Source organism: Xanthomonas hortorum, from assembly GCF_024339125.1.
Lineage (GTDB): Bacteria > Pseudomonadota > Gammaproteobacteria > Xanthomonadales > Xanthomonadaceae > Xanthomonas > Xanthomonas hortorum.
The window spans coordinates 230,686-461,371 of record NZ_CP101417.1 but is presented as its reverse complement, the minus strand read 5'-3'; the positions used below and the strand labels follow the sequence as shown (position 1 = coordinate 461,371).

The 230,686-nt window shown below is 63.6% G+C and carries 174 protein-coding genes, 3 other RNA genes and 6 pseudogenes (1 of these 183 cut by a window edge); 120 read left to right on the top strand and 63 right to left on the bottom strand.

Annotated elements, in window-relative coordinates:
• The 13 genes and pseudogenes from mreC to NMB96_RS01785 all read left to right on the top strand — a co-directional run.
• On the top strand, window positions 1–469 hold the final stretch of the coding sequence (gene mreC, locus NMB96_RS01845) for a rod shape-determining protein MreC (protein ID WP_255086073.1). It extends 893 nt beyond the left edge of the window; the window shows 469 of its 1,362 coding nt (coding positions 894–1,362); its start codon lies off the left edge, out of view; it ends in the stop codon at window positions 467–469.
• Entirely contained in the window at window positions 466–951 is a 486-nt protein-coding gene (mreD, locus tag NMB96_RS01840) for a rod shape-determining protein MreD (RefSeq protein ID WP_023905166.1), read from the top strand. Before mreC ends, mreD begins: the two co-directional genes overlap by 4 nt.
• A 3-nt stretch (window positions 952–954) precedes the next feature.
• Window positions 955–3,015, top strand: a complete 2,061-nt coding sequence (mrdA, locus tag NMB96_RS01835; protein ID WP_023905165.1) for a penicillin-binding protein 2 — start codon at window positions 955–957, stop codon at window positions 3,013–3,015.
• Window positions 3,012–4,130 (top strand): rod shape-determining protein RodA, encoded by a 1,119-nt coding sequence (gene rodA / locus NMB96_RS01830; protein ID WP_023905164.1) that lies wholly within the window; start codon window positions 3,012–3,014, stop codon window positions 4,128–4,130. Before mrdA ends, rodA begins: the two co-directional genes overlap by 4 nt.
• A gap of 292 nt (window positions 4,131–4,422) precedes the next feature.
• A complete protein-coding gene (locus NMB96_RS01825; protein ID WP_023905163.1) occupies window positions 4,423–6,120 on the top strand; it encodes a type IV secretory system conjugative DNA transfer family protein in 1,698 nt (565 codons plus the stop codon).
• Between the two features lie 266 nt (window positions 6,121–6,386).
• A pseudogene (locus tag NMB96_RS01820) lies at window positions 6,387–6,599 on the top strand (hypothetical protein); the annotation flags it as partial.
• Between the two features lie 503 nt (window positions 6,600–7,102).
• A complete protein-coding gene (locus NMB96_RS01815; RefSeq protein WP_255086070.1) occupies window positions 7,103–7,432 on the top strand; it encodes a zeta toxin family protein in 330 nt (109 codons plus the stop codon).
• Between the two features lie 52 nt (window positions 7,433–7,484).
• Complete coding sequence (locus NMB96_RS01810) at window positions 7,485–8,465, top strand: IS5 family transposase (RefSeq protein WP_183086593.1); 981 nt, start codon at window positions 7,485–7,487, stop codon at window positions 8,463–8,465.
• A 94-nt stretch (window positions 8,466–8,559) separates the two neighbouring features.
• Window positions 8,560–12,078 (top strand): zeta toxin family protein, encoded by a 3,519-nt coding sequence (locus tag NMB96_RS01805; protein ID WP_255086069.1) that lies wholly within the window; start codon window positions 8,560–8,562, stop codon window positions 12,076–12,078.
• Between the two features lie 387 nt (window positions 12,079–12,465).
• A complete protein-coding gene (locus tag NMB96_RS01800) occupies window positions 12,466–13,872 on the top strand; it encodes a glycoside hydrolase family 28 protein (protein ID WP_183086647.1) in 1,407 nt (468 codons plus the stop codon).
• 289 nt (window positions 13,873–14,161) lie between these two features.
• Window positions 14,162–15,301 (top strand): lytic murein transglycosylase B, encoded by a 1,140-nt coding sequence (gene mltB, locus NMB96_RS01795; RefSeq protein WP_255086068.1) that lies wholly within the window; start codon window positions 14,162–14,164, stop codon window positions 15,299–15,301.
• Window positions 15,298–16,698 carry a septal ring lytic transglycosylase RlpA family protein gene (locus NMB96_RS01790; RefSeq protein WP_229009640.1) on the top strand — a complete coding sequence of 467 codons (1,401 nt, stop codon included), beginning with the start codon at window positions 15,298–15,300 and terminating at the stop codon, window positions 16,696–16,698. Before mltB ends, NMB96_RS01790 begins: the two co-directional genes overlap by 4 nt.
• Window positions 16,699–16,984: 286 nt before the next feature.
• Entirely contained in the window at window positions 16,985–18,190 is a 1,206-nt protein-coding gene (locus NMB96_RS01785) for a D-alanyl-D-alanine carboxypeptidase family protein (RefSeq protein ID WP_074058295.1), read from the top strand.
• Window positions 18,191–18,334: 144 nt separating this feature from the next.
• On the opposite strand, the gene NMB96_RS01780 is transcribed toward NMB96_RS01785, so the two are convergent.
• Window positions 18,335–19,396: a lipid A deacylase LpxR family protein gene (locus NMB96_RS01780; RefSeq protein WP_074058294.1), complete on the bottom strand. Its 1,062-nt coding sequence runs from the start codon at window positions 19,394–19,396 to the stop codon at window positions 18,335–18,337.
• A 273-nt stretch (window positions 19,397–19,669) separates the two neighbouring features.
• On the opposite strand from NMB96_RS01780, the gene NMB96_RS01775 reads away from it, so the two are divergent.
• The 4 genes from NMB96_RS01775 to NMB96_RS01760 all read left to right on the top strand — a co-directional run bounded on the left by NMB96_RS01775 (window position 19,670) and on the right by NMB96_RS01760 (window position 24,366).
• Entirely contained in the window at window positions 19,670–19,948 is a 279-nt protein-coding gene (locus tag NMB96_RS01775; RefSeq protein WP_255086067.1) for a YbeD family protein, read from the top strand.
• The gene (gene lipB, locus NMB96_RS01770; RefSeq protein ID WP_255086064.1) at window positions 19,936–20,634 is read left to right on the top strand and encodes a lipoyl(octanoyl) transferase LipB; all 699 of its coding nucleotides are present in this window, start codon (window positions 19,936–19,938) and stop codon (window positions 20,632–20,634) included. Before NMB96_RS01775 ends, lipB begins: the two co-directional genes overlap by 13 nt.
• A 15-nt stretch (window positions 20,635–20,649) precedes the next feature.
• On the top strand, window positions 20,650–21,663 hold the full coding sequence (gene lipA, locus NMB96_RS01765) for a lipoyl synthase (protein WP_255086062.1): 1,014 nt from the start codon (window positions 20,650–20,652) through the stop codon (window positions 21,661–21,663).
• 543 nt (window positions 21,664–22,206) lie between these two features.
• A complete protein-coding gene (locus tag NMB96_RS01760; protein WP_255086916.1) occupies window positions 22,207–24,366 on the top strand; it encodes a carboxy terminal-processing peptidase in 2,160 nt (719 codons plus the stop codon).
• A gap of 435 nt (window positions 24,367–24,801) precedes the next feature.
• Here NMB96_RS01760 and NMB96_RS01755 read toward each other — a convergent pair whose 3' ends face one another.
• Entirely contained in the window at window positions 24,802–25,680 is an 879-nt protein-coding gene (locus NMB96_RS01755) for an endonuclease/exonuclease/phosphatase family protein (RefSeq protein WP_255086060.1), read from the bottom strand.
• Between the two features lie 170 nt (window positions 25,681–25,850).
• On the opposite strand from NMB96_RS01755, the gene NMB96_RS01750 reads away from it, so the two are divergent.
• The 8 genes from NMB96_RS01750 (at window position 25,851) to gnd (ending at window position 34,393) form a co-directional block, all read left to right on the top strand.
• Window positions 25,851–26,906: a bifunctional nicotinamide-nucleotide adenylyltransferase/Nudix hydroxylase gene (locus NMB96_RS01750; protein ID WP_023905148.1), complete on the top strand. Its 1,056-nt coding sequence runs from the start codon at window positions 25,851–25,853 to the stop codon at window positions 26,904–26,906.
• Window positions 26,907–27,034: 128 nt separating this feature from the next.
• Complete coding sequence (locus NMB96_RS01745) at window positions 27,035–28,438, top strand: nicotinate phosphoribosyltransferase (RefSeq protein WP_255086059.1); 1,404 nt, start codon at window positions 27,035–27,037, stop codon at window positions 28,436–28,438.
• A gap of 22 nt (window positions 28,439–28,460) precedes the next feature.
• Window positions 28,461–29,561, top strand: a complete 1,101-nt coding sequence (locus tag NMB96_RS01740) for a hypothetical protein (RefSeq protein WP_255086058.1) — start codon at window positions 28,461–28,463, stop codon at window positions 29,559–29,561.
• Window positions 29,554–30,618 carry a DNA methyltransferase gene (locus tag NMB96_RS01735; protein ID WP_255086057.1) on the top strand — a complete coding sequence of 355 codons (1,065 nt, stop codon included), beginning with the start codon at window positions 29,554–29,556 and terminating at the stop codon, window positions 30,616–30,618. The genes NMB96_RS01740 and NMB96_RS01735 overlap by 8 nt, the downstream gene beginning before the upstream one ends.
• Before the next feature lie 73 nt (window positions 30,619–30,691).
• Window positions 30,692–31,498 carry a DUF2242 domain-containing protein gene (locus tag NMB96_RS01730; RefSeq protein WP_255086056.1) on the top strand — a complete coding sequence of 269 codons (807 nt, stop codon included), beginning with the start codon at window positions 30,692–30,694 and terminating at the stop codon, window positions 31,496–31,498.
• Window positions 31,499–31,622: 124 nt separating this feature from the next.
• Complete coding sequence (locus tag NMB96_RS01725) at window positions 31,623–32,003, top strand: glycine zipper 2TM domain-containing protein (protein WP_023905143.1); 381 nt, start codon at window positions 31,623–31,625, stop codon at window positions 32,001–32,003.
• 126 nt (window positions 32,004–32,129) lie between these two features.
• Window positions 32,130–33,431: a hypothetical protein gene (locus tag NMB96_RS01720; protein WP_255086055.1), complete on the top strand. Its 1,302-nt coding sequence runs from the start codon at window positions 32,130–32,132 to the stop codon at window positions 33,429–33,431.
• Window positions 33,432–33,451: 20 nt separating this feature from the next.
• Window positions 33,452–34,393 carry a phosphogluconate dehydrogenase (NAD(+)-dependent, decarboxylating) gene (gnd, locus tag NMB96_RS01715; protein ID WP_255086054.1) on the top strand — a complete coding sequence of 314 codons (942 nt, stop codon included), beginning with the start codon at window positions 33,452–33,454 and terminating at the stop codon, window positions 34,391–34,393.
• Window positions 34,394–34,448: 55 nt separating this feature from the next.
• Here gnd and NMB96_RS01710 read toward each other — a convergent pair whose 3' ends face one another.
• Complete coding sequence (locus NMB96_RS01710; protein ID WP_255086053.1) at window positions 34,449–35,519, bottom strand: oxidoreductase; 1,071 nt, start codon at window positions 35,517–35,519, stop codon at window positions 34,449–34,451.
• Window positions 35,520–35,669: 150 nt separating this feature from the next.
• Here NMB96_RS01710 and NMB96_RS01705 point away from each other — a divergent pair, with 150 nt between their 5' ends.
• From NMB96_RS01705 to folK, 5 genes are all read left to right on the top strand, one after another.
• Window positions 35,670–36,041 (top strand): BON domain-containing protein, encoded by a 372-nt coding sequence (locus tag NMB96_RS01705; RefSeq protein WP_023905139.1) that lies wholly within the window; start codon window positions 35,670–35,672, stop codon window positions 36,039–36,041.
• Window positions 36,042–36,318: 277 nt separating this feature from the next.
• Window positions 36,319–38,130, top strand: coding sequence for a sensor histidine kinase (locus NMB96_RS01700; protein ID WP_255086052.1), 1,812 nt, complete (start codon window positions 36,319–36,321; stop codon window positions 38,128–38,130).
• Window positions 38,127–38,567 (top strand): response regulator, encoded by a 441-nt coding sequence (locus tag NMB96_RS01695; RefSeq protein WP_006452631.1) that lies wholly within the window; start codon window positions 38,127–38,129, stop codon window positions 38,565–38,567. The genes NMB96_RS01700 and NMB96_RS01695 overlap by 4 nt, the downstream gene beginning before the upstream one ends.
• Window positions 38,568–38,570: 3 nt before the next feature.
• Complete coding sequence (locus tag NMB96_RS01690; protein WP_023905136.1) at window positions 38,571–40,073, top strand: ATP-binding response regulator; 1,503 nt, start codon at window positions 38,571–38,573, stop codon at window positions 40,071–40,073.
• 93 nt (window positions 40,074–40,166) lie between these two features.
• The gene (folK, locus tag NMB96_RS01685) at window positions 40,167–40,682 is read left to right on the top strand and encodes a 2-amino-4-hydroxy-6-hydroxymethyldihydropteridine diphosphokinase (RefSeq protein WP_023905135.1); all 516 of its coding nucleotides are present in this window, start codon (window positions 40,167–40,169) and stop codon (window positions 40,680–40,682) included.
• Window positions 40,683–40,854: 172 nt separating this feature from the next.
• Here the strand turns inward: folK and NMB96_RS01680 are convergent, their stop codons facing one another.
• A complete protein-coding gene (locus NMB96_RS01680) occupies window positions 40,855–41,592 on the bottom strand; it encodes a pteridine reductase (protein ID WP_023905134.1) in 738 nt (245 codons plus the stop codon).
• Between NMB96_RS01680 and NMB96_RS01675 the strand changes: the two genes are divergently transcribed.
• Window positions 41,591–42,844, top strand: coding sequence for a class I SAM-dependent methyltransferase (locus NMB96_RS01675; RefSeq protein ID WP_023905133.1), 1,254 nt, complete (start codon window positions 41,591–41,593; stop codon window positions 42,842–42,844). The two genes, NMB96_RS01680 and NMB96_RS01675, sit on opposite strands and share 2 nt — an antisense overlap.
• The gene (locus NMB96_RS01670) at window positions 42,832–43,245 is read left to right on the top strand and encodes a VanZ family protein (RefSeq protein WP_023905132.1); all 414 of its coding nucleotides are present in this window, start codon (window positions 42,832–42,834) and stop codon (window positions 43,243–43,245) included. The genes NMB96_RS01675 and NMB96_RS01670 overlap by 13 nt, the downstream gene beginning before the upstream one ends.
• Before the next feature lie 658 nt (window positions 43,246–43,903).
• On the opposite strand, the gene NMB96_RS01665 is transcribed toward NMB96_RS01670, so the two are convergent.
• Window positions 43,904–44,761, bottom strand: a complete 858-nt coding sequence (locus NMB96_RS01665; RefSeq protein WP_255086051.1) for a 2OG-Fe(II) oxygenase — start codon at window positions 44,759–44,761, stop codon at window positions 43,904–43,906.
• Between the two features lie 187 nt (window positions 44,762–44,948).
• Here NMB96_RS01665 and NMB96_RS01660 point away from each other — a divergent pair, with 187 nt between their 5' ends.
• The 24 genes from NMB96_RS01660 to NMB96_RS01545 all read left to right on the top strand — a co-directional run bounded on the left by NMB96_RS01660 (window position 44,949) and on the right by NMB96_RS01545 (window position 79,177).
• Window positions 44,949–46,427 (top strand): hypothetical protein, encoded by a 1,479-nt coding sequence (locus NMB96_RS01660; RefSeq protein WP_043889440.1) that lies wholly within the window; start codon window positions 44,949–44,951, stop codon window positions 46,425–46,427.
• Between the two features lie 78 nt (window positions 46,428–46,505).
• Entirely contained in the window at window positions 46,506–49,169 is a 2,664-nt protein-coding gene (locus tag NMB96_RS01655) for a TonB-dependent receptor domain-containing protein (RefSeq protein ID WP_023905129.1), read from the top strand.
• A 159-nt stretch (window positions 49,170–49,328) separates the two neighbouring features.
• Complete coding sequence (locus tag NMB96_RS01650; protein WP_023905128.1) at window positions 49,329–50,147, top strand: type II secretion system protein N; 819 nt, start codon at window positions 49,329–49,331, stop codon at window positions 50,145–50,147.
• A complete protein-coding gene (gene gspD / locus NMB96_RS01645; protein ID WP_023905127.1) occupies window positions 50,144–52,222 on the top strand; it encodes a type II secretion system secretin GspD in 2,079 nt (692 codons plus the stop codon). Before NMB96_RS01650 ends, gspD begins: the two co-directional genes overlap by 4 nt.
• Window positions 52,223–52,226: 4 nt before the next feature.
• Complete coding sequence (gspE, locus tag NMB96_RS01640) at window positions 52,227–53,714, top strand: type II secretion system ATPase GspE (protein WP_023905126.1); 1,488 nt, start codon at window positions 52,227–52,229, stop codon at window positions 53,712–53,714.
• Window positions 53,701–54,897, top strand: a complete 1,197-nt coding sequence (gene gspF / locus NMB96_RS01635; protein ID WP_023905125.1) for a type II secretion system inner membrane protein GspF — start codon at window positions 53,701–53,703, stop codon at window positions 54,895–54,897. Before gspE ends, gspF begins: the two co-directional genes overlap by 14 nt.
• 28 nt (window positions 54,898–54,925) lie before the next feature.
• The gene (gspG, locus tag NMB96_RS01630) at window positions 54,926–55,390 is read left to right on the top strand and encodes a type II secretion system major pseudopilin GspG (RefSeq protein WP_023905124.1); all 465 of its coding nucleotides are present in this window, start codon (window positions 54,926–54,928) and stop codon (window positions 55,388–55,390) included.
• Between the two features lie 66 nt (window positions 55,391–55,456).
• A complete protein-coding gene (locus NMB96_RS01625; RefSeq protein WP_043889883.1) occupies window positions 55,457–55,900 on the top strand; it encodes a GspH/FimT family pseudopilin in 444 nt (147 codons plus the stop codon).
• Window positions 55,884–56,264, top strand: a complete 381-nt coding sequence (gene gspI / locus NMB96_RS01620; RefSeq protein WP_023905122.1) for a type II secretion system minor pseudopilin GspI — start codon at window positions 55,884–55,886, stop codon at window positions 56,262–56,264. Before NMB96_RS01625 ends, gspI begins: the two co-directional genes overlap by 17 nt.
• Window positions 56,261–56,884 (top strand): type II secretion system minor pseudopilin GspJ, encoded by a 624-nt coding sequence (gene gspJ, locus NMB96_RS01615; RefSeq protein WP_255086047.1) that lies wholly within the window; start codon window positions 56,261–56,263, stop codon window positions 56,882–56,884. The genes gspI and gspJ overlap by 4 nt, the downstream gene beginning before the upstream one ends.
• Window positions 56,881–57,873, top strand: coding sequence for a type II secretion system minor pseudopilin GspK (gspK, locus tag NMB96_RS01610; RefSeq protein WP_023905120.1), 993 nt, complete (start codon window positions 56,881–56,883; stop codon window positions 57,871–57,873). The genes gspJ and gspK overlap by 4 nt, the downstream gene beginning before the upstream one ends.
• Window positions 57,870–58,958, top strand: coding sequence for a type II secretion system protein GspL (gene gspL, locus NMB96_RS01605; protein WP_023905119.1), 1,089 nt, complete (start codon window positions 57,870–57,872; stop codon window positions 58,956–58,958). Before gspK ends, gspL begins: the two co-directional genes overlap by 4 nt.
• Window positions 58,955–59,431, top strand: a complete 477-nt coding sequence (gspM, locus tag NMB96_RS01600) for a type II secretion system protein GspM (RefSeq protein ID WP_023905118.1) — start codon at window positions 58,955–58,957, stop codon at window positions 59,429–59,431. The genes gspL and gspM overlap by 4 nt, the downstream gene beginning before the upstream one ends.
• 32 nt (window positions 59,432–59,463) lie before the next feature.
• Complete coding sequence (gene gspN / locus NMB96_RS01595; RefSeq protein WP_255086914.1) at window positions 59,464–60,147, top strand: type II secretion system protein N; 684 nt, start codon at window positions 59,464–59,466, stop codon at window positions 60,145–60,147.
• A 726-nt stretch (window positions 60,148–60,873) separates the two neighbouring features.
• Window positions 60,874–63,582, top strand: a complete 2,709-nt coding sequence (locus tag NMB96_RS01590) for a TonB-dependent receptor (RefSeq protein WP_255086046.1) — start codon at window positions 60,874–60,876, stop codon at window positions 63,580–63,582.
• Window positions 63,583–63,747: 165 nt separating this feature from the next.
• Entirely contained in the window at window positions 63,748–66,642 is a 2,895-nt protein-coding gene (gene galA / locus NMB96_RS01585; RefSeq protein WP_255086045.1) for a beta-galactosidase GalA, read from the top strand.
• Entirely contained in the window at window positions 66,639–69,062 is a 2,424-nt protein-coding gene (locus NMB96_RS01580) for an alpha-N-acetylglucosaminidase (protein WP_255086043.1), read from the top strand. The genes galA and NMB96_RS01580 overlap by 4 nt, the downstream gene beginning before the upstream one ends.
• A gap of 121 nt (window positions 69,063–69,183) precedes the next feature.
• Complete coding sequence (locus tag NMB96_RS01575) at window positions 69,184–70,356, top strand: acyltransferase family protein (RefSeq protein WP_255086042.1); 1,173 nt, start codon at window positions 69,184–69,186, stop codon at window positions 70,354–70,356.
• Window positions 70,357–70,620: 264 nt separating this feature from the next.
• Complete coding sequence (locus NMB96_RS01570; RefSeq protein ID WP_172839323.1) at window positions 70,621–71,343, top strand: GntR family transcriptional regulator; 723 nt, start codon at window positions 70,621–70,623, stop codon at window positions 71,341–71,343.
• Between the two features lie 45 nt (window positions 71,344–71,388).
• Window positions 71,389–72,663 carry a sugar MFS transporter gene (locus tag NMB96_RS01565; RefSeq protein ID WP_023905112.1) on the top strand — a complete coding sequence of 425 codons (1,275 nt, stop codon included), beginning with the start codon at window positions 71,389–71,391 and terminating at the stop codon, window positions 72,661–72,663.
• A 40-nt stretch (window positions 72,664–72,703) separates the two neighbouring features.
• Window positions 72,704–73,771: a LacI family DNA-binding transcriptional regulator gene (locus NMB96_RS01560; protein WP_043889880.1), complete on the top strand. Its 1,068-nt coding sequence runs from the start codon at window positions 72,704–72,706 to the stop codon at window positions 73,769–73,771.
• A gap of 5 nt (window positions 73,772–73,776) precedes the next feature.
• Window positions 73,777–74,805 (top strand): SIS domain-containing protein, encoded by a 1,029-nt coding sequence (locus NMB96_RS01555; protein WP_006451305.1) that lies wholly within the window; start codon window positions 73,777–73,779, stop codon window positions 74,803–74,805.
• 2 nt (window positions 74,806–74,807) lie between these two features.
• On the top strand, window positions 74,808–75,962 hold the full coding sequence (gene nagA, locus NMB96_RS01550; protein ID WP_255086039.1) for an N-acetylglucosamine-6-phosphate deacetylase: 1,155 nt from the start codon (window positions 74,808–74,810) through the stop codon (window positions 75,960–75,962).
• 551 nt (window positions 75,963–76,513) lie between these two features.
• Window positions 76,514–79,177 (top strand): TonB-dependent receptor, encoded by a 2,664-nt coding sequence (locus tag NMB96_RS01545; protein ID WP_255086037.1) that lies wholly within the window; start codon window positions 76,514–76,516, stop codon window positions 79,175–79,177.
• 41 nt (window positions 79,178–79,218) lie between these two features.
• Here the strand turns inward: NMB96_RS01545 and NMB96_RS01540 are convergent, their stop codons facing one another.
• The 5 genes from NMB96_RS01540 to NMB96_RS01520 all read right to left on the bottom strand — a co-directional run bounded on the left by NMB96_RS01540 (window position 79,219) and on the right by NMB96_RS01520 (window position 88,196).
• Window positions 79,219–81,108 carry an ABC transporter ATP-binding protein gene (locus tag NMB96_RS01540; protein ID WP_255086035.1) on the bottom strand — a complete coding sequence of 630 codons (1,890 nt, stop codon included), beginning with the start codon at window positions 81,106–81,108 and terminating at the stop codon, window positions 79,219–79,221.
• Between the two features lie 4 nt (window positions 81,109–81,112).
• Window positions 81,113–83,986 carry a type 2 lanthipeptide synthetase LanM family protein gene (locus NMB96_RS01535; RefSeq protein WP_255086034.1) on the bottom strand — a complete coding sequence of 958 codons (2,874 nt, stop codon included), beginning with the start codon at window positions 83,984–83,986 and terminating at the stop codon, window positions 81,113–81,115.
• 6 nt (window positions 83,987–83,992) lie between these two features.
• Window positions 83,993–84,178: a DUF6229 family protein gene (locus NMB96_RS01530; RefSeq protein WP_255086033.1), complete on the bottom strand. Its 186-nt coding sequence runs from the start codon at window positions 84,176–84,178 to the stop codon at window positions 83,993–83,995.
• A gap of 199 nt (window positions 84,179–84,377) precedes the next feature.
• Window positions 84,378–85,613 (bottom strand): multifunctional CCA addition/repair protein, encoded by a 1,236-nt coding sequence (locus tag NMB96_RS01525; protein WP_255086032.1) that lies wholly within the window; start codon window positions 85,611–85,613, stop codon window positions 84,378–84,380.
• A 609-nt stretch (window positions 85,614–86,222) separates the two neighbouring features.
• A complete protein-coding gene (locus tag NMB96_RS01520; protein ID WP_255086031.1) occupies window positions 86,223–88,196 on the bottom strand; it encodes a transglycosylase SLT domain-containing protein in 1,974 nt (657 codons plus the stop codon).
• Between the two features lie 269 nt (window positions 88,197–88,465).
• On the opposite strand from NMB96_RS01520, the gene NMB96_RS01515 reads away from it, so the two are divergent.
• Window positions 88,466–91,345 carry a TonB-dependent receptor gene (locus NMB96_RS01515; RefSeq protein ID WP_023905102.1) on the top strand — a complete coding sequence of 960 codons (2,880 nt, stop codon included), beginning with the start codon at window positions 88,466–88,468 and terminating at the stop codon, window positions 91,343–91,345.
• An 851-nt stretch (window positions 91,346–92,196) separates the two neighbouring features.
• Window positions 92,197–92,960 (top strand): IS5 family transposase gene (locus NMB96_RS01510; RefSeq protein ID WP_095574585.1). Its coding sequence is split into 2 segments (ribosomal slippage): window positions 92,197–92,512 and window positions 92,512–92,960, totalling 765 coding nucleotides; the frame shifts between segments, so codons are not numbered across the junction.
• Between the two features lie 17 nt (window positions 92,961–92,977).
• Here NMB96_RS01510 and betA read toward each other — a convergent pair.
• The 7 genes from betA to NMB96_RS01475 all read right to left on the bottom strand — a co-directional run bounded on the left by betA (window position 92,978) and on the right by NMB96_RS01475 (window position 101,672).
• Window positions 92,978–94,648: a choline dehydrogenase gene (betA, locus tag NMB96_RS01505; protein WP_255086030.1), complete on the bottom strand. Its 1,671-nt coding sequence runs from the start codon at window positions 94,646–94,648 to the stop codon at window positions 92,978–92,980.
• 156 nt (window positions 94,649–94,804) lie between these two features.
• Window positions 94,805–96,277 (bottom strand): betaine-aldehyde dehydrogenase, encoded by a 1,473-nt coding sequence (betB, locus tag NMB96_RS01500; protein ID WP_255086029.1) that lies wholly within the window; start codon window positions 96,275–96,277, stop codon window positions 94,805–94,807.
• 40 nt (window positions 96,278–96,317) lie between these two features.
• Entirely contained in the window at window positions 96,318–98,297 is a 1,980-nt protein-coding gene (gene betT / locus NMB96_RS01495) for a choline BCCT transporter BetT (protein ID WP_255086028.1), read from the bottom strand.
• Window positions 98,298–98,433: 136 nt separating this feature from the next.
• Window positions 98,434–99,171 carry an endonuclease/exonuclease/phosphatase family protein gene (locus NMB96_RS01490; RefSeq protein ID WP_115038012.1) on the bottom strand — a complete coding sequence of 246 codons (738 nt, stop codon included), beginning with the start codon at window positions 99,169–99,171 and terminating at the stop codon, window positions 98,434–98,436.
• Between the two features lie 49 nt (window positions 99,172–99,220).
• Window positions 99,221–100,036, bottom strand: coding sequence for a thiol:disulfide interchange protein DsbA/DsbL (locus NMB96_RS01485; protein WP_074058257.1), 816 nt, complete (start codon window positions 100,034–100,036; stop codon window positions 99,221–99,223).
• Between the two features lie 91 nt (window positions 100,037–100,127).
• Entirely contained in the window at window positions 100,128–100,778 is a 651-nt protein-coding gene (locus NMB96_RS01480) for a thiol:disulfide interchange protein DsbA/DsbL (RefSeq protein WP_255086027.1), read from the bottom strand.
• Window positions 100,779–100,871: 93 nt separating this feature from the next.
• Window positions 100,872–101,672 (bottom strand): c-type cytochrome, encoded by an 801-nt coding sequence (locus NMB96_RS01475; RefSeq protein ID WP_255086026.1) that lies wholly within the window; start codon window positions 101,670–101,672, stop codon window positions 100,872–100,874.
• Between the two features lie 144 nt (window positions 101,673–101,816).
• On the opposite strand from NMB96_RS01475, the gene yihA reads away from it, so the two are divergent.
• Complete coding sequence (gene yihA / locus NMB96_RS01470) at window positions 101,817–102,440, top strand: ribosome biogenesis GTP-binding protein YihA/YsxC (protein WP_006451633.1); 624 nt, start codon at window positions 101,817–101,819, stop codon at window positions 102,438–102,440.
• A 148-nt stretch (window positions 102,441–102,588) separates the two neighbouring features.
• On the opposite strand, the gene NMB96_RS01465 is transcribed toward yihA, so the two are convergent.
• Both NMB96_RS01465 and NMB96_RS01460 read right to left on the bottom strand, forming a co-directional pair.
• Window positions 102,589–103,569 (bottom strand): MBL fold metallo-hydrolase, encoded by a 981-nt coding sequence (locus NMB96_RS01465; protein ID WP_255086025.1) that lies wholly within the window; start codon window positions 103,567–103,569, stop codon window positions 102,589–102,591.
• Between the two features lie 104 nt (window positions 103,570–103,673).
• Window positions 103,674–104,510: a helix-turn-helix transcriptional regulator gene (locus NMB96_RS01460; RefSeq protein WP_255086024.1), complete on the bottom strand. Its 837-nt coding sequence runs from the start codon at window positions 104,508–104,510 to the stop codon at window positions 103,674–103,676.
• Window positions 104,511–104,876: 366 nt separating this feature from the next.
• On the opposite strand from NMB96_RS01460, the gene NMB96_RS01455 reads away from it, so the two are divergent.
• Window positions 104,877–106,241 (top strand): glutamate--cysteine ligase, encoded by a 1,365-nt coding sequence (locus NMB96_RS01455; protein ID WP_023903510.1) that lies wholly within the window; start codon window positions 104,877–104,879, stop codon window positions 106,239–106,241.
• Window positions 106,242–106,359: 118 nt separating this feature from the next.
• On the opposite strand, the pseudogene NMB96_RS01450 reads toward NMB96_RS01455, so the two are convergent.
• The 3 genes and pseudogenes from NMB96_RS01450 to NMB96_RS01445 form a co-directional block, all read right to left on the bottom strand.
• Window positions 106,360–107,442: pseudogene (locus tag NMB96_RS01450) on the bottom strand (ATP-binding protein); the annotation flags it as partial.
• A gap of 62 nt (window positions 107,443–107,504) precedes the next feature.
• A pseudogene (locus tag NMB96_RS23470) lies at window positions 107,505–107,871 on the bottom strand (two-component sensor histidine kinase); the annotation flags it as partial.
• Complete coding sequence (locus NMB96_RS01445; RefSeq protein WP_095575415.1) at window positions 107,868–108,587, bottom strand: response regulator; 720 nt, start codon at window positions 108,585–108,587, stop codon at window positions 107,868–107,870. The gene NMB96_RS01445 and the pseudogene NMB96_RS23470, both read right to left, overlap by 4 nt.
• Before the next feature lie 137 nt (window positions 108,588–108,724).
• Here NMB96_RS01445 and NMB96_RS01440 point away from each other — a divergent pair, with 137 nt between their 5' ends.
• The 3 genes from NMB96_RS01440 (at window position 108,725) to NMB96_RS01430 (ending at window position 111,978) form a co-directional block, all read left to right on the top strand.
• Window positions 108,725–109,825, top strand: coding sequence for a glycosyltransferase (locus NMB96_RS01440; protein ID WP_255086022.1), 1,101 nt, complete (start codon window positions 108,725–108,727; stop codon window positions 109,823–109,825).
• Between the two features lie 210 nt (window positions 109,826–110,035).
• Window positions 110,036–110,344, top strand: a complete 309-nt coding sequence (locus NMB96_RS01435) for a hypothetical protein (protein WP_043889114.1) — start codon at window positions 110,036–110,038, stop codon at window positions 110,342–110,344.
• A gap of 269 nt (window positions 110,345–110,613) precedes the next feature.
• Window positions 110,614–111,978: a PAS domain-containing protein gene (locus NMB96_RS01430; RefSeq protein WP_023903515.1), complete on the top strand. Its 1,365-nt coding sequence runs from the start codon at window positions 110,614–110,616 to the stop codon at window positions 111,976–111,978.
• 104 nt (window positions 111,979–112,082) lie between these two features.
• On the opposite strand, the gene NMB96_RS01425 is transcribed toward NMB96_RS01430, so the two are convergent.
• Window positions 112,083–113,063, bottom strand: coding sequence for an IS5 family transposase (locus NMB96_RS01425; RefSeq protein WP_183086593.1), 981 nt, complete (start codon window positions 113,061–113,063; stop codon window positions 112,083–112,085).
• A gap of 27 nt (window positions 113,064–113,090) precedes the next feature.
• Between NMB96_RS01425 and NMB96_RS01420 the strand changes: the two genes are divergently transcribed.
• From NMB96_RS01420 to fghA, 5 genes are all read left to right on the top strand, one after another.
• On the top strand, window positions 113,091–115,373 hold the full coding sequence (locus NMB96_RS01420; RefSeq protein ID WP_255086019.1) for a PAS domain-containing sensor histidine kinase: 2,283 nt from the start codon (window positions 113,091–113,093) through the stop codon (window positions 115,371–115,373).
• Window positions 115,374–115,651: 278 nt separating this feature from the next.
• Complete coding sequence (locus NMB96_RS01415) at window positions 115,652–115,927, top strand: metal/formaldehyde-sensitive transcriptional repressor (protein ID WP_023905100.1); 276 nt, start codon at window positions 115,652–115,654, stop codon at window positions 115,925–115,927.
• A gap of 63 nt (window positions 115,928–115,990) precedes the next feature.
• Window positions 115,991–117,100, top strand: a complete 1,110-nt coding sequence (locus NMB96_RS01410; protein WP_006451640.1) for an S-(hydroxymethyl)glutathione dehydrogenase/class III alcohol dehydrogenase — start codon at window positions 115,991–115,993, stop codon at window positions 117,098–117,100.
• Between the two features lie 68 nt (window positions 117,101–117,168).
• Window positions 117,169–117,744, top strand: coding sequence for an S-(hydroxymethyl)glutathione synthase (gene gfa / locus NMB96_RS01405; RefSeq protein WP_023905099.1), 576 nt, complete (start codon window positions 117,169–117,171; stop codon window positions 117,742–117,744).
• Between the two features lie 58 nt (window positions 117,745–117,802).
• Window positions 117,803–118,633, top strand: coding sequence for an S-formylglutathione hydrolase (gene fghA / locus NMB96_RS01400; protein ID WP_023905098.1), 831 nt, complete (start codon window positions 117,803–117,805; stop codon window positions 118,631–118,633).
• A 450-nt stretch (window positions 118,634–119,083) separates the two neighbouring features.
• Here fghA and NMB96_RS01395 read toward each other — a convergent pair whose 3' ends face one another.
• A complete protein-coding gene (locus NMB96_RS01395) occupies window positions 119,084–120,493 on the bottom strand; it encodes an aminotransferase-like domain-containing protein (protein ID WP_255086017.1) in 1,410 nt (469 codons plus the stop codon).
• 130 nt (window positions 120,494–120,623) lie between these two features.
• Here NMB96_RS01395 and NMB96_RS01390 point away from each other — a divergent pair, with 130 nt between their 5' ends.
• Both NMB96_RS01390 and NMB96_RS01385 read left to right on the top strand, forming a co-directional pair.
• Window positions 120,624–121,415, top strand: coding sequence for a PhzF family phenazine biosynthesis protein (locus NMB96_RS01390; RefSeq protein ID WP_255086016.1), 792 nt, complete (start codon window positions 120,624–120,626; stop codon window positions 121,413–121,415).
• Window positions 121,412–122,338, top strand: a complete 927-nt coding sequence (locus NMB96_RS01385) for a DMT family transporter (protein ID WP_255086015.1) — start codon at window positions 121,412–121,414, stop codon at window positions 122,336–122,338. Before NMB96_RS01390 ends, NMB96_RS01385 begins: the two co-directional genes overlap by 4 nt.
• 41 nt (window positions 122,339–122,379) lie before the next feature.
• On the opposite strand, the gene NMB96_RS01380 is transcribed toward NMB96_RS01385, so the two are convergent.
• Both NMB96_RS01380 and NMB96_RS01375 read right to left on the bottom strand, forming a co-directional pair.
• On the bottom strand, window positions 122,380–122,718 hold the full coding sequence (locus NMB96_RS01380; protein WP_023905094.1) for a hypothetical protein: 339 nt from the start codon (window positions 122,716–122,718) through the stop codon (window positions 122,380–122,382).
• Window positions 122,719–123,446: 728 nt separating this feature from the next.
• Window positions 123,447–124,391 (bottom strand): DegV family protein, encoded by a 945-nt coding sequence (locus tag NMB96_RS01375; RefSeq protein WP_255086014.1) that lies wholly within the window; start codon window positions 124,389–124,391, stop codon window positions 123,447–123,449.
• A 490-nt stretch (window positions 124,392–124,881) separates the two neighbouring features.
• Here NMB96_RS01375 and NMB96_RS01370 point away from each other — a divergent pair, with 490 nt between their 5' ends.
• Entirely contained in the window at window positions 124,882–125,697 is an 816-nt protein-coding gene (locus tag NMB96_RS01370; protein WP_255086013.1) for a GH12 family glycosyl hydrolase domain-containing protein, read from the top strand.
• 240 nt (window positions 125,698–125,937) lie between these two features.
• Window positions 125,938–126,735: a GH12 family glycosyl hydrolase domain-containing protein gene (locus NMB96_RS01365; protein ID WP_023905090.1), complete on the top strand. Its 798-nt coding sequence runs from the start codon at window positions 125,938–125,940 to the stop codon at window positions 126,733–126,735.
• A gap of 200 nt (window positions 126,736–126,935) precedes the next feature.
• Here NMB96_RS01365 and NMB96_RS01360 read toward each other — a convergent pair whose 3' ends face one another.
• The 5 genes from NMB96_RS01360 to NMB96_RS01340 all read right to left on the bottom strand — a co-directional run bounded on the left by NMB96_RS01360 (window position 126,936) and on the right by NMB96_RS01340 (window position 132,464).
• On the bottom strand, window positions 126,936–128,543 hold the full coding sequence (locus tag NMB96_RS01360; RefSeq protein ID WP_255086012.1) for a rhamnogalacturonan lyase B N-terminal domain-containing protein: 1,608 nt from the start codon (window positions 128,541–128,543) through the stop codon (window positions 126,936–126,938).
• A gap of 210 nt (window positions 128,544–128,753) precedes the next feature.
• Window positions 128,754–129,080: a hypothetical protein gene (locus NMB96_RS01355; protein ID WP_181110759.1), complete on the bottom strand. Its 327-nt coding sequence runs from the start codon at window positions 129,078–129,080 to the stop codon at window positions 128,754–128,756.
• Between the two features lie 138 nt (window positions 129,081–129,218).
• A complete protein-coding gene (locus NMB96_RS01350) occupies window positions 129,219–129,626 on the bottom strand; it encodes a ribosomal maturation YjgA family protein (protein ID WP_374151501.1) in 408 nt (135 codons plus the stop codon).
• Between the two features lie 160 nt (window positions 129,627–129,786).
• A complete protein-coding gene (locus tag NMB96_RS01345; protein ID WP_255086011.1) occupies window positions 129,787–131,067 on the bottom strand; it encodes an amidohydrolase family protein in 1,281 nt (426 codons plus the stop codon).
• Window positions 131,064–132,464, bottom strand: a complete 1,401-nt coding sequence (locus tag NMB96_RS01340; RefSeq protein WP_255086010.1) for an amidohydrolase — start codon at window positions 132,462–132,464, stop codon at window positions 131,064–131,066. Before NMB96_RS01340 ends, NMB96_RS01345 begins: the two co-directional genes overlap by 4 nt.
• 134 nt (window positions 132,465–132,598) lie before the next feature.
• Between NMB96_RS01340 and NMB96_RS01335 the strand changes: the two genes are divergently transcribed.
• Window positions 132,599–133,165 carry a DUF924 family protein gene (locus NMB96_RS01335; protein ID WP_255086009.1) on the top strand — a complete coding sequence of 189 codons (567 nt, stop codon included), beginning with the start codon at window positions 132,599–132,601 and terminating at the stop codon, window positions 133,163–133,165.
• Window positions 133,166–133,604: 439 nt separating this feature from the next.
• Here NMB96_RS01335 and grxD read toward each other — a convergent pair whose 3' ends face one another.
• Window positions 133,605–134,531 (bottom strand): Grx4 family monothiol glutaredoxin, encoded by a 927-nt coding sequence (gene grxD, locus NMB96_RS01330; RefSeq protein WP_023905083.1) that lies wholly within the window; start codon window positions 134,529–134,531, stop codon window positions 133,605–133,607.
• Window positions 134,532–134,591: 60 nt separating this feature from the next.
• Between grxD and NMB96_RS01325 the strand changes: the two genes are divergently transcribed.
• Together NMB96_RS01325 and NMB96_RS01320 are read left to right on the top strand one after the other, a co-directional pair.
• The gene (locus NMB96_RS01325) at window positions 134,592–135,368 is read left to right on the top strand and encodes a polysaccharide deacetylase family protein (protein WP_255086008.1); all 777 of its coding nucleotides are present in this window, start codon (window positions 134,592–134,594) and stop codon (window positions 135,366–135,368) included.
• Between the two features lie 413 nt (window positions 135,369–135,781).
• The gene (locus tag NMB96_RS01320; protein WP_255086007.1) at window positions 135,782–137,965 is read left to right on the top strand and encodes a TonB-dependent siderophore receptor; all 2,184 of its coding nucleotides are present in this window, start codon (window positions 135,782–135,784) and stop codon (window positions 137,963–137,965) included.
• Between the two features lie 461 nt (window positions 137,966–138,426).
• Here the strand turns inward: NMB96_RS01320 and NMB96_RS01315 are convergent, their stop codons facing one another.
• Window positions 138,427–139,350: an IS110 family RNA-guided transposase gene (locus NMB96_RS01315; protein ID WP_183086592.1), complete on the bottom strand. Its 924-nt coding sequence runs from the start codon at window positions 139,348–139,350 to the stop codon at window positions 138,427–138,429.
• 600 nt (window positions 139,351–139,950) lie between these two features.
• Here NMB96_RS01315 and NMB96_RS01310 point away from each other — a divergent pair.
• Window positions 139,951–140,023: non-coding RNA, sX9 sRNA (locus NMB96_RS01310), on the top strand.
• A 34-nt stretch (window positions 140,024–140,057) separates the two neighbouring features.
• On the opposite strand, the gene NMB96_RS01305 is transcribed toward NMB96_RS01310, so the two are convergent.
• The 3 genes from NMB96_RS01305 to NMB96_RS01295 are packed head-to-tail and all read right to left on the bottom strand — an operon-like array spanning window position 140,058 to window position 142,680.
• Window positions 140,058–140,729 carry a methyltransferase domain-containing protein gene (locus tag NMB96_RS01305; RefSeq protein ID WP_255086913.1) on the bottom strand — a complete coding sequence of 224 codons (672 nt, stop codon included), beginning with the start codon at window positions 140,727–140,729 and terminating at the stop codon, window positions 140,058–140,060.
• A 56-nt stretch (window positions 140,730–140,785) separates the two neighbouring features.
• Window positions 140,786–141,409, bottom strand: coding sequence for an SGNH/GDSL hydrolase family protein (locus NMB96_RS01300; RefSeq protein ID WP_255086006.1), 624 nt, complete (start codon window positions 141,407–141,409; stop codon window positions 140,786–140,788).
• Window positions 141,409–142,680 (bottom strand): pyridoxal phosphate-dependent aminotransferase, encoded by a 1,272-nt coding sequence (locus tag NMB96_RS01295; RefSeq protein WP_255086005.1) that lies wholly within the window; start codon window positions 142,678–142,680, stop codon window positions 141,409–141,411. The genes NMB96_RS01300 and NMB96_RS01295 overlap by 1 nt, the downstream gene beginning before the upstream one ends.
• Before the next feature lie 292 nt (window positions 142,681–142,972).
• Here NMB96_RS01295 and NMB96_RS01290 point away from each other — a divergent pair, with 292 nt between their 5' ends.
• The 7 genes from NMB96_RS01290 to NMB96_RS01260 all read left to right on the top strand — a co-directional run bounded on the left by NMB96_RS01290 (window position 142,973) and on the right by NMB96_RS01260 (window position 151,645).
• A complete protein-coding gene (locus tag NMB96_RS01290; RefSeq protein WP_255086004.1) occupies window positions 142,973–145,138 on the top strand; it encodes a type I secretion system permease/ATPase in 2,166 nt (721 codons plus the stop codon).
• Complete coding sequence (locus NMB96_RS01285; RefSeq protein WP_255086003.1) at window positions 145,135–146,556, top strand: HlyD family type I secretion periplasmic adaptor subunit; 1,422 nt, start codon at window positions 145,135–145,137, stop codon at window positions 146,554–146,556. The genes NMB96_RS01290 and NMB96_RS01285 overlap by 4 nt, the downstream gene beginning before the upstream one ends.
• Window positions 146,557–146,719: 163 nt before the next feature.
• The gene (locus tag NMB96_RS01280; RefSeq protein WP_255086002.1) at window positions 146,720–147,313 is read left to right on the top strand and encodes a hypothetical protein; all 594 of its coding nucleotides are present in this window, start codon (window positions 146,720–146,722) and stop codon (window positions 147,311–147,313) included.
• Window positions 147,310–148,233, top strand: coding sequence for a hypothetical protein (locus NMB96_RS01275; protein ID WP_255086000.1), 924 nt, complete (start codon window positions 147,310–147,312; stop codon window positions 148,231–148,233). The genes NMB96_RS01280 and NMB96_RS01275 overlap by 4 nt, the downstream gene beginning before the upstream one ends.
• Before the next feature lie 473 nt (window positions 148,234–148,706).
• The gene (locus NMB96_RS01270) at window positions 148,707–149,435 is read left to right on the top strand and encodes a hypothetical protein (protein WP_255085998.1); all 729 of its coding nucleotides are present in this window, start codon (window positions 148,707–148,709) and stop codon (window positions 149,433–149,435) included.
• Entirely contained in the window at window positions 149,426–150,406 is a 981-nt protein-coding gene (locus NMB96_RS01265) for an IS5 family transposase (protein ID WP_183086593.1), read from the top strand. The genes NMB96_RS01270 and NMB96_RS01265 overlap by 10 nt, the downstream gene beginning before the upstream one ends.
• Window positions 150,407–150,478: 72 nt before the next feature.
• Complete coding sequence (locus tag NMB96_RS01260; RefSeq protein WP_255085997.1) at window positions 150,479–151,645, top strand: calcium-binding protein; 1,167 nt, start codon at window positions 150,479–150,481, stop codon at window positions 151,643–151,645.
• Between the two features lie 104 nt (window positions 151,646–151,749).
• On the opposite strand, the gene NMB96_RS01255 is transcribed toward NMB96_RS01260, so the two are convergent.
• Window positions 151,750–152,730: an IS5 family transposase gene (locus NMB96_RS01255; RefSeq protein ID WP_183086593.1), complete on the bottom strand. Its 981-nt coding sequence runs from the start codon at window positions 152,728–152,730 to the stop codon at window positions 151,750–151,752.
• A gap of 27 nt (window positions 152,731–152,757) precedes the next feature.
• On the opposite strand from NMB96_RS01255, the gene NMB96_RS01250 reads away from it, so the two are divergent.
• The 9 genes from NMB96_RS01250 to NMB96_RS01210 all read left to right on the top strand — a co-directional run bounded on the left by NMB96_RS01250 (window position 152,758) and on the right by NMB96_RS01210 (window position 163,913).
• On the top strand, window positions 152,758–154,197 hold the full coding sequence (locus NMB96_RS01250; RefSeq protein WP_255085996.1) for a calcium-binding protein: 1,440 nt from the start codon (window positions 152,758–152,760) through the stop codon (window positions 154,195–154,197).
• A gap of 26 nt (window positions 154,198–154,223) precedes the next feature.
• Window positions 154,224–155,591, top strand: coding sequence for an IS5-like element IS1478 family transposase (locus NMB96_RS01245; protein WP_011035783.1), 1,368 nt, complete (start codon window positions 154,224–154,226; stop codon window positions 155,589–155,591).
• On the top strand, window positions 155,584–156,792 hold the full coding sequence (locus NMB96_RS01240) for a calcium-binding protein (protein ID WP_255085994.1): 1,209 nt from the start codon (window positions 155,584–155,586) through the stop codon (window positions 156,790–156,792). Before NMB96_RS01245 ends, NMB96_RS01240 begins: the two co-directional genes overlap by 8 nt.
• Window positions 156,783–157,763 carry an IS5 family transposase gene (locus NMB96_RS01235; protein WP_255084985.1) on the top strand — a complete coding sequence of 327 codons (981 nt, stop codon included), beginning with the start codon at window positions 156,783–156,785 and terminating at the stop codon, window positions 157,761–157,763. The genes NMB96_RS01240 and NMB96_RS01235 overlap by 10 nt, the downstream gene beginning before the upstream one ends.
• 72 nt (window positions 157,764–157,835) lie before the next feature.
• Window positions 157,836–160,310, top strand: coding sequence for a calcium-binding protein (locus NMB96_RS01230; protein ID WP_255085993.1), 2,475 nt, complete (start codon window positions 157,836–157,838; stop codon window positions 160,308–160,310).
• A gap of 186 nt (window positions 160,311–160,496) precedes the next feature.
• Complete coding sequence (rsgA, locus tag NMB96_RS01225; RefSeq protein WP_255085992.1) at window positions 160,497–161,588, top strand: ribosome small subunit-dependent GTPase A; 1,092 nt, start codon at window positions 160,497–160,499, stop codon at window positions 161,586–161,588.
• A gap of 1 nt (window position 161,589) precedes the next feature.
• On the top strand, window positions 161,590–162,852 hold the full coding sequence (locus NMB96_RS01220; RefSeq protein ID WP_255085990.1) for a flavohemoglobin expression-modulating QEGLA motif protein: 1,263 nt from the start codon (window positions 161,590–161,592) through the stop codon (window positions 162,850–162,852).
• Between the two features lie 122 nt (window positions 162,853–162,974).
• A non-coding RNA gene (locus NMB96_RS01215) (sX9 sRNA) lies at window positions 162,975–163,058 on the top strand.
• Window positions 163,059–163,232: 174 nt separating this feature from the next.
• The gene (locus NMB96_RS01210; RefSeq protein ID WP_023905072.1) at window positions 163,233–163,913 is read left to right on the top strand and encodes a type 1 glutamine amidotransferase domain-containing protein; all 681 of its coding nucleotides are present in this window, start codon (window positions 163,233–163,235) and stop codon (window positions 163,911–163,913) included.
• Between the two features lie 64 nt (window positions 163,914–163,977).
• Here NMB96_RS01210 and NMB96_RS01205 read toward each other — a convergent pair.
• From NMB96_RS01205 to NMB96_RS01195, 3 genes are all read right to left on the bottom strand, one after another.
• Window positions 163,978–164,054: non-coding RNA, sX9 sRNA (locus NMB96_RS01205), on the bottom strand.
• 331 nt (window positions 164,055–164,385) lie between these two features.
• Window positions 164,386–166,305 carry an alpha-amylase family protein gene (locus tag NMB96_RS01200; protein ID WP_255085987.1) on the bottom strand — a complete coding sequence of 640 codons (1,920 nt, stop codon included), beginning with the start codon at window positions 166,303–166,305 and terminating at the stop codon, window positions 164,386–164,388.
• Window positions 166,306–166,339: 34 nt separating this feature from the next.
• Window positions 166,340–168,793: a TonB-dependent receptor gene (locus NMB96_RS01195; protein WP_255085986.1), complete on the bottom strand. Its 2,454-nt coding sequence runs from the start codon at window positions 168,791–168,793 to the stop codon at window positions 166,340–166,342.
• Window positions 168,794–169,060: 267 nt separating this feature from the next.
• Here NMB96_RS01195 and NMB96_RS01190 point away from each other — a divergent pair, with 267 nt between their 5' ends.
• The gene (locus tag NMB96_RS01190; RefSeq protein WP_255085985.1) at window positions 169,061–170,380 is read left to right on the top strand and encodes an MFS transporter; all 1,320 of its coding nucleotides are present in this window, start codon (window positions 169,061–169,063) and stop codon (window positions 170,378–170,380) included.
• A gap of 73 nt (window positions 170,381–170,453) precedes the next feature.
• Here NMB96_RS01190 and NMB96_RS01185 read toward each other — a convergent pair whose 3' ends face one another.
• The 4 genes from NMB96_RS01185 to NMB96_RS01170 form a co-directional block, all read right to left on the bottom strand.
• Complete coding sequence (locus NMB96_RS01185) at window positions 170,454–171,485, bottom strand: LacI family DNA-binding transcriptional regulator (RefSeq protein ID WP_255085983.1); 1,032 nt, start codon at window positions 171,483–171,485, stop codon at window positions 170,454–170,456.
• Window positions 171,486–171,723: 238 nt separating this feature from the next.
• Window positions 171,724–172,464 carry an acetoacetyl-CoA reductase gene (phbB, locus tag NMB96_RS01180; protein WP_023905067.1) on the bottom strand — a complete coding sequence of 247 codons (741 nt, stop codon included), beginning with the start codon at window positions 172,462–172,464 and terminating at the stop codon, window positions 171,724–171,726.
• Window positions 172,465–172,637: 173 nt separating this feature from the next.
• Window positions 172,638–173,966, bottom strand: coding sequence for a CitMHS family transporter (locus tag NMB96_RS01175; protein WP_023905066.1), 1,329 nt, complete (start codon window positions 173,964–173,966; stop codon window positions 172,638–172,640).
• Between the two features lie 114 nt (window positions 173,967–174,080).
• Entirely contained in the window at window positions 174,081–175,274 is a 1,194-nt protein-coding gene (locus NMB96_RS01170) for an OprO/OprP family phosphate-selective porin (protein ID WP_255085982.1), read from the bottom strand.
• A 255-nt stretch (window positions 175,275–175,529) separates the two neighbouring features.
• Between NMB96_RS01170 and NMB96_RS01165 the strand changes: the two genes are divergently transcribed.
• From NMB96_RS01165 to NMB96_RS01110, 12 genes and pseudogenes are all read left to right on the top strand, one after another.
• The gene (locus NMB96_RS01165; RefSeq protein WP_104549768.1) at window positions 175,530–176,231 is read left to right on the top strand and encodes a response regulator; all 702 of its coding nucleotides are present in this window, start codon (window positions 175,530–175,532) and stop codon (window positions 176,229–176,231) included.
• The gene (locus tag NMB96_RS01160; RefSeq protein ID WP_023905063.1) at window positions 176,224–177,609 is read left to right on the top strand and encodes a sensor histidine kinase; all 1,386 of its coding nucleotides are present in this window, start codon (window positions 176,224–176,226) and stop codon (window positions 177,607–177,609) included. The genes NMB96_RS01165 and NMB96_RS01160 overlap by 8 nt, the downstream gene beginning before the upstream one ends.
• A complete protein-coding gene (locus tag NMB96_RS01155) occupies window positions 177,609–178,658 on the top strand; it encodes an ABC transporter substrate-binding protein (RefSeq protein ID WP_183086659.1) in 1,050 nt (349 codons plus the stop codon). The genes NMB96_RS01160 and NMB96_RS01155 overlap by 1 nt, the downstream gene beginning before the upstream one ends.
• 226 nt (window positions 178,659–178,884) lie before the next feature.
• Window positions 178,885–179,244 (top strand): annotated as a pseudogene (locus tag NMB96_RS01150) (glycoside hydrolase family 19 protein); the annotation flags it as partial.
• Complete coding sequence (locus NMB96_RS01145; RefSeq protein WP_183086660.1) at window positions 179,244–179,735, top strand: hypothetical protein; 492 nt, start codon at window positions 179,244–179,246, stop codon at window positions 179,733–179,735. The pseudogene NMB96_RS01150 and the gene NMB96_RS01145, both read left to right, overlap by 1 nt.
• Window positions 179,732–180,153: pseudogene (locus tag NMB96_RS01140) on the top strand (phage tail protein). The gene NMB96_RS01145 and the pseudogene NMB96_RS01140 overlap by 4 nt, the downstream one beginning before the upstream one ends.
• Window positions 180,141–180,590: a phage virion morphogenesis protein gene (locus tag NMB96_RS01135; RefSeq protein WP_023905062.1), complete on the top strand. Its 450-nt coding sequence runs from the start codon at window positions 180,141–180,143 to the stop codon at window positions 180,588–180,590. The pseudogene NMB96_RS01140 and the gene NMB96_RS01135 overlap by 13 nt, the downstream one beginning before the upstream one ends.
• A gap of 181 nt (window positions 180,591–180,771) precedes the next feature.
• Window positions 180,772–181,521 (top strand): hypothetical protein, encoded by a 750-nt coding sequence (locus NMB96_RS01130; RefSeq protein ID WP_255085981.1) that lies wholly within the window; start codon window positions 180,772–180,774, stop codon window positions 181,519–181,521.
• Window positions 181,522–181,573: 52 nt separating this feature from the next.
• Window positions 181,574–182,554 (top strand): IS5 family transposase, encoded by a 981-nt coding sequence (locus NMB96_RS01125; RefSeq protein WP_183086593.1) that lies wholly within the window; start codon window positions 181,574–181,576, stop codon window positions 182,552–182,554.
• 94 nt (window positions 182,555–182,648) lie between these two features.
• Entirely contained in the window at window positions 182,649–183,473 is an 825-nt protein-coding gene (locus tag NMB96_RS01120) for an N-acetylmuramoyl-L-alanine amidase (RefSeq protein WP_255085980.1), read from the top strand.
• An 84-nt stretch (window positions 183,474–183,557) separates the two neighbouring features.
• Window positions 183,558–184,448: a baseplate assembly protein gene (locus NMB96_RS01115; protein WP_255085979.1), complete on the top strand. Its 891-nt coding sequence runs from the start codon at window positions 183,558–183,560 to the stop codon at window positions 184,446–184,448.
• Window positions 184,441–184,989 carry a phage tail protein I gene (locus NMB96_RS01110; RefSeq protein WP_183086661.1) on the top strand — a complete coding sequence of 183 codons (549 nt, stop codon included), beginning with the start codon at window positions 184,441–184,443 and terminating at the stop codon, window positions 184,987–184,989. Before NMB96_RS01115 ends, NMB96_RS01110 begins: the two co-directional genes overlap by 8 nt.
• 290 nt (window positions 184,990–185,279) lie before the next feature.
• Here NMB96_RS01110 and NMB96_RS01105 read toward each other — a convergent pair whose 3' ends face one another.
• On the bottom strand, window positions 185,280–185,432 hold the full coding sequence (locus NMB96_RS01105) for a hypothetical protein (protein WP_183086662.1): 153 nt from the start codon (window positions 185,430–185,432) through the stop codon (window positions 185,280–185,282).
• On the opposite strand from NMB96_RS01105, the pseudogene NMB96_RS23655 reads away from it, so the two are divergent.
• Window positions 185,365–185,835, top strand: a pseudogene (locus NMB96_RS23655) (glycine-rich domain-containing protein); the annotation flags it as partial. The gene NMB96_RS01105 and the pseudogene NMB96_RS23655 overlap by 68 nt on opposite strands.
• A 148-nt stretch (window positions 185,836–185,983) precedes the next feature.
• Window positions 185,984–186,622, top strand: coding sequence for a response regulator (locus tag NMB96_RS01100; RefSeq protein ID WP_024938967.1), 639 nt, complete (start codon window positions 185,984–185,986; stop codon window positions 186,620–186,622).
• A gap of 113 nt (window positions 186,623–186,735) precedes the next feature.
• Here the strand turns inward: NMB96_RS01100 and NMB96_RS01095 are convergent, their stop codons facing one another.
• Complete coding sequence (locus NMB96_RS01095; RefSeq protein ID WP_255085976.1) at window positions 186,736–188,856, bottom strand: TonB-dependent receptor; 2,121 nt, start codon at window positions 188,854–188,856, stop codon at window positions 186,736–186,738.
• A gap of 361 nt (window positions 188,857–189,217) precedes the next feature.
• Here NMB96_RS01095 and NMB96_RS01090 point away from each other — a divergent pair, with 361 nt between their 5' ends.
• Window positions 189,218–190,120 carry a LysR family transcriptional regulator gene (locus tag NMB96_RS01090; RefSeq protein WP_255085975.1) on the top strand — a complete coding sequence of 301 codons (903 nt, stop codon included), beginning with the start codon at window positions 189,218–189,220 and terminating at the stop codon, window positions 190,118–190,120.
• Here the strand turns inward: NMB96_RS01090 and NMB96_RS01085 are convergent.
• The 5 genes from NMB96_RS01085 to NMB96_RS01065 all read right to left on the bottom strand — a co-directional run bounded on the left by NMB96_RS01085 (window position 190,112) and on the right by NMB96_RS01065 (window position 197,462).
• The gene (locus NMB96_RS01085; RefSeq protein WP_255086912.1) at window positions 190,112–190,879 is read right to left on the bottom strand and encodes a substrate-binding domain-containing protein; all 768 of its coding nucleotides are present in this window, start codon (window positions 190,877–190,879) and stop codon (window positions 190,112–190,114) included. The two genes, NMB96_RS01090 and NMB96_RS01085, sit on opposite strands and share 9 nt — an antisense overlap.
• A gap of 8 nt (window positions 190,880–190,887) precedes the next feature.
• Window positions 190,888–192,237 carry an MFS transporter gene (gene tcuC, locus NMB96_RS01080; RefSeq protein ID WP_255085974.1) on the bottom strand — a complete coding sequence of 450 codons (1,350 nt, stop codon included), beginning with the start codon at window positions 192,235–192,237 and terminating at the stop codon, window positions 190,888–190,890.
• Window positions 192,238–192,450: 213 nt separating this feature from the next.
• Window positions 192,451–193,371, bottom strand: a complete 921-nt coding sequence (locus tag NMB96_RS01075; RefSeq protein ID WP_023905052.1) for an N-acetylmuramoyl-L-alanine amidase-like domain-containing protein — start codon at window positions 193,369–193,371, stop codon at window positions 192,451–192,453.
• Window positions 193,372–193,405: 34 nt separating this feature from the next.
• A complete protein-coding gene (locus NMB96_RS01070; protein WP_255085973.1) occupies window positions 193,406–196,051 on the bottom strand; it encodes a hybrid sensor histidine kinase/response regulator in 2,646 nt (881 codons plus the stop codon).
• A gap of 238 nt (window positions 196,052–196,289) precedes the next feature.
• On the bottom strand, window positions 196,290–197,462 hold the full coding sequence (locus NMB96_RS01065; protein ID WP_043889421.1) for an OprO/OprP family phosphate-selective porin: 1,173 nt from the start codon (window positions 197,460–197,462) through the stop codon (window positions 196,290–196,292).
• Window positions 197,463–197,748: 286 nt separating this feature from the next.
• On the opposite strand from NMB96_RS01065, the gene NMB96_RS01060 reads away from it, so the two are divergent.
• Window positions 197,749–199,095: a dicarboxylate/amino acid:cation symporter gene (locus NMB96_RS01060; RefSeq protein WP_023905049.1), complete on the top strand. Its 1,347-nt coding sequence runs from the start codon at window positions 197,749–197,751 to the stop codon at window positions 199,093–199,095.
• 199 nt (window positions 199,096–199,294) lie between these two features.
• Entirely contained in the window at window positions 199,295–201,589 is a 2,295-nt protein-coding gene (locus NMB96_RS01055; RefSeq protein ID WP_255085972.1) for an NADP-dependent malic enzyme, read from the top strand.
• A gap of 473 nt (window positions 201,590–202,062) precedes the next feature.
• Here NMB96_RS01055 and NMB96_RS01050 read toward each other — a convergent pair whose 3' ends face one another.
• On the bottom strand, window positions 202,063–205,431 hold the full coding sequence (locus NMB96_RS01050; protein WP_255085970.1) for a GH92 family glycosyl hydrolase: 3,369 nt from the start codon (window positions 205,429–205,431) through the stop codon (window positions 202,063–202,065).
• A gap of 318 nt (window positions 205,432–205,749) precedes the next feature.
• On the opposite strand from NMB96_RS01050, the gene NMB96_RS01045 reads away from it, so the two are divergent.
• The 3 genes from NMB96_RS01045 to NMB96_RS01035 are packed head-to-tail and all read left to right on the top strand — an operon-like array spanning window position 205,750 to window position 208,385.
• Window positions 205,750–205,947: a zinc-finger domain-containing protein gene (locus NMB96_RS01045; RefSeq protein ID WP_006451050.1), complete on the top strand. Its 198-nt coding sequence runs from the start codon at window positions 205,750–205,752 to the stop codon at window positions 205,945–205,947.
• Between the two features lie 10 nt (window positions 205,948–205,957).
• Window positions 205,958–207,070, top strand: coding sequence for a glycosyltransferase (locus NMB96_RS01040; protein ID WP_255085968.1), 1,113 nt, complete (start codon window positions 205,958–205,960; stop codon window positions 207,068–207,070).
• A complete protein-coding gene (locus NMB96_RS01035) occupies window positions 207,051–208,385 on the top strand; it encodes an O-antigen ligase family protein (RefSeq protein ID WP_255085966.1) in 1,335 nt (444 codons plus the stop codon). The genes NMB96_RS01040 and NMB96_RS01035 overlap by 20 nt, the downstream gene beginning before the upstream one ends.
• Window positions 208,386–208,575: 190 nt before the next feature.
• On the opposite strand, the gene NMB96_RS01030 is transcribed toward NMB96_RS01035, so the two are convergent.
• Window positions 208,576–209,496: an LpxL/LpxP family Kdo(2)-lipid IV(A) lauroyl/palmitoleoyl acyltransferase gene (locus NMB96_RS01030; protein WP_023905043.1), complete on the bottom strand. Its 921-nt coding sequence runs from the start codon at window positions 209,494–209,496 to the stop codon at window positions 208,576–208,578.
• Between the two features lie 76 nt (window positions 209,497–209,572).
• Here NMB96_RS01030 and waaA point away from each other — a divergent pair, with 76 nt between their 5' ends.
• Complete coding sequence (gene waaA / locus NMB96_RS01025; RefSeq protein WP_255085964.1) at window positions 209,573–210,889, top strand: lipid IV(A) 3-deoxy-D-manno-octulosonic acid transferase; 1,317 nt, start codon at window positions 209,573–209,575, stop codon at window positions 210,887–210,889.
• A 151-nt stretch (window positions 210,890–211,040) separates the two neighbouring features.
• Complete coding sequence (locus NMB96_RS01020) at window positions 211,041–212,021, top strand: IS5 family transposase (RefSeq protein ID WP_183086593.1); 981 nt, start codon at window positions 211,041–211,043, stop codon at window positions 212,019–212,021.
• 739 nt (window positions 212,022–212,760) lie between these two features.
• Here the strand turns inward: NMB96_RS01020 and NMB96_RS01015 are convergent.
• The 3 genes from NMB96_RS01015 to NMB96_RS01005 all read right to left on the bottom strand — a co-directional run bounded on the left by NMB96_RS01015 (window position 212,761) and on the right by NMB96_RS01005 (window position 215,614).
• The gene (locus NMB96_RS01015; protein ID WP_255085963.1) at window positions 212,761–214,155 is read right to left on the bottom strand and encodes a TolC family outer membrane protein; all 1,395 of its coding nucleotides are present in this window, start codon (window positions 214,153–214,155) and stop codon (window positions 212,761–212,763) included.
• A gap of 20 nt (window positions 214,156–214,175) precedes the next feature.
• Window positions 214,176–214,832: a protein-L-isoaspartate O-methyltransferase family protein gene (locus tag NMB96_RS01010; protein WP_255085962.1), complete on the bottom strand. Its 657-nt coding sequence runs from the start codon at window positions 214,830–214,832 to the stop codon at window positions 214,176–214,178.
• A 128-nt stretch (window positions 214,833–214,960) separates the two neighbouring features.
• Window positions 214,961–215,614, bottom strand: a complete 654-nt coding sequence (locus tag NMB96_RS01005) for a TetR/AcrR family transcriptional regulator (protein WP_006451155.1) — start codon at window positions 215,612–215,614, stop codon at window positions 214,961–214,963.
• A 286-nt stretch (window positions 215,615–215,900) separates the two neighbouring features.
• Here NMB96_RS01005 and NMB96_RS01000 point away from each other — a divergent pair, with 286 nt between their 5' ends.
• Window positions 215,901–218,915, top strand: coding sequence for a ligand-binding sensor domain-containing diguanylate cyclase (locus tag NMB96_RS01000; RefSeq protein ID WP_023905039.1), 3,015 nt, complete (start codon window positions 215,901–215,903; stop codon window positions 218,913–218,915).
• A 3-nt stretch (window positions 218,916–218,918) separates the two neighbouring features.
• On the opposite strand, the gene NMB96_RS00995 is transcribed toward NMB96_RS01000, so the two are convergent.
• On the bottom strand, window positions 218,919–219,803 hold the full coding sequence (locus tag NMB96_RS00995; protein WP_023905038.1) for a LysR family transcriptional regulator: 885 nt from the start codon (window positions 219,801–219,803) through the stop codon (window positions 218,919–218,921).
• Window positions 219,804–219,923: 120 nt separating this feature from the next.
• On the opposite strand from NMB96_RS00995, the gene leuC reads away from it, so the two are divergent.
• From leuC to leuB, 4 genes are all read left to right on the top strand, one after another.
• Complete coding sequence (gene leuC, locus NMB96_RS00990; RefSeq protein ID WP_255085961.1) at window positions 219,924–221,372, top strand: 3-isopropylmalate dehydratase large subunit; 1,449 nt, start codon at window positions 219,924–219,926, stop codon at window positions 221,370–221,372.
• Between the two features lie 66 nt (window positions 221,373–221,438).
• A complete protein-coding gene (gene leuD, locus NMB96_RS00985) occupies window positions 221,439–222,086 on the top strand; it encodes a 3-isopropylmalate dehydratase small subunit (protein ID WP_104549784.1) in 648 nt (215 codons plus the stop codon).
• Window positions 222,083–222,868: a class I SAM-dependent methyltransferase gene (locus NMB96_RS00980; protein WP_255085958.1), complete on the top strand. Its 786-nt coding sequence runs from the start codon at window positions 222,083–222,085 to the stop codon at window positions 222,866–222,868. The genes leuD and NMB96_RS00980 overlap by 4 nt, the downstream gene beginning before the upstream one ends.
• 37 nt (window positions 222,869–222,905) lie before the next feature.
• The gene (leuB, locus tag NMB96_RS00975) at window positions 222,906–223,979 is read left to right on the top strand and encodes a 3-isopropylmalate dehydrogenase (RefSeq protein WP_255085955.1); all 1,074 of its coding nucleotides are present in this window, start codon (window positions 222,906–222,908) and stop codon (window positions 223,977–223,979) included.
• A 709-nt stretch (window positions 223,980–224,688) separates the two neighbouring features.
• Here leuB and NMB96_RS00970 read toward each other — a convergent pair.
• The 6 genes from NMB96_RS00970 to NMB96_RS00945 form a co-directional block, all read right to left on the bottom strand.
• Window positions 224,689–226,251: a 2-isopropylmalate synthase gene (locus tag NMB96_RS00970; protein WP_176339113.1), complete on the bottom strand. Its 1,563-nt coding sequence runs from the start codon at window positions 226,249–226,251 to the stop codon at window positions 224,689–224,691.
• Window positions 226,248–227,318 (bottom strand): threonine dehydratase, encoded by a 1,071-nt coding sequence (locus NMB96_RS00965; RefSeq protein WP_228996136.1) that lies wholly within the window; start codon window positions 227,316–227,318, stop codon window positions 226,248–226,250. The genes NMB96_RS00970 and NMB96_RS00965 overlap by 4 nt, the downstream gene beginning before the upstream one ends.
• Window positions 227,319–227,456: 138 nt before the next feature.
• The gene (locus NMB96_RS00960; RefSeq protein WP_006451059.1) at window positions 227,457–227,714 is read right to left on the bottom strand and encodes an ACT domain-containing protein; all 258 of its coding nucleotides are present in this window, start codon (window positions 227,712–227,714) and stop codon (window positions 227,457–227,459) included.
• Window positions 227,698–229,419, bottom strand: coding sequence for an acetolactate synthase 2 catalytic subunit (gene ilvG, locus NMB96_RS00955; protein WP_023905031.1), 1,722 nt, complete (start codon window positions 229,417–229,419; stop codon window positions 227,698–227,700). The genes NMB96_RS00960 and ilvG overlap by 17 nt, the downstream gene beginning before the upstream one ends.
• A gap of 42 nt (window positions 229,420–229,461) precedes the next feature.
• On the bottom strand, window positions 229,462–230,463 hold the full coding sequence (gene ilvC, locus NMB96_RS00950; RefSeq protein ID WP_023905030.1) for a ketol-acid reductoisomerase: 1,002 nt from the start codon (window positions 230,461–230,463) through the stop codon (window positions 229,462–229,464).
• Between the two features lie 38 nt (window positions 230,464–230,501).
• Window positions 230,502–230,636 carry a hypothetical protein gene (locus NMB96_RS00945; protein ID WP_255085951.1) on the bottom strand — a complete coding sequence of 45 codons (135 nt, stop codon included), beginning with the start codon at window positions 230,634–230,636 and terminating at the stop codon, window positions 230,502–230,504.
• Between the last annotated feature and the right edge of the window lie 50 nt (window positions 230,637–230,686).

The window sequence follows — 230,686 nt, the reverse complement described above, 5'->3', positions numbered from 1 at the left end:
CAACGGCAACAGCAACGGCAACAGTGTCGAGGCGGCTGCGGCCAGCGCGCCAGCGAGTGCGCCGGTGACCGCAACACCACGCACGCCGGCGGCCGGAGTTTCCAACACGGCGATTGATCCGGCACGCCCGACGGCCGAAGCGGCATCGGGCACCGGCAGCGCGCCGCGTGCACGGTCCGCGTCGACATCTGCTGTGCCCGGCGCGCAGCCGGCCCGCGCGCCAGCGTCCGTCCGTCCGTCCACCACGCTGGCCCGCCCCCCCGCGTCGAACGCATCCAACAGCCCGATTCCCGATTCCCGTCCGGCTTCGTCTCAGGGCGTGCGGGCGGCGGGAACAGGGAATGGCAGCGGCACGCAGACGCCAGCTGGCCGTGCGAGCGGTGCGCGGCCGCCGCAGAACACCGCTCCTACCGATTCCCCACTCCCGACTCCCGATTCCCGCCCGTCTCCACCGGAGACGGACCAATGACCCGCATGCGCAACACCTGGATCCTGCCGGCGAGCTTCGTCATCGCGCTGGTGCTGGGGCTGCTGCCGCTGCCGCTGGTGGTGCAGCCGCTGCGGCCGTACTGGCTGGCGCTGGTGCTGGCGTACTGGGTGATCGAGGAGCCGGACCGGGTCGGGCTGGGCATTGCCTTCGTGGCCGGCGTGCTGGCCGATCTGCTGTACGGCGGGCTGCTCGGCGAGCAGGCGCTGCGGCTGGTGATCTTGACCTTCATCCTGCAGCGCTTCCGCGCGCGGATGCGCTTCTTTCCGGTCTCGCAGCAGGCGCTGGCGATCGGCGGGCTGCTGCTCAACGACCGCATCGTCTCCTCGGCGGTGCATCTGGCCGTCGGCGAGCCGACCCTGCCGTGGAGTTACTGGTGGGCGCCGCTGCTGGGCATGGCGCTGTGGCCGCCGCTGTTCGTGTTGCTGGATGCGGTGCGGCTGGGCAAGCGGAGCAAGAAGTAAGCCATGCATGGGCGTCGTCACCCCAAGAACCCGCACGCGGAGGCCGAGCAGTTCCGCCGGCGTGCGGTGCTGGGCTTTGTGATGGTGGTGGTGTGCCTGGTCGGCCTGGGCGGCTGGTATTTCAAGCTGCAGGTGCTCGACCACGAGGTCTACGCCACCCGCTCGGAAGCCAACCGCATCAAGCCCAAACCGGTGGTGCCCGGGCGCGGCATGATCTACGACCGCACCGGCCGGCTGCTGGCCGAGAACGTGCCGGCGTTTCGCCTGGATGTGACCCCCGACAAGGTCACCGACATGGCCGCCATGCTCGCCGCGCTGGGCAAGGTGATCCCGATCGCGCCCGAGGATCTGGAACGCTTCAATCGTGAGCGCAAGGCGCGCCGCAGCTTTCTGCCGGTGACGCTCAAGCTGCGCATGAGTGATGAGGAAATGGCGCGCTTTGCAGTGGAGCGCTGGCGCTTTCCCGGCGTGGAGCTGGAGCCGTATCTGACCCGGCGCTATCCGTTCGGCCCGTTGTTTGCGCACATCATCGGCTACGTTGGCCGCATCGACGAAAAAGATCTGGCGGTACTGGGCGAGGGCAATGCTGCGCTCACCCACATGGGCAAGTCCGGGCTGGAGCGCTATTACGAGCAGGATCTGCGCGGCCAGGTCGGTTACGAACAGGTCGAAACCAATGTACAGGGCCGGGCGATCCGCACCGTCGGCCGGGTCGCGCCGCAGTCGGGCGCGGACCTGCGGCTGTCGGTGGATGCCGATCTGCAGCGCGCGATGGTGGCGGCGTTCGGCGAGCACGAAGGCGCGGCGATCGCGATGGACCCACGCACCGGCGAGATCCTGGGCATGGTCAGCCTGCCCAGCTACGACCCCAACCTGTTCGTCAACGGCATCTCGCACACCGACTTCCGCATGCTCAACGACAACCCGTCGCGGCCGCAGTTCAACCGGCTGGTGCTGGGCGGGGTGGCGCCGGGCTCCACGCTCAAGCCGCTGATCGCGCTGGCCGGGCTGGATAGCGGCCTGCGTCGGCCGGAAGACCGGGTGTTGTCCACCGGCATGTTCTACCTGCCCGGCGTCAGCCGCGGCTGGGGCGACTCGCACCGCGGCGGGCATGGCTGGACCGATCTGCGCAAGTCGATCGCCCAGTCGGTCAATACCTATTACTACCGCTTGGCGGTGGACATGGGCATCGAGCGCTTCGACCACTACATGGGCGGGTACGGCTTCGGTGCGCCCACTGGAGTGGACCTGCTCGGCGAAATCGGCGGCATTCTGCCGTCGCCGGCCTACAAGTACAAAACCCGCAAGGAGCGCTGGTACCCCGGCGACACCGTCAATATCGCCATCGGTCAGGGCGACTGGAAAGTGACCCCGCTGCAGCTGGTGCGCGGCATCTCGGGGATCGCTAGCGGCCTGTTGCAGCGCCCGCATCTGGTGCTGGAAGAGCGCACCGGCTTCGATCACCCCTGGCAGCCGATGATCCAGCCGCCGGGCAAGCCGATCAGCCCGAATCCGGCGCATGTGCAGGTGGTGCGCGAGGGCATGATGGACACCATGCGCCCCGGCGGCACCGGGTATGCCATCACCCCCGGCGCGCCGTACCTGATGGCCGGCAAGACCGGCACCGCGCAGGTGGTCAGCCGCAGGGGCGTAGCCGCGGTGGATCCGCGCAGCCTGCCGATGCATTTGCGTCACCGCGGCCTGTTCGTCGGTTTCGCACCGGCCGACAACCCGGTGATCGCGGTGGCGGTGGCGGTGGAGGGTGGCGGCTTCGGTACCAGCTCGGCGGCGCCGATCGCACGCAAGATCTTCGACGCCTGGCTGCTGGGCAAGATGCCCGCCGGCCTGGAGCCGCTGGACAGCGAGCTCGGCATGACCGCCGTAGGCGTCAACCAGTTCGAGGCCGGCGCCACCGATGCGCGCCAGGCCGGCGATGCGGCCGCGGCCACGCTGGCCGAGTTGCCGGTGGTGATCGGCCAGACCGCCGTGGCATTGGACCCCAACACGCCGGCGCAGCCGGTGGTGCCGGATGTGCCCGATGCGGTCCAGGAGATCGACCATTGAGTGACATCCTGCGCTGGCTGGTGGACATGGTGGCGCGCTTCACGCGCAGCCTGGACTGGGTGCTGTGCCTGGCGCTGGGTGCGCTGATGGTGATCGGCCTGTCGGTGCTCAAGAGCGCCGGCGGCGCCGCCAACGGCGATCATCTGGTGATGGCGCAGGGCGTGCGCTTCGTCATCGGCCTGGCCGCGATGTGGGGCATTTCGCGCATGTCGGTGCTGCGCCTGCGCGCCTGGACCCCGTGGGTCTACGGCTTGTCGATGCTGCCGCTGCTGGCGGTGTTCGCGCTGGGCACCGGCAAGTACGGCCGCCAGTGGCTGGATCTGAAACTGTTTTACCTGCAGCCGGCCGAGTTGTTGAAGATCAGCCTGCCGATGATGGCGGCCTGGTATCTGCATCGCATGCCGCTGCCGCCGCGCATCTCCACGGTGCTGGTCACCTGCATGATCATCGGCGTGCCCACTGCCCTGATCATGCTGCAGCCGGACTTCGGCACCGGCGTGCTGATCGCCGCCAGCGGCGTGTTCGTGCTGCTGTTGGCTGGGCTGCCGTGGTGGTGGGTGGCGGTGGGCGTGGGCGGTGTTTCGGCGGCCGCGCCGGTGGCCTGGTTCTGGCTGCTGCGGCCATACCAGAAGGACCGCATCATGATGTTTCTCAACCCGGAAAACGATGCGCTGGGCGCGGGCTGGAACATCATTCAATCCAAGATCGCGATTGGCTCCGGCGGCTTCGACGGCAAGGGCTGGGGACTGGGTTCGCAATCGCATCTGAACTTCATTCCCGAGCAGACCACCGACTTTGCGTTTTCGGTGCTCAGCGAAGAATTCGGCTGGATCGGCGTGGCTACCGTGCTGACCTTGTATCTGATCGTGATCGGCCGCTGCCTATGGATCGCCTCGCAAGCGCGCGACACCTATTCGCGGCTAATGGCCGGTGCCACCGGGTTGGCGTTCTTCGTCTACGTGCTGGTCAACGGCGGCATGATTTCCGGCCTATTACCAGTGGTGGGCGTGCCGATGCCGCTGATGAGTTACGGCGGCACCTCGGCGGTGTCGCTGCTGGCCGGATTGGGCCTGGTGATGGCGGTCAAGGCGCATCGTCCGGTGCATGGGTATTGAGCTAGGCCTGGGTATGCAGGCAGATGCAAAGCATTACATTGCCTAGCGACAAACCGTCGATTGCAAGGACCACTCAAAGCCAAGGCACTCGATCCGATCTGGAGGGGACATCTAGCATGTAATCCACGATCTGAATTACCGCTTAGGTATGCGTTCTACTCGATATGAGTAATCAGGTTCCCAAGCTTTTGTGGCGGTGCGTACCGATCCTGTGCCGTAGGCTGATCCTGTAATCTGATAGACGATTGTCTGATGAAAAAGCCAAGGATCCGAGGATGAAAGGCACCGCATCATGAAAGGAAAGATCAAGATCGGCGTCGCCATTGGGCTCTTGCTGTTTGCCTTAATCGGAGGGGTTCTCCTCTCCGGTCAGCTGATCCTGATGCTGTTGAAGGTGGCTGGGCCGCTCAGCTTTGGCACCTACTGGTCTTATATCAAAGCGCTCAACCTCCCGCAGTTCGCTCCCTATGCCACCAAGATCAAGCTGGCCGGCGCCATCGGCTTTGGTGTGCCACTCCTGGCCTGGTTCGCACTGCTGATCCCGCTGTTCAAGCCAAAGGCCGCCGCCTTGCATGGCGACGCGCGCTTTGCCTCTGGCAGTGATCTGGCCAAGAAAGACATGCTCAAGCCGTCGCCAACCGGCATCGTGGTCGGCAAGCACGGCGGCAAGTTGGTGCGCTTGCCCGGCCAGCAGTTTGTGATCCTGGCCGCGCCCACGCGTTCGGGCAAGGGCGTGGGCATCGTCATTCCCAATCTGCTCGACTACCAAGGCTCGGTGGTGGTCCTGGACATCAAACAAGAAAATTTCGACCTGACCTCGGGTTGGCGCAAGAGCCAAGGCCAAGAGGTCTTTTTGTTCAACCCCTTTGCCGAAGACGGGCGCACCCACCGCTGGAACCCACTCAGCTATATCTCACCGGATCCCGCGTTTCGCGTGTCGGATCTGATGAGTGTTGCGGCGATGCTCTACCCGGATGGCTCCGACGCCCAGAAGTTCTGGGTGAGCCAAGCCCGCAACGCCTTCATGGCGTTTACGCTCTATTTGTTCGATAGCTTGGACGATCAGATCAAGCGCAAGCACCCGAAAGACACCTGGATGTTCCCAACCCTTGGGATGCTCTATCGCGTGTCGTCTGGGGATGGGAGCGACTTGAAGGGCTATCTCAAAAAGCTCTCGCAGCGCGACTTCCTGGGCCGCGACGCCAAGATGGCGTTCGACAATTTGCTCTCGCAAGCCGAAGAGACCTTCGCCTCGATCATGGGCACATTCAAGGAGCCGCTCAACCAGTTCATCAATCCGATCCTGGATGCATCAACCAGCGATAACGACTTTTTGCTGACCGATGTGCGCAAGAAGAAGATGAGCATCTACATCGGCATCCAGCCGAACAAGCTTGCCGAAAGCCGCTTGTTGATCAACTTGCTGTTTAGTCAGCTCATCAATCTCAACACCAAAGAGCTGCCGCAAAACAACCCGGCGCTCAAGCACCAGTGCTTGCTGCTGATGGATGAGTTCACGGCAATTGGCCGGGTCGACATCATTGCAAGCGCGGTGAGCTACATGGCTGGCTACAACATTCGCTTGCTGCCGATCATCCAGAGCATGGCGCAGTTAGACGCGACCTATGGCAAGGATGTCTCGCGAACCATCATCACCAACCATGCGTTGCAAATCGTCTATGCCCCGCGCGAGCAGCAAGACGCCAACGACTACTCGGACATGCTCGGCTACACCACAGTGCGCAAGAAGAACAAGTCGCACACCAGTGGCAAGCAAAGCAGTGTGTCCTATTCCGAAACCGCGCAACGCCGCGCATTGATGCTGCCGCAAGAGTTGAAGGCGATGGGCTTTGACAAGGAAGTCTTCCTCTATGAAGGCATCCCAAGTCCGGTGCTCTGCGAGAAGATCAAGTATTACGAAGACGCGTATTTCACCAAGCGCTTGTTGCCGAAGGTGAAGATCGAAGCCTTACAGATGGCGCTTGCATGAGTGATAGCACACCTTCCAATAAGCCTCAAAGTCGATTGAAGGCTGATGGCAGCCACAGTCAACAGCTGCTGCGCGACCTGGCATTAATCAATGCGCGCACTGTGCAGCAGTTGGGGCAATTGCAACCAAGTGCATCCGTAGAAAAACCTAAGCGTAAGCCCAATTTTCCACGTCCAATGCAAGGCCTCAATCAGGATGCTCTTATGACTCAGACCAACGATTCTTCCCCTGATTCGGTCGGCAAACGACCGCCAGTGCCACAAGGCTTGCGCGAAAGCTTCAAGGATTACCCCGATCACATCGCGCGGTTGGAAAGCGCCCTCCAAGAGTCGGTCGATAAGCCATCGCCGATCACCCCTCCGTTGGAGTTTGCGATCTGGGCGATCGAGGGCTGTATCGATACTTTCATTGACGAGTCACGCGAAAAGCTGCGCATTGCGGAGCAAACAGGTGACCAAGAGGCAATCGCACTAGCGAGGTCAACGCATCTGCTTATGCTTCACAGCGCCGCTAAGGGCGCATGGAAGGGGCAGAACTTGATGGATTATTTTGGCTTCCCAAGTTCGAAGTATCCCAATGGTCAAAGCCAGCGCACCGCTCAGGATGTTCAAATGACACAGGAAAATTCTCCTTCATCTGGCTCGATTGGCGAATATCCTCCCGTTCCCGAAGGGTTGCAGAAAATTTTTCAGGAATACCCTGAATATATGGATAGACTGAAATCGGCCCTCAAAGAGTCGGTGGATAGTCCGTCATTGGTCACTCCTCCTCTTGAAATTGCAATATGGAACCTAGAAGATTGCTTGGATTCCATCTTGGGTGAGGTCAACAGGGAGCTTAGGGAAGCTGAAGAGGACGGTGACCCGGTAAAATTGGAGGCGGCCGAGAAAAAGCGTAGGCAGCTTGGGCCTGCGGGGTTCAGTCACAACTGGAAAGGCAGCAACATGTTTGCCTACTTTGAAGCACGCGGAAATCGGCAGTCATGACCGGAATTCAAGACCCGCTTGATCTGGGACAGCACGAAGATATTTTCAGGAAGCAAATTCTAGCTGACCTGAATTTTGAGGGACTCTCAAGTTATGAAAGTCCTAGGGCAATCATTCTGGCGGGCCAGCCTGGAGCTGGTAAAGGCAGTTTAGCGCGAGCGGCAAGCAGCGATTTGCATGGTGATTCCATAAAGATCGATCCTGACGAGCTTCGCAGATATCATCCAAGGATAGATGAGTTTCGGCATGAAAATCCGTTCTCTTGGTCAAGTCGGACTCATTCCGACGCAAGTCAATGGGCCGATGAACTGTTAGGGAACCTCTGAACAACGCACCACAGATACGCGACACTACCCGCCTCATGTTGAGGAGTGATCCATGCAACTGACGTTCGGTGACGCTGAGGGCCTGGGCAAGCGCAAGCAGACCCGGCGGGAGATCTTTCTGGCCGAGATGGAGCAGGTGGTTCCGTGGCAGCAACTGCTCGGTCTGATCGCGCCGCACTATCCGGTATCGGGCCGGCCAGGTCGGCAGCCGTACGCACTGGCGACGATGTTGCGGATTCATCTGCTGCAGCAGTGGTATGCGCTGAGCGATCCGGCGATGGAAGAAGCACTGCACGAGATCCCGACCTTGCGGCGGTTTGCCCAGCTCGGTGGCTTGGACAACGTTCCGGACGAGACCACGATTCTCAACTTTCGGCGCCTGCTGGAGACCCATGGCCTTGCCGCGCGGATGCTGGAAGCGGTCAACGCGCATCTGGCGCGCAAGGGCCAGAGCCTGCGGTCGGGCACGATCGTCGATGCGACGCTGATCGCGGCGCCCAGTTCGACCAAGAATGCCGACAACGCGCGCGACCCTGAGATGCATCAGACCAAGAAGGGCAATCAGTGGTATTTCGGGATGAAGGCGCACATCGGCGTGGATGAATTTTCCGGGTTGGTGCACCACGTCCATTGCACAGCCGCCAACGTCGCCGATGTCACGGTGATGCACACGTTGCTGCATGGCAAAGAAGACAGCGTGTTCGGCGATAGCGGCTACACCGGTGCGGACAAACGCGAAGAACTGCAGGCCTGCAAGGCTGCATTCTTCATCGCCGCCAGGCCCTCGACGATGCAAGCCCTCGGCAACAAACGCGAGCGTGCTCGGGAAAGACGTTGGGAACACTTCAAGGCCAGCGTGCGCGCGAAGGTGGAGCATCCATTCCGGGTGATCAAGCGCCAGTTCGGCTACACCAAGGTCCGCTATCGCGGCCTGGCCAAGAACACCGCGCAGGTGCTGACCTTGTTTGCGCTATCGAACCTGTGGATGAAGCGAAAGCAGTTACTGCCGACGATGGGGAACGTGCGCCTGTAACCCGGGCAACACCCTGCAAACGCGCCGGAAACGGCAAAAAAATCGAGGATCTGAGCGCCGTCAGCCTGGTCGATGTGGTTAGGCTCATCCTCCGATGCCGTTGATCAGACCATCCCTAGCGGAAGCTACCTCTTCAAAGAAAAATATAATCTTCGATACAACCTTGGCAAATGGGGAATGGGCATCGAAGACGCTCATTAAAGGTCTTCAAGACAATGGTTATGAAGTTGAGGTCCGCGCCGTTGCGTCACCTAAGCTAGAAAGCGAGCATGGTGTCGACAGCCGATTTACGGCGAATATCGACAGGGAGGGCTATGGTCGTTATGTGCCTGAGGGCGCGCGTGATGCAATCTATAGCAGAATTCCGGGTAGTTTAGACACGATCCATGCAGTCAACAACGTGCCCATCCGCATCTTCAATCGTGAGGGCATCGAGCTTTACGACAGCCGCACCGATGCACGCATGCCTGGCCAAGCGATGGAAGAAGCGCGCAACGCGCGGCTTAAAGATCCGGCTTTCACAGAGCATCTTCGAGAGGCTTGGCAAAAACAATTCGATTGGCACCGTGATCTGCCGGAACACGTGCAAGAAGTCCCCAGATCCGATCCTGCTCTCCAAGCGAAATTGCTCGCTGAGCACGCCGAGCTGCACGTCAGTGACGGCGTGAACAGCCGACTGGAAGGCATTGCCACCATCGATGAACTTGTGCGACCAGGGGCTCCACCTGCACGCGTGCCTGCGCCGGAACCTGAAATCCCAGGCTTGCGTCGCGCCGGGATGGCGGCGGGGCTTGCTGGCTTAGGCGTTGCCGCGACCGCCTACGATGCGTCGCAAACCGGAGAACGTGTTGGCACGCTGTTGGCACAGGACAACCTCACCGCTGCGCGCTCAGAAGCGCTGCACTTTGGTGCCCGAGGCGTGGGCGGCTGGGCGGGAGGCGCCGCCGCCGCTGCTATGGTTGGCACAACCGGCGCCGGGCCTGTCGCGCTTGTGGTGGCCGATGGTTATCTGTTCAGTGCTGCTGCCGACAAGGCCGTGACGCTCTGGGACAACCGCCAGATCTATACGCAAACCGACAAGCAGGGCGTGAGCTGGGAGTTCAATGGCAATCAGTGGCTGCGCCAAGAAAAGGCCGATCTGCCGAACGATGGCGTCGATGCGCCGCAGAAGCAGGCCATGTTCGCGCTGCCCGAAAAGGCGCGCGAGCTGAACTATCACGCCAGTAGCGAAGCGACCGAGCAGGCGCTGGGCAAGGTGCAACCCAGTAATCCTTATGTGCAGCCATCCAGTGAGGCAGATGCTGCGCATCTCTACGCACGTGATTGGCGACACGATCCGGCGAGTGGCCAGTGGTCACGGATGGTCGCCGACGACGTCGATCGGAACGATCGGCCCGTCTGGACGGTTGATCCAGCAAGCCCCGAGCGCAGTGCCGCGTTGGACCAGCAAGCAGCCCAGGTGGTTGACGCCAACATCGCCCGAGGTCCGGCTGCAATTGCAGCGACTTATCAGGCTGCCCACCAGCGCAATGGCTGGGAGGACTTCGGCCCCGTGCCAGCGACCGTGCAAACAGCCTTGAACCCGGACTCGTTGCAAGCCTCGGACGGCAAGCAGTATCAGCGCGATACGCAAGGTCAGTGGCGCCATGACGGCGTTGCTGCCGAAGGCAATGTCCCGTTAGAACTCAACGCAACGCGTGAACGCCTGCAGCCAGCCTTAGAACAGCACGCGCAGGCGTTGGCACAGATGCCGGCAAGGCAAACGCCAACGCCACAGCAGCAAGACCAGGCCAATACCGAAGCGACCTATGCCGCCTATGGCGTTGCGCCCAATGCCCAGACCGCAGGCGCGATCCAGCTTGCGGTGCAAAAGACCCGTGAGGCAAACGGGATCGATGCAGCCACCAGCTCTTTGGCATTGGAGCGTGATGCGACTGGGCAATACTCGGTGGACAGCCCCATCCAGCATCTGAGGCGGGACGCCGATAGTGCAGTGCGCGTTGCGGCGACCACCAGCACTGATGAGATCCATCAGGCACTTGGCGAGGTGCAGTTACTCCGGCAAGAACAATTCCCTTCGGCCGGTGCGCCGGAGCAACGTATTGACGCGCAATCGCCCCAAGAGCGCGATGCCTACGAGCAAGCGTTGCGGGAGGCCAATCGGCAGGGCGTTTCCACACAAGAAGCGCAGCAAGTCGCAAGCTTTGCGGCAACGACGGTCACCGCTCCGCGTATGGATGAAACCCAAGCGCCTCAGGCAGCCATTGATGCGCAGCGGGATCGAGATGTTGCACGCACACCCGACGCGCCTGCCGTTGCGGAGACGGCAACGCCGGCCCCGGTCGTGATGCCTGCACCCGTCAACGCGCCTCTGCCAGAAGACGTGCGCCCGGTCGCCAAGCCTGCTGAGCCGAAGTCCGAACCTGTCCCGCAACGCGAACCACAAGAAACCCGAACACCTGAGGTTGCCGCACCCTCGATAGCCGAGACAGCCCAGCAAAAGTCAGAGGCAGTAGACCCAACCTCGGCAAGCGCGGCTGCGCCAAGCGTTGGATCGGCATCATTCGCTTCGACCTCTCCCGATCAAGCGTCTACTCAGGCCGCTGCGCCAGTGTCGCCGGCATCCCATGAAGTGGAAGGGCTGCGCCTCGGCGACCGAGGTCAAGAGGTCGAGTTCTTGCAGTATCGATTGCAGCAATTAGATGCCCGGGGTCCGAACGGCCAGGCCGTGCCGCAGGACGGGCACTACGGTCCAGAGACCGAACACGCGGTAAGGCAGTTCCAGCAGGAACAAGGTTTGCCGGCAACGGGCATTGCCGGCCCAGACCTGGATGCGGCGTTGTCCCAGGCACAACACGCGCGCCGAGAAGCTTTGAAACCCACAGAGTCGAGATCGGCGAATGCGGCGGTGGAGCAGGGCGGTGAGCAGCAAGCCCGAGTAGTCACGCCACAGAACGATGCGCCATCGGCTGTTCCATTGCATGCAGAACAGCAAGAGGCGATGCAGGCGTCGTCGCCGGCAATCCCAACACAGAGCGAAGCGCCGGCACAGATCGTTTTGCCTGAGCGCACGTCATCGCCCTATGCGTCATCGCCCGGCTTTGGTGGGGCTGGCGGGCGTTCAAACGCAGGTCAACGAGAGGAGGGTCGGGTCGAGCCAATCAGGCCATCCCAAGACATCGCCCAGCAGGCGTTTCCGTCCGATCATCGCGACTACACGTTGTTCTCCGCCATCCAGGCGCAACTTCCGAAGGGCACATCCGATGAGAAAACGGCCGAAGTGCTGCATGCCGTCAAAGAATCAGGGGTCGAGCGCGCGGATGAGTTGCGTAAAGTGACCATCCACGATGATGTCGCTTTTATCTTTGGCAAAACGCCGGGCTTCCACTCGGAAGTCGCGCTCGACACGCCATCGCCTGGCATGACTGAAACCTTGCAGAAGACGGAGGCATTGGATCAGCAACGGGTACAGCAGATGGTGCAGTTCCAGCGGGAGCGCGAAGAGATCGACAAGAACCCAACGGGCCCAGTGATGACGCTTGCTGCGCGCTCTCAGCAGCAGGCCATGTCGGACGCGTCCAGTGGTGATGGTGGCGGCGGTGATGGGGGCTAATACTCGCGAGCCAGGCGATAATATTTTTCATTTCAATACGTTGACGCGGTAACAAGTCGAATGCGGGAGGTCGAGCGCGTTTGCGCAGTCGCTGTCAGGCCGGGCGTGCCTCTATGCATGCAAGGGGAGGAGTGAGGGGCAGTGCGCCGCATGCGACACGCGCATGTCACGCAGCTGACGCTTCGCAAATCGCGCACCGTTCTGCGCGCTGCGTTGCAATGCCGAAACACCGTCGCGGTGCCGCTTCGTTCGCGCGGTTCCGGGTTCGCTTGCCTTGCGCATGTGCGGTGATTGCTCCGTAGAGTCCGTCACGCCGCTGAGTTTGCCGCGGCCGGGTCGCGTTGCTTCAGCAGGCACGCGCCATTCCTCTCTCAGGTGATCTTCTTCATGAAATTGCTAACCGCCGCCATCGGCGGTGTCTGTCTTACGCTCGCCGCACAAGCCGGTGCCATCAACCTTGCAACCGGCGATACGCGCGCTGTCTCCGAGCCGGCGATTCCTGCCACCTGCCAGCCGGTGAGTGCCAGCCACACGCCGAGTGGGCGCCTGTTCGACGCTGCATCGGAAAGTGCGCCGCCGGATACCAAAACCATCCAGGCCGCACTGACCGCCTGTACCGGCAAAAACGGCAGCGTGCTGCTCAAGGCCGGCACCGGCACTGCGTTTCTCAGCGGGCCGCTGTCGATTCCCACCGGCGTCACCTTGGTCATCGATCAGGGCGTCACCCTGTACGGCTCGCGCAATCCGGCCGACTACGGCAGCGGCTGCGGCACTGCCGGTGCCAAGAGCGGTGGGTGTCTGCCGTTGATCAGCGTCAAGGGCCTCAAGTCGGGCGTGATGGGTGTGCGTACCGGCGGGCGCCAGGGCACCATCGACGGCCGCGGCGATCTGCCCATGCTCGGCAAGAGCACCACATGGTGGGAATTCGGCGAAAACGCCAAGAACGCAGGCCAGGTGCAGAACAGCCCGGACCTGATCAAGGTGCAGAACTCCAACACCTTCACCCTCTACAACGTCAATCTGATCAATGCGGCGTACTTCCATTTCTTCGCGCATATCGTCGATGGCCTGACCATCTGGGGCGTGCGGGTGAAGTCGCCGGCCACCAGCCCCAACACCGATGGTCTGGACCTGGACAGCGTGGTCAACGCCAGCCTGGTCGATAACGATGTGATGGGCGGCGACGACTGCGTGGCGATCAAGACCATTGCCTCCAAGTCCGGCAACATCAGCGTGCGCGACAACCGCTGTTACGGCACCCACGGCATCTCGATCGGCAGCGAAGTGATGTCCGGGGTCAACAATGTGCTGATCGAAAACAACGCCATCACCTCCACCGACGATGCCGGCAACCGCAGTACCGACAACAACGGGCTGCGCATCAAGACCAGCATCGTCAAGGGCGGCCCGGTCAGCCTGATCACCTATCGCAACATCTGCCTGTTCGGGGTGACCAGCCCGCTGGTGATCAACCCGTTCTATTCGACCGGTGGTAGCGGGACCAAGCCCAGCTTTAAGGAGATCGTGGTCAACGGCTTGCGTACCACGGGCGATGTCGGCCTCAAGGGCAAGGGCTGGATCCTGAAAGGCTTCGATGCGCAGACGCCGCTGGATCTGGTGCTGGCCAATCTTGCGACAGGCAACACTGCCGTCACTGCCAGCAATGCGCAGATCGGGCTGGTCAACAGCGACCTGACCGCCGAAAAGTTGGGCGCCGGCGTCACTACCGCCCCCGTGCAACTGAGTGGCGCGATCCCGACCTGCTCGACGGCACCGCGTTTCCCGGCACTGTGATCGATCGGGCGTGGCCGGCGTTTCGGCTGCGCCTGATTTTTTTCAAATGTTGTTCGCAAAAAACGATGCAGCGCCGAGAGGTGCTGCATCGTGGGGACTGGGGGAATCCCCGATGCCATCGCAGCGGACACATCCGGGCCTGCATGGAGGTTTTTTTTGTGCTGCGCCCTGCAGCTGAGCGTCCTGCGAGCTTGTGCTAATGCTGCGGCATGCCTTGACTTCGGCTAAAGCTCTTTCGTTTCATGGTCTTATTGCCAGAAGTTCATCTGGTCTCTGTTACTCTCGGCCGATGATTCGACGCACCCTGACCTGCCTGCTCACCCTCGGCCTTGTCGCCTGCGCGACCCAGCCCAGTCCTCCGACCCCGCCGCCGGCCGCTAGCGCGCCCCCGGCCAAGCCGCCGAGCGCCCCTGTCGCGCCCGTCAGCGCCGCCGCCGAAGCGCCTGCATTGCCGCCGGTGGACCTGACCCCGGTGCCGTTCGAGATCGCACGTGCCAATTTTGTGCGCGACACTGCCGCCAAGTACGGCCTCGACGCCGCCCAGATCGAAGCGGTGCTGGCGCAGGCGCAATTTAAGGACGCCATCGTTACTGCGATGTCGCGTCCGGCCGAACGGGTCAAGCCGTGGAACGAATACCGGCCGATGTTCATCACCCAGGCGCGCATCGATGGCGGCCGCAAGTTCCTGGCCGAGCACCGCGCCGAACTGAGCAAGGTCGAAGCGGCCACCGGCGTGCCGGCACAGGTGATCGTGGCCATCATCGGGGTGGAAACCAGCTATGGCAGCAACGCCGGCAAGTACCGCGTGCTGGATGCGCTGTACACGCTGGCATTCCGTTATCCGCGCAGCGGCGATCCGGCCAAGCTCGAACGCGAAGTGCGTCGCGAGCTGTTCTTCCGCGATGAACTCGGCCAGCTGTTCGCGCTCGGCAAGGAAGAGCAACTCGATGTCACCACGCTGATCGGCAGCTATGCCGGCGCGATGGGCATGGGCCAGTTCATGCCGTCCAGCTACCGCCAGTTTGCGGTGGATGGCGATGGCGACGGCAAGCGCAATCTGTTCACCGACCACAACGACGTGTTCGCCTCGGTCGCCAATTACTTCGTCAAGAAGGGCGGCTGGGTGCGCGGCGGTCAGGTCGCGGTACCGGCCACGCTGGCCGCCGGCCACGAGGAATTCAATCCCACCGACTGGTCGCCGGTGTACACGCTGTCCGATCTGTCCGCGCGTGGCTACCACCCCAATGCGCCGGTCGTGGCCGGCAGCACGGCGACGCCGATTACCCTGGACGATGCCAACGGCAAGCAGTACTGGCTGGGCTTCCAGAATTTCTACGCGATCACCCGATACAACATTTCCAAGATGTACGCGATGGCCGTGTTCCAGCTGTCCGAGGCCATCGCCGGCAAGGAGTTACCCCCGGCATGAACAGCATGACAGGCCCCAAGTGGCTGATCCCGATGGCGCTGATGCTCGGCCTGGCGGCCTGTAGCAGTGCACCGAAGAAGAGTTCGGGCAGCGCAGGCAGCGGCGCGATCAAGGGCGTCAAGGTCGAAGGCAAGGGGCCGGCGTATGTCGCCACCGGATGCCCGTCGAGCTCGCCATATGCGGCAGCAAAGGAAGATCCCTCCACGCGTGGCGACTACACCGCCGGCGGCCTGTACAAGCCCGGCGTCAAGGACACCACCCCAGACCATGTGCCCAACGTGGCCTGCATTCCCGAGCCGCTGGTCAGCAACGAGCCGCGCTCGGCGGTGGGCAATCGCTCGCCGTATGAAGTGCTGGGCAAGCGCTACGTGGTGATGGACAACCCCGGCGACTATGTCGAACGCGGCACCGCCTCGTATTATGGCAGCAAATTCCACGGCCGGCTGACCTCCAACAAGGAGGTCTACGACATGTACGCCTTCACCGCCGCCCACAAGACCTTGCCGCTGCCCAGCTTCGCGCTGGTGACCAATACCGACACCGGCGACTCGGTGGTGGTGCGCGTCAACGACCGCGGTCCGTTCCACGATGGCCGCGTGATCGATCTGAGCTACGCCGCTGCGGTGAAGCTGGGCATCACCGGCAAGGGCACCGGCAATGTCGAAGTGCGCGGCCTGACCGAAGCCGATAACGGCAATCTGCTGGCCAAGCGCCGCAATGGCATGGCACCTGTCGCTACCGGCGTTGCCGCAGCGCGGCCAGCCTCGGGGGGCAGCCAGATCGATGGTCTGGTGCAGCGTCTGCCCAACGGCACGGTTGCTCCGCGCGCGGTGGCGGCAAGTTCGGCTGCCGTGCCGGTGGCGACATCGATCGCCGCCGCGCCGGTCACTGCGGCAGGTGAGCGTTGGCGCTATCACGTGGCCGATTCGCGCCAGCCCGGCAATCCGGACAATTTCGATGCGTGGATGAAGTCGCAGGGTGTGCGTGTTGCGACCGGCAAGCCGGCAGCGGTTGCGCCGCGGCCGGCATCGGCCACGGCATCGACGCCTGCACCTGCCGCACCGGTTGCGGTCGCGGTGGTCAAGCCTGCAGGCAGCGCGCCGCTACGTGCGACCAAGCCCGAACCGGTGCCTGCCAAGGCACCCAGCGTTGCCGAGACCGCACTCGGCGACATCCTGTTGCAGGTCGCCAGCTTCGCCAGTCGCGAAAACGCCAATCGCGCGCTGTCGCAGCTGGCCTCGGCCGGCATCGCCGGCGCCAGCGTCAGCGACATCGTCAGTGGCGGGCGCACCCTGTGGCGCTTGCGCGTCAATGCACGCGACCACGCCAATGCCTCGGAAATCGCCCAGCGCATTGCCGGGCTGGGTTTCGGGCGCCCGCAAATCGTCGCCAATTAAGCGTTGCGTCTTAAGCGCAGCGATCAAGGCAGCCGTCCAGTCGTCGACTGGCGCGGCCGGCAGGGCTGGCGCACGGAATCGGCTAGCCCACTCGCTCACTCTGGATGCAGCGTCGTCTGCCTCGCTCGATCCCGACGCGCGCTGCTGCAGGCATTCTCGGCCCGCACGGTTACGACAACGCTGAACTCTGCAAGCGTGCATGCCCTGCGGCGCGTCGCCTTGATCGCCATCGCACCTTACAATTTCGCATTACCCAGCCTTCGGGCCCGTCAGGAGTCGTTCTTCAATGAAATTCCGCTTCGCCGCCGCTGTCGTGGCCACGTTCGCCTTCGGCCTGGTCTGCGCCCAGACACCTGCGCCGCAGCCGACTCCCGCAGTGGCTGCTGCGCCGGCCGCCGTGCCGGTTCCGCCTGCACCCGCGCCGGCCGTGTCCAAGTCCTGGATCCTGATGGATTACGCCACCGGGCAAGTGCTGGCCGGTGAAAACATCCACCAGCAGCTGGCGCCGGCCAGCATCACCAAGGTGATGACCTCCTACGTGGTCGCTGCCGAGATCAAGAACGGCAAGGTCAAGCGCGACGACCAGGTCATGATGAGCGAGCGCGCCTGGCGCGAGGGCGGCGCCGGCACCGACGGCAGCTACAGTGGCTTCCCGGTCAACCAGACCGCGCGGCTGGAAGATATGGAAAAGGGCATGGCGATCCAGTCCGGCAACGACGCCGCGATCGCATTGGCCGAGCATGTCGCCGGTAGCGAAGAAGCCTTCGCCTCGCTGATGAACAGCTACGCTGCCAAGATCGGCATGAAGGATTCGTACTTCGTCAACGCGCACGGTCTGAGCGCCGAAGGCCATCACTCCACCGCCTACGATCTGGCCATGCTGGGCCGCGCGATGGTGCGCGATTACCCGGAGACCTACGCCTACAACAAGATCAAGGAATTCCAGGTCGGCACCATCAAGCAGAACAACCGCAATCTGCTGTTGTGGCGCGACCCGGCGGTGGACGGCATCAAGACCGGCCACACCTCCGAAGCCGGTTATTGCCTGCTGAGCTCGGCCAAGCGCGGCGATCAGCGCCTGGTGGCGGTGGTGATGGGCGATTCGTCCGAGCGCCAGCGTGCCGACGACAGCCTGGCACTGCTCAACTGGGGCTTCCGCTTCTTCGAGACCCACAGCCTGTACGCGCCCGGCAAGGTCGTGACCAAGCAGAAGGTGTGGAAGGGTGAGCAGGACGAAGTGCAGCTGGGCGTGGCCCAACCGCTGCTGGTCAGCCTGCAACGCGGTCGTTACAACGACCTCAAGCCCAGCATGGAAGTGGCCAAGAACCTGCAGGCCCCGATCAAGAAGGGACAGCAGATCGGCACCGTCAAGGTCAGCCTGGACGGCAAGATCATCGCCCAGGCACCGCTGGTGGCGATCAACGCCGTCGAAGAAGGTGGGTTCTTCAAGCGCCTCTGGGATGCGTTCTGGATGTGGTGGGAATCTGAGTGAGCAAAGAAAAAGCCGGCTTTCGCCGGCTTTTTCTTTGCGGGGATTGGGGATTGGAGATTCGGGATTGGCAAAGGCGAGAGCAGGAGCGAAGCACCAGCAGCCCGCTCTTGCGAATCCCCAACCCCGACTTCCCAATCCCAGCCCTCAAAGCATCCGGCTGATCGTGAAACTGCCATACACCGGCGTCTCGCGCTGAGTGTCGAATTCGCGGGTGCGGTGATAGCGTGCGATGGCGAATTTCCAGCGGCCGTACATCACCGCCAGGCCGTAACCCACGTCGCCGACGAACGCGCGCTTGTCCACGCTGTGGCTGCTGCGGAAGGTGTTGCCGTCCAGGGTGATGTCGCGCAGCACCCAGCGCGCATCGGTGGTCACGAACAGGTGTCCCGACCAGCCGCTGGCACGCCCCAAACGACTGGGCGCAGTGTTTTCGCCGGCCGGCCGGGTCGGTGTGCTGCCGAAATCGTCCGGCAGCTTCCAGCCAAAGCGCGCTTCGCCGCCGGCATTCAAGTGCGTGGCCATGTTGCCCACCGCGCCGCCCCAGTGCGAAATGAAATCCCAACCGAAGCCGTCTGCATTGACCGCCGCATCGCCCGGCCAGCGGCGCATGCGCTCGTGCACCAGATTGATCAGCGGCTCGTTGTGCAGCTGGTTGTCCCAGCCCTGGAATTTCTCATCGCCCAGCGCATCGTGGATCGCATCCTGCGCTTCCTGCGCAAACGCCCACGGGCCGACCACGCCGATCTGCAACTGGGTCGTGCGCAGGTGCGCATCGTTGCGCGCGTTGTAGCCGAAGCTCGCCAGCAGGATGCCCGCATACGGGCGATCGTCGGGGATCACATCGCGCCGGGTGGAATCGGTCGGCGTGAAGATTCCCTGGCCAATCGAGAACACCATGTTCTGCTGGTCGAACTCGCCCGGATGCAGACGTTCCAGATAACCGTTGACCCAGCGCGCGGTGCGCGGCAGGCAGGGGTCGTCGGTGTAGTCGACCAGGTTGGGCGACACCAGCGTCAGCACCGCGCCATTGGAATAGCCCTGGTCCTGATCCTCCCCGCCGAACAAATCGTTGTCGACCCGGAAATTCACCGCCGGCGGGGTCCGTCCCAGCCTGCTGGAATCGCATTGATCCGCCGCCAGGGCCGGCATCGACAGCCCGGTAAGAGAAAGCAGCAGGGCAGCAGACAACGCGCGCGGTCGAAGCATGGAGGGCCTGGAAAGGTAGGAAAGGACGGTGTTCGGCAAAGGTGCCTGCGGCCGCTGCTGCGCCGCGTGAATGTGCCGGGAGCTGGAGCATTCTCTGCCTGTGCTGTCCTGTAGAGAACTATCACCAGCAAGTAGATGTGTTTGGTCCGGGACTGTAATGGCAGTGTTTTGCTAAACCATTGGAACTGCTCACCCGGCTGTTGGCAGCAACAAGCTCATCAGTTCGACAGCTGAAGGCTTGGGTTTGCCCGCCAGCGGCCCGATAATGGGCGGATGGAAATCAGCTCCGACAACCCCGATCACGGCTTCCAGTTTCCCGGCACCTTCGAGCTCACCGCCATGGGCGCGGCCGAACGCGGGCTGGAAACCGAACTTCCGCGTCTGCTCGCCGCGACTGGCGTCGAGTTGCTGGAAGAAAGCATCAGCTGGAAGCACTCGTCCACCGGCAAATACGTGTCCATCCGGATCGGCTTTTGCGCAGAGGACCGGGCGCAGTTCGATGCCGCCCATCAAGCGCTGCGCGACCACCCGGAAGTGAAGTGGACGCTGTAGCGGCCGAGCCTGTGCTGGCATCGGTTCCGATCCTGCCGGCACAGCTGCGCGATCTTGGCCGCCAGGACTACGCGCCGGTATGGCATGCGATGCAGCGTTTCACCGATGCGCGCAATGAGCACACTGCCGACGAGGTGTGGGTGGTCGAGCATGCGCCGGTGTTTACGCTGGGCCAGGCCGGCAAGCCCGAGCACGTGTTGGCAGCTGGCGACATCCCGGTGTTGCAGGTCGATCGCGGTGGCCAGGTCACCTATCACGGCCCCGGCCAGTTGGTGGTCTATCCGCTGCTGGACCTGCGCCGGCTCAAGATCGGCGTGCGCGATTACGTGTGCAAGATCGAGCAGGCGCTGATCGACACCCTGGACGAATGGAACATCGTCGCCGAGCGCCGCGAGGGCGCGCCCGGCGTGTACGTGGGCGGGGCGAAGATCGCCGCGCTCGGGATCCGGGTGCGGCGCGGCTGCACCTTCCACGGTCTGTCGTTCAACGTGGCGATGGATCTGGAGCCGTTCCACCGCATCAACCCGTGTGGCTACCAGGGCCTGCAAGTGACCTCGGTGCTAGACTTGGGCGGCCCTTCCGGGATGGACGCCGTCAAGGCGGTGCTGCTCGATCAGCTGGCGCGCCAGTTCGGTCTCGTGTTGCAGCCTGTTTCCGCATTGCCCGACCTTTCGCTTCCGGCCTGAGCGCCCGTTACTGCCATGACCCAGCCTATCGCCCGTTCCATCCCCTTGCAGGTCGTCTCCGGCGACACCGCCGCGCCTTCGCCGCTGCAGACCGGCGTCAAGCAGATCGGTGGCGACAAGATCAACCGCTCGCCGGTGCAGTTCGTCGATGCGCCGGTGCTGCGCAAGCCGTCTTGGATCCGCGTGCGGATTCCGTCCGGCAACGCGGTGCAGAACCTCAAGGCCAAGCTGCGCGAAAACCGCCTGGTCACGGTCTGCGAAGAAGCCAGTTGCCCGAACATCCACGAGTGCTTCAGCCACGGCACCGCGACCTTCATGATCCTGGGCGAGGTGTGCACGCGGCGCTGCTCGTTCTGCGATGTGGCGCACGGCCGGCCCAAGCCGCCGGATGCCAGCGAGCCGGCCAGCCTGGCGACCACCGTGGCCGATATGGGCCTGAAGTACGTGGTGGTGACCAGCGTGGATCGCGACGATCTGCGCGACGGCGGTGCCCAGCACTTCGTCGACTGCATTTCGGCCATCCGGGTCAGTTCGCCCAAGACCCGCATCGAGATCCTGACCCCGGATTTCCGTGGCAAGGGCCGCATGGACCGCGCGCTGGAGATCCTGGCGCTGAGCCCGCCGGACGTATTCAACCACAACATCGAAACCGTGCCGGATCTGTATGCCAATGTGCGTCCCGGTGCGGATTACCAGTGGTCGCTGACCCTGCTGCAGCGCTTCAAGGCGCAGCACCCGACCATCGCCACCAAGTCCGGCATCATGCTCGGCCTGGGCGAGACCCTGGAGCAGGTGCAGGCCACCTTGCGCGACCTGCGTGCGCATGATGTGGACATGATCACCATTGGTCAGTATCTGCAGCCGACCCCGCACCATCACCCGGTGATGCGTTACTGGACGCCGGAGGAGTACAAGGCGCTGGAGGAGTACGGCAACGCGCTGGGCTTCAGTCATGTCGCCTCCGGGCCGATGGTGCGCTCGTCGTATCATGCCGACCGGCAGGCAGCCGGCGCTGGCGTCGCGGCCTGAGGTCAGCACTGGCAGTCGAGCAAGCCACACGGCCCTGCGCTCAGCGCGGGGCCGTGTCGTATCCGGGCCGTGCGCAGTCAGCTGCAGGGTACGGTCGCGTTCACAATCCGCTACAGGCCCGGCGCTAGGCTGATTCAGCAGCGGATGACAACGCCAGCAACTTTCGGCACTGTCATGCTGTCTGATCCGTTCACCGCCTTCCTTTCATCGGCCCCGTGCCGAGAGCCATTCGATGACCTACAACTCACGCCGACCGGCAGGCAGCCGGCGCTGGCGTTGCGGCCTGAGGTCAGCACTGGCAGTCGAGCAAGCCACACGGCCCTGCGCTCAGCGCGGGGCCGTGTCGTATCCGGGCCGTGCGCAGTCGGCTGCAGGGTACGGCCGCGTTCACAATCCGCTACAGGCCCGGCGCTAGGCTGATTCAGCAGCGGATGACAACGCCAGCAACTTTCGGCACTGTCATGCTGTCTGATCCGTTCACCGCCTTCCTTTCATCGGCCCCGTGCCGAGAGCCATTCGATGACCTACAACGTTTCTACGTCCATGAAGGCCGGCCTGCTGGCGCTGGTGTTGACTACTCCGATGGCCTTGCTCGCACGCGCCGATACGGCGTTGCCGGCGGCAGCCACGCCCGACCAGGCCACCGCGACCAAGCTGGTCTACGGTTTGCTCTCCGACAGCCGCTATGCCTACCGTCCGCGCACGCTGGACGAGGCGATGTCCAAGGACGTCTTCAAGCGCTATCTGGAAACGCTGGACGGCAGCAAACAGTTCTTCACCCAGGCCGACATCGATAGCTTTGCGCCGTTGCAGACGGGCGTTGGCGATGCGCTGCGTGGCGGCAATCTGGAGCCGGCGTTCCAGGTGTTTTCGGTCTACAAGAAGCGCGTGGATCAGCGCGTCAAGTACGCGCGCGATTTGCTCAAGCAGGACTTCGACTTCTCCGGCACCGACAAGTTCGAGTACGACCGCAAGGACGTGCCATGGGCGGCAGACGACAAGCAGCTGGACGTGCTGTGGCGGCAGTCGGTGATGAACGATTGGCTGCGCCTCAAGCTGGCCGGCAAGAAGCCTGACGACATTCGCAAGACGCTGGACAAGCGTTATGTCTCGCTGGCCGATTCGGTCAAGCAGTTGAAGGGCGAGGACGTGTTCCAGTTCTTCGTCAACGCCTACACCAATGCGGTCGATCCGCACACCGATTACTTCACCCCGCGCACCGCCGAGACCTTCAATCAGCAGATGTCGCTGTCGCTGGAAGGCATCGGCGCGCAGCTGCAGAAGCAGGACGACATGGTGGTGATCCGCGAGGTGATCCCGGGTGGTCCGGCGGCAGTGGATGGCACGCTCAAGCCGGGCGATCGTATCGTTGGCGTGGGCCAGGCCAAGAATGGCGCGATCGAGGATGTGATCGGCTGGCGCATCGACGATGTGGTCGCCAAGATCCGCGGCAGCAAGGACACCCAGGTGCGCCTGGAGTACATCCCGGCCGAGTCGGGCATCGACGGCAAGCACCGCACCGTGACGCTGACCCGGCAGAAGGTGCGTCTGGCCGAGCAGGCCGCCAAGGGCGAGACCATCACGTTGCCGGCCAAGGGCAGCGAGCCGGAACGGCGTATCGGCATCATCAAGTTGCCGGGCTTCTATCAGGATTTCGAAGGCCGTCGTCGTAATGCGGCTGACTATGCCTCGGCAACGCGCGATGTGGCCAAGCTGCTGGCCGGCTTCAAGACCGACAAGGTCGACGGCGTGGTGCTGGACCTGCGCAACAACGGCGGCGGTTCGCTGGACGAAGCCATCGAGCTCACCGGCTTGTTCATCCAGCAAGGCCCGGTGGTGCAGGTGCGCGAATCCGGCGGCCGCGTCACCGTCAACGGCGACAGCGATCCCAAGGTGGCATGGGATGGCCCGCTGGGCGTGTTGATCAATCGCGGTTCGGCGTCGGCATCGGAGATCTTTGCGGGCGCCATCCAGGACTACGGCCGCGGGTTGGTGATCGGCGAAACCAGCTTCGGCAAGGGCACCGTGCAGAACATCGTTGATCTTGATCGTTGGCCGGCTGCCGAAGGTCAGCGCTATGGGCAGGTCAAGCTGACGATTGCCCAGTTCTTCCGCGTCAGTGGTTCCAGCACCCAGCACAAGGGCGTGGTGCCCGACATCGCATTCCCAGCCAGCGTGGATGCTACCGAGTTCGGTGAAAGTACCTACGACAATGCATTGCCATGGACGCGTATCGCCGCCTCTCCGCACACCCAGTACGGCAACTTTGCGCCACTGATTCCCAAGTTGCAGGGCCTGCACACCGCGCGCATCGCCACCGACAAGGAGTTCCAGTGGTGGGAAGAAGACGTCAAGCAGTTCCGCGATGAGAAGGCCAAGAAGTTCATCTCGTTGAACGAAGCCGAGCGCGTTGCCGAGCGTCAGAAGCAGGATCAGCAGCGCAAGGATCGTCAGCAGGTGCGCAAGCAGCTGGGCCTGCCGCTGGATCCGCTTGCCGAAGACAGCGACGACGGGCTGACCGGCAACGAGCGCGACATCGTCAAGGACACCGCACGCGAAAAGGCCGCAGAAAAGCGCCCGGATCCGCTGTTGCACGAATCGGCCGCGATCATTGCCGATGCGCTGGGTCTGCTGTCGCAGGACCAGCCGTTATCGGCGCAGGTGTTGCCGCAGTCGACTGCGCCGGGACGTTGGGCTGATTGATCTTGGTGGGTTGTTTGTAGTGCGAAAAAAAGCCACCGCATGCGGTGGCTTTTTTTTGATGCTGACTAAGAGCGGATGACCTGTGGCTTGGCTGCAGGGCCCTTGCCCGCCCACCCTCGCGGGACACGCTGCAAGTACGTCCTTGTAAGCTCTTACGCGGCATCCATGCCGCGTAAGGTCCCGCGAGGGTGGGCGGACAAGGACCAGTGGAGATGGTCGGTGTGCATGGTTGCGAGCGGTGCCTGCGCGGGCGTCCGATGGCGGGCAACCTGATCGGCTCTTTTCGATTCGAGCAAATCTCTGCCATTACCAACATCCCCTTCAGTACATTGATGGTGATTGGGGATGCGCTTGCGTGCGATGAGGCTTTAATGGTCACGCGCAATCGCGCGCAGGGACGCTCGCTCAGGTCGGCAGGGCAGGGCTGTCGCGATGTCACTGCGGCCAGGTAAGTTCGGCCAGCACCGGATAGTGGTCTGACGGCAGCACGCCGCCGGGGCGCTGATCCAATGTGGAAAAGCGCGTCGGTGTGAGGCCGCGGAACAGGATCCAGTCGATGCGTCGGCTCGGGTGGGTGGTGAAATCCTGGAAGGTTTTCTCCGGGCCTTGTCGCTTGGTCGCATGTGATCGCGCATCGCCAAGTACAGCGGTGAGCGTGTGGTAGGTGCCGTTGTCGGGATCGCTGTTGAAGTCGCCGGTCACTACCACCGGAATGCCGGCAGGCAACGTTGCGATGCGTGACAGGATTACGCGTGCGCTGTGTTCGCGCGCTGCTTCGTCCTGGTCGCGGTGAGCGAAATGGGTGTTGAACAGATAAAAGCGGCGCTTGTCGCTGCGACGTTCGAACAGCGCCCAGGTGGCCATGCGCGGCAGGTCAGTGTTCCAGCTGCTGCTGCCGGGGACTTCGGGCGTTTCGGACAGCCAGAAGTCGCCCGATTCCACCACGCTCAGGACACGGCTGTCGTAGAACACGCCCATATGTTCGTCGCTACCATCGGCGCGGCGGCCTTTACCGAACCAGCGATAAGTGGGCAGGTGTGCCGCCAGGTACTGCGCCTGTTCCTCAACCAATTCCTGCGTGCCGAAGACATCGGGGTGCGTCTGTTCGATCAGCGCGACCATCGCCGTGCGGCGTACCTCCCAACGTTTGTCGCCGTCGGTATCCACCGGTACGCGCACGTTGAACGACATTACGCGCAGTGGTGCGGGCGCAGGCGCGGCCAATGCAGGTACTGCGATGCACAGCACTGCGATTGCAACGAGCAAGCAACGTGACACAACGCGAATGGATTGGTGTGTGGATTGGTGTGGCATACAGGCGAATTCCTGATAAGGACAGACTGCCAAGTCTAGTTAGCTGGCATGACCGATAGATCACTGTGCATCGCTGCATCGTAGGCTTGACGCCGCCCCACATCGGCGTAGCATTTGTACCAAGCTAACGGATAGACCGCTGGCTGACCACTCAATCGTGAGGGATTCTCATGGCAATGCAGTACGACTATCTCGTGTTTATCGGGCGTTTCGAGCCTTTTCATAACGGCCACGCCGCCGTCGCCCGCCACGCGCTGGGCAAGGCTAACAAGCTCATTGTGTTGATCGGCTCTGCCGACACGCCCCGTACCATTCGTAATCCGTGGACCGTTGCCGAACGCGCGGTGATGATCGAGTCCGCGTTGCCGGGCGAGAGCGACCGGTTGATAGTGCGGCCATTGCGCGACCATCTCTATAACGAAAGCCTGTGGATCGCCGACGTGCAGCGCCAGGTGGCGGAAGCCGTGCATGCCGATGGCGGCACGCTTGATGCACGCATCGGTCTGATCGGCATGGACAAGGATGCCAGCAGTTATTACCTGCGTGAGTTTCCGCAGTGGCCGCTGGAAGATGTGCAGCACACCGCCACGCTGTCGGCCACCGAGTTGCGCCGCTATCTGTTCGAAGCCGGTGAGATCGGTTTCCACGGTGGCTTGCTGATGTTGCGCGGCAATGTGCCGGCGCCGGTGTACGACATGCTGGAGGCGTTTCGGCGTAATTCCCCGAGCTATGCGCAACTGGTGGCCGAATACCGTTTTATCGAGCAATACCGCGCTGCTTGGAAAGATGCCCCATATGCGCCGACCTTCGTCACCACCGATGCGGTGGTCGTGCATTCGGGCCATGTGTTGCTGGTGCGTCGTCGCGCCGAGCCGGGTAAGGGGTTGTGGGCGTTGCCGGGTGGTTTCATCGCTCAGGACGAAGGTCTGCTGGACGGCTGTCTGCGCGAGCTGCGCGAGGAAACCCGGCTCAAGGTGCCGGTGCCGGTGCTCAAGGGGTCATTGCGGGGGCGCCAGGTGTTCGATCACCCCGAGCGCAGCCTGCGTGGACGCACCATCACCCATGCATTCCATTTCGAATTTCCGGCCGGCGAGTTGCCCGCGGTACGCGGCGGCGACGATGCCGACAAGGCGCGCTGGATTCCGATCGCCGAAGTGATGGCGATGGGCCCGCGCTTGTACGAAGACCATCTGCATATTCTTGAATTTTTCCTGGGTCGTGGCTGAGAGCGACACCACCTGCTGTGTGCTGCTGCTGACGATCAAGCAGCCGCTCGCACCGTGTGTTGGCTTGAACTATGACCTCCCGCCGGCGGATAGACCGCTGGTTCACTCGACGCGAAGGAGCTTCCGTCATGCATTACCTCGATAACCTGCTGCTCAACACCGACAGCTACAAGGCCAGCCACTGGCTGCAATACCCGCCCGGTACCGATGCGGCGTTTTTCTATGTGGAATCGCGCGGTGGCGTGTACGACCAGACCGTGTTCTTCGGCCTGCAGTCGATCCTGAAAGAAGCCATCAACCGGCCGGTGACGCACGCCGATATCGACGATGCGAAGGAACTATTGGCCGCGCATGGCGAGCCGTTCAACGAAGCCGGCTGGCGCGATATCGTCGACCGCCTTGGCGGGCAGCTGCCGATCCGCATCCGCGCCGTGCCTGAAGGTGCGGTTGTGCCCACGCACAACGTGTTGATGACCATCGAATCCACCGACGCCAAGGCGTTCTGGGTGCCGTCGTATCTGGAAACCTTGTTGCTGCGCGTGTGGTACCCGGTGACCGTGGCCACGGTGAGCTGGCAGGTGAAGCAGATCGTGCGCGATTACCTGCAGCGCACCAGCGACGATCCGGAAGGGCAGTTGCCCTTCAAGCTGCATGACTTTGGCGCGCGTGGCGTGTCCAGTCTCGGCTCGGCGGCCCTCGGTGGCGCGGCGCATCTGGTGAATTTCCTCGGCACCGATACCTTGTCGGCGTTGTTGCTGGCACGTGCGCATTACCACACGCCGGTGGCGGGGTTCTCGATTCCCGCCGCCGAGCACAGCACCATCACCAGCTGGGGCCGCGAGCGCGAGGTGGATGCGTATCGCAACATGCTCACGCAGTTCGCACGGCCCGGTTCCATCGTGGCGGTGGTCTCCGACAGCTACGACATCTATTGCGCCATTCGCGAGCATTGGGGCACCACCTTGCGCGAAGAGATCATCGCCTCCGGCGCGACGGTGGTGATCCGCCCCGATTCCGGCGACCCGGTGGACGTGGTCGAGCAATGCCTGCTGTTGCTGGACGAAGCCTTCGGCCATCAGCGCAACGGCAAGGGCTACAAGGTGCTCAACCATGTGCGGGTGATCCAGGGCGACGGCATCAATCCGCAATCGCTGCACGCCATTCTCGAACGCATCACTGCCGCCGGGTATGCCGCCGACAACGTCGCCTTCGGCATGGGCGGTGCGTTGCTGCAAAAAGTGGACCGCGACACGCAGAAGTTCGCGCTGAAGTGCTCGGCGGTGCGTGTGGACGGGCAGTGGATCGACGTCTACAAGGACCCGATCACCGACAAGGGCAAGCAGAGCAAGCGTGGTCGATTGACGCTATTGCGCGACCGCGACGATGGCAGTTATCGCAGCGCCTTGCTCGACGAAGTGGCCGCCAGCGCGGACAGCGAAGATGCGTTGGTGACGGTGTGGGAAAACGGCGTCATGCAGCAGGAGTGGACCTTGGAGCAGGTGCGCGCGCGTGCCGACGCCGCGCGTCGCTGACGTTCGGCGCGCAGGCAGCGTCATGGACGCTTCCATCGACGAGGCTTCGTTGCTGTCTGCATCGCCACTGTTGGCCAGGCTGCGCGCTGCGGCGCCCAGCCTGCGGCGGCGCGTGCCGCAGCAGAGCGAGACAAGCCGATGGCATGCGCTGCGCATCGGCGAGCGCGCGTATCGGGTTGCCTTGCCGATCACCTTTACGCCGTATGCGTCGGTGCGGCCGTGTTCGGCGCGCTGCGGTTTCTGTTCGGAAAACTTGCGCCAGCACGGCGGCGGCCTGGCCGCAGCGATGTTGCGTCCGGGGCCGGACTACTTCGCACAGTTGAGCGCTGCGTTGCAGCTGCTGCACAGGGTGCCGTTGTCGTATTCCTTGTCCGGGTTGGAGATGACCGACGATCCGGATTGGTTGCAGGCCTTGCTGCACACCTTGTCCACAACGCCCAACGGCCCGCGTGTGGAGCAGCGCGTGCTGTACAGCAATGGTGCCGGGTTTGCGCGTGCGCAGGGTGCGCAGTTGATCGATGCCTTGGTGCACTTCGGCCTGTCGTGGATCGAGCTGTCGCGTCACCACCCGCTGCAGGCCTGCAACGACGCGATCATGCGCTTTCGCCCCGACGAGCCGATTGCCGATACGGCCACTTTCGCGCATACGGCACAAGGCATTGCGGCGCGCGTGCCGGTGCGACTGGTCTGCATCGTGCAACGCGGTGGTGTGGACAGTGCCGATGCCGTGGCGCAGTACATCGCGTGGGCGCGCAGCTGTGGCGCCAGCCAGGTGATCTTTCGCGAGTTGTCGCGTCTGGACGATGCGTACCGCAGCAATGGCACCTGGCGTTATATCGCGCAGCACCGCATCGGGATGGAGACCTTGTTGGCGCAGTGCATGCAGCAGCCGTGGTGGTCGCGCTGGCAAGCAGACGGCATGACCGAGGGCTATTACTTCTGGAATCTGCGCATGCGCATTGAGGATGGCCTGGAAGTGGTGTTCGAAAGCGCCGACTACGCAGCCATGCACGCGCGGCATGCCACCGGCGACCTCTACAAGCTGGTGTTCTTCGCCAACGGCCGCTTGTGCGCAGGTTGGGATCCGGATGCCGATGTGCTATGGGAGCCGGCCGATGGATGAACTCGATCAGCACAGCTGGTGGACGCCAACACCGGACGATCCGGCGTGGGCACTACCCGACGACCTGCGCGCAGCCGATCCGCTTGGCGGGCGCGACTGTGGCTGTGTCAACCAGATGCGCCCGTTCGTACGCCATTTCAGTGCGCCGGGGGAGCAGGTGTTCGACCCGTTCTGCGGTTTCGGCAGCACGTTGCTGGCGGCGGCGCTGGAAGGGCGCAACGCGCATGGCATGGAGATCGATCCCGCACGTGCGCACCTGGCACGCACGCGCCTGCAACGGCATGGTGTGCACGCGCCGGTCGTGGTCGGCACGTTGGCCGACACCGCGCCCGCTGCGGCGATCGATCTATGTCTGACCAACGTGCCGTATTTCGGTTGCCACTGGCGAGGCGAAGCAGTGCCTGGGCAGCTGTATGCCAGTGCCGATTACGCCGGCTATCTGTCCGGCATGCGTGCGGTGTTGCATGCGCTGCGCAAGCGATTACGGCCGGATGCCTTTGGCGTGGCGATGGTGGAAAACGTCGTTGTCGGCGGGCGGGTGATCCCGCAGGCATGGGACCTGGGGCGGATCCTCGCCAGCCTGTTCACGCTGCGCGAGGAACGGGTGCTGTGCTACCAGCGGCCGGGCGCAGCGCTGACGCATGCCGGCACGCAGAGCAATCGCAGCCACGAGTACGCACTGATTTTCCAGCATTGCCGTCCGCGGCTGGACCTGCAACAGGCGGCGCAGTTGCTGCAGGCGGTGCGGGCGCAAGGCTTGCCGGTGGTGCTGCACGGGAGCTACGCGCGTTGGTTGGAGTCGCCGGACTCGGTGCCCCAGGGTCCGGCCGATCTGGACCTGATCCTGCAGGCCGAGCAGACACTGTGGGACCGCCTGACCGGTTGGCTGCAGGCGCAGGGATTCGCGTTGAGCCTGTGGGGCGAGCCGTGCCGGGCGCCGGTGGCGCTGGCTGCGGTGCGCGCGCACCACTATCTGCGCGCCGAGCGCATCGGCGCAGACGGCAGCTGCCTGCAGCTGGACCTGCAATTGCCGGCGGATGAACCGCCGTTGCCCTGATCCGGCAACGCCACGCCACGCGCACATGGGTTGCGGCTATGCTCTTGGCCGGTTTTGGATGCCGGAGTTGTCTATGTCTTGTTCTTCCCTGATCGCGCGCGGCGCGCTGCTTGGCGCGCTGGCAACCCTGGCTGGCTGCGGTGGCAGCAAGGGCGACACGATGCTGATGCGCGAGTCGTTCAATTCCGACGATACCTATTCGCGCAGTGTGGCGGCCACCTCGATGCAGGCTTGCGAGGCCGCGCGGCGCGTGCTGTTGAGCCAGGGCTATGCGGTCACGCGTGCCGATGCCGCGGGCGTGGAAGGCAGCAAGAACTTCCAGCTCAAAGAAGCCGACCAGAGCGAGCAGCTCAATCTGCGCATTTCCTGCGCCCCCCAGGAGGGCGGCAAGGCACAAGTGTTCGTCAGCGCGCTGCAGGATCGTTACGCACTGAAGAAGAGCTCGACCTCGGCCAGCGTCGGTGTCGGCGTGCTGGGCTCGTTGTCGCTGCCGGTGGGCAGTACCGGCGACTCGCTGGTGCGTGTGTCCACCACCACAGTGCAGGACGCGGCCTTCTACAAGCGCTTTTTCGAGCGCTTGAACTCGTATCTGCCCAATGTGACCCAGGCCGCGCCTGCCGCTGCGAGCGCGGCGTCCGCGCCAGTTGCACCGCCACATCCGGCTGCGGCTACACCTACGGCGGCGGCACCTGTGCCGACCGCAGCGGCTGCAACGCCCGCGACTGCAGTGCCGGCCGCTGCCGCAACGTCTGCTTCCACAACAGTCGAACAGCCGCCGGTTGCGCCGCTACCGGTCGAGGCCCAGGATCCGCCCCCTGCACCGGCACCTGCATCCACGCCGGCGAACGTGCCACAGACCGAGCCCGCAACTCAGCAGTGACGGCACGATTCACGCTTCGCTCCGGAATCTGAATAGACGGCTGTGCGCTTCACGTTGCGTTCTCGACCGAGCCGCGAGAGTGCAGCCATGACTCGCCGAGTGGGCGAGAACGACGGAGACCACGATGAAGATGCGCAATTCCCTGTTGGGTATTTCCCTGATCGGCCTGATGGCGACGAGCACCTTCGCGCAGGCCCAGACCCATTCGCGTCAGCACCGTTATACGGAAGCAGACGAAGGCCGCAAGTTCAATGACGGCACGCGCGTGCGCTGCCACAATGTCGAAGTGCAGAAGAATTCGACCGACCCCAATCGCGTCGGCGGCACCGTTGCAGGCGCAGTGGTCGGTGGTCTGCTGGGTAATCAGGTAGGTGGCGGTAACGGCAAGAAGCTGGCAACCGTGGCCGGTGCAGTCGCCGGCGGTGCTGCGGGCCGCACCATCCAGGGCAATCGTCAGCAAGCCAACGGCAACCGTCAGGTCGAGCGCGTCTGCGAACGCCGCTGAAGGTGATGTATTGATTTTCACGAGCCCCGGTCATGCCGGGGCTTTCTACGTTTGAGGGTGCAGCGCCGTGTTGTCGATTCACACCACATCGCAGCGATGAGTTTTTTTCGCACTTGCCGCAACGGGATGTTTGCTCTGGCCTTGTTGGCCGCGCAATTGCTGCAGGTCGCCGTTGCCGCGCCAAGTGAGGCAGCAAACGCTGCAGGGGTGGACTGCGTCGAAGCATTGCTGCGGCGCCTGGGCTGGGACATCCGCAGCGCAGCGGTCAGTGCGCCGGTGATCCAACGCGGAGAACCGTGTACGCGCGGCTCGCTCGCGCAGGCACGCGCCGCCGGCGACCTGCAGCTGACGCTTCCACTAAATTGGAACGCGCAACAACGCGGCGCATCGCTCAAGGCCTTGCTGGACGATTCCGCCACGCAGTGCGCCTATGCGTTCGAAGTCGGCGCGGCCACGCGGCGTGCAACGACGCAGCTGCAAGACAACCCGCACTATCGGTTTTCGGCCGTGCAACTGGGCTGGATCGGCTTCGGCTGGCGTGGCGCCGCTGCGCAGGGCTGGAGCGGTTTTCGCAGTTTCGGGCGTGGTTATCAGCCGCGTGGCAGCAATGCGCAGGCGCTGGATGCGTTCTACAGCGGCCAAGTGCGCTCCGAATGCGGGGTGGGGCGTCAGGTGGCGCAGCTGGCCACGCAGCGCGAGCTGTACGGCGATGCCGGATTCGATCGGGTGTTTACGCCTGGCGAGTTATCGATCGGTACCTTTTTGACCTTGCACGACACCGACAGCATCTTGCTGGGTGCGCATGCCGGCGAATTCTTTGCCGACGGCAAGGCAGTCAAGACCGCGCAACTGGGGCGCCAGGCATTTGTCGGTGCGCCGGGGTTTATCGCGCATGTGTTCGACAAGGCGTATCTGGACGACATCCATAACCAGGCCGAAAACTTCGTGGTGGTGGATGTCAGCGATGCGGCGGCGCAGGCGTTGGCGCAGCACGGCGGCTTTGCGCATTACGACGCACTCAATCGACAGATCTGGGAACTGGCCAAGGACGTGCGCGGGCCGGGCAAGCGTCGTTTCGAGCGTTTGCTGTACGAGCGCGATGCAAAACTGCGCGCCACGCTCGATGCGCAACAACACGCGCAGCTGCAAACGCTACAGGCGTTACTGGACGATCCGTTCTATCAGGGCTTTCTGGTCTACGTCCATCCCAAGGGCGTCAAGCCGATCGGCTATCACGTGGCGCGGTTGCTCGACCGCAATCCGCGCACGCCGTATGCCATCGACCTGACCCTGCACAATTTGCGCAGCACCTTGTACTGGCGCTGGATCGATTGGCAGCTGCAACAGTGCAGCGCCGGCACCGCTGCGGAACGATCCATTGAGAATTCCGCCACGCCAGCGTACGCCCGGCGTGGCACCCTGCACTGATCAGATCATGAGGAGCGATTATGGAACTGGGTATGGTGGGTTTGGGCCGCATGGGCGCCAACATGGCCGAGCGTCTGGTACACGGCGGGCATCGCGTACATGGCTACGATCCAGGCGAGGGCGCGCGTAGTAGTGCGCAGGCCAAGGGCATTGTCACTGCCGATGCGTTGGCAGCGTTGGTGTCGGCGCTGCCGAGCCCGCGGGTGCTGTGGTTGATGGTGCCGGCCGGCAAGATCGTCGATGACACCCTGGCGCAGCTGCTGCCGTTGTTGCAGGCCGGCGACATCGTCATCGATGGCGGCAATTCGTATTACAAGGATTCGCAACGCCGCGCCGCGCTGTTGCAGGCCAGCGGCATTTCGTTTGTCGACTGCGGCACCAGCGGTGGCGTCTGGGGTCTGCAGGAAGGCTATAGCCTGATGGTGGGCGGCGACGAGGTGGCAGTGACCACGCTGCATCCGGTGCTGGCCACGTTGGCGCCGGCGCCGGACAAGGGCTGGGGCCGCGTTGGCCCGAGCGGTGCCGGCCACTTCACCAAGATGGTCCATAACGGGATCGAGTACGGAATGATGCAGGCCTATGCCGAAGGCTTTGCGCTGATGCAGCACAAGACCGATTTCGCGCTGGATCTGCACCAGGTTGCCGAGATCTGGCGCGATGGCAGCGTGGTGCGTTCGTGGTTGCTGGATCTCACCGCCGATGCGCTGGCGCACAACCCGAGCATGGCCGGCATCGCACCGTTCGTGGCCGATTCGGGCGAAGGCCGCTGGACGGTGGCCGAGGCAATCGATCTGGAAGTGTCAGCGCCGATCATCACGCTGTCGCTGATGGAGCGGTTGCGCTCGCGCGACAAGGATTCGTTCACCGACAAGTTGCTGGCGGCGATGCGCAACCAGTTCGGTGGGCATGCGGTGATGACCACCACCGCGACACCGCCGACGATCGGCAGCAAGGACGCGTAACGCGTCAGCGAGTGAAGCAGTTCATGCGCGCCTGCCTTGCGGGCGCGCAGTCGTTTTAGCGGTCCCCAGACGTGGCGCCGGCACCATCCAACCACTGCACCTGACCCGACGCAGCACTGCGTTGCGCCAGCTCCAGCAGCTCCATCAATTGCACGGCGTCTGTACCACTGACCGGTGCCGGGCCGGTACCGGCCAATGCATCGCGAAATGCGGCGTAGCAGTTGCGATAGTCGCCGGGCAGGGTGTCGGGTTGATGGGTGTGCACGCGGCCTTCTTCATCGACACGGGTGACGGTGCCGGGCAGCGGGTCGACACCCCAACCGGCGGTGCCCGGGCGACGCCCGGCGCGTAGTTGGTCTTCCTGCGTATCCAGCCCGTGCTTGAGATAACTGCCGCGAGTGCCGTGGACGGCAAAGCGCAGGCTGCTGTCGGCCACCAACGAGCCGGCATGCAGGATCACGCGCAGGCGCGGGTAACGCAGGGTCACATGGAAATAATCGTCGCTGCGTGCCTGGCTGCGTTGGCGTTGCAGATCCGCGCTGATTGCCTGCGGGGTGCCGAACAATTGCAGTGCCTGATCGAGCAGATGCGGGCCCAGGTCGTACCACAGCCCGGCGCCGGGGATGTCGCTCTCGCGCCAACGGTCGCGCACTTGCGGGCGGTAGCGGTCGAAGTGTGAATGGAATTCCACCACCTCGCCCAGCTGGCCTTCGTCGATCAGCCGGCGCACGGTGAGAAAGTCTGCGTCCCAGCGGCGGTTCTGAAACACGCTGACGATGCGCCCGGCCGCTGCGGCAGCATCCACCACCTCGCGCGCCTGTGCGGCATCCAGTGCGAAGGGTTTGTCGACCAGCACGTGCTTGCCGGCGGCCAGTGCCTGCAAGGCGAACGGGGCATGGGTCTGGTTGGGCGTGGCAAGCACCACTGCATCGAGCGCGGGGTCGGCCAACGCGGTTTCCAGATCGGCAAGCACGGCCACATCGGGGAAGTCGGCCTGCGCTTGTTGCGGCTTGGACGACACCACGCTGTGCAACTGCAAACCCGGTGTGCTGGCAATCAGCGGGGCATGAAAGGTGCGGCCGACATAGCCATAGCCGACGATGGCCAGATTGAACGGTTTAGGCATTGAAAACGGTTCATCGCAACGACTGAGGAAGCGTCCATGGTATTGCACACACCCGTGTGTGCCAGGTTCACAACCTCTGCATCCGGCAGTCACACCTGCACGACGAACGCCACTGCAGACTGCGGCCACATTCACTAGAAGGGGTATCGGATGAAGAACATGACGCATGCACGCAAGTTGCTGGCTTTGTCGCTGTCGCTCGGCCTGACGCTGGGTGCCTCGCAGGCATTCGCGGCGCCGCAGGAACATGCCGATCACAAGGACCACGCTGCCAGCATGGACGAGTCCAAGAAGCCGGTAACCGACACTTGGATCACCACCAAGGTGAAGGCAGATCTGCTGGCCACCGACAACGTGTCGGGTACCGACGTCAAGGTCGAGACCAAGAACGGCATCGTGACGTTGACCGGTTCGGTCGCGACCAAGGCCGAGCACGACAAGGCCGTGGCTGTGGCCAAGGGCATCGAAGGTGTCAAGAGCGTCAAGTCGGTTGGTCTGAAGGTTGTTGCTGCGAAGAAGTAATCGCAGTCACAGATGCCGGGCCGCCGCGACGAGGCGGTTGGCCTGAGCACGAAGGCGCACTCTACGGAGTGCGCCTTTTTTGTTGGTGTGTCGCAGGCCAGCCGACAGGTGGCGCCCGCTCTCACCATTTTCACGTTTGCTGCACTTATGATATGCCCATTCAGCTATGTCACGAATCGGCGTGACAAATCTGAATCATTAATCTCACCTTGGGTCTGGTCGGGGATAATACCGGCGCGCCTTCGGGTCCTTGCAGCGAGCGGATACAGATCGAGTAATGCAGACAACGGTCCAAGCAGACAGATGGGATCGCTGGCGCCTGCCTTTGCTGGCAGTTGCCGTGTTCCTGATTGTGGTGGTGCCCTCGTTGCTGTTGCAGCAGATGGCGCACAACGCCAATCAGGCCGCGGTGTGGGTCTCGCATAGCCAGGACGTGCAGGAGACCGCGCAGCGTCTGGAAGCGGCGATGCGCGATACCGAATCGGCGGCGTTGATGCGCTCGCATGGTGTGGCGCGCCCTGCCTTGCTGGAGCGCATGCGGCGTGGCCGGCGTGAAGCGTTGGCGGCGGTGCATCAGCTCATCGTGCTGACCAAGGACAACCCGGCTCAGCAAGTGCGGATGGGGCGCATCCAGAGCACGATCGAGCGCCGCTTGCTGCTGGCCGAGCGTATCGCCGTGGCGACCGATCCGGCGCTGATCCGTGCGCTGATCGACGACATGACCTTGAACAACCCGATCCGGCTGTTGATCGACGAGTTGCAAAGCGCCGAAAGCAAGTTGCTGGAACTGCGCAGCACGCGCGCCACCAAAGAACGCACGCATTACGCGGTACTGAGCTGGGGGACGCTGGCCGTGCAGTTGCTGCTGCTGGGCACGGTGATCTGGTTGCTGCAGCGGCAGATCCGCCGCCGCCTGGCGGCCGAGCAGGAATATCTGCGTGCCAATGGCCGCGCCAGTTCGGTGCTGCAGACCGTGCGCGAGCCGATCGTGCTGCTGGATGACAAACAGCGCATCATGCTGCACAACCCGGCCTTCGCCGAGTTGTATGGCCTGGAAGAGCGCGGTAACGAATCGATGTCGCTGGAGGACGTGGGCGAGGGCGTGTGGCGCGATGCGCAGATTCATCAGCGGCTTGCCGACGTATTGCTGCGCGACCGCGAGTTGTGGGATTACGAACATGAGCAGCGCGGCGCCGATGGCGTGCTGCGCACCATGTTGATCAACGCGCGACGCATGCCGTTGCCCGATACCAACGACGAAGATGTGGTGCTGATGACGGTGAGCGACATCAGCCTGCAGAAAGCCTCGCAACAGCGCATCCAGGAACTCAACCGGCAGATGGAAGGCAAGGTCGATCAGGTGTCCGAGGTCAACCGCGAGCTGGAAGCCTTCAGCTATTCGGTCTCGCACGATCTGCGCGCACCGTTGCGGCATGTGGCCGGTTTTTCGGACAAGCTGGCGCGTCACCTGGGCGATGCGGCGGACGAAAAATCGCGTCACTACATGGAAGTGATCAGCAGCTCGGCGCGGCGCATGGCGTCGCTGATCGACGATCTGCTGGTGTATTCGCGCCTGGGCCGCAGTGCGCTGCGCCTGCAGGCGGTGGACATGCAATCGCTGGTGTCGGAGACGCGCGCGATCCTGGATTCCAGCGTGCAGAGCGAAAACACCGGCCACCGTGTGGAATGGCACATCGCCCCGCTGCCGGTGCTGGTGGCCGACGAAAACATGATGCGCCAGCTGTGGATGAACTTGCTGGGCAATGCGGTCAAGTACAGCGCCAAGCGCGAAGTGGCCAAGATCGAGGTCAGCTACCGGCCGCTGCCGGACGGCGGCCATCAATTCAGTGTGCGCGACAACGGTGCGGGCTTCGATATGGAGTACAGCGCAAAGTTGTTCGGTGTGTTCCAGCGTCTGCACAAGGCCAGCGAATACGCCGGTACCGGCATTGGCCTGGCCAGTGTCAGGCGCGTGTTGACGCGCCACGGCGGCCGGGTCTGGGCCGAGGGTGTCGTCGACGAAGGCGCCACGTTCCATTTTGTGCTTCCCCCTGCGCATGAAGCGCCCAACCAAGAGTTCAATGCATGAGTGCCATCCGTACCATTCTTCTGGCAGAAGACAGCCCGGCCGATGCAGAAATGGCGGTCGACGCCCTGCGTGAAGCCCGCCTGGCCAACCCCATCGTGCACGTCGAAGACGGTGTGGAAACCATGGACTACCTGCTGCGTCGTGGCGCGTTCGCCGATCGCGAGGAAGGCTTGCCGGCGGTGTTGCTGCTGGACATCAAGATGCCGCGGCTGGATGGCCTGGAAGTGCTCAAGCAGGTACGCGGCGACGAGACGCTCAAGCGCTTGCCGATTGTGATCCTGTCGTCCTCGCGCGAAGAGAGCGACCTGGCCCGCAGCTGGGACCTGGGCGTGAATGCCTATGTGGTCAAGCCGGTGGATGTCGATCAGTTCTTCAATGCAGTCAAGACGCTCGGCACGTTCTGGGCGGTCATCAATCAGGCACCGGAGCTGGACTGAACCATGCTGCAAGAGGGTGGCAAACTGGAGCAGCTGAAGATCCTTCTGGTGGAAGATTCACCGGAAGATGCCGAGCTGTTGTCCGATCAGCTGCTGGATGCCGGCATCGACGCGGCGTTCGAGCGCGTGGACAGCGAACGCGCGCTGCGCAGCGCGCTGGATGAATTCCAGCCGGACATCGTGCTGTCGGATCTGAGCATGCCCGGGTTTTCCGGCCACCAGGCATTGCGTCTGGTGCGCCAGAACGGTGCCACGCCCTTCATCTTCGTCTCCGGCACCATGGGCGAGGAGACGGCGGTCAAGGCGCTGCAGGACGGCGCCAACGACTACATCATCAAGCACAACCCGACCCGCTTGCCGAGTGCGGTGATCCGCGCGATCCGCGAAGCGCGTGCCGACCTGGAACGTCAGCGCGTGGAGAGCGAGCTGATGCGCGCGCAGCGGCTGGAAAGTCTGGCGATGCTGGCGGCCGGCTTGAGTCACGACCTGCGCAATATCCTGCAGCCGTTGTTGATCGTGCCCGACCTGCTGGCCGGGCGCACCGACGACCCGCAGCTGCGTCAGTTGGCCAAGGTGGTGGCCGAGTGCGGCCGGCGCGGGCATGAGATGGCCGAGTCGATGCTCTCGTTCGTGCGCGGCTCCAACAAGCCGCGCGAGCAGGTGTCCGTCGCCAGTCTGTTCCAGGGCGTGCAGATGCTGCTCAGGAGCAGCCTGCCCGATGGCGTGCGCCTGCAGATGGAGACGATCGCCCTGGATCTGACCATCGAGGCCAATTACACCGAACTGCAGCAATGCCTGCTCAACCTGGGTTTGAACGCGATCCAGGCGATGCCGGGTGGCGGCACATTGATTCTGTCGGCCGATCGCCATGACGATGCGCGCGTGCGCATGAGCGTGGCCGACACCGGCGTGGGCATGAGCGATGAAACCCGCGCACGCCTGTTCAGCCCCTTCTTCACCACCAAGGCCGACGGCACCGGGCTGGGGCTGATTTCGTGCAAGCGCATCATCGAAAGCTATGGCGGCAGCATCCTGGTCGACAGCCGGCTGGGCGAGGGCACGCGTTTCGACATGCTGGTGCCGATGCGCTCGAACGCGGTGGCAGTTGCCGACACCGAGCCGCCGCTGCCGCTGGGCCAGGGGCAACGCATCCTGCTGGTGGACGGCGAAGCCACGCGCCTGTCGCTGCTGGGCAATGCACTGTCCAGCCAGGGCTATCAGCCGCAGCTGGCCACCGATGGCGCGGCCGCGCTGCAACTGGTGCAGCCACACGCCATGCCCGACCTGGTGATCATCGACAGCGACATCATTCTGCTCTCGGCCGTGAGCGTGCTGTTGAGCATGCAGGAGCTGGGCTATCAGGGCCCGGCGATCGTGCTGGAAGATGTCGGCGCGCCGCTGCAGCGGATGCACTTTCCGGCGGATATCCCGGTGCATGTGCTGCGCAAGCCGCTGGAAATGCGCCGGGTGTTCCGTGCCGTGTCGCACGCGCTCGAAATGGCCTGATCCAGGGGTTTTCGCGCGTTGCGGGCGTGCTTGTTCAAGTGCAATGCGATTGCAACAGTTGACGCCCGCGCCGGCCGCATGCGCGAATAACGCATGACCACCGTGCTTCTCAGCCTCGGCAGCAATGTCCAGCCGACTCACTACCTGCGCTTGGCCGTCGACGCCTTGCGCGCGCGCTTTGGCCAGCTCGACGTGTCGCCTGCGTACCGCACGCCGGCGGTGGGCTTCGACGGGCCGGACTTCGTCAACAACGCGGTGGTGCTGGATACCGATCTGGATCTGCACGCGCTAGATCATTGGCTGCATGCGCTGGAAGACGCGCACGGCCGCGACCGCAGCGGCCCGCGTTTCAGTGACCGCACCCTGGATGTGGATGTGGTGTTCTTCGGTGATTGCATCATCGAAGGGCCCGGGCATTTGCGTATTCCGCGGCCGGAGCTCAAGCATGCGTTCGTGTTGAAGCCGCTGGCCGATATCGCGCCTGGCTTTATCGATCCGTTGAGCGGGCAGACGCTGGCCGCGCTATGGCAGGCGCACCCGCAGTACGGCACCGCGTTTACGACGGTGGAGCTGGAGGCGGCCCCCGTCGCGGCGGCTGTGGCGCAGTAGCGCAGCGCTGCAGTACCGGCAAGGCGTGACTGACAACGCTTGCGGATCGTCGTAGGCAGGCGTGAAAGATGCCGCCCGGAACCGTCATGGTCGAGTCTGCAGGCAGCGCGTTATCCGCAGCGCACATGGAGCGAGTGTGCGCGGCAGCGCGCCTGGCCGCTTGGACAGTTGCTTAACTGAGCTGGCGGCCACCGTCCACATGCAAGGTATGGCCAGTGACGAAGCTGGCTTCATCGAGCAACCAGCGCACTGCCTCGGCGATCTCTTCGGGCGTGCCGATGCGTGCCAGCGGCGTGCGCGCGAGCAGGGCCTGCTTGGCGTCGGAAGACTTGCCTTCTTCCGGCCACAGAATCGCGCCGGGGGCGACCGCATTGACGCGCACCTGCGGTGCCAGTTCCAGTGCGAGCGAGCGGGTCAGCATTTCCAGCGCGCTCTTGGACGCGCCGTACAGCGGGTGATTGCGCATCGGCTGCTGGGCATGCAGGTCGGTGAGGTTGACGATGGCACCGCGGTGCTGGCGCAGTTGTGCGGCCGCAGCCTGGGCGATGAAGAACGGCGCGCGCGCGTTGACTGCAAACAACTCGTCCCATTGCGCTGCGGTCGCTTCGCCCAGCGCGGTGGGATAGAACGCCGAGGCGTTGTTGACCACCCCATCCAGGCGGCCGAATGTTGCGATGCAGTCGGCGACCAGTTGCGCCGGTGCCTCCGGCAAGCGTAGATCGGCGTGCAAGGCCAGCGCGCTGCCTGCGCGTTGCGCGCACAACGCGGCCACGCGCGCGCTGAGCGCCTCACCGGAGCGGTGTGCATGCAAGGCCACGCGGTAGCCGGCCGCATGCAGGGTGGTGGCGATCTGCGCGCCGATACGGCGGCCTGCGCCGGTGATCAAGACCACCTTGGAACTGTCTGTCATGGCGTACTCGCTCGGCGTTGCAAAGGGCTCGGCTATCCTGTGCATTGTCCCCGCAACCGGTGCCCGCATGCACGCCGACCTTCCCACTCCCGATTCGGACGCCTTGGCGCACAGCGACCGCCTGGCTGCGCATGTGCGCGCCGAAATCGCCGCTGCCGGCGGTGCGATCCCGTTCTCGCGTTTCATGGAGCTGGCGCTGTATGCGCCGGGTCTTGGCTATTACAGCGCCGGCTCCAGCAAATTTGGCGAGGCCGGCGATTTCGTCACCGCGCCCGAGCTTGGGCCGTTGTTCGCAGCGACCGTGTCCGGTGCGTTGGCGCCGGTGTTGCAGCAGCTCGGCCCAAGTGCCCGTGTGCTCGAAGTAGGCGGTGGCAGCGGCGCATTTGCCGAAGTCACGCTCAAGCGCCTGCTCGAGCTCGATGCGCTGCCCGAGCGTTACGCGATTCTGGAGCCCAGTGCAGACTTGCGCGAACGTCAGCGCGAGCGGTTGGGGCGCACGCTGATACCGCCGGTGTTCGATCTGGTCGAGTGGCTGGATGCACCGTTTCCGGACGATTGGGACGGGGTGCTGTTCGCCAACGAAGTGATCGATGCATTGCCCACGCCGCGCTTCGCGCTGCGCGATGGCGAGGTGTATGAGGAAACCGTGGTGCTGGATGCGCAGCAGCAGTTTGCACGTGGCGAGCAGCCGGCCGATGCGTTGCTGGGTGCAGCGGTGCGTCATCTGGAGCGCTATCTGCAGCAGCCGTTTGCCGATGGCTATCGCTCGGAGTTGCTGCCGCAGTTGCCGTACTGGATTCAGGCGGTGGCCGGTGGTCTGAAGCGGGGGGCGATGTTGTTTGTCGACTACGGTTACCCGCGTGGCGAGTTCTATCGTGCACAACGCGAAGACGGCACCTTGCGTGCGTTCTATCGTCATCGCATGCATGAGGATCTGTATCGCTGGCCGGGTCTGCAGGATCTGACCGCGTCGGTAGACTTCACGGCGTTGGCCGAGGCCGGCACCGGTGCCGGTTTCGAGTTGGCCGGTTACTGCACGCAATCGAGCTTTCTGTTGGGCAATGGATTGGATGCGCTACTGGCGCAGGCCGATACGCGCACCGATGAGGTGGGGCGCATGCGCTTGCGCGAGCAGATCAAACGCTTGACCTTGCCCAGCGAAATGGGCGAGCGATTCCAGGTGATGGGCTTTGCGCGCGATGTCGATTTTGCGCCTGCATTTCTGGCGGGCGATCTCACATGGCGGCTGTGACGTCTGCACTGCGTCCGTTTTATCGGCCGTGGTTGTGGGTGGGTTTGTGGATCGCGGCAATTTTCGTGGTGATTGCGGTGTGCCTGGGGCCACCGCCAGAGTTTCCGGAGCTACCCTCCAACAGCGATAAGGCGGAGCACTTTTTGACGTTCGCGTTGTTGTGCTGGGGTGCGGTGCAGTTGTTCGCCACACGTCGGGCGTTGTTGTTTGCGGCGTTCGGGTTGGTGTTGCTGGGTATCGGTATCGAGATCGCGCAAGGTGCGTTGACGACCAATCGCAGTGCTGATCCCTACGATGCGCTGGCCGATACCTTGGGCATCCTTGCCGGGTTGTGTCTTGCGTGGACGCGGCTGCGGTTGGTGATGTTGCGGGTGGATCAGCGGGTGTTTGGGTCGCGCTGATTTTTCTGTGTTTTGCGGTTTTGGAATGACTGGCAAAATTTGGTGCGCAGGGCTGAGGCATGGCTGCAGGGCCCTTGCCCGCCCACCCTCGCGGGACACGCCGCAAGTACGTCCGTGTAGGCTCTTACGCGGCATCCATGCCGCGTAAGGTCCCGCGACGGTGGGCGGGCAAGGACCAGTCGAGGTGGTCGGTGTGCATGGTTGCAAGCAAGGCATGGTGTGTTGTTTGGATAACGCCGCGGCCGATCAGCTTCGCAACGCAAAGCGCAACGCGATCAACAGGCAGGCTTTCATCAAACTACCGACCAACTGTCTGGTGAGGGCACCGCGCACTCGACTCACCAAGCTTTTGATCGCATCTAAACGACGCTACGACTCGAAATCTCGGGTGTCTTGAAACGCATGGAGAGTGCGGATAGATCAGTTACAGAGCGGTTGATCTGTGACTTCGCTGCAGGGCCCTTGCCCGCCCACCAGCGCGGGACACGCCGCAAGTACGTCCGTGTAGGCTCTTACGCGACATCCATGCCGCGTAAGGTCCCGCGCTGGTGAGCGGGCAAGGACCAGTCGAGATAGTCGGTGTGCATGCTTTCAAGCAACCAGCAAACTGTCTGGTGCGGTGTCACGCAAGCGGTGAGGGCACCGCGCGCTCGACTGACTAGGGCAAACGCACCGCGTGTTCGCGCAACCACTTGGTTGCGACCCACTTTTCGCCGGCTAATACCGGTGCGCCGGCATGCAGGCTGCGCGTCATTGGATGCGGGCGGTCGTAGCTGAAAAACACGGCGTTGCCTTTGACGGCGGCCACGTCCAGATGTGCATCGGGAAAGCGCGTGGCGCCGCCGCGTTCGGGCGTGTTGAGATACATCACCAGCGATGCGAGGCGTTGACCGCCGGCCTGCAACAACACCGGTGTGCCGGCGGCGGTTGGGTCGAAATAGTCGTAGTGCGGCTGATATTCCGCGCCGGTGGCGTAGCGCAGGACCTGCAACCCTTCGCCGTGGTCTACCGGCCAATCGAGCAGGCGTGCGATGCGCGCTTCGATGCGTTGGCATAACGCGTCCTGGCCCAGTTGCAGACACATGCTGTCACTGGTGCGCGCGGCGTGCACGATCTGCGCGCCGTTGTCGTTATCCACGGTGCGCGAGCGTGCCAGGCGTGGTTGTGCCAGTGCGATCAAGGCATCGCATTCGGCATCGGACAGAAAATCACCCAGCACCACCACGCGCGGCAGCAGCAGGCTGACCAGTACACACACTTGGCGGTCGCCCAGATCCAGCAGCGAGGCATCGTTGTCCTGCAACACCGCAGGCACGCGCACCGGTACCGGCAGGCTGTGTGTCACTGCATGTTGCTGGATGTGCTCACGCAACAGCGCTTCGACCGCGTCGATGGCGTCCTGCTCGTTCCAGCCCTGATCCAGTAGCGGTTGTAGCGCTTGCTCGGGCGGTTGGCCGGCCATTGCCTGCGCAATGATCCAATCGCCCAGGGCGGCGGGAATAGTGGTCGATGTCATCGCCCTACAGTGCATGCCAACGTGTGGCAGCTTTATGTCAAATGTGTCGCGGTAAGACAAATGCAACACATAGCCCCTATAAAAGTGACGGGGATCTTGAACGTGCTCGCCACTGCAGTGCGCGGAACGCCACCAATTCTTGACGACTCCTCTTCATACCGGACCTTTTGACCTGGAGATCAGCCGCATGGCCGTTCGCAACAGCAGCAAGACATTACTGATGACGTTTGGTACCGCACTGGCGCTGTCCGCCTGCGGTGGTGGTGCCGACCGCGTCGCTTCGCCTGGCGAGGGCGCGTTTCCGCCCGCACCGACACCCGCTCCTGCACCGACCCCGGCGCCCACGCCGGCACCGACGCCTGCGCCGGCACCGACCGGCCCGGCTGCGGATTGCCCGACCGGTTTTTCCAACGTCGGCACCATCGCCAACAATACGCTGCGCGCCTGCCAGTTGCCGGACACCATCACCGGCAATCTGGTGGTGCCGGCACGTGCAGGCACTGCGTATTCGATCAGTGGCCGCGTCAACGTGGGGACCGACCGCGGCGGCAATGCCATTGCACCGGCCGCCGGCAGCGCGCAGGGCATTTTGACGATCGAGCCGGGCACGACCTTGTACGGCTCGTCGGGGAGCGACTACATCGTGGTCAATCGCGGCTCGCAGATCTTTGCCGAAGGCAGCGCCACCGCACCGATCGTGTTCACTGCGCGTCAGGCGCTGGACGGCACCGTCACCGCCAATACCATCGGCCTGTGGGGCGGCATTGTGGTGTTGGGCCGCGCGGCCATCAACAACTGCCCGGGCACCACCGTGTCAGGTACGCCGGAATGCCAGGCGCAGGTCGAAGGCACCAACGCGTTCTACGGCGGCAACAGCGTCACCGACAACAGCGGTTCCATGCGCTATCTGCGCGTGATGTATTCGGGCTTCGAAATCTCGCCCAACAACGAGCTGCAGGGCATCACCCTGGCAGGTGTTGGTAACGGCACGCGTCTGGATTACGTGCAGATCCACAACAGCTCCGACGACGGCATCGAATGGTTCGGTGGGTCGGTCAACGGCAGCCACGTGGTGATCACCGGTGCCGACGACGATTCGCTGGATACCGATGCCGGTTGGAACGGCGCCTTGCAGTTCGGCATCGTGGTGCAGCGCGCCGGCGGCGGCGACCGCATGAACGAGTGGAGCAGCCTGCGTCGCCAGCCGTATTCGCGTCCGAAGGTGGCCAACTTCACCTACGTGGGCAATGCGCGCGCCGGTGCGGCGATCATGCTCAACCAGGGCACGCAGGCCGCGTTCTACAACTCGGTGTTCACGCGTCCGGCGGGTGGCACCGGCGATGGCCTGGTGTGCTTCAACCTGGCCGACGCCGACACCCTGGGCACGTTCAACTCGGTGTTCTTCGCCTGCCCGACCGCCTTCGGTAGCGATGCGCGTGCGGCCACCCAGTTTGCGGCCGGTACCAACAACGTTGCCAACGGTGTGTCCACGTTGCAGAACACCTTCGTCAATGGCGCCAACGAAACCGCCGTGCCGGCATTCCAGGGCTTGAATGGGGTGAGCAGCTTCTTCCAGCAGGTGAACTACATCGGTGGCGTGCGTGATGCCAACGACACCTGGTGGCAGGGCTGGACCTGCGGTCTGACCGCCGATCGTCCCTGCTGAGGCACAGCGTCACGCGGCGGCCCGATGGTCGCCGCGTGATGCGTCCAGCTTCATCTTTCAGTTGCCAGGGCTCCCACGATGCGAACCTCCGCTGTCGCCCGTCTTTCGCGGACGGGCCTGTCTCTTTCCATTTCCACCTTGCTGTTTTCCGGCGCTGCGCTGGCGCAATCGACCACCACCGATGCCGATTCCAGCAGCGGCACCAGCAGCACGACCAGCACCACCAACAGCGCGCCCAAGCAACTCGACCAGGTCGTGGTGCGTGGCGAATACATTCCCGAACCGATGCTGCAGACCTCCGAGGTGGCGTCCTTCATCACCCGTGAGGACATGGAGCGTACCGGCGACAGCAGCGCAGCGGTGGCGCTGACGCGTGTCACCGGCCTGAGCCTGTCGCGCGGCAAGTATGTGTATGTGCGCGGCCTGGGCGAGCGCTATTCGTCAGCGTTGTTCAATGGCTCGCCGTTGCCCAGCCCCGAGCCGATGCAGCGCGTGGTGCCGCTGGATCTGTTTCCCAGCGATGTGCTGGCCAGCGTCACCGTGCAAAAAACCTATTCGGCCGATTATCCGGGCGAATTCGGCGGCGGCGTGATCGATCTGCAATCGATGACGGTGCCGGATAAACCGTTTCTCTCGCTCACGGTGGGCGGCGGCGTCAACAGCGTCAGCACCGGCGAAAAAGGCCTGACCTATTACGGTTCCGGCGACGACGAGTGGGGCTATGACGATGGCACGCGCAAGCAGCCTGCCGCGTTGCGCGATGCGATCCAGAGCGGCCGGCGCGTCGACCTGGGCAGCTTCTCGCGCGAGGACATCCGCAGCATCGGCCGCAGCTTGAACAATGCCAACCTGTACGTGCTGCAGGAAAAGGACAGCATCGCCCCGGACGTCAATGTCGGCGGCAGCGCCGGCTACAGCATGGATGTGGGCGAAGCCAAGCTGGGCATCATTGCGGTGGCCAGTTACGACAACGAATGGCGCACGCGTACCGGCAAGCAGCAAGACGGCATCTTTGTCGGCGATACGGTCGAGTTCAATTCCAACTACGACTTCGCCACCACCCGCAACAACGTGCGCACCAACGGCATGCTGGGCCTGGGGTGGGAATACGGCCGCCACACCATCGGCTGGACCACCTTGTATGTGCACGACGCCTTGAAGGTGGCGCGTAGCCGCGCCGGTCGCGATGAGCTGGCCGGGTTCGATGTGCGCGACGACAACACCGAGTGGTACGAGCGCCAGCTGATCAACAACCAGCTGCGCGGTACGCATGCATTCGGCGAATACGATGACTTGAAGATCGAATGGCGCGCAGCGGTGGCCAATGCCAGCCGCGATGTGCCGTACGAAACCGGCATTCGTTACGAACTGCTGGATGGCTACTGGGCGCACGATGCCTCGCGCGTGCAGAACTACACCCGTTTCAGCAAGGTCGACGACAAGGTGGCCAGCGGTGGCGTGGATGTGACCTGGCGCCTGCCGATCGAGCACGACCTCACCGTCAAGGGCGGTCTGGCTTATCTGGACAACGACCGCACGGCGTGGAGCCGCGAATTCCGCTTCCTGGCGCTGGATGGCCCGCTGCCGTTCTACAACCAGTTCCAGCGTGTGGATTACCTGATCTCCGATTTCAACCTCAGCAACGATCTGCTGCGCCTGCGCGAGACCACCGGCAGCTTCGGTGCGGCCGCGTACGATGCGACCTTGAAGGTCAAGGCGGCGTATCTGCAGGCCGAGGGCGAGATCGTGCCGACCCTACGCGCCACCGTCGGTGTGCGTTACGAAGACGCCACCCAGGCGGTGCATCCGTACGACATCTTCAGCGGCACGCGGCAGGACAGCGTGGCACCGTTGGAAAACAGCTATGCGCTGCCATCGGCCACGGTGACCTGGAATTTTGCCGAAAACCAGCAGCTGCGCTTCGGTGCCTCCAAGACCATCGCACGGCCGCAGTTCCGCGAAATGGCACCGCAGCAGTATCTGGACCCGGATATCGACCGCCAGTTCTTCGGCAACCCGTTCCTGGTCGATAGCGAGCTGGTCAATCTGGATGCGCGCTACGAATGGTTCTTCGAGCCGGGCCAGTACGTCACCGTCGGCGCGTTCTACAAGAGCATCGACAAGCCGATCGAAGCCATCGTCAACGATGCACCCGGTGGCGGCATCGTGCAGAGTTTCATCAATGCGCCCAAAGCCACGCTGTACGGCGTCGAGCTGGAAGCCAAGAAGTATCTGGACCTGCCGATCGCGGGTGACTGGTGGGGCGACAACCGGGTGTTCGTGTCCGGCAACTACACGCGCACCAAGTCGGAGGTGAGTGCCAGCGATGGCGACACCGTGCAGCCGTTCGGCTTCACTGCGCCGGTGCAGGCGACCTTGTTCATCCGCGATGGCTCGGCCTTGCAGGGGCAGTCCGACGACATCGCCAACCTGCAGATCGGTGTGGAAAGCGAAAGCACCCACAGCCAGGCCACGTTGATCGCCAACTATGTCGGCGAGCGGGTGTCCGCACGTGGTCGCCCGGGGCAGCCGGATTACATCGACAAGCCGGGCACCTCGCTGGATCTGGTGATCAAGAAGGGTCTGGTGTGGTCGGGCAATACGCTGTCGTTGAACTTTGCGGCACGCAATCTGCTCAAGACCAAGTATCAGGAATACCAGAGCCTGGGCAGCAACCGGGTGGACCTGTACGAGTACCAGCCTGGCGTGACATATGACCTGAGTGTGACAGCGCGCTTCTGATCCAACGCGCGCTGCTGTCAATGCAAACGCCCGCTGTGCATCGCATGGCGGGCGTTTTGCGTTTGATGGTGTGTCGCCGTGTGTCGGCATGTGTCATCGGTTTCTTCGAACTGACACATTGCTGCCGCATTCTGTCATCCGACCGCAATCCTGAGACGGATGTCCGCTTTGCAGCGCGTTTTGCCCTCCTTGAAACCCGTGATGACGCTGCGTGGTGTTCGCACTGCGGTGGCCTGCGTGCTGCTTGCGGTGTTGGCGCTGCAGTGCGCGCGCTTGCTGTGGGTGTTGATCACACCGATCGGGCCGTTGGGCACTGGCCAGGTCGCCACGTTAGTTAATGCGGATCTGCCCGCACTGCGCCGCGATGTGTTCTATCGCAGCGTGCCCGAGAGCAACAGCGACGGCATCGTGTTGCATGGGGTACGCGCAGGCGGTACGCAAGCGGCCGCGTTTTTGAGCAATGGCGATGGCAAGCAAGGCGCGTATCGCGTGGGCGATGCCGTGGTGCCTGGCGTGGTGGTGCACGCGATCGCGAGCGATCACGTGTTGCTGCGTGCAAGCAACGGCGTGCGGCGTCTGGCGTTGGTCGAGTCCACGGCGTCGTCATCGTCGAGCGCATCGCCTGCAACGAGCGCGACAGCGGCGACAAGCGCGGCACCTGCGGTGATGTCGAATGTCGGCACAGTGGCTGGCGCGGCTGCAGCCACGGCTGTCGACCCGCAACAACTGCTGACGACCGCCGGCTTGCGTGCAAGTACGGATGGCAGCGGCTTCACCGTGATGCCGCGTGGCGATGGCGCATTGCTGCGCCAGGCCGGCCTGGCACCGGGCGATGTGCTGACCCAGATCAATGGCCGCACGCTCGATGCCGAACACCTGCGCGAGCTGCAGGACGAACTGCGCGATGGCCAGGCGGCCACGCTGACCTACCGCCGCGACGGCCAGACCCACACCATGACCTTGAAGCGCCCGCAATGACCGCTGTTCGCCCTATATGGCTGCTTTCAGCCACGTTGTTGTTAGCACTGCCGGCCGTGCCGATGGTGTCGCTGCATGCCGCCGATGCGCCGGCCGTGCGTTTACAAGATGTGGACCTGCGCGCCTTCATCCAGGATGTGTCGCGTGCCACCGGCATCACCTTCATCGTGGACACGCGCGTGCAGGGCACCGTCAATGTGGCGCGTGCGCAGGCGATGTCGGAAGAAGACCTGCTCGGCATGCTGCTGGCGGTGTTGCGTGCCAATGGCTTGATCGCGGTGTCCAGCGGTCCTTCGACCTATCGCATCATTCCCGACGACACCGCAGCGCAACAGCCTGGCAGCGCGGCCAACGGCAACCTGGGCTTTGCCACGCAGGTGTTCACCCTGCAACGCGTAGATGCGCGCAGCGCTGCTGAGATTCTCAAACCCTTGATCGGGCGCGGCGGCGTGATCATGGCGATGCCGCAAGGCAATAGCCTGCTGATTGCCGATTACGCCGACAATCTGCGCCGGGTGCGCGGCCTGGTCGCGCAGATCGACACCGACCGCGCGGCGATCGACACGGTGACCTTGCGTAATAGCTCGGCGCAGGAACTGGCACGCACGCTGACCTCGCTGTTCGGGCAGGCTGGCGAGCGCAGCAATGTGCTGTCGGTGTTGCCGGTGGAAAGCAGTAATTCGTTGATCGTGCGCGGTGACCCGGCACTGGTGCAGCGTGTGGTGCGCACCGCGGTGGATCTGGATGGACGCGCCGAGCGGCGTGGCGATGTCAGCGTGGTGCGTCTGCAACACGCCAGTGCCGAACAATTGCTGCCGGTGTTGCAGCAGCTGGTCGGGCAGACGCAAGGCAACGAGGCGCAGCCTGGGCAGGATGCGCGCCCGACTGCCGTGGATGTGGCAGCCGCTGCCGGTGGTGCACAGACGCAGGTGATTGCACCGGCTGCCGGCAAGCGCCCGGTGATCGTGCGCTACCCAGGCTCCAATGCCTTGATCATCAACGCCGACCCGGAGACCCAGCGCGCCTTGATGGATGTGATCCGGCAGCTGGACGTGCATCGCGAGCAGGTCCTGGTCGAAGCGATCGTGGTGGAGATCTCCGACACCGCCGCCAAGCGCCTGGGCGTGCAGCTGCTGCTGGCCGGCCGCAATGGCACGGTGCCGTTGATCGCCACGCAATACAGCGGTGCAGCGCCGGGCATCGTGCCGCTGGCCGCTGCGGCTGCCGGCACGCGCAGCAATAACGGTGAAGACGATTCGGTGTTGGAACAGGCGCGCAATGTGGCCGCGCAATCGTTGCTGGGCTTGAGCGGTGGATTGATCGGCCTGGCCGGGCAAAGCAACGATGCGGTGTTCGGCATGATCATCGATGCGGTCAAGAGCGACACCGGCTCCAACCTGTTGTCCACACCGTCGATCATGACGCTGGACAACGAGCAGGCGCGCATCCTGGTGGGCCAGGAAGTGCCGATCACCACCGGCGAAGTGCTGGGCACCGCCAACGTCAATCCGTTCCGCACCATCCAGCGCCAGGATGTGGGCGTGCAGCTGGAAGTGCGCCCGCAGATCAATACCGCTGGCGGCATCACGCTGGCGATCAAGCAGGAAGTCTCGGCGATCGCCGGGCCGGTCAGCGCGCAGTCCTCGGAGCTGGTGTTCAACAAGCGCCAGATCGAAACCCGCGTGGTGGTGGAAAACGGCGCCATCGTCGCACTCGGTGGTTTGCTCGATCAGAACGACCGCCAGACCGTGGAAAAGGTGCCGCTGCTGGGCGATGTGCCCGGCCTGGGCGCGCTGTTCCGGCATAAATCGCGCAATCGCGACAAGACCAATCTGATGGTGTTCATTCGCCCGACCATCATCCGCGATGCGGCCGATGCGCAGCGCATGACCGCACCGCGCTACAACTATCTGCGCGATCGCCAGTTGGCCGATGGCGACCCGGAAGCCGCGCTCGATGCACTGGTGCGCGACTATCTGCGTGCACAGCCGCCGCAATTGCCGGCCGGGCCATCGTCGGCCGTGCCTGCGCCGGCAACAACGCCTGCGCCCGGCGCGCGTCCCGCGCAGCGCTGATGGCATGAACGCCGTACGCGCCAGCATTTCCTACGCGTTCGCCAAGCGCCACGGCGTGGTGCTGCTCGGTAGCGACAGCGCTGCGCAGATCGGCCTGCGCGAAGGTGGCGATGTGCAGGCCTTGATCGAGCTGCGGCGTGCGCTCGGTGTGCCATTGCAGGTACGCACCTTGGCGCCGTCGGTCTTCGACCGGCATGTGTCGGAGATCTACGCCGATGCCGGCATGGAGCAGGGCGTGCAGGTGGAGGCGCTGGACCTGCACGGCAGCCTGGATTCGTTGATCGACGAGATTCCCACCGCCGATCTGCTCGACAGCCAGGACGATGCGCCGATCATCCGCCTGATCAACGGCATCATTGCCGAAGCTGCGCGCCTGGGCGCCTCGGACGTGCATCTGGAATCCTACGAATCGCGCTTGCGCGTGCGGTTGCGCGTGGATGGCGTGATGCGCGAAGCGGCGACCTTGCCCGGGCGTATCGCCCCGCTGCTGGTGTCGCGCGTGAAGGTGATGGCACGCCTGGATATCGCCGAAAAACGCATTCCGCAAGATGGCCGCGTGTCGTTGGTGATGGGCGCCAAGGCGTTGGATGTACGTGTCTCGACGCTGCCTACGCGCAGCAGCGAGCGCGTGGTGCTGCGCATCCTGGACAAGGAGCGGGGCACGCTGTCGTTGGCACAGTTGGGCATGCCGCCGGCGGTGATGCACACGGTGCAGCGCGCCTTGCAGGTGCCCAACGGCATCGTGCTGGTCACTGGCCCGACCGGTTCGGGCAAGACCACCACGCTGTATGCGGCGCTGAGCCTGCTCAACGATGGTTCGCGCAATATCCTCACGGTGGAAGACCCGGTGGAATACGCCATTGATGGTGTCGGCCAGACCCAGGTCAACGCACGTGTCGGCATGACCTTTGCGGCCGGCCTGCGCGCGATCCTGCGGCAGGACCCGGACGTGGTGATGATCGGCGAGATCCGCGATACCGAGACCGCGCAGATTGCCGTGCAGGCCAGTTTGACCGGCCACCTGGTGCTGTCCACCGTGCACACCAACGATGCGGTGGGCGCGGTCACGCGCCTGCGCGATATGGGCATCGAACCGTTTCTGCTCGCATCGAGCCTGCGATTGATTCTGGCGCAGCGGCTGGTGCGGCGCCTGTGCACGCAGTGCCGCGCACCGCGCCCGCTGGATGCCGGCACGCGCCAGATGTTGGATGCCACGGACGCGGCAACGATCTACAGCGCGGTGGGCTGCACAGCCTGCCATCACAGCGGTTATGCCGGGCGCGTGGGCATTTACGAAGCCATCGCGGTGGACGATGCAATGCGCCGCCTGATCGGCGACAACGCCGACGAAGATGCATTAGCGGCGGTGGCCTTCGCACGCGCGCCGCGCCTGGGCGATGCCGCGCGCGCGGCGGTGCTGCAAGGTCTCACCACACTGGAGGAAGCGCTGCGCGTCACCCGCCAGCAGGACGATGCACATGCCACGGTTTGATTACACCGTGCTCGATCTGCACGGGTACAGCCGCCAGGGCGTGATCACTGCCGACAACGCGCACAGTGCGCGTGCGCAACTGGAACAGCGGCAGTGGGTACCGGTGCGCGTGGAGGCGGCGGTAGCGACCAGCAGCGTGCGCCCGGCGCGTTTCAGCGGCAAGGATCTGGTGTTGTTCACCCGTCAGCTCGCCACACTGGTGGAGACCGCACCGCTAGAAGAAGCGCTGCGCACCATCGGCACGCAGTCCGAACGCCGCGGCGTGCGCCGGGTGACCAGCCAGACGCACGGGCTGGTGGTTGAAGGCTTTCGTCTGTCCGATGCGATGACGCGCCAGGGCAACGCGTTTCCGCCGCTGTATCGCGCGATGGTGGCCGCGGGCGAAAGCGCCGGTGCGTTGCCGCAGGTGCTGGAGCGGTTGGCGGACTTGTTGGAACGGCAGGCGCAGGTGCGCAGCAAGTTGCAGTCTGCACTGGTCTACCCGGCGGCGTTGGCCTTGACCGCCGGTGCGGTGGTGATCGTGCTGATGACCTTCGTGGTGCCCAAGGTGGTGGACCAGTTCGATTCGATGGGGCGTGCGTTGCCGTTGCTGACGCGCATGGTGATTGGCGTGTCGAACTTTCTGTTGCATGCAGGCATTCCGTTGCTGATTGCGTTGGTCATTGCGGTGATCGCGGCGCTGCGGTTGCTCAGGCGCCCGGAGCTGCGCCTGGCCGCCGACCGCGCGGTGCTGCGTGCGCCATTGCTCGGCCGGTTGATCCGCGATCTGCATGCCGCACGCATGGCGCGCACCCTTGCCATCATGGTCAACAGCGGGCTGCCGTTGATGGAAGGCTTGATGATCGCCGCGCGCACCGTCGACAACCGCGCGTTGCGGCTGGCTACCGACAACATGGTCACCGCGATCCGCGAGGGCGGCAGTCTGGCAGCGGCGATGAAGCGGGCGGGCGTGTTTCCACCGACGCTGTTGTACATGGCCTCCAGCGGCGAGAACAGCGGGCGCCTGGCGCCGATGCTGGAACGCGCCGCCGATTATCTGGAGCGCGAATTCGAGTCGTTCACCACCGCGGCGATGAGCCTGCTGGAGCCGGCCATCATCGTGCTGCTCGGCGGCGTGGTGGCGGTGATCGTGCTGTCGATCCTGCTGCCCATCCTGCAATTCAACACCCTCGCGCTTGGTTGAGCGCGGCCGCCTATCCTTGGAGATCCTCATGCAGTCCATCCATCCTCGCGTACGCATCGGCTCGCTCACATCGCACGGGCGCATGCGCGGCTTCACCCTGGTCGAGTTGATGGTGGTGATCGTCATCATCGGCCTGCTCGCCACGGTGGTGATGATCAACGTGATGCCCAGCCAGGACCGCGCGATGGTCGAAAAAGCGCGTGCCGACGTGGCGGTGCTGGAGCAGGCGCTGGAAACCTATCGGCTGGACAACCTCGGCTACCCGAGCACCGAACAGGGCTTGCAGGCCCTGCTCAACGCGCCGAGCGGATTGACCCGGCCCGAGCGGTATCGGCAGGGTGGCTATATCCGCCGCCTGCCGGAAGATCCGTGGGGCCACGCGTATCAGTACCGTCGCCCGGGCCGCAGTGGTGGCTTCGATGTGTACTCGTTCGGCGCCGATGGCGTGGAAGGCGGCGACGCCGACAATGCCGATATCGGCAACTGGCGCTGAGTTGCCGAAATGTCTGGGCAACCGACCATCGTTAAGCATGTGCCCGCACGCGCGCCGCGCGCGGGCATGCGTGGCTTCACTTTGCTCGAACTGCTCGCGGTGCTGGTGATCACCGCACTCGCCAGCACCTTGGTGGTGATGACCTTGCCCGATACGCGGCGCGATCTGCACGACCAGGCCGATGCGTTGGCCAGCGCCCTGCTGCACGCACGCGACGAGGCGATCCTGAGCCTGCGTATGGTCGAGGTGACTGTCGATGCAGGCGGTTATGCGTTTCGACGCCAGGTGCAGCAGCGTTGGGTGCCACTGGATGAAAAACCTTTCGTTGCCATGCGTTGGCCGGATGGCGTGCAGACCGCATTGCCGGTTGGCGGCACGCAAGTGAGCGTGCGTTTCGATCCTACCGGCGCGGCGACGCCGCAACGCATCGCGCTGGCTGACGGTCAACAGCGGGTGCAGGTCTTGGTGGATGCAGCCGGCGTGGTGCGGGTCGATGCGCCACAACGCTAATCGCCATGACAGCGCTGGATTTTCGCTGCTCGAACTGATGGTCGCGCTGGCGATCTTCGGTATGGCCGTGGTTGGCTTGCTGAATTTGTCCGGCGAAAGCACGCGCACTGCCGTGGTGCTGGAAGAGCGTGCGTTGGCTGCGGTGGTTGCAGAGAATCAGGCAATCGAAGCGATGCTCGCGCCCACGGCCGCAGCGCTGGCACCGGCGAATGGGCAAGAGACCTTGGGTGGCCGCAGGTGGGACTGGCAGCGAAAGTCGATGCCGGCCGGCGGCGCAGGCATTGTGCGGATCCAGGTGCAGGTGCGGGCCGCAGCGCAGGCGCAGGAAATCGCCAGCCTCAGCGTCTTGCGGAGCGCCGAATGATCCGCGCACGTCGTGCCGCACTGTGCACCCGTGACAGTGCCGGCTTCACCTTGATCGAGCTGCTGGTCGCACTGGCGGTGTTCGCACTGGTGGCGGTCGCGGCAGTGGTGGTGATGCGACAGAGCATCGATCAGCGCGATGCGGTACGTGCGCGCCTGCAGCAGATTCGCGAGTTTCAACTTGCGCATGGTCTGCTGCGTAGCGATTTGCAGCAGGCCGCTGTGCGGCGCACGCGTAACAGCGAGGGCGGTGCTGCACGCACCGCGTTCGTCGCAAGCCCGCCCGGTGCGCCCGGGCCCTTGTTCGGTTTTGTGCGGCGCGGTTGGAGCAACCCGGATCAGGCGCCGCGTGCGTCGTTGCAGTATGTGGAGTACCGCGTGGTCGATGGACGCCTCGAGCGCAGTGCACGCCCCGTACTCGATGGCGCAGTTGCCGGCACGCCGCAGGTGGTGCTGCGCGGTGTGCGCTCGGCGGTGGTGGAGTTTCACTATCGCGCGCAGTGGAGCGATGGCTGGAGCGGCGGGCTCGAGGCACTGCCGGATGCGATCTCGCTGGAGCTGGACCTGGAGCAATGGGGCCGCGTACGCCAGCTGTTCGTGCTGCCGGAGGGGCGCGGATGACAGCCTTGAACGCAGGTAGGCAGCAACGCGGCGTCGCACTGCTGACGGTGTTGTTGCTGGTCGCAGTGATGACGCTGCTGATGGTGGCGGTGCTGGACGATCTACGCTCCGGTCTGCGTCGTAGCGGCAATGGCGAGGCGATGACGCAGGCGCAGTGGTACGCGCTGGGCACCGAAACCATTGCGCGGCAACGTCTGCAGGCATTGGCCAGGCGCGACCCGATGCGCACAACGCTGGAGGGCGGCTGGAACGATCAACCGATCACCTTCCCGCTGGACGACGGCGCGGTGAGCGTGCGTCTGCGCGATCGCGGCGGCTGTTTCAATCTCAACAGTGTGGTCGCCGGTGCTCCCGAGCAATGGCAACGCAACGACGACGGTGCACGCCAATACATCGCGTTGCTGCAGGTGCTCGGCATCGCGCCGCAACAGGCGCAGGCCTTGAGCGATGCGCTGGTGGACTGGATCGACAGCGACAGCCAGCCCGGTGCGCAGGGCGCCGAAGACGATCGCTACCTGCAATCGGCAGTGCCGTTGCGCACCGGGGCGACCTTGCTGGCCGGCGTCAGCGAACTGCGCGCCATCGCCGGCTATACGCCGCAGGTGATCGCGCAATTGCGGCCGTATCTGTGTGCATTGCCGGAGGGGCGCTTGTCGCCGATCAATATCAATACACTCAGCCTGGAAGATGCGCCGGTGTTGGTGGCGCTCACCGAAGGCGCGTTGGAGCTGCCAGCTGCGCGACGCGTCATTGCCGCGCGGCCGGCCGGAGGATGGCGCGACGCCAAGACGTTCCTGAGCCAGCCTGCGCTGATACAGGCCGAGCCTTCCAACGCCGTATTGGAACAATTCGCACTACGCACCAGCTATTTCTCCCTCTACAGCCAGGTCGACCATGCCGGCGCGCAGGTCATGCTGGATGCCTTGTTGCAGCAAGATCCTGCGGGGCGTGTGCGGCTGGTGGCACGCCAATGGAGTTCCGACGAATGAGTACCACCTTGCTGTTGCTGACCACCGATGCCACTGCGCAAGCCATTGCCGTGCGCGTCGATGCGCATGGCCAGGTGCTGTCGCAACGCGTAGCCAGCGCGCCGTTTGAAGCGTCTGCACGCTGTGTGCTGGTGGTGCCGGGCGTGGACGTGCAGTTGCGCTGGCTGACATTGCCGGGCCGCAGCACCGCGCAATCGATAGCCGCCGCACGCCTGCAACTGGCCGAGCATCTGGCGGTGGAGACGCAGACCTTGCATGTGGTGATCGCCGAGACTGCCGAAGCCGATGGCACGCGCCTGGTGGCTGCGGTGGAGAGCGCGGTGATGCAGCAGTGGTTGGCGCGCGCAGCGCAGCTAGATGTCACCCCCGATGCCGTGGTGCCAGATTGCCTGTTGCTGGCGCCCGGCGCTGACGGTGCGGCGGCAGTGATGGACTGGGATGGCCGTTGGCTGATCCGTGCCGCAGGCCTGGCCTGCAGCCTGGAGCCCGAGGCTGCACGCATGCTGCTGGGCGAGCGCGCACCGCTACAGCCGCCAACGACCGATCCTGCGCTTGCGATTGCCTGCTTTTCGCGATGCGCCACACGCGCGCCGATCAATTTGTTGCAGCAGGCATTCGCTGCAAAGCCGGCCACTGCGCAGATGGTCACGCCGCGTCGTCTTGCAGCGTTGGCCGCGCTGGTGTTGCTGTCGCCACTGTTGCTGATGCTGGCGCAGACACTACGCTACGAGATCGGTGCGCGCATGCTGCAGTCGCGCGCCGCCGCGCAGTTGGGCGTGCACGACGCAGCGGCGGTGCCGGCAGCGCTGCAGGCTCGCCGGCATGCTGGCGCAGCGGTCGATACCCTGGCGGTGCAGCTCGGTACCTTGTTCGCCGCAGTCGAAGCCATTCCCGCTGCCGAACTGGATCAACTCGACTATCAATCCGCACAGCCGTTTCGGGCCACACTGCTGCATACCGATGCCGCCAGCGTGCAGCAACTTTCCGCGCGGCTGGCAGAGGCAGGATGGCACGTGCAAGCAGGCACCGGCCAGAGCGAAGACGATCGCCTGCGCACGCCATTCGTGCTGGAGCCGCTGCGATGAGTGCAGGTCTGCAGCGCGGCCAGCAGTGGTGGCAGACGCGTGCGCCGCGCGAGCGGGTGATGCTGGGCGTGATGTGCGCCGCAGTGGCCGCGTTCGTCGGTTGGTATGCGCTTTACCTGCCACTGCGGCACTGGCGTGTACAGGCGCAGGCGCGTTACGCAGATGCGGCGCAGCTGGTACTGGATGCATCCGCGCAGACGTCGGCAACCAAGCGTCCCACCTCAGCGGGCACAGCGGCGCTGGCCGAGATCATCGCAAGCAGCGCACGCGATGCCGGTGTCGGCATCACCTCGCAACAGCGCAGCGCTTCGGGCCGGTTGGAGGTGCAGATCGATGCGGTGAGCGCCACCACCTTGTTCGCCTGGCTGGAACGGTTGCGGCAAGCGCATGGCCTGGCACCGACACAGTTGAGCATCGTGCGCGACCAGGGCCAACTGCGGGTACGCTGCGGATTTGCGGAGCCCGCACCGTGACGCGCACGCGTTGGATTTTGGTATTTGCACTGATGTTATTGGTCGCGTTGCTGGCATGGCTGCCACTGCGCCTGGTACTGCCACGCGAGGGGCTGCCGTTTTCGGTGCTGGACGTGGAAGGGCCGGTGTGGGCCGGCACGTTGCGGCAGGTGCAATGGCAGGGCATCGCATTCGGCGATGTCGCGGTGCGGCCACGCGTCTTGCCGTTGTTGCGTGGCGAGCGCCAGGTGCACCTGCAGACCACGCAGCTGCAGGTGCACCTGGTGGATGGCACGCAACACGGCATTCGCGATGCGCAGGGGCAGTTGTTGGTACGCCAGCCTGCGGGGATGACCTTGATCGATCTGGCATTGGAACTGCAGCAGGTCGATCTGCTGTTCGATGCCACCCGCTGCGTGCACGCACGCGGGCGGGTCAGCCTGCAACTGCTGCCGAGTGGGGCGGGCGAGCTGCCGGGTTTGCCGCCGCTGCGGTTATCCGGGCAACCGGTGTGCGTGGACGACACCGCAGTGCTGACACTACTGCCGGACGCCGCGCTGCCTGCAGGCGTGCAGGCAAACGCGCAGCTGCAACTGTGGCGCGACGGACGCTGGCAGCTGCAGTCGCGCGTCGATCCCGGTCAGGACGCGGTGCTGGGCGTGGGCCTGCAACTGCTGGGCTTTACCGCCACGCCCGAGCGCACGTTGTTGCGCATCGATCAGGGGCAGTTGCGCTGAGCGGGGCTTCGCAGCTTAGGCATCGGGTGATCGGTCTTCTGCACCATTAGCGTGCATGCGTGATGGCCTGTGTCTTCGTCCAGGCCGATTTAATGGCGCGCACAGCTAGCCTGCTGACAACGTTGTCGGCGTAGCGCCGCCTCTAGTCATTGCTGCCGTCAGCTGGTTGCGTTGGTGAGACATCGACGCCGCTTTCGACACGCAGGAACGCCTGAATATGGACTGTGACGCAGCTTCCAGCGAATGCGGTGCGTCTGGCACATTTCGCCTGGAACAAAATTGGTCTGGTAATGGCGAATTGGTCATTGACTGGTCCTGTGACAACGATACCCGGGATGCACCCGAATGATCCTTAGCGCACCCATAAAAACCCTTGAATAAAGGATATGGCTCCAGTCACGAGGAGCGATCAAACACTTTCGACAGTGACTGTTGACAGAATCTTTTAAAGACCATAAGAATCAAATCCACTGAATTGGTATTTGCCAGTCAGGGCCGTTGATCAGCAATGGCACGCGATGTCCGTCCTGGGAGGGAGGCGGCATCGGCACCCACGGGGGGCCGTACGGGGTGTGTCTCAAACAACAGATCGCAGGCGGTTCCGGATGTCCGGGACTGGGGGCCTGTGCGCGTGTGGGTGGGTTGCCCAACGCCGGGATCTGTCATCGCTGATCGATCGGAATGCCAGTCGCGTCGTCGTCCAGCCATTCCACCTCAGGATCTCCCATGTCACCTGTCTCGCGTGCCTCGTTGCGTTGTTGTTCGCCTTCCTCGCTGTCCATCGCCATCGCGCTGTCGCTGCTTGCCTGCGGCGCCAGCGCGCAGGCGCAGGAGTCGCCGCCTGCAGACGCTGCGCAGATTTCCCAGCTCGATACGGTCAAGGTCACCAGTTCGTACCAGAAGAGCCTGATCACCGCGATGGACAACAAGCGCGACGACGTGCGCATGACCGATGGCATCTCGGCGCAGGACATCGGCAAGTTTCCCGCCGAAAACATCGCCGAGGCGATCCAGCGCATTCCCGGTGTGCAGATCTCCACCATCAACGGGCGCGGTTCCACCATCAGCGTGCGTGGCCTGGGGCCGCAGTATTCGGCCACCACCATCAACGGCCAGGTGATCAAGAGCGCCGATTTCACCGATGGCTTCCGCTACGACATCATCCAGCCGGAAGTGGCGGCCGGGATCGAGGTGATCAAGTCGCCGTCGGCCGACATGGATGCCGGTGGCTTGTCCGGCACGGTCAACATCAACACCACCAAACCGCTGGACTACAAGCAGACCAAGCTGCTGTTTTCGGCCAAGGCGCAATACGCTGAATTTGCCGGCGGCGCGCCCACGCCCAAGGGCGTGCTGACCTATATCGACCAGTTCAAATTCGGGGGTGGCGATCTGGGCGTGTTCCTCAGCGCCGGGTATCAGAAGCTCAAGGATCGCGCCGATTATCTGTGGATCGACCGCTGGTATACGCAGCAAACCGACGCCGGCACCTTGTACATTCCGCGCCGCCCGCGCTACCGCTCGATCGAGCGCGAAACCACCCGCAAGATGTTCAATGGCGGGCTGCAGTGGAAGCCCAGCGATCAGCTGGAAATGAACCTCACCGCGCTGTATTCGCAGGACAAGACCGCCAACGACATGAACCAGTTGGTGTACTCGTTCGAGCGCAGCCCGCTGACCGTGCTGCAGACCAACGGGCTCACCGCCACGCAGGTGTCGGCGTCGGACTACTGGCTGGAAAACAACCGCCAGATCGAACAGCACGATTTGTCCACGCGGCTGCTGACCTACGACTTCAAGTGGAAGGGCGATGCCTGGACCTTGAGTGGCGCGGCCAATTACACAGAAGGCAAGACCGACGAAAACGAGCGCGCGGCGATCCTGGGCCGCAAGCCGACCTCGACGCTGCTGGACACCTCGAACCCGGATGCGATTTCGCTGATCACCGATGCCGACGCCACCGATGCCAGCGCCTGGGACAAGACCAATCTGGTGCGTAGCGAATATCCCAATGGCGGCATCCAGTCGCTCAGCAACAAGGAATGGTCGTTGCAACTGGATGCCGAGCGTTATCTGGATATGGGTGCGTTGAACGCGGTGCGCTTCGGTGCCAAATACCGCCGCGAAACCTTCGACCGCGATGTGCGCCGGCGCGATTTTCTGTATTTGCTCAGGACCGGTGCCGTATCGGGCTTCGACATGTTCCCGGAACTGTCGGCCGCCAACAGCACGGTGAGCAACTTCCTCGACGGACAACTCGCCTCGCAGGACAGCTGGGTCACCCCGGACATCGCGGCCTACGCGCGCTCGCTGGCGGCTGCCGGCATCACCGTGCCGGTGCTGTTCGCACCGCAGAGCAGCTACAGCATCGAGAACGACATTTCATCGGCCTATGCGATGGCGCGCATCGATACCGACATCGGCAGCATGCGTCTGCGTGGCAACGTGGGCATGCGGTATGAAAACACCAAACGCACCACCGACACCTACCTCACCCAGGCGCAGGCGGCCAGCGACGACGCCAACGTGGTGATCGGCACCGCGCGTGCGCCGTACGACTATTCCAACTGGTTGCCCAGCCTGAATCTGGTGCTGGACATGCGCGAAGACCTGCTGCTGCGCTTTGCCGCCGCCAAGGTGCTGGTGCGGCCGATCCTGGACAGCAACACCGCCATCGCTTCGACCATTTCCACCGGCACCAATACCGGCGGCACCACCACGTTCATCGTCACCCAGGGCCAGACCGATCTGAAGGCGCTGACCGCCGACCAGGCCGACCTGAGCCTGGAGTGGTATTACGGCAACGGTGGTGCGCTCACCGTTGCCGGCTTCTGGAAGAACATCAAGAACGGCACCTTCAACAGCATCGTCTGCCCAGGCGCGTTCAACGGCACCGCGCTGTCCAGTAATGCAGCCGGCGATTGCGTGGACGGCGGCGGCAACATCTACGAGATCACCGCCACCACCAACGACCCGAGCAAGGTCAAGATCCGCGGTTACGAGCTGGGTTGGACACAATCGCTGGATGCGTGGCTGCCGATCGATGGCTTCGGTGTGACCTCCAACTTCACCCGGGTGATTCCGCAGCGCGATACGGCATTCCAGATCCGCAATCTGTCCGAGCAGACCTGGAACGCCACCGCATACTGGGAAAGCCAGCATTATTCGGCGCGCGTCTCGCTCAACCATCGCAGCGAGTACGAGCAGGACAGCAGCGACAGCTTCTTCGCGCGCGAAGGCCACACCATGAAGGCGCGCACGCAGCTGGATGCGGTGCTCGGCTATCAGGTCAACGACAAGTTGAGCTTCCAGCTGGGCGGCCTGAACCTCACCAACCGCACCGAAGAGGCCTACAAGGACATCACCAGCCGTTGGCAGATGACTGGCGTCACCGGTCGCAGCTACTACCTGTCGATGCAGTGGGACATGCTTTGATGGCGGGGGAGGGGGCGCAGCGCCAGTGTGCACGGCTGCGTGCTGCAGCACCCATTGAATGCAATGCTGCAGCTGCTGTTGCGGCGCACTCCAAAGATGCTGCGGGAGTTGCTGCTGCGCGTCTGTCGCGGGGTACACATACAACGCTGTTGATCAGGCACTGCCATGCGCAGACGTGACTTCCTCGCTGGCAGCGTCTGCGCCTCCTCGTTGCTTGGTGTGCCGACGCTGACTCCAGGCATGGCGAGCGCTGCAACTGCACGCGCTGGCAGCATCGGAAAGCCGCGTCCCACTCCGCCGCCATCGGTCAAAGATGGCAGTGGCCAATGGCTGGATCTGGACGAAGGCTGGCGCTTCCACGCCGGCGATCTCCCGTTCCCGCATCTGCTTGCGCAGGACGAAACCTACGACAACGCCAAGGCCGGCCGGGCCTGGGGCGCGGCCGCGCCGGACTTCGACGACACAGGTTGGCGCCAGCTGCAACTGCCGCACGATTTTGTGGTGGAGCAGCCGGTGCGCGCCGACGCCAATATCGCGCAAGGCTATCGGCCGCGCGGTATCGCCTGGTACCGGCGCACGCTGCGGCTGGAAGAGTCGGCGCGCGGCCAGGCGGTGGAGTTGCGTCTGGACGGCATCGCCAGCCATGCCACCGTGTGGGTCAACGGCATGCTGATGGCGCGTAGCTGGAGCGGCTACAACGGGTTGGTCATCGACATCACGCCGGTCGCGCGCTACGGCAATGCAGTGAACAGCATCGCCATCCGCGTCGACGCCGAGGCCATGGACGGCTGGTGGTACGAAGGCGGCGGTCTTTACCGGCACACCTGGCTGGTGTTGCGTACGCCGTTGCATATCGCCGGCGATGGCCTGGCAGCGGTGCCGCGCGAAGGCCCGGGCGATGTCTGGCAGGTGCCGGTGGAGCTGGAGTTGGTCAACAGTGGCGAGCAGCCTGCCGAGGCGTGGGTGGATGTCGAACTACGCGATGCACGTGGTGCTGTGGTGGCGCATGGCGAGACGCAACTACGCGTCGCTGCATTCGGCACTGCGCAGGCAAAAGTGAGCGTATCGGTCGCGCAGCCGCAGCGCTGGAGCGTGGATGCGCCGGTGCTGTATCGCGTGGTGGCCAGCGTGCGCGGCGAAGACGGCCGTAGCGATAACGTCGCGTGTGAGATCGGTTTTCGCAGCCTGCGCTTCGATGCCGACCACGGCTTTTTCCTCAATGGCCGCGCGCTCAAGATCAAGGGCGTGTGCCTGCATCAGGACCATGCCGGCGTTGGTGTTGCGCTGCCCGATGCCTTGCATGCGTTTCGCCTGCGTCGCCTGAAATCGATGGGCTGCAATGCCATCCGCCTGCATCACGCGGTGGCGCCGGAACTGCTGCAGGCCTGCGACCGGCTCGGTTTGCTGGTGATGGCCGAGAACCGCTTGTTCAACCCCGCGCCCGAATACGTGGCCCTGTTGCAAACGATGGTGCGGCGCCAGCGCAACCATCCCAGCGTGTTTTTGTGGTCGCTGCTCAACGAAGAGCCGCTGCAGGGCACCGCCACCGGCTACGCCATCATGGCGCGCGCGGCCAACGCGGTGCGTGCGCTCGACGACACCCGCCCGATCACTGCCGGCATGAATGATGGCATGTTCGCCACGCGCGGCGCGGCGGATGTGGTGGACGTGCTCGGCTTCAACTATCGGCAGTACAACTACGACCGTGTACATGCCGCGCGCCCACGCACGCCGATGTTGTCCAGCGAAGACACCAGTGCCTTTCAGACCCGCGGTGCGTGGTTCACCGATTTGAATGCACACGTGGTGGCCGAAGACGACAGCCTGGCCGCCGACTGGGGCAATACCCATCGCCGCGCCTGGCAGCTGATTGCCGAACGCCCATTCGTCGCCGGCAGTTTCGTTTGGACAGGGTTCGATTATCGCGGCGAACCCACGCCGTTCGAATGGCCGTCGGTGGGCTCGTTCTTCGGCATCATGGACCAGTGCGGATTTCCCAAGGGAGCGTATTGGTTGCGCCGCGCGTTGTGGATCGACGATGCGCCGGTGCTGCATCTGTTGCCGCACTGGAACTGGCCGGGTCGCGAAGGCCAGCCGATCAAGGTGATGGCGTTCTGCAATGCCGCGCAGGTGGAGCTGTGGCTCAACGGCCGCTCGCTGGGAAAACAGGCGGTGGATCGCGCGCAGATGAATCAGTGGCAGGTGCAGTACGCGCCGGGCGTCCTCGAAGCGGTGGCTTGGCGCGATGGTCGCGAGGTGGCGCGCACGCGCGTGGAAACCACCAGCGCAGCGGTTGCGCTGCGATTGACGCCCGACCGCGCGCAACTACGCGGCGATGGCCGCGACGCGCAGCCGGTGACCTTGGAGGCGGTGGATGCGCAAGGCCGCCACGTGCCCGATTGCAATGCAACGCTGACACTGCACATCAGCGGCGGCCGGCTGCTGGGCGTGGGCAATGGCGACCCAAATGCGCACGCACCCGATCAGGTCACGCAGGTGGCCTTGTTCAACGGGCTGGCGCAGGCCATCGTGCAGGCCGGCCGCGGTGCCGGCGTACTACGCCTGCAGGCGCGTGCATCAGCACTGCAAGATGCGGTGGCCGAGATCGCCTGCACGGCGGTGCCGCTACCAGCGGCTGTGGCAGTGACCGCACCAGTGATGGTGGTCGAAAGCTGGCGCCACACTGCCGCATTCGCGCAGCCACCGGCACCAGATATGTCGCGCCGCCCCAACGACAACAACAGCTGGAGCAACACGCTACCCGGTACGTTGGAAACCGCACCCGAGCGCGCCGGCTACATGTTGTACCGCACCCAGTTCACGCCGTGGCAAGGTTTGCAGCGCCAAGGCGGCGTGCTCGATCTGGGCCGGCTCAGTGGGCCGGCACAGGTCTTTCTGGATGGCCGCGCGGTGGCGCAAGCGGCAGCCGGCATGCCGATCAAGTTGGCGCTTGCGCCCGCAGCCGGTACGCGCACGCTGGCGGTGATCATGCAGGTCGCCGCCGATCAGCCATTTGGTTTCCACGACGTCGTCACCGTGCATTATCGGAACTCGCCATGATCGCTTTATCGTTTTCACCCTCGTCGCATGCGCGCCTGTTCGCTGGTGCATTGCTGAGCGCGTTGCTCGCCATTCCAGTCAGCGTGCTGGCTGTACCGCCCGCACAGGCGGTGGTGCAACGTTTGATCGGCACACGTGCCGCACAGTTCGAGATGACGATGGTGCCGCGCGGCGATGGCGCAGACTGGTATCGCATCGATGCCGGCGGCGACACGGTGCGCATTGCCGGCTCCTCGCAAGTGGCCTTGGCGCGCGGCGCCTACGCGTATCTCGGCCAGGCCGGTGCGGCGTCGATGAGCTGGGAAGGCGACCGCGTGGCACTGCCGGCGCAATGGCCCACCTACAACAGCGGCCAGGTGCGCACACCGTTTGCCCATCGCGCCTATCTCAATACCTGCACCTACGGCTACACCACGCCGTTCTGGGACTGGCCGCGCTGGCAGCGCGAGATCGACTGGATGGCGTTGCACGGCATCGACATGCCGCTGGCGATGGAAGGGCAGGAAGCGATCTGGCAAGCGCTGTGGCGCGAGTTCGATGTGGGCGATGATGCATTGGCGGAGTATTTCTCCGGCCCGGCGTTCACCCCGTGGCAGCGCATGGGCAATATCGAAGGCTATCGCGCGCCGTTGCCGCAACAGTGGATCGACAGCAAACGCGTGCTGCAGACGCAGATCCTGACGCGTATGCGCGAGCTGGGCATGCAACCGGTGCTGCCGGCGTTTGCCGGCTATGTGCCCAAGGCGTTCGCACAGGCACATCCGAACGCGCGCATCTATCGCATGCGCGCCTGGGAGGGGTTTCACGAAACCTATTGGCTGGATCCGCGCGATCCCTTGTTTGCCAAAGTGGCGCGCCGTTTCCTTGAGCTGTACACGCAAACCTACGGCGCAGGCGAGTTCTATCTGGCCGATGCCTTCAACGAAATGCTGCCGCCAGTAGCCGACGACGGCAGCGACGTGGCCGCGGCCAAGTACGGCGACAGCATCGCCAACTCCGACGCCGCACGCGCCAAGGCAGTGCCGCCTGCGCAACGCGACGCGCGCCTGGCCGAATACGGTCAGGCGCTGTATCGCTCCATCACCCAGGTCAATCCGCAGGCCACCTGGGTGATGCAGGGCTGGCTGTTCGGTGCCGACCGCGAGTTCTGGCAACCGCAGGCGATCGCGGCGTTTCTGGGCAAGGTGCCCGACGTGCGGTTGATGGTGCTGGACATCGGCAACGATCGGTATCCCGGCACCTGGAAGGCCTCGCAGGCCTTCGACAACAAACAATGGATCTACGGCTACGTGCACAACTACGGCGCCAGCAATCCGCTGTACGGCGACTTCGCGTTTTATCGACAGGATCTGCAGGCCTTGCTGGCCGATCCGGACAAACGCAATCTGCGCGGCTTCGGCGTGTTTCCCGAAGGCTTGCACAGCAACTCGGTGGTCTACGAGTATCTCTACGCGCTGGCCTGGGAAGGCCCGCAGCAGTCCTGGTCGCAGTGGCTCATGCAGTACACGCGCGCCCGCTACGGACACAGCGATGCGGCATTGCTGCAGTCCTGGTCGGATCTGGAAGCAGGCATTTACCAGACCCGCTATTGGTCACCGCGCTGGTGGAACAAGCGGGCCGGCGCGTATCTGCTATTCAAGCGGCCGACTGCCGACATCGTTGGCTTCGACGATCGCCCCGGCGATCCGCAACGCCTGCGCCGCGCCATCGACGCGCTACTGCAGCAAGCAGACCGCTACGCCGATGCACCGTTGTACCGCTACGATCTGATAGAAGACGCGCGGCATTACCTCAGCCTGCACGCCGACCGCCAATTGCAGGCGGTGGTGCAGGCCTACGGCACCGGCGACTTCGCACGCGGCGATGCGCTGTTGGCGCGCACGACGCGATTGGTGCAAGGATTGGATGCACTGGTCGGCGGCCAACACGAAACCCTCGCCGACTGGACCGGCCAGGCGGCCGCTGCCGCGGGCGACGATGCCGCGTTACGTCGCGTGTATGTCGGCAACGCGCGTGCGCAGGTCAGCGTCTGGGGCGGCGACGGCAATTTGGCCGATTACGCCTCCAAGGCCTGGCAAGGCATGTACGCGGAATTCTATCTGCAGCGCTGGACGCGCTTTCTGAGCGCCTACCGTGCTGCGCGCAAGGCGGGCACGCCGTTCGACGAAGTGGCCTTCAACAAACAGCTTGCAGCGTGGGAGCGTCAATGGGCCGAGCAGGGCACGGTGCCGAAGCGCCAGCCACCGCGCGATCCACTGACCTCGCTGCGCACGTTGCTGGCGCAGGTGGATGCGCAAGACGATGTGCCGAGCGCTCTGCAAAGCGACATGCAAGGCGAGGTGCAAGAAATTGCGCACGGCGCCATGCACGACACTACGCACGGAACTACGCACGGAACTGTCCAAGGCGCCGCCCAATGAGTGGATCCGTCTTGCGCTTCGTCGGCATGCATGACCGCTGCAGTCGCGACGCACTCACGCAAGCCATCGGCATCAAACGTACACCTCGCACCCACCTGCAGTGCCTGGGCAAGGAACTGCCATGAGCGAACAAACACCCGCTGCTGCAGCGATCACTGCATCGCCAACGCTAACGCCAAAGCGCGAACGCTTCCTATCGCTGGACGTCTTCCGTGGCCTGACCATCTTCCTGATGATCCTGGTCAACACCGCCGGGCCGGGTGCGCAGGCGTATGCGCAGCTGACCCACGCGGCCTGGTTTGGCTTCACGCTCGCCGATCTGGTGTTTCCTTCGTTCCTGTTCGCGGTCGGCAGCGCGATGAGCTTCGCGCTGGCGACAGACACGCCGCATCGGCCGTTTCTCGGCCGCGTGGGTAAACGCGCCGCGCTGATTTTCCTATGCGGCGTGCTGATGTATTGGTTTCCGTTCTTCCATCCGCAGCCCGATGGGGGATGGGCATTCACCGCGATCGATCAACTCCGCCTCACCGGCGTGCTGCAGCGCATCGGCTTGTGCTATCTGCTCGCAGCGCTGTTGGTGCACTATCTGCCGCCACGCGGCATCGCGCCGGCCTGCGTGGCGCTGTTGCTGGGCTACTGGGCGGTGTTGTATGTCTTCGGCCAGCCCGGCGCCGAGTTGAGCAAGACCGGCAACGCCGGCACCCGGCTGGATCTGTGGCTGTACGGGCGCGCGCACCTGTATCGCAAAGACAACGGCTTCGACCCGGAAGGCCTGCTCGGCACGCTGCCGGCCACGGTCAACGTGCTTGCCGGCTATCTGACCGGGCGCTTCCTGCAGCGCCGCGGCAAGACCGCTGCAGCCACGCGCACGCTGCTGCTGGCCGGCGTGGGCCTGGTGCTGCTCGCGCTGCTCTGGAACCCCGCCTGGCCGCTGTCGAAAAAGCTCTGGAGCGGGTCGTTCGTCGCCTGCACCGTGGGCCTGGATCTGCTGGCGCTGGGCGTGCTGGTCTACCTGCTGGAGCTGCGCGGCTGGATCGGCGGCAGCGGCTTTTTCACCGTGCTGGGGCGCAACCCGCTGGCGATCTATCTGTTCTCCGAATTGTTCGTGGTGGTGCTGCACCTGCTCCCGGCCGGCGGCTCCGGCCTGGACCTGTACGCCTGGGCCGGTATCCGCGTGTTCCAGACCATCGCGCCGGGGCCGCTCGGCTCGCTGCTATGCGCACTGAGTTACACGCTGCTGTGCTGGGGCGTGGGCTGGTGGATGGATCGGCGGCGCTGGTACCTGCGGTTGTGAGGTCACGGCGAGCCAAGTGATGGCGTGGACACCTGGCGCGGTCAACGCTCGCTGCGTCGCCGCCAGTGACTGCCAGCGCTGGCCGCCGTGTAACGCGCCGAACCTTACGATTGGCAGGCCGTTGCTGCCTCTCGCCAGGATCGGCACCACCAGATGCGCCGCGGCCAAATTGGTACTATATTGGACCTAACGAATCCAAGTCGGTCCGGAGGACAAGCAATGGCCAAACCCAAGGCGGCACCCCGGAACGACACCGATCCCCGGGTGGACGATCTGGCGTTGGACGCGTCCGCGCCGACCCCGTTGTACCTGCAACTGGCCGGCAAGCTCACCGACGCCATCCGCGGCGGTGAGTGGAAGGCCGGCGAGGCGCTGCCCGCCGAGCGCCAGCTGTGCGAGCGGCTGCAGATTTCGCGGGTGACCCTGCGCCAGGCGGTGGACGTGCTGGTCGAACAAGGCCTGGTCTCGCGCCGTCAGGGCGCCGGCACCTTCGTCACCGCGCAGATCCAGCATCAGCTCAGCGGCCTGACCAGTTTCAGCGAGACGCTGCGCATCAAGGGCTACGAGCCGGGCACGCGCTGGCTGGAGCGGCGCCTGCGCCCGGCGCATGGCGAAGAAATCCTGCGGCTCGGTCTGTCGCCGGATGCGGCAGTGGCTTCGCTGACACGCCTGCGTAGCGCCGACGACCGCGTCATGGCCTACGAGCACGCGGTGTTGCCGCAACGCATCGTCGCCGACCCGCAGCAGATCGGCGATTCGCTCTATAGCTATCTGGACGCGCAAGGCACCCCGGTGGTACGCGCGTTGCAGTATTTCCGCGCGATCAATCTGCCCGCGCGGCTGGCCGAACACCTGCGCATGAAGACCGGCGAGGCGATCCTGCATGTGGTGCGCGTGGGCTATGCCCGCGATGGCAGCGCGATCGAATTGACCGACACCTATTGCCACAACGACTTCTACGATTTCGTCGCCGAACTGCGCCGCTGATTCCACCCGGCGTCCCCCAACGACAACCTCAGAGCCAGCCGATCCATGACTACTGCCAGGCCCGCAAATCCCGTTGTCTCGATCGCCATCGTCGGCGTGCTGTTTTTCATCATCGGCTTTTTCACCTGGATCAACGGGCCGCTGATCACTTTCGTGCGCTTGGCGTTCGACCTCAACGAGGTCAACGCGTTTCTGGTGCTGATGGTGTTCTACCTGTCGTATTTCTTCCTGGCGCTGCCCTCGTCGTGGATCCTCAAACGCACCGGCATGAAGAAAGGCCTGGCGCTGAGTCTGGTGGTGATGGCGGTGGGTGCGGCGGCGTTCGGCCAGTTCGCCACCCAGCGTTGGTATCCGGGCGCATTGGGCGGCCTGTTTGTGATCGGTAGCGGCCTGGCGCTGCTGCAGACCGCGATCAACCCGTACATCAGCATCCTCGGCCCGATCGAGAGCGCGGCCCGGCGTATCGCGCTGATGGGGATCTGCAACAAGATCGCCGGCATCCTGGCGCCGATCCTGATCGGCTCGCTGGTGCTGCACGGCATCGGCGATCTGTCCGAGCAGGTGGCCAGTGCCAATGCCGCGACCAAGGAGACCTTGCTCACTGCGTTTGCCGCCAAGATTCACGCACCGTACCTGGTGATGTCCGGCGTACTGTTGCTGTTGGCCATCGGCGTATTGTTCTCGCCGTTGCCCGAACTCAAGGCCTCCGAGGCCAATGCAACGCCCGGCGCTGCCGGCGTGCAGAAATCCAGCATCTTCCAGTTTCCGCATCTGTGGCTGGGCGTGTTGTGCCTGTTCGTGTACGTGGGCGTGGAAGTGATGGCCGGCGATGCGATCGGCACCTACGGTCACGGCTTCAATCTGCCGTTGGACAGCACCAAACTGTTCACCTCCTACACGCTGGGTGCGATGCTGGTGGGCTATATCGCTGGCCTGGTGCTGATTCCGCGCGTGATCTCGCAGGCACGCTACCTGAGCGTGTCGGCGGTGCTGGGTGTGCTGTTCTCGCTCGGTGCCTTGCTCACCCACGGCTATGTGTCGGTGGGCTTCGTTGCCGCGCTGGGCTTTGCCAACGCGATGATGTGGCCGGCGATCTTCCCGCTGGCCATTCGCGGGCTCGGCCGCTTTACCGAAATCGGTTCGGCACTGTTGGTCATGGGCATTGCCGGTGGCGCGATCATTCCGCAGCTGTTCGCCATTCTCAAACAGCACTACGACTTCCAGGTCGTGTTCGCTGCGCTGATGGTGCCGTGCTATCTGTACATCCTGTTCTATTCGCTGCGCGGTCATCGCGTGGGCCTGCCGGCCCAGGCCAAGTGAGCGACGCGGCATGATGCGTTCCGACGAACAAGGTACATCCATGCGCAGGCCCACCATCAAAGATGTCGCCGAGCGCGCCAAGGTCTCGTTGAAGACCGTGTCGCGGGTGATCAACAACGAGCCATCAGTGATGCAGGCCACGCGTGCGCGCGTGCTGCGCGCCATCGCCGATCTCGACTACGAACCCGATCCGTCCGCACGCAATCTGCGCAGCGGTACGCCGTTCGTGATCGGTCTGGTCTACGACAACCCCAACCCGTACCACATCATCGCCATTCAAAATGGCGTGCTCGCCGCGTGCCGCGAAACCGGCTTCGGTCTGCAGATCCATCCCTGCGATTCCACCTCGCCGTTGCTGGCCGAAGAATTGGCCGAATGGGTGCAACGCTCACGTCTGGCCGGCGTGGTGCTGACCGCACCGATGTCAGAGCGCCCCGAGCTGATGGCCGGGTTGGCCGCACGTGGCATCAAGAGCGTGCGCATCATCGCCGCCACCGACGATCCCGGCGATGGCCCGTGCGTCTATATCGACGACCGCGCTGCGGCCTACGAGATCACCGAACATCTGGTCCAGCTCGGCCATCAACGCATCGGCTTCCTGTGGGGCGGCCCGCAGCATCGCTCCAGCGGCGAGCGCTACGCCGGCTACGAGGCCGCGCTGAAGGATTACGGCATCACCCTGGACAAGCATCTGGTGATTCCCGGCGACTACACCTTCGACGATGGCTTCCGTGGCGCACGCCGGCTGTTGTCGCTGCGCGAACCGCCCACCGCCATCTTCGGCAGCAACGACGAAATCGCCGCCGGCGTGCTGGCCGCGGCCAAATCCACCGGCATGAACGTGCCGTATCAACTCTCGATCGCAGGCTTCGAAGACAGCCCGTTTTCGCGTCAGTCCTGGCCGGCATTGACCACCGCCAAGCAGGCCACCGACGACATCGCGCGGCATGCTGCGCGTCTGTTGATCAGCCAGCTGCGCAGCGATGCCTACGACGACCAGCCCGCGCAATTGCAGAACCGCGGCTTCGTGCCGCAACTGGTCGTGCGCGGTTCCACTGCACCGGCGCAACCGCCGGCCGCCAAATCCTCTCCCACCGAATCCGTCTGAGCCCGATGAGCCTTCCCCTCGAAACCGATACCTTGATGTTCCGCGAGGCGGCGCAGACCGCCGACGTGGTCGCCGCACAGTTCGCCCGCAACGCCGACACCATCGCCGCACTTGCGCAATCCCTGCGCGACACACCGCCGCCGTTCGTGGTGACCTGCGCGCGCGGCAGTTCCGATCACGCAGCAACCTACGCCAAGTACCTGTTCGAAACCCAGCTTGGCATCGTGACTGCCTCCGCTTCGCCATCCGTGGGTTCGGTCTACGCAGCGCCGCTGCAATTGCGCGGCGCGCTGTACATCGTGATTTCGCAATCGGGCAAGAGCCCTGACCTGCTGCGTAATGCCGAGGCCGCAAAGGCTGCCGGCGCGCGCGTGGTCGCCCTGGTCAACGTGGAAGATTCGCCGCTGGCGCAATTGGCCGAGGTGGTGATTCCGCTGGGCGCAGGCCCGGAGAAAAGCGTGGCCGCCACCAAGAGCTATCTGGCTTCGCTCGCTGCAGTGCTGCACCTGGGCGCGGTGTGGAAGAACGACCCCGCATTGTTGGCCGCGCTGGATGCATTGCCGCAGCAGTTGCGCAACGCCTGGCAGGCCGACTGGTCTGCACTCACTGCCGGCCTGGTGCCCGCACACAACCTGTTCGTGCTCGGTCGCGGCCTGGGCCTGGGCGCGGCGCAGGAAGCGGCCTTGAAGTTCAAGGAAACCTGCGGCCTGCACGCCGAAGCCTATAGCTCGGCCGAGGTCAAACACGGCCCGATGGCGCTGGTGGGGCCGGGCTTCCCGGTGCTGGTGTTTGCCCAGCCGGATGAAACCGGTGCCGGCACGCGTGCACTCGCCGCCGAATTCCGCGCGCGTGGCGCGCAGGTGTGGCTGGCCGCGCCCGATGGCGACCTGCCGCTGGCCGATGCCGCACATCCGGCCAGCGCACCGCTGCTGACCGTGCAGAGTTTCTATCGCGCCATCAATGCGCTCGCATTGCAGCGTGGCCACAATCCCGATTTGCCGCCGCATTTGAACAAGGTTACGGAAACGGTTTGAACATGGATGCTTCCCCGATTCAAGCGTTGTGCAATGCACGCGTGCTCACCGACGACGGCGTGCAGGATGGATTGGTCGTGTTGTTGGCCGGCACGCAGATCCAGGCGATTGTGGCGGCCGACGATGCGCGTGTTGCGCAGGCGCACACACGCGTGGATCTGGGTGGCGCCACCTTGTTGCCGGGCTTTATCGACATCCAGGTCAATGGTGGTGGCGGCGTGCTGTTCAACAACGCGCGCGACCCGCAGGCACTGGCCACGATCGCTGCGGCGCATCGCCGCTTCGGCACCACCGGCATGTTGCCCACGCTGATCAGCGACACTGCCGAGGTGATGGCCGAAGCGATCGAAGCCACGCGCCAGGCGATCGCGCAAGGCGTGCCCGGTGTGCTCGGCATCCATCTGGAAGGCCCATACCTGAGCCCGGCCCGCAAGGGCACGCACGACGCGCACAAGTTCCGCCTGCCGGACGCGCACAAGATTGCGGTCGACACCTCGCTGGACAACGGCGTCACCCTGATCACGCTTGCACCCGAGCGCGTGTCGTTGGACGACATCCGCGCCTTCGTCGCTGGCGGCGCAATCGTGTTCGCCGGCCACACCGCAGCGACATACGAGCAGGCACACGCCGGCATTGCCGCCGGCGTCAGCGGCTTCACCCATCTGTACAACGCGATGTCGCAACTGACCGGGCGCGAACCGAGCGCCGTAGGTGCCGCGTTGGAAGACCCCAACGTGTGGTGCGGCGTCATCGTCGACGGCGTGCACGTGCACCCTGCCAGCCTGCGCGTCGCGTTGGCGGCCAAGCCGCGAGGCAAGGTGCTGCTGGTCACCGATGCCATGCCGATGGTCGGTGCCGACAGCCCCAGCTTCGATCTGTACGGCGAAACCATCACTGCCGTGGACGGTGTGGTGCGCAACGCCGACGGCGCATTGGCCGGCTCCGCGCTAGACATGGCCACCGCCGTGCGCAACAGCGTGCAATGGCTGGGCGTGGATCTGGCCGAAGCCGCGCGCATGGCGTCTACCTATCCGGCGCAGTGCATCGGCCTGGGCGATCGCCTGGGCAGGATTGCGCCGGGCTATCAAGCCGATCTGGTGCTGGTGGATGCGGATGTGCAGGTATTGGCGACCTGGGTGGCCGGGCAGCGCGCGTAAGCGTGCGTGCCGGTGCGTGGATCCATGCTGCGCGGCGAGTTGCCGCAGCCGCATGGACTCGCAGCACTTCTGCAGCAGAAGTCGAGCGCTTTCTGGTGAGAGCGTTGCGTACGAGTACGCGCCACATCAAAGCGTGCAAACACTTTGCATCGCAACATCTGCGTGCGCAGCCTTATGGCATCAGGTCTTCATGCGCAGTGGTCTGCCCACACACCAAAAAGAATGCGATGGCGATCACGTCGTCATTCCGTTATCTGCGTTGAATTCGACGAATTACACATAAATCAGGCTGTTTGTGTCGTTGAGTTGACAGCGCGGCTTGCGGTAGGCACCTTCGCTGATAACGTTGTCAGCGAACAGGAGCACACTCCGAATTCATGCAGACGTTGCCGCCGATCATGCATCGGTCTGGCGCCTTGACCCGCACGCCATGAGGCAGTGCGGGACGCTGCTCGCATCCGGCACAGGGGACGGAGTGCGGGCATGGCACGCGCATCGCGCGTTCTTGCGCAACTCACCGGTTGCGACGTATCAGCCTAGAGGTCCACGCAATGGTGTATCCCCGTGTGTTCGAGTTGTCCGGTCATTTCCTGTGTCATGCGCGTGCACCGCGTCGTTCGGCACTGAGCGCAGCGGTCCGTGGTTTGCTGTTGGGTGGCGCGGCTTTTGCCAGTACTGCGGCACTTCCCGCATTCGCGCAGGAACAGCCTGCACCCGCCCAGCAACAGGCACCCGCGCAGACCAATCCATCTGTCTCCACCTTGGATGAAATCAAGGTGGTGGGCTATCAGGCCAGTCTCGGCAAGGCGCTCAACGTCAAGCGCAATGCCGATGCGATCGTCGATGCGATCAGCGCCGAAGACATCGGTAAATTTCCCGATACCAACGTCGCCGAATCGCTGTCGCGGCTCTCCGGCATTACCGTGGACCGGCAATTCGGCGAAGGCGAAAAAGTCAGCATCCTCGGCACCGATCCTGCGCTCAATCGCGTGCTGCTCAATGGCCAGACCATTGCCTCCACCAGTTGGGGCGGCGACCCCAACGACCCGGACAGCCGCTCGTTCAACTACAGTACCCTGGCGCCGGAAGTGGTCGGCTTGATGGAGGTCTACAAGACCCCGGAAGCGCGTATCGACGAAGGCTCCATCGGCGGCACCGTGATCGTGCACACACGCAAACCGCTGGATCTCGAGCGCAATACGCTGACCGGCACGGTGAGCTACGGGTATAACGATCGCTCCGAAGACCCCAAGCCGAACGTATCGGCGTTGTACAGCTGGAAAAACCAGGACGAAACCCTGGGCGTGCTCACCTCGGTGATGCATTCGCAGCGCGTGTTGCGCCGCGATGGTGTGGAAATTTTCGGCTACGACAACGTGGAAGGCGCAGGGTTTCCGCCGGGTGTGGTGGGCAATAACACCGGTGTGTTTCCGACCTCGATCAACACGGCCTTGTTTCAGCAGACGCGCAAACGCGACGGTGTCAGCGCGGCGCTGCAATGGAAGCCGGATGCCGACTTCGAACTCAATCTGACCGGTTTGTACGTCAAGGAAAGTTTCGACAACTACAACCAGAGCCGCTACGGCTACTGGGGCTCCAACCCGGGCGATGCGCAGGCGCTGGGCTTCGAAAACGGCGTGGCCACCTCGGGTACGTTCGGCGATCAATCCACCACGTTCCTGGACGGTTACCTGCGCAACAGCGACGTCACCACCGGCAGCATCCACTTGCGTGCCGACTGGCATGGCGATGGCTGGAATGCATCCAGCCAGGTGGGTTACACCAGTTCGCAAGGCGGTGCCGAGCGCATCTACGGCATCCAGTTCCGCAATCTTGCCGGCTACAGCTACAACATCGACGGGCGTCGCACCGCGATGGACTACAGCACCGACCCCACCAACGCGGCAGCGATGCAACTCAACAATGCATCGGCCAGCCACAGCCCGCAGTACGACAAAGAGCGCTATCTGCAGCTGGACTTCGATCATGCAGTGGAGTGGGGGCCGTTTACGCAGATTCTGACCGGCATCAAGCTCACCAATCACGCCACCGGGCAATCAGCGTACAGCCGCACTTGGACGCCGAACGATGGCAGCACGCTCGCCGCATTCTCGCCGGGCACCACGCCATCTGGCTATCTGGATGGCATATCCACCAGCGCCGATATGCAGCAATGGTCGACGATCAACAGCGGCGCGATCAGCCAGTACATCAGTGGACTGGAAGGCGATGACGGGCTGCCGATCAGCTACGCCGGCAACTACAGCATCGAAGAGCAGAACCGTGCGTGGTTTCTGCAAGCCAATTTCTCCGGCGAGCGCTATCGCGGCAACATCGGCGTACGGTATGTGCATACACGCGATTCCACCGACGGTTTCAGCTATGCGCCGGGCGGCGGCTACACGCCGGTCAACTTCCTCAACAGTTATGGCAAGTGGCTGCCGGCCTTCAATATCGCCTACGACCTGCGCGACGATTTGATGGTGCGCTTTGCCGCCTCCAAGGTGATCGCGCGGCCGCGCTACACCAACATGACCCCGTACGTGGCCACCGACGACACCACGCTCACCGCATCCACCGGCAATCCCGGTCTGAGCCCGTACGAGTCGACCAATCTGGGCGCATCGCTGGAGTGGTATTTCTCCGACAGCAGCCTGCTCAGCAGCGAATTCTTCTCACGCGATATCTCCAACTACATCCTGACCACGGTGGAAGACCGGGTGTTCTTCAACAACGCCACCGGCGGTTCGAGCACGTATCAGACCTCCGTGCCGACCAATGCTGGCGATGCCAAGGTGCGTGGCGTGGCGCTCAACTTGCAGCACAACTTCGGTAACGGATTCGGCGTGGTGGCCAACTACACCTATTCCGATTCCAAGACCGACGGCGATTACAGCCTGCCGTACAACTCGCGCAACGCCTACAACATCAGCCCGTACTACGAGCAGGGCAAATGGAGCGCGCGGGTGAATCTGGGCTGGCGCTCGGAATACTTCACCCAGATCGGCCGGCTCAATGGGCAGCAGATGACCGATGCCTTCACCCAGGTGGATGCATCGTTCGGCTATCAAGCTACCGAGCGCCTGCGCGTGGCGCTGGAAGCCACCAATCTGCTGGACGAAACCTACTTCAGCTACATCGGCAACAAGAACCAACCGTACTACATCTATAAGAACGGCCGCTCTTTCATGCTGAGTCTGAATTTCAAGCTTTGAGCATCATGGCCGGAGCGGCTGCTGCAACGTAGCTGCTCCGGTCATTCCTGGCGCTGTTGACCATCGGCTTCGTGTTGTCGCGCCTGCAAGCGATACAGCTCCGCATAGGCGCCGCCGTGTTGCATCAGTTCTACGTGCGTGCCTTGCTCGATCAACCGGCCTTTTTGCAGAAAGAAGATCTGGTCCACTTCGCGTACGCTCGCAAGGCGATGCGTGATGAGCACGACCGTGCGATCGCGCCCGAGCTCGCGCAACGATTCGAAGACGGCGTGTTCGGCCTTGGCGTCGAGCGGAGCGGTGGGTTCGTCCCAGATCACCAGCGGTGCATCGCGAAAGATGCCTCGCGCCACTGCAAGCCGTTGCCATTGACCACCGGAGAGATCGTGACCGCCCACGAATTCACGCGACAACAGGCAATCCCAGCCGCCAGGTAATCCCTCGATCACCGCAGTTGCCTGTGCGCGCTCAGCGGCACGCTGCAGCTGCTCGTCCGAGGGGTCATGACGCTCGGGCTGACCGAGCCGGAGATTGTCGCGCGCGCTGCCTGGCCAGCGCAGCGGATGCTGCTGCACGATGCTCACGCGCTCACGCAATACCTGTGTTTGAAACTGGCGTAAATCGATACTGCCCCAGTAAATCGCACCGATGCTGGGCCGGTAGAGCCCCGCAATCAGTTTGGCCAGGGTGGTCTTGCCCGAGCCGTTTTCACCGACCAGTGCAATCGTCTGACCTGCCTCGATGCGTAAGCTGATGCCCTGTAGCGCGATGCGTTCGGTCATGCCTGGGTAGCAAAAGCCGACATCGTCCAGCACAATCTCGCCCGCCTGCGCGGGCGGGAGCTTGTCGCCACCTGCCGCAACCTGGGTTGCTGCCAATGCCAGAAAATCGTGATAGTCGGCAATGTAGAGCGCGCGCTCGGAGATCTCATGCAGCATGCGCAAGCATTGCGCGAATGCACTGGTGGTGATCTGGATGGCGATCACTGCAGTGCCGGCTAGAGCCAGGTTCAACCAGCCGGTCTGCAACATCGCGGCAAGACCGGCAAAGGTAAGCAATAGGCCGAGCATCGAGAGCAGGCGGCCACGCGTCATTGTTCGGGCTTCGACGGTGGCCTGGTCGATCAGATGCTCCTGCAGTGGAATCGCGCTGCGCCGGTATTGGCCAAGCACGTAGTTCTGCGCCTGGCAGGCACGGATTTCTGCGGCTGCATCGCGCGAGGTGGCAAGTTCGGCGATCATCCGTGCATGCCGGGTCAACGCGATGGTCTTGTCCATGCCGGCATAGTGCAGCCGTGCGGCGGCAAGCGCCGCCCAGCCTTCGGGGATAAAGGCGACCAGCAAGGCGAGCAACAGCAGCGGATGCAGCCACAGCAACGCGAGCGATGCGGCCATCACCGCCAGCAGCGCCGACAGCGTTTCGGACAGGCAAACCGCAACGCGCTCGATGTGCAATGCGCCGCGGTCGCGCGCGCGCTGCATACGATCGAAGAAGTGCGGGTCGTCGAATGCAGCCAGATCGATGGACAGGCTGGCGGCCAGGATCTGGTCGTCGGCCAGATGCCTTACCTTCGGTACCAAGCGCGCTTGCGCGGACAGGCCCGCGGCGCGTGCAGCAACACGCAGCAACTGCGCGACCAGCAGCAACGACACGCTGGGAAGCAACTGCGCGATCAACGTGGACGCGGTGACGCCGGAGAGCAGTACGCCCAACACCTGCCTGAGCAACAGCAATCCCCAGACCGCTGCCGCTGCCGCCAGCAGTTGGCTCGCGACCAGTACGCGGGTCGCGGCCGGCGCGGCGCGTCGGGCGATGCTCACGACCGGCCGGATTGCGCTGACCAGCTTGACCATGATTGCGCCCAGGCCCTGTGCGGAAGCGTCGCTTGCGATACGCCAGTACGGGTTCTGGATCTGTGCAGGTTGCTCTGCCATGGCGTTACAAACCTAGTCCTCCCTGCACCAGAATCGATGGGATCCGATGTTGCGGATGCGTCCTGAGCAATTGATAAGCAATGCCGCCCAACCCCGGCATCAAGCCGGGCGACAAGGTGTCGCGCAGCAGACCGCAGCATGCGCCGTGATCTTCGATACTGGTCAGCACGCTGTCCAGCAGATCTGTAGGTGCGTTGCCGTGCATCTCTGGTTGCAGGCGCGCTGCGGTGTCGAACAACTCCCATGCACTCAAGTCGCCATGACAGGCGCAGTGATTCCATCCAAGCCCTTGGCGGGCAGTTGCGTCAACGGCGATCCGTAGGACCTGGCTGGTGCGCGGATGGGTTAGTTGTGGATCCAGGTCTGCATGCGCCAGACCGATGCCGACTGCGCCATGGCACCAGGCCGCTGCGGTCGGGTTGCCGGCCAGCATGCGCAGATCGCGCCAATTGTCATACGTGGGGTCGTAGAGCGTGTCCTCGAAGGCGAAGGCGGCTTCCGCACAACCCGCATGCAGCGAGCTTTCCGTCACCCGCGCCAGTTTGGTCAATGCCCAGCCGATCCCTGTCACGCCGTGGGCAAAGCCTCCAATGCCGTCGGGCCAACGGGTATGCGTCCAATGCATCGTGTCGCCATTGCGCGTGCCCGCCTGGCAGATACGATTGCCGATCACCGTGGCGGTCTCCAGATGACGTTGCTCGCCGGTGCGTTTGGCCAGCGCAATCAGCGGCACGATCGCACCGGCGCAACCGGCCAGCACATCGAACACCTGGTCGGCCTGCGCGGCATCGGGAAATTCCTGCGTCAGCGCTGCAGCATGTTCCAACACAGCATCAATGCCGAAATCGGCAAGCACCAGATATGCCCACAGCTGCGATCCCAGTCCGATATAACCGCCAGGCGGCAGTGGGCGGAAACGGATTCCATCGCGGATGAGTCGACGTCGCTTGGCATCGCCCATTGCCAAGGTGGTGACACAGGCCTGCAGGCAGTGATCGATGCCATCCACCGGATCGGCCCGCCCTTCGGCGGATTCGCGCCGGTAGGCCGCTAGCAGCAGCGCCATGCCAGCAACGCCGTTATACATATCCGGCCCGAGCGGTTGCACCGACCAGCCATTGGCGGCCAGCACCGGTGCCAGCCACGCGATGCTGCCGTCCTTGCCCACGACTGCATGCTCAACCAATCGACGCATCAGTGCGGAAAGCTGTTGCCTGCGCCGCTGCTCGATGTTGCCGCGTCGCGGCACCACTGGCAGCAACGAGCGATCTTCCGGCATCCAGCCGTCGTTGACGAACGCGCTGATCAGCGAGGCGTGGATGACTTCACGCTCGAGCGCGAAATCGGCGTTGCGCCAATCCGCTAGCGCGGCGGCGATCAGGTTGTCGGCAATCTTCCAGTGAGTTTTTCCTGGACCTTTCAGGCAGCCATCGTCGGTAATGGCGGAAAAATATGGGATGTCGCCAGCCAGCAGGTCGTCGATCTCCGCATGCAGAATGGCGGGGTCGTGCGGCACCGATCCCACGTTGTCGGCCATGCGCAGCATCAAGTCATACGCGCGTTGGCGTGCCTGCGCCGGATTATGCAGCGACACCGGGTGCCAGAGCATGCGGCCGATTTCGGCGTAGGTTTCGGTTGGCCTCGCAACGAAGCGCACCACGCAGCCGGCGAACTGTTCCAGGCGTGGACTTAATCCATCGCGCGCGTCCAACTGCTGCAGCACTTGCGTCATTTCGCCGAAGCCGCTCAGCACATCGGGCCAATAGCGCGCCAGTTCGGGGCGTGCATCCGGATGGTTCTGTGCGTTCGGCATTCCGCGCGCCATGCCCATCCCGATGCGCGCCTGATCGGTTCCCGCATCGATCACAGCAGGCTGCGGCACGTCCGGCTGCTGGCCGGGCAACGATCCCAGCGCCGAATGATCGACCCCGCGCCATCCAAGCCCGGTGGCACGTCCGGGCAGCAGTCCGATGTTGGCGACCGTGCCTGCGATCGTGGCAGCCACCAGATCCGTCGCATCGCCAAGCCCTGACGGAGGAGCAGGAAGATGCGGAGTGAACAGCGTCTCGCAGTCGATCACCGTTGGCGAGGAGCCATGCGCAATAAGGTTGCCCGCGTGCAGATCGGTGCCGGCCAGTAGCCGCATGACCGCCAACCAATGACCGATGCCGCGATAGAAATCCTGCTGCCCGGCCGGCGTGCCGGCATGTTGATGTGCGACGAACTCAACCCACCCATAAGCGCCGTGATCGATGGCACGAGGAACGCGCATGCTGGTAGGCAGAGCCTCCGCGAGCATGCCGACAAATGTTGCCAATGCCAGATCGATCGCGACCGATCTTGGTTTGTATACCAACTGGCCGCCAGTACAGCGCACCAGCGCCACGTTTTGGCCGCCACAATGGCTATCGCCAGCTCCGAACGCCAGTTCCAGAAGGACGCCGGGCGCCGTGAGCAGCAAGGTCGTCAACGTGTTTCGATCGCTACACCAGCGCTGCGCGAACATTGCCGCTGCAGTACACCGGTGTGCAATCAGGGTATCGATACGTTCGATCAGGCCAGGATAATGCGGGGCCAGTGATTGCCAGTAATCTGACGCGCAGGTGAGTTGCTGAAACTCCAGCCAGCGCTGTTCTGCGGTATCGCCATCGAGTTTGTCGTTGACTCGCGCAGCATTGAGTTCCAATAACAGAAGTCGGGTGAGCTTGCCATGCAGCGCTGCCAGCAACGTATCGCGCGTTGCTTGGAGGATGACATCGCGTTCGCTGTGTTCAAGCGAGGCCATCTCGCTGAGCTGGACTGCCAGTTTCTCGATCGGTGACGAAATCAGGCAGCCCAGCGACGTGCCGAAGTCACCGCCATGCTGGCCGGAGACCATGCCGCCTCAACAACACTGGAACGTGGCTGACCCCGTACAAATGGTGCCGCACTGCTCGGTCACCGCAGCCGCCTCGCAGCCGATGTCTGCCTCTGCATACGCGCCGCTTACGAACAACGGACCGGCAGGATTGTCATCGCCGGCATGACTGCGCCAATACTCCACCAGATCGTTCCGACTCTCTTCGCTCATGAGCAGATCCTTTGTCTTGAATTGAGGTGCGACGGTTGTGGTGCGGCAGGCTGAAAAAATTGGCACGAACATCGAGCCCATTTATCACCGAGAGGATGCGCGTGCAGATGCTGCCGCGTCTTGATCCTAGCGGTGTGATGGTTTGAAAACTGATACTTACGTCCGCAAATAACCGACGTGGGTAGCGGCCCCAGCCGCCTTAGTTGCGGCCGAGCACGCGCGCTGCCGCAATCGCAGCAATCCGTGCCTTCGCCAATGCCTCACCGATCTGCGGGCCTTGCAAACCTTCTGCAGCCAGGTCGCGTGCGTTGATGGCGAGCGCAGCAGCATGCAAGCGCTTGAGTTCTTCGCCCTGCGGATAGGCTGCGTCTTCGCTGCCCAGCCGGCCACGCTTGTCGGCTTCGCAGACCAGGGCAAGCTGTGCGATGCGCTCGGGGCGGCGGAAGGCATCGCAACGCACCAGCAGTTCGTGCACGGTGCGGTCGCGCAGTTCGGGCAGGCGATGCACGTTCAAGTGTTCGCGGCAGGCGGTGACGGCAAGCTGGCGATAGTCCTGCGGCACCTTGAGGCGTTCGCACAGGGCTTGCAGCGGGGCGACGCCGCGTTGCTCGTGCATGATGTGGCGTGGCCATTCGTCGGGTGGTGTGAGTGCTTTGCCCAGATCGTGGGTGAGCGCGGCAAAGCCCACCAGCGCATCGCCCGGCGCCAGTCGCGCGGCCATGTCGCTGACCATTTCCTGGTGGATGCCTGTATCCACTTCAGGATGAAACTCGGCGCGTTGCGGTACGCCGTACAGCGCGTCGATTTCCGGCAGGATGACGCGCAGCGCATCGGTGTCGTGCAGGGTGCGCAAAAATGCGGAGGGCTGTGCGCTTGCCAGTACGCGACGCAACTCCTGCCACACCCGTTCGGGCACCAGGCTGTCGAGTTCGCCGCTGGCGGCCATCTCGCGCATCAATGCAGCGGTCTCTGGCGCGATAGTGAAACCCAACGGTGCCAGTCGCGCCATGAAGCGCGCTGCGCGCAAGACGCGCACGGGATCTTCGACGAACGCCGGGCCTACATGACGCAGCACGCGTGCTTGCAGATCGCGCGCGCCGCCGTAGGGATCGAATAGCTCGCCAGTGTCTTCGTCGCGCGCGATCGCATTGATGGTGAAGTCGCGGCGCAGCAGGTCTTCTTCGAGCGTCACCGACGGGTCGGCATCCACCACGAAGCCACGATAGCCGCGCCCGGACTTGCGCTCGGTACGCGCCAACGCATATTCCTCACCGCTACGCGGATGCAGAAATACCGGGAAATCTTTCCCCACCGGTTTGAAGCCCAGGCTTTCCATCTGCGCCTGATCGGCACCGACCACGACCCAGTCGCGGTCGCCAGCAGGCTGGCCAAGCAGGGCATCGCGGACTGCGCCGCCAACGAGATAGATCTTCATCGCTACATGATGCCCGATGCGGTGCGCGAGTCGAAACAACGCGAACTGATTGTGGTTGGCGTCTGGCTAGGCTTGGGTGGCCAAGTGATGCCAACACGTAAATCTCAGCGTATCGCAGCGGTTGGTCGGTGCGGATAGATCAGTCGTAGAGCGGAGAGCGCTGATCTTTTGATTGGCTGCAGGGCCCTTGCCCGCCCACCGTCGCGGGACACGCCGCAAGTACGTCCGTGTAGGCTCTTACGCGGCATCCATGCCGCGTAAGGTCCCGCGACGGTGGGCGGGCAAGGACCAGTGGAGATGGTCGGTGTGCGAGGTGCAAGCAATGCATGAAATGTGCCGTCTAGTTAACGGCGCGCCCAATCAGCTTCCCAAGACAAGCGGAGAAACAAGCGGGCTTTCAATAAAGCAACCTGCAAACTTCCTGGTGCGGTGTCCTCGCCGATTGCGGGACCGTGTGGCGGCATGGATGCCGCCACCGAGCCTACATGGACGTACTTGCGGCGTGTCCCGCGAGCGGCGAGGGCACCGCGCGCTCGATCGACTCAGCTTTTGACTGCACCCAAGCACAACTACCTCATACGGCAGCCGTGCTCGTCGGCTAACTGGAGCTCAGTCCTGCGCCGCGTTGTTGGCTGTCTGGCCCGGCGTGCACACCGGCTTCAAGCGCTTGTCCACCAGTTTGCCCATCAGCCGGTCGCTCAACGGCAGCATGTCGCCGTTGAGTTGCCAGTCGTAGATCACGCTGAAGGCCAGCACGCGCGCCACGTACTCGCGGGTTTCCTTGTAGCTGATGGTTTCGATCCAGAAATCCGGCTCGAAGTTGGGCCGCTGCGATTGCCAGCGCCCGGTCGGGCCGGGGCCGGCGTTGTAGGCGGCGATGGTGAGGTAGGGCAGGCCGTAGGTGTTGAGCAACTGACGCAAATAGGCGGTGCCGATGGCGATGTTGGTGTCCGGCTCGTACAGGCTGGTGGCACCTGCGTAACCGGGCAAGGCGATGCCCTTTGCCACGGCGGCGCCGGTGCCCGGCAATACCTGCATCAAGCCCATTGCGTTGGCAGGCGAGCGGGCGCGTGGATTGAAGATGCTTTCAGCACGAATTTCTGCCGCCACCCAGGCCGGGTCGATCGCGTTCTTGGCGGCTTCGCGGCGGATGCTGTCGTCGTGATGCAGCGGAAAGCGCAGCGAATACAGCCGTTGTTCGTCCGGCTGCTTGCCGAGCGCGAACACCGCGCGATCGAACCAACCGTTCTCGCTGGCCACTTGCACGGCCAGACGGCGTTGGGTGTCGTCGAAGCGGGTGGCGGCATCGTTCCACTCGGCCACGGCCCAACCGGGGCGGTCGATCTGGAACAAGGCGATCGCGCGGATCAATGCCGGGTCACGCGCAACCGCGGCCTTGGCCTGCGGGTTGTCCTTGGGCTCCCACGGGCACAGCCGATATGGCTGCTGCAGACGATCGGCGGCCAGGAAGCCGTGGAAGGTCGGCGATTGCGCGGCCGCGCGATACAGCGGCTGTGCGGCCGCGGCAGCGCCGGTCTTCTCGGCCAGGCGCGCTTCGAAATACTGCCAGCGCGAATCGCTGCGCTGGGTGGCGGACATCTTGCGGATCGCCGCCAATGCAGCCGGCCAGTCGCCCCGCGACATCGCCTCACGCGCGCGCCATTCGTGCAGGCGTTCGTCGTACGAGGCATCGGGCACTGCGTTGAGGCGGCGCGCCGAATCCGGCAAGTACGAGGCCACTGTCCACAACGCGATCTGGTACAGCACCTGGCCGCGCTGCGCCTCGCTGAAGCCGAGCGCGGTAGCCAGTTGTGGCAACTGCTGCTCGGCCGCGTCCGGGTCGCTCTTGGCCAGCTTGGCCAACCCATCGACAGCGATGCCACGGCTGCGCTCGGTCTTGGGCCAACCCAGTGCACGCGGGTGGACCTTATCGAGAAAGGCGGCGTAATCGGTAGCCAGTGCCAGGTCAGCCGCCGGCAAGCCGCGCGCGGCGGTGCGCATCACCGCTGGCAGTTGTGCATCGGCCGCCGCTTCCACCCGCTCCCAGCGCAGCGCCGGAGTGAGCTCACCCCGCGACTCCAGCCCGGCGACCACCGGGTCGCAGGCATCGGGTAGGGCCTTGCCGTTACGCCACAACGTCAACGCATCGCGGCTCCATTGCGCATCGGCCTTGCCGGTGGCCTGACGCGCCGTGAGCTGTGCGCAGCGCAGGCCTAGGTTATCGGTGGATTTCCAGTTGGCCAGCAGCGTGGTCCAGTCCTGGCGCCGTGCCACCGCCGGCAGCCACGTGCTGCGGAAGCTCTCCGCCACCGGTTGGCCCGCATAGCGCTGCAGAAACCCTTGCGCCTGCGCATTGGAAACGGTGTCGATGCTGCGCTTGAGCGTGGCGAATTCCAGCCAGCCATACAGCGGATGGCGACTCAACACACTGAGTTGACCGGCATCGGACTGACCGCGCTCTGCAGCGGCGATGGCATCGCGCATGGCGGTGAGTTGCGGGTCCAGGCTTTGGGCATGCAGCGCAGTGCTGCCAAGGCACAGCAGGCCGACGAAAACAGTGGCAAGACGGGGGGCATAAGTCATTGCGCGATGATACCGAAGCACGCATGAGCGCTTGAGTGAATACGCGTTGCAGCGTTGCGAACGCACACATCTCAGCGTGCAGGCGTAGCGCGTGAGGGAACGCGTCATTGCACGCTCGCGTTCGTGCGCGTGCGATGGCAGCCATTGCGATCTGCTGCGCAGTGCTGCACTGCCAGCTTGCGGCGCGTTAAGGTTTCGTTTAAAAGTTGGGTCGGACCGCAGGGCACGGGGGCGTGCGGATACTCGAAATCCTTCTGGAGAGAGAACGGATGAAGCGTCTGATTGGCCCTCATCGGTCATGCCTGGCCGTGCAGTTGTCGTTGTGTCTGATTCCCACACTCGCCTGGGCGCAACAGCCTGAGGCCGCCCCGAGCACGCGCACGCTCGACAGCGTGCAGGTCACCGGCACGCGTATCAAAACCGCCGAACTGCAGGGCCAGGTGCCGATCCAGACGCTCAATCGCGCCGACATCGAACGCACCGGCCTGACTTCGATCGGCGAGGTGCTGCAGGAACTCACCGCGTCCGGCTCGGCGCTCAATGCCAAGTTCAACTCGTCCGGCAATTTCGGCTTTCCGCCCGATGGTGGCGGCGTGGGCGCAGGCTCGGCGCAGGTGGATCTGCGCCATCTCGGGTCCAAGCGCGTGCTGGTGCTGGTGGACGGCATTCGCTGGGTCAACGAATCTTCGGCCTCCGGCGTGGGGTCGTCGACCGATCTCAACACCATTCCGCTGGCGATCGTGGAGCGCATCGAAGTGCTCGAAGACGGGGCCTCGTCGCTGTACGGCTCGGACGCGATTGCCGGCGTGGTCAACATCATCACCCGGCGCAGCTTCGACGGTGCGCAGGTCACGCTCAACTATGGGCAATACGGCAAGGGCGATGGCGCCAACCAGGGCATGGACCTGGCCTGGGGCACCAGCGGCGAGGACTTCAGCCTGTTTCTGGGTGCCAGCTACGTCAAGCAGGATCCGATCTATGCACGCGATCGTGCGCAGGCACGCTTTCCGATTCCCGGCACCGGGCTGACCTTCGCCAGCTCGGCAACGCCGGATGGGCGCTTCCAATTCGTCGACCCCAACACCGGCGTGCGTCAGAACCTCACGCCCAATGCCGGCGTCGGCACGCCGCAATACGATGGCAGCGGCGGTTGTACACGCAGCGACGACTACCACTGTTTCGGTACTGCAGACCGCTACAACTTCGCCGAACAGAATCTGCTGCTGACACCCTCCGAGCGCAAGGGCGTGTTCGCGCAGTTCCGCTATTACTTCAACGACGATGTGCAGTGGTATGTCAAAGCATTGGGCAACCGGCGCGAGTCGACCAACCAGGCTGCACCCGAGCCGATCTTTCTCGGCCCCGATGCCGGCACCGGCAATCCGCTGGCTGACAACATCGTGATTTCGGCGCTGAATCCGTTCAATCCGTTCGGCTTCGAGTTGAACTCGGCCACCAACCTGATCCAGATCGGTCGCCGCCCGGTGGAAGGCGGGGCGCGTCGGTTCGAGCAGCAGGTCGACACGCAATACTTCGGCACCGGTCTGGTGGGCACCTTCGAAGGCGCGGCGCGCACGTGGTTCTGGGACGTCAACGGCATGTACAGCAAGAACAAGGCCGAGCAGACCAACTACGGTAGCTACAACCTGTTCAACATCAATCTGGGGTTGGGCGATCCGGCCGCCTGTGCGGCAGTGGCCGGCTGCGTGCCCTTGGATATCTTCAGCGGCGCCGGCAGCATCACGCCGGAGATGTTGCGCTGGATCCAGCCGGTGGTGCGCGACCGCAGCCAGAACGAATTGAGCCTGTTCACCGCCAACCTCAGCAGCGAGTTGTTCCAGTTGCCCGGCGGTGCGGTGTCGTTCGCCACCGGCTACGAGTACCGCAAGTACGAGGGTTCGTATCAGCCCGATCCGCTCACCGTGGCAGGCCGCTACAACGGCGTGCCGTCGTTGCCGACCTCGGGCAGCTACGACGTCAACGAAGCCTATCTCGAACTCAATATCCCGATCTTCGCCAACTCGTCGTTGGGCGACAAACTCGACTTGAATATTGCCGGGCGCTATTCGGATTACTCCACCTTCGGCGGCGAGTTCACGCCCAAGTACGGCCTGCGCTGGCAAGTCACCGACGAGCTGGTGTTGCGCACCAGTTATGCAGAAGGCTTCCGTGCGCCGACCATCGGCGAGTTGTTCGGTTCGGCGGCGCGTGCGGATTTGCAGTTGTCGGATCCGTGTTCGATCGGGTTGGGCGGCACCGCGCCGCGTGGCAGTGCTGCCAACTGCGCTGCGCTCGGTGCGCCGGTGGGCTATCAACAGGCCAATCAGCAGATCTCAGTCACCACGGGGGGCAACGAGCAGTTGGATCCTGAGCGCTCGCGCAGTTTCAGTGCCGGTTTCGTGTTCAGTCCGGGCTTTGCGAGCAATGCGAGCTGGTCGGATCGGCTCGATCTGGAGATGACGTTCTATCGCCATCATGTGGATGGGGCGATCCAGGCGATCAATGCGCAGACGCAGCTGGATCTGTGCGTGGATACGTTGGACGCGCTGTACTGCAACGGCATCACGCGTGCATCCACCGGGGGCATCAATGCATTCAACAATCGGTTGACCAATCTGGGTTCGATCAAGACCGACGGTTGGGATGTGGATCTGTTCTGGACGCTGCCGGAGAGCGCGTTCGGCCGTTTCAAATTGTCGTGGCAGAACACCTTCGTGGGCCGTTACGAGGCGCTCGGTGCGGCAGGGCAACGGCAGCCGCAGGGGCCAGGCATCGAGGTGGTGGATAGCGCGATTCCCGAGTGGACCAGCAACGCGGTGCTGGATTGGTCGCTAGGCAATTGGACGGCATCATGGGCGGCGCGCCACATTTCCAAACTCACCGAGCAATGCGGCGATGCGGTGGAGTTTGCGGTGTGTTCCGATCCTACCGTGGGCACCAATCGGCTGGATGCGATCACTTATCACGATGCGCAGGTGGGTTATCGCGTCGATTGGCTCAAGGGTCTGCAACTCACGGCCGGTTTGAACAACGTGTTCGACAAGGATCCGCCGCTGTGCCTGTCGTGCTCCCTCAACGGCTATGACGCGTCCACTTACGATATTCCCGGTGGGCGCTTCTGGTATGCGCGTGTGGATTTGAAGTTTTAGTCCATCAGGTCAGACGGTCGTAAAGCGGAGAGCGGCTGATCTGTGGCTTGGCTGTAGGGCCCTTGCCCGCCCACCATCGCGGGACACGCCGCAAGTACGTCCGTGTAGGCTCTTACGCGGCATCCATGCCGCGTAAGGTCCCGCGACGGTGGGCGGGCAAGGGCCAGTCGAGATGGTCGGTGTGCATGGCTTTCAGTAAAACAATCAGCACACTGTCTGGTGCGGTGTCCTCACCGATTGCGGGACCGTGTGGCGGCATGGATGCCGCCACCGAGCCTCCACGGACGGATTCACGGCGTGTCCCGCGAGCGGTGAGGGCACCGCGCCCTCGACGACCCAAGCTTTCGACTTGGGCTTTTGATACACCTAAGCTGCGCGACGAGTCGAAATTTCCGTCGTTTCGAAATGATCGGACAGTCTGGGTAGATCACGTGTGGAGCGGATGATCTGCGGCTTGGCTGCAGGGCCCTTGCCCGCCCACCATCGCGGGACACGCCGCAAGTACGTCCATGTAGGCTCTTACGCGGCATCCATGCCGCGTAAGGTCCCGCGACGGTGGGCGGGCAAGGACCAATCAAGTTGATAGGTGTGCATAGCTTTCAGCAAAGCAACCGGCAAACTGTCCGGTGCGGTGTCCTTACCGATTGCGGGACCGTGTGGCGGCATGGATGCCGCCACCGAGCCTACATGGACGTACTTGCGGCGTGTCCTGCGAGCGGTGAGGGCACCGCGCCCTCGACTACCTAGGTTTACGGCCGCAGCAGTTACCAGTTCACCTTGCGAGCAGGTTGAATCGCGGCCTTTACTAGGGCCTGTTAACACTAATGGCCCGAGCGATTAAACTATTGAGCATGGAGATCACGCCAGCACAATTTTCTCTGATCGAACACTGCCTGCCGGCGCAGCGCGGCAATGTCAGCATGACCAACCTGCAAGTGGTCAACGCCATCCTTTACGTTGCCGAGCATGGCTGCAAATGGCGCGGCCTACCCAAGCGCTTTGGCAACTGGCATACGGTCTACACACGCATGAACCGTTGGGCCAAGGCGGGTGTGCTGGACCGGATGTTCGCCCAATTGCAGAAGTCCCAGATCGTGCGCATCAAAATCGAAGCAGTCTCGCTGGACTCCACCAGCGTCAAGGTCCATCCCGATGGCACGGGTGCATTAAAAAAAACGGCCCGCAGGCCGTCGGCAAGTCCCGCGGTGGATGGAACACCAAGATTCATATGGTTGCCGCAGATGCTCGAACAGCCATCACCTTTGGATTGACGCCTGGCAACGTGCATGACGCACCTGCAGGCCGCGCGTTGCTTGAACACCTCGGGCCAGTGGAGCGGCCGATTCATTTGTTGATGGACCGTGCTTATGAAGGCAACGAAACCCGCCAGTTGGCGCTCGATCTTGGCTTCGTTCCGGTGGTTCCACCGAAATCCAATCGGGTCGAGCCTTGGGAATACAACCGGGAGATGTACAAGCGGCGCAACGAAGTAGAGAGACTGTTCCGTCGCTTGAAAGGCTACCGCCGGATTTTCTCGCGCTTCGAGAAGCTAGATGTCATGTTCCTTGGATTCCTCAGCTTCGTCCTAGTCGTTGATGGGCTTCGGATGTGTTAACAGGCCCTAAGTAAATATCACCCACGCACAGGTGCATCGCCCGCCACGTAGTAGTCCGCCGTACTGCGTGGCAAAGGCGTGCGACCACGCATGCGGTCGGCGATCTTCTCGGCGATCATGATCGTGGTGGCGTTGAGATTGCCGGTGATGATGCGCGGCATGATCGAGGCATCGATCACGCGCAGGCCTTCCATGCCGTGCACGCGGCCTTGTCCATCGACCACTGCCATATCGTCGGTACCCATCGCGCAGGAGCAGGAGGGATGGTAGGCCGTCTCTGCGCGCGCACGCACGAAGGCGTCGAGTTCGGCATCGGTCTTGCAGTCCGCACTCGGGCTGATCTCGCGGCCGCGGTAAGCGTCCAGTGCAGGCTGGGCGATGATCTCGCGGGTGATGCGGATGGCATCGCGAAATTCCTGCCAATCCTGATCGGTGGATTGGTAGTTGAACAGGATCGACGGATGCTGGCGCGGGTCGCGCGACTTGGCATGCACGCGTCCACGGCTGGGTGTACGCATCGAGCCCACATGCGCCTGGAAACCGTGTTCCTTCACCGCATTGCTGCCGTTGTAATTGATCGCCACCGGTAGGAAGTGGTACTGGATGTTGGGCCAGTCGAATTCCTCGCGCGTGCGAATGAAGCCGCCGGCCTCGAACTGATTGCTGGCGCCGGTGCCGGTGCCGGCGAACAACCACTCCGCACCGATCGCCGGTTGGTTCCACCACTGCAATGCCGGATACAACGACACCGGCTTGGTGCAGGCGTACTGGATGTAAACCTCAAGGTGATCCTGCAGGTTCTGGCCAACGCCGGGCAGGTCGTGCACCAGCTGCACATCGAGTGCGCGCAGCAAATCAGGTGCGCCGACGCCGGAGCGTTGCAGCAGCTGCGGCGAGGCGATTGCGCCTGCGCACACCAGCACTTCGCGGCGTGCACGCGCGTCGATGCCTTCGCTGCTGTTGCCGACCAAGTAGTGCACGCCAATGGCGCGCTTGCCGGCAAACAGGATGCGATCGGTGGTGGCATGGGTGACGATGTGCAAGCCATCGCGCGGACGCGCCATGTCCAGATAGCCGCGCGCCGTACTTGCGCGACGCCCTTGCGGCGTTACGGTGCGGTCCATCGGCCCGAAGCCTTCCTGCTGATAGCCGTTGAGATCGTCGGTACGCGGGTAACCCGCCTGCACACCGGCATCGACCAGGGCCTGGAACAGCACGTTGTTGTCGTTCTTCGGGGTGGCCACGCTCACCGGGCCTTCGCCGCCGTGATAATCGTTTGCGCCGATGTCGCGGGTCTCAGCCTTGCGGAAGTACGGCAACACATCGCGGTAACTCCAGTCTTCCAGGCCCGGCCGCTTGGCCCAGTGGTCGAAATCCAGGGCGTTGCCGCGGATGTAGCACATGCCGTTGATCAACGATGAACCGCCCAGCCCTTTGCCGCGCCCGCATTCCATGCGCCGGTTGTCCATATGCGGCTCCGGCTCGGTCTCGTAGGCCCAGTTGTAGCGACGGCCCTGCAACGGGAATGCCAGCGCCGCCGGCATCTGAGTGCGGAAATCCAGCCGATAATCCGGCCCACCTGCTTCCAGCAGCAACACGCTGACGCCCGGGTCTTCGGTCAGGCGCGCGGCCAGCACGTTACCTGCCGAGCCAGCGCCGATGATGATGTAGTCGTATTCGCGTTGCATAGGGTTCTCCTTGTTGCGGTGCCGGTTGAAGCGGCTTTCAAGACGATTGCGCAGTGGGCGGCTGTTCTTGTTCGAAATGGCGGCGCGATCTACAGGCTTCAGCTCGCGCAGCTCGCCGGTACCGCCGGCGACGGTCTGCCAGGTGGCGTCGGCCGCTCAAAACACCGACGCGTAGCGTTCCAGTTCGACCTGGACAGACTTGGTACGCGTGTAGGCCTGCAAGGTGGCCAGCCCGTTCTCGCGGCCCACACCGGATTGCTTGTAGCCACCCACCGGCATCGGTGCCGGCGATTCGCCCCAGGTATTGATCCAGCAGATGCCCGCCTCCAGGCGATGAATCAGACGATGCGCGCGTGCAAGATCCGGCGTCACCACGCCTGCGGCCAGGCCGTACGTGGTGGCATTGGCGCGTGCGATCGCTTCGTCCTCGTCGTCGTAGGTGAGCAGGCTCAAGACCGGCCCGAAGATCTCTTCGCGCACGATGGTCATCACGTCGGTGCAATCGCTGAAGATGGTCGGTGCCACGTAGCAGCCTTGTGCCAGCGCACCATCGCGCAGACGCTGCCCACCGCACAGCAAGCGCGCGCCTTCGGCCTTGCCCTGTTCGATGTAGTCGAGCACGCGCTGCATGTGCGCGGCGCTGACCATCGGGCCGAAGGTGGTGCGCGCATCCAGCGGATCGCCGATCTGGATGCGTTGCACGCGTGCCAGCAGCCGTGCTTCGAAGGCGTTGCGCAGCGCGCGCGGTACGAACACGCGCGTGCCGTTGGTGCACACCTGCCCGGAGCTGTAGAAGTTGGCCATCATGGCGATGTCGGCGGCCAGATCCAGATCGGCATCGGCGCAGACGATCAGCGGCGACTTGCCGCCCAGTTCCATGGTCACGTCTTTCAACGATGAACTCGATGCGCAGGCCATCACTTTGCGTCCGGTCGCGGTGCCGCCGGTGAAGCTGATCTTTTCGATCTGCGGATGTTCGGTCAGCGCAGTGCCCACGCTGGCGCCGTCGCCGGGCAGCACGTTAAACACGCCATCGGGCAGGCCGGCTTCGGTGAAAATTTCGGCCAGCTTGAGTGCGGTCAGTGGCGTCACTTCGCTGGGTTTGAAGATCATTGCATTGCCGGCGGCCAGCGCAGGCGCGGCCTTCCACAGTGCGATCTGGATCGGGTAATTCCACGCGCCGATCGCGCCCACCACGCCCAGTGGCTCGTGGCGCGTGTAGAAGAAGCTGCCTTCGCGCAACGGCACCTGCACGCCCTGCAGCGCGTGCGCCACGCCTGCGTAGTACTCCAGCACATCCGCGCCGGTGACGATGTCCACGCTGCGGGTTTCGCTCAGCGGCTTGCCGGTGTTGAGCGTTTCCAGTTCGGCCAGTGCGTCGTTGCGCTCGCGCAGCAACGCCACCGCGCGCAGCAGGATGCGCGAGCGTTCCACCGTGGTTAGCGCGGCCCACTGCTGTTGGCCGGCCTTGGCGCTATCTACCGCCGCGTCCAGATCGTCGGCGCCGGCGTTGTGCACATTGGCCAGCACTTCGCCGGTGGCGGGGTTGATGACCTCGAAAGTGTGGCCGCCGCGGGCGGGAACATAACGGCCGCCGATATACAGCAACTGGTCGGGAAAACGTGGCATGACAAACCTCCTGTTAGGCGCACGCCGCAGCGGCGGCACCTCAGCGCGTGAGATGCAGAAACTGCAGATGGCGCTCGTATTGATCGATGATGTCGTTGATGATCTGTTCGCGGCTGTAACCGACTAGGTCGTAATCCTGGCTGCCTTCGTACAGATACACCTCGGCGCGGTAATAGCGTTGGTTGCGCAGACGCTGGGCGGCGAACGAGGGCGTGAGGTAGCCGCGCATCACCACCTGGTAGCGGAAGCCTTGCTGCTCGCCGTGATCGACGCTGATTTCCATATCGTCGTCGTCCAGCCGGCTGCTGACCTGCCAGCCTTCTTCCTGCAGCTGTGTGGTGACCGCTTCGATCGCCGGGCGCACCTGGTCGTGCATAAAGCGATAGACCTCATCGCGCGCGGGGAAATGCATCGCCTGGCCCAGGCGCTGACGCCAGCCGCGGTGATTGCGCGATTGCCCGATCAACGGGCTGGGGCTGTAGAGCTGCGCGCGCTTGCGTTGCGATTCTTCGCTGAGTGCGCGCGACAAGCCCCACGCCATCAGCAACAGCACGGCAGAGAACGGCAGCGATGCCAACACCACGGCCGATTTCAATGCGTCCATGCTGCCGGCAAGCAAGAGACCGGCGGTGACCACGGCGGTGAGCACGCCCCAGAACACGCGCAGCCAGCGCGGGCCATCGTCGTGCGGCTCGCCGCCGTGCGAGGACAGCGTGGACAGCACCACCGTGCCGGAATCAGCGGAGGTGACGAAGAAGACGAAGCTGACCGCCACCGTCACCGTGATTATCGTGCGGCTCCACGGGTAGCCTTGCAGCAGCGAATACAGCACCGTCTGCGGCGCATCGATGGCTTGTTGCGCCAGCGCACCCTGGCCGTGATGCAGCAACTGATCCAGCGCGCTGTTGCCGAAGATCGACAGCCACGCCAGGGTGAAGCCGAGCGGGATCAGCAATACCCCGAGCACGAACTCGCGAATGGTGCGGCCGCGCGAAATACGCGCAATGAACAGCCCAACGAACGGTGCCCACCCGATCCACCACGCCCAATAGAACACCGTCCAGTTGCCCAGCCAATCGCTACGGCCGCCGTAGGCATACACGTCGAAACTCTTGTTGACCACACTGCCCAGGTAGTCGCCCAGGTTCTGTATCAGCGCGTTGAGCAGGTATTGCGTAGGGCCGGCGAACAGCATGAACAGCAGCAGCGCGATCGCCAGCAGCATGTTGATGTCCGACATCCAGCGCACGCCTTTTTCCACGCCGGACACCGCCACCAGAATGGCCGCGCCCATCATCGCCACGATCAACGCGACCTGCACCCAGTGCGTATGCGGCACATCGAACAAGGTGCTCAGCCCGGCATTGAGATGCAGCACGCCAAAGCCCATGTCCGCACCGATACCGAACACCGTCGCGACGATGCCCAGCGCATCCACGGTGTAACCGATTGGCCCGTTGATGCGCTTGCCGATCAGCGGATACAGCGCCGAGCGCAAGGCCAACGGCAAGTTGTGCCGGAACGCGAAGTAGGCCAGTGCCATCGCCGCCAGCGCGAACACGCCCCAGCCATGCAGGCCCCAGTGCAGGAACAGCAACTGCATCGCCTGACGTGCGGAGGCTTCGCCGCTGCCGGTGCCGCCTTGTGGCGGTTGCAGATAATGGGTGAGCGGTTCGGAGACGCAGAAGAAAAACAGCGTGATGCTGATGCCGGCGGCGAACAGCATGCCGGCCCAGGAGAGATAGCTGAATTCCGGTTCGTCGTGGTCGGCGCCGAGCTTGATGTTGCCGTAGCTGGACAAGGCCACGCCGAGCACGAACACCAGGTACACCGTCATCGCCAGCAGGTAGTACCAGCCGACATTGCGCGAGGCCCAGGTCTGCGCATCCAGCAGCACGCGGCCTGCATCCAACGGAAACAACGACACCAGCAACGCAAATGTACAGACCACCGTTGCCGCCAACACGAACACGGGACGCAAGGTGCGCACCGGTGCCAGTTGCGGCTCTACCGCACTCATACCAGCGCGCTCATAAGAGGCGTGTCACGGACTGTGCTCCCAACGAAAAACCGCCTGCGTTATCGCACAGGCGGTGTCGAGGGGGTGTCATCGGTCGAGTTCGCCTATGCGAACCCGTAGCCACTTTTCGCGGTATTCAACGCAGCAGCTGCGTCGGCACGCGGATATCCATGCCAACCGCCAGATGATCTGAAAACGCTGCAGGAATCGCTTCGATGCGTTCGATCGTCAGACTGTCGCTGACCAGAATATGGTCGATCGCCCGATCCGGGCGCCAGCTCGGAAAGGTGTGCACTTCGCAGCTTGGCGGTTGCAGGCGCGTATGCCGATACAGGGCTTGCATCTCCGGCCGGTCGGCCATGCAGTTGAAATCGCCCATCAACATCGCGTTGGGATGCTCGGACAACAACTCGGCGATGAAGGCCAGTTGCGCCATGCGCGAATTGGCGCCCAGCGACAGATGTGCCACTGCCACCGCCAAGCCGTCGCGGCCTTCGCCGAATTTGGCCAGCAGGATGCCGCGCCCGCCGATCCGGCCGGGCAGGGCATGGTCCTGCACTTCCAGCGGTTGCAGCTTGCTGAGCAAGCCATTCGCGCTGGACGCCACCCCGCCCATGCGGCGGTTGGGCTGATGGCTCCAGTAATCGAAGCCGGCGCGCTCGGCCAGGTAGTGGGTCTGGTTGGTGAAACCCGAGCGCAGGCTGCCGGGGTCCGCCTCCTGCAAGCCCACGATGTCGCGTTCGCCGGCCAGCTTGGCGATGCTGTCCAGGCTGGTGCGCTTGGCGCCCAACGGTAGCGCGTGCGACCAGCTGCGGGTGACGTAGTCGCTGTAACGGCGGGTGCTGGAGCCGGCCTGGATGTTGGCGGTCAGCACCCGCAGGGTGCGCGAATCCGAAGCGTTCACTGGAGGGCGATCGCTCGGGTCACTTGGCCAGCGTGGCGCGTTCGCGCGCGATCAGGTGATCGGCGATACGCAGCATGTCCGGGAAGCTCTGGCCCTTGACCAGGTACTTGCCGTTGACGATCAGCGACGGGGTGCCGGTGAGCTTGCTGCGGGTTGCGAACTGCTTGGCGCGGTTGGTCTTGGCCGACACGCCGAAGCTGCTCATGGTGTCGATGAAGGTCTTCTGGTCCACGCCGTACTTGGCGTAGAACGCGGCGATATCCTGCACCGAATCCTTGCCGCGCTCGCCCTTCAGGGTCTGGTCGACGTGGATGGCCTTGTACAGCGCTTCGTGGGTCTTCTCCTGCACGCCCAGCGTTTCGGCGGCGTAAAAGGCACGGCCGTAGTCGTCCCACGGGCCACCGAACATCGCCGGCACGTAGACGAAATGCACGTCAGACGGCAGCCCGGCCTTCCACGGCCCGATCAGTGGCTGGAACGCATTGCAGGCAGGGCAGACATAGCCGAACACCTCGGCCACTTCGATCTTGCCGGCGGCCTGCTGGTACGGCTGGCCACCTTCGATATCCAGATAGTCGGTGCCGGCGACCGGCTCGGGGCCGTTCGGTGCACGCGGGGCAGCGCTGGGTGCGGCGGCGGGGGGCGTGCTGGCGCTCTCGCCAACGGCCGGCGGTGCGGCGGGGTCTGTGGCCGGAGCGGCAGCGGCCGGAGCAGGCGCCGTCTCGGCAGCCGGCGTGGCAGCGGCAGGTGCGGTGTCGGACGAACCGTCCTGCGCCTTGCAGGCGACCAGGATCGGCAGCAGCGCCATCAGCGTCAGGGCGAAGCGGGTCTTCATCGGATTGGATCTCCAGCGTGGGGCGAGAAAAGGGCCGGACGGCCGCGGGGCGCATGATGCCACGGGCGGCCGTCGGTGGCGGTTACGCGGTTCAGCGCTTGGCAGGCGCAGCGTGCTCGCGGGCGATCAGATAGTCGGCCACGCGCAGCATGTCCGGGTAATTGCGCGCGCCGATCAGATAGCGCCCGTTGATGATGATGGCCGGAGTGCCGGGGAGCTTGCTGCGCTTGGCGAAGTCGCGCGCGGCATCGAGCTTGGCGTCCACCGCCGCGCTCTTGTAGGTCTCGACGAAACGCTGCTGCGGCACGCCGTAGTCGGCGTAGAACGCCGCCAGTTCTTCCGGTGCCACGTTCTGGGAAGGCACGCTCTGCTTTTCGTGGATCGCCTCGAACATGGCGCGATGGCTACGCTTGGCCACGCCCAGGATGTCGGCGGCAAAGTAGGCACGCGCGAACGCATCCCAGAACCCGCCGAATGCCGCCGGCACCGGAGTGAAGCGCACATAGGACGGCTGCTTGGCCACCCAGGCCTCCAGGCTTGGCTCGAAGTGCGCGCAGTGCGGGCAGGTGTAGCCGAACACCTCGGTCACTTCGACCTTGCCGGCCAGCGGCGCGTACGGCTGGCCGCCGTCGATCACGATGTAGTCGTCGCCTTCGACCGGCGGGGCGTTCTTGTCGGCGGCGCAGGCCACCAGCGGCAGCAGGATCAACAACAGCAGGGACAGACGGGAAAACAGCTTCATGCAGGCTCCGTGGGGATATGGGGAGGACGGGAAACGACGACGCCGGTCGCGGGACCGGCGTCGTGAAGCGGTGTGGCAGCCGTGGCTTTCAACTCATGAGCGTGCGGGCGTCCCGGCAGCGGGTGCTTGCGCGGCGGCCGCATCGTCGGCGCGGTCGTGCAGGCCCTGCAGATAGCTGGCCAGCGCCTGGATCTCCTGCTCGGTCAGCGGGTGCGCCACCTGCGCCATGATATTGAACAGCGCCGGGTTGCGCTGCTGGGTGGTGCCGGCCTGGTATTCCTTCAGGCGCCGTGCCACGTACTCGGCATGCTGGCCGCCCAGGCGCGGATACGCCGGGCCCGGATTGCCGCTGCCGGACGGCCCGTGGCAGGCCATGCAGGCCGGCACGCCGCGTGCGATGTCGCCACCGCGGTAAAGCTTCTCGCCGACCTCGTAAAACTTCAGGCCCTGGTACGGCCCCTCGTTGACCACCGCATCGTCGGCCACCCCGGCGGCAGACTTCTGGGTGGCGAAGTAGGCGCCCAGGTCGCGCATGTCCTGTGCAGTGAGGTCCTTGACGAACGGCACCATCACCGCCGCCATGCCGCTATTGCGCTCGCCGCTGGCGATCAAGGCCACTTGATGCGCCACGTAGCGCTCGGTCTGGCCGGCGATGCGCGGGTACATGGCGACGGCCGGGTTGCCGTCCGGGCCATGGCAGGCCGCGCAGGCAGCGGCCTTGGTCTGGCCCGCCTTGGCATCGCCCCAGGTGGTCTTGGACAGGTCCACCTCCAACGGCGCAACGCGCACAGGTGGCGGATCGGGGATCGGCGTCACCGCCGATTGCGCAAACGCCACGGCGGCAATAACCGGCACGGCGAGGGCGGCGAGGACAAGCACACGAGCATGGCGCATCAGCTAAAGCTCCGTATGGACCCGACCTGCGCGCGTTTGAGGCTGGCTGTGGCAGGCGTACTTCGATTATCGACACGCCTTTGCGCCAGGGTCAACGAACAGTGCAGCAAAACCGCCAGGCCCCGAACGTGCGATCCTAGGGGGATGTCGCTCCTTATCGAACAAGCCCGCTACCACCTGTCCGCCCATAACGCCCGGCAATTGCCGGACGATGGCGGCTACGAGGTCGCCTTCGCCGGCCGCTCAAACGCCGGAAAATCCAGCGCGCTCAACGCGCTGACCCGCCAGAACGCGCTCGCCCGTGTGTCCAAGACCCCTGGTCGTACCCAGCAGTTGGTGTTCTTCCAGATCCAGCCCGAGCGCTGCCTGGTGGATCTGCCCGGTTACGGCTACGCCAAGGTGCCGCAGGATCTGCAGGCGCACTGGCAGGCCTTCATCGACCGTTATTTCCGCACCCGCGAAGCCTTGCGCGGGCTGGTGGTGGTGATGGATATCCGCCACCCGCTCAAGGATTACGACCTGCAGATGCTCGGCTATGCCGCCGAACGCGGCCTGCCCGCGCACGGGTTGCTGACCAAGGCCGACAAGCTCGGCCGTGGCCAGCAGATGCAAACCCTGCAGAAGGTCAAGAAAGAAGTGACCTCGCGCTTTGGCGACAGCGTGACCGTGCAGACCTACTCCGGCGAATCGCGCCAGGGCGTGGACGAACTGCGCGGCATCGTCGGCGGCTGGCTGGGCCTGGATGGTGCGCCGCCTGCAGCGGAGTGAGCCGGGCCGGGCGCCATGACGCCTGGCCCTGCGGGCAGTCCACAACGGCGAGCCAGGGCTCGCCGTTTTCATTTGCGGCATCGGTATCGGGGCCGGGCGACGCCGGGCTGCGCTGCGGGACACGGACCTTGCCTGGGCGCCTCATCGCTCAAGGCGTCGCCGGCACTGGGCCGAATTCGGTCGGCACCCAGGCGAACGCATCGCCCTCACGGCGCACGTGGCCCAGGCCCGGGAACGGCAGATGCGCACCGGCCACCCACCAGCGGCCGTCGGCGGCCTGCGCCAGCATGCTGCGGCGTGAGGCAATGGCCTTGCTGCGGTTGCTGTCGGCCTCGAACGATGCGTCCGGCTGGGCAAACTGCACGGCGTGGTAGTGCAACACATCGCCCCACACCAGCAGCGTGTTGCCGGCGCCACCGTCGAAGCGATACGACACGTGGCCGGGCGTGTGGCCCTGGCTGTCCAGGGCAGTGGTGCCGGCCGGCAATACGGTCTTGCCCGGCTGGAAACGGCGCAGCCGACCCTGGGCCTGATAGGGCGCTGCCGCCGCGCGCGCCAGCGGAAAGGCGAACTGCAGCATCGGCGCGGCACCGGCCTCCGAAGCGGGATCCAGCCAGTACGCGGCATCGGCGTCGGACAGCCACACCGTGGCGTTGGGAAATGCCGGGGTGCCCTGCGCATCGAGCAGGCCGCACAGGTGGTCCGGATGCGCGTGGGTGAGCAGCACATCGTCGACCTGGGCCGGGTCGTAGCCGGCGGCGCGCAGGTTGGTCAGCACTTGGCCCAGGCCGGGGCCCAGGCACCGGGCAGTGCCGGTATCGACCAGGCTGAGGTGGCTGCCGTCCTGGATCAGATAGGCGTTGACTGCCGTCTGCAGGCCCTTGTCGTCTTCGGGCACGTAGCCCTGCGCGAGCAGGCGGTCGCGCTCTGCCGGTTCCACATTGGACAGCTGTTGACGCGTCAACGCGACGCTGCCGTCGAACAACGCAGTGACGCGCAGCGTGCCGATGCGCTGCAAGTAAAAGCCGGGAACCTGTGCATGGGTGGACGCGGGCGCAGCGGCGTGCGCCAGCGTGGCGCTTGCGGCGAGCAATAGCGGCGCAAGCGAACGCAGTACGGAAACAGACATGAGCAACTCCAGGGCAGGCGGCAACCGCCGCGATGTCGCCATGCTGGCGGCAGCGACTTGCGCAATTCGCTCATTGCGCTGCGCGAAGCGCTCGCTGCAGCGATCTAGCGGCTGTTGCCAATGCTGGCCGGATCCAGCCCGTAACGCTGCTGGAAGCGCTGACTGAAGCTGCGGGTGGAGCGATAGCCTGCACGCGCGGCCACGGTCTTGAGCGGCCAGCGTGTGGTGTAGAGCAGGGCCATCGCATGCGCGAGCCGCGCGTCGGTGATCAGCTCGCGCAGCGAGCAGTGTTCTGCGGCCAGATGCCGGCGCAAGGTGGCACCACTGATGCCCAGGCTGTCTTCGACATCGCGTGAGCGCCAAGCCCGCTGTGGTTGCGCGGTGATCAACGTGCGCACCTGCGAGGCGAGACTTGGTGCGGGCGGCAACAGCAGGCCGCCGTGACCACGGCGGCACAAGCTGATCACCAGCGAGGCCAGCGCCAGGCGGGCTTCGGTATACAGGCCGTGTTGCAGCGCATCGCGCCATTGCCGCAGCGTCGGGTCGAAATCGATCGCCGGCAGCCGCGCGATGTCGTCGCCGGCCTCGGGCAGCTGCTCATTCCACAATGCGCGCGCAGCAGCAAGCGCCTCTTCGCAGAGGGGCACCACCGCGCTCAGGTAGAGCCCGGTTGATGGGTCGGGCGTGTTGATCACATCGATCCGGCAACGGCGCGTCACCAGGAACAGGTCGCCCGGCACGAACTCCAGCGATTGGGTCGCTGTCCGCACGTGTTTGCGGCCCTGCAGCAGAATCGCAAATTGCGCCTGGGTCAGGTCCACCGAGCGCGCGCCGTGTGCGCGCCGCGCGCTCACGCAGGCAAAGCCTTCGGCGCGCTCGCAGTGCATCAGGCTGGCCATCTGCGCAAGCAGGACGTCGGTGGGTGTGGGCGCAACAGTCATGGCCGGGCGATGCTACAGGATCGTGTACGCATGTCTTTGGCTGGAACAGCGCCGCGGTTGCCGCGCTATTGCACGCATGGATGCTGGCCTCGCATGGCCATCTGGCATCTGCATGGCTGCGGCGCTGCCGGACCTTGACCAGCCCCGGCCATGCCTGCGCTTGTCGCTGTGTGCGTGAAGTCCCGGCAGGTGATGCCGGCGCGACGGTGGGCGTTCGCCCGCATCTGCATGCAGTAAGCATGGATGGAAATCTAAGACCCGGCCGATGGCGGCAATTCTTCCATGTTGGGCGGTTATAGTGCGGGCCTTGCGGTGGCTGGGGAGGATCCCCACATCGTTCCCCTCAATTTTTCTGCGAGCCTGCCCTTGTCGAGTCCCAGCCACGTTGCCGAAACGCCGATCACCGAACGCGCGGAGCTGGTCCAGGTACTTGCCTCGGGCGAGAAGCCCAGCGCGGACTGGCGGATCGGCACCGAGCACGAAAAGTTCGGCTTCCAGCTCGACGACCTGCGCGCGCCCACCTTTGAAGGCGAGCGCGGCATCCAGGCGCTGCTGACCGGCTTGACCCGCTTCGGTTGGGAGCCGGTGCAGGAAAACGGCCACACCATCGCGCTGCTGCGCGACGGCGCCTCGGTGACGCTGGAGCCGGCCGGGCAGCTGGAACTCTCCGGCGCAGCGGTCGAGACCCTGCATCACACCTGCGTGGAAACCGGCACCCATCTGGACGAAGTGGCGCAGGTCGCCGGCGAGTTGCAGCTGGGCTTTCTGGGCATGGGTTTCCAACCGAAGTGGCGCCGCGACCAGATGCCGTGGATGCCCAAGGGCCGCTACCAGATCATGAAGAACTACATGCCCAAGGTCGGCTCGCTCGGCCTGGACATGATGACGCGCACCTGCACGGTGCAGGTCAATCTGGATTACGCCACCGAAGCGGACATGGTGAAGAAGTTCCGCGTGTCGCTGGCGCTGCAGCCAATCGCCACCGCGTTGTTCGCCGATTCGCCGTTCACCGAAGGCAAGCCCAACGGTTACCTCAGCTACCGCTCGCACATCTGGACCGACACCGACGCCGATCGCACCGGTATGCTGGATTTCGTGTTCGAAGACGGCTTCAGCTACGAGCGCTACGTCGATTACCTGCTCGATGTGCCGATGTATTTCTCCTACCGCGACGGCGTCTATGTCGATGCCAGCGGGCAGAGCTTTCGCGATTTCATGCAAGGCAAGCTGCCGGCATTGCCGGGTGCATTGCCGACGCTGCGCGACTGGTCGGACCACATGACCACCGCGTTCCCGGAAGTGCGCTTGAAGAAGTATCTGGAAATGCGTGGCGCCGATGCCGGCCCGTGGGACCGCCTGTGCGCGCTGTCGGCGTTCTGGGTGGGGCTGCTATACGACGACACCGCGCTGGATGCGGCCTGGGATCTGGTCAAGGACTTCAGCCCCACCGAGCGTCATGCGCTGCGCGATGGTGTGCCCAAGCATGCGCTCGGGCTGCCGTTCCGTCATGGCACGGTGCGCGATTTGGCTGTGGAAGCGGTCAAGATCGCGCGCGAAGGCCTGCGTCGGCGGGCGCGCTTGAATGCCGACGGTCAGGACGAAACCGGTTTTGTGGACGTGATCGCCGAGATCGCCGAAAGCGGTGTCACCGCCGCCGAGCGCAAGCTGGCGCTGTATCACGGTGCATGGAACGGCGATATCGATCGGGTGTTCCGCGAGTTTGCGTACTGAGCGCTTGCGGATTGCCGCAGTCGTAGCGCATCGCTAGGCTACCGCGCGGTCGTTTTTTGCAGGAATGGACTCGGGCGCGAGACGGCATCGTCGACCTCACGTACGAAAGAACGCACGTCTAGCGTCGCTCCGGCATGCACGGCAGGCGCACCGTCACTCGCAGGCCGCCACCTGCTGCACGGTTATCCAGGCGCAGATCGCCGCCATGCGCCAGCACGATGCTGTGCGCCACCGACAAGCCCAGCCCGATGCCGCCGGTGTCGCGGTTGCGCGAAGACTCGCCACGTACGAACGGCAGCAGCAACTGTTCGCGCTGGGTCGGGTCGATGCCGGGGCCGTCGTCGTCGATCCACAGCACGCCGTCTTCGCCGTCACGCTGCAGTTGCAGGCGCGCACGCTTCCCGTATTTCAGCGCGTTCTCCAGCAGGTTCATCACCGCGCGGCGCAAGGCGAGCGGGTCGCCGTCCAGGGTGATCTCCGGACCGGGCAACAGCTCGGCGTCGGCACCGATGTCGGTGGCGTTGTCGACCACGCTTTCCACCAGCAGTCGCAGATCCAGCGGCGCGCGTTCGCCGCGGTGGCGATCGTTCTGGATGAAATCCAGCGCGGCGGAAATCATCGCCTTCATCTCGTCGATGTCGGCCAGTGCCTTGTCGCGTAGCGGTGGCTGCAGCCCGTCCAGGCGGAACGACAGGCGCGCCAGCGGCGTGCGCAGGTCGTGCGCGATCGCCGCCACCATGTGGGTGCGCTCGTTGATCAGGCGGTTCAGGCGTGCCTGCATCGCATTGAACGAGTCGGCCGCGCGCACGATCTCCGGCGGGCCGCTGCGTTGCAGTGCAGCGGCATCCGGGTTGCGGCCCAGCCGGTCGGCGGCTTCGGCAAAGCGCTTGATCGGCGCCGACAGCGCGCGCGAGAACCACCACGCCAGCGGCACGTTGGCCAGCAGGCCGGCCAGAAACAGCAGCACCACGTGGGTCTTGAACTCGGCCGACAACCGCCGTGGCGGCGATTCCACCGTGCGCCAGCGGCCATCGGGCTGCTGCAGCGCGGCGGTGAAGCCGTCCAGCAGTGGCACGCCCGGGGTCAGGCGCTCGCTTTCCCAGGCGCCGGGGGCGTCGTCCGGGCGCAGTCCGTTGCCGAACGGCGAGGCGCCGGGATGGCGATCGCGGTGCCAGTCACTCGGCTCTGGCGGCGATCTCTGCAAGGCAGCGCGGCGATTGCCGGCAGGGCTGCCATCGCCGTTATTGGCCTCGGACGCCTGCGGTTGGCTCGGCAGCGACATGCCGACGCGCGGGCCCGGGTGATCGTCGGCGCTGCGGTAGAAGCGCACGCGCTGCTCGGGCACATCCAGCCAATGGGCAAGCAGCATTTCGGCAAACGCATCGCGCACCTGGCCTGCTGGCGGCAGCGGGGACTGCGCGGACTCGCGCACCGTCAAGGTCTGGGTGCCGGCCGGCATGCGCGTGGACAGCAGCGCCACCACCTCCGGCGGGTGCACCGGCGGCTCGTAGACCGGCGTGCGCATCACCAGCAGGGCGATGCCGACCGCCTGGGCGGTGAGCAGGGCCACCGCCAGCAATACGAAGGTCCGCGCAAAGATCGACAGCCCGCGACGTGCCGGGTTGCTCACAGACGCGAGACGCCCGGCAGCAGCATGTAGCCTTCGTTACGCACGGTGCGAATCAACTCGGTATGCACGCGCTCGTTGATCTTGCGCCGCAGCCGGCTGATCTGGCTGTCGATGGCGCGGTCGTAGACATCGGTATCGCGGCCGCGCGCATAGTCCAGCAGCTGGTCGCGGCTCAGCACCCGCTGCGGATGCTCGACGAAGGTGCGCAGCAGCGCGAACTCGCCGTCGGAGAGGTTGATGAAGATGCCGGTGGGGTCGCGCAGGTCGCGGCGCACCACATCCAGCCGCCAGCCGGCGAACTCGTAGACGTTGCCGCGGTGGTCGGCCTGCTCGTTGCTGGCCTGGCTGCGGCGCAGCAGGGCGCGCACCCGCGCCAGCAATTCGCGTGGATTGCAGGGTTTGGCCAGGTAATCGTCGGCGCCCACTTCCAGGCCGATGATGCGGTCGGTGTCGTTGCCCAACGCGCTGAGCATGATGACCGCGGGTGAACCGCGCTCGCTGGCCAGGGCCCGGGCCGCGCTCAGCCCGTCTTCTCCGGGCATCATCACGTCGAGTACGATGAGGTCCGGGCGGCGCTGCGCGATGCTCTTGCGCATCTCCGCCACGTTTTCGGCAACGTCCACCTGGTAGCCGTGGGCGCTCAGGAACTCGCCGATCAGCTTGCGCAGGTCCGGGTCGTCGTCGACCACAAGAACGCAGGGTTGTTGCAGGTCCATGGAGGTCATCGTCGGTGGCGCGGAGGTTTGGCCGCGCAGGGTGGTGGCTACCGGATACATGGTGCTCGCAGTTGCAAGGCTGGAGCACGCATCATAATGATTGAATTTGTCATCCATTGGCATACGTGTGACGCGACATGACAGAACCGGACATCGCCAAGGAAGCCATCACATCGACACTGTGCCGCTGCAACGGCGAGTGCGCGCATGACAAGGCGTTTCCGATGATGCGGGTGATCAGCCGCGACAACGGCGTGGGCCTGACCCGCGACATGATGCTGATGGCGCAGACCCTGCGCGCTGGCGGTGTGCCGGTACAGGAAGTGGGATTCACCAGCCAGCGGGTGCACGACACCCTGCGCGAAACCCGTCTGTGGGCCAGCCGCGCGCTGTTCGGGCGGGTGCCGGTGCAGATCTTTTCCGAGCGTGTGTATGCGCGCTGCCTGCCGCTGGGCCAGGCCAACCTGCTGGTGCCCAATCCGGAGTGGATGCTGCCCAAGTGGCTGCCGCGGTTGCCGCGCTTCGACGCGGTGCTGTGCAAGACCCACCACGCCGAGCGGATCTTTCGCAATCTGGGCTGCACCACGCGGTTCATCGGATTCACCAGCCCGGATCGCTACGACCCACGGGTGCTGCGTCAGCGTGCATTCTTCCATCTGGCCGGGCGCAGCACCGCCAAGGGCACCCGCGTGCTGCTGGAGACCTGGAAGCAGCATCCGGAGTGGCCGCTGCTGACCGTGGTGCAGAGCCCGCGCACCGCCGGCAAGCCGGTGGTTGCTGCGAACATCGATCACCGGGTCCGCTATCTCGACGATGCCGAACTGCGCCGGCTGCAGAACGCGCATCTGTTCCATATCTGCCCGTCAGAAGCCGAAGGTTTCGGTCATTACCTGATGGAAGCGTTGAGCGTGAGCGCGGTGACATTGGCGACCGACGGCGAGCCGATGAACGAATTGGTCAGGCCCGAGCACGGCGTGCTGATTCCGGTGGCCGACGTGCGCCAGCGGCGTCTGGCATCGTATTACTACGTCGATGCGGCGGGAATCGCGCACGCGGTGGAAACTGCATTGGCGTTGCCACAGGCGCAGCTGGATCAGTTATCGGCCAATGCGCGTGCCTTCTATCAGGCCAACGATGCCGCATTCGCTGCGCGCTTTCGCGCTGCGGTGATGGCATCGCTGCCTGAAAATGCCGCTGACGCCGCCGTCAGCGTGGCACCGGCCGTCGTCGAGAACTGACGCGTTAGCACTTGCGCGGTTTTGCAGCAGGGATAGCGGCACGATCAGCAAATGCCGGCGCACGCCTGCGCTTGGCGGATGGCGACACGCACGCGACACATGCGCGGCACACGCACATGCAAGGCTTTGCTGGACGAAAGCGCGGGCGTTGCCCGCCCTGCCACGTGCATGCACGACGCACACGTGTGCATCCATCCAGGGAGATCGACGATGGTCCAAACACGCCCCAGCTTTGCCGTCACCGCTGCGCTGCTTGCCGCACTGAGCATGAGCGGCTGCGCCAGCCTCTGCGGCGCTCCAGGTGGCGCGCCGCCGCTGCTACCGCCGCCGCCTGAGCGCGGCCATCATGGCCCACCGCCGCCGCACGATCCCGAATTCGATGCAGCGCTGCAGGCCTGCGCTACGGCACAAGACATCGCGTTGCCGGTGCCGGATAGGCCGCCGCCTGGGCCGCCACCGTCATCGTTGCTGCAATGCCTGGAGGCGGAGGGATTCGAGCCGCCGCCGCGTCACGGCTGAGACCGATGCGCGCAGGTACTGCAGGTACCTTGCCGCTAGCGGACGTTGCCGTACAGCAGACTGCAGGTGTTTCGCCAGATAACGCTGCCAGCCAGTGACCACCAGCTTGCGGTCGCGTCGGCTGCGCATCCAAAGACGCAGGCTTGTGCGTGCACCAGCACGGCAGATGTCGAGCACGCTACTACAGCCTCTTCGCTCGCGATTACGCATTGTGTCGCTTCACCCTTGGCGAGAGATCGGATAATGCGCGCAGGGAGAAACCAGTCACGATGAAACGTGCGCCTGGCGAACAGATCGACGACGTGGAACGTGTCGAAACCGCTGCAAGCATGCTGGAAGAGCTGGCCGGCATGCGCAAATTGCACGCGCTACAGGTCAGCCTTGCAGCGCAGAGCGACATGCGTGTAGCGCTGCAGGACATCACCGCGCTTGCCTGCATGTTCGCGCGCACCGAGTGCGGTTGCGTGCAACTGGTCGACGAGCACAGCAACGACATGGAGCTGCGTGTCTATCGCGGGCACGACGAGCGCAGCCCGTTCGTGCAGCAGTTCTTGAAGGACGGTTTTCAGGCGACCTGCGATGCCGTGCGCCGCGAGCGCCGGCAGCTGGTGATCGAAGACATCGAAACGTTCACCCCACTCAAGGGCACGCCGGATTACGAGGCCGCGCTGTGCAGTGGGATCCGTGCTGCGCAGTTCACGCCCCTGTTCAATCGTGCCGGCGTGTTGCTCGGTTTGCTCAGTACGCAATTCACCCTGCCGTATCGGCCGGCAGAGCATGAACTCAGGTTGCTCGAACTGCTTGCATGGACCGCCGCCGACTATGTCGAACGCAATCGTGCTCAGGCGGCATTGCGGACCAGCGAGTCGCGGCTGGCTGCGTTGTCGCTGGTAAGCTCCGAAGTGCATTACCGGATGAGCTCGGATTGGGGCGAGATGCGCACATTGACCGGTAAAGGCTTTCTGGCCGATACGGTCAATCCCAATCGCGCCTGGCTGATGGATTACATTCCCGATGACGATCGGGCAATGGTGCGGCAAAAGATCGATGCCGGCATCCATGCAAAGACACCGATCATTTTCGAGCATCGGGTGCGACGTGCGGACGGCAGCCTGGCCTGGATCGCCACCAAGGGCGTGCCGGCACTGGATGCAGAGGGAAATATCATCGAATGGTTCGGCACCGCCGCCGACATCACCGCGCGCAAGCAGGCCGAACAACGCCTGCACGATAGCGAGGCGCGGCTGGCGCTGGTGCTCGATCAGATTCCGATCGGCGTCGGTCTGTTCGATACGCAAGGCCGTTTCACGTACAAGAACCCGCAGCTGAGCGATCAGTTGACCGATCGCATTCCCTCGCGCGATGGCGTGCGCGCAGACGAGTGGCAGGGTATCGACCAGCAAGGCAACCCGGTGCCACCGCAGCAGTTTCCCGGTGCGCGCGCGTTGCGCGGCGAAGACACCACAGCGCCGATAGATTTCCGCCATCTTGATGGAACCGCCGAATGTTGGTTGCGTGTCACTGCGGTCGCATTGCGCGATGGCAGCAGGGTGACCGGTGGATTGACCGTGGTGCAGGACGTGACCGGACAACGCCGGGTGCAGGCGGAACTGGGCATGCTAGGGATGGTCTGATCAACGGCATCGGAGGATGAGCCTAACCACATCGACCAGGCTGACGGCGCTCAGATCCTCGATTTTTTTGCCGTTTCCGGCGCGTTTGCAGGGTGTTGCCCGGGTTACAGGCGCACGTTCCCCATCGTCGGCAGTAACTGCTTTCGCTTCATCCACAGGTTCGATAGCGCAAACAAGGTCAGCACCTGCGCGGTGTTCTTGGCCAGGCCGCGATAGCGGACCTTGGTGTAGCCGAACTGGCGCTTGATCACCCGGAATGGATGCTCCACCTTCGCGCGCACACTGGCCTTGAAGTGTTCCCAACGTCTTTCCCGAGCACGCTCGCGTTTGTTGCCGAGGGCTTGCATCGTCGAGGGCCTGGCGGCGATGAAGAATGCAGCCTTGCAGGCCTGCAGTTCTTCGCGTTTGTCCGCACCGGTGTAGCCGCTATCGCCGAACACGCTGTCTTCTTTGCCATGCAGCAACGTGTGCATCACCGTGACATCGGCGACGTTGGCGGCTGTGCAATGGACGTGGTGCACCAACCCGGAAAATTCATCCACGCCGATGTGCGCCTTCATCCCGAAATACCACTGATTGCCCTTCTTGGTCTGATGCATCTCAGGGTCGCGCGCGTTGTCGGCATTCTTGGTCGAACTGGGCGCCGCGATCAGCGTCGCATCGACGATCGTGCCCGACCGCAGGCTCTGGCCCTTGCGCGCCAGATGCGCGTTGACCGCTTCCAGCATCCGCGCGGCAAGGCCATGGGTCTCCAGCAGGCGCCGAAAGTTGAGAATCGTGGTCTCGTCCGGAACGTTGTCCAAGCCACCGAGCTGGGCAAACCGCCGCAAGGTCGGGATCTCGTGCAGTGCTTCTTCCATCGCCGGATCGCTCAGCGCATACCACTGCTGCAGCAGATGAATCCGCAACATCGTCGCCAGTGCGTACGGCTGCCGACCTGGCCGGCCCGATACCGGATAGTGCGGCGCGATCAGACCGAGCAGTTGCTGCCACGGAACCACCTGCTCCATCTCGGCCAGAAAGATCTCGCGCCGGGTCTGCTTGCGCTTGCCCAGGCCCTCAGCGTCACCGAACGTCAGTTGCATGGATCACTCCTCAACATCAGGCGGGTAGTGTCGCGTATCTGTGGTGCGTTGTTCAGAGGTTCCCTAGCAGAGCGTAACCGCGACATTCTGGAAAGCATTTCCGATGCGTTCTATGGCGTCGATGCGCAGTGGCGCTTTACCTATATCAATCGCAAGGCCGAGGCGCTGTGGGCGCGCTCGCGTGCGCAATTGCTGGGCAAGGTGATCTGGGACGAGTTCGCCGCGTTGATCGGCTCTGCAACGCACACCGCGCATTTGCAGGCCGCACAAACGCGGCAGATGGTTCGCCTGGATGTCGCCTCGCCGGTGCTGGGGCATTGGGTCGACATCAGTCTGTATCCCACCAGCGATGGCGGTATGTCGGTGTATTTTCGCGATATCTCCGACCAGAAACGTGCGCAGGAGCTGCTGCGTGCCAGTGAAGAGCGCTTCCGCACCGCACTGACGATCGAAACCGTGGGCGCGACATATTTCGATATGGATGGCCGCCTGACCGATGCCAACGATGCGTTCTTGAAGATGAGCGGCTACAGCCGTGCAGATGTTGAAGCCGGTACGCTCAACTGGCAGAACCTGACCCCGGCGACCGCGCGTGAGTTGACCGCGCAGGCCTTTCAAGAGCTGAAGGCCAAGGGCAGCACCACGCCCTATGAGCGCGAATATCTGCGCAAGGACGGCTCGCATCGCTGGGCGTTGTTCGCCGCCAAGCGGCTGCCGGATGGAACCGGTTTCGAATTCGTGCTCGACATCACCGACCGCAAGCTGGCCGAAGCGGCGTTGCGCGAAGTGCAGGATCGCAATGCCTTCTTGTTGAAGCTGTCCGATGCGCTGCGGCCGCTGAGCGACCCGTCCGCGATCCAGGGCAAAGCCGCGTGCGTGCTGGGCGAGCATTTGCATGCCGGCCGCGCGTACTACGTTGAAGTGGATCGCAAAACGCAGCAGTACGTGGTCGAACGCGATTGGCATCAACCCGGCGAAACCAGTCACGCGCGGCGCTTCGCACTGAGCGATTGGCCGATGCCCTGGCTGACCGACGCGCAGACATGGGTGGTGCGCGACACTGCCATCGATGCGGCATTGCCCGACGATCAGCGCGCGGCCTATCTGGGCAATGCCATCGGTGCGCTGATCGTGGTGCCGCTGATCAAGAGCGGCCAGCTGGTTGCCAGCTTCGTGGTCAATCAGCGCACTGCGCGCGATTGGACGGCCGCCGAGATCCGGCTGGCCGAAGAAACCGCAGAGCGCACCTGGGCGGCCTTGGAACGCGCACGCGCACAGGGCGCGCTGATCGAAAGCGAAGAGCGTTACCGCGTGATTCTTGAAAACGCGCTGGATTACGCGATCTTTACCACCGACACCAGCGGCTATATCCAGACCTGGCCCCCTGGTGCCGAAGCGGTGTTCGGCTGGACCGCCGAAGAAGCGGTGGGTCAACATATCGCCATGACCTTCGTTGCAGAAGATCGCTTGGCCGGGGTGCCGCAGCGCGAGATCGAACAGGCGCACCACACCGGCTTTGCCCCCAATGTCCGCTGGCATCAATGCAAGGACGGCCGCCGCGTCTTCATCGAAGGGGCGGCCCGGCCGCTGCGCGATGGCGGTGTCGAGCCACTGGGGTATCTCAAGATCGGCCAGGACGTCACCCGGCGCCGGGAGTGGGAAGATCGCCAGCAGGTGTTGCTGGCCGAACTGCAGCACCGCACGCGCAACCTGATGGGCGTGGTGCGTGTGGTCTTCAATCGCACCCAGCGCAGCAGCAAGACCATCGCCGAGCTGGCGCTGATCTACAACGACCGCCTGGACGCGCTGGCGCGCGTGCAGGGATTGCTCTCGCGCCTGAACGACGGCGATCGCATCCTGTTCGATGAGTTGATCCATGTCGAACTCTCGGCGATGGGCGCGATCGACGCGCAAGGCCAGAGTGAGCAGGTGGTGCTGGATGGCCCCAGCGGCGTGCGTCTGCGCTCCAGCACCGTGCAGACGTTTGCGCTGGCGCTGCATGAGCTGGCGACCAATGCCAACAAGTACGGCGCGCTCGCCCAACCCGGCGGCCAGCTGCAGGTGCGTTGGCGCCTGCTGCGCACCAGTAACGGCACGCGGCTGCGGATCGAATGGAGTGAAACCGGCGTGACCATGCCAACGCCCGGCGAAGCGCCACAAGGCTCCGGGTACGGCCGCAAGCTGATCGAGCGCGCGCTGCCGTATCAACTGCAGGCCGAAACCACCTATGAGCTGGGCCCGGATGGGGTGCGCTGCACCATCGAGCTGCCGGTGTCGGAAAGCATGCGCCTGGAGGGGGATGAGGGATGACGCTGGATGCTGCACGTGCACATCAGCCACCGTCATGCTGCACTGCGGCCGCTTTGCTGATTGCGGTCGCGGATTTCCTGCGCAGGGCACAAATTTTTGATCTGTGCGTGCCTGTGCACAGGCCGCGCCACAGTCCCTGCTGGCGGCATTCTCGCGCGCATCTGCGTTGATCGAACATCACGTTGCCAGCCGGCATCTTCGACACAACGCCCCCGACGCCCATGGCTTTTTTCGTCCGAATCCATATACTGCCCCCCAGTATTTGGACCGGAGCTGTCATGCCGCATTCGCCGCAAGAGAAAAAGCGGGCACTAGCACGCGTGCGTCGCTTGCGCGGGCAGTGCGATGCACTTGAGCGGGCGCTGCAGGCAGGCGCAGACTGCGCGCCTGTCTTGCAGCAGATCGCCGCGATCCGGGGGGCCGTGAATGGGCTGATGTCGCAGGTGCTTGAAGCGCATATCCGGGAAGATTTCGGGCATGCCGCAACGTCCGATGCGCAACGCGCCGAGCGGGTGCAGGAATTGCTCGGCCTGGTCCGGTCCTACCTCAAATGAACTCCCACCGGGTCGGCGCATGCCGCACCCGTCCTTGAATCTCATCGTCAGGAGCGTCATCCAATGAAATCCCGTGCAGCAGTTGCATTCGGACCCGGCAAGCCGCTGGAAATCGTCGAAATCGACGTCGCACCGCCGAAGGCCGGCGAAGTGCTGGTCCGCATCACCCACACCGGCGTCTGCCACACCGATGCGTTCACGCTGTCTGGCGACGACCCGGAAGGCATCTTCCCGTCCGTGCTGGGCCACGAAGGTGGCGGCATCGTTGAAGAGATCGGCGAGGGCGTCACCAGCGTCAAGGTCGGCGATCACGTGATCCCGCTGTACACCGCCGAATGCCGCAAGTGCAAATTCTGCCTGTCCGGCAAGACCAATCTGTGCCAGGCGGTGCGTGCCACGCAGGGCAAGGGCCTGATGCCCGACGGCACCACGCGCTTCTCCTACAACGGTGAGCCGATCTATCACTACATGGGCTGCAGCACCTTCAGCGAGTACACCGTGGTGCCGGAGATTTCGCTGGCCGTGGTCAACCCGGAGGCGCCGCTGGAAAAGGTCTGCCTGCTCGGTTGCGGCGTCACCACCGGTATTGGTGCCGTGCACAACACTGCCAAGGTCAAGCCGGGTGAAAGCGTGGCAGTGTTCGGCCTGGGCGGCATTGGTCTTGCGGTGATCCAGGGCGCGGTGCAGGCCAAGGCCGGGCGCATCCTGGCCATCGACACCAACCCGGGCAAGTTCGATCTGGCACGCAGCATGGGCGCCACCGATTGCATCAACCCCAAGGACTACGACAAGCCGATCCAGGAGGTCATCGTCGAGTTGACCGACGGCGGCGTGGACTTCAGTTTCGAGTGCATCGGCAACGTCAACGTGATGCGGTCGGCGCTGGAGTGTTGCCACAAGGGCTGGGGCGAGAGCGTCATCATCGGCGTGGCCGGTGCCGGCCAGGAAATCAGTACCCGTCCGTTCCAGCTGGTGACAGGCCGCGTGTGGCGCGGCTCGGCCTTCGGCGGTGTCAAGGGACGTACCCAATTGCCGGGCATGGTGGAGCAATCGATGAAGGGCGAGATCGATCTGGACCCGTTCATCACCCACACCATGCCGCTGGAAGAGATCAACGAAGCCTTCCACCTGATGCACGAAGGCAAGTCGATCCGCACCGTGATTCACTTCTGACCGTACGGCCAGGATCGGCGCGCGGCCGCTTCCGCGCACGTGGTACCCGATACTCCGGGAGGGGCATGATGACCAGCGTCTCGATTCATCCTTCGGTAGACAGTGGTGTTGCGCGTGGAGGTGCAGAAAGCTTTCAGGGAGGAACCCTTGAATGCCATTGCGCCAGCGACAAGGTGACCGTGGAAGTGGGTGCGCAGACCGCGCATAACCACGCCTGCGGTTGCAGTAAATGCTGGAAGCCGGAAGGCGCGACCTTTTCGGTGATTGCAGTGGTGCCGCGCGACAAGGTCACGGTCACCGCGCATGCGGAGAAGCTCAAGATCGTCGACGAAAGCGCGGCGATCCAGCGCCACGCCTGTACCGGTTGCGGCGTGCATATGATTGGCCGCATCGAGAACAAGGACCATGCGTTTTATGGTCTGGACTTCATCCATACCGAGTTGTCGCAGCAGTCGGGCTGGTCGCCGCCGGGCTTTGCGGCGTTCGTGTCCTCCATCATCGAAACCGGCACGCCGCCGGATGACATGGACGGCGTACGCGCGCGCCTCAACGAGCTCGGCTTGACCCCGTACGACTGCCTGTCGCCGGGATTGATGGATGCATTGGCGGCCAATGTGGCACGCCATAAGGGCCTGCTGCACTGACCGCCCAACCCCGCGGCCGGCATCCATGTCGGCCGCAGGTTTTTATCGAAGGAATCTCATGGAACGTATCGAACACCGTGCCTGCTTCGGCGGTTGGCAAGACGTCTACCGGCACCAGTCGCAGAGCTTGAACTGCAGCATGCAGGTGGGCGTGTATCTGCCACCGCAGGCCGCCGATGGCCCGCTGCCGGTGCTGTACTGGCTCAGCGGCCTGACCTGCACCGAACAGAATTTCATCAGCAAGGCCGGCGCGCAGCGGTACGCGGCCGAGCATGGCGTCATCCTGGTTGCGCCCGACACCAGCCCGCGCGGCGACGAGGTGGCCGACGCGGACGGCTACGACATCGGCAAGGGCGCCGGTTTCTATGTCGACGCCACCGAGCAGCCATGGGCGGCGCATTACCGCATGTACGACTATGTGGTGAACGAATTGCCGGCGTTGATCGAAGCGACCTTCGCCACTACCGGCGCGCGCGCGATCAGCGGCCACTCGATGGGCGGGCACGGCGCCTTGACCATCGCATTGAAGAATCCGGGCTGCTATCGCAGCGTGTCTGCATTTTCACCGATCGTCGCGCCGAGCCAGGTGCCGTGGGGTGAGAAGGCGTTTGGCCAGTATCTGGGGCCGGACCGTGATGCGTGGAAAGCGTATGACGCCACTGCGTTGATCGCACAGACGCAGGAGCGCTTGCCGCTATTGATCGATCAGGGCGACGCGGATGAATTTCTCGAAAACCAGTTGAAAACTGCGTTATTCGAGGAAGCTGCAAAGACCGCTGGTTATCCGGTCACGGTGCGGCTGCAGCCTGGTTACGACCATAGCTATTACTTCATCTCGAGTTTTATCGGCGAGCATATTGCGCATCATGCTGCGGCGTTGCGTTCGTGATTGCTTGATTGCTTGATTGTGGAAATAGTCGATCATTTGTTGCGTTTGTTGCGTTTGTTGCGTTTGTTGCGTTTGTTAAGTTTGTGGCGTGTGCGTGGCAGTAGACCTCGCGCAGTTGCGTGCGTTGCATTGCGTGCGTTGCCGTGTTGCCTGGACCGGTGGCATGAATAAAGCGCCGAGCTGATTTCCCTTCTCCCCTCGGGAGAAGGTGCCCCGCAGGGGCGGATGAGGGTACGGGCGAAGCCTGGTGAAGTTTGGGTGCAGGTTGGCTTCGCCCCGTACCCTCACCCCAACCCCTCTCCCGTGGGGAGAGGGGCTCGTCATTGCGCATCTGAAAGTTCGCGTCGAGTAGATGCTGGCGACATCGTTGTTGTTGTTCAACAGCAACAGCAACAGCAACAGCAACAGCTGACGTCAACGCCAATTCAAAAGTTGATGCCAACGACGAAGCTAACGCGCCACCTGCGCCGCAAGCCTGCCCAATCGTCGCATCGCGCGTTCCAGCGTCTCGCTCCACGGCTGGCCGCAGGTCAGCCGCAGGTGATCGGCGTAATCGCCACGGCTGGAGTATAGATGGCCCGGCGAGGTGCCGATACCGTCGGCCAATGCGGCTTCGAACAATGCCTGGCCGCTGCCGCCATCGGGCAATTGCAGCCACAGCGAGAGTCCGCCGGCCGGGTCGCCCACCCGCGTGCCCGCCGGCCAATGCCGCACGATCGCATCGCGCAGGCGTTGGCCGTTGTCGGCCAGGGTGCGGCGTAGCTTGCGCAGATGCCGTTCCAGATCGTGCTGCGCGAGATAATCGGCCAGCGCCAGTTGCGGCAGGCTGGCGCTACCGACGGTGGAAAAGTATTTGGCGCGCACCAATGCGTCGGTCCAGTCGCCGCCCAGCAACCACCCCACGCGCAGTCCCGGCGACAGCACCTTGGAAAACGAGCCGCAGGTGATCACGTTGGCATGCGTGTCGAAGTGGCGTAGCGGGCGAGGGCGCTGGCCCGACCAATCCAGTTCGCCGTAGATATCGTCTTCGATCACCACGGTGCCGTGGCGCGCGCAGCTGTCGAGCAGTGCGCGCTTGGCACTGTCGGGGGTGAGGCTGCCGTTGGGATTGTTGAAGTTGGGCACCAGCACTGCTGCGCGTACCGGTGTGCGTTGCAGCAGCGCGTCCAGGCGCGCGACATCTATGCCATGGCCGGCGCGGTTGGGGACTTCCAGCACCTTGAGTCGTAACGCAGCCACCGCCTGCAGGATGCCGTGGTAGGTGGGTGTTTCCACCAGCACCACATCGCCTGGTGCGGTGAGGGTGCGCAGTGCCAGGCTGATCGCTTCCATCGCGCCGGCGGTGATCACCACTTCTTCCGCGGCTACGGTGGTTGCGCAGTGTGCGTAACGCTGTGCGATTTGCCTGCGTAGTACGGCGTGGCCTTGTGGCGGTGCGTAGTCCAGTGCGGCGGTGCGTTGGCGCCGCAACTGACGCGACAGGGCGGCGGCCAAGTGCGCAGCCGGCAACAACGCCGGCGCGGGAGTGGCGGTGTGCAGCGGCACCAGGTCGGTGCGCGCCAGGGTGTCGAGCACGCGCTGCAAGGCCGGGTTGTCGACCATGCCGGGTTTGCGCCGCCGCGTTGCCGGTGCTGCGACAGGCAATGCAGAGGCGGTGGTGCGCACGAAGTAGCCGGAGCGCGGCCGCGCCTGCACGCGTCCTTCGCGTTCCAGTTGCAGGCAGGCCTGCACTGCCGTTGCCGTGCTGATGCCGTGATTGGCGGCCAGTTGCCGAATCGAGGGCAGGCGCTCGCCGGCACGCAGGGTGCCGCCTTCGATCTGCTGCCGCAGCTGGGTGGCCAGCGATTCGTACAGGAGCATGTGCGGGCGCCCTTTATCTGTATTGGTCAATTTGCAGCGTATCTGAATCTGTCATGGTCGTGTACTGCGCTGCAGACTGGCCGTGCCCGGTGAGTGCGCCAGGTGTGTGTTCTCTTCTGTGAGGTTGGCCGTGCTGCTTCCTGTGTTTATCGTCGATGCGTTCACTACAGTGCGTTTCAAGGGCAATCCTGCGGCTGTCGTGCCGTTGCAGGAATGGTTGCCGGAGTCGCTGATGCAGGCGATTGCCGGCGAACACAATTTGTCGGAGACCGCATTTTTCGTGCGCGACGAGAGCGGGGTATTCGACATTCGCTGGTTTTCTCCGATCAAGGAAGTCGGCTTCTGCGGGCATGCGACCTTGGCCAGCGCGTTGGTGATTGCCATGCATCAAGGCGCTGCATTCCCGTTGCGATTGCGCGCGCCTGCCGTCGGTGAGATCGAGGTCGCCAGCGTGGCCGAGCGTACCTTCGAGCTGCGCTTCCCCAACCAGATGCCGTCGCTGGTGCCGGTAGTGCCGCAAGCCTTGTTGGAGTCATTGTCGATCGCGCCACAGGCTGTCTATGCAAACGCGCAGGCCTACATCGCCGTCTACGCCGATGAAGGACAGGTAAGTGAAGTAACGCCCGATCTGAGCCGGATGTTGGTGCTGGCGCCGCGCGATGTAGCGGTCACCGCGCCGGGCGTCGGGCATGACTTCGTCTCGCGCTATTTCTGGCCGGCCAATGGCGGTAGCGAGGATCCGGTCACCGGGTCGATCCATGCCGCGTTGGCGCCGCTGTGGGCAAAAACGCTTGGCAAGACGCAGCTGCGTGCGCTGCAGGCATCGGCACGCGGCGGTGAACTCGATTGCCGGGTCGAGCCGCAGCATGTGTACGTGCGCGGCAGTGCTGTGCAGTATCTGCAGGGAGTGATTGCGCTATGAGCGTGTCCTTGTCTGCTCAAGCGACCTCGGCGGGCGCTGCGCGACGTGCAATCTGGCAATTGCTGGTGGCCGAAGTGCTGATCGGGTCGGTGGGCGTATTCGTGCACGAAAGCGGGCAGGATCCGGTGACTGCGGTGTTCTACCGCTGCCTGTTCGGTGCGCTGTTTCTGACGGTATGCGGTTTGATCGGTGGGCAGCTGCGCGGCCTGTGGCGCGAGCGTGCGCTGTTGCGCGATGCGGTCATCAGCGGTGTGTTGCTGGTGCTGAACTGGGTGGCGTTGTTCGCCGGCATGGCGCGCTCGTCGATCGGTGTGGCGACGATGGTCTACCACGTGTTTCCGTTCGTGATGTTGATCCTTGCCGCGTTGCTGCAGGGCGAGCGCACGCGGCGTGTCGATCTGGGCTGGACGCTGCTGGCATTCGTCGGTGTGGCCTGTTCCGCAGACCCTGCGCGGCTGTGGCAGAGCGCCGATCGCGGTTATCTGATCGGGATCGCGCTGACCTTGCTGGCGGCATTGCTGTGCGGGGCCTCGTTGCTGATGTCGCGCCGCATCAGCCGCGAGCGGCCGCTGGCGGTGGTGACCGTGCAATGCTGGGTCGGCACCTTATTGCTTGCGGGGTTTTCCAGTGGCGCCGCGCTGCATCCGGGCCTGCACTGGCTGTGGCTGGTGGGCTTGGGCGTGATCCACAGCGGCATCGTGTATGTGTTGTTCTATTCGTCTTATCGCCACCTGCATGTGGCCACGATTGCGGTACTGGCGTTCGTCTATCCGCTGGTCACGCTGTTGCTGGACTATCTGCTCTACGGCCACGCGCTGGTGCCGGTGCAATGGCTGGGCCTGGCATTGATCGTGATCGGGACGCTGGCGGTAAATTTGAAGTGGCGTTGGCCGCGGAGGGTGGCGGACAACGTGCTGACCTGAGTGAAGTTGCCGCCGCGCCGTACGCGCGGCGGCAGTGGGCTTTAACGCACGTCGCGCAGTTCCCAGTGATGTCCGGCCAGCGCCTGCATGCGCTGTTTGAGCAGGTCGCCGGGGATGCTGGTGGTGGCGACCAGATCGATCCGCAGGTCGCCCTGCTTGCCGGTGACCGTGGCCGAGGGATCGGTCACGCCGAGGCTGGGATCCACCGCGTCCGGGTCGGCCTGCAGCTGGCGCCAGCGATCGAACCAGGCCGGGTCGCGCAGGGCGGCCTGCAGCTGTTCGGCAAAGGCCTCGGCACCATGGGCGCTGAAGCTCACGCTCGCATCGCCGCCGCGGGCGAGCTTGGGGTCGGGCAGGCTGATCGAATAGCTGACGGGCATGTGCGAAGACTCTGGTGGATGACGTTCGCACGTTAGTGCAGCGGCGGTGAGTATTCCGTCGACAGGTGTGTAGGCATGTAGCTCTCTGCGATCCACTTCGACTTGGAACCAAGCTTTTGACCTCAGCATTCGATTGCGTCTATATGACGCTATGAGGCCAACGCTCGGTTGTTCTGGAGTGGTTGGATGGTGCGGATAGGTCAGGTGTAAAGCGACTGATCTGCGGCTTGGTCGCAGGGCCCTTGCCCGCCCACCATCGCGGGACACGCCGCAAGTACGTCCGTGTAGGCTCTTACGCGGCATCCATGCCGCGTAAGGTCCCGCGATGGTGGGCGGGCAAGGACCAGTCGAGATTGCCGGTGTGCATGCTTGCAAGCAGGACATGACGTGCGTTTATTGAATAACGGCTTGTCCGATCAGTTTCTCGGCGCAAGGCAAACCGCAGGCAGGCTTTCAATGAAGCAACCTGCAGACTCTCTGGTGCGGTGTCCTCGCCGATTGCGGGACCGTGTGGCGGCATGGATGCCGCCACCGAGCCTACATGGACGTACTTGCGGCGTGTCCCGCGAGCGGCGAGGGCACCGCGCACTCGACTGACTCAGCTTTTGAATACATCTAAACGATTCGACATCATCTCTGTGGCCGTAAGCTGATTGCACGATGTAGACGAATGAGTTGCAGAGCGATAGCGCTGCCGCTTGGCTGCAAAGCCATCGACCTACCATGCTTCAGGCAGAAAACGTATGCGGCTCGGCCGCAAATGCCACTGCCAGTGCGCCCTTGCCTACGTTGACCATGCCGGTCAGGCTCATCACGCTTTCGAACAATTCCACACCGTGGGTCTGGCAGGCGGCCTGCAAGGCGGCATAGCCGGGCAGGGCGTGCAACTCGGTCAGCTCGCCGCCGTAGCCTACGCATACGGTAGGCGTCATCAAGCCCTCGCGGAGCTTGCGCACGGTGAAGCCGAACAGCTTCTCTGCGGATGGCTCGAAGCCCTTCAACTTGGCCACCGGTTCGGTGACGCCGCGATACGCGCGCAGCACCGGCTTGATATCCAGCGCACTGCCCAACGCGGCGCTGATCAAGCCCACGCTGCGATCGCCCTTGGTGCGGGCACGCGCGCGCAGGTAATACAGATCGCGCGGAATCATGTAGCCGTAAGTGTGTTCGGCCAGCTGCTCGAGCCGGGCGCGAATCGCCGCCACGCCCTGGCCCTGCTCGCGCAGACGCACCGCCTCCACCGCGGTGATGCCTTGGCCGGCGAACAGGTTGAGCGTATCGATCACGCGCAGTGCGAACGGCGAGGTATGGCCGGCCGCCTGGCGGATCGGCTTGTAGTCGTTGAGGATCGCGAAGCTGGCCTGCATGGCGTTATCGAAGATCTGGCTGCGCAGCTTGGAGATGGTCAGGCAGAACACGTGGTCGTAGTCGATGACCAGCCGCTGCAGGAACAGATCGCGGATCTGGTTGACCGAGAACGGTGTGGTCTCCGCCTCGTGACCGCGCTCGGCCACATGCGCGTGCAGGAAGCTCAGCGTGGCCTCTTCATCGCGGTGATCGGCAAGCACTGCTTCGCCGATGCGTACGCTGATCGGCAGCACGATGACGTTGTTGCGTTGGATGAAGTCCTGCGGCAGATCGCACGCACTGTCCACCACGATTCCGATGCGCATCGTCGCCCCCTTCGGCTGTTGCGTCGTCTGTAGTGCGAACGCTATCGCAAAACGGCCGTGGCGCGTAGGACTATCGCCTGGCGCGTCGCTGTCGTGGTGCAAGGCGACGCGTTCATCGGCGTGATGCAGCGTCGGCCAGCGACGACAGGCAGCAGCCACAGATGCATCGTGCAGGGCATGCACAAGCGATCGCTTGCGTGGCGCAATCGCTGCCTGCGCGTGATGCGGCTCTGCACCATTCCTGGGCGCGGCGTTGTGTGCCTCCTGACTGATACATCCTGCTGGCAGCCGATAACGAACACAAACTGAGGACCCGCGCACGCTTCGCGTGCCAGATAGCACCCGTTATGGTGCATGGCGAGCGAGGGCTGCCGGAATTGCTATAGCTCCGCTCACAACGGCGCTGCTAGGGTCCGACGCCACCGCTGCAAGGCGGCTTTCGACAACGCCGTACTGGCGTTGCCGCGCGGAACCCACACGGAGAGTCAACATGCACAACAGCCAATCCAGCACCCTCACTCACACCGGTGCGCAGGCGCCGACCACGCGGCGGCGCGCATCGCGCTGGTGGAAAGCAGCATTGGCAATCGGTCTGGTGGCGCTCGCGCCGGTGGCACTGGCCGGGCCCTACAAGATCTTCGGCAACCACTATGCGTGGGTGAACAATTTCAACGATCCCAACAACATCATCCAGGGCACCTTCGGCACCGGCAGCACGCCGGAGTTGACCGTGACCTTCAACTTCGCCGACTACAACCTCTATGGCTACCCGGCGATCGTGCGCGGCTGGCATTACGACTGGAATCCGACCAGCGACACCTTGTTCCCGAAGCAGATTTCCTCGCTGAGCAAGATCCCGCTCAAGTTCACCTATAGCGCGGGCGGCACCAATCTGGCCGGCGATTTCGCCTACGACATCTTCTTCCGTTGGGATACCGCCAAGGGCAACCCGCAGCTGGAAGTGATGATCTGGGGCGACCACAACTCCTGGCCGATCGGCACGCTGACCGCGAGCAAGGTGATCACCGCCGGTGGACGCACCTTCGACCTGTGGGAAGGCTTCAACTCCGGTGCCGGCTACTACGTCTACACCTTCATCCCGACCGGCACTGCCGGCCAGCCCACGCTCAAGACCAGCGGCAGCCTCAACGTGGATGCCAAGCCGTTCCTCACCTGGCTGCAGACCAACCGGTCCAAGGATGGGCGCTACAACAACAGCATGTATCTGCATGCGGTTGAAGCGGGTTTTGAAGTGGTGCGCGGCAATGGCTGGGCCAAGGTCAGCGCCACGCTCGACGCACAGTAATCTGCAATAACGTGGTCTTGTGCGCGGCGCATGCATGCGTCGCGTACCGGATGGGGCCACGGTGATCGGTCTGCAGGGATGGCCAACGTCCTCGCCCCCGTCAGCGCGAGGGTGTCCGTTGCCAGTGACGCCAACGCGTCGATGGCGCCGGATGCGTAATGGTCGTTCGTTCACCGCTCGGCGCGTTGCGCTGCACGCCGGTGGACGAACGTTTATCCATCCATCATCGGAGTCCACCCCATGCAGTTGCACGACAGTTTCCGTTCGCTGACGTCTGCTGGTTCCAACCTGTTGCCGCGCGCTGTGGCGTTGGCCTTGGTGCTGGTCGCATCCAGCGCCAGCGCCGCTACCGGCGAGACCAAGGTCTACGGCACGCAATACGCCTACAACAATAATTTCAACGACAAGAACAACAACATCAAGGCGACCTTCGGCTCGGGCAGCACGCCGAGCATTACCGTGACCTACAACCTGCCCAGCGGAACGTTGTATGGCTATCCCGCCATCTGCCGCGGTTGGCACTACACGATGAACCCGGCCACCGACAGCTACTTTCCGCATCAGGTGTCCAAGATCGGCAGCCTGAGCGGCGCAGTGGCGTTCACCACCAGCGGTAGCGGGCAGACCGGTGACTTTGCCTACGATCTGTTCTTCCGCAAGGACGCCAGCAAGGGCGACCCGCAGCTGGAAGTGATGATCTGGGGCGCCAACAATTCCTATCCGCTGGGTACGCTGACCACCGCCAATGCCATCACCTCCGGCGGCGTCACCTATGACCTGTGGGAAGGCAATAACTCCGCTGCAGGCTATTACGTGTACACCTTCATCCCGCACGGCACCGCGGGCAACAGCAATGCGTTGCCGGCAAAGGGCAATCTCACTGCGGACGTCAAGGCGTTCTTGACCAGGCTGCAGGAGTTGCGTGGCAGCGATGGCCGTTACAGCAACGCGTTGTATCTGCAGGTGGTGGAGGGCGGCTTCGAAGTCACCGGCGGGATGGGTTCGGTGTCGCTGAGTGGGGCGATCACCGCCAAATAAGCGCGGCGATCAACAGCCCTACGCGTAGCCAGCACCTGGAAACGGCATGCTCCCGCGGACTCTAGCGCGTGGATGGTATGGGCCGATTGCAACCAGCGGTCAGGTGCATTCGACGCGCTGGTCAGTGGTTGGTGTCATCGTTCTTGAGCTGTGCCATCCACCGCACGTGTCTGCGTGCGGTGGATGCCGGGCAAGTACTCTTACATCGCCACCAGCTGGATGCTGTCGAACACGAACGCCGGGCTGAGGAAGCCATCGTCCGGCGATCCGGAGGCGACGCCGATCTCGATGCGGTTGCTGCCGGCCTGCAGCGCCGAGGCCGGAATATCCACCTCATACAACGTGTTGTTGCCGCGAGTGGTGCCACGGGTGATGCCGCGCGTCTTGGGTTGGTTGGGTGTGGCCGGTAGCGGTCCATTCCAGCGGGCATTGACGCTGATCTGTGGACGCGCGCTGACCTGGCTCAGTGGCACGAAGATACGCAGGCGGTAGCCACGCACTTCATTGGCCGCCAGGGTGAAGTCGATGCGGTTCGGCGTGTTGATGCTGCGCCACTGCACCGCCGGAAAGCTGCTCACGCTGCTGGAGCCAACGGTGTAGGTGACCGGTGCCCAGCTCATGCGTTTGTCGGAGGGATGCGCGCGCGGCAACAGGTCTGCATACCGGAAACCGGCGGGCGTGCCATCGGCAACACCGATCTGCCACTTCGGCGTGCCCGCCAATGCCACTGCCTGCAGCGCGGCTTGCGCTGTCGCATTGGCAAACACTTCGACATCGCGTTGGGCCACTTCCAGTTCGTTCTGGTAGAGCGTCATGCGATAGCGTCCCGGGCGCACGCCGGCAAGCTGGTAGTCGCCGCTGCCATTGGCCGTGGCCCAGTACTGCGCCTGGTCGTTGCGCAGGCCGACCACGGCGGGCTGGCCGGACAACACGCCGCTGACGCGGCCCCTCACCGCACCGCGCCCGGCATCGGCGAGATAATCGCTCAGGCCCAGGCTGGCGTCGACAAAGCTGGTGTCCAGTTGCGCGCTGGAGGGCGCACCGCCATCGGTGAACAACAGCCCGTACACGCCGTGGAAACCGCCGCGAAACGCCTCGGTCTGGGTGTGGTCGGAATACATGTAGTTGTAGAGCTCATGCGTCACGCGGGTTTTTTGCGTGGCGATGTCCTTGAAAAACGGCCCGCCGGAACTGCGCTCGCGATTGCCCATCAGCATGAACGCCGCAACCCCCGAACCGCTGACCCCATGCACCTTGTCGTCGATCATGCGGCGTGCCGAGTAGAATTTGGAACTGGTGCGTCCATCCGGCAGCAAGAACACATCCTCGCTCTCGACCGGCGTGCCCACGTTGGAGTCGGGTTCCTGCTGTGCATTCGGCAGCTTGGCTACATTCAAGCGGGTGACGAAGCGCAGCTCTTCGCCGCCGACCTTCGACAGTGTCGGTGCATAGGTTGCCATGTAGATCGCGTTGCGGCCCGTGCGTGCAATGTAGTACTGGGTCAGGTCGCCGGCCTTGGCCGAGACCACGATCGCCCCACCCACCGTGCGCGCCTCCACGCTGGCGCTACCCAGCCCCGAGGCCAGCTGCGTGCCCTTGGACTCGGTGGTCTGCAACTCGTTGTCGCGATAACGCATCGACACGATGTCGCCATTGCTGGCGTTGACCGAAAACACCAGTTGGGCGCCGGTGTCCACGATGAAGCGATCACCGCTGCGGGTGACGCCGAAGGCAGCCATGGCAGGTGCGCTGACGCTGCCGTAGAACAACAGTGCGCATGCCAGGATGCGCAGGGTAGGGCGGGGCATATCGATCTCCGAGTGGGGGCTGTCGCTGTGATGCCGACGCGCGATGCTAGGCGAGCTGGACAGCGACAACGATGACCACGCGTGCAGAGCGTGCGCCCTGTTCGAAGTGGCGTACCGAAACGCAGTGGAGGTCACGCTCTCTGTCTGCAACCTGGAGGCGCGAAGCGACCGATGGACGGTGCTGCCTGCATTTCACTGCGGTGACATGCGTCAGTGCAGCGCGTCGCGCGCCGACTGGATCGCCAGCACCCACTGTTCGCGTTTGCCGATCACGAAGCGATGCTCGCCACCATCGTCCAGTTGAACCACCAGCGAGGTCGGCGCAACCGGCAGCAAGCCGAACAAGCGTGTCCAGCGCAGTTGCATCGCCCCGATCTGCGCCAGATGCACGGTCAACGATTGGGTCTGGATATTGAGGGCATGCGGCTGAAAGTGCAGCGCATCGGCAGTGAGGATCAAGCGCCCGCCCACCGCTTCCAAGCCACGTTGCAGATTGGCGGGTGCCTGGCGCAGCACGACGCGGTCGATCGAGCGCAATCCGCTGCCCTGGAACAGCGAGGTCACCGCGGTACCCCTGCCATGCAGATCGGCCGCGTCTGCCGGTGCGAGGCCGCGACTGTTTCGATCAGTGCCGATGGTGAAACGCAAGACATACGCTAGACCCGGGGGAGTGCATCACTGCTGCGGATGTCGCCCGGAAGACGCAGCGACACGGCATGACAGCACATCGCCAATGTACGCCACGCCACCGCCAACCAGATACATCGCCAGATCGTGCAGGGTTGCGGTGTTACCGAGCGCGATAGCTGCGGCGCTGCCGGGACGCAGGCCGAGCCGGTCGGCCAGATGGATCGCCTGCAAGCCTTCGATCACGCACCCGGTCGCCACCGCCAGCAGCGCCGCCCAACGCGGTGAGAGCGCAAGCACACCGCGCAATCCGCAGTAGACCAGGATCACTGCCAACACATCGCCCAGGCTGCCGCGCACCCACGGCCCACCGAGCCGACCGGCGCCGATCGCCACTTCGATCAGCAGCACGGCGAGTGCAAGCAGCAGATACAGCATGCGTGCGCGTGGAGACATCGGCATCAGGGTGTGCCTGCCAGATGACAGCCGTGTGTGCTCTCGGCAAGAGGGGCGCCGCGCGGCGCAATCCCCCTTCCTGCGTGGGCAGCGGTGCAGCACATCACACACTCGCTCACTACGAACATGCGCGTGACAAGCACGCCCGTTACAAGCACGCTCACTTCAGATACGCACGCGGCAACGGTCCTGCCTGTTGCATGTAACGGTCGCGCAGGTCGGTCTGGCGCGAGCGCATCGGCATGTCGCGGCCGCCCAGCCACACCTGTTCGGCATAGTGGGCGACATCCAGCGGGTCGCCGTCCCACAGCACCAGATCGGCCTGCTTGCCGACCGCGATGCTGCCGATGTGATCGGCCACGCCGAAGATCTCCGCCGGCACGCGGGTCAGCCCGGCCAGGCCGGATTCCCACGGCAATCCATTGGCCACCGCATTGCCGGCCAACTGGCGCAGCTTGCGCGCGTTATGCGAGGCATCGCCGCTCTGGGTGAAGCTGACTTCCACACCCGCTGCGCGCAGACGTGCGGCGTTTTCCAGGGTCGCGCCGATCTGATCGAAAGTGGATGGAAGATCTGCCAATGCGTCCACCAGCACCGGCACCTTGGCCTGCGCCAATTGCGGTGCGAGCTTCCAGGCTTCGGTGCCGCCGGCAATGGCGATGCGGACCTTTTCGCGCTGCGCCCAGCGCAGCAACTGGCGGATATCGGCGGCACGTTCCACCTGCACCACGATGCGACCTTGCCCGCCCAGATACTTGGCCAGCACGTTGCGGCCAACCGGCGTCAGCAGCGCATGCGGCGAATCGGCGGGCACGCGTCCACGCGCTTCGGCAACCAACTGGTCGAGCAGCATCCACTGCGCGGCACGCGAGCTGCCGGTGAGATCGGATGCGGCTGCACCGATGCGGAGAAACAGGGCGTGCGGGCCGATCGGGTCGGGGCTGCCATCCAGCCGCACGATGCCGCCTTGTCCGGCGATGAAAGCACCACTGGTGGTTGCGCCCAACGCAGTGAAACCGATGCCTTCCACGCGTGCCACCGGCACCAGCACCGAGTCGGGGTTGTAGGCAAGGGTAACGTCGAATTCCGGGCGCATCGGCTGATCGCTCAGCTTGACGCCGCTGTCCACGGTGCTGTCTTCGCCGGACACTTCTTCGATGCCGATCTCGGTGATGCCGCCGAACAGCGCCGGGGTCAGCGGGCGGCCCTTGGCCTCGACCACGCGTCCATCGGTGGGCACGGCCAGGTGATTGCCGATGGCGCGGATCACCCCGCCCTGCACCAGCACATCGGTATTGCGCAGCGTGCCTTGAGTGGTTGCGGTATGCACGGTGGCGCCGCGAATCAGCACCTGCTGGCCGAATGCGGGCAACGCAAGCGCAGCCAAGACCAACACTGACAACGCGCGCAGACGCGGGCGAACGAAGGTCGCGCGGCTCATCGTGCCACCTCCTGGCCAAGCATGAAGTCCGACACCGGCTGCAGTGCGCGGTTATGCCGGTCGTAGACCTGCGCGCCGTCGATATAGACCTGTTCGGCCAGCGCGTAGGAACTGAAAGGATTGCCGTTCCACACCACCACATCGCCCATCTTGCCCGGCTCCAATGCGCCGGTCTGCTTCTCAATGCCGAGCGCCTTGGCGGCGTTGCTGGTGAGCCAGCGGATCGCGCGCTCGGGCGCAATCTCGGTGCCGCTGCGGCGCGCATTGGCGATCACCTTGGCCGCTTCCTGATTCAAGCGCTGGATGCCTTCTTCCGAATCCGAATGCACGATGGCGCAGCTGTTGGCCGGGCGGTCGACCATCGCGATGTTTTCCTGGATGCCGTCGAAGGCTTCCATCTTGAAGCCCCACCAATCGGCCCACAGCGCGCCGCAGACGTTTTCCTGCGCCAGGCGGTCGGCCAGTTTGTAGGCCTCCACGCCGTGGTGGAAGGCGGCGATGCGGAAGCCGAATTCCTTGGATAGATCGAGCATGGTCGCCATCTCATCGGCGCGGTAGCAGTGGATATGCACGCGGATGTCGCCGTTGATGGCGCCGGCCAGCGTGTCGAGCTTGAGATCGCGCTTGCCGCCGGCATCGCCGCTGCTGTCGTTGTCGCCGCCGCGGCTCCACCAGTGGCGTTTTTTCTCGCTGTTCTTTTTCGGCGCGTTCTTGCGCAGGTACTCGGCCGCATCGATGAACGCGGCGCGATAACCGGCCACGTTGCCCATGCGGGTCGCCGGGCCGCCTTTTTCGCCATACACGCGCTTGGGGTTCTCGCCGCAGGCCATCTTCAGGCCCCAGGGTGCGCCGGGGAATTTCATGCCCTGGTAGGTCGTGGACGCCACGTTCTTGAGCGTGACGCCACGGCCGCCGATCAGATTGGCCGAGCCCGGCAGGATCTGCAGCGAGGTGATGCCACCGGCCAGCGCGGTGCCGAAGCCCGGGTCCTGCGGCCAGATCGAATGCTCGGCCCACACGTTGGGCGTGACCGGTGCGGTCATCTCGTTGCCATCGCTGTGCGCGCTGACGCCGGGGCTGGGATACACGCCCAGATGCGAGTGCACGTCGATGATGCCGGGCGTGACCCACTTGCCGGTGCCGTCGATGCGACGTGCATCGGCCGGCGCCTCCAGCCCGCGCCCGACCGCAGACACCTTGCCGTCGCGCAGCAGCACGTCGGCATCGTCCAGGCGCTGCCCGGTGCCGGTGAGGACCGTGGCGTGCTGGATCAGCACCGGCCCGGACGCAAGCGCGTGATAGGTGCTGGGATATGGGTCTTGCACGAACCGCGATGCCGCAGACGCAGGCCCGCACAGCACAGCCGCGCTCAGCGCGGCGAACAGGATGGAACGCATGGATTTCCCCGGTGCAACGAAAACGTCAGCAGCAAACCTAGCGGCCGGCGAGGTGCTTGCCAAGTGCTGCGCTCTCGGTGGCGGCGGCCTCATCACATACGCGCGTGCATGCTGTGCCGTATTCGTCAGGGGAAATGTCGATGATTGCCAAATCAGAGCGCAACAAACAGGCCGATGTGGTGTTGGCTTTCTGGGAGCTGGCCGGCTCGGCCCGCTGGTTCACGCACAACGATGCGTTCGATGCCAACTTCCGCCAGCATTTCAGCGAGCAGCACTTTGCGGCCGCTCGCGGCGAGTACGCGCACTGGATGGAAGGTGCCGAAGATGCATTGGCCTTGCTGATCCTGCTCGATCAGTTCCCGCGTAACGCCTTCCGCGGCAGCGCGCATTCCTATGCCACCGACGGCCTGGCGCTGCAGCATGCCAAGCAGGCGCTCGCCAGTGGTTTCGATCGACAGGTCTCCGCGCAGTTGCGGCTGTTCTTCTATTTGCCGTTCGGTCATGCCGAAGATCTGCAGGAGCAGGTGCGCGCGGTGCAGCTGATCACTGCGTTGGACGATGCCGAAACCACGCACTGGGCGGTGCATCACCAGCAGATCATCCAGCGCTTCGGGCGCTTCCCCCATCGCAATGCGGTGCTGGGGCGTGAGAGCACTGCGGAAGAACGGCAGTTTCTCGATGACGGTGGATTTTCTGGTTGAGGCGCGGCGGCGGGTTTCTCGGCGCTGTTTAAGTTACAGCGTCCCTAGGGCTGTTACTTCACTGCAGGGCCCTTGCCCGCCCACCATCGCGGGACACGCCGCAAGTACGTCCATGTAGGCTCTTCTGCGGCATCCATGCCGCATAAGGTCCCGCGACGGTGGGCGGGCAATGACCAGTCGAGATGGTCGGTGTGCAGAGTTTTCAATAAAACAGCCGGCAAACTGTCTGGTGCGGTGTCCTCGCCGATTGCGGGACCGTGTGGCGGCATGGATGCCGCCACCGAGCCTCCATGGACGGATTCACGGCGTGTCCCGCGAGCGGCGAGGGCACCGCGCCCTCGACCCTCGATGGAACACCACAGCTCTAAACCGAGACAGCAACAGTACGCACAGGCGAATCAACAGCTACATCACCACTGCTGCGCAATTGTCGTGGTACTCAGTACTTCGCCACGCCGTTGTCCACCTGGTCCGACCACGCATCGATGCCGCCGGTGACGTTGTAGACGTTGCTGAAGCCCAAGCTGCGGAAGTGCTCGGCCGCCTGCAGGCTGCGGCCGCCGCGGTGGCACAGGAACGCCAGCGGGGTGTCCTTGGGCAGCTGCTCGATGGCGGCACGCTCGTGCGCATCCAGCGTGCGGAACGGGGCGGCAACCGAAGCCAGCGCACGCTCGTCGGCCGGGCGCACGTCCACCAGGGTCAGCGTGCCGGCTTTGAGACGGTCGTCGGCATCGCGCACCGACAACTCCTGCACCGGCTTGGGCGCGTTGGGGTTGTCGATCGCCAGGCCGCGGCCGCGGATATCGTCCACCCAGTCGATGGTGATGCCGTCGGCGCGGCGCGCGCTGGCCAGGTCGAACTGCACGCGCAGGCCGTTGGATTCGGCCGCGATGGCGTTCGGGTTGGTCGGCGCCAGCTGGAAGTTCGGCTGGAAGTCGGCGTCGATGGACAGCGTCAGCGAGGCGTCCGGCGCATCGGCCAGCGCGCCCTTGAGCATCTCGACCGCCGCCGGGGTGACGGTGATCTTGGGCGGCGTCCGGTCTGGCGCCTGCAGGCCGAGCATGCTGCTCAACTCGCCGCTGTCGGCCATCTGCAGGATGATGTCGCTGCCGCCGACCAACTCGCCATCCACGTACAACTGCGGAATGGTCGGCCAGTCGCCATAGGCCTTGATGCCTTCGCGGATGTCCTGGTCGGCCAGCACGTTGACGTGGGCATAGTCGATGCCCAGGCCGTCCAGCACGCCGACCGCCTTGGCCGAGAAACCGCACTGCGGCATGCTGGGCTGGCCTTTCATGAAGAGCACCACGCGGCTGGATTGCAGCAGCGTATCGATACGGGAACGCAGGGCGGGATCGAGGGACATGGCAGCACTTCGGTCAGATCGTGGAGGCGGACCATTCTACGCCGCGTGGCATCATGCGGTATGACCACGCTGCAAACGCTGTATCGCATTCCCTCACATCCTTACCGCTGGGTTGGCCTGCTGGCGCTCTCGCAGGCCGCAGTGGCGCTGTTGTGGTGGCACCTGGGCTGGATCTGGGGCGTGCCGGCGCTGTTGTTGTCGCACGCGCTGTTCGTGGTGCCGGTATTCCTGCCGCGCGCGCGCCTGTATGCACCGGTACTGGCACGCCTGCCCGGACACGCGCCGCAGGTGTGGCTGACCATCGACGATGGCCCCTCCGACGACACCCCGGCGATGCTGGAATTGCTGGACGCCTACGCTGCCAAGGCCACCTTCTTCGTGGTCGGCGCACGCGCCGAGCAGCGGCCTGAGCTGGTGCGCGAGATCGTGCGTCGTGGGCATGGCATCGGCAACCACAGCCACACCCATCCGCAGGCCTGGTTCTGGGCGCTGGGGCCGCGCCGCATGGCGCAGGAAATCGGCCAGGCGCAGCGCGTGCTGGCCACCATCACCGGGCAGGCGCCACGGCTCTACCGCTCGGTGGTGGGCATGACCAACCCCTTCGTCGCCTCGCCGCTGCGTGCGCACGGCCTGACCCGTGTGGCCTGGAGCGCGCGCGGCTTCGATGGCGTGCGTTGCGAGCCGGACGCCACCATCGCCCGCATCGTGCGCGACCTGCGCCCCGGCGCGATCGTGCTGCTGCACGAAGGTGCCGCGCACGGCCACAACCTGACCATCCTGCGGGGCGTGCTGGAGGCGATGCAGGAGCGTGGCTTGGTGGGCAGGCGTCCGGACTGAAGGTTCCCGGCAAAGTGGCTGCGTTCACCGCGAGGCGCGCCCGGTGCTTAGTCCTTCGATGCCGGCACGTCGTGCTGATTGTGCCGTGCATGCCCGCCTGAGGCCGCTCGCTGCGCTCTGTCAGCTGCGTCAGGATGCAGCTGGCACAGCGCCGGATGTGACGCGTGCGCAGGCCCATGTGCCGGTCGCGGCGTCGCCGCCGGTCTGTCGGCTTGCGATCACCCGCTGCGACAAACAGACGTCAATCGCAGCCGTCAGCGGCAGACCTTGTGCCCTGATCTATTGACAGCGATTTAACCTGGATCGAACATGCGCGCCCCAGCCAGCAAACGGCGCGCGCCTTCTCACGGCGCGGCCGCGCCAGCCTCAGTGGCCGTCATCGACGGCAATGTTTCGCTCATGAGGCTGACACCATGTCTTATCGCATTGCTCCTGCGCGCGCTGTTGTGCGTGCGGATGTCTGTTTGTTGAACGCTCGCCTGTCGTATTCCTTGCTGGCGCTGGCCTGCGCATGGCCGTTGTCTGCGATGGCGCAGTCGAGCACGCGCGATCCGGTCGACCTGGACCGCATGCAGATCCACGCGCATCGCGGCGCTGCCACCGAGGGCACTGACTCCTACACCGCCGATGTCGCGCGCAGTTCGACCAAGCTGCAACTCTCGCTGCGCGAAACGCCGCAATCGGTGGTGGTGGTGACGCGCCAGCAGATCGTCGACCGCAATCTGCAATCGCTGCAGGACGTCACCGACACCGTGGCCGGTTTCAACTCGCCGACCTGGGATACCGAGCGTACCTATATCAACGCGCGCGGTTTCGAAGTGGACTACTACCGCATCGACGGCATCCCCACCGACTACAGCGGCGATGTGCAGCAGAACATGGCGATCTACGACCGTGTGGAAATCATCCGTGGTGCCAACGGGCTGACCTCCGGTGCGGGCAGCCCGGCCGCATCGATCGATCTGGTGCGCAAGCATGCCGATAGCGACGTGTTCACCGGCCGCGTGGATCTGTCGGTGGGGCGCTGGGACCGCTATCGCGGCACCTTGGACCTGCAATCGCCATTGAACACGGCAGGCAACGTGCGCGGACGGGTGGTGACCAGTTACGAAGACAAGCAATCGTTCCGCGATTACTACAGCAAGCAGTCGTCGCTGTTCTACGGCATTGTCGATGCCGATTTCAGCAATGCCACCAGTGGTTACATCGGCGTCAACAAGCAGCGCAACGACGGTCGCGGCACCACCTGGGGCGGCGTGCCGGCGTACTTCAGCGATGGCAGCCGCACGGATTTTGCCCGCTCGGATTCGTTCACTCCGCGCTGGGCGCGCGGCGTGGCCGACACCACCAATGCCTTCGCCGGCCTGAGCCATCGCTTCGACAACGGTGCGCAGCTGCATGTGGAGTATTCGCATCAGCGTTTCGAGGCCGATTGGAAATCGGTGCTGTTCGGCTATCTCGATTATCCGGACCGCGACACCGGCCTGGGCCTTGCCAGCAACTTTGGTGGCCGCTATCCCACCTTGAGCGCGCAGAACAGTCTGGATGCCTACGCCACGGTGCCGCTTATGCTGTGGGGCCGCGAGCACGAACTGGTGGCCGGCGCCACCTGGATGAATCGCAACCTGCGCAGCTGGTCCAACGCACCACTGCAACCGCTGAGCGCCGAAAGCGTGTACGCCTGGACCGGCTGCATGGCGCAGCCGGAGTGGACGCCGCTGAGCAAGGGCGAAGAGCGCGAGGTGCGCCAGGTTGCCGCCTACGCTGCCGGCCGTTTCAGCCTGACCGATGCGCTCAAGGCCATCGTCGGCGCACGCATCACCGACTGGAAGAACACCGACCAACTGGTGCCGGCCAACTCGTACGAACGCCGCGGCCGCACCACGCCGTACGCCGGCCTGATCTTCGATGTGGACGATCACCATTCGCTCTACGCCAGCTACACCGGCATCTTCAAACCGCAGAGCAATCGAGACCGTAGCGGGCGGTATATCGAACCGCTGGAAGGCAACAGCTACGAGGTCGGCGCAAAGGGCGAGTACCTCGGCGGCCAACTCAATGCAGCGTTGGCGCTGTTCCGTATCGAGCAGGACAATCTCGCCGTCAACGACCCCGGCCAGTTGGTGCCCGGCACCACCGATCAGGCCTATCTCGCTGCCAAAGGCACAGTCAGCCAGGGCGTGGAATTCCAGCTCGATGGCCAGCTTTCGGAACAATGGCGCATCGCGTTCGGCTTTGCCCAGTTCGATGCCAACGACGCCAGCGGCGTCGACGTGAATCCAACCAGTCCGCGTCGCGAAGCGACGTTGTTCACCAGTTGGCAAACCGGCCCATGGCGCGTTGGTGGTGGTCTAAGTTGGCAGTCTGCGATTCACGAATTGATGTCCGGGCCACAGGGCACCACGCAGCGGTTGACCCAGGGCAGCGTGCTGCTGGCCAACGCGATGGCGCGCTACGACATCAATCAGGCCTGGTCGGCGCAGCTCAACATGCGCAATCTGTTCGATCGCAAGTACTATGCCAACATCGTCTACCAGAGCCAGTTGATCTATGGCGACCCACGCGATGTGGAGCTGACGATGTCCTGGAAGTTCTGATCTCGCTCAAGGCGCCAGCCGCTGACGGCATCCATGCCGCCAGAGGTCCCGCGACGGTGTGCGGGCAAGGGCCGGTCGAGAGGGTCGGTGTGCATGGCTTTCAACAAAGCAATCAGCGAACTCTCTGGTGCGGTGAGGGCGCCGCGCGCTCGACTAACCAAGCCTTTGCCTGCATCTGAACGACGCGGCGACTCTGTAACTCGGTTGTCCTGATCGCTTGTCCTGAAGTGATTGGTCAGCGTGGATAGATCAGTTGTAGAGCGGTTGATCTGCGGCTTGGCTGCAGGGCCCTTGCCCGCCCACCATCGCAGGACACGCCGCAAGTACGTCCGTGTAGCAACTGTGTTGATCAGGACCTCAACCCGCGACCTTTGAGCGGTTTCCTTCAGGCGCGTTCATCGGTAGGTGCCGGCCGCTGGCCGGCACGCTTTTTTGCGTTTGCGCATGGCCGTCAAATGCGCTCAGGCGGGCTGCATGGCGGCTCTTTCATCGCGCACGCGCGCATTGAGGATGACCAGCATCTTGCGCATCACCGCCACAAGGGCGACCTTGCCCTCCTTGCCGCGTGCCCGCAGCGCTCTGTAAAAATCGCGCAGACGTGGCTCGTGCCGAGCTGAGGACATGGCCGCCATATACAGCGCCTGTCGGATGTCGGCTCGGCCTCCGCCAATCCCCCGTTTACCTCGCATCGCGCCGCTGTCGCGCGAGAGCGGGGCAACGCCAACCAATCGGGATATCTGCTTTCCGCTGAGCGTCCCAAGCTCTGGTAACCGGCACGCCAGCACGGCCAGCAGCACCGGACCGACCCCTTTGAGCGTCTTCAACGCAGCCAGGTGCGGTTGCTCGGTGAGTAGCGTCTTCAGCTGCCCGGCGATCAGTTTGTCTAACCGCGCCACACTGCGCACAAGCTGGTTCACGTTGCCCTGCAGCAGCTTGCGCAGCGCTTTTTCCGCAACCTGCAGCAGCTGCTGCCTTGCTGTTTTCAACAGATCCACCAGTTGCCGACGGGCACGCACATGCTCGCCCAGATCGCGCTGCCATGGTTCCAGTGGAACATACTGATGGAGCTCCATCTTCTCGGCCATGCAGGCCAACATGGCGGCGTCCAGCCGGTCGGTCTTGGCCAGTCCCAAACCGTTGGCCAAGTTGCGTGCCCGTTGCGCATTGACGCGCGCCACCGGCAATGCGGCGTGATGCAAGGCATCCAGCGCTGCCAGCTCGTAGCCCCCGGTCGCCTCCAGCACCACCTGCCGCACCGACAGCGTATTCAGCCAATCGACAAGCTTCCGATGACCGCCTGCGGTGTTGGTGAACTGACGGGTCTGGCCTCGAAAAACCGCAACGTCAAGAGAGTGTTTGCACACATCGATCCCGATTCCGCTCATGGGAAATCTCCGCTAGGCTAGAAATGTCGAGAGCTCCCTCGCCTGCCCAGTCTTATCGTTTCGAGTGTCACCTCGGGCAACTGTTCGGGCGAATCAAGGGAGAATCCGGCGTGGGTACCAAGCTACACGGCGATCGCTGAGATCCAGGCTCTCACGGTGGCCCACGCCGGCTCTCGACACCTAAACTGCCAGATTCCGAACAGATAAGGCTCTTACGCGGCATCCATGCCGCGTAAGGTCCCGCGACGGTGGGCGGGCAAGGACCTGTGGGGTTGGTCGGTGTGCATGGTGCAAGCAATGCATGACGTGCGCTGCTTGGATAACGCTGCGGCCGATCAGCTTCGCAACGCAAAATGCAACGCGATCAACAGGCAGGCTTTCATCAAACTACCGACCAGCTTTCTGGTGCGGTGTCCTCGCCGATTGCGGGACCGTGTGGCGGCATGGATGCCGCCACCGAGCCTCCAGGGACGGATTCACGGCGTGTCCCGCGAGCGGTGAGGGCACCGCGCACTCGACCAACGCAGCTTGAGATCAGCCTCATAGCGCTAAGAACGGACTACGCAGCCGCCAGATCGCTGCGGCCGTGCTCGGTGCGGCATGTACCACGCCTACACTCCGTTTCCTCCGCGCCTCCACACCCGCCTGGCGACCTCGCTACGTTCTGTTAGCCGTTCTAAATCGAGCCGAGCACTTCGTGCACCGCCTCAGCGCGGTTCGGCCACGATCAACCAGTTGTTGAACGGCGTATTGCCATACAACGGCGCAAACGTCGCGCGCAGACCTGCGGCATCCAACTGCGCCTGCAGGCTGTCGCGGGTGGGGTAGCTGCGCGGCATGCGCTGCATCCAGCCGCTCAGATGCGCCAGCACGTCGGTGACGCGGCTGGTGCGGCCACGGCTGCTGGCATCGCCCAAGGCACTGCGGATCACCAGCTTCGCGCCCGGCGTCAGCATCTGCGCCACGCTGCGCAGCAGGTTGGCCTGCATGTCGTCCTGCAGATACTGCAGCACATCCAGAATGGTCACGCTGCCGCGGTGTTGCGGCCATGCCACGCTCAGATCGACCACGGCGAACTGCGTGTTGCCCAGTGCCGAGCGCTGCGCGATGTGTTGCGCGCGGCGGATCTTGGACGCATCCACATCCACCCCGTGATACGCCAGTGCCTGACCGTCGGCACGCAATGCATGCGCGAGCAGGCCCAGCCCGCAGCCCAGATCCAGTACGGGCGCCGATGTGCTGCGCAACTCGGCCAGCACGCCCGGATACAACGGATCGGTGCGCAGCTTGGCTTGCGTGTAGTAGTAATCGTAGCGATTGCCCAGCGGATGCGGCGGCAGAAACGCGCGCGCGATCGCCAGCGCCTGCGCGCGGCTCATGGGTTGGGTGGCGGTGGTCTGCAATGTCGTTCCTTGGCAGTGAGCGTGTTGCGCGGCTAGCTTAGGGCATCGCGCGCCGCAGGCAGTGCCAATGCGGTCCAGCGCGCATACATCGCGCCAGAGGGATGCAGGCCATCGTCGACCAGCATGTCTGCCGCATCGCCGCCATCGCGGCTGGTGGCGGTAATGTCGACAAAGCGCACGGCACGTTTGGCGCAGAGATCGGAGGCGACGCTGTTGAAGGCATCGATCTGCGCGGCAATCAGCGCCGCATCGGCGCCCTGGGCATGCGCGAACGGGGTGAGCCCCCAATCGGGAATCGACAGCACGAACACGTGCGCTGCACGACCGCCCGCGAACCCGATCGCACGCTGCAACAGCGCATCGAACTGGCTGCGGTACTCGTCCAGCGACCGTCCGCGGTATTGATTGTTGACGCCGATCAGCAGGCTCACCAGCTCGAATGGCCCCTGCGGTGCGGCTGTATCGATGCCGGCCTGCAGCTCGTCGGTGGTCCAGCCGGTGGTGGCGATGATCTGCGGCGGCGCTACGTTCCAACCGTAGGCACGCAAACCCTCGACCAATTGCACCGGCCAGCGCTGCGCAGCCGCAACGCCTTCGCCGATGGTGTAGGAATCGCCGAGCGCCAGATAGCGCAACGGCGTACCAGGCGCCGCCATCAGGCCACGCTGCGCGACTTGAGCGGCACCACTTTGGTCACTGCTTCGGCCCGTCGTGCCAGTGCGCGGTCGATACGTGCGAACACATCGCGCATCACCGTCGCTTCCGGCATCAGGGTCACGCGGAAGTGGTGGCGGTAGGGCACGTTGAAGCTGGAACCCGGCACCACCAGCACGCCTTCCTCGTTCATCAGCTCGAGCGCGAATTCGTGGTCATCGAAATTACGCGCCGCCGGACCGACCACCGCCGGGAACGCGTACAGCGCACCGGCCGGCGCCACCAGCGACAAGTGCTCACTGGCTGCGCAGGCCTCGATCACCGCACGGCGGGTTTCGTACAAACGCCCACCGGGCGCGCACAGCGCCGAGATGGTGTCCGGACCGTTCACTGCCGCATCGATGGCGTACTGGCCCGGCACGTTAGCGCAAAGGCGCAAGGCGCCGAGCAGGTCCATCGCATTGCGCAGATCGTTGACGCGCGATTGCTCGCCCGACAGTAGCCCCCAACCCACGCGCCAGCCGCAGGCGCGGTGCACCTTGCTCAGCCCGCCGAAGGTGATGCACGGATGCGCGCCGGCCAGCGGCGCGACTGGTACGAATGCAGCGTCGTCGTACAGCACCTGGTCGTAGATTTCATCGACCATCAGTAACAGATTGTGCTTTGTGGCAATGGCCACGATGCGCTCCAGCAACTCGCGCGAATAACTAGCGCCGCTGGGGTTGTTCGGATTGATCAGCACGATGGCGCGGGTGCGCGAAGACACCAACGTCTCGATTTCCACCGGATCCGGCTGGAAGCCGTTCTCCGGCGCGCAGCGGTAATACACCGGGCGGCCGTCGTTGAGGATGGTGGCGGCCGACCACAGCGGATAGTCGGGCGAGGGCACCAGCACTTCGTCGCCGGGATTGAGCAGCGCACGCAGCGACAGGTCGATCAACTCGCTGACGCCGTTGCCGATGAAGATGCGGTCCGGATGCGCATCCGGATGCTGGCGCCGCGAATATGCCGACGCGATCGCCTCGCGCGCTTCCGGCAAGCCTTGCTGATGGGTATACGGATCGGTGCGGCCCATGTCGTCGGCGATCGCGCGCTGCAGATGCTCCGGCGCACGGAACCCGAACGCACCCGGGTTACCGATATTGAGCTTGATCAGCTTGCGACCCTGCGCCTCCAGCTCCCGCGCTCGCCGCGCCAGCTCGCCCCGGATCTCGTAGCGGACTTCGGACAGACGCTCGCGAATGACGAGCGGCTTTTGCTGGGCTGTGGACATACGGCAGGCCGGTTGTAGGCGTGAGGCTTGGCATGGTAGCGGAAATATGACAGGCGGGCATGCTTGCATCGGCAACGATGTCAAGGGGGCGGCTAGGCGTTAGCGGCTGGTTGGAGGGGCTGGGTCCTAGTCACCCCATTTGCACGATCAAGTGGCGGCGTCTCAGCTTGGGAGACGCTTGATTGAGAAGATTGATCGAAGTCGAGGGGTCGACTGATTGACAGCTTCTTAACATCTCCAGATTCTATTCCATCACTTGAGCCCGGCTTGGGCTCTACAGCAAGGAACGCGTATGTCAGGGGGAAGTGCGTCGCTCTCGTTGCTCGAGGGCGGCTCGTCGGTGCAAGACCGACCGGATCTGGGACTACAGGGGCTGGTCCTGCTAGCGCAATTTCATGGGGTTGCCGCCGACGCGGTGCAACTGGCGCATGGGTTTGGCCGAGGCGGGGAGCCGTTCGACGAAACCACGTTGCTGCTGGCCGCCAAGCAGTTGGGGCTGAAAGCCAAAGTCGTTGCCCAGCCGGCCGCACGGATCGGCATGGCCGCGTTACCGGCCCTGGCCCTGGTACCGGATGGCGACGCCTTTATCGTCGCCAAGGTCGGCGCGGACCAGATCCTGATCCACGATCTGGTTGAAAAGCGGCCGCGCTCCATCTCGCCCGCCGAATTCGAAGTGCGGTACCGGGGGCGGTTGTTGCAGGTCGCGTCCCGGGCTTCGGTACTCGGCGACCTGGCCAAGTTCGACTTCAGCTGGTTCATTCCGGCAGTGGTCAAGTACCGCAAGTTGATGATCGAGGTTTTTATCGTCTCGTTCTTCATCCAGCTGTTCGCGCTGATCACGCCACTGTTCTATCAAGTGGTGATGGACAAGGTGCTGGTGCATAACGGCCTGACCACTTTGGACGTCATCGCAATCGGGCTGGTCTCGATGGCGGTGTTCGATGTGCTGCTATCGGGACTGCGCACCTACGTCTTCGCCCACACCACCAGCAAGATCGACGTGGAGCTGGGTGCGCGCCTGTTCCGGCATGTGTTGTCGCTGCCGTTGGCGTATTTTGAATCGCGGCGGGTCGGCGACACCATCGCGCGCGTGCGTGAGCTGGAGAACATCCGCAACTTCCTGACTGGACAGGCGCTGACTTCGGTGCTGGACCTGTTCTTTACGGTGGTCTTTCTGTCGGTGATGTTCTGGTATAGCGGTTGGCTGACCTTGATCGTGGTGCTGTCGTTGCCGCTGTACGCCACGATCTCGGGACTGATCACCCCGGTGCTGCGCCAGCGTTTGAACGACAAGTTCGCGCGTGGCGCAGACAACCAATCCTTCCTGGTGGAGACGGTCAGCGGCATCGGCACGGTCAAGGCGATGGCGGTGGATCCGCGTGTGACCCGCACCTGGGACAACCAGCTGGCCGGCTATGTCAGTGCCGGTTTCAACGTCACCCGCATTGCAACGCTGGGCCAGCAGGGCGTGCAGTTGGTGCAGAAGCTCACCGCTGTCGCAGTGCTGTTCTGGGGCGCCAAGTTGGTGATGGAAGGCAAGCTGTCGATCGGTCAGTTGATCGCCTTCAACATGTTGTCCGGCCAGGTCACCGCGCCGATCATTCGGTTGGCTCAGTTGTGGCAGGACTTCCAGCAGGTCGGTATTTCGGTCGAGCGCTTGGGTGACATTCTCAATACTCGCACCGAGGTGCCGGGCAGTCGCCTGGCACTGCCGCCGATTCGCGGGCAGGTGACGTTCGAGCGTGTCACGTTCCGCTACCGGCCGGATGCACCCGAGGTGCTCAACGGGATCGAGCTGGACATTCGCCCAGGCGAAATCATCGGCATCGTCGGCCGTTCCGGATCCGGCAAGAGCACGCTGACCAAGCTGGTGCAGCGGCTTTACACGCCTGAGCGTGGGCGGGTGCTGATCGATGGCCAGGATCTGGCACTGGCCGATCCTGCCTGGTTGCGCCGTCAGCTGGGTGTGGTGCTGCAGGAGAACTTCCTGTTCAACCGCAGCGTGCGCGAGAACATCGCATTGACCGATCCCGGCATGCCGCTGGAGCGGGTGATCCATGCCGCCAAGCTGGCAGGCGCCCACGAATTCATTCTGGAATTGCCCGAAGGCTACGACACCAAGGTTGGCGAGCATGGCACCGGTTTGTCTGGCGGGCAGCGCCAGCGCATTGCGATCGCGCGCGCACTGATCGGCGATCCGCGCATTTTGATTCTCGACGAGGCGACCAGCGCCCTGGACTACGAATCGGAACACGCAGTGATGAGCAATATGCGCGCCATCTGCAAGGGGCGCACCGTGCTGATCATCGCGCACCGCCTTTCCACCGTGCGGCAGGCAAATCGCATCGTCGTGGTGGAGAAGGGACGCATCATCGAGAGCGGTTCGCATGCCGAGCTGGTCGACCGGCCGGAAGGCCAGTACGCGCATCTATATAGACTGCAACAGGGGACACCATGAAGCACCTGCTCCAGGGATGGCGCGATTTCTTTCTCCGCTATTTCAAGATCTTCAAATCGGCCTGGGCGGTGCGACGCCAGCTCGACCCGCCCGAGCGCAGCGCGGACGAGCGCGCCTTTTTGCCGGCGCACCTTGAACTGACCGAAACACCGGTCTCGCCAACCGCGCGCTGGACGATGCGCATCATCATCGGCTTCTTCTGTGTCGCGCTGTTATGGGCCTGCCTGGGCAAGCTCGACATCGTCGCCGTGGCGCCGGGCAAGACCGTGGTCGACTCACGGACCAAGGTGGTGCAGACGGCAGAAACCGCAGTGGTGCGCAGGATCCTGGTGCGCGATGGCCAGGCGGTGAAGAAAGGCCAGCTATTGGTCGAACTCGATGCCACCGCCACCGGCGCCGAGTTTGCGCAGGCCGGCGACGCCTTGGTCAACGCACGTCTCGGTGCACTTCGCCAGGCAGCGTTGGCAACCGCCATTGCGACCGGGCAGCCGCCACGGCTGGATCCTGCCTCCGATCTGCCGGCAGAGCGAGTCGCCAACGAGCAGCAATTAGTCAGCAGCCAGTTCGATGCATTCCAGGCGCGCCGACACAACCTGCAAGCCAGCATCGCCCAACGCCAGGCCGAACTGCAGACCACCCAGGACGCGATCGAACCGCTGGCCGAATCCGCACGCATTTCGAAAGTGCGCGCGGAAGATTACGGCCGCTTGGTCGAAGGCAAGTATGTCGGCCGCCACGACTATCTGCTGCGCGAACAGGAACGCATTGCCGCAGAAAGCCAGCTCGCCACCCAGCGCAACCGCCTGCAGGAAATCCGCTCGGCGATCAGCGCGGCGCAGGAAGAGTTGCGCGTGCTTGTCACCGACACACGCCAGCAAGCACTGGATGCCTTGCGCCAGGCAAGTGAGCAAGCTGGCCAACTGACCCAGGACGTCGCCAAAACCGGGCAGCGAGACAAACTCATGGCCCTGCACGCACCCGTCGACGGCACGATCCAGCAGCTCGCCGTCCACACAGTAGGCGGTGTGGTCACGCCCGCACAGCCGTTACTCGTCGTAGTGCCAGCCGAAGAAGCACTGGAGGTAGAAGTCACCGTCTTGAACAAGGACATCGGCTTCATGCGGGCTGGCCAACCGGTCACCGTCAAGGTCGACAGCTTCCCCTACACCCGCTACGGCTACCTGACCGGCACGGTCGCCAGCGTGTCCCACGACGCAGCGCAAGACGAAAAGCTGGGCCTGGTATTTCCCGCACGCATCAAATTGAACGGCAGCACGCTGCAAATCGATGGGGTCAAGGTGCGGATGAGTGCCGGGATGAGCTTGAGTGCTGAGGTTAAAACGGGCAAGCGGCGAGTGATTGATTATTTGTTGAGTCCTTTGCATCAGCACGGATCGGAGTCTTTGAGGGAGCGCTGAAAAATATCTATTGCAAGTAATTCTAATGCTTGGATTGGGGTAGCTGCCTGCATAATCATTGGTTTAAATAAATCTCATCCGGTTGCGCAGATGATTTTGGACTGAGTTATTGTGAGGTGCTTTTTTCTGTGAAATGCATGGGTGAATAATTTCGGGAGGTATTATGAATATTAAGTTAGATAAAAATAGGCGTGGTGGCCATGGAGGCTCTGAAAAAATAAGCTCTGCTCGGTTGATATCACTTGGGGCGCTAGTCAACTGTTTTCTACCAATGGTGGGTTTCTCAATATCGGGTTTTTATAGCAACTTCATTGCATCCAGTATGGCTGGCTCAACTAACTTTATCTGGTTGCGGGCTCTGGAAACTAGCTTTCCAGAAAGTGCCTTTGTACTGACTCTTTCCGGGCTTCTAGCTCTGCTGATCTCGTATGTTCCTTTGTATATTGCCGTTTCTCGAATATCGCTCGTTAAGTTGGCTATATTTAAAGACACCATTATGGTGTCTCTACATAAAGAAGGAATGCCTTATAGGTTTTCTGGCCTATTGGCCCCCTTGATTACCTCAGTCATCTCATTGGCCGTGGTTATTGGAGGGCCTGTAGATATGGCAATTTTCTGTAACGGAGGAATGTGTATATCTGAAAATCCTATAATTTTTGTAATTTCGCGAATTGCAATTTTCTGTCTTATCTACGCCTCTAGCTTGTGCGCTTTTGTCTGGGGCATGGCCTACTCAAAATTAAGGAAGATGAAATGACTTCGACTACTCCCGTGAGAGATGGAATATATAGTGCAATTATTTTGGAGTCAGAAAGGTTGCCTGCTAAAGATCCTAAGCCGCCACAAGATATGAACGCTGAGGAGCTAAATAATTATATAAAAAAACAAATTCAAGACTCATATGTCGACGGGGCTGCTTCACTTGTCCAGGCATCGCTGCTCCCAACCGAGCAGGCCGCTTTAGCTGAAAAGGCACGCTGGTCTCAAATGGCTGCCCAGAATGCCGAGTCAGCTGCCTTTATGCGTCGATTAGCAAATAGTATGGCTGATGCCGTTTCGCAGACAGGTGGAGCCTCAACAACTCAGGAGGCTATGATAATTAATAATCTCCGTCGTGCAGATGCTTTTCTAGGTCAGGCAAATACATATATTGGAAACGCGTTGGAAAGCGGGGCTACTGCAAAGTCGCTAAAGGCGATAGGTGGTGCAGTGGGTGCTGCCGCTAGTTTGTATGGGTTGGCAATGAATGGCGTAAGCGATGGATTGCAAGGGGTCGGAAAAGGTGGTGCCAACATAGCTGCAGGTCTAGGGGTGGCTGCTTTAGCTGAGGCTTATCTAGCACCTGCAATAGCTGCATCCTTAACGGCCGCGGGTTACGGAGCCGTTACTGCTGGAGTTGCAGCAGGAGCCGCGGTTGTTGCTGCCGGCTTCGTAGGTGGCGTAATCGGTAACGTACTCTATGATAGCGGTATTACAAAGTGGATTGGTTTAGATTATTTGATGGAAAGGCTATGGATAATGGCCTCGGTGCATTCATTCAAGGTCTCGGTGAATTTGGTGGTTGGCTGGGTTCTGAGCTTTATGATTTGCTACATCCTAATCCAGAAGGCATTCCAGGTAATGTCAATGACAAATTTAATGATGCGGCGAAATTTATCCCGCGAAGAGATCCGCTGACACTTGATTTGGATGGGGATGGGATCGAGACCCTTGCAGCAAGTCATGGCGTACTTTTTGATCATGATGGCGATGGAGTGAAAACTGGTACCGGCTGGGTATCTTCGCACGACGGGCTTTTGGTTTTAGATAGAAATGGAAATGGCGTCATAGATAATGGTGGTGAGTTGTTCGGGGCAGATACTGTGCTCGCTAATGGACAAAAAGCAACGTCAGGATTTGAAGCGTTGCGTGGCCTCGACTCCAATGGAGATGGGGTATTTAACAGATTTGATTCGAGTTTTTCGTAAGTAAGAATCTGGCGCGATCTCAATCAAGACGGTATTTCTCAGGCGGTAGAGCTATCCACTCTGGAGAGTGTTGGGGTCGCATCAATTGAGCTTACCCCTTCCACTGCAGATGATCTCGATCTCGGTAACGGTAACGTTGTTGACAATCGTGGATCTTATACCCGGGTTGATGGGAGTAAGGGCTTGGCCGGCGATCTGCAGTTGGCTATGAACAATTTTTTCCGTGATTTTAGTGGGTCATTAAGTCCCATTGAAGTAACGGATGAGGCGGATGTATTGCCAAGTCTAAAGGGCAGCGGAGCAGTGCGGGATTTGAAAGAGGCTGCGAGCCTGTCTTCAGAATTACTCGCTTCTGTACAATTGATATCTCCCGGAACATCTCGTGATTCGATGAGGGCTTTGCTCGACACGATTCTTGCCCAATGGGCGGCGACCTCCACAATGCAAAGCAGTGAAGAGATGCTTGAATCTGTCGGGGGAGCGCGCGAGCTTCATTATCGTGGCGTTCTCCCATCCGATGTCGCGGCCCAAAGCGCCGAAGCTATAGATGCTTGGATCAAGCAGCAGCATGCAGAGCTTGGTCCAATGATTGCCATCTTGGAAAAATTCAATGGCTCCAGTCTGATCAGCTATCGTTATGATCAAGCGTCGACCGGGGGTAGTTCCTATTCATGGAGCGAGTTGTCCAAGTTGGACGGAACTAAGTTTTTTTCTATGAGTATTTTATTGCAGCCCGAGCAGGTCGAAGCGCTCAGAGCTGCCTATGCCAGCTTAAAAGAGTCGGTTTATGCAGGCTTGGTGATGGAGACGCGTCTAAAAAGTTATTTGGACGGCGTTAGGGAACCTCTGAACAACGCACCACAGATACGCGACACTACCCGCCTCATGTTGAGGAGTGATCCATGCAACTGACGTTCGGTGACGCTGAGGGCCTGGGCAAGCGCAAGCAGACCCGGCGGGAGATCTTTCTGGCCGAGATGGAGCAGGTGGTTCCGTGGCAGCAACTGCTCGGTCTGATCGCGCCGCACTATCCGGTATCGGGCCGGCCAGGTCGGCAGCCGTACGCACTGGCGACGATGTTGCGGATTCATCTGCTGCAGCAGTGGTATGCGCTGAGCGATCCGGCGATGGAAGAAGCACTGCACGAGATCCCGACCTTGCGGCGGTTTGCCCAGCTCGGTGGCTTGGACAACGTTCCGGACGAGACCACGATTCTCAACTTTCGGCGCCTGCTGGAGACCCATGGCCTTGCCGCGCGGATGCTGGAAGCGGTCAACGCGCATCTGGCGCGCAAGGGCCAGAGCCTGCGGTCGGGCACGATCGTCGATGCGACGCTGATCGCGGCGCCCAGTTCGACCAAGAATGCCGACAACGCGCGCGACCCTGAGATGCATCAGACCAAGAAGGGCAATCAGTGGTATTTCGGGATGAAGGCGCACATCGGCGTGGATGAATTTTCCGGGTTGGTGCACCACGTCCATTGCACAGCCGCCAACGTCGCCGATGTCACGGTGATGCACACGTTGCTGCATGGCAAAGAAGACAGCGTGTTCGGCGATAGCGGCTACACCGGTGCGGACAAACGCGAAGAACTGCAGGCCTGCAAGGCTGCATTCTTCATCGCCGCCAGGCCCTCGACGATGCAAGCCCTCGGCAACAAACGCGAGCGTGCTCGGGAAAGACGTTGGGAACACTTCAAGGCCAGCGTGCGCGCGAAGGTGGAGCATCCATTCCGGGTGATCAAGCGCCAGTTCGGCTACACCAAGGTCCGCTATCGCGGCCTGGCCAAGAACACCGCGCAGGTGCTGACCTTGTTTGCGCTATCGAACCTGTGGATGAAGCGAAAGCAGTTACTGCCGACGATGGGGAACGTGCGCCTGTAACCCGGGCAACACCCTGCAAACGCGCCGGAAACGGCAAAAAAATCGAGGATCTGAGCGCCGTCAGCCTGGTCGATGTGGTTAGGCTCATCCTCCGATGCCGTTGATCAGACCATCCCTAACGGCCCATATGCGCTCAATCAGGTGCGTTTTGCCGATGGAACGGTTTGGGATGCTGCACAGATCAAATTGTTGGTGCAGGCCTCGACGGGCGGGAATGATCAGCTGACCGGCTACCAAGGCAACGATAGCCTTTCAGGTGGGCGTGGCGATGACACTATCTATGGTCAAGCCGGAGACGACCTGCTTCAGGGTGGTGAGGGTGGTGATAGCCTGTCAGGCGACACGGGTAATGACCTGCTGTTCGGTGGCACTCAGAACGACATGCTCTCGGGTGGCGAGGGCGATGATCAGCTGGATGGCGGGACAAACAATGACACGCTCTATGGTGGCGGTGGCAATGATCGCCTGGATGGCGGAACCGGCAACGACTACTTGAGCGGAGACGCAGGAAGCGACATTTACCTGTTTGGTCGCACTTCTGGCCAGGACACGATCAGTAACTACACCTATGACAGTGGTTCTACTGACGTGTTGGAGTTGGCTGCAGATGTTGCGGTATCAGATGTGACGATTTGGCGCTATAGCGATGACTTGGTACTGGCGATCAAGGGCACGGATGCTCGCATTACGGTAAGTAGCCATTTCTACAACAATGCCAATGGGCCGTACGCACTCACTCAGGTGCGTTTTGCCGATGGAACGGTTTGGGATGCCACACAGATCAAGTCGTTGGTGCAGGTTTCAACGGCCGGGAACGATCAGCTGACCGGCTATCAAGACAACGACAGTCTTTCTGGTGAACGCGGTGATGACACCATCAACGGACAAGGCGGGGACGATCTGCTTGACGGTGGTGAAGGTGCCGACAGCCTCTCAGGGGAGGCGGGCAACGATCGGTTGGTTGGTGGTACACAAAACGACACACTGTATGGTGGTGAGGGGGATGACCAGCTCGATGGCGGGGCGAACAACGACACACTTTACGGTGGTGGAGGCAATGATCGTCTCGAAGGCGGTATTGGCAACGACTACCTGAGCGGGGATGCCGGAAGCGACACCTACGTGTTTAGCCGAACCTCCGGGCAAGACACGATCTTCAACTACACATACGACAATATGTCGAATGACGTGCTGGAGCTGGCTGCTGACGTTGCCGTCTCAGACTTAAGGATGGTCTGATCAACGGCATCGGAGGATGAGCCTAACCACATCGACCAGGCTGACGGCGCTCAGATCCTCGATTTTTTTGCCGTTTCCGGCGCGTTTGCAGGGTGTTGCCCGGGTTACAGGCGCACGTTCCCCATCGTCGGCAGTAACTGCTTTCGCTTCATCCACAGGTTCGATAGCGCAAACAAGGTCAGCACCTGCGCGGTGTTCTTGGCCAGGCCGCGATAGCGGACCTTGGTGTAGCCGAACTGGCGCTTGATCACCCGGAATGGATGCTCCACCTTCGCGCGCACGCTGGCCTTGAAGTGTTCCCAACGTCTTTCCCGAGCACGCTCGCGTTTGTTGCCGAGGGCTTGCATCGTCGAGGGCCTGGCGGCGATGAAGAATGCAGCCTTGCAGGCCTGCAGTTCTTCGCGTTTGTCCGCACCGGTGTAGCCGCTATCGCCGAACACGCTGTCTTCTTTGCCATGCAGCAACGTGTGCATCACCGTGACATCGGCGACGTTGGCGGCTGTGCAATGGACGTGGTGCACCAACCCGGAAAATTCATCCACGCCGATGTGCGCCTTCATCCCGAAATACCACTGATTGCCCTTCTTGGTCTGATGCATCTCAGGGTCGCGCGCGTTGTCGGCATTCTTGGTCGAACTGGGCGCCGCGATCAGCGTCGCATCGACGATCGTGCCCGACCGCAGGCTCTGGCCCTTGCGCGCCAGATGCGCGTTGACCGCTTCCAGCATCCGCGCGGCAAGGCCATGGGTCTCCAGCAGGCGCCGAAAGTTGAGAATCGTGGTCTCGTCCGGAACGTTGTCCAAGCCACCGAGCTGGGCAAACCGCCGCAAGGTCGGGATCTCGTGCAGTGCTTCTTCCATCGCCGGATCGCTCAGCGCATACCACTGCTGCAGCAGATGAATCCGCAACATCGTCGCCAGTGCGTACGGCTGCCGACCTGGCCGGCCCGATACCGGATAGTGCGGCGCGATCAGACCGAGCAGTTGCTGCCACGGAACCACCTGCTCCATCTCGGCCAGAAAGATCTCGCGCCGGGTCTGCTTGCGCTTGCCCAGGCCCTCAGCGTCACCGAACGTCAGTTGCATGGATCACTCCTCAACATCAGGCGGGTAGTGTCGCGTATCTGTGGTGCGTTGTTCAGAGGTTCCCTAACGGTCTGGCGTTCCAGTGATGATCTGGTGCTAGCGATCAAGGGCACGGATGCGCGCGTTACGGTGAGCAGTCACTTCTACAACGATGCCAATGGGCCGTATACGCTCAATCAGGTACGTTTTGCCGATGGAACGATCTGGGATGCCGCACAGATCAAGTCACTGGTGCAGGCCTCTACGGCCGGGAATGATCAGCTGATCGGCTATGAAGGCAATGACAGTCTTTATGGTGGGCGTGGTGACGATACCATCAACGGACGAGGCGGAGACGACCTACTTGACGGTGGTGAGGGTGCTGACAATCTATCCGGTGAGGCGGGTAACGATCGACTGTTCGGTGGCGCACAGGGCGATACGCTCTATGGCGGCGAAGGCGATGATCAGCTGGATGGTGGAGCGAACAACGACATCCTGTATGGCGGTGGAGGCAATGATCGTCTTGAGGGTGGTTCCGGCAATGACTATCTGAGCGGCGATGCCGGAAGCGACACTTATGTATTCGGCCGCGCCTCAGGCCAAGACACGATCAGCAACTATAGCTATGAAACTACGTCTACTGACGTAATTGAGCTAGCTGCGGATGTTGCTGTGGAAGATGTCACCATCTGGCGCTACAGCAATGATCTCATGCTGGCTATCAAAGGAACTGATGCGCAGATTCGGGTTGGGAGTCATTTTTACAACGACGGTAGAGAGTTGTATGCGATAAACCAGATACGTTTTGCCGATGGAACGGTGTGGGATGCCACACAGATCAAATCGTTGGTGCAGGCCTCGACAGCAGGAGATGATCAGCTAATCGGTTACCAGGGCAGTGATAGCCTTTCTGGAGGGCGTGGCGATGACACCCTCAACGGCCAAGGTGGAGGCGATCTACTCGATGGCGGTGAGGGCGCGGATAGCCTTAATGGTGAAGCTGGAAACGACGTGCTGCTCGGCGGTGCCCAAAACGACAGGCTGTACGGTGGAGACGGCAATGACCGCCTAGATGGCGGTGCAGGCAATGACTACCTGAGCGGAGACATCGGAAGTGACACCTATGTGTTTGGTCGCACCTCTGGCCAGGACACGATTAGCAACTACAGCTATGACAGTGGCTCCACGGACGTGCTGGAGCTGGCTGCGGATGTTGCTGTGGCTGACCTTATGGTTTGGCGTTATAGCAACGACCTGATAATGGCAATTAAAGGGACAAATGCGCAGATCACAGTAGGCAGCTATTTCTATGAATCTGGAAGCACTTCCTACACAGTCGGAAAGATCAGTTTTGCTGATGGAAATTCTTGGGCCTATGCGGATGTGCTTAATTTGTCGCCCCTGAAAAACCCCCAATCACCCAACGCCCGCAAGGCCTTGATGTCTGCAGCGGCGTGCCAGAACTACCAGTTTTCGCTACGCTGAAGGCTGGTTTCTGGCAATTTCCACTCATGCATACACGCCGTCCTGCTGCCGAGCACATGCCTGCCGAGGAGTTGTTTCGTTCGCGCCTGGAGAACCAGATCGATCTGCGGCATCCGCTGGCGCAGCTGAGCCAACGGATGCCGTGGACGGCGTTGGAGCAAGCACTTTCATCGCGCTTGCCGGCCACCCAGGCTGGTGGCGGTCGGCCGGCATTGCCGGTGCGGCTGATCGCCGGTTTGCTCTACCTCAAACACGCCTACGACCTGTCCGATGAGGCGGTGTGCGAGCGTTGGCTGGAAAATCCGTATTGGCAGTTTTTCACTGGCGAGGTCGTGTTCCAGACGCGCTTGCCGTGCGATGCCAGCTCGCTGACGCGCTGGCGTCAGCGGCTTGACGAAGCGGGGATGGAAGAGTTGCTGGCACACACCATCAACGCTGCACATGCCATGCAGGCGGTGGACGCACGCGAGTTGTCGCGGGTGATCGTGGACACCACGGTGCAGGAAAAGGCGATTGCCTATCCGACCGATAGTCGGTTGCTGGAGGTGGCACGCAAGAAACTGGTGCTGCTGGCCAAGCGTTACGGCATCGGGTTGCGGCAGAGCTACGCACGGCAAGGTCCGGCCCTGAGCCGCAAGGCGGGCCGCTATGCGCATGCACGCCAGTTCAAGCGCATGCAGCGCGTGCTGCGACGTCAACGCACGGTCTTGGGGCGGGTGTTGCGCGATATCGCGCGCAAGCTGGACCAGGTGGAACCCGGCGTGCGCGAGCGCATCGCGGTCTGGCTGGAACGTGCGCAACGGCTGTACACGCAGCGTCCGAAGGACAAACAAAAACTGTACGCATTGCATGCCCCGGAAGTGGAATGCATCGGTAAGGGCAAGGCGCGTCAAGCGTACGAATTCGGCGTCAAGGTCGGCATTGCGGTCACCGCCTGCAAGGGATTGGTCGTGGGTGCGCGTAGCTTCCCGGGCAACCCGTACGACGGCGACACCTTGGCCGAGCAGCTGGAGCAGACACGCGGGTTGCTGCAGGATCTGAGCGTAGAACCGACGGTGGCGATCGTGGACCTGGGCTATCGCGGGCGCGAGGTCGATGGCGTGCAGGTGCTCCATCGTGGCAAGGCCAAGACGCTGACGCGACGGCAATGGCGCTGGATCAAACGACGGCAGGCGGTGGAACCGGTGATCGGACATCTGAAAGACGACTGCAGGTTGCGTCGCTGCAGGCTGAAAGGTGCACAAGGCGATGCGCTGCACGTACTCGGCTGCGCCGCCGGCTACAACCTGCGCTGGCTGCTGCGCTGGATCGCGTTTTTGCGTGCCTGGATGCGGGCGATGGGATGGCCATCCTTTAGCGCCGTGCCGCTGTCGCCGATGACACTTGGTGCTTGAAGGGGGTTTTTCAGGGGCGACTAATTTAGTAACGCAGCAGCCAACTACGCAGAACTACATTTATGGCACAGCCGAATCAGATATTATCCAGGGTACTTCTTCGCTTGAGAATATATATGGGTACGGCGGTGACGATGTGCTGGATGGTGGGGCAGGCAATGATACGCTTGACGGCGGATATGGCAACGACGTGTACCGTTTTGGTCGAGGCTCCGGCAACGACATCATCACAAATAACGATTGGGCCGCTGGTAAGCGCGATGCGATTGTCATGGGCGAAGGGATTAGTACCGAGGACGTAGCTGTAGCACGGGAAGGCGACAGTCTCGTGTTGAGCGTCAAGGGCACCTCGGACAGCATCCGAGTCAATAGCTATTTCTACGCGGATGCAACCTACGGGTATCAGGTGGAAGAGGTCCGCTTTGCCGATGGCGCTACCTGGGACATTGCTGCCATCAAATCGCTAGTCCAACTAGCAACAGATGGCAACGACACATTGATAGGATATGCGAGTGCCGATTCACTTAGCGGCGGACTGGGTGAGGATAATTTATCCGGCATGGGTGGAGACGATAGTCTCCGAGGTGGGATCGGTGCCGACACCCTCTATGGCAATGAGGGTGATGACACACTTGATGGCGGTGATCAGAACGATCGTCTCTACGGCGGCACCGGGAACGACCTGCTGCTTGGTGGCGTCGGCACGGATAGTTTATCTGGCGAGAATGGCGACGACCTTTTAGACGGTGGCGCAGGCAACGATACCCTTGACGGTGGCTTCGGCAACGATGTCTACATCTTCGGGCGTGGCTCTGGTAATGATCTCATCGTCAACTACGACTGGACCGCAGACAAACGCGATGCGATCGTCATGGGTGAAGGCATTTCTACCGGAGACGTTTCGGTAGCACGGGACGGCGATAGCTTGGTGCTGAGCATCAAGGGCACCTCGGACAGTGTCCGAGTCAATAGCTATTTTTATGCTGATGCGACCTACGGCTACCAGGTGGAAGAGGTCCGCTTTACCGACGGCACAACCTGGGATATCGCTGCAATCAAGGCGCTGGTCCAGGTGGCCACAGACGGCAACGATTCACTGACCGGCTATGCCACTGCCGATACGCTTAAGGAACCTCTGAACAACGCACCACAGATACGCGACACTACCCGCCTGATGTTGAGGAGTGATCCATGCAACTGACGTTCGGTGACGCTGAGGGCCTGGGCAAGCGCAAGCAGACCCGGCGCGAGATCTTTCTGGCCGAGATGGAGCAGGTGGTTCCGTGGCAGCAACTGCTCGGTCTGATCGCGCCGCACTATCCGGTATCGGGCCGGCCAGGTCGGCAGCCGTACGCACTGGCGACGATGTTGCGGATTCATCTGCTGCAGCAGTGGTATGCGCTGAGCGATCCGGCGATGGAAGAAGCACTGCACGAGATCCCGACCTTGCGGCGGTTTGCCCAGCTCGGTGGCTTGGACAACGTTCCGGACGAGACCACGATTCTCAACTTTCGGCGCCTGCTGGAGACCCATGGCCTTGCCGCGCGGATGCTGGAAGCGGTCAACGCGCATCTGGCGCGCAAGGGCCAGAGCCTGCGGTCGGGCACGATCGTCGATGCGACGCTGATCGCGGCGCCCAGTTCGACCAAGAATGCCGACAACGCGCGCGACCCTGAGATGCATCAGACCAAGAAGGGCAATCAGTGGTATTTCGGGATGAAGGCGCACATCGGCGTGGATGAATTTTCCGGGTTGGTGCACCACGTCCATTGCACAGCCGCCAACGTCGCCGATGTCACGGTGATGCACACGTTGCTGCATGGCAAAGAAGACAGCGTGTTCGGCGATAGCGGCTACACCGGTGCGGACAAACGCGAAGAACTGCAGGCCTGCAAGGCTGCATTCTTCATCGCCGCCAGGCCCTCGACGATGCAAGCCCTCGGCAACAAACGCGAGCGTGCTCGGGAAAGACGTTGGGAACACTTCAAGGCCAACGTGCGCGCGAAGGTGGAGCATCCATTCCGGGTGATCAAGCGCCAGTTCGGCTACACCAAGGTCCGCTATCGCGGCCTGGCCAAGAACACCGCGCAGGTGCTGACCTTGTTTGCGCTATCGAACCTGTGGATGAAGCGAAAGCAGTTACTGCCGACGATGGGGAACGTGCGCCTGTAACCCGGGCAACACCCTGCAAACGCGCCGGAAACGGCAAAAAAATCGAGGATCTGAGCGCCGTCAGCCTGGTCGATGTGGTTAGGCTCATCCTCCGATGCCGTTGATCAGACCATCCTTAACGGTGGCCTGGGTGATGACACCTTGTCAGGCTATGGAGGGGACGATGTTCTCCAGGGTGGTATCGGTGCTGATACGCTCTACGGCAATGAGGGTAATGACACGCTCGATGGTGGGGATCAGAACGATCGTCTCTATGGTGGCGTCGGTAGCGACGTGCTGCTTGGTGGCATCGGTAACGATGGTTTGTCTGGTGACGAGGGCGATGACATCCTGGACGGCGGTGCTGGCAATGACGCACTCGACGGCGGTTCTGGCAACGACACATATCGCTTTGGTCGTGGGTCTGGAGGTGACTCCATTACCAACTATGATTGGACCGCAGGCAAACGCGATGCGATCGTCATGGGTGAAGGCATTTCTACCGGAGACGTTTCGGTGGCACGGGACGGCGATAGCTTGGTGCTGAGCATCAAGGGCACCTCGGACAGTGTCCGAGTCAATAGCTATTTTTATGCTGATGCGACCTACGGCTATCAAGTGGAAGATGTTCGTTTTGCCGACGGCACGACCTGGGATATCGCCGCAATCAAGGCGCTGGTTCAGGTGGCAACGGATGGCAACGATGCCCTGACCGGCTATGCCACTGCCGATACGCTTAACGGTGGCCTGGGTGATGACACCTTGTCAGGCTATGGAGGGGACGATGTTCTCCAGGGTGGTATCGGTGCTGATGCGCTCTACGGAAACGAAGGGAATGACACGCTCGATGGCGGGGATCAGAACGATCGTCTCTATGGTGGCGTCGGCGGCGACGTGCTGCTTGGCGGCATCGGTAACGATGGTTTGTATGGTGATGAGGGCGATGACATCCTGGATGGGGGTGCTGGCAATGACACACTCGACGGCGGCAATGGCAACGACGTGTACCGCTTTGGTCGTGGGTCTGGAAGTGACTCCATTACCAACTATGATTGGACCGCAGGCAAGCGCGATGCGATCATTCTGGGTGACGGCATCTCTGTGGGGGATGTGGCAGTCGCACGGGACGGCGATACGTTGGTGCTGAGCATCAAGGGCACGTCGGACAATATGCGGGTGAATAGTTATTTCTACGCCGATGCGACCTACGGCTACCAGGTGGAAGAGGTCCGCTTTACCGACGGCACAACCTGGGATATCGCTGCAATCAAGGCGCTGGTCCAGGTGGCCACAGACGGCAACGATGCACTGATCGGCTATGCCATTGCAGATACGCTCAACGGCGGTCTGGGTGATGACACCTTGTCAGGCTATGGAGGGGACGATGTTCTCCAGGGCGGGATCGGTGCCGATACGCTCTACGGAAACGAGGGCAATGACACGCTCGATGGTGGGGATCAGAACGATCGTCTCTATGGTGGTGTCGGCAGCGATGTGCTGCTTGGCGGCGTCGGTAACGATGGTTTGTCTGGTGATGAGGGCGATGACATCCTGGACGGCGGTGCTGGCAATGACACACTCGACGGCGGCTATGGCAACGATGTGTACCGCTTCGGTCGTGGGTCTGGAGGTGACTCCATTACCAACTACGATTGGACCGCAGGCAAGCGCGATGCGATCGTTCTGGGTGATGGCATCTCTGTGGGGGATGTGGCAGTCGCACGGGACGGCGATACGATGGTGCTGAGCATCAAGGGCACCTCGGATAGCGTCCGGGTCAATAGCTACTTCTATGCCGATGCGACCTACGGCTATCAGGTGGAAGAGGTCCGCTTTGCCGACGGCACGACCAGGGATATCGCCGCAATCAAGGCGCTGGTCCAGGTGGCCACAGACGGCAACGATGCACTGATCGGCTATGCCATTGCAGATACGCTCAACGGCGGTCTGGGTGATGACACCTTGTCAGGCTATGGGGGGGACGATGTTCTCCAGGGCGGGATCGGTGCCGACACGCTCTACGGCAATGAGGGTAATGACTCGCTCGATGGTGGCGACCAGAACGACCGTCTCTATGGTGGCGTCGGTAACGATGTGCTGCTTGGCGGCGTCGGTAACGATGGTTTGTCTGGTGATGAGGGTGATGACATCCTGGACGGCGGTGCTGGCAATGACACACTCGACGGCGGCTACGACAACGACGTGTACCGCTTCGGTCGTGGGTCTGGTAGCGATCGTATTTCTAGCTACGACTATTCGTCTAGCGGCGACAAGGTCATCTTTGGCGACGGAGTCGCGATTGATCAGATCTGGTTGGCGCGGACTGGTAATGACCTCGTGCTTTCAATTGCCGGGACGAATGACCAGCTATCTATCGCAAACTGGTTCTACGATTCCGGCTATCAGGTGGATCAGTTGCAGGTAGCCGACGGGAAGGTTCTTGACGCAAGCGAAGTAGCTAACTTGGTAGCGGCAATGTCTAGTTACAACATGCCCGTTGGTGGACAGACGACACTAAGTTCGCCAGAGTATGAAAAGCTGATCCCCGTGATCGCAGCTAGCTGGTAATTAAAAAAGCCCCGCTCACGCGGGGCTTTTTTTGACCACCTGAGGCCACTAAGAATGTTGTGGCATTCCACCGTGCTGGAGCATGAGGGGCTTTTTTTGTTTGCCTCTACAGGCTTGCCGCGCAGACCGACATTAGTATCGGGGTAGGTTGGGTAGCGCTGCCGGGATTCAGACTAGAATTCCCCCATGAACACGCCTTCCCCCGATTACCCCACACTCCAATCCATCGGCTGGCCCTGGCCTGGCCCTGCCGAGGACCCGTCCTGGCAGGCGGTCTTTGCCGCGCATCCGCAGGCGATGCCGGCGCGGGTGGTGGAGCAGCATCGCACCGGCTATGTGGTGGCCGATACGCCGGAGGCCAGTCTCAAGGCGGAGTCGTTGCCGGAGTGGCAGCGGCCGCAGTTTCCCAGCCATGAGCGGGCGGCGGTGGGCGATTGGGTGCTGATGGACGGCAAGCGCATCGTGGCCTTGCTGCCGCGGCGCACCTCGATCAAGCGCGGGGCAGCCGGTGAGCATTACCACCAGCAGGTGATCGCGGCCAACATCGATACGGTGTTCATCGTGTGCGGGCTGGATGCGGATTTTAATCCGCGCCGCATCGAGCGCTATCTGCTGCTGGTCGGCGGCGGCGGTGCCGAGCCGGTGGTGGTGCTGACCAAGGCCGATCAGACCGAATACGCTGAGGATGCGTTGGCGGTGCTGGAGGAACTGGAAGCGCAGAACATCGCGTTGCGCGCGGTCAATGCCAAGGATCCTGAGAGCGTGGCTGCGCTGCGGCCGTGGCTGGGCGATGGCCGCACCGCCGTGCTGGTGGGCTCGTCGGGCGCCGGCAAGTCGACGCTGACCAATACCTTGCTCGGCACGGAACGAATGAAGACCAATGCAGTGCGCGAGAACGATTCGCGCGGCCGGCATACCACCACGCATCGCGCGTTGATTCCGTTGCCGTCCGGTGCCTGCCTGATCGATACGCCCGGCATGCGCGAGCTCAAGCCCACCGGCGAGGAAGACCTGGCCGAAGGCGGCTTTTCCGATGTGGAGACGCTGGCCGCGCAATGCCGCTTCAACGATTGCGCGCATATCGCCGAGCCCGGCTGCGCGGTGCGTGCGGCGATCGAGGCCGATACGCTGGATCCGGAGCGGGTGGCCAACTACATGAAGCTGCGCGTGGAAGTGGCCGCTGCGGCCGAAAAACTCGCCACGCGCCTGGCGCAGAACAACCGGGGCAAGGGATCGGGCCGGCGGCCTGCCAGCGTCGATCGCACCGGGCGCCGCTGAAATGCCGCTGCGCAAGGCGCCGCCGGACATCGTCCATCACGCGGCGCTGGATGTGCGCCTGGTCAAGGCGGTGCGCGGCGTGCGTCTGTTGGCCCTGGCCAGCTGGCCGCGTTCGCTGCAGGAGCCGTTTCTGCAGAGCGTGGCGCGTGGTCAGCCGGAACTGCCGCAGGTGGAGTATCCGGTACTGGATTTCGGCGATACCCGACGCGAATTGGCGGCGATTGCCAAGGCCGCCGATCCGCATCATCCGCTGGGCGCGTATCTGATCGATTCGGCGCACAGCTGGGGCCTGGCGGCCGGCCTGCTGGAATCGCTGGGCACCACCGCGGTCAGCGACTACTCGGCGCAGTTGTTCGGTGTGCCCGACGACCCGATGCCGGGCAACGGCCCGACCACGCGCGAGGCGGCGCGGCATTTCATCCAGATTGCGCAGGAACTGGACCGCGAACTGCTGGCGCCCGAAGAACAGGTGCCGGTCTCGGCAACCGCCTTGCGCATGCAGTTGCAGAACGATCTGGATGCGTTCTTCGAAGGCCGCGTCATCACGGTCACGCTGGACCCGGATCTGCTCGCCAAGGCGGCGGCCGGTGCGCACCGCATCCGCTTGCGCAGCGGTGCGACGTTCAGCGATTACGACCGCGCGCAGTTGTTCCACCACGAAGCGCTGGTGCATTCGCTGACCGCACTCAATGGCCGCGCGCAGGTGCATCTGCCCAGCCTGGGCATCTCTTCGCCGCGCACCACGGCCACCCAGGAAGGGCTGGCCACGTTCGCCGAGCAGATCACCGGTAGCATCGATATCGAGCGCATGAAGCGCATCAGCCTGCGGATCGAGGCGATTGCGATGGCGCGCTCGGGTGCGGACTTTATCGAAGTGTTCCGCTATTTCACCAGCAGCGGGCAGAGCGCAACCGAAAGTTTTTCCTCGGCGCAACGCGTGTTCCGCGGGGTGCCCACCGCAGGCGGCGGCGCCTTCACCAAGGACACCGTCTACCTGCGTGGCCTTGTCGCAGTGCACACGTTCTTCCGGCATTCCTTGCAACGCGATCAGCTGCAGCTGTGCCGGTACCTGTTTGCCGGCAAGATGGCGCTGGGCGATGTGGCGCGCTTTGCGCCCTTGTTCGACAGCGGCGTGTTGGTTGCACCGCGCTGGCTGCCGCCTTGGGTGAGCCGGGTCAGCGGGCTGGCCGGCATGCTGGCGTTCTCGTTATTCGCCAATCGCATCCGCATGGATCAGCTGCAGCCGCCAGCGATGAATGTCTGAGCGCCGTTACGACAGGGTGCGAACACTTGCCGGGTAGGTGCGAACACGCACCGCGATTTAGCGCAGCTGAAACAACCACTGCGTTCACCGTCAGGCGGTCGCGGCCAATGCTCGGAATCGGCATAGCCACTCGTACACCCCGGTTCCTCCGTGCCGTCCGCACCACCTGACGACTGCTCGCTACGTGCGAGCTCATGTTGTTAGCCGCTCTTGGTAGTCGCGCGTCCCTTGCGGATGTAGCGGGCCTCGCGATTGTGTGGCCCGCTGCAAGTGGCGCTGAACCGTATGCATCGTGCCGACGCGTTCTACACGATGTTGCAACGGGCTGATCCACACACTGGTCGCCTCGCCCGAGATGGGCAACGACACGAGGCAATGCGATGAAAATCCTGATGGTGCTCACCTCCCACGACCAACTCGGCGATACCGGCAAGAAAACCGGCTTCTGGCTGGAAGAATTTGCATCGCCCTATTACGTATTTAAGGACGCTGGCGCCGATATCACCCTGGTCTCGCCCAAGGGCGGCCAGCCGCCGCTGGATCCCAAGAGCGATGAGCCCGACGCACAGACCGATGCCACCAAGCGCTTCAAGCAGGATGCCGACGCGCAGCAGGCATTGGCCAGCACGCATCGTCTGGCGGACGTCAAGGCCGAGGACTTCGATGCAGTGTTCTATCCGGGCGGCCACGGACCGTTGTGGGATCTGGCCGAAGACGCGCAGTCGATCGCCTTGATCGAAGCCTTCGCAGTTGCCGACAAACCGCATGCCCTGGTCTGCCACGCGCCGGGCGTGCTGCGTCGGGTCAAGGGCAGCGATGGCAAACCGCTGGTCAATGGCCGCCGCGTCACCGGCTTTACCAATGGCGAGGAAGAGGGCGTTGGCCTGACCAAGATCGTGCCGTTCCTGGTCGAAGACGTGCTGACCGAACTCGGCGGACGTTACGAGAAGGGCGCCGACTGGGGTGTCCATGTGGTGACCGATGGCACGCTGGTGACCGGGCAGAATCCTGCCTCCTCCGAAAAGGCCGCCGAGACCTTGCTCGAGCTGTTGAAGCGCTGATTTTGCGGTTGTCGTGTGGTCGTGCATCGACCGACGGAGGAAGCCGCGCTTTTTGATTTGGAGCGGCTGACAAAAACGTAGCGATTAGTCGTCAGGTGGGTGCGGACGGGGCGAAGGAGCTGGCATGTACGAGTTGTACATGCCGATGCCGAGCACCGGCCGCACCCGACTGACGGTGAGAGCAGTAGTTTTGTAACTGCTCTTTGTCGTGCGTTTCAGAATGCCGCAGCATCCGAAAGCTCAACGCAATCCAGTCCTCGCAACCAAGCGCACCGACCATCTCGACTGGCCCTTGCCCGCCCACCGTCGCGGGACCTTACGCGGCATGGATGCCGCGTAAGAGCCTACACGGACGTACTTGCGGCGTGTCCTGCGACGGTGGGCGGGCAAGGGCCCTGCAGTCAAGCCGCAGATCGTCTGCTCTGGCAGATCATCTTGCTCTGAAGTGCGATTCAGAACTGCCCCATACCGTTCAGGCACTACGCTCCAACCAGCGCACCGCATAAGCCGGCAGCACCAGCCGCATGTCATCGCTCAGCGATTCGACCGATGCGTCGCTATCATCAGCCAGCAACGTCCATCGGCCATCCCCGATCGCAGCAAGCTCCACCGTCAGCGGCTGATCGCCGAAGTTGTGCACGGCCAAGAAGTCATCGCCACGCGTCAACGCAAACAGTCGCGGATCGCCCAGCGCCACGCTGCCCAACGCCTGATCGGCTGCCAAAGCAGAAAGCGCAGCACGTTGCCGGATCAACCCACGCAACCGGCGATACACCTTGCCGCTCAAGCTATCCGCAGTCTCACGTTGAGCAGCAAGCTGCCAATCCATCGCCGGACGATGCAACCAGCGTCCTTCGTGCTGACGGAGCGGGTCGCCTCGATAACTGATGTCGTTGGGCAAGGCGAGTTCATCGCCCATATAGATCAACGGTACGCCCGGCATCGCCAGCGCGATCGCGTAAAGCAGTACCAACCGATCCACCGCAGTGTCCAACGCCACCATATCGCCCGCATCCTGCGCCGCCTGAATGCCCGCAAGCGCAGCGGCCATGCCATTGGTGCCGTGCACGCCGTCGCCACTGCTCTGGAAGCTCTCGCCGCGCGCGTAACTGCCCGGCACATCGTTGGCATAGAAGCGCGCGACATCGCGTAACGCAAACGGCGGCTGCGCGGCATTGCCGGCCGCTTCATGCTGCAGCACGTTCCAGCCGATATCGTCGTGGCAGCGCACATAGCTCAGCCACGCGCAGTTGTGCGGCAACGGCGGGCTATGCGCTATGACGGTATGCAGAATGTCGCCGCGTTGCAGCGCCAAGGCCGACCAGCCGGCCGCCATCAGCGTGCTGTGATACGCGAGATGGCACTCGTGTCCCTGATCCGCACCTGTGCCGAAATACGGCGGCAGCTGCGTCATCGGCACGATGGCTTCGGCCTTCATCACCACCGAGGGCGCCACGATATCGGTAACCGCGCGCAGCGCCACCAGCAAGGTGTGCGCCTCGGGCTGATTCATGCAATCGGTGCCGGTGCGCTTCCACAAATACGCCGTGGAATCCAGCCGAAATGCTTCCACGCCCAGATTGGCCAGCTGCAGCATCGCCAGCGCCATCTCGCCGAACACCGCCGGGTTGCTCCAGTTCAAATCCCATTGATAGGGATAGAAGGTGGTCCACATCCACTGCGCGGTGTCGTCCACCCAGGTGAAGTTGCCGGGTGCGGTGTGCGGAAAGACCTGCCCTAGCGTGGTTTCGTACTGATCGGGTAGCGCGCGGTCTGCAAAGTGATGGTAGTAATCGAGATAGCGTGCGTCGCCCGCACGCGCCGCCTGTGCCCAGGCGTGATCGTCGGCGGTATGGTTGAGCACGAAATCCGCGCACAGACTGATGCCGGCTTCGCGCAGGCGCGTGGTGAGTGCGATGAGATCGTCGTTGTTGCCCAGGCTTGGTTCGACCTGGCCGTAATCGCTGACCGCAAAGCCGCCATCGTTATCGCCTGCGCGCGCACGCAGGAACGGCAGCAAGTGCAGATAGCGCACGCCCAGTTCCTGCAGATACGGCACGCGTTCGGCCACGCCTTGCAGCGTGCCGGCGAAGCGGTCCACGTAGGCGCTGTAGCCCAGCATGTGTTGTTGGCCAAACCAGCCGGGCTGACGCGTTGTGTCCAGCTGTTGCAGTGGCTGCGGGCGCTGTTGCGCAGTGTTGCCGAGCGCGCTCAACCACTGCGTCAACCACGACGCATAGTCTGGGCGTTGCCCATACAGCGCTTGCAGCGCGTCGAGCAGACGCGACGCATGCTGATCGAAGCGCGGCAACAGTGCATTCGCACGCTGCGCATCCAACGGCGCAGCAAAGGCTGCGCGCACTACAGTGAAATCGATGGGGGAGGTGCTCATTGGCAAGCGCCGGGAAGAATCCGGCGAGGGGTCCTTAGAAGTCGTAGCGCAAGCTGATGCTGGTGGTGCGGCCGGCGATCGAACGCGCGCGGATGATGCCGTTGGCGGGGATGGTGGCTTCCTCGGCTTCGGTCAGGCCAAACGTGTTGAACAGGTTGTTGACGTTGAGCGCCACAGTGAGCGCATCGGTCACGCGGTAATCGCCGAACAGGTTCACCTGGGTATAGCCGGGCATCTTCAGCTGGTTGGAATCCTGGGTGTAGGCATCGGTGGTGCCGATCAGGTTCACGCCGAACTGATAGCCGTCGCCGCGGTAGCTCGGGGTGAGCTGCCACACAACATCGGCCTGGCGGCGCGGCACATTGCCGGTGTTTTCCGGGGTGATCTGGTCCCTGGAGATTTCCGCATCGGTCCAGGTCAGGCCACCGTTGACGGTAAATCCTTCGTAGCGGTAGCTGGCTTCCAGCTCCACGCCGTGCGCCTTGTAGCTGCGGTTGAAGAAGCGCTGGCTGGTGACTTCGAAGTTCTGTTCCTGGGTGCGTGCGGAGAACGCGGTCGCAAACAGGCTCAGCCCGTCGCGGCGCCACTTCAAACCGGCTTCGGTCTGGCGGACCACGTTGACGCCCTCGTCGGAAGACACCGAGCCGTCGTCGCGGATCACGCCGAACAACAGGCGGTCGGCATTGGCGCGTGCACCGCGGCTGATGCGCGCGAACGCGCCCAGGTCGTCGTTGATCAGATAATTGCTGCCCAACGAATACGACAGGTAATTCCAGTCGTAATCCACCGGCCGCGCGTTGGCGGTATCGACCGTGGCCACGCGTTGTTCTACCGGCTGGATCACGCCATCGCCGTTGACGTCCAGGTTCTGTGCGATCGCGGTACCGGAATAGCTGCCGCGTGCATCGCCCATGTCGTAACGCAGGCTCCCGTCGACGCTGAGCTTGCCGCTGTCGAAGGTGAGCGCCACGTAGGGTGCGTTCACGTCGTAGCGCACGTCGTAGCTGCGGGTGTTGCAGCAATCGCCCCAGAACGGCACGCCGTAGGCGTACAAACCGTTTTGCGAGCGCGACACGCCGCCGGCATCGACCACGTTGAGCAGGCGCGAGTCGCGGCCCAGGGTCTGCACGTAGGAGTTCCAGGTCCAGTCCATGTCGATGGTCTGGCGCGAACTGTAATAGCCCATGCGCAGGGTGAGCGTGCGGTCATCGCCGTCGAACGCGCGCGAGACGCTGAGGTCGTTGGTGACGTTGCCCAGGTCGTTGATCGCCACGTTGAACAGATGCGTGCGGATTGCGTTGCCTGTGTAAGCCTGGCCGGCGTCTGGGCCGCTGGCCTGCACCAGTTGCGCGCCAGCGCCGCCGATGGACGAGGCGAGCGAAGCGGCATCGGTGACTTCGGCTGGGAACGGGCTGACGAAGCGGCCGCTGTTGTCGGCGATGCGGAATTTCTCGCTCAGGTTCCAGCCGTTGCCCAGGTCGAACCAGGCTTCGGCGCCTAGCGTGCGCGAGACCGGGTGCATGCCGTCGCCCACGTCGGTGCGGCGCGGCTGGTTGTTGCCGTCCAGGCCCACATCGCTGCGGAAATTGCGGCTGTACAAGGTGTCATTGCCGGGGTCGAAGCCGGCGAAACCGCCCAGGTCCGGCGAGCCGTCGCGGCCGCGCACGGAGGTGGGCACCGGCAGATAGCCGGCGGCGCGGTCGTTGAGGTATTTGCCGTACACACGCACGTAGCCGTTCTCGAACAGGCGGGTGAGGTTGGCCTTGAGCTGGCCGCCCTTTTCAGTGGTGTAACCGGCGTCGCGCACGCCATCGCCCTGGCGGAAGAAGCCGCCGATATTGAACTGCCAATGCTCGGCAAACGGCGCGCCGTAATTGAAGTCCACGCGCGTGCTGTCGTAATCCACGCCGCGGCTCACACCGACGCTGCCGCCTGCGGTGTCGCCGGTCTTGCTGATGAAGTTAATGATGCCGCCGGGCGCGTTACTGGTGAACGTCGATGCCGAACCGCCGCGGATCGCTTCGATGCGGTCCATCGTGAAATCCGAACGCAGGAAGATATCCGAGTTGCCGAAGGCGATATCGCCGAACTCCATCACCGGCAAACCGTCTTCCTGCAATTGCAGGAACTTGGCGCCGCCCGAAGCGACGGGGAGGCCGCGCACGGCGATATTGGCGTTGCCTTCGCCACCGCTGGATTCGGAGCGGATGCCTGGAATGTTGCGGAAAATTTCAGCAGTGCTGCGCGGCGCCGATTGCTCGATCGCCTCGGCCCCCACGGTGCTGACCGACACGCTCGATTTCAACTTGGTGGTGGCAGTGGAGGTGCCGGTGACGAACACCGAATCCAGATTGACCGCGGCGCTGTCGGCAGCCGGCGGGGTGGTGGTTGCGCTGGTGGCGTCCTGCGCCAGCGCGGCAGGCACGCACAGGCAGGAGGCGACCGCGCAGGCCAGGGCATGCAGGCGAAGGGTGTGCAAAGTGGACATCGCGGTTCTCTCTCTCACGGATGGTGGTGTGCCGATATCTGCATCGTCCCCTCCCAGGGAGTGGCCGTGTGGCCTGCAGTGCGAGCGCAGTAATACGCTGCAATACAATCGATTGCAATCCTGCATTGCAGCAATCCAATGCATGCCGGAAAGACGCAATCTTCAAAGCGGAAGCGTGTTGCATCGCAGCGTTACAATCGATTGCATAAGCGTCAGCGTACAGTGCGCTGCGGCCACCGATCGCCGCACCCAAGCTCAGGATCTTGTATGTCGTCGAACGCTCCACCGCTTTCCTTCCTGCGCATCCTGGCGCTCAACGCCGGCTTTTTTGGCGTGCAGTACAGCTTCGGGTTGCAGCAGAGCAATATGAGCCCGATCTACAACTATCTGGGTGCCGACCACGCCAGCCTGCCGTACCTGTGGCTGGCCGGGCCGATCACCGGGCTGGTGCTGCAGCCGTTCGTGGGCGCGTGGAGCGACCGCTCGGTGACCCGCTGGGGCCGGCGCATGCCGTACATGGTGCTGGGCGCGCTGGTGTGCAGCCTGTGCCTGCTGGCGATGCCGTTCAGTACCGCGTTGTGGATGGCGGTGTGCCTGCTGTGGATCCTGGATGCGGCCAACAACGTGGCGATGGAGCCGTACCGTGCTCTGGTCAGCGATGTGCTGGCGCCGCCGCAGCGGCCGCTTGGCTATCTCACGCAAAGCGCATTCACCGGTCTTGCGCAGACGCTGGCCTATCTCACCCCACCGTTACTGGTGTGGCTGGGCATGAATCAGGACGCCGCCAATGCGCACCATATTCCCTACGTCACCATCGCTGCGTTCGTGATTGGCGCGGGATTTTCTGCCGCCTCGATCCTGCTCACCGCGCGCAGCGTGCGCGAGCCGGCGATTGCGCCGGCCGAGATTGCCCGCATGCGCCAGAGCGGTGCAGGGTTGGGCGCGACGGTGCGCGAAATCTACGGTGCCTTGCGTGCGATGCCGCCCACCATGCGCCAGCTCGCACCGGTGATGCTGTTCCAGTGGTACGGGATTTTTTGCTACTGGCAATACATCGTGCTGTCGTTGTCCACCACGTTGTTCGGCACCACCGAAGCCAACTCGCACGGCTTCCGTGAGGCGGGGTTGGTCAACGGGCAGATCGGTGGCTTCTACAATTTCATCGCCTTTCTGGCGGCGTTTGCGATGGTGCCGGTGGTGCGCCGCTTCGGCCCGAAATACACGCATGCGGCCTGTCTGGTCGCGGCCGGGATCGGCATGTGGGTGTTGCCGGGCATCCAGGACCGCTGGCTGATGCTGCTGCCGATGATCGGCATTGGCCTGGCCTGGGCCAGCATGATGGGCAACCCGTATCTGATGCTGGCCGACAGCATTCCGCCCGAGCGCACCGGCGTGTATATGGGCCTGTTCAATCTGTTCATCGTGCTGCCGATGCTGATCCAGATCGTCACCTTGCCGCTGTATTACGAGCGGCTGTTGCACGGTGACCCGCGCAACGTGATCCGTCTTGCCGGCGCGCTGATGTTGGCTGCAGCGGTGGCGATGTTGTGCGTGCGGCTACGCAAGCCGCGTGCTGCAGTGGTGTAGCGGTGGTTGCAGTCGTCAGCGAATACGTCGGGATAGCTGACGACCTGCGAATTCCCAATCCCCAATCCCCGCTTCAAGCCGACTCGCGCACCACCAGCTTCACCGCCATTTCCACCGACTCCACTGATTCGCCGGCGATCAGTGCCAATAGCCGATCCACCAACAGCCGCGCCGCAAGCCCCAAGTCTTGCCGCACCGTGGTCAGTGGCGGCTGGCTATAGGCGGCAAGCGGGATGTCGTCGAAGCCCACCAGCGAAATGTCCTGCGGCACACGATGGCCGGCTTCGACCAGGGCGCGAATCGCACCGACTGCGATCACATCGGAGGCCGCGAACAGCCCGTCCGGTGGGTCGGTCTTCTTGAGCATCGCGCGGGTGAGGCGGTAGGCGTCTTCGCTGAGGAAGTGGCTGCGTGCATGCAGCCGTGTATCGAACTCCAGCCCATGCTGCTCAAGTGCATGCCGATACCCGGCAAAGCGCGGTGCGACCTCGGGCAGTTGGTCGTCGCCCAGAAAGGCGATGCGGCGACGGCCGCTGGCGATCAGATGCTCGGTGGCAAGCGCGCCGCCCTGAAAGTTGTCGCTGCCCACGCTGGTGTACGACTGCCCTTCGATCTTGCTGCCCCACACCGCCATCGGCAGACCGTCGCGCGCGGCGGCATCGAGCGCATCGTGTTCGGAGCTTTGCCCGAGCACGATCACGCCATCGGAGCGGCTGCCGCGTGCGAGTTGTTCCACCCATCCATCCTGATGCCGATCCAGCTTGGACAGCAGCATGCTGTAGCCGCGTCCGGTGAGTTCTTCGGCCAGCAACGCCAGCATGGTCATCATGAAGGGATCGGATAACGGCTGATCGAGCGCATGCATCATCGGCACTGCCACGCTCACGGTGTTGGAGCGTTTGGCGCGCAGGCTGCGTGCGATCGGATCGACCTGATAGCCGGCATCGGCGGCAATCTGCTTGATGTAGGCGCGTGTGCGCTCGGCCACCACCGGGCTGCCGGCGAGTGCGCGCGACACGGTGGATTCGGACACGCCCGCCATGCGGGCAATGTCGGCCATCTGCGGGCGGGCGCCCGGCGTTGCGCGTTCTGAAGGTTTGACCATGACAACGTGCTGCGGAAAACCAGAGTGTAATCAGTTCGCGCAGCAGGCGGGTTACTCATCGCAGTGGCGGTTGCTTGCAGGGGATGACCCGCTGCAAGTACGCACATCGGTGCAAGCGCACACCCTGCAGCGTGTGCTTGCCACTCGCCAGGCATGACGCTTCACAGTGGCCGACAAAACGTAGCGTTCACCGGCCGCGCCCGCCTGGCGGTGAGCGCAGTAGTTTTGATGGCCGCGCTTAACCCATGTAGAGGCCGCCGTTGACGGCATAGTCCGCACCGGTCACGTAGGCGGCCTCATCGGAAGCCAGCCATGCGCACAAACCTGCAACTTCTGCAGGTTTGCCGAGCCTGCGCACCGGCACCGAGGTGGCCAGGCGGTCGAGTACGTCGGGCGGAAAGCTGCTGATCGAGGCACTGGCGATATAGCCCGGCGAAATGGTGTTGACGGTGACGCCGCGCGATGCAACCTCTTGCGCCAACGCACGACTGAAGCCATGCATCGCCGCCTTGGCGGTGGCGAAATTGATCTGCCCGATCTGGCCCTTGTGCGCGCTGACCGAGCCGATATTGACGATGCGTCCCCAGCCTCGCGACGTCATGCCATCGACCACCTGTTTGGTGATGTTGAACAACGAGTGCAGATTGCTGGCGATCACCGCGTTCCAGTCGTCGCGCGTCATCTGCCGGAACAAGGTGTCGCGGCTACCGCCGGCGTTGTTGACCAGCACATCGATCTCGCCGACCTCGGCCTTTACCTTGGCGAACGCAGCCACGGTGGAATCCCAATCGGCGGCATTGCCCTCGGAGGCAACGAACTCGAAGCCTTGCTCGCGCTGCTCACGCAACCACGAGGTCTTGCGCGGCGAATTGGGTCCGCAACCGGCGACCACGGTATGCCCGCTGCGCGCCAGCTTCTGGCAGATCGCGGTGCCCACACTGCCCATGCCGCTGGTGACGTATGCGATGCGAAGTGTCATTGGTGTAACTCCTTCGGAGTTTGGGAATGGGGAATCGGGAGTGGGGAATCGGTAGAGCAGGAGCCGCGCTTGCGGTGTCTGTCTGTTGTCCATGTGGAAGTCAGGAATCGACACGACAGCACAGCGCCGCCCTTACGATTCCCCATTCCCGATTCCCCATTCCCGGCGGGCGATCAGCGCGCCAACGGAAACAAGCCAAACAACAATCCGCCCGCCAACATCAGCATCGAAATCAGCACCGCCCACTTCAGCGTGAAGCGTTGATGGTCGGCAAAGTCGACCTTGGCCAGGCCGACCAGCAGATAGGTCGAGGGCACCAGGGGGCTGAGCAGATGCACCGGCTGGCCGGCGAGCGAGGCGCGGGCCATTTCCACCGGGGTGATGCCGTAGTGGCCGGCCGCTTCGGACAGGATCGGCAGCACGCCGAAGTAGAACGCGTCGTTGGACATGAAGAACGTAAACGGCATGCTGACGATCGCGGTGATCACCGCCAGATATGGCCCCCAGCTGTCGGGGATCACCGCCAGGAAGCTGCGCGACATCGCCTCGACCATGCCGGTGTTGGACAGGATGCCGGTGAAGATGCCGGCGGCAAAAATCAGCGACACCACCGACAGCACATTGCCGGCGTGATTGACCAGGCGGCGGCGCTGCTCGGCCAGGTTGGGGTAGTTGATCATCAGCGCCAGCGCAAAGCCGATCATGAACAGCACCGGCATCGGCAGCACGCCGACCACCAGTGCGGCCATCAGCACCAGGGTCAGGATCAGGTTCACCCACAGCAGCTTGGGCCGCTTCATGTCCTCGGTGTCTTCCACGCGCGGCAATGCGTCGTTTTCCTCGGGCAGGCTGGTGTCCAGCCAGTTGCCGTCGGCCGGCAAACGCACCACGCCCAGGCGGCGACGCTCGCGCATGCCCAACAGCCAGGCCAGCGCGATGATGCCGGCGATCGCCATCGCCATCGCCGGTACCAGCGGCACGAACACATCGGCCGGATCCACATGCAAGGCGGTAGCGGCGCGTGCAGTGGGGCCGCCCCACGGGGTCAGATTCATCACACCGCTGGCCAGGATGGTCACGCAGGTGAGATTGAGTGCGTTCATGCCCAGGCGCTGATACAGCGGCAGCATCGCCGACACGGTGATCATGTAGGTGGTGGAGCCATCGCCATCGAGCGAGATCAGCATCGCCAGGATCGCCGTGCCCATCACGATCTTCAATGGATCACCCTTGACCAGGCGCAGGATGCGCCCGACCAACGGATCGAACAGGCCGGCATCGATCATCACCCCAAAGTAGAGGATGGCGAACATCAGCATCACGCCGGTGGGCGCGATCTTCTTGATGCCGTCGAGCATCATCTCGTTGATGCCGGTGCCGAAGCCGCCCAGCAACGCGAACACGATCGGTACCGTGATCAGAGCCACCAGCGGCGACAACCGCTTGCTCATGATCAGGTACATGAAGGTGATCACCATTCCGAAACCGAGCGCGGTCAGCATGCGGGAAAATCCTTTGAGACGTGCAACAGGGAGAGGGTGGAGCCTGCGCATGCAGCGCGGAAGCGATGACGCGTTTGTACTTGCTGGAAACCCGGCGCGGTCACGAACGACACATCAGAAGTCGTACTGAAAACGGCCGGTCACCGCCAGCGTGTGGTCGACCACCGCATCGAACATGCGGTCGCGGTTGCGGCTGTCGATCACGTTGAGCATCACGCGCAGGTTCGGCTTGAAATACCAGTTGCCGCCCAGCGTCCACGACTGCGTGCTGGCATCGATGAAGTTGGGTTGGCCATCCATATGTTGGTCGCCGCGCATGTAGTCGTAGCGCAAGGCCAGCTCGAACGCGCCGGATGGGCGATTGGGCGTCTTGATGCGGCTGAAACGCCCGGTCTTGCGGTCGTAGCCGCGCGACTCGCCGGTGACGAACCAGCTGACCAACCCGTAACTGGCCAACACCTTGGCATGCTGCCCGCCGTCGTCGAGCAGGCCGCCGCTGAATTCGCTCTGCCACGACCACGGGCCCAGCACTTCGGCGTATTCCAGCGACCACTTGTCGAAGTCGGTATCGCGGCCATCGGCAAAGCGCGCCAGCGTGATGCGGCTGTTGTTGGCCAGATCGTTTTCCGGACGTGGACGGATCAGCAACGGCGCTGCACCGCCGCTGCCCGGATGCGAATAGCGCTCGTGCGCCAGCGACACGCCCAGGTGGCGCAGCCGCGCCTCGCCCATCTCCGGTGCGAAGGTCAGGCGGGTGCCGAGCGCACCGCCCTTGGTGGACGAATTGTCGATACTTTCCAGGCTGTAGGCCGCCGTTGACCAGGTCGCATCGGGGCGATTGGCCTGCCACGAAATCGCCTTGCGATAGATCGGCGCCAGCGTGGTCGAGGCATAGCCGCGTTCCAGAAACGGGCCGTAGTTGGAACCGGTGCGATCGTCCAGCGAAAAGTATTGCTTGAACTGGCCCACGGTCAGCGTGCCGGCGGAAAACTTCTTGGCGATATACACATCGCGCGCCAGGATGCCGCGGCTGCCGGATTCGTATTGCAGGCCGGCAAATTCCGCTTCGGCCTTGTAGTTGAAGCCGTAGAACTTGCCCGCCACATCCAGCCACACGCGGCGGAACTGGGTGTCGTTGCGCTCGGGCGTGCCGCGTTCGTCGTTGTCGAACATGGTGAAGTCCCAGTGCACGCGCCCACCCACCTCGGCGGTGACCGGACCGTCGCCATCGGCCGCGCGGGCAGCCGGTGCCAGGCAGATCGCGGCGCAGGCGGTGAAGACGCGCAGACGCAAGGTGTCGTTGCTCACAGACCCTCCCAGGTACATGTGTGAATCACGTTCAGCGATGCACCGCACAACCACTCTGCGGCGCGTTGGCAGCAGCCTAGTCCGGCGAAGCTGTCATGGACCTGTCGTTGGGGAGGGGATTGGGGAGTCGGGATTGGGGATTGGCAAAACCTGAATCGCAACAGCGGCAAGCTTTTGTTTGCGCGGCCTGTTACCTTCCGGCCGCGGCCAAGCGCCGTTACGACTCCCCAATCCCGACTCCCCAATCCCCGCCCAATGCGCCTGCTGCTAGTCGAAGACAACGCCGACCTCGCCGATGCCATCGTGCGGCGCATGCGCCGTAGCGGGCATGCGGTGGATTGGCAGGCCGATGGCCTGGCGGCGGCGAGTGTGTTGCGCTATCAGAGTTTCGATCTGGTGGTGCTGGATATCGGCTTGCCCAAGCTCGATGGGCTGCGGGTGCTGGCCGGTATGCGCGAGCGCGGCGATACCACACCGGTGCTGATGCTCACCGCGCGCGATGGCATCGAAGACCGCGTGCAGGCGCTGGATGTCGGCGCGGACGATTACCTGGGCAAGCCGTTCGACTTCCGCGAGTTCGAAGCGCGCTGTCGCGTGCTGCTGCGGCGCAATCGCGGCCAGGCCAGCGAGGTGGTGCAGATCGGCGGTTTCGTGTTCGATAACGCCGCGCACACGCTACTGCTGGACGGCGTGCCGATCGAATTACCGAATCGCGAATACCGGCTGTTCGAAATCCTGATCGGACGCTTGGGTCAGGTGGTGGGCAAGGACGAGATCGGCAACGGCTTGTTCGGTTTCGACGACGATGCCGGGCCCAATGCGATCGAGCTGTATGTCGGCCGCCTGCGTCGCAAGTTGGCGGGGGCGCCGCTGCGCATCGTCACCGTGCGTGGCGCCGGCTACAAACTCGAAGAAGCCGACCCGCACGCGCCGGTGGAGCCGGGCGTCGATGGCTGAGCCGCTGACGGTGGCGCCGTCGATCCGGCGCACCTTGCTGCTGTATCTGGGCAGCCTGTCGCTGCTTGGCGCGGTGGTGCTGTTCTTCGCCGCGCGCGATTACGGCGAGCGTGCGGCCAATCGCTCCTACGACCATCTGCTGGTGTCCTCGGCACTGTCGATCATCGACAGCGTGGCGCTGGTCGGCGGCGACTGGCAGGTGGATCTGCCGTATGCCTCGCTGGATCTGCTTGGCATGGCGCCGGAAGACCGCGTGTTCTATCGCGTGTTCGATGCGCAAGGCCGCACCATTACCGGCGAAGAGAATTTGCCGCTGCCGCCACGCCCGCCCAGCGACGAGCGCCCGCTGTTGTTCGATGCCGACTACAGCGGCGAGCCGGTGCGCTTTGCGGTGGTGATGCATCGGGTGGCATCGGCGTCCGGGCAGGGCGAAGTGCGCGTGCAGGTGGGCCAGACCCGGCGCGCGCGCGATGCGCTGGCGCGCGATGTGGTGCTCAATGCCTTGGTGGCGATCGGCGTGTTGTCGCTGCTCGCCCTGGGCCTGGTGTGGCTGGGCGTGTACCGCGCGTTGCGTCCGTTGCAGCGCATCGAGCGCGATCTGTCGCGGCGCGAGCCCTCCGACCTGAAACCGCTGAGCGTGCCCGCACCGCAGGAAATGCAGTTGATGGTGACCGCGCTCAATCGCTTCATGGCGCGGCTGTCATCCAGCAACGAAACCCTGCGCGCGTTCATGGCCGAAGCCGCGCACCAGATGCGCACACCCCTGGCTGCCTTGCGCGCGCAGGCGCAGCTGGCGATGGACGAGGACGACCCGCGCGAGATGCAACGCAGCCTGGTGGCGATCGAGCGCAATGCCAGCCATATGAGCCGGCTACTCAATCAATTGCTCAGCGACGCCAGCGTGATCCATCGTGCCAATCTGCAGCGCTTTGCCACGGTGGATCTGGCCGAGGTCTTGCACCAGGCCTTGCACGAAGCGCTACCGCGTAGCGACAGTGCGCCGCGCGTGCACCTGGCGATCGACCCGCAACCGGCGCTGTTGCATGGCGATGCCTTGCTGTTGCGCGAGGCGCTCAAGAACCTGATCGACAACGCCTGCAAGTACGGTGGCGGCGCGCCATTGCAGGTGGCGCTTACCAGCGATGGCAGCCATCACGTCATCACCATCGCCGATCACGGCCCCGGCATTCCAGCAGCCGAAGCCGAGCGCGTGTTCGAACGTTTCGCGCGCGGGCCGGATGCGCCGGCCGGCGGTGCGGGGCTGGGGCTGGCGATCGTCAAACGCGTGGTCGAGGCGCATGGCGGGCGCATCGATCTGGCCAACCGCGTCGGCGGCGGGCTGATCGCCTCGTTGCATTTTCCTGGAGGGACGCGCTGATGCGTGTGCTGTTGCTGATGGTGGTATTGCTGGCACATGGCATCGCCTGCGCCGCGCCCGGCGATGTACGGCGGTTTCCTGCGCAGGGTCCGGCGCAGGCGCAATTGCGCGTGCAGGGCTCCACCGATCTGGAAGTGTTCGGCGCGGTCATCCAGGACTACCAGCGCCTGCATCCGGGCACCGAGGTGATCTACGAAGACGTGATCGCCTGGGACATCTATGCGCGCTATCTGCATCCAGGCAAGGCCACGCCTGCTGCGGACATGCTGATCAGCGCCAGCATGGATCTGCAGACCAAGCTGGTGAACGACGGTCACGCGCTCGCGCACCGCTCCGCACAGACCGAAGCGCTGCCGGCGTGGGCGCAGTGGCGGCACGAGGTGTTCGGCATCAGCTACGAGCCGGTGGCCATTGTCTACAACACCCGCAAGCTGGCGGCCGCACGCGTGCCGCGCACGCGCAGACAGCTGCTGGCCCTGTTGCGCGCGCCCGATGCGCCGCTACGCGGCCGGGTGGGCACCTACGATGTGGAGCGCAGCGGCGTGGGCTATCTGTTCGCCACCCAGGACGGGCAGGTCGGCAGCATCGCCGGGGCGCTGCTGGCCGCGTTGGGCGCGAACCAGGTCAGGCTGGAAGAACGCACCGGCACCTTGCTCGACCGCGTCAGCCGCGGCGAGCTCCTGCTGGCCTACAACGTGCTGGGCTCGTACGCGCAGACGCGCATCGATGCCGGCGCGCCGCTGGGTATCGTGCAGCCGCAGGACTACACGCTGGTGGCGCTGCGCACTGCAGTGATCCCCAAGACCGCGCCGCATGCGCCCGAGGCGCGCAGATTCCTCGACTATCTGCTCTCGCCACGTGGCCAGCAGGTGCTCTCGCGCGAGGCGCGGCTGATGCCGATCCTGCCGGCCGCCGGTGGCCGTGGCGGTTCGGCGCAACCGCCGTTCCGGCCGATCCCGTTGGGCCCTGGTCTGCTGGTGTATCTGGACAAACTCAAACGCCGGCAGTTTCTGGACGCCTGGCGCGCCAGCACGCAGCCGCCGCGCTGAGCGGTCGCGGGGCGAGCCGGTCCGTATTCCATGGTGGAAACGCGCATTGAACGGGCCGCTTGATCGCGGCGAGATGGAGCAGCGCATGCGCGCCATGGAGGCGTCCGAGGGATGCATTGTCTGCGCGTCTGCCATCCGAGACGCGTGTGCGGAGTCCAGTGCATCGAGCGCACGCACTGGAAGATTGGGTGCCCCAGCAGCTGCAGCTGCTCAGAGTGCGGTCAACAGCTTCGTCTACGCCGACCGACTGGGCAACGGCAACGCCGCCAGCGGCGACGGTCACCGCTACCGGGGCCGTGGCCCGATGCAGCACACATTCCGTGGCAACTACCGCCGCATCGGCGTGCTAATCGGCTTGCCGGTAGAAGATCAGCCGGATCTGCTGCTGCAGGTTGAGCCAAGCGCACTGGGAGCGGCGGCGTACTGGCATGACAATGGCCTCAATGTGCTGGTCCATGCAGGCGATGTGCTCGGCCTGGGCCGCAAGATCAACCTGGGCAACGTGCGCGCCAGGCGCTTGCCCGAAGGCCACAGCGATCGGGTCACGCGCACGCAGCGCGCCCTGCAGATCTTGGGCGTGAGCTGATGGTCACGCGCCTGATCATCCTGCTGGCGCTGATTGCAGTGCTCGTCGGTGGCTGCGTGTGGCAGGAGCAGCGTGTCAGCACCGCACAACGCGAACGCAAGCAAGCGCTAGACGCAAAAGCTGCAGCCATCGCCGAACGCGACAGTGCAAGGGCTTCCACAAAAACCGTTGTGACGCAGTACGTCGACCGCGTGCAGATCGTGCGCGAGGCCGGCGCCACCATCACCCGCGAGATCCCGATCTATGTCACCCAGAAAGCAGACGCTGCTTGCGCTATCCCTGCTGGCTTTGTGCGGCTGCACGACGCCGCCGCCACGGGCAACCCTGCCGGGCCGTCCACCGGAGATCCTGATGCGCCGGCCGCCGGCATTACGCTCTCTGGCATTGCCGGTACCGTCGCCGACAACTACACCAGCTGCCACGCTACCGCCGCGCAGCTGAGCGCGCTGCAAGACGGGATCGATCTGCACGCACCGGAGTCGGCGCCATGATCAAGCCCGCCGGCCTGCGCGCGCTTCTGGTCGCGGCATTGCCGGATCTGGCCCGCGATGCCGACCGGCTGCTGGTATTCATCGACGCCGGCAGTCTGGTCAGTACGTTCCAGCCGGGGCTGTCGTTCGAGTATCAGTACACGCTCAATCTGATCTTGACCGACTACGCCGGCTACCCGGATAGCGTGATGCTGCCGCTGCTGGAATGGGTGCAGGTCAATCAGTCCGAGCTGCTGTCCAATCCCGCACGCCGTGGCGACATCGCCTTCGAGGCTGACATCCTCGCCAACGATGCCGTGGATCTGTCGATCAAGTTGCCGCTGACTGAACGTGTCTTTGTGACCGCGAAGGATGGGGGGGCGGCTACGACATGACGCATGCGCCTGAGCCCGTGATCGATCCCACATGGATGAGCTGACCGCGCTGGAGAACTGGGCCGCGCCGTTGCTGGCTCGCCTGCAGCCCGGTGAACGCCGCACGCTGGCCCGCAAAATCGGAACGGAACTGAGGCGCTCGCAAAGCCAGCGCGTTGGTAAGCAGCAAGCGCCCGATGGCTCACCCTACGCGCCGCGCAAGCAGCAGCTGCGGCAGAAGTCCGGACGCATCAAACGCGCGAAGATGTTTGCCAAGCTGCGGCAGGCCAAGTTCTTCAAGGTGAGTGCAAGCCCCAACGCAGTGAGCGTTGGATTCGTGGGGCGCGTGTCGCGCATTGCCCGGGTGCATCAAGAAGGGCTGGCTGAGCGAGTGCGGCCCGGCGGCCCCAGGGCCCGTTATGAAGAACGCGTGCTACTAGGCCTTTCCGCTGAGGACCGACGCATCGTACGCAATCAGCTCCTGAATCACTTCGGTGAGTGAAGCAGCCAAGTCAGAAGCATGACAGTCCGTGCGAGATACGCGAGCAAAGATGACCATGCTCACACTAGAAGCGTCGGGTTTTTGACGCAGTAATGGAATGCGGGTAGTTTGCCCTTGGGGAGGCAACGGAGTGCTGCAGCGACCCGGGGCTTTCCCATCCCCCGAAATCATGGAGTGATTTATGAAGCGTTTCTTTCAAGGCAAGTCAGTAAGGCTGCTCCCCGAACTTCGCTACGCGTGCGCAGCTGTCGCGATATCAGCAGCACTGACAATTGGCTCGCCGGTGCTCGCAAGCCCTGCTACCCCTAGCATGGCAAGCCTGACTACTCAACAAAAGGCAGACCTCAGTAAGATGCTGACGGCTGAACTTCAGCAGGTGGTCAACAAGCAAAAGAGGCTTCCAGGACAGAAAGTACAGCCGATTGCCGTGCGACTTGATAGTCAGACTTCAACTGTGATGATTGAGATGGGCCGCGACTTCATCCCGAAGGGCGACAAGTACATCTCAGGAGATGTGGAAGAACAACTCCATCAACTCGAAGTAGTGGCGTTCCAGATAGTGGGCGATTCCTTTGTCGTCGAAGGCACTACCTTTACATTCGGCGGCGTACCTGGGGACAAATTGTTCGCGCCCACGGAATGGAAGCCCGAACACCTGAGGAATAAAACAACCGTAAACCCTTCTGCTGATGCGGACAGTCCAGTGGTTGTGTCTGCGGGACATGGGCGAACCAAGGTAACCGGTGGATGGGGATGGCAGCGACTTGCAATTAACGGCTGGCATGAGGATGTCGACAACCCAACGCTAGCATCGAAACTCGCAGAATTTCTTCGCACACGATCCGACGAAACGATAACATTTCCTCGATCCACATCCGCAACCATCGAAGGGCAGACCAAGCTGCCATGGTGGCAGCTAGGGAACCTCTGAACAACGCACCACAGATACGCGACACTACCCGCCTGATGTTGAGGAGTGATCCATGCAACTGACGTTCGGTGACGCTGAGGGCCTGGGCAAGCGCAAGCAGACCCGGCGCGAGATCTTTCTGGCCGAGATGGAGCAGGTGGTTCCGTGGCAGCAACTGCTCGGTCTGATCGCGCCGCACTATCCGGTATCGGGCCGGCCAGGTCGGCAGCCGTACGCACTGGCGACGATGTTGCGGATTCATCTGCTGCAGCAGTGGTATGCGCTGAGCGATCCGGCGATGGAAGAAGCACTGCACGAGATCCCGACCTTGCGGCGGTTTGCCCAGCTCGGTGGCTTGGACAACGTTCCGGACGAGACCACGATTCTCAACTTTCGGCGCCTGCTGGAGACCCATGGCCTTGCCGCGCGGATGCTGGAAGCGGTCAACGCGCATCTGGCGCGCAAGGGCCAGAGCCTGCGGTCGGGCACGATCGTCGATGCGACGCTGATCGCGGCGCCCAGTTCGACCAAGAATGCCGACAACGCGCGCGACCCTGAGATGCATCAGACCAAGAAGGGCAATCAGTGGTATTTCGGGATGAAGGCGCACATCGGCGTGGATGAATTTTCCGGGTTGGTGCACCACGTCCATTGCACAGCCGCCAACGTCGCCGATGTCACGGTGATGCACACGTTGCTGCATGGCAAAGAAGACAGCGTGTTCGGCGATAGCGGCTACACCGGTGCGGACAAACGCGAAGAACTGCAGGCCTGCAAGGCTGCATTCTTCATCGCCGCCAGGCCCTCGACGATGCAAGCCCTCGGCAACAAACGCGAGCGTGCTCGGGAAAGACGTTGGGAACACTTCAAGGCCAGTGTGCGCGCGAAGGTGGAGCATCCATTCCGGGTGATCAAGCGCCAGTTCGGCTACACCAAGGTCCGCTATCGCGGCCTGGCCAAGAACACCGCGCAGGTGCTGACCTTGTTTGCGCTATCGAACCTGTGGATGAAGCGAAAGCAGTTACTGCCGACGATGGGGAACGTGCGCCTGTAACCCGGGCAACACCCTGCAAACGCGCCGGAAACGGCAAAAAAATCGAGGATCTGAGCGCCGTCAGCCTGGTCGATGTGGTTAGGCTCATCCTCCGATGCCGTTGATCAGACCATCCCTAGCTGCCAAATACCACTTGGCGCGGATTTTACCCAAGGAAACAAACATCTGGAATAGCCCTGACGTAACCTCAGAGAAGGACAAGGATATTCATTCTCGACCAAGATATGCCCGCTATCTAAATGCAAAAGCAATTATAAGTTTGCACACTGATGCAACAGATGACACGACAGTGAGGGGCACCAGAGTTATCTACCAAACTGGCAGCACACCGAGTCAAGAGCTGGCGGCAGCAATATCCTGCTCAATGAAAGAAATCATTAACGCTACCCCGGGGTACGAAACCTGGCGAGTAAACACTCCAACAGGAGGAAACTACGGGGAGAACAGAGAAGCTGTTGAGGTTCCGGCAAATATAATTGAAGTTGGCTTTCACTCAAACCCACAAGATGCCGCAGCTTTTAGAGACACTGCATTCCAAGAAGCAGCCATGAAGGGAATTGAGAAGGGCTACAGAGTCAACAGAGACGGAAAAACCTGCGTCCCTCAGAAAATCACCTCTGTACCCAAAGCAGTCGCAAACTTGAATGGCCCTAAGCTTCAAGTACCGATCACGTTTGTTGGGAATCCGCAATTCCCCGTTAAGCGGGTCCGAAAGATCACGAACTGCCCTGCCGGATGGACCTGCCCAGATGATGTATTCACTTATGAACAAGAGCAGGCAACTCCGTTCAATACGACATGGTGGTGCAACGGTCCTACCGACACCAAGACTCAAGTCGTAGACGTATTGGTGACCTTAGAAGACGCTGACGGTGTTAAGAGCGAGTTCAAAACGAACTTTACCTGCAAAGCAGCTTAATTCCGTAGCCAGGCAACATACATAGATAGATCGTAGTCGCTCAAGTCCACGCGCGAACAATTAAACTTCGCACGTGGACCTCCTATGGCCTCTTTCACTGCTGTCGATCTTTCAAAACTTCAAGCGCCAGACCTCATCGAGGCTCTGGACTTCGAGACGATATTTACCCAGGCGATTGCCCAGTTTCGGAAGCTGCTGCCGGAATTTTCCGCACTCACCGAAGCCGATCCGGTCTACAAGCTCCTGCAGCTATTCGCAGCCCGCGAGCTGCTGATCCGCCAGCGCGCCAACGACAAGGCGCAGCAGACGATGCTGGCCTTCGCGACCGGCACCAACCTCGATCACTTGGGCGCATTGTTTGGCGTCGCGCGCCTGGTGCTCGATCCAGGGCAGCCGGAGAACGGCACCCCACCGACCTACGAGTCGGACGTGGACTTCCGCCGCCGGATCCAGCTGGCGCCGGAGGGCTTCAGTGTTGCTGGCCCCGAGGGCGCGTACATCTATCACGCACTCAGCGCGGCTGCAGACGTCATGGACGCCAGCGCGACCAGTCCAGCGCCTGGTCAAGTCCTGGTCACGGTCCAATCGCGCACGGGCGATGGCACGGCTCCCCAGGCATTGTTGGACGAGGTCGCTGCCATCCTCACCAACGACGACGTGCGCCCGCTGACCGACAATGTCACGGTCCAAAGCGCCCAGATCGTCCCGTATGCCATTCGTGGGCGCGTCTACACCTACGCTGGCCCCGACTCGGCGGTGGTCATGCGCGAGGCGATGCGCAGCCTGCAGGCGTATCTGGACGAGGCACACCGCATCGGTCGCGACGTACCCGAGTCGGCCATCAAGGCAAAGCTATTCGCAGATGGCGTGCAGCGCATGGAGCTGGACTTGCCTGCAGCCGACATTCGGATCAGCCGCACGCAGGCTGCGTACTGCACATCAATCGACATCGTGCACGCCGGCATTGATGAGTAACTCCCCGCTGCCGCCCAATGCCACGCCGATGGAGCGCGCCCTGGCCGCCGTTGCGGCGCGCCTGGAAGCGATCCCGTTGCCATATCCAGACCTGTGGAATCCGGACACGTGCCCAGCCGGCCATCTGCCGTGGCTGGCGTGGACGCTCTCGGTTGACGACTGGAAGGCCGACTGGAGCGATGCGGTCAAGCGCTCGCGCTTACGCAGCGCCATGGTGATCCAGCGCCGCAAGGGCACAGCCAACAGCGTCCGCATGGTGGTTGCCTCGTTCGGGGGTGCGGTGACCATCCGCGAGTGGTGGCAGCAGCAGCCACGCGGCCAGCCGCATACCTTCGAGCTGACGCTCACGCTCAATGGATCCGATGGGCGGGCTGCGAGCGCTCGATTTGTCGATGAGGTCATCGCCGAGGTTGAGCGCACCAAGCCCGTTCGCTCGCACTTCGGCTTCGTGCAGGGGCTGCAAGCCACCGGCAACGTCACGCTGGCCACCGGTATTCGCATCATCAACTACCGCCGTCTGTCGATGACGGCGCAGGGATAAGCCATGGCATTACAACTGGTTCTCACCACCGCTGGTCGTGCAGCGCTGATCAACGCCGAGAAGAACGGCACCAATGCCGTCAAGGTGTCCAGCATCGGTTTCACTGCGGCCGCATTCGCTGCAACGGGATACCTGAAGACAGTCCCAGGCCAGCACCTGACGCTCTCAAGCATCTCAGGCGGCACCACGTCGTCCACCACCATCCACGTCACTGTCAGCGACACGAGCCGGGCAACCTATGAGGTTCGCGGCTTTGGGCTGTACTTGGAGAACGGCACGCTGCTGGGCAGCTATTCCCAGCCCGAGCTGATCATGGAAAAGGGCGCTGCCTCGGACCTGCTGATGTCGGCCGACATCCTGTTCTCCGGCGTCACCGTGTCTTCGGTGACGTTCGGCAGTGCCAACTTCACCAACCCGGCCGCGACCACCGAGAAGGAAGGCATCGTCGAACTTGCCACGCGCGCAGAGACCATTGCAGGCACAGATGCGCAACGTGCCGTCACACCCGACGCTTTGAAAGCAGAGATCGACAGCCGCAGTGGCCGTGCGCGCTTTGAGGCATCCGGAACTTTCGTTGTTCCGGAAGGGGTAACTGCGATCTACGTCAGCGCCTGTGCGGGCGGCGACGGTGGAGGAGGTGGTGCAACGCGGGCCGAGAAAGTCCTTGGGTCAGCGAGCTACACCGCGACCGGTGGCGGCGGTGGTGGCGCTGGACAATCGATTCAGCGCGTGCGCTTCGCGGTTGCGCCTGGCACCAGCGTCCCGATCGTCATCGGTGCCGGTGGGTCCGCTGGCGCAGGCTCAAGGACGGACGGGACAAACGGCGTAGCCGGCAGTGCAGGCGGAGCAACCGTTATCGGCAATCTCGTCACCCTGGCTGCAGGTCAAGGCGGGCCGTGGTGGGCTTGCTGGTGCAACGCAAGTGGGCGAGCGCGCCTGCTGCATGCCTGTCCCATCGCGGGAAAGCGACACGTCCATGTGCCAGACTTGGCGCATGGCCGATCTCACCATCCTCGTCGCCGACGACCACCCGCTGTTCCGTGCCGCCGTGATCCACGTGCTGCAGCAGACCTTGCCGCAGGCCGATGTGGTGGAAGCCTCCAGCGCCGCCACGCTGAGCGCCATGCTGCGCTCGCACCCGCAGGCCGAGCTGGTGCTGCTGGACCTGGCGATGCCGGGCGCACGCGGCTTCTCGGCGCTGTTGCACGTGCGTGGCGAGCACCCGGACATCCCGGTGGTGGTGATCTCTTCCAACGATCACCCACGCGTGATCCGGCGCGCACAGCAGTTCGGCGCGGCCGGCTTCATTCCCAAATCCACCCCGGCCGAATCGATCGGCACCGCGGTGGCCAGCGTGCTGGAGGGCGGCACCTGGTTCCCGCCGATGACCGCCGAGCGTTCCGAGGCCGACGCGCAACTGGCCTCCAAACTCGCCCAGCTCACCCCGCAACAGTTCCGCGTCTTGCTGAGCTTGGCCGACGGCCTGCTCAACAAGCAGATCGCGCACGAGCTGGGTCTGGCCGAGAACACCGTCAAGGTGCACGTCACCGCAATCCTGAAAAAGCTGGATTGCTACAGCCGCACGCAGGCGGCGGTACTGGTCAAGGCATTGGAGCCGGAAGGCGAGGGCTGAGCAGATCGCTTCAGTCAGGCCTTTGAAGCGGCCACGCATTCACCGCGTTCGCAACAGCACGCTTGCGCAGACCCATCGCGCGCAAGCGTGCAGCCGACGATGCCGCGACAGCATCAAAAATCCAGCGAATACCCCAGCGTAAACGTACGGCCACGGCCGGCGAAGTAGCGCAGCGGTTCGACCAGGGCCGATTGCGAGTAGTAGGTGATGTACTGCTTGTCGAACAGATTGGACACACCCATGCGCAGCGCACCGCGCGGCAACGCGTAGTTGAACGTCGCATCCACCAGCGTGTAGCCGCTGAAGCGCTTGTCGGCCTCGTCGAAGGATTGGCTGAAGGCATGCTGGGCCTGCACGAACGAGGAGAATTTCGGCGTCCACTGCGCCGACCACGAGGCGATCACGCGATTGGGCGCCACGTTGAGGCCATCCAGGCGGGCATCCAGCTGCCCATCGTTGTCGCTGTCGTAGCGGCCACGCGTGTACGCGTACGACAGGCGCAGGCGATGCGCCGCATCCAGGCGATACCCCAGGCTGGCGTCCATGCCCTGCACGCGGGTTTTCTCGCGGCTCATCATGAAGGCGCCATTGATCGGCACCACACGCGTGCCCAGATCCGAGTTGGACTGGAAGTAGCTCAGGTCCGCATCGAAGGCGCCGCGCGTTAGGCGGGTGCCGGCTTCCACGCTCTTGGTCAGGATCGGTTCCAGCGTGCTCAGGTTGGCCACGCGCGTGCCCGGCGTATTGATCGCGCGCAGCACGCGGCCCACGTCCGGCATGCCGAAACCTTCGGAATAGCTGGTGAAAAAGCTCACGCCTTCGAGCGGCGTGTAGACCAGGCCGGTGTTGTACAGCGTCTGGTTGAAGTCGAGCGTGCCGCCTTCGACATCGACCCGGTTGTAGCGCCACAGCGTCTGGTAGCTGTCGATCTTCAACTCGGCTTCTTCGCGGCGCACGCCGGCGTGCAAGGTGAGCGTGGGAAGCAGCTTGTATTCGCCCTGCACGAACAGCGAAAGATTGCGATAGTCCGACTCGGGCACGTAGGTGCGCCCGGTGCCGTAGAGATCCTGCTTGCCGGTATCGGCCAGCAGGTCGACGCCGCCGGTGAGCTTGAGCCGGCCATCGAGCAGATCGTCCTTGGTCAGGCTGATCTTGCTGCCCCATTTGGAGGCCACCGAACGCGATTGGTCGTACAGCGTGCCGACTGGCGCGATGCGCGGGTCCTGAAACGTTGACGAATTGTCGGCGCCGAACAGCCCTTCGAATTCCTGGTTGAACACCATCGCGCTCAGCTGCATGCCGGCCAGATCGTCATCGGTGTACGACAGGCTGGAGGTCAGCACATCGTTCCACGGCGCGGTGCCTTGCGGGGTGCCGCGCACCGAGGTGGTGGGCAGGCCTTGCGCACGGTTGCCGGCGATGCCGATGTAGTCGTTGTCGTTCTTGATGCGGTAGCGGTTGACGCTGACGCTCAGGTGCTGCGCATCGGTGAGCGCGTAGCCGAGCTTGGCCAGCACGTCGTAGCTCTTGGAGGTCATCAGGTCGCCCTGGGTGTTGTCGGCACCGATCGGCCGGCCTTGTCCGTCCACATACAGACCTTGGTCGCTGTAGCTGGCCGAGAGCAGGTAATCGAGCTTGTCCGTGCGGCCGTCCACGCGGTAGCGCGTCTCGACGCTTGCGGTTTCTGCACGCGTTTCCGAGGTGGGCGCGGTGGCCTGTACGTCGACGTGCTGGTTGAGCTCACCGTCCTGCGGACGCCGGGTGATGATGTTGATTGTGCCGCCGGTGGCGCCCAGGCCGTTGATCGCGTTGGCGCCCTGGATCACTTCGATGCGCTCGACCATCGCATAGTCGATGGTGTGCGCTTCGCGCCCGGTGGGGCGGATCGGATTGGACTGCGGCACGCCGTCGATCAGGATCAACGGCGTGCGCCCGCGCAGCGTTTCGCCGCTGCCATTCATCTTGCCGCGGCTGGGCGTGTACGAGGGAATCAGGTTGGCGAGCACGTCGGACGAGTTGCTTGAGATGGTCAGCTGTTGCTGGATCTGCGCCTTGTCGATGATCAGCACCGTCTGCGGCGACTCGGCCACGGTCATGTTGGAGCGCGAGGCGGCAACCACCACCGTGTCCAGCGTATCGGTGACATCCGATTGTGCGGACGCGGTGGCAGAGGCGAGCAGGCAGAGCGAGGCAAGCAGCGGCATACCGGCCGATGCGGAGACGGGAGATTTCATCAGGCAAGGAACTCCAAAACGCGGCGGCACGCGTGCGAGACACGCAAGCCGGGGCGAAAGTGACGATCAAATGGGAATCATTATCGATATTCTAGCAGGCGCGGGCGCCACGGCGTCCGGCATGCCGCTCTGCTGCGAGCATGCGACCGCACGCCTTGGCAGCACCGTTACGCTGCCGGAGCACTGCGATGCGAGTGCAGGCAATCGCTGTGCTCAGCAGCGTGTGGACGCCTAGCTCGACGACGTTCTGCACGCACGCTGCAAGCCGTGCGCGATGCGTCTGCCCGGGCATGCTCGCGCAGCAAAGCAGGCAACTGTCTATGCTATGCCGACCGCCATCGAACATCGCAGTTGCGGCCCCGTGACCATCAAATTCGACCTCAACGATCTACAGGCATTCCGCGCGGTTGCCGAAAACGGCAGCTTTCGCCGCGCCGCCGAACGGATACGGATCACGCAGCCGGCGCTCAGCCGCAGGATCGACAAACTCGAGTCGGCGTTGAACGTCAAGTTGTTCGAGCGTACGACGCGCAAGGTGGCGCTCACCACGGTCGGCCAGGCTTTCATGCCGCAGGTCGAGCGCATGCTCGACGATCTGGATCTGGCGTTGATGAGCATCGGCGATGCCGGATCGAGCAGGATGGGCACGGTGACCGTGGCGTGCGTGCCGTCGGCGGCGTACTACTTCATGCCGCAGGCGATTCACGGGCTGCATCAGCTGTTTCCGAAAATCCGCATCCGGCTGTTCGACGGCAGCGCCAGTCATGTCAGTGCGGCAGTGGCCTCCGGAGAAGCGGATTTCGGCGTCAGCTTCAGCGGCAACCTGGCACAGGAGGTCGAGTTCGAGCCGTTGCTGCAGGAGCGCTATGTAATCGCATGCCGCCACGACCATCCCTTGTCCCGGCGCGAACAGGTCAGCTGGCAGGAGGCTTATGGCCACGACTACATCACGCTGGACAAGACATCGGGCAATCGGCTGGTGTTCGATCGGGCGCTGTCTGCCTTTACGCCGGACCGGCCCAGCATCTGCGAAACCCGCCATGTCACCACCTTGCTGGGGCTGGTGGAAGCAGGCGTCGGCATTGCCGCGGTTCCTTCGATCGCAATGCCCTCCAGCCCGCATCCGTTGCTGGCGGCGGTGCCGCTGGTCGAACCGGAGGTGGTGCGGAATGTCGGGATGCTCAAACGCCTTGGACGCACGCTGACACCTGCCGCGCTCGAACTGGCTGCATTGGTGCGACGGATGCCCGCGCGCTCACGGTGAGACCGGATCCAGCCCGGTCGCACGCGCGACCGCTTGCGCCTCACGCGACTGCAGGTAGGCAAGCAGGCGCTTTGCCGCTTGCGGATGCGCCGCAGTGACCGGCACACCCGCCGCATAGCGCGTGACCGACTGCAGCGGCTCGGGGATCTTGCCGACGAAATCCACGCCTGCCACCGGAAGCAGTTCGGCCACTTGCTGAAAGCCGAGCTGGTAGCTGCCGTTGGCCACCACCGCGCCCACCGGGATGCGCTCGATCTTGCGGCTCTTGGCCATCATCGGGCCTTCGATCTGCAGCCGCTTGAACAGCGTGGTCTCGATGTAGACGCCACTGGCGCTGTCGGAGTAGGCGACGGAATCGGCCTGCAGCAGCGCCTTCTTGAACTGTGCGACATTGCCGATCTTCGGCTTGCGTGCGCCGCTGCGCACCACCATGCCGATCCTGGAATCGGCCAGCTCCACCCGCGATGCGGGGTCCACCACTCCTGCATCGATCAGCTTCTGCAGCGCACTGCCCACCATGATCACCACATCGGCATGCTCGCCACGTAGGAGCCGGCTGGGAATGGATTGCGGCGTCTGGCCCATCGAAGGGCCGTGCAGCGTCTCGAGCGTCGTGCCGGTGTGCGTGCTGTACTGCGGCGCCAGGCGTTCGAAGGCGGCAGTGAAGCCGCCCGAGGTCATCACGGTCAGATCCTGCGCGCCTGCGGCCGGCGGCAGCAGGGCAGTGGCGACAACCGCACCCAGCCATTTTTTCCACACGGCCCGTATCATTTCGCCGCTCCCGCAGCAGCATCGAGGCCGGTCGCTGTCGCTGCGTTGCCATGGCGTCGGTAGAGAAACAGCGTTGCCAACAGCGCGCACACGGACGCGAACACCAGCCAGTAGCCAGGGGCGGCCTTGTCGCCGGTGACATGGATCAACCAGGTGGACATCACCGGCGTAAAGCCGCCAAAGACCGCCGTGGCCAGGCTGTAGGCGAGCGAAAATCCCGCCACCCGTAGATGCGCCGGCATGAGCTCGGTGAGTGCAGGAATCATGGCGCCGTTGTAGATGCCGTAGATGAAGGACAGCCACAGCAGCGCCTGCAACATGTGCGCAAAGCTCGGTGCGGCGGCCAGGAACGCGAGTACCGGATACGCGCTCAGTACGCATACCACCGCCATGGTCACCAGCAGTGGCTTGCGGCCGAACCGGTCGCTGAGCGCGCCGCCAATCGGCAGCCAGATGAAGTTGGAGATGCCGACCAGCAGCGTCACGATCAATGCGTCGCCGGTGCTGAGTTTGAGCACGCTCTTGCCGAAGGTCGGTGCGTAGACGGTGATCAGATAGAACGCGGTCGTGGTCAGCGCCACCATCAACCCGCCGGCGATCACGGTGCCGGCATTGTTAGCCAGCCCGCGCATCACCTGCTGCATCGTGACGCGCTGCGTGCGCTGCGCGAACGCCGCAGTCTCTTCCAGGCTGCGCCGCAGCAAGAAGATGAAGGGGATGATGACGCAACCGATGGCAAAGGGAATCCGCCAGCCCCATTGCGCCAGATCCTGCGGCGCCATGAGCTGGTTGAGCGCATACCCGATGGCTGCCGCAGCGACGATGGCCACCTGCTGGCTGGCCGATTGCCAGCTCGCATAGAAGCCACGCCGCCCCGGCGTCGCCATCTCGGCCAGATACACCGACACGCCGCCCATTTCGGCACCCGCCGAAAAGCCTTGCAGCAACCGCCCGAGCAATACCAAGGCCGGTGCCCACAAACCGATGCTGGCATAGCCGGGCACCAGCACGATCAGGACGGTGCCGCTGGCCATGATTGCCAGGGTGACGATCAGGCCCTTGCGGCGGCCCACATCATCGATATACGCGCCCAGGATCACTGCACCCAGTGGACGCATCAAAAAGCCTGCGCCAAACACCGCGAAAGTCATCATCAACGAAGCGAATTCGTTGTTTGCCGGGAAGAACACCGCAGCGATCTGCGTTGCGTAGAAACCGAACAGGAAAAAGTCGAACTGCTCAAGAAAGTTGCCCGAGGTCACCCTCAGCACCATTCCCAGTTTCGACTGCCCCTTTGCCTCAAGGCTGGAAGTCTGCATAGATCGCCCTCCACGACAGGTATGCATGTGCGGAACATCTGAGGCGATCGATTCTGGTGGAGATGGCCGATGTTGATAATTGCTGCTTTCTCATCGACTGATGCAGGTTGAACATCAGCACGCACTGCAGCGGTGCTCGGCTCCCACGCGCGTCGATGCGGCAGGCGCGGCGCGTGCGGCAGCTGCGGCCAGAGACGCCGCCGGGCGCCGGCGCTTATCGAGCCTGGCAGTGGTGCGTGGTCACTTCTTGGCCCGATAGACAATGATGCCCGGGGTCCTCGCGACATACTCCATGAACGGAGAGTCCACGACTTTCATGTTTTCCTTGCGGGATGAGGCGTTGCGTAGCATCGGACCCTTGTCGGTCATGATGAAAAACCCGACGTGGGTGACGTCCAGCCCGGCCAGAGGCGTGTAGATGCCGATGTAATCGCCGGTACGCAACCGGCTGACAACCGTGCTGTCGACGCGTTCGGTGGGGATATAGGCGATGGTCCGGTCAACAACCGGCAGTCCTGGAAGATAATTGCTGCCGTCGGCTTTTCGGTTGAGCGCTTTGGTGACGCTGACGGCATTGGGGCTGACCACTGCGGTGATATCGGTGGCGAGCTCGTACGGTCTGTTGGCCCAATCGGTGAAGAAATGCTTGCGATGGGTAAAGCTGACTACGCCCTCGACGTAGCGGGTAAGCACCAGGTGATTGACGAAATCCTGCTGTGAGTAAGACTTTCGCGCCGCCTCGACGTAATCCAGATAAGTGAAGCAGTCCAATCCGGTGAAGTCGATGATCAGTTTCTCTGGCGTGGTGGCCGAGCCCTGCAAGACATGGTCGCGGTAGGGCGTGCCTAGAAATTCTGCCGAGATCGCGTCGATCAGGTGGCCGGGGCTTAAGCCCCTATGGTTTGAGGCCTGATCCAGCACGGCATTCAATTTATTGACCGTGTAGGGGTCCATGGTCGCGCGCGATGGCGGCGCTGGCTGCGTGACGCCGGAGGACGTTTCCGCCTGCGCTGGAAATCCCCCTGCGCAGCTCGCAAAGAGCAGTGACATCAGCAGCGGTAGCGTTGTCTTGAACATCGCATTTCCAGCTTTCGGGGGCAGGCTGCAATGGTCGAGCAGATTATGAGTCGCTGCACCAGCGATCACGAAGACGTGCTGCACGATCCGAACGTGGCATGTGTGGCCACGGGCAGCATCACCCACGCCGCAGCAACATCTGTGTCACCAGCGCACGCAGTGCCGGCGGGCGCACTGGTTTGGACAACAATCCCCAGCCCAGGTCCAGCGCATGCTCGCGCAGCGCGGGATCGGGTTCTGCGGTGACTAAAATTACGCGCGGTTCGCGTTGCCAGCGTTGCACCAACTGCGGCAGCAAGATGGGGCCGTAGTGCTCGCCCATGCGCACGTCCAGCAACAGCAGTTCCGGCACATCGTCGGCGTTGGCGGCGGCCAATGCATCGTCGGGGCCACCGGCAAAATCGACCCGGCATTCCCAGCGTTCGAGCAAGACGCGCGTGGCTTCGCACACGCGTGGCTCATCGTCCACGCACCAGACGCGGCAGCCGTGCAGAATCGGGTCGTTTGCGTTTTCTGCAGTGGTGGTGGGCGGCGGCAATTGCTTGGCGATGGCGGCACGCTCGCCCAGCGGCAGCGTTACCGAAAATACGCTGCCGCTCCCCAGCGTGGAGTGCAGGCCGATGCGGTGACCGAGCAGGCGGCCGATGCGTTCGACGATGGCAAGCCCCAGACCGGCGCCGCGATCGTTGGCCACGCCATCGTCCAGGCGGCGGAATTCTTCGAAGATCTCATGCTGCAGTGTTTCGGGAATGCCGGGCCCTTGATCGTGCACTTCGATGCGCAGCCAGCCGCCACGGCGACGACAGCCAATCAGCACCCGCCCACGCGGGGTGTAGCGGATGGCATTGGAGAGAAAGTTCTGCAGGATGCGCCGCAGCAGGTTTTCATCGCTCAACACCACCGCCGAGGTGGGCACCCAATCCAGCACCAGGCCGCGGTCTTCGGCCAGGATGCCGAACTCGCGTGCCAGCGTTTCCAGCAGCGGGGCGATGGCGAAATCGCGTACCTGGGTTTTCAGGCTGCCCGCTTCCAGCCGCGAGATATCCAGCAGGCTGTTGAGGATGGCGTCCTGCGCGGCCAGCGCGCCTTCGATGTTGTCGACCACGCGCGCGCTGCCGGTCTCGCGCACTTGCCCGCGCAACACCGAGACGAACATGCGCGCGGCGTTGAGCGGCTGCAGCAGGTCGTGCACGGCCGAGGCGACGAAGCGGGTCTTGTAGCGGTTGGCGCTCTCGGCCTCGCGCTTGGCGGCGGCCAGATCGCGGGTGCGTTCGGCCACGCGGTGTTCCAGCGCGTCGGCCAACGAGCGCAGTTCGCGCGCGGCGTTCTTGTAGCTGGTGATGTCGGCGTAACTGGTGACGAAGCCGCCATCGGGCAGCGGATTGCCGCGGATTTCCAGCACCGTGCCATCTTCTTTCTCGCTCTCGCGCATATGCGGTTTGCCGCTGCGCAAGTGGTTCAAACGGCGCTCGATCGCCGCTTCGATCGGCCCCGGACCGAGCAAGCCGCGGCGTGCATTGAAGCGGAACAGGTCTTCGATCGGGCGGCCGATCTTGAGCAACTCGGGCGGGAAGCGGAACAGCTCCACATAGCGCGAATTCCACGCCACCAGATTGAGCGCATCGTCGATCACCACCACGCCTTGCGGCAGGTGTTCCAGGCTGCGGCTCAAGCCGGCATTGGCCTGCTGCGCGGCGGTGACCACGCCATCCTGGGCGGTGCGCAGTTCTTCGGCGTGTTGTTGCAGCAGTGTTTCCAGTTCGTCCCGGCTGCGCTGACGCAAAGCCGCCAGCCGCCGCCGTTGCTGCACGAACAACCACAGCAAGGCCAGTGCCAGCCATGCACCGGCGGCGGCAATCGCAGCGGCGCGGCCGGCCGCTGCGCTGGCGCGGGTGTCGTGCAGCAGATGTAGGCGCCAGCCGCTTTCGGGCACTTCCAGGGTCTGCCACAGCACCGGGCCGGCGAGCGCTGGCTCGCGGACCTCGGTCAATACGCCACCGTTGCCGGTCTGCTCGATCAGCCGGCGCTGCAACGGCAGCAATCCCTGGTCGGCGTACTGGCGGGTGCTCTGCAATTCGCTGCGATCGCGCAGGCTGAGCGGTGCCAGCATGCGATAGCGCCACTCGGGGCGGCTGGCCAGAAACACCACGTCGTGCGCATCGGAGGCCAGCACGATGTCCGGGGTCTGCAGCCATTCGCGTTCCAGCGCAGCCAGCGCGATCTTGATCACCACCACGCCCTGCACCTGCCCGGCAGAGTCGACGATGGCCTGCGAGAGGAAATACCCCGGCTCGCTGGTGGTCATGCCGATGCCGTAGAAGCTGCCGCTGCCGGTGGCCAGTGCCTGCTGGTAATACGGGCGGAACGCGTAGTCCACGCCCACATTGCTGCGCGGCGCGCGCCAGTTGCTGGCCGCCAACGCGATACCACTGCGGTCGATCACCGTCAGCGTGGACGATTGGGTGACGTTGTTGGCGCGTTCGAGTTTGTCGTTGAGCTGTTCCACCTGCGCGGCCGACAACGGCCCGGACACCGCAGCGCGCAGCTCCGGGTCCAGCGCCAGAATCTGCGGCAAGGTGCGATAACGATCGATACGCTGCTGCAAGGCCTGCGCATACAGCCGCAGCTGACGCCGCACGGTGGCGCTTTCGTCGCGCAAGGCGTTCTGCTCGACAAAATGCCCGGCCGCGAACATGGCCACCAACATGCCGCCCAGCACGATGGACAGCGTGAACAGCAGGCGGCGGCGTTGCGAGGCGTACATGCGGCAAGTATGGCTGTGCGCAGGTACATCGTGCAGCTATCGCCGCGGATATCCGCCCCCACGACCACCCCGCATGACCACCAAACAAGCCCCCGACAAACGACTGCGGCCGCATCCTCGGAAGGATGCGGCCGCAGAGGCACACACGCTGGTGTGCGTTACAGCATCACTGCGTTGAAGCGGCCAACAAAGACAACGCGCGGCCAACCAGGCCCGCGTTGCCTCTGCTCAACAGTGCTTAAAACTGCACCTGCGCACGCAGTTCCATCACGTGCGGGGTCTCATGCACGCCATTGCGCGAGGAATCCACCCAGCTGTAGTTGGCCTGCATCTTGAAGTGGCTGGTGAGGTACCAGTTGGCGCCAATGGTGGTGTCGTGCTGGCGGCCGCCGTGGACGTTGTTGTCTTCCAGATTCAGACGGCTGTAACGGGCGGTCAGCTCGACCGCGCCGTAGTCGTGCGCCGGCTTGATATTGCCCGGGACGCCGCCGGCATAGGTGCGCGACTCGCCGGTCAGCGACCAGGTGCCGTAGAGGTACTGGCCCTGCGCGATGAAGTGCGGCTGGCCGGCATTACGCGCCACTTCGGCACGCAGCGCTTCGCTCTGCAGCGAGAACGGGCCGTGGATCCACACCGCTTCCACGCCGGTGCGGATCACGTGGTCCACATCGAGGATGGTGCCGGTGTCGATCAGACGCACGTCGGTCAGGCCGGCTTCCGGGCGGGCACGCAGGCGCACGCGCGGGCTGAAGGACACGCCGCGGCCGTCGCTGAAACCACGCGGGTTTTCGACCGAGCCGGCGATACCCAGATGCAGCACGTCGCCTTCGGCCTTGAACGGGGTCCATGCCGCATGCACGGCCTGGGTGGTGCCCGGGTTGTCGCCCTGCAGATCCTGGCCGCCGTACGCGCCGGCCTGCAGCAGGTACTGCTGACGCTCCAGCGTCCACTCCACACCGGTGCGGCGGCCCTGGAACACGGCCTGCACCGGCAGGCCCAGTTCCATGAAGCTGCCCGCACGCGAGCTCTGCACCGCTTCCAGACCCACCGGCACCTTCATGTAGCCCAGCCGCACGCGACCGTAGTCCTGGCCCAGCAGTGCCTTGGTCTCGAAGCGGAAGAACACGTCCAGCCACAGCTTGGCTTCGAAGTCGAAATACACCATGGCGTCGTAGGCGCCCTTCTTCTTGAGGGTGGCGCCGAATTCCTTGCGGCGGAAGTCGGTGCGGTCTTCCAGGCGGTCGTCGCCGGAGAAGTTGTTGTCGTCGTAGGCGTAGTTGCCGGTCAGACCCAGCTCGGTGCCATCACCGAAGGTGTACTTGGTCGGCCAGTTTTCGATCGAGGTGGCCGCATTGGCGGCAGCGGGCGCGGCGGCGATGGCCAACGCAAGAACGAGCGGATTGAGGCGCATAGGAATGATCTTCGGCAATGAGAAGGGGCCGGGCGTCCTGCCATGGCGGTCGCAATGAACAGCTTCAGCAAGCGCGCAGGTTCCGGGCATCGAACGCACAGGGAATCGTTGTCTGTGTTAAACGAAATTAACGGCCGGCGGTGGCGCCGCTGAAGTGTAAGACGGCGTTCAGCCCGCGGACAGTGCGTAGTACCAATGGGCTATCGGCCCTGGCTGTGACGTGCGGCCAGAATGCGTGCACCGGGTGCCTGCTCAGGCGCCCTCTATGTTCCCTCGGAGTGGTGTCATGCACATCAGCAAGCCTGCCGGCCCGTTGCCGGCGTCCGTCCCCTTCTACCGCCAGCTGTACTTCCAGGTGGTGGTGGCGATCGTCCTGGGTGCCTTGCTCGGCCATTTCGAGCCGGCTTTTGCCGAAAGCCTCAAGCCGCTGGGCGACGCCTTCATCAAGCTGGTGAAGATGATCATCGCCCCGGTGATCTTCCTGACCATCGTCACCGGCATTGCCGGCATGACCCATCTCAAGACGGTGGGCCGGGTCTTCGCCAAGTCGATGGCCTACTTTTTGTTCTTCTCCACACTGGCGTTGATCGTGGGCATGATCGTGGCGCACGTGGTGCAGCCCGGCGCCGGCATGAACATCAACCCGGCCGAGCTGGATCAGAGCGCGGTCAACACCTACGTGCAGAAATCGCACGAGCTGAGCCTGGTCGGCTTTTTGATGGACATCATTCCGGCCACGCTGATCAGCGCGTTCGTCGATGGCAACATCCTGCAGGTGCTGTTCGTGGCGGTGCTGTTCGGGATTGCGCTGGCCCTGGTCGGCGAGCGCGGCCGCCCGGTGCTGAGCTTTCTGGAAGCGTTGACCGCCCCGGTGTTCCGCCTGGTGCACATGTTGATGAGGGCCGCGCCGATCGGTGCGTTCGGTGCGATCGCCTTCACCATCGGCAAGTACGGGCTGGAATCGCTCGTCAATCTGGCCTGGCTGGTGGGTTCGTTCTATGTGACCTCGCTGTTCTTCGTGCTGGTGATCCTGGGCATCGTCTGCCGGTTGTGCGGCTTTTCGGTGCTCAAGCTGATCCGCTATCTCAAGGCCGAGCTGCTGCTGGTGCTGGGCACCTCCTCGTCGGAGTCGGCGCTGCCGTCGCTGATGGAAAAGATGGAAAAGGCCGGCTGCGAGAAGTCGGTGGTGGGCCTGGTGGTGCCGACCGGTTATTCGTTCAATCTGGACGGCACCAACATCTACATGACCCTGGCCGCATTGTTCATCGCCCAGGCCACCAATGTGGACCTGACCCTGGGCCAGCAGATCACCTTGCTGGCGGTGGCCATGCTCAGCTCCAAGGGTGCGGCCGGCGTGACCGGTGCCGGCTTCATCACTCTGGCGGCCACGCTGTCGGTGGTGCCGGACGTGCCGGTGGCCGGCATGGCGCTGATCCTGGGCGTGGACCGCTTCATGAGCGAGTGCCGCTCGCTGACCAACTTCATCGGCAACGCGGTCGCCACCGTGGTGGTGTCCCGCTGGGAGAATGCGCTGGATCGCGACCAGTTGAAGCTGGTGCTGGATGGCGGTTCGCCGCCTTTGCAGGCGCCGGTGGCCTCGACCGACGTCGTCGCCCCGATCAGCGCGCGCTGATGCTTCCTGCGGCCCTGTATTCCGCCGGTGATGCCGGCGGGATACAGGGCCGTTTTCGCTTTGAGCCAGACCCCGGCCGCAGTGCACGACGCGCTGCAGCATGCAATCTCCCTGCCGCGCTGACAGCTGCGCGACAGGCCCTTGTTCAGGCAGGAGGGTAGAATTCAGCCCTCCTGCGCCTTCGAGACCCACACAGCCGATGTCCAACGACGACTTCAAACAGGCCGCCCTCGACTACCACCGCCAGCAGCCGGCCGGCAAGATCAAGGTCACCGCGACCAAGCCGATGCTGACCCAGCGCGATCTGTCGCTGGCGTATTCGCCGGGCGTGGCCTTCGCCTGCGAGGCGATCGTCGAAGAACCCACCCAGGCCAGCGAGCTCACCGCGCGCGGCAACCTGGTGGCGGTGATCACCAACGGCACAGCGGTGCTGGGCCTGGGCAACATCGGCCCGCTGGCATCCAAGCCGGTGATGGAAGGCAAGGGCGTGCTGTTCCAGAAGTTCGCCGGCATCGATGTGTTCGACATCGAGATCAACGAAAACGACCCGGACAAGCTGGTGGACATCATCGCCAGCCTGGAGCCGACCTTCGGCGGCATCAATCTGGAAGACATCAAGGCGCCGGAGTGCTTCATCGTCGAGCGCAAGCTGCGCGAGCGCATGAACATCCCGGTGTTCCATGACGACCAGCACGGCACCGCGATCATCGTCGGCGCCGCGGTGCTCAACGCGCTGGTGGTCACCGGCAAGAAGATCGAAGAGGTCAAGCTGGCCACCACCGGCATGGGCGCGGCCGGCATTTCCTGCGTCAACATGCTGGTCTCGCTGGGCCTGAAGCCGGAGAACATCCTGGCGCTGGACCGCGACGGCGTGATCCACACCGGCCGCACCGATCTGGACCCGGACAAGCAGCGCTACGCACGCGACACCGACAAGCGCACCCTGGCCGAAATCGTCGAGGGCGCCGATATCTTCCTGGGCCTGTCGGCGGCCGGCATCCTCAAGCCGGAAATGGTCGCCACGATGGCGCGCCAGCCGGTGATCTTCGCGCTGGCCAATCCCAATCCGGAAATCACCCCGGAAACGGCCAAGGCGGTGCGTCCGGATTGCATCATCGGCACCGGCCGCTCGGACTATCCGAACCAGATCAACAACGTGCTGTGCTTCCCGTACCTGTTCCGCGGCGCACTGGACGTGGGCGCCACCGGCATCAACGAAGAGATGAAGATCGCCTGCGTCAAGGCGATTGCGGCGATGGCACGGCGCGAGGCCTCCGACCTTGGCGCGGCCTACGGCGGCGAGACCCCGAGTTTCGGCCCGGAATACCTGATTCCGCGCCCGCTGGACCCGCGTCTGCTGGTGGAGTTGTCTTCCGCCGTTGCGCAGGCGGCGATGGATTCGGGCGTGGCCACGCGGCCCATCGACGACATGGAGGCCTACCGCGACAAGCTCGGCCAGTTCGTCTACCGCACCAGCCTGATGATGAAGCCGGTCTACGACCGCGCGCGCGCCGACAAGCAGCGCGTGGTGTATGCCGAAGGCGAAGAAGAAGTGGTGTTGCGCGCGGTGCAGAACGTGGTCGACGAAGGCCTGGCCTTCCCGATCCTGATCGGCCGCCCGGACGTCATCGAGGCGCGCATCGAGCGCATGGGTCTGCGCCTGACCGCCGGCGTGGATTTTGAAATCACCAACATCTACGACGACCCGCGCTTCAACGAGTATTGGCAGTATTACCACGCACTGACCGAACGTCGCGGCGTAACCGTCACTGCCGCCAAGGAGTTGATGCGCTCGCGTCCGACCTTGATTGCCGCAGTGATGGTGGCGCGTGGCGAGGCCGATGCGATGCTGTCCGGCGTGGTCGGTCGCTTCCACAAGAAGCTGGGTTACGCCCGCAGCGTGATTCCGCTGGAACTGCGGGTGAGCTCCACCTCGGCGATGACCGGTGTGATCAACCAGCTGGGCGTGTTCTTCTTTCTGGATACGCATGTGCAGGAAGACCCGACGGTCGAACAAGTAGTGGAAGCCACGTTGCAGGCCGCGTATCGCCTCAAGTTGTTCGGCATCGAGCCCAACATCGCGCTGCTGTCGCACTCCAACTTCGGCAGCCACGATTCGCGCGATGCCTTGAAGATGCGCGCGGTGCGCGAAGCACTGCTCAAGCGCAAGCCCGAGCTCAACATCGACGGCGAAATGCAGGGCGACACCGCCTGGGACGAAGCGCTGCGCAAGCAGATCATGCCCAACAGCACGCTGAAGGGCCGCGCCAACCTGTTCGTGCTGCCAAACCTGGAAGCGGCCAACATCGCCTACAACCTGGTGCGCGTGTTCACCGACGGCGTGGCGATCGGGCCGATCCTGATGGGCATTTCCAAGCCGGTGCATATCCTCACCACCAGCGCCACCTCGCGCCGGGTGATGAACATGACGGCGATTGCGGCGGTGGATGCGCAGATCCGCAAGCAGCGCGATGCCGAGAAGATCGGTGGCTGAGAAGCGCAGTAGCTAAAAAGTGCAGTAGCTAAAGAGCACAGCGACCAAGAGTTGTTGCTCTGTTTAAAGCCCCTCTCCTTCCGGGAGCGGGGGTTGGGGTGAGGGTACGGTTTCTCCGGTTAGTGCCAAGCACGCGGCTGTCAGTCGCTGGCTTCGGTGATAGGCGACAGCGCGCCCGGGGATCGGCTCTTCGGCTCGGTCAGACATCCTGTCTGACTCGCCGCGCGGCACATCCGTGTGCCGCTCTCCGCCAATCCCCGGCCACGCTGCCGCCTTGGCGAGTCGTTGACATGACTTAGTCAAGGCAAGCGAGTTCTCCGGCTTTGCTTTCCAGGACCTGCGCGATTCTCGATTCTCGATGACAGCAGCAGAGCCGGTGGTCCACAACTGCGCGAGCGCAACCTGCGCCTGTCTGAGTGCGGCAAATGGTAATGCCATAACAACGCGACGATGGATCGCGGACAGCGCTAGCCTCAACGCACCGCAGGCTCCACACCCAACAACTCAAGCTCCGCCAGCTGCACTTTCGCAGGCGCGCTGAAGCGCAGTCGATATTCCACATACGCTCCAGGTCGAGCAATCCGAAACGGCCGCGTCTGCAATGGCCAATCGAACGCTTCATCACGACGCTGATCAATCATCGTCCAGGCAGCACCAGGCGCACGGGCTTCCAACGTCCACCCACCTGCAGAAATCGCTGCATTGCCGCTGGTCAGTGTGTAGAGCGTCGGCGTACCGCGCGCAATGCCGCTGAGCGTCAGCGTCGATTTCGATGTCGATGCAATTGCAGCGACCGTTTCCGCATTGTCGTCATGCAACGCAGCGACATCGCCACCATCGTCCAGCGTAATGCGCGCGGTGTCTCCGAGCAGATCCTTCAGCGGGGCAGGGTGCTTCCCGGGAGCAGTCAGCGACGGCGGCACATCGTTCGGCCCGGTTCCCCAGCGCGAAGGCGTCGGCCCCATCACGAAATCCAGCGTCGCGCCCTTTGCAATGTCCGCATGCTGCAACCAGGTCTTGCGCCAGGGTTTTCCATTGACCCTGAGCGATTGCACATACACGTTCTGCGGCGAATTCTGCGGCGCATTGACGGTCAGTGTGCCGCCATTGGGCAGGCGCACGCTGGCATGCTTGAACAGCGGCGAGCCGATCACATACTCCGGCGCGCCCATGCGCAGCGGATACAGCCCCAGCGCCGCGAACAGATACCACGCCGACATCTCGCCGTTGTCCTCATCGCCGGGATACCCCTGGCCGATCTCGCTGCCCAGATACAAGCGCGCGAGGATCTCGCGGGTGATGCGTTGCGTCTTCCACGGCTGCCCGGCGTACAGATACATCCACGGAAGATGGTGCGCGGTCTGATTGCTGTGCGCATACATGCCCATGCGCACGTCGCGCGCCTCGGTCATCTCGTGGATGGTGTCGCCATACGAGCCGGCGAACCTGGCTTCGGCGGTTTCGGGCGTGGTAAAGAATGTATCCAGTTTTGCGGCCAGTCCCGCGCGCCCGCCATACAGCGTGGCCAGGCCTTCGCCATCGTGCGGTGCGGTGAATGCAAACGTCCAGCCGCTGGATTCGGTGTAATCGTTGCCCCACACGCGCGGGTCGTAGTGCGCAGCATCCACGCGCCAATCGCCATTCGCCTTGCGGCCCTGAAAAAAGCCGATCGCTGGATCGAACAGTGCCGAATACCCGGCCGCACGATGACGAAAATACAGCGCTTCGGTGGCATAACGCTCGCGCGCTGTTGCCGTCGTCGCTTGCTTGGACAACGCGTCGGCCATGTTGGCAATACCGAAGTCGTTGAGCGCGCCTTCCATCGACCACGACATGCCTTCATGCGTCTCGGTATCGGCGTAACCGCGAAAGGTCGAACGCGCCATGCCTTTGCGGCCGACGTGGCGATCCGGCGCCACCACGCTCGCGTTCTTGAGCGCGGCAGCGTACGCCTCGGCCGGGTCGAAACCCTGCACGCCCTTGAGCCACGCATCGGCAAACGCCACATCGGAACTGGTGCCCACCATGAGATCGGCGTAACCGGGCGAGGACCAGCGCGCCACCCAGCCACCTGCACGCGATTGCTCCAGAAAGCCCTGCACGAATGTGCCGGCATCGTCGGATGCGAACAACGCATACGCCGGCCACGCGGTGCGAAAGGTGTCCCACAAGCCGTTGTTGACGTAGACCCGGTCATCGCGGATCGGCGCGAAACTGCGCACCGCGCTGCCATCGATGTTGGTGTCCGACCAGCTGCTCTGGCTGGCGTAACGCCAGTCCGGCGCCGTCGCGCTGCCGACGTTTTCATGGCCGGAATTGGGATACAGATGCAGCCGGTACAGATTGGAATACAGCGTGGTCTTCTGGTCGGTCGTGGCGTCGGGCACCTCGAAGCGTCCCAGCAGCCCATCCCACGCATCCTGCGCACGCGCGGCGATCTGCTCGAGGCTTGCCTGCGGCGCGATCTCCAGCGCAAGGTTGTGCTTGGCCTGGTCGAGCGAGATCAGCGAGGTGGCAATACGCATCTGCACCTGCCGCGTGCTGCCCGCATCGAACTTGATCCAGCCGGTGGGCCGGCCGGTGTCGCTCAGTCCGCTGGTTTTCCATGGTGTATCGAAGCTGGCATAGACATACATGCGCGTCGCGCCGGTCGACAGGCCGCTACGCACATCGGTGTAGCCGGAGAGCGTCTGTGTTGCAGCATCCAGGTGCAATCCACCGCGCGCGTCCACATTGTCGAACAGCAGATTGGCATCGCCCTGCGCCGGGAAGCGAAAGCGGAACAGCGCTGCATGATCGGTCGGTGCGATCTCGGCCTGGATCCCGTTGTCCAACTGCACTGCGTAGCGATACGGTCGAGCGATTTCAGTGTCATGCGAGAAGGCCAGGGCGCGCTTGCTGCGATCTGCCTCCGGTGTACCCGTACTCAGCGACGGCATCACCTGAAAGGTCTGGCGGTCGCCCATCCACGGACTTGGCTGATGGCTGAGCGACAGCGCCTGCAAGCGCGGGCGGTTGCCCGCCGCGTTGTGTTCGTTCCAGCGATATAGCCAGGTCAGCGTTCCCGCATCGGTCACCGGCGTCCAGAAGTTGAAGCCATGCGGCACTGCAGTTGCAGGGAAATTATTGCCGCGCGAGAACGTGCCGTTTGACTGCGTGCCGCGCGTGGTCAGCACCCAGTCCGAAGGGCGCGTTGCAGGAATGAGCGGCACATCGGCGATGGCGATATCATCGATCCACCCGGAGCTGGCCGCGCCTGCAGGCGGCGCAACCTCCAATTCGATCGCCACCACGCGGCGCCCACGTAAAGCGGCCACGTCCCCGAGCCGTACCGCCTTGCGCGCCCATTGCTGCGGATACAGCGTCTTCGAGTCGCCCTGCGCACGTGCACCAAGGGCGACGCCATGTTGATCCTGCGCGGCGCTGGCAGACATGCGCGTGCCGTCGTCCAGCAACAGATCCAACGACACATAGGTCGAGGCCACGTGATCGCTGCCCACACTTTCCGGCAACACCAGCCACGACAGCGTCGTATCGGTACCGATTAGAGCATCGCTGGTAAACAAGGTGCGTCGCCCGCCCGCACCACGGCCGTCATACCGCAACGCATGCGCACCGCTGTAACCGGCGTTCGGCCTGGCTGCATACGGCGTAGCGGGGCCCGTGCCGATCGCCGTCTGCACATCGCCTGCCGCAGCGCTGACCGGCAAGGGCTCACCCTCTTCGAACGAACTCGAAAAGCCGGTCGCCGCACTGACAGACAGTGGCGCAGCGCAGGCCAGGACAACGGCAATCGAGAACAACGAGCCACGCGGACGCAGCAGAACGACAGGCGAGGTCACGTGGTGATGTCTCCTTGGGTAGCGACGTAGCGGGGCATGTACGGTTGACGGATGTGCGCGGTGTTTGCAGATCACCCAATCTGATCCCGATGCGCAATCGCCCAGCGATGATAAGCGCGATGGTCCGGCGTGGTGGCGTGGCGCTGCCGTGCCGGCGGCGGGGCAGGTCATTGCCGGACCAGCGATATCGCCATCCGCCGCGGCCCGGCCTCCCGCCGAGACCATCGCAACCCCAGCCCACGCAGCCCGGTCAATGGGCCGATCACCACGCAGGCTGCTAGAATCCGCGCTCTGCCTTACCTTTACGATCGTGCCGCCATGAGCCAGACCGCCACCGCGCCCGCCAATGCCGAATCGCGCTACACCGTGCACCGCGGCGATCTGCCGCTGAGCTGCCCGACGCCGCAGATGGCGCTGTGGAACTCGCATCCGCGTGTGTACCTGCCGATCGAAGACGAGCCCAACTGCGAAGCCAAGTGCCCGTATTGCGGCGCGTTGTTCGTGCTCGCCGACTGATCCTGGCCGGATGCACCGCCTGACCGTGGTGCAACTGCTGCCGGCGCTGCAGTCCGGCGGCGTCGAGCGCTCCACCCTGGAAATCGCCGCTGCGCTGGTGCGCGCCGGCCACCGCGCCGTGGTGGTCTCTGCCGGCGGTCGCCTGGTCCAGCCGTTGCTGGAGGTGGGCGGCGAACATCTCACCCTGGAGATCGGGCGCAAGTCGCTGCTGACCTTGCGCCACGTGGCCGGCCTGCGCCGGCTATTTGCCGAACTCGGTGCCGACATCGTGCACGCGCGCTCGCGCCTGCCGGCCTGGCTGGGCTGGTACGCGCTGCGCGGCATGCCCCAGGTCGCGCGGCCGCGCTTTGTCACCACTGTGCACGGGCTCAATTCGCCCAGCCGCTACAGTGCGGTGATGACATACGGCGAGCGGGTGATCTGCGTCTCGCAGACGGTGCGCGAGTACGTGTGCACCCACTATCCGCAGACCGACACCACCCGCTTGCGCACCATCCCGCGCGGTGTCGATATCGCGCAGTTCCCGCGTCGCCCGCACCCCGATCACCGCGCACGCAAATGGGTGCAGACCCTGTTGCCCGGTTGGCCGGCCGATGCGCCCTTGCTGCTGCTGCCTGGTCGCGGCACGCGCCTGAAAGGTCATGCCGACGGCCTGCAACTGCTGGCCGACGTGCGCGCTGCCGGCGTGCCGGCCTGGTTGTGGCTGCCGGGCGCGCGTGAGCCGGGCCGCGAAGCTTATGTGCGCGAGCTGGAAGCCGAGGCTGCCAGACTGGGCGTGGCCGAGGCGGTCGCCTTCACCGAGCCCACCGCACGCATCGCCGAGGCCTATGCGGCCAGCGATCTGGTGCTGCAGCTCTCGCGCAAGCCCGAAGCGTTCGGCCGCACCGTGGTGGAGGCCTTGTCGGTGGGCCGGCCGGTGTTGGGCTGGGCACACGGTGGTGTCGGCGAGTTGCTGGCCGAGCTGCAGCCTGCCGGCGCAGTGCCGGTGTTCGATGCCCAGGCGCTAAGCACTCAGGCACTCAACATGCTGCAGCAGGCGCAGACACCGCCAGCTGCGCTCCCCTATACGTTGCAGGCCATGCAATCGGCCACCTTGAAGGTCTATGACGAACTCCGCCGCTGAGGCAATCCCACCCGCGCCCACGCTGACGCCCGATGCCGGTCGCTGGGCACCGCTGTGGGTGATCCTGTTCGTGGCGCTATGGCCCACGCCCGGGCTGGCCGAAACGGTGTTGTCGCTGGGCGCAGTGTTCGCCGCTTATCGCCTGTTGCATGCGCGTTTCCGTGGCGGCACGCGGTTGCTCAGCGGCGCGGCGTGGGCGCTGACCAGCGTGTTGTTCTTCGCGTATTGGTTGCCACAGATGTTGTCGGCATTCGATGCGGTGGACGTAGGGCGCGCGTTGCGTAAATCGGCCACCGATCTGCGCTATCTGCCTTTCATGTGGTTGTGCGCGATCGCGGTGGCCAATGCGCAGCGCCGCCGGCGCACCTTCGTCGGCCTGGCGGTGATCGGCGGGGTGTGGACGCTGGACGCGCTGCTGCAGGCCGCATTCGGCAGCAGCCCGTTGTTCTTCGGCCTGGATCAGATCAAGCAATTGATCAGCGGGCATGGCCTGTGCACGGCGGAAGAACTTGCTTTGGTCGACCGCCTCAGCGGCGTGCTGGGCCCGTGCAATCTCAAGTTCGGGCAGACCCTGGCCAGCCTGTCGCCGTTCCTGCTGCTTGCGCTCGGGCGGCGCACTGCGTGGGCGTGGGCGGGCGCTGCGGCAGCTGTTGGCGTGGTGCTGGTATTGGCCGGTTCGCGCGCCTCGTGGATCACCTACGGCGTGATCGTGCTGCTGTCCGGCTGGCAGTTGCTGGGCGGCCGTCGGCTGCTCGCGGTGGCGGTGGTCGGCGCGCTGTTGGCCGTTGGCGTGGTGGCGATGGCACCGCAAGCGCGCGAGCGCATCCAGCGCACCGCGTTGGCCTTCAGCAATGGCGAACAAGGCGTCGACCAGGCCTTGTCCGGGCGTGCGCAGATCTGGGGCGCGGCGCTGTGCATGATCCGCGCGCATCCGCTCAATGGTGTGGGCGCGCGCGGGTTCCGCCAGGCATATCCGGCCTGCAATCCGGCACCCGAACAAGCGCCGGCATGGGGCGGTGGCCCGGCCTTCCATGCGCACCAGATCGTGCTGGAAATTCTTGCCGAAACCGGCGTCATCGGGTTGCTGCTATGGCTGGCCGGTGCGGCGCAGGCGTGGCGCGCGTGGCGCTATTCCAGCGTTGCGGCGCGTGAGCAGGCGCGTCCGGCGATGATCGCGTTGGTGGCAACGGTCTTTCCGCTCAACACGCATCTGGCGTTCTATTCCAGCTTCTGGGGTGGCCTGAGCCTGATGCTGGCCGGCTTGTATGCCGGTGCCTTGCTCAACGACGACGCGGATCAGCCACCGTCGCGATAGGCGTGGCGCTCAAGACGATTGCGCCCAGCGCCAGATCGACACGGCAGGCGTGAATCACACGTCAACTGCGGTTGATTGCGCGACGTGCGCACTCATCCCAACGCCCACTCGCGACGGACTCCTGGCTGGTTCTGTAAACCAAGGCAGTCATCTGCGAACGCATACGTGACGCAGCTGCGCTGCATCACCATCACCGATAGAAATCGCTGCGCCCGCCCGGCTGGCGTTTGAAGCGCCGATGGATCCACAGGTACTGATCCGGCGCCTCGCGCACCATGTCCTCGATCGCCGCATTGACCTGCGCGGTATCGGCGATCACATCGTCGGAGGGAATGCCTGCCAGCGGCGGTGCGATCTTGAGGATGTAACGGCCGCCTTCGCGCCGATGGAAATACGGCACCACCGCGCAGCCGGTCAACCGCGCCAGCTGGTGCGTGGCGGTAATGGTGGAAGCCGGATGCCCGAAGAATGGCACAAACACGGTGTCCTTGCCGCGCATGTCCTGATCGGGCGCATACCACAGAAAACCGCCGCGCTTGAGATGCTTGATGGTGGCGCGCAGATCCTCGTTGGCGAACATGTGCGTGGCATAGCGCAGCCGCCCGCGTTTGACCGCCCATTCGAACACCGGGTTGCGATGCTTGCGGTACATGCCGGCCAGCGGCACGTGATCGCACAGCAGCCGCCCGCACATTTCCAGCGTCATGAAGTGGCCGGACACCAGCAACACGCCGCGCTTCTGCTCCTGCAGACGCTGCAGATGCTCCAGTCCTTCGACCTGCACGCCCGGACGAATGGCATCGATACTGCCCCACCAGGCGCGTGCGAATTCGAACAGGCCCACGCCCAGCGCATCGAAACTATCGCGCAACAGCCGCGCTCGCCAGGCATCGTCCTGATCGGGAAAACACAGTTTGAGATTGACCTCGGCAGCGCGCCGGCGTGTGCCCGCCAGGCGCAGCGTGAGCCAGCCGACACCGCGGCCCAACGCCCGTTGCAGCATCCAGGGCAGGCGCCCGGCCAGTACCATCAATGCAAGGCCCAGATACATCGGCCAGTGCTTGGGGGTGCGCAGGGAAGGGCGGACGGCGACGTTGGCGGGTTCGGACATGGCCTAATTCTAAGTGATTGCGTGCGCCGGGCAGCGTGCACATGCGCACGTGTGGGCGCTCCCGTATCCTGCACGCATGCGGAAAGACCCGATCGAATGGCTGTTGCGCGGGCTGTACTCGGCGCTGTTGTACCTTTTGCTGCCGGTGACTGTGTACCACCTGGTGTGGCGCGGGTTTCGCGTGCGCGAATACTTCAATCGCTGGAACGAGCGCTATGCGTCCTACACGCATGCCTGCGGTCGCCCGCGCGTGTGGGTGCATGCGGTGTCGGTGGGCGAGGTCAATGCCGCCGCGCCGCTGGTCAATGCCTTGCGTGCGCAGCGCCCGGATATCCGTTGGGTCATCACCACCATCACCCCCACCGGCTCCGAGCGCGTGCGCGCGGTGTGGGGCGATGCGGTGGACCATGTGTATCTGCCCTACGACGTGCCCGGCAGCGTGGGCCGGTTCCTAGAGCATTTCCGCCCGCGGCTGGCGTTGATTCTGGAGACCGAGCTGTGGCCGAACATGTTGTTCGGTTGTCGCGACCGCAACATTCCGGTGTACATCCTCAACGCGCGGTTGTCGGCGCGTTCGCTGCGCGGCTATCGCGTGCTGGCACCCTTGATCAGCCGCGCGCTGCGCACCGTCACCTGCGTGGCGGCGCAATCGCACGACGATGCCGAACGTTTCCTCACGCTGGGCGCGCGCGCCGATCAGGTGATCGCGCTGGGCAATCTCAAATTCGATATCGCCGCGCCCGCACAGTTGCAGGCCCTGGTCGCGCAGTTTCATACGCACGTGCCGGCAACGCGACCGGTGTGGATTGCCGCCAGCACGCACGAAGGCGAGGAGTCAGCCGTGGCCGATATTCACGCACGCCTACTGCTGCAATTTCCTGATCTATTGATGTTGTGGGCGCCGCGGCATCCCGAACGCTTTCCCAAGGTCGAGGCGCTGGCGCGCGAACGTGGTTGGTCCGTGTCCACACGCAAGACCCAGCAGTGGCCGCAGGCGCGCGACAAGGTATTCGTTATCGATACCTTGGGCGAACTGATGAGTTTCTACGCCTGCGCGCAGGTTGCCTTCGTCGGCGGAAGTCTGCAGCCGATCGGCGGACACAACCTGCTCGAACCGGCAGCGGTTGGCACGCCGGCAGTGACCGGCCCGCATCTGCATAATTTCTCGGAGATCTCGCGGCGCATGCGCGAGGCCGATGCGGTGACTATCTGCGACGATGCCGACAGCGTGTATCACGATCTTGCGCGTCTGCTCGGCGACCCGGCCCAGCGCGAAGCGATGGCTGCTGCAGGCTTGGCGCTGGTCGCCAACGGCAAGGGCGCAGTGGCACGCACGCTGGTGCAGATCGCGCCGGACCTGCCGCCGGTGGTTGGTGATGGTGTGGTGTCCTGAAGATGTAACTGCCTGCGTGCTGCATCGTTGCAGCGAAACTATTGCAACGATGCCAAGTCACGTCATCAAGCGGTCTTGGAGCGGCTAAGGAACCTCTGAACAACGCACCACAGATACGCGACACTACCCGCCTGATGTTGAGGAGTGATCCATGCAACTGACGTTCGGTGACGCTGAGGGCCTGGGCAAGCGCAAGCAGACCCGGCGCGAGATCTTTCTGGCCGAGATGGAGCAGGTGGTTCCGTGGCAGCAACTGCTCGGTCTGATCGCGCCGCACTATCCGGTATCGGGCCGGCCAGGTCGGCAGCCGTACGCACTGGCGACGATGTTGCGGATTCATCTGCTGCAGCAGTGGTATGCGCTGAGCGATCCGGCGATGGAAGAAGCACTGCACGAGATCCCGACCTTGCGGCGGTTTGCCCAGCTCGGTGGCTTGGACAACGTTCCGGACGAGACCACGATTCTCAACTTTCGGCGCCTGCTGGAGACCCATGGCCTTGCCGCGCGGATGCTGGAAGCGGTCAACGCGCATCTGGCGCGCAAGGGCCAGAGCCTGCGGTCGGGCACGATCGTCGATGCGACGCTGATCGCGGCGCCCAGTTCGACCAAGAATGCCGACAACGCGCGCGACCCTGAGATGCATCAGACCAAGAAGGGCAATCAGTGGTATTTCGGGATGAAGGCGCACATCGGCGTGGATGAATTTTCCGGGTTGGTGCACCACGTCCATTGCACAGCCGCCAACGTCGCCGATGTCACGGTGATGCACACGTTGCTGCATGGCAAAGAAGACAGCGTGTTCGGCGATAGCGGCTACACCGGTGCGGACAAACGCGAAGAACTGCAGGCCTGCAAGGCTGCATTCTTCATCGCCGCCAGGCCCTCGACGATGCAAGCCCTCGGCAACAAACGCGAGCGTGCTCGGGAAAGACGTTGGGAACACTTCAAGGCCAGCGTGCGCGCGAAGGTGGAGCATCCATTCCGGGTGATCAAGCGCCAGTTCGGCTACACCAAGGTCCGCTATCGCGGCCTGGCCAAGAACACCGCGCAGGTGCTGACCTTGTTTGCGCTATCGAACCTGTGGATGAAGCGAAAGCAGTTACTGCCGACGATGGGGAACGTGCGCCTGTAACCCGGGCAACACCCTGCAAACGCGCCGGAAACGGCAAAAAAATCGAGGATCTGAGCGCCGTCAGCCTGGTCGATGTGGTTAGGCTCATCCTCCGATGCCGTTGATCAGACCATCCCTAACAGAACGTGGCGGTTATGCAGTCGTTTTTGCTAGCCGCTTTGGGCATTATCTGGAGAGTCTCAAGCCACATTGGTCGAGCGCGCGGTGCCCTCACCGCTCGCGGGACACGCCGTGAATCCATCCGTGGAGGCTCGGTGGCGGCATCCATGCCGCCACACGGTCCCGCAATCGGTGAGGACACCGCACCAGAAAGTTAGTCGGTTACTTTGTTGAAAACCACGCACACCGACCATCTCGACTGGTCCTTGCCCGCCCACCGTCGCGGGACCTTACGCGGCATGGATGCCGCGTAAGAGCCTACACGGACGTACTTGCAGCGTGTCCCGCGATGGTGGGCGGGCAAGGGCCCTGCAGCCAGACCGCAGATCAGCCGCTCTGCCTTGCAGCGTGTCCCGCGATGGTGGGGCGGGCAAGGGCCTGCAGCGAAGCCGCAGATCAGCCGCTCTGCCTTGCAGCGTGTCCCGCGATGGTAGGCGGGCAAGGGCCCTCCAGCCAAGCCGCAGATCACCCGCTAATGCGGCAGTCATCGCAGGTATCGCACGCAGCCAGGTATGCGCTTGCATCGGACATAAAAAAGGCGGGCCTGCGCCCGCCTTTTTTAGTTACCTATCCGCTCGCATTACTGTAGTGAACCACTGCCTTGCAGCTTGGACTCGGCATCCTGCGACAGCAGGCGGTTCACATCCTGCAGGTCGGTGATGTCGAGCTTGCCGATCGCCTGGCCCAGCAGCAGACGGTTCTGCAGGAAGTTGTAGCGTGACTGCGCATAGTTCAGCTGCGCCTGGAACAGCGTGCGCTGGTTCTGCACCACGTCAAGCACCGTGCGCGTGCCGACTTCCAGACCCACCTGCGAGGCATCGTATGCGGCCTGCGCAGACACTACGGCCAGACGGCGAGCTTCCACTTCGCTGATGCCGGCGACCACAGTCTGATAGGCATTGCGCGTGTTGCGATCCAGCGCGCGCTTCTGCTGCTCGTAGGTGTCCTGCTGGATATCGCGACGCGACAGCGCCTGACGCACGGCCGACTGCGTTGCACCGCCGGCGAAGATCGGAATCGACAAGGTGATGCCGATCGAATCGGTATCGATATCGCGGCCCTGCGTCGTGAAGTTGCCCGCGGCCTGGTCGGCTGCGCCCTGGCCGCCCCAGCTATTGCTGCGGCCGACATTGGCGCCGAGGTTCAAGGTCGGGTAATGCCCTGCACGTGCCGCGTTGACCTGCGCTTCGGCTGCGCTGACCTGCAACTGTTGTGCCTTCAACGCCGGATTGTCGGCAATGGCGGTGGACACCAGCTGATCGACGTTGGCGTAGGCGGCCGGCACTTCCGGACGGAACTCTTCCGGCAGCGCACGCAGGCCGACTACCGGCTGGCCGGTGAGTTCGGTCAGCGCCTGGTAGTAATCCTTCAGCGTGTTGCGCGCATTGATGGTGTCGGCACGCGCCTGGTCGTACTGGGCGCGGGCTTCGTGCACGTCGGTGATCGGCGCCAGGCCCACTTCCAGGCGCTTGTCGGCGTAGTCGAACTGCTTCTTGGCGGCGGCTTCGTTTGTCTCGGCTGCGGCCAGCGATTCGATCCCCACCAGTACCTGAAAATAGGCCGCCGAGCTACGGGTGATCAGATCGTTGTTGGCCGATTCCAGCGTGAAGTCGGCTGCCTTGGCCACTTCGCGCTGCGCACGCAGGTTGGCGAACTGAGCCCAGTTGAAGATTGTCTGGCTACCCTGGATCGTGTACTGGCGCTGTTTTGTGGTCGAGCGCCCCTCGTTGAGGTTGTTGATGGTGTCGAGTTTGCGGTGTGCCTGGGTGTAGCCGGCGCTACCATCCAACTGCGGCAGCAACGCCGCACGCGCCTGTACCTGTCCCTCCCGATTCACCAGCCGCGTGGACTCGGCCACTGCCAGCTGCGGATCGCCGTTGCGGGCCATTTCGTAGACCTGCAGCAGATCGGTGGCATGTGCTGCCATCGGAGACAGGGCGGCGGCCAGGGCCAGAACGAGGGATCGGCGGATCATCGGGGAAGCTTCCTTGGGAATCAGAATTGGAATCGGGGCGTCGGTGCGGCGCCCTGAAGATAGGCGAGGTCGGTTTCGAATAACGATTCGATGCGCGGAGCGTTGACGTCGCCACGCACCAGGACTGCTTCCATCACCGGTTCGTGACCGCGTACGACAAACAGCCGGCCATTCGGGCGCAACCACTGCAGCCACTGGGTCGGTAGCGTGTCGACTGCGCCGGTGATGCAGATGGCATCGAAACGACGCTCGCTCTCCCAGCCGAACACGTCGGCGGTTTCAATGCGGACGTTGCTGCCCAGGCCGGTACTGTCCAGATTGGCGCGTGCGGCGGTGGCCAGTGCCGGATCGATCTCCAGGCTCACCACTTCGCGGGCCAGTGCAGCCAGGCAGGCGGTGGAAAATCCACTGCCGGTGCCGATTTCCAGCACGTCTTCGCCCGGCTGCAGATCCAGCGCCTGCAGCATGCGGCCTTCGACCACCGGCTTCATCATCTTGTGGCCGGCCGACAGCGGAATTTCCACATCGACGTAGGCCAGGGTCTTGTAAGCCTCCGGCACGAAGGCCTCGCGCGGCAGGCGCGCCAGCACGTCGAGCACGCGCAGATCCAGCACATCCCACGGCCGGATCTGCTGTTCGACCATTTTTTCGCGGGCTTGGGAGAAATCGATCGTCATGGTGCGGCTATCCAACGCAGTGGGGCATGCATTTTACCGGTGCGCGAGGCAACTGGCGCATCTAGCATCGCCGCGCGCGGCCAAAGCACGCAGTGCCGGAAGTCATCGCCACCAACGTCTCGGTGCAATCAGCGCGGCGCATACGCCCTCAAAAAGAAATCCACACTGGCCTGAATGTGCTCATCCACCTGCGCGCGGGTGGGCTGACCATGCAGGCCGCACATCATCAGCGCATACAGCTCGCCTTTGAGCAGGCAGAAAAACTGTGAAGCAGCGCGCTCCAGCTCGGGGATTTCCAATTGGCCATCGGCGACCCGCGCCGACAGGAAATCCGCCAGCGCCTGTTGGGTGCGCTTGGGACCGGCATCCCAGAACATTTCGCGGACATGCACATCGCCGGTACCGGGCGCCATCATCATGCGATGGGTGGCGATTGCAGAGTCGGCGCTGACCATCGTAAAGAAGGCGTTGGCGATTTCGATCAGCTGGTCGCGCAAGTTGCCTTTGGGGGCGTGGTCGAACAGATCGTCCGGCATCATGTGTTGGCATTGTGCGCGGATCGCTTCGGAAAACAGGCTTTCTTTGTCGCCAAAGTGACTGTAAACGGTCAGTTTCGATACGCCGGCGGCTGCAGCGATGCCGTCCATGCTCACCCCTGCAAAGCCCTGCTCCATGAACATGGTGCGGGCGGCGCCCAGGATGGCGGCGCGTTTCCCAAGATCCTTGGGACGCCCAGGACCGTTGCTCTTGGTCTTGGACTTGAGGGGGGGCGAACTGGACATGCTGCCAATACTAGACCATCGGGTTCTATATTTATACTCGGCGCCTATGGAATGCATTGAAGCGCTCATAAACTGTGGCGTCTGCCCCGCCACCGATGCTGAGCGTCGCGCACCAGCTTGCTTATCGCCGTTAATTGTTTCATCTGAATGCCTCCCGGTGTCATCGCCCGCCTGGCCGCTGTAGGGGATCCCCCTAGGGCGCTGAAAAAACCCCGGTGATAGATTGACTGACGGTACGTCGGCGTATGTCGGCGACCTTCAGACGGGACGGACGAGGGACGAAAGCGTGGACAGGGTCGGGGCGCAAACGCATACAGGCTGCGTCCGCAGCAGGTACGTGCTGCGGATCGGGCCGTTGTGGCCATCGCTGTGGCGATGTGCGTTGCTGTGCTGCGTGCTGCTCGGCGCCTGGCCCGCCTTCGCCCAGCCGCTCAAACACACCGCGTATCACACCGTCACCCGCTGGAGCATGGACGACGGCCTGCCGCACAACCTGGTGCATGCGGTGGCGCAGGGCGAAGACGGCCTGATCTGGCTCGGCACCTGGGAAGGCGTGGCGCGCTTCAACGGCCGCGATTTCACGGTCTACGACCGTCAGAACACCCCGGGCGTCGAGCTGGGCGGTGTGTTCGTGGTGGTGCGCGACAGCACCGGCGGGATGTTGTTCGGCACTGCGTTCGATGGGGTCTACCACTATCAGGACGGCCACTGGCAGCAGCTGGGCGATGCCTCCGCGCGGCATCTGGCGGTGAGTGCATTGCTGCGGCGTGCCGATGGCGCATTGTGGGTGGGCACCCCGCAGACGCTGTACCGGATCGAGGCCGATGGGCGGGTGGTGGATGTGGGCCGCCAGGCCGGGCTGCCGCGTGCACGCGTCACCGCGCTCTCGGCCGACGAAGGTGGCGATCTGTGGGTGGGCACCGAGGTCGGGCTGTATCGCCTGCCGCAGGATGGCAGCCAGGCAACCGCCTGGGGCAAGGCGCATGGCATGCGCGATGCGCCGGTGCGACGGCTGGCCAGCGACCGTGAAGGCGGTTTGCTGGTGGCTGGCGACGACGGGGTGTGGTGGTGGAGCCGCGGCGGCGGCCTGCAACGCTTCCGTCAGGGCCAACGCGTGGATTCGTTGTTGCTGGATCGACGCGGGCATCTATGGATGAGTCTGTCGACCGGGCTACTGGTGGTGCACAGCGGCGCAAACGATCCGGACGAGCAGATCGCCATTTCCGGTGTGGCCAGCCCGGCCTTGCTGGAAGACGCCGAAGGCCTGATCTGGGTCGGCAGCACACACGGCTTGTTCCGGGTTGCCGAAGGCGCCGCGCATGGCGTCACCCACGAGGATGGCCTCACCTCCGATTACGTGCGCAGCGTGCTGCAGACGCCCAATGGCACGGTGTGGGTGGGCAGCGCGGTGGGCCTGGACCGCTGGCGCGGCGAGCAGATCAGCCGGGTGTCGTTGTCGCCCAGCGAGGGCGGGCGCGTGTTGGAACAGTCGGTGCTGGCGCTGGCCGACGCCGGCGACGGCGGCGTGTGGGCCGGCACCTATAGCCAGGGCGTGGTGCGTCTGGATGCGCAGGGCCGCGTGCTGGTGCGCATCGGTGCAGCCGAGGGCTTGCCGTCGATGTCGGTGCGCGCGGTGCTGCCCGATGGCGAGGATCTGTGGATCGGCACCACCGCCGGGCTGGTGCGTTGGCGCAACGGCAAGGCGCGTCACTACACCGCCGCCGACGGCGTGCCGGACGGTTCGGTGCAGGTGCTGTATCGCGATGCGCAGGGGATTGTGTGGAGCGGCACCGATCGCGGCATGACCGCGCTGTCGCCTGACGGCAGCACACGCGCATGGCTGGGCGAGCAGGATTTCCCCGGGCAGAACGCGTTCGATTTCCTGCGCGATGCCAATGGCGATCTGTGGATCGCCAGCGATCGCGGCCTGTTGCGCTTGCGCGGAGAGACATTCCGCGTCTACGACCACCGGGTCGGGCTGCCGCGCGACAAGGTGTTTCGGGTGATCGACGACGGCCGCGGCTATTTCTGGTTGTCGAGCAACCATGGCGTGTTCCGCATCGCGCGCAGCGATTTCGACCAGCTCGATGCGGGCACGCGCGACCAATTGAGTGTGGAAGTGGTGGATCGCAGCGACGGCATGCCTGGCAATCAGGGCAACGGCAGCAGCGCGCCGGCCGGCTGGATGACACAGTCCGGGCAGTTGTTGTTTCCGACCGCAGCCGGTCTGGGGGTGATCGATCCGGCGCGTGTGGGCACCTTGCAAGGCCATCGCTTGCCGATCGTGTTCGAGCGCTTGCTGGTCGATGGCATGGTGCAGCCGTTGAACGGCCCGCATCGGTTTGGCGCAGACACCCGGCGTATCGCCATTGGCTATGCCGGGTTGAATTTTCGCGGGCCGGACAAGGTGCGTTATCGCTACCGGCTGGAAGGCTTCGATCCGGAGTGGGTGGATGCCGACAGCGCCATCGAGGCGATCTACACCAATCTGCCGCCGGGCCGTTTTCGTTTCCGTGTGCAGGCGATGTCGCTGCCGGTGGACTGGCGGCAGACCGCGTTGCTGGGCGAATCCAGCCTGGTCATCGAACTGGCGCCGCCGTGGTGGCGGCGTGGCGAAGTGATCGCGCTGGGCATCCTTGGCCTGGGCAGTGTGATCTACATGTTTTACTTATGGCGCACGGCCAGTTACCGCCGACGCCAGCGTCAGCTCAACACGGTGATCGACCGGCGCACACGCGAGTTGAGCGACAAGAACCTCGCGCTGCAGCAGGCCAGCCAGGAGCGCGAAGCGTTGATGCGCCAGCTGGAGTATCGCGCCAGCCACGACGTGCTTACCGCGCTGCCCAACCGGCGCGAGGCCGAGCGCGTGCTGCAGCAATGGTTCGACGAAGCGCGCGCCGGTGGTGCGGCCCTCGCGTTGGCGCTGATGGATATCGATCACTTCAAACGCATCAACGATGCCTACGGCCATGAGGTCGGCGATGCGGTGTTGTCTGCGATTGGCGAGGCGTTGAGCGAACACGATCAGGCGCAGTGCTTTGCCGCCCGTCACGGGGGCGAAGAGTTCCTGCTGGCGGCCATCGGGCTGGACGCGGCGCAGGCGCGCGCGCTGTTCGAGCGCATGCGCCAACGGCTTGCAACGATCGATGTCGACGCGCAGGGCACCACCGTGCGTTGCACCGCCAGCATGGGCATGGCAATGAGCGATGAAGCCCCGAGCCGGCGCGAATTGCTGGCATTGGCCGATCGCCGTCTGTATCAAGCCAAGCGGCAGGGGCGGGATCGCTTGGTGGGGCGGTGATGTTTACAGCTGCCCCTGATCCGCCTGCGCATGCAACAGCGCAACAAATGCCTGCGCGGCCCGGGACAAGGTGCGCCCGCCATGCGTCACGCAACCCAGCTCGCGCGACAGCGCGACATCGGCCAGCGGCAGCGCCACGATCTGATGATCGATCATGCGCTCCGGCAACACGCTCCAGGCCAGGCCCACCGACACCAGCATCTTGATCGTCTCCAGATAATTGGTGGTCATGCGCAGGCTTGGCACCAGCCCGCGCTCGGCGAACAGGCCGGCGACGATGCGATGGGTGAAGGTGCCTGGGTCCGGCAGCACCGCCGGGTGCGCCACCACATCCTCCAGCGTCACTGCGCGCAGTGACGCCAACGGATGATCCGGTGCCACCACGAACTGCAGGCGGTCGTGCCAGATCGGCTGCGCGCGCAGCGGCGCACGCGTGTCCGGTGCCAGCGTGGTCACCGCCAGTTCCACCTCCCCGCGCAGCACGGCTGCATAGGCCAGTTCCGAGTCCAGGAACTGGATGTCCAGCGCCGCCTGCGGATGTTCTGCGGCGAAGCGGCGCAGCAGGGCGGGCAGGCGATGCAGGCCCACGTGGTGGCTGGTGGCAAGGCTCAGGCGCCCGCCGACCGCCGCACCAAGGTGTTCCAGCACGCGGCGGGTGTCCTGCAGCTCGGCCAGGATGCGTTGCGCGCGTGGCAGCAGGGCCTGGCCGGCTTCGGTCAGCACCACCTGGCGGCCGAGGCGGTCGAACAGGCGCGCAGACAATTGCCCTTCCAGCAAGGCAATGCGCTTGCTCACCGCCGGCTGGGTGAGGTGCAGCGCCTCGCCGGCGGCAGAGAAGCTACCGCTCTCGGCAATTGCCACGAACGCGCTGAGGCTGCCCAGGTCCATCACTATTCCTGAAATTCATTTGTTGAATAAACAATATGAATTTGCGTTATCCAAGGCAAGCTCCTAGCATCGAACTCAGCCAGGTGGGCGCACCCACCATCCGCCAATCGGGTTGCTGCAATGACTGCCAAGACGCTGTACGACAAGTTGTGGGAATTGCACGAGGTCACGCGCCGTGACGATGGTTCGTCGCTGATCTATATCGACCGCCACATCCTGCACGAAGTGACCTCGCCGCAAGCTTTCGAAGGCCTGCGCCTGGCCGGGCGCAAACCGTGGCGCATCGACGCCAATATCGCCACGCCCGACCACAACGTGCCGACCACGCGCGCCGAGCGCCAGGGCGGGCTGGAGTCGATCACCGACGCAGTCTCGCGCTTGCAGGTGCAGACCCTGGACGAGAACTGCGACGACTTCGGCATCCTCGAGTTCAAGATGAACGATACGCGGCAAGGCATCGTGCATGTGGTCGGCCCGGAGCAGGGCGCCACCTTGCCGGGCATGACCGTGGTCTGCGGCGATTCGCATACCTCCACGCACGGCGCGTTCGGCGCGCTGGCGCATGGCATCGGCACCTCGGAGGTCGAGCATGTGCTGGCCACGCAATGCCTGATCGCTAAGAAGATGAAGAACATGCAGGTGCGGGTGGAGGGCACGCTGCCGTTCGGCGTGACCGCCAAGGACATCGTGCTGGCGGTGATCGGCAAGATCGGCACCGCTGGCGGTAACGGCCATGCGCTGGAATTTGCAGGCAGCGCGATCCGCGATTTGTCGATCGAAGGCCGCATGACCATCTGCAACATGTCCATCGAAGCCGGCGCGCGCGTCGGCATGGTGGCGGTGGACGACAAGACGATTGCCTACGTCAAAGGCCGCCCGTTCGCACCCAAGGGCGCCGACTGGGATGCGGCGGTCGCGTTGTGGAGCACGCTGGTGTCCGATGCCGATGCGCACTTCGACACTGTTGTGGAACTGCGCGCCGAAGACATCAAGCCGCAAGTCAGCTGGGGTACTTCGCCGGAGATGGTGCTGGCGGTGGATCAGCACGTGCCGGATCCGGCCGCCGAACAGGATCCGACCAGGCGCGACTCGATCGAGCGCGCGCTGAAATACATGGGTTTGCGGGCCAATCAGCCGATCACCGACATCCATCTGGATCGGGTGTTCATCGGCTCGTGCACCAATTCGCGCATCGAAGACCTGCGTGCCGCCGCTGCGGTTGCCAAGGGCCGCAAGGTCGCTTCCACCATCAAGCAAGCATTGGTGGTGCCGGGCTCGGGCCTGGTCAAGGCGCAGGCCGAAGCCGAAGGCCTGGACAAGGTGTTTCTGGACGCCGGCTTCGAATGGCGCGAGCCGGGTTGCTCGATGTGTCTGGCGATGAACCCGGACAAGCTGGGCAGCGGCGAGCATTGCGCTTCCACTTCCAACCGCAATTTCGAAGGCCGCCAGGGCGCCGGTGGTCGCACCCATCTGGTCAGCCCGGCGATGGCAGCGGCTGCTGCGGTCTGTGGTCACTTCGTTGATGTGCGTGAGCTTGGGGATTTGGGAGTGGGGATTCGGGATTCGTAAAGACCGGTCTGCGCATTCCAGCTTTTTCGAATCCCCAATTACCAATCCCTAATCCCGGCACTCCTAATGACCCCTTTCACCCAACACACCGGACTGGTCGCGCCGCTGGATCGCGCCAACGTCGATACCGACCAGATCATTCCCAAGCAATTCCTCAAGTCGATCAAGCGCACCGGCTTCGGTCCGAACCTGTTCGACGAGTGGCGGTATCTGGATATCGGCGAACCTGGTCGCGACAACAGCCAGCGCCCGATCAACCCGGAGTTCGTGCTCAATTTCCCCCGCTATCAAGGCGCCAGTGTGTTGCTGGCACGCGAAAACTTCGGCTGCGGTTCCTCGCGCGAGCACGCGCCGTGGGCTCTGGACGAATACGGCTTTCGCGCAGTGATTGCACCGAGCTTTGCCGACATCTTCTTCAACAACAGTTTCAAGAACGGCCTGCTGCCGATCGTGCTGGCCGAAGCGGAAGTGGATGCGTTGTTCCAACAATGCCTGGCGACCGAGGGCTACCAACTCACCGTGGATCTGGACGCGCAGCGCGTGCGCCGGCCCGATGGCGTGGAATACAGCTTCGACATCGACGCCTTCCGCAAGCACTGCCTGCTCAACGGGCTGGACGACATCGGCCTGACCTTGCAGGACGCCGATGCGATCGGCCGCTTCGAACAAGGCCATCGCGCGCGTCAACCGTGGTTGTTCGGCGCACTGCAGTGAACTCGGTTGCCAACGCCACCGATGCGGGAGCGCAGAGTGCGCATGTTGCTGCGCAGTTCGGGCCGCAGGCGCAGGCCTATCTGCATAGCGACGTGCATGCGCAAGGCGCAGAGTTCGCCGAACTCCGCGCTGGTCTGGCCGGTCATCGCAACGGCCGATTGCTCGACCTGGGCTGCGGTGCCGGGCATGTGAGTTTCCAGCTGGCGCCGTTGATGGCCGAGGTGGTGGCCTATGATCTGTCTGCCGACATGCTCACCGTTGTGGCGGCCACCGCCGCCGAGCGTGGGCTGACGCAGGTGCGCACCATGCAAGGTATCGCCGAGCGCTTGCCGTTCGAGAGCGGCAGCCTGGATGCCGTGGTCAGCCGCTACTCGGCGCACCATTGGAGCGACCTGGGACAGGCACTGCGCGAAGTGCGGCGCGTGTTGCGGCCAGGCGGGATTGCTGCCTTTATCGATGTGGTGGCGCCTGGGCTGCCATTGCTGGACACGCACCTGCAGGCGATCGAGCTGCTGCGCGATACCAGCCATGTGCGCGACTACAGTGTGGCGCAATGGTTGCAGATGCTGGGCGATGCCGGCTTGCAGGTGCAGCGTCATCAGTGCCAACGGCTGCAGCTGGACTATCTGAGCTGGGTAGAGCGCATGCGCACGCCGGAGGTATTACGCGCGGCCATTCGCGCATTGCAGGACGCGGCGGTGAACGAGGTCCGCGACTACTTTCAGATTGCCGCCGATGGTTCCTTCAGCACTGATGTGCTGGTGGTATGGGCAGCACGTTGATTTTCAGGGCGTTACGGCGCCAACTCACGAGGATTGCATGAGCAAGCAGATTTTGATTCTTCCCGGCGACGGCATCGGCCCGGAGATCATGGCCGAAGCGGTCAAGGTGCTGACGCGGATCGATGCGCAACATGGCCTGGGTTTCACCCTGGTGTACGACGAACTGGGTGGCGCGGCCTACGACAAGTACGGCAGCCCGCTGGCCGACGAAACACTGGAGCGCGCGCGCGCTGCCGATGCGGTGCTGTTGGGCGCGGTCGGCGGGCCGCAATGGGACACCATCGATCCATCGCTGCGTCCGGAACGTGGCCTGCTCAAGATCCGCTCGCAGCTGGGCTTGTTCGCCAACCTGCGTCCTGCGCTGTTGTATCCGCAGCTGGCCGACGCCTCCACGCTCAAGCCGGAGGTGGTTGCGGGGCTGGATCTACTGATCCTGCGCGAGCTCACCGGCGGCATTTACTTCGGCCAACCGCGTGGTACGCGCACATTGGAAAATGGTGAGCGTCAGGCTTACGACACCTTGCCGTACAGCGAAAGCGAGATCCGTCGCATCGCCAAGGCCGGCTTCGAGATGGCGCGTTTGCGCGGCAAGAAGCTGTGTTCGGTCGACAAAGCCAACGTCTTGGCATCGAGCCAGCTATGGCGTGCAGTGGTGGAGGAAGTCGCGAAGGATTATCCGGACATTGCGCTATCGCATATGTACGTGGACAACGCGGCCATGCAGTTGGTGCGCGCACCCAAGCAGTTCGACGTGATCGTGACCGACAACATGTTCGGCGACATCCTGTCCGATCAAGCATCCATGCTCACCGGCTCGATCGGCATGCTGCCCTCGGCCTCGCTGGATGCCAACAACAAAGGCATGTACGAGCCGTGTCATGGCTCGGCACCGGATATCGCAGGGCAGGGCATTGCCAATCCGTTGGCGACCATCCTGTCGGTGGCGATGATGTTGCGCTATACGTTTGCGCAATCTGCTGCAGCTGATGCGATCGAACAAGCGGTCGGCAAGGTACTCGACCAAGGCCTGCGCACCGCCGACATCTGGTCGGAAGGCACTACCAAGATTGGCACGGTCGCGATGGGTGATGCGGTGGTTGCTGCGCTGTAAGCGTGATCGTACAGCTTGTCTTTCGTTGAGCTAGCAGCGGTCATCGCTTTATTGGGCGATGGCCGCTTTCGTTTTTGAGGGTCATCGATAGCGCGGTGCCGCATCCAGTGTCGGGACACGCCGCAAGTACGTCCATGTAGGCTCGGTGGCGGCATCCATGCCGCCACACGGTCCCGCCCCCGGATGCGACACCGCGCTCCCACTCTTCACGGCGGCTGATCGGCAAGCAATGCCTTTTGGTAGGCGTAATGCTTGCAGATTCCCCAGTCGGTAGTCGGTAGTCGATGCAGTTTTTCGTCTAATGCTTTGCCATGATTCCGCCAGCGAAGGTCGCGCTCCAAAGCATGATCAATCAATCAAGTAACGCTTCTCCTTCAGCCACCAACAATATTCGGAGGTGCTTGCGCGTGTACCGGCGTGGGACCTTACGCGGCATGGATGCCGCGTAAGAGCCTACACGGACGTACTTGCGGCGTGTCCCACGCCGGTACGCGTGCAAGCGCCCTCAGTGATCGAGGCGTTTGCGCGAAACCGGCAGACGTCGTGCGTGAGATTGGTCGATGCGGCACGCGCTCCCACTCTTCGCGGCTGCTGATCGGCAAACAATGCATTCTTAGAAAACGTTCAAATCACCAACCACCAAAAACCAAGACGGCCAGCAGATCACTCCGCTAGCCGTCAGGTTTACTTCTTTTAGCAGATGACAGCGCTACGCCACCGCAGCCGTCTTGCCAGCAACCACGCCACGCTGGCGCTGACGCAACAGTCGGTTGGCCACGTCCAACCACGCCAGCGCGCTGGCTTCGATGATGTCCTTGCTGGTGCCGGTGCCTTCGTATTCCACGCCGTCGTGGCGCACGCTCAGGCTGGCTTCGCCACGTGCGTCCGCGCCGATGCCCACGCTGTGCACCTGATAGCTGTCAAGCTCCAGCTTCACACCGGTGGCCGACGCCAGCGCACCGAATAGCGCATCCACCGGACCATTGCCTTGCGCGGTTTCGGCGACGCGATTGCCTTCCGGATCGGACAATTCCACCAGCGCGTTCGCGCGGCTGCCGACATCGCTGATGGTCATCGACGCCAGGCGGTAGCCCTCCTGCACGGTGGCATCCTGCATCAATGTTTGCAGATCGGCGTCGGTAACCACGCGCTGCTTCTCGCACAATGCCTTGAACTGCTCGAAGACCAGCTTGACCTCGTCTTCTTCCAGCAAATAGCCCAAGGCGCGCAGACGCTGCTCCACTGCCGCACGGCCACTGTGACGGCCCAGCACCATCTGCGAGGACTCCCAGCCCACGTCTTCCGGGCGCATGATTTCGTAAGTGCCGCGATGGCGCAGCATGCCGTGCTGGTGGATGCCCGACTCGTGCGCGAACGCGTTGCCGCCCACCACCGCCTTGTTGCGCTGCACCGGCATGCCGACCAGGCGCTGCAGCAACTGCGAAGTGGACACGATGCGCGGCGTGTTGATCTCGGTATCGATGTTGTAGAACGCACCGCGCACCTTCAGTGCCATGGTGATTTCTTCCAGCGCGCAGTTGCCCGCACGCTCGCCGATGCCGTTGATGGTGCACTCGACCTGGCGCGCGCCGCCCTCGATCGCCGCGAGCGAGTTAGCCACCGCCAGACCCAGATCGTTGTGGCAGTGCGCGCTGAAGATGACGGTGTCGGCCCCTTCCACGCTGGCGATCAGGCGCGCGAACATGCCGCGGATTTCTTCTGGCGTGGTGAAGCCCACCGTGTCCGGCAGATTGATCGTGGTGGCACCGGCGGCGATCGCCACGCGGGTGACCTCGGCCAGGAAATCCTCTTCGGTACGGGTGGCATCTTCGGCGGAAAACTCGACATCGTCGATGTAGCCACGCGCCAGCGTCACATGCCTGTGCACCGATTCCAGCACCTGCTCGCGGCTCATGCGCAGCTTGTGCTCGCGGTGCAATGGGCTGGTGGACAGGAATACGTGCAGGCGCGGATTGGCGGCTGCTTCCAGTGCACGTGCGGAGGTTTCGATATCCGCCTGCAGGCAGCGCGACAGCACCGCCAGCGTGGGGCGACGCAACTCGCGGCCGATCATCGCGACGGCTTCGCGGTCGGAATGCGAGCTGGCCGGGAAGCCGGTTTCGATGATGTCCACGCCGAGCTCGTCCAGCGCGCGCGCCATCACCAGCTTTTGCTGGGGCGTCATGCTGCAGCCGGGGGATTGCTCGCCGTCGCGCAGGGTGGTGTCGAAAATTCGGATACGCGGGGTCTGGTTGGATACGGTCGTGTTCACCAGGAAGACTCCTCTACGGCGATGGCGGTGACAGGCGTTGGAGCGACTGCGGATGGGCGGGAAAGAACGGGTGTTTCGGGAAGTGACTTGGCGCTGCGTTCGTTGCGCAGTCGCTCGGTATTGCGACGGCGCGGCTTGCGTGGCGGACGCGGCCGCACCTCGGACAAGAGGGTGGCCAGCACAGTTGCGTCGATATTACCGCCAGAGACCACCGCACATTTGCGTTTGCCTGAAACGCGGCGACCGGCGGCCAAGGCGAGTGCCCCGGCGCCCTCGGCGATGACGTGTTCTTCCAGCGCCAGACGCACCAGGGTTTCGCGCAATTCGGCCTCGCGCACGATCACCACATCGTCGAGCAGACTCGCGCATAAACGGCGGGTCAGGAAGCCGGGAATCTTGACCTTCACACCGTCGGCCAGCGTGGGCACCGGGGTGATTTCGCGGAAGTCGCCGCGTACGGCGCGCGCCATTGAGTCCACGCCTTCCACCTGCGCACCGACGATGCGCACGCCTTGCGATTTCAGTGCCAGCGCCACCCCGGAAGCCAGCCCGCCGCCACCGATCGGCACGATCACCACGTCCGGCGCATGCGCGGCCAGTTCGATGCCGACCGTGCCTTGCCCGGCGATCACATCAGGGTCGTCGAAGGCCGAGAGAAAGCGGTAGCCGTTCTGGTCGGCCAGCTCGCGCGCAAACGCAAACGCCTCGTCGTAGCTGTTGCCATGCTGGCGCACGGTAGCGCCCCAGTGCGCGACACCGGCAATCTTGGTCTGCGGCGCGCCGTACGGCATCACTGTGATGGCCTGCACGCCCAGCCGATACGCCGACCACGCCACGCCTTGCGCATGGTTACCGGCCGAGGCGCAGATCACCGGGCGCTCGTCGCCGCGTTCCAGTCCGGCCAACAGCGCATTCAATGCGCCGCGCACCTTGTAGGAGCCGGTGCGTTGCAGGTTTTCCAGCTTCAACCACACACCGAAGCGCTCTGCGTAATGCAGCGGTGTAGGCGACAGGTATTTGCGCAGACGCGCCTGCGCAGCCAGCACGTCGGCCACGCTGATGGCCACGTCGCTTACGTCTGGCTCCTGCGAAGAAGGGCGGCCGGAATCAGGCATTGCGGCACGCGCGCGGCCAATCCGGAAGAAGACACCTCCGGACAGCGATCTGATGGTCACGCGAGGTCTGCGTGCTCGAGGTCTGCATGGTCATGCCGCAGCCTCGACCGATTCCAGCGCGGTGATCACCACCGACTCGCAGTCGTACACCTTTTCCAACTGCAGGCGCAGCGTTTCCGGTGGGCGCGTGCTGTCCACGTCCAGTTGCAGATGCCAGCGGCCGGCATCGTCGGGCGCGGCGGCGCCCTGGATGGCGCACGGGCGGAAGCCGCGTCGCTCGGTCATGCCGAGCACGCGCACCAGCGCGCCTTCGGCCGGCTTCAGCACCAGATCAAGCCGGTAACGCATGTGGCGTCTCCTTGACCGCATGTGCGGGATTGCTGTCCAGCATGGTGCTGTTGGCATTGTTGGGCGGCACCAGCGGCCACACATTGGCACGCGCATCGATGCTCACATGCAACAGGCCGGGGCCGGGCTGTGCCAGCAGCTCGGCCAGCGCGCCATCCACATCGCCGCGCGCGATGATGCGCTTGGCCGGGATGCCGAACACCTGCGCCAACGCCGCAAAATCCGGGTTGTCGGACAGGTCGATTTCGCTGTAGCGCTCGGCAAAGAACAACTCCTGCCACTGCCGCACCATGCCCAGCGAACTGTTGTCCAGCAGCACGATCTTCACCGGCAGCTTGCAGCGCGCAATGGTCACCAGCTCCTGCACATTCATCATGAAACTGCCGTCGCCGGAGACCAGCACCACGGTGCGGTCGGGGCAGGCGAACTGCGCGCCCATCGCCGCCGGCAGGCCGAAGCCCATCGTGCCGAGCGCGCCGCTGGTGAGGTGATTGCGCGGATCGTTGAAGCGGCAATGCTGCGCAACCCACATCTGATGCTGACCCACATCGCAGGCGATGATGGTGTCGGCCGGGGCCACTTCGCTCAGGCGCTTCAGCAGTGCCGGTGCGTAGATGTCGGTGCCGGGCGCGTCGTAGCGCGCACCGAATTTTTCGCGGTTGGCAAAGCAGCGCGTGCGCCAGGCCTGGCAGTTGCCGCGTGCTGCGCTCAAGGCTTTCAGACTCAGTGCCACATCGCCGGGCACTGCGATGTCGGCAGTGCGCAGCTTGGAAATTTCATACGCGTCGGCATCCAGGTGGATGACGCGCGCAAACGGAGCGAACTCGCTCAGCTTGCCGGTGGCACGGTCGTCGAAACGCGCGCCCACCACGACCAGCAGATCGCATTCCTGGATCGCCATATTGGCCGCACGGGTGCCGTGCATGCCCAGCATGCCCAGATAATCCGGATGCGCATGCGGCAACGCGCCCAGACCGCGCAAGGTCAGTGCGGTCGGGATGCCGGTGGCTTCGACAAAGCGCCGGAACGCGTCCACCGCGCCTGCCAATGCAATCCCGCCACCGCCGTACACCACCGGGCGTTCGGCGCTGGCGATGGCGGCCAGCGCTTCGGCCAATTTCGCGTCTTCCGGGGCCGGCGGCGGCAACACCGCTGCCGGTACGTGATCGGGCAGATGCGACGCATCGGCGATCTGCACGTCCTTGGGCAGGTCGATCAGGACCGGCCCGGGGCGTCCCTCGCGCGCGATGCGAAACGCTTCGCGCACGATCTGCGGAAGTTCCTCCACCCGCCGCACCAGAAAGCTGTGCTTGACGATCGGCATGGTCATGCCGAACACGTCCAGTTCCTGGAACGCATCGGTGCCCAGCAGGGGCGTGGCGACCTGGCCGGTCAGGCACACCATCGGCACCGAATCGAGCATCGCATCGGCGATGCCGGTGACCAGATTGGACGCGCCCGGGCCGGAGGTGGCCACGCACACGCCGACCCGGCCGCTGGCACGGGCGTACCCATTGGCGGCCAGGGCGGCGCCCTGTTCGTGACGGACCAGGATGTGCTTGAGCCTGGAATCCACCAGGGCGTCGTAGAACGGCATGATGGTGCCGCCCGGATAACCGAACAGCGTTTCCACGCCCTCGGCTTCCAGGGCCTGCGTCAGCCAGCGCGCGCCATTGCGGGGCGTGCTGTGTGCGGAGGTGTTCATGCGTTGCGGACCTTCGGTGTTAGCGGTGGGGGTGCGGCGGCATTACGCTGCTTGTTGATTCGCAGGTGCGGCAGCGGCCTGTTGTTCGCCGTTGAGCCACACCATCTTGGCGCGCAGCTTCTTGCCCACTTCCTCGATCGGATGCTCCAGATCGGCCTGCTTGAACTTGGTGTAGTTCGGCAGGCCGGCTTCGTATTCGGCCACCCAGTTCTTGGTGAAGGTGCCGTTCTGGATGTCGGTCAGCACGTCCTTCATGCGCGCCTTGGTGCTGGCGTCGATCACGCGCGGGCCGCTGACATAGTCGCCGTATTGCGCAGTTTCGGACACGAATTCCAGCATGCGGGTGATGCCGCCTTCGTAAAACAGGTCCACGATCAACTTCAGTTCGTGCAGCACTTCGTAATACGCGATTTCCGGCTGATAGCCGGCTTCCACCAACACTTCGAAACCGGCCTGCACCAGCGACGAGGCGCCGCCGCACAGCACCGCCTGCTCGCCGAACAGATCGGTCTCGGTCTCTTCCTTGAAGGTGGTCTTGATGATGTTGGCGCGCGCGCCGCCCAGGCCGCCGGCATAGGTCAGCGCGAACTGCTCGGCCTTGCCACTGGTGTCCTGATACACCGCATAGATGCACGGCACGCCGCGGCCGATTTCATATTCGCGACGCACCAGCGCGCCCGGGCCCTTGGGTGCGACCAGCACCACATCCAGATCGGCGCGCGGGGTGATCATGTCGAAATGCACGTTCAGTCCATGCGCGAACAGCAGGCAGGCGCCTTGCTTCATGTTCGGTGCGATGACCTCTTCGTAGAGCTTCTTCTGCACCATGTCCGGGGTCAGGATCGCAACCAGATCGGCGCTTTTCACCGCCTCGGCCGGCGCCACGACGGTGAAGCCATCGGCCTGGGCCTTGGATTCGGTCGGGCCACCGGGGCGCAGGCCGACAGTGACGTCGAAGCCGGAATCGCGCAGGTTCAGCGCATGCGCGCGGCCCTGGCTGCCGTAGCCGATGATCGCGATTTTCGGTTGGATGTCGTTGCTCATGGAGTTAAGTCCTTGCGGGGTTGGCAGTGAAAAAAGAATCAGCCGGCAGTGGAGACACTGGCCGGCCGAACAAAGCGGGGATGGACGATGGCACTGGCCATGCAGGCACGTGCACCGGCGCAGTTGCCGGCGCGGGTGGTGCAGATGGCGGCGATGTCAGTGATGTCGTTCATGTCATTCGAAACTTTTGGTGGTCCCTGAAACGCGAAACCCCGCGCCGTTG

What these genes read in the sequence shown, in the direction of transcription:
- mreD (WP_023905166.1), top strand. Translation starts at nt 466, where the DNA reads ATGACCCGCATGCGCAACACCTGGATCCTGCCGGCGAGCTTCGTCATC.
- mrdA (WP_023905165.1), top strand. Translation starts at nt 955, where the DNA reads ATGCATGGGCGTCGTCACCCCAAGAACCCGCACGCGGAGGCCGAGCAG.
- NMB96_RS01825 (WP_023905163.1), top strand. Translation starts at nt 4,423, where the DNA reads ATGAAAGGAAAGATCAAGATCGGCGTCGCCATTGGGCTCTTGCTGTTT.
- NMB96_RS01815 (WP_255086070.1), top strand. Translation starts at nt 7,103, where the DNA reads ATGACCGGAATTCAAGACCCGCTTGATCTGGGACAGCACGAAGATATT.
- NMB96_RS01810 (WP_183086593.1), top strand. Translation starts at nt 7,485, where the DNA reads ATGCAACTGACGTTCGGTGACGCTGAGGGCCTGGGCAAGCGCAAGCAG.
- NMB96_RS01805 (WP_255086069.1), top strand. Translation starts at nt 8,560, where the DNA reads ATGCCGTTGATCAGACCATCCCTAGCGGAAGCTACCTCTTCAAAGAAA.
- NMB96_RS01800 (WP_183086647.1), top strand. Translation starts at nt 12,466, where the DNA reads ATGAAATTGCTAACCGCCGCCATCGGCGGTGTCTGTCTTACGCTCGCC.
- mltB (WP_255086068.1), top strand. Translation starts at nt 14,162, where the DNA reads ATGATTCGACGCACCCTGACCTGCCTGCTCACCCTCGGCCTTGTCGCC.
- NMB96_RS01790 (WP_229009640.1), top strand. Translation starts at nt 15,298, where the DNA reads ATGAACAGCATGACAGGCCCCAAGTGGCTGATCCCGATGGCGCTGATG.
- NMB96_RS01785 (WP_074058295.1), top strand. Translation starts at nt 16,985, where the DNA reads ATGAAATTCCGCTTCGCCGCCGCTGTCGTGGCCACGTTCGCCTTCGGC.
- NMB96_RS01780 (WP_074058294.1), bottom strand. Translation starts at nt 19,396, where the DNA reads ATGCTTCGACCGCGCGCGTTGTCTGCTGCCCTGCTGCTTTCTCTTACC.
- NMB96_RS01775 (WP_255086067.1), top strand. Translation starts at nt 19,670, where the DNA reads ATGGAAATCAGCTCCGACAACCCCGATCACGGCTTCCAGTTTCCCGGC.
- lipA (WP_255086062.1), top strand. Translation starts at nt 20,650, where the DNA reads ATGACCCAGCCTATCGCCCGTTCCATCCCCTTGCAGGTCGTCTCCGGC.
- NMB96_RS01760 (WP_255086916.1), top strand. Translation starts at nt 22,207, where the DNA reads ATGAAGGCCGGCCTGCTGGCGCTGGTGTTGACTACTCCGATGGCCTTG.
- NMB96_RS01755 (WP_255086060.1), bottom strand. Translation starts at nt 25,680, where the DNA reads ATGCCACACCAATCCACACACCAATCCATTCGCGTTGTGTCACGTTGC.
- NMB96_RS01750 (WP_023905148.1), top strand. Translation starts at nt 25,851, where the DNA reads ATGGCAATGCAGTACGACTATCTCGTGTTTATCGGGCGTTTCGAGCCT.
- NMB96_RS01745 (WP_255086059.1), top strand. Translation starts at nt 27,035, where the DNA reads ATGCATTACCTCGATAACCTGCTGCTCAACACCGACAGCTACAAGGCC.
- NMB96_RS01740 (WP_255086058.1), top strand. Translation starts at nt 28,461, where the DNA reads ATGGACGCTTCCATCGACGAGGCTTCGTTGCTGTCTGCATCGCCACTG.
- NMB96_RS01735 (WP_255086057.1), top strand. Translation starts at nt 29,554, where the DNA reads ATGGATGAACTCGATCAGCACAGCTGGTGGACGCCAACACCGGACGAT.
- NMB96_RS01730 (WP_255086056.1), top strand. Translation starts at nt 30,692, where the DNA reads ATGTCTTGTTCTTCCCTGATCGCGCGCGGCGCGCTGCTTGGCGCGCTG.
- NMB96_RS01725 (WP_023905143.1), top strand. Translation starts at nt 31,623, where the DNA reads ATGAAGATGCGCAATTCCCTGTTGGGTATTTCCCTGATCGGCCTGATG.
- NMB96_RS01720 (WP_255086055.1), top strand. Translation starts at nt 32,130, where the DNA reads ATGTTTGCTCTGGCCTTGTTGGCCGCGCAATTGCTGCAGGTCGCCGTT.
- gnd (WP_255086054.1), top strand. Translation starts at nt 33,452, where the DNA reads ATGGAACTGGGTATGGTGGGTTTGGGCCGCATGGGCGCCAACATGGCC.
- NMB96_RS01710 (WP_255086053.1), bottom strand. Translation starts at nt 35,519, where the DNA reads ATGCCTAAACCGTTCAATCTGGCCATCGTCGGCTATGGCTATGTCGGC.
- NMB96_RS01705 (WP_023905139.1), top strand. Translation starts at nt 35,670, where the DNA reads ATGAAGAACATGACGCATGCACGCAAGTTGCTGGCTTTGTCGCTGTCG.
- NMB96_RS01700 (WP_255086052.1), top strand. Translation starts at nt 36,319, where the DNA reads ATGCAGACAACGGTCCAAGCAGACAGATGGGATCGCTGGCGCCTGCCT.
- NMB96_RS01695 (WP_006452631.1), top strand. Translation starts at nt 38,127, where the DNA reads ATGAGTGCCATCCGTACCATTCTTCTGGCAGAAGACAGCCCGGCCGAT.
- NMB96_RS01690 (WP_023905136.1), top strand. Translation starts at nt 38,571, where the DNA reads ATGCTGCAAGAGGGTGGCAAACTGGAGCAGCTGAAGATCCTTCTGGTG.
- folK (WP_023905135.1), top strand. Translation starts at nt 40,167, where the DNA reads ATGACCACCGTGCTTCTCAGCCTCGGCAGCAATGTCCAGCCGACTCAC.
- NMB96_RS01675 (WP_023905133.1), top strand. Translation starts at nt 41,591, where the DNA reads ATGGCGTACTCGCTCGGCGTTGCAAAGGGCTCGGCTATCCTGTGCATT.
- NMB96_RS01680 (WP_023905134.1), bottom strand. Translation starts at nt 41,592, where the DNA reads ATGACAGACAGTTCCAAGGTGGTCTTGATCACCGGCGCAGGCCGCCGT.
- NMB96_RS01670 (WP_023905132.1), top strand. Translation starts at nt 42,832, where the DNA reads ATGGCGGCTGTGACGTCTGCACTGCGTCCGTTTTATCGGCCGTGGTTG.
- NMB96_RS01665 (WP_255086051.1), bottom strand. Translation starts at nt 44,761, where the DNA reads ATGACATCGACCACTATTCCCGCCGCCCTGGGCGATTGGATCATTGCG.
- NMB96_RS01660 (WP_043889440.1), top strand. Translation starts at nt 44,949, where the DNA reads ATGGCCGTTCGCAACAGCAGCAAGACATTACTGATGACGTTTGGTACC.
- NMB96_RS01655 (WP_023905129.1), top strand. Translation starts at nt 46,506, where the DNA reads ATGCGAACCTCCGCTGTCGCCCGTCTTTCGCGGACGGGCCTGTCTCTT.
- NMB96_RS01650 (WP_023905128.1), top strand. Translation starts at nt 49,329, where the DNA reads ATGTCCGCTTTGCAGCGCGTTTTGCCCTCCTTGAAACCCGTGATGACG.
- gspD (WP_023905127.1), top strand. Translation starts at nt 50,144, where the DNA reads ATGACCGCTGTTCGCCCTATATGGCTGCTTTCAGCCACGTTGTTGTTA.
- gspE (WP_023905126.1), top strand. Translation starts at nt 52,227, where the DNA reads ATGAACGCCGTACGCGCCAGCATTTCCTACGCGTTCGCCAAGCGCCAC.
- gspF (WP_023905125.1), top strand. Translation starts at nt 53,701, where the DNA reads ATGCCACGGTTTGATTACACCGTGCTCGATCTGCACGGGTACAGCCGC.
- gspG (WP_023905124.1), top strand. Translation starts at nt 54,926, where the DNA reads ATGCAGTCCATCCATCCTCGCGTACGCATCGGCTCGCTCACATCGCAC.
- NMB96_RS01625 (WP_043889883.1), top strand. Translation starts at nt 55,457, where the DNA reads ATGCGTGGCTTCACTTTGCTCGAACTGCTCGCGGTGCTGGTGATCACC.
- gspI (WP_023905122.1), top strand. Translation starts at nt 55,884, where the DNA reads ATGCGCCACAACGCTAATCGCCATGACAGCGCTGGATTTTCGCTGCTC.
- gspJ (WP_255086047.1), top strand. Translation starts at nt 56,261, where the DNA reads ATGATCCGCGCACGTCGTGCCGCACTGTGCACCCGTGACAGTGCCGGC.
- gspK (WP_023905120.1), top strand. Translation starts at nt 56,881, where the DNA reads ATGACAGCCTTGAACGCAGGTAGGCAGCAACGCGGCGTCGCACTGCTG.
- gspL (WP_023905119.1), top strand. Translation starts at nt 57,870, where the DNA reads ATGAGTACCACCTTGCTGTTGCTGACCACCGATGCCACTGCGCAAGCC.
- gspM (WP_023905118.1), top strand. Translation starts at nt 58,955, where the DNA reads ATGAGTGCAGGTCTGCAGCGCGGCCAGCAGTGGTGGCAGACGCGTGCG.
- gspN (WP_255086914.1), top strand. Translation starts at nt 59,464, where the DNA reads ATGTTATTGGTCGCGTTGCTGGCATGGCTGCCACTGCGCCTGGTACTG.
- NMB96_RS01590 (WP_255086046.1), top strand. Translation starts at nt 60,874, where the DNA reads ATGTCACCTGTCTCGCGTGCCTCGTTGCGTTGTTGTTCGCCTTCCTCG.
- galA (WP_255086045.1), top strand. Translation starts at nt 63,748, where the DNA reads ATGCGCAGACGTGACTTCCTCGCTGGCAGCGTCTGCGCCTCCTCGTTG.
- NMB96_RS01580 (WP_255086043.1), top strand. Translation starts at nt 66,639, where the DNA reads ATGATCGCTTTATCGTTTTCACCCTCGTCGCATGCGCGCCTGTTCGCT.
- NMB96_RS01575 (WP_255086042.1), top strand. Translation starts at nt 69,184, where the DNA reads ATGAGCGAACAAACACCCGCTGCTGCAGCGATCACTGCATCGCCAACG.
- NMB96_RS01565 (WP_023905112.1), top strand. Translation starts at nt 71,389, where the DNA reads ATGACTACTGCCAGGCCCGCAAATCCCGTTGTCTCGATCGCCATCGTC.
- NMB96_RS01560 (WP_043889880.1), top strand. Translation starts at nt 72,704, where the DNA reads ATGCGCAGGCCCACCATCAAAGATGTCGCCGAGCGCGCCAAGGTCTCG.
- NMB96_RS01555 (WP_006451305.1), top strand. Translation starts at nt 73,777, where the DNA reads ATGAGCCTTCCCCTCGAAACCGATACCTTGATGTTCCGCGAGGCGGCG.
- nagA (WP_255086039.1), top strand. Translation starts at nt 74,808, where the DNA reads ATGGATGCTTCCCCGATTCAAGCGTTGTGCAATGCACGCGTGCTCACC.
- NMB96_RS01545 (WP_255086037.1), top strand. Translation starts at nt 76,514, where the DNA reads ATGGTGTATCCCCGTGTGTTCGAGTTGTCCGGTCATTTCCTGTGTCAT.
- NMB96_RS01540 (WP_255086035.1), bottom strand. Translation starts at nt 81,108, where the DNA reads ATGGCAGAGCAACCTGCACAGATCCAGAACCCGTACTGGCGTATCGCA.
- NMB96_RS01535 (WP_255086034.1), bottom strand. Translation starts at nt 83,986, where the DNA reads ATGGTCTCCGGCCAGCATGGCGGTGACTTCGGCACGTCGCTGGGCTGC.
- NMB96_RS01530 (WP_255086033.1), bottom strand. Translation starts at nt 84,178, where the DNA reads ATGAGCGAAGAGAGTCGGAACGATCTGGTGGAGTATTGGCGCAGTCAT.
- NMB96_RS01525 (WP_255086032.1), bottom strand. Translation starts at nt 85,613, where the DNA reads ATGAAGATCTATCTCGTTGGCGGCGCAGTCCGCGATGCCCTGCTTGGC.
- NMB96_RS01520 (WP_255086031.1), bottom strand. Translation starts at nt 88,196, where the DNA reads ATGACTTATGCCCCCCGTCTTGCCACTGTTTTCGTCGGCCTGCTGTGC.
- NMB96_RS01515 (WP_023905102.1), top strand. Translation starts at nt 88,466, where the DNA reads ATGAAGCGTCTGATTGGCCCTCATCGGTCATGCCTGGCCGTGCAGTTG.
- betA (WP_255086030.1), bottom strand. Translation starts at nt 94,648, where the DNA reads ATGCAACGCGAATACGACTACATCATCATCGGCGCTGGCTCGGCAGGT.
- betB (WP_255086029.1), bottom strand. Translation starts at nt 96,277, where the DNA reads ATGCCACGTTTTCCCGACCAGTTGCTGTATATCGGCGGCCGTTATGTT.
- betT (WP_255086028.1), bottom strand. Translation starts at nt 98,297, where the DNA reads ATGAGTGCGGTAGAGCCGCAACTGGCACCGGTGCGCACCTTGCGTCCC.
- NMB96_RS01485 (WP_074058257.1), bottom strand. Translation starts at nt 100,036, where the DNA reads ATGAAGACCCGCTTCGCCCTGACGCTGATGGCGCTGCTGCCGATCCTG.
- NMB96_RS01480 (WP_255086027.1), bottom strand. Translation starts at nt 100,778, where the DNA reads ATGAAGCTGTTTTCCCGTCTGTCCCTGCTGTTGTTGATCCTGCTGCCG.
- NMB96_RS01475 (WP_255086026.1), bottom strand. Translation starts at nt 101,672, where the DNA reads ATGCGCCATGCTCGTGTGCTTGTCCTCGCCGCCCTCGCCGTGCCGGTT.
- yihA (WP_006451633.1), top strand. Translation starts at nt 101,817, where the DNA reads ATGTCGCTCCTTATCGAACAAGCCCGCTACCACCTGTCCGCCCATAAC.
- NMB96_RS01465 (WP_255086025.1), bottom strand. Translation starts at nt 103,569, where the DNA reads ATGTCTGTTTCCGTACTGCGTTCGCTTGCGCCGCTATTGCTCGCCGCA.
- NMB96_RS01460 (WP_255086024.1), bottom strand. Translation starts at nt 104,510, where the DNA reads ATGACTGTTGCGCCCACACCCACCGACGTCCTGCTTGCGCAGATGGCC.
- NMB96_RS01445 (WP_095575415.1), bottom strand. Translation starts at nt 108,587, where the DNA reads ATGGACCTGCAACAACCCTGCGTTCTTGTGGTCGACGACGACCCGGAC.
- NMB96_RS01440 (WP_255086022.1), top strand. Translation starts at nt 108,725, where the DNA reads ATGACAGAACCGGACATCGCCAAGGAAGCCATCACATCGACACTGTGC.
- NMB96_RS01435 (WP_043889114.1), top strand. Translation starts at nt 110,036, where the DNA reads ATGGTCCAAACACGCCCCAGCTTTGCCGTCACCGCTGCGCTGCTTGCC.
- NMB96_RS01430 (WP_023903515.1), top strand. Translation starts at nt 110,614, where the DNA reads ATGAAACGTGCGCCTGGCGAACAGATCGACGACGTGGAACGTGTCGAA.
- NMB96_RS01425 (WP_183086593.1), bottom strand. Translation starts at nt 113,063, where the DNA reads ATGCAACTGACGTTCGGTGACGCTGAGGGCCTGGGCAAGCGCAAGCAG.
- NMB96_RS01415 (WP_023905100.1), top strand. Translation starts at nt 115,652, where the DNA reads ATGCCGCATTCGCCGCAAGAGAAAAAGCGGGCACTAGCACGCGTGCGT.
- NMB96_RS01410 (WP_006451640.1), top strand. Translation starts at nt 115,991, where the DNA reads ATGAAATCCCGTGCAGCAGTTGCATTCGGACCCGGCAAGCCGCTGGAA.
- gfa (WP_023905099.1), top strand. Translation starts at nt 117,169, where the DNA reads ATGACCAGCGTCTCGATTCATCCTTCGGTAGACAGTGGTGTTGCGCGT.
- fghA (WP_023905098.1), top strand. Translation starts at nt 117,803, where the DNA reads ATGGAACGTATCGAACACCGTGCCTGCTTCGGCGGTTGGCAAGACGTC.
- NMB96_RS01395 (WP_255086017.1), bottom strand. Translation starts at nt 120,493, where the DNA reads ATGCTCCTGTACGAATCGCTGGCCACCCAGCTGCGGCAGCAGATCGAA.
- NMB96_RS01385 (WP_255086015.1), top strand. Translation starts at nt 121,412, where the DNA reads ATGAGCGTGTCCTTGTCTGCTCAAGCGACCTCGGCGGGCGCTGCGCGA.
- NMB96_RS01380 (WP_023905094.1), bottom strand. Translation starts at nt 122,718, where the DNA reads ATGCCCGTCAGCTATTCGATCAGCCTGCCCGACCCCAAGCTCGCCCGC.
- NMB96_RS01375 (WP_255086014.1), bottom strand. Translation starts at nt 124,391, where the DNA reads ATGCGCATCGGAATCGTGGTGGACAGTGCGTGCGATCTGCCGCAGGAC.
- NMB96_RS01370 (WP_255086013.1), top strand. Translation starts at nt 124,882, where the DNA reads ATGCACAACAGCCAATCCAGCACCCTCACTCACACCGGTGCGCAGGCG.
- NMB96_RS01365 (WP_023905090.1), top strand. Translation starts at nt 125,938, where the DNA reads ATGCAGTTGCACGACAGTTTCCGTTCGCTGACGTCTGCTGGTTCCAAC.
- NMB96_RS01360 (WP_255086012.1), bottom strand. Translation starts at nt 128,543, where the DNA reads ATGCCCCGCCCTACCCTGCGCATCCTGGCATGCGCACTGTTGTTCTAC.
- NMB96_RS01350 (WP_374151501.1), bottom strand. Translation starts at nt 129,626, where the DNA reads ATGTCTCCACGCGCACGCATGCTGTATCTGCTGCTTGCACTCGCCGTG.
- NMB96_RS01345 (WP_255086011.1), bottom strand. Translation starts at nt 131,067, where the DNA reads ATGAGCCGCGCGACCTTCGTTCGCCCGCGTCTGCGCGCGTTGTCAGTG.
- NMB96_RS01340 (WP_255086010.1), bottom strand. Translation starts at nt 132,464, where the DNA reads ATGCGTTCCATCCTGTTCGCCGCGCTGAGCGCGGCTGTGCTGTGCGGG.
- NMB96_RS01335 (WP_255086009.1), top strand. Translation starts at nt 132,599, where the DNA reads ATGTCGATGATTGCCAAATCAGAGCGCAACAAACAGGCCGATGTGGTG.
- grxD (WP_023905083.1), bottom strand. Translation starts at nt 134,531, where the DNA reads ATGTCCCTCGATCCCGCCCTGCGTTCCCGTATCGATACGCTGCTGCAA.
- NMB96_RS01325 (WP_255086008.1), top strand. Translation starts at nt 134,592, where the DNA reads ATGACCACGCTGCAAACGCTGTATCGCATTCCCTCACATCCTTACCGC.
- NMB96_RS01320 (WP_255086007.1), top strand. Translation starts at nt 135,782, where the DNA reads ATGTCTTATCGCATTGCTCCTGCGCGCGCTGTTGTGCGTGCGGATGTC.
- NMB96_RS01315 (WP_183086592.1), bottom strand. Translation starts at nt 139,350, where the DNA reads ATGAGCGGAATCGGGATCGATGTGTGCAAACACTCTCTTGACGTTGCG.
- NMB96_RS01305 (WP_255086913.1), bottom strand. Translation starts at nt 140,729, where the DNA reads ATGAGCCGCGCGCAGGCGCTGGCGATCGCGCGCGCGTTTCTGCCGCCG.
- NMB96_RS01300 (WP_255086006.1), bottom strand. Translation starts at nt 141,409, where the DNA reads ATGGCGGCGCCTGGTACGCCGTTGCGCTATCTGGCGCTCGGCGATTCC.
- NMB96_RS01295 (WP_255086005.1), bottom strand. Translation starts at nt 142,680, where the DNA reads ATGTCCACAGCCCAGCAAAAGCCGCTCGTCATTCGCGAGCGTCTGTCC.
- NMB96_RS01290 (WP_255086004.1), top strand. Translation starts at nt 142,973, where the DNA reads ATGTCAGGGGGAAGTGCGTCGCTCTCGTTGCTCGAGGGCGGCTCGTCG.
- NMB96_RS01285 (WP_255086003.1), top strand. Translation starts at nt 145,135, where the DNA reads ATGAAGCACCTGCTCCAGGGATGGCGCGATTTCTTTCTCCGCTATTTC.
- NMB96_RS01280 (WP_255086002.1), top strand. Translation starts at nt 146,720, where the DNA reads ATGAATATTAAGTTAGATAAAAATAGGCGTGGTGGCCATGGAGGCTCT.
- NMB96_RS01275 (WP_255086000.1), top strand. Translation starts at nt 147,310, where the DNA reads ATGACTTCGACTACTCCCGTGAGAGATGGAATATATAGTGCAATTATT.
- NMB96_RS01265 (WP_183086593.1), top strand. Translation starts at nt 149,426, where the DNA reads ATGCAACTGACGTTCGGTGACGCTGAGGGCCTGGGCAAGCGCAAGCAG.
- NMB96_RS01260 (WP_255085997.1), top strand. Translation starts at nt 150,479, where the DNA reads ATGTGGTTAGGCTCATCCTCCGATGCCGTTGATCAGACCATCCCTAAC.
- NMB96_RS01255 (WP_183086593.1), bottom strand. Translation starts at nt 152,730, where the DNA reads ATGCAACTGACGTTCGGTGACGCTGAGGGCCTGGGCAAGCGCAAGCAG.
- NMB96_RS01245 (WP_011035783.1), top strand. Translation starts at nt 154,224, where the DNA reads ATGCATACACGCCGTCCTGCTGCCGAGCACATGCCTGCCGAGGAGTTG.
- NMB96_RS01235 (WP_255084985.1), top strand. Translation starts at nt 156,783, where the DNA reads ATGCAACTGACGTTCGGTGACGCTGAGGGCCTGGGCAAGCGCAAGCAG.
- NMB96_RS01230 (WP_255085993.1), top strand. Translation starts at nt 157,836, where the DNA reads ATGTGGTTAGGCTCATCCTCCGATGCCGTTGATCAGACCATCCTTAAC.
- rsgA (WP_255085992.1), top strand. Translation starts at nt 160,497, where the DNA reads ATGAACACGCCTTCCCCCGATTACCCCACACTCCAATCCATCGGCTGG.
- NMB96_RS01220 (WP_255085990.1), top strand. Translation starts at nt 161,590, where the DNA reads ATGCCGCTGCGCAAGGCGCCGCCGGACATCGTCCATCACGCGGCGCTG.
- NMB96_RS01210 (WP_023905072.1), top strand. Translation starts at nt 163,233, where the DNA reads ATGAAAATCCTGATGGTGCTCACCTCCCACGACCAACTCGGCGATACC.
- NMB96_RS01200 (WP_255085987.1), bottom strand. Translation starts at nt 166,305, where the DNA reads ATGAGCACCTCCCCCATCGATTTCACTGTAGTGCGCGCAGCCTTTGCT.
- NMB96_RS01195 (WP_255085986.1), bottom strand. Translation starts at nt 168,793, where the DNA reads ATGTCCACTTTGCACACCCTTCGCCTGCATGCCCTGGCCTGCGCGGTC.
- NMB96_RS01190 (WP_255085985.1), top strand. Translation starts at nt 169,061, where the DNA reads ATGTCGTCGAACGCTCCACCGCTTTCCTTCCTGCGCATCCTGGCGCTC.
- NMB96_RS01185 (WP_255085983.1), bottom strand. Translation starts at nt 171,485, where the DNA reads ATGGTCAAACCTTCAGAACGCGCAACGCCGGGCGCCCGCCCGCAGATG.
- phbB (WP_023905067.1), bottom strand. Translation starts at nt 172,464, where the DNA reads ATGACACTTCGCATCGCATACGTCACCAGCGGCATGGGCAGTGTGGGC.
- NMB96_RS01175 (WP_023905066.1), bottom strand. Translation starts at nt 173,966, where the DNA reads ATGCTGACCGCGCTCGGTTTCGGAATGGTGATCACCTTCATGTACCTG.
- NMB96_RS01165 (WP_104549768.1), top strand. Translation starts at nt 175,530, where the DNA reads ATGCGCCTGCTGCTAGTCGAAGACAACGCCGACCTCGCCGATGCCATC.
- NMB96_RS01160 (WP_023905063.1), top strand. Translation starts at nt 176,224, where the DNA reads ATGGCTGAGCCGCTGACGGTGGCGCCGTCGATCCGGCGCACCTTGCTG.
- NMB96_RS01155 (WP_183086659.1), top strand. Translation starts at nt 177,609, where the DNA reads ATGCGTGTGCTGTTGCTGATGGTGGTATTGCTGGCACATGGCATCGCC.
- NMB96_RS01145 (WP_183086660.1), top strand. Translation starts at nt 179,244, where the DNA reads ATGGTCACGCGCCTGATCATCCTGCTGGCGCTGATTGCAGTGCTCGTC.
- NMB96_RS01135 (WP_023905062.1), top strand. Translation starts at nt 180,141, where the DNA reads ATGGATGAGCTGACCGCGCTGGAGAACTGGGCCGCGCCGTTGCTGGCT.
- NMB96_RS01130 (WP_255085981.1), top strand. Translation starts at nt 180,772, where the DNA reads ATGAAGCGTTTCTTTCAAGGCAAGTCAGTAAGGCTGCTCCCCGAACTT.
- NMB96_RS01125 (WP_183086593.1), top strand. Translation starts at nt 181,574, where the DNA reads ATGCAACTGACGTTCGGTGACGCTGAGGGCCTGGGCAAGCGCAAGCAG.
- NMB96_RS01120 (WP_255085980.1), top strand. Translation starts at nt 182,649, where the DNA reads ATGCCGTTGATCAGACCATCCCTAGCTGCCAAATACCACTTGGCGCGG.
- NMB96_RS01115 (WP_255085979.1), top strand. Translation starts at nt 183,558, where the DNA reads ATGGCCTCTTTCACTGCTGTCGATCTTTCAAAACTTCAAGCGCCAGAC.
- NMB96_RS01110 (WP_183086661.1), top strand. Translation starts at nt 184,441, where the DNA reads ATGAGTAACTCCCCGCTGCCGCCCAATGCCACGCCGATGGAGCGCGCC.
- NMB96_RS01105 (WP_183086662.1), bottom strand. Translation starts at nt 185,432, where the DNA reads ATGCCTTCCTTCTCGGTGGTCGCGGCCGGGTTGGTGAAGTTGGCACTG.
- NMB96_RS01100 (WP_024938967.1), top strand. Translation starts at nt 185,984, where the DNA reads ATGGCCGATCTCACCATCCTCGTCGCCGACGACCACCCGCTGTTCCGT.
- NMB96_RS01095 (WP_255085976.1), bottom strand. Translation starts at nt 188,856, where the DNA reads ATGAAATCTCCCGTCTCCGCATCGGCCGGTATGCCGCTGCTTGCCTCG.
- tcuC (WP_255085974.1), bottom strand. Translation starts at nt 192,237, where the DNA reads ATGCATACCTGTCGTGGAGGGCGATCTATGCAGACTTCCAGCCTTGAG.
- NMB96_RS01070 (WP_255085973.1), bottom strand. Translation starts at nt 196,051, where the DNA reads ATGTACGCCTCGCAACGCCGCCGCCTGCTGTTCACGCTGTCCATCGTG.
- NMB96_RS01065 (WP_043889421.1), bottom strand. Translation starts at nt 197,462, where the DNA reads ATGCGCCTCAATCCGCTCGTTCTTGCGTTGGCCATCGCCGCCGCGCCC.
- NMB96_RS01060 (WP_023905049.1), top strand. Translation starts at nt 197,749, where the DNA reads ATGCACATCAGCAAGCCTGCCGGCCCGTTGCCGGCGTCCGTCCCCTTC.
- NMB96_RS01055 (WP_255085972.1), top strand. Translation starts at nt 199,295, where the DNA reads ATGTCCAACGACGACTTCAAACAGGCCGCCCTCGACTACCACCGCCAG.
- NMB96_RS01045 (WP_006451050.1), top strand. Translation starts at nt 205,750, where the DNA reads ATGAGCCAGACCGCCACCGCGCCCGCCAATGCCGAATCGCGCTACACC.
- NMB96_RS01040 (WP_255085968.1), top strand. Translation starts at nt 205,958, where the DNA reads ATGCACCGCCTGACCGTGGTGCAACTGCTGCCGGCGCTGCAGTCCGGC.
- NMB96_RS01035 (WP_255085966.1), top strand. Translation starts at nt 207,051, where the DNA reads ATGACGAACTCCGCCGCTGAGGCAATCCCACCCGCGCCCACGCTGACG.
- NMB96_RS01030 (WP_023905043.1), bottom strand. Translation starts at nt 209,496, where the DNA reads ATGTCCGAACCCGCCAACGTCGCCGTCCGCCCTTCCCTGCGCACCCCC.
- waaA (WP_255085964.1), top strand. Translation starts at nt 209,573, where the DNA reads ATGCGGAAAGACCCGATCGAATGGCTGTTGCGCGGGCTGTACTCGGCG.
- NMB96_RS01020 (WP_183086593.1), top strand. Translation starts at nt 211,041, where the DNA reads ATGCAACTGACGTTCGGTGACGCTGAGGGCCTGGGCAAGCGCAAGCAG.
- NMB96_RS01015 (WP_255085963.1), bottom strand. Translation starts at nt 214,155, where the DNA reads ATGATCCGCCGATCCCTCGTTCTGGCCCTGGCCGCCGCCCTGTCTCCG.
- NMB96_RS01010 (WP_255085962.1), bottom strand. Translation starts at nt 214,832, where the DNA reads ATGACGATCGATTTCTCCCAAGCCCGCGAAAAAATGGTCGAACAGCAG.
- NMB96_RS01005 (WP_006451155.1), bottom strand. Translation starts at nt 215,614, where the DNA reads ATGTCCAGTTCGCCCCCCCTCAAGTCCAAGACCAAGAGCAACGGTCCT.
- NMB96_RS00995 (WP_023905038.1), bottom strand. Translation starts at nt 219,803, where the DNA reads ATGGACCTGGGCAGCCTCAGCGCGTTCGTGGCAATTGCCGAGAGCGGT.
- leuC (WP_255085961.1), top strand. Translation starts at nt 219,924, where the DNA reads ATGACTGCCAAGACGCTGTACGACAAGTTGTGGGAATTGCACGAGGTC.
- leuD (WP_104549784.1), top strand. Translation starts at nt 221,439, where the DNA reads ATGACCCCTTTCACCCAACACACCGGACTGGTCGCGCCGCTGGATCGC.
- leuB (WP_255085955.1), top strand. Translation starts at nt 222,906, where the DNA reads ATGAGCAAGCAGATTTTGATTCTTCCCGGCGACGGCATCGGCCCGGAG.
- NMB96_RS00960 (WP_006451059.1), bottom strand. Translation starts at nt 227,714, where the DNA reads ATGCGTTACCGGCTTGATCTGGTGCTGAAGCCGGCCGAAGGCGCGCTG.
- ilvG (WP_023905031.1), bottom strand. Translation starts at nt 229,419, where the DNA reads ATGAACACCTCCGCACACAGCACGCCCCGCAATGGCGCGCGCTGGCTG.
- ilvC (WP_023905030.1), bottom strand. Translation starts at nt 230,463, where the DNA reads ATGAGCAACGACATCCAACCGAAAATCGCGATCATCGGCTACGGCAGC.
- NMB96_RS00945 (WP_255085951.1), bottom strand. Translation starts at nt 230,636, where the DNA reads ATGAACGACATCACTGACATCGCCGCCATCTGCACCACCCGCGCCGGC.